201 protein-coding genes, 2 tRNA genes and 7 pseudogenes (2 of these 210 cut by a window edge) are annotated in these 225,398 nt (G+C 67.1%); 92 read left to right on the top strand and 118 right to left on the bottom strand.

All coding sequences use genetic code 11. The features are described 5' to 3' along the window. Both ACXI0D_RS13515 and ACXI0D_RS13510 read right to left on the bottom strand, forming a co-directional pair. Nucleotides 1-662, bottom strand: the 5' end (the start) of a protein-coding gene (locus ACXI0D_RS13515) for a DUF3772 domain-containing protein (RefSeq protein WP_049443959.1). It extends 1,759 nt beyond the left edge of the window; the window shows 662 of its 2,421 coding nt (coding positions 1-662); it begins with the start codon at nt 660-662; the stop codon falls past the left edge of the window. 95 nt (nt 663-757) lie between these two features. Beyond that, nucleotides 758-1,006, bottom strand: a complete 249-nt coding sequence (locus tag ACXI0D_RS13510) for a hypothetical protein (RefSeq protein ID WP_006399378.1) — start codon at nt 1,004-1,006, stop codon at nt 758-760. A 182-nt stretch (nt 1,007-1,188) separates the two neighbouring features. Here ACXI0D_RS13510 and ACXI0D_RS13505 point away from each other — a divergent pair, with 182 nt between their 5' ends. From ACXI0D_RS13505 to ACXI0D_RS13495, 3 genes are all read left to right on the top strand, one after another. Then, nucleotides 1,189-1,683, top strand: a complete 495-nt coding sequence (locus ACXI0D_RS13505) for a lipocalin family protein (RefSeq protein ID WP_049443962.1) — start codon at nt 1,189-1,191, stop codon at nt 1,681-1,683. Nucleotides 1,684-1,696: 13 nt separating this feature from the next. Further along, nucleotides 1,697-2,905 carry an NAD(P)/FAD-dependent oxidoreductase gene (locus tag ACXI0D_RS13500; RefSeq protein WP_101766210.1) on the top strand — a complete coding sequence of 403 codons (1,209 nt, stop codon included), beginning with the start codon at nt 1,697-1,699 and terminating at the stop codon, nt 2,903-2,905. A gap of 126 nt (nt 2,906-3,031) precedes the next feature. Next, the gene (locus ACXI0D_RS13495) at nt 3,032-3,511 is read left to right on the top strand and encodes a hypothetical protein (RefSeq protein WP_014038776.1); all 480 of its coding nucleotides are present in this window, start codon (nt 3,032-3,034) and stop codon (nt 3,509-3,511) included. 126 nt (nt 3,512-3,637) lie between these two features. Here the strand turns inward: ACXI0D_RS13495 and ACXI0D_RS13490 are convergent, their stop codons facing one another. Then, nucleotides 3,638-4,072, bottom strand: a complete 435-nt coding sequence (locus ACXI0D_RS13490) for a PepSY domain-containing protein (protein WP_119006856.1) — start codon at nt 4,070-4,072, stop codon at nt 3,638-3,640. A 147-nt stretch (nt 4,073-4,219) separates the two neighbouring features. Between ACXI0D_RS13490 and ACXI0D_RS13485 the strand changes: the two genes are divergently transcribed. The 3 genes from ACXI0D_RS13485 to ACXI0D_RS13475 are packed head-to-tail and all read left to right on the top strand — an operon-like array spanning nt 4,220 to nt 6,485. Beyond that, nucleotides 4,220-4,510: a PepSY domain-containing protein gene (locus ACXI0D_RS13485; RefSeq protein WP_099589012.1), complete on the top strand. Its 291-nt coding sequence runs from the start codon at nt 4,220-4,222 to the stop codon at nt 4,508-4,510. Further along, nucleotides 4,510-5,169, top strand: coding sequence for a response regulator transcription factor (locus tag ACXI0D_RS13480; protein WP_119006857.1), 660 nt, complete (start codon nt 4,510-4,512; stop codon nt 5,167-5,169). The genes ACXI0D_RS13485 and ACXI0D_RS13480 overlap by 1 nt, the downstream gene beginning before the upstream one ends. Beyond that, the gene (locus tag ACXI0D_RS13475; protein ID WP_119007007.1) at nt 5,166-6,485 is read left to right on the top strand and encodes a sensor histidine kinase; all 1,320 of its coding nucleotides are present in this window, start codon (nt 5,166-5,168) and stop codon (nt 6,483-6,485) included. The genes ACXI0D_RS13480 and ACXI0D_RS13475 overlap by 4 nt, the downstream gene beginning before the upstream one ends. A gap of 163 nt (nt 6,486-6,648) precedes the next feature. Here the strand turns inward: ACXI0D_RS13475 and ACXI0D_RS13470 are convergent, their stop codons facing one another. Together ACXI0D_RS13470 and speA are read right to left on the bottom strand one after the other, a co-directional pair. After that, complete coding sequence (locus ACXI0D_RS13470) at nt 6,649-6,969, bottom strand: DUF6122 family protein (protein WP_006474656.1); 321 nt, start codon at nt 6,967-6,969, stop codon at nt 6,649-6,651. Between the two features lie 37 nt (nt 6,970-7,006). Further along, nucleotides 7,007-8,896 (bottom strand): arginine decarboxylase, encoded by a 1,890-nt coding sequence (speA, locus tag ACXI0D_RS13465; RefSeq protein ID WP_012512349.1) that lies wholly within the window; start codon nt 8,894-8,896, stop codon nt 7,007-7,009. A gap of 191 nt (nt 8,897-9,087) precedes the next feature. Here speA and speE point away from each other — a divergent pair, with 191 nt between their 5' ends. Next, nucleotides 9,088-9,942 (top strand): polyamine aminopropyltransferase, encoded by an 855-nt coding sequence (gene speE, locus ACXI0D_RS13460; protein WP_479642690.1) that lies wholly within the window; start codon nt 9,088-9,090, stop codon nt 9,940-9,942. A gap of 86 nt (nt 9,943-10,028) precedes the next feature. Here speE and ACXI0D_RS13455 read toward each other — a convergent pair whose 3' ends face one another. Then, entirely contained in the window at nt 10,029-10,934 is a 906-nt protein-coding gene (locus ACXI0D_RS13455) for an aspartyl/asparaginyl beta-hydroxylase domain-containing protein (protein WP_024957655.1), read from the bottom strand. 489 nt (nt 10,935-11,423) lie between these two features. Here ACXI0D_RS13455 and ACXI0D_RS13450 point away from each other — a divergent pair, with 489 nt between their 5' ends. Beyond that, a complete protein-coding gene (locus ACXI0D_RS13450) occupies nt 11,424-12,029 on the top strand; it encodes an RIO1 family regulatory kinase/ATPase domain-containing protein (RefSeq protein ID WP_440565131.1) in 606 nt (201 codons plus the stop codon). A gap of 118 nt (nt 12,030-12,147) precedes the next feature. After that, the gene (locus tag ACXI0D_RS13445; RefSeq protein WP_479642689.1) at nt 12,148-12,795 is read left to right on the top strand and encodes a hypothetical protein; all 648 of its coding nucleotides are present in this window, start codon (nt 12,148-12,150) and stop codon (nt 12,793-12,795) included. A 164-nt stretch (nt 12,796-12,959) separates the two neighbouring features. Here the strand turns inward: ACXI0D_RS13445 and ACXI0D_RS13440 are convergent, their stop codons facing one another. Continuing rightward, nucleotides 12,960-13,298 carry a P-II family nitrogen regulator gene (locus tag ACXI0D_RS13440; protein ID WP_005411374.1) on the bottom strand — a complete coding sequence of 113 codons (339 nt, stop codon included), beginning with the start codon at nt 13,296-13,298 and terminating at the stop codon, nt 12,960-12,962. Nucleotides 13,299-13,454: 156 nt separating this feature from the next. Here ACXI0D_RS13440 and ubiK point away from each other — a divergent pair, with 156 nt between their 5' ends. Both ubiK and arr read left to right on the top strand, forming a co-directional pair. Then, entirely contained in the window at nt 13,455-13,706 is a 252-nt protein-coding gene (gene ubiK / locus ACXI0D_RS13435) for a ubiquinone biosynthesis accessory factor UbiK (protein WP_005419983.1), read from the top strand. A 126-nt stretch (nt 13,707-13,832) separates the two neighbouring features. Further along, the gene (gene arr / locus ACXI0D_RS13430) at nt 13,833-14,267 is read left to right on the top strand and encodes an NAD(+)--rifampin ADP-ribosyltransferase (RefSeq protein WP_432592681.1); all 435 of its coding nucleotides are present in this window, start codon (nt 13,833-13,835) and stop codon (nt 14,265-14,267) included. On the opposite strand, the gene ACXI0D_RS13425 is transcribed toward arr, so the two are convergent. The 3 genes from ACXI0D_RS13425 to ACXI0D_RS13415 all read right to left on the bottom strand — a co-directional run bounded on the left by ACXI0D_RS13425 (nt 14,260) and on the right by ACXI0D_RS13415 (nt 15,842). Beyond that, nucleotides 14,260-14,706: a DUF4279 domain-containing protein gene (locus ACXI0D_RS13425; protein ID WP_479642688.1), complete on the bottom strand. Its 447-nt coding sequence runs from the start codon at nt 14,704-14,706 to the stop codon at nt 14,260-14,262. The two genes, arr and ACXI0D_RS13425, sit on opposite strands and share 8 nt — an antisense overlap. Before the next feature lie 463 nt (nt 14,707-15,169). After that, the gene (locus ACXI0D_RS13420) at nt 15,170-15,610 is read right to left on the bottom strand and encodes a hypothetical protein (RefSeq protein ID WP_479642687.1); all 441 of its coding nucleotides are present in this window, start codon (nt 15,608-15,610) and stop codon (nt 15,170-15,172) included. Between the two features lie 91 nt (nt 15,611-15,701). Beyond that, nucleotides 15,702-15,842, bottom strand: coding sequence for a hypothetical protein (locus ACXI0D_RS13415; RefSeq protein WP_479642686.1), 141 nt, complete (start codon nt 15,840-15,842; stop codon nt 15,702-15,704). 1,199 nt (nt 15,843-17,041) lie between these two features. On the opposite strand from ACXI0D_RS13415, the gene ACXI0D_RS13410 reads away from it, so the two are divergent. Next, a complete protein-coding gene (locus ACXI0D_RS13410; RefSeq protein ID WP_176422039.1) occupies nt 17,042-17,182 on the top strand; it encodes a hypothetical protein in 141 nt (46 codons plus the stop codon). Between the two features lie 166 nt (nt 17,183-17,348). Next, nucleotides 17,349-18,173: a hypothetical protein gene (locus ACXI0D_RS13405; protein ID WP_479642685.1), complete on the top strand. Its 825-nt coding sequence runs from the start codon at nt 17,349-17,351 to the stop codon at nt 18,171-18,173. A gap of 518 nt (nt 18,174-18,691) precedes the next feature. On the opposite strand, the gene ACXI0D_RS13400 is transcribed toward ACXI0D_RS13405, so the two are convergent. The 3 genes from ACXI0D_RS13400 to ACXI0D_RS13390 form a co-directional block, all read right to left on the bottom strand. Then, nucleotides 18,692-19,306, bottom strand: coding sequence for a hypothetical protein (locus ACXI0D_RS13400; RefSeq protein ID WP_049468953.1), 615 nt, complete (start codon nt 19,304-19,306; stop codon nt 18,692-18,694). A 308-nt stretch (nt 19,307-19,614) separates the two neighbouring features. Next, nucleotides 19,615-19,980 (bottom strand): hypothetical protein, encoded by a 366-nt coding sequence (locus ACXI0D_RS13395; protein WP_479642684.1) that lies wholly within the window; start codon nt 19,978-19,980, stop codon nt 19,615-19,617. A gap of 55 nt (nt 19,981-20,035) precedes the next feature. Further along, nucleotides 20,036-20,638: a DUF998 domain-containing protein gene (locus tag ACXI0D_RS13390; protein ID WP_479642683.1), complete on the bottom strand. Its 603-nt coding sequence runs from the start codon at nt 20,636-20,638 to the stop codon at nt 20,036-20,038. Nucleotides 20,639-21,284: 646 nt separating this feature from the next. Here ACXI0D_RS13390 and ACXI0D_RS13385 point away from each other — a divergent pair. Both ACXI0D_RS13385 and ACXI0D_RS13380 read left to right on the top strand, forming a co-directional pair. Beyond that, nucleotides 21,285-21,641, top strand: coding sequence for a hypothetical protein (locus ACXI0D_RS13385; RefSeq protein WP_479642682.1), 357 nt, complete (start codon nt 21,285-21,287; stop codon nt 21,639-21,641). 46 nt (nt 21,642-21,687) lie between these two features. Next, entirely contained in the window at nt 21,688-22,218 is a 531-nt protein-coding gene (locus ACXI0D_RS13380; protein ID WP_479642681.1) for a cold-shock protein, read from the top strand. Nucleotides 22,219-22,270: 52 nt separating this feature from the next. On the opposite strand, the gene ACXI0D_RS13375 is transcribed toward ACXI0D_RS13380, so the two are convergent. Together ACXI0D_RS13375 and ACXI0D_RS13370 are read right to left on the bottom strand one after the other, a co-directional pair. Then, the gene (locus ACXI0D_RS13375; RefSeq protein ID WP_479642680.1) at nt 22,271-22,588 is read right to left on the bottom strand and encodes a hypothetical protein; all 318 of its coding nucleotides are present in this window, start codon (nt 22,586-22,588) and stop codon (nt 22,271-22,273) included. 75 nt (nt 22,589-22,663) lie between these two features. Continuing rightward, the gene (locus ACXI0D_RS13370) at nt 22,664-23,203 is read right to left on the bottom strand and encodes a hypothetical protein (RefSeq protein WP_479642679.1); all 540 of its coding nucleotides are present in this window, start codon (nt 23,201-23,203) and stop codon (nt 22,664-22,666) included. Nucleotides 23,204-24,179: 976 nt separating this feature from the next. On the opposite strand from ACXI0D_RS13370, the gene ACXI0D_RS13365 reads away from it, so the two are divergent. Continuing rightward, complete coding sequence (locus ACXI0D_RS13365) at nt 24,180-25,679, top strand: YifB family Mg chelatase-like AAA ATPase (RefSeq protein ID WP_479642678.1); 1,500 nt, start codon at nt 24,180-24,182, stop codon at nt 25,677-25,679. 240 nt (nt 25,680-25,919) lie between these two features. Here the strand turns inward: ACXI0D_RS13365 and ACXI0D_RS13360 are convergent, their stop codons facing one another. From ACXI0D_RS13360 to yidA, 4 genes are all read right to left on the bottom strand, one after another. Beyond that, the gene (locus tag ACXI0D_RS13360; protein ID WP_049444080.1) at nt 25,920-26,306 is read right to left on the bottom strand and encodes a hypothetical protein; all 387 of its coding nucleotides are present in this window, start codon (nt 26,304-26,306) and stop codon (nt 25,920-25,922) included. Nucleotides 26,307-26,484: 178 nt separating this feature from the next. Next, the gene (locus ACXI0D_RS13355) at nt 26,485-28,803 is read right to left on the bottom strand and encodes a TonB-dependent receptor (protein WP_479642677.1); all 2,319 of its coding nucleotides are present in this window, start codon (nt 28,801-28,803) and stop codon (nt 26,485-26,487) included. Between the two features lie 281 nt (nt 28,804-29,084). Beyond that, nucleotides 29,085-29,372, bottom strand: a complete 288-nt coding sequence (locus ACXI0D_RS13350; RefSeq protein WP_236251747.1) for a colicin immunity domain-containing protein — start codon at nt 29,370-29,372, stop codon at nt 29,085-29,087. 13 nt (nt 29,373-29,385) lie between these two features. Beyond that, the gene (gene yidA, locus ACXI0D_RS13345; RefSeq protein ID WP_101766234.1) at nt 29,386-30,219 is read right to left on the bottom strand and encodes a sugar-phosphatase; all 834 of its coding nucleotides are present in this window, start codon (nt 30,217-30,219) and stop codon (nt 29,386-29,388) included. A 149-nt stretch (nt 30,220-30,368) separates the two neighbouring features. Here yidA and ACXI0D_RS13340 point away from each other — a divergent pair, with 149 nt between their 5' ends. Together ACXI0D_RS13340 and ACXI0D_RS13335 are read left to right on the top strand one after the other, a co-directional pair. Further along, nucleotides 30,369-31,031, top strand: coding sequence for an exopolysaccharide biosynthesis protein (locus tag ACXI0D_RS13340; RefSeq protein ID WP_049421123.1), 663 nt, complete (start codon nt 30,369-30,371; stop codon nt 31,029-31,031). Between the two features lie 306 nt (nt 31,032-31,337). Next, nucleotides 31,338-32,300: an IS110 family transposase gene (locus ACXI0D_RS13335; protein ID WP_119007175.1), complete on the top strand. Its 963-nt coding sequence runs from the start codon at nt 31,338-31,340 to the stop codon at nt 32,298-32,300. Nucleotides 32,301-32,371: 71 nt separating this feature from the next. Here ACXI0D_RS13335 and ACXI0D_RS13330 read toward each other — a convergent pair whose 3' ends face one another. The 3 genes from ACXI0D_RS13330 to ACXI0D_RS13320 form a co-directional block, all read right to left on the bottom strand. Next, the gene (locus ACXI0D_RS13330; protein ID WP_479642676.1) at nt 32,372-33,682 is read right to left on the bottom strand and encodes a PQQ-dependent sugar dehydrogenase; all 1,311 of its coding nucleotides are present in this window, start codon (nt 33,680-33,682) and stop codon (nt 32,372-32,374) included. Further along, nucleotides 33,675-34,115 carry a DUF2231 domain-containing protein gene (locus ACXI0D_RS13325; RefSeq protein ID WP_049400823.1) on the bottom strand — a complete coding sequence of 147 codons (441 nt, stop codon included), beginning with the start codon at nt 34,113-34,115 and terminating at the stop codon, nt 33,675-33,677. The genes ACXI0D_RS13330 and ACXI0D_RS13325 overlap by 8 nt, the downstream gene beginning before the upstream one ends. 108 nt (nt 34,116-34,223) lie before the next feature. Then, nucleotides 34,224-34,634 (bottom strand): hypothetical protein, encoded by a 411-nt coding sequence (locus ACXI0D_RS13320; RefSeq protein WP_232289660.1) that lies wholly within the window; start codon nt 34,632-34,634, stop codon nt 34,224-34,226. A gap of 252 nt (nt 34,635-34,886) precedes the next feature. Here ACXI0D_RS13320 and ACXI0D_RS13315 point away from each other — a divergent pair, with 252 nt between their 5' ends. Together ACXI0D_RS13315 and ACXI0D_RS13310 are read left to right on the top strand one after the other, a co-directional pair. After that, on the top strand, nt 34,887-36,653 hold the full coding sequence (locus ACXI0D_RS13315; RefSeq protein ID WP_014038799.1) for a S8 family serine peptidase: 1,767 nt from the start codon (nt 34,887-34,889) through the stop codon (nt 36,651-36,653). Beyond that, complete coding sequence (locus tag ACXI0D_RS13310; protein WP_119006874.1) at nt 36,653-37,231, top strand: DNA breaking-rejoining protein; 579 nt, start codon at nt 36,653-36,655, stop codon at nt 37,229-37,231. Before ACXI0D_RS13315 ends, ACXI0D_RS13310 begins: the two co-directional genes overlap by 1 nt. Before the next feature lie 104 nt (nt 37,232-37,335). On the opposite strand, the gene ACXI0D_RS13305 is transcribed toward ACXI0D_RS13310, so the two are convergent. The 5 genes from ACXI0D_RS13305 to cyoA are packed head-to-tail and all read right to left on the bottom strand — an operon-like array spanning nt 37,336 to nt 41,881. After that, nucleotides 37,336-38,016, bottom strand: a complete 681-nt coding sequence (locus tag ACXI0D_RS13305) for an SCO family protein (protein ID WP_119006875.1) — start codon at nt 38,014-38,016, stop codon at nt 37,336-37,338. Nucleotides 38,017-38,027: 11 nt separating this feature from the next. Then, nucleotides 38,028-38,360, bottom strand: coding sequence for a cytochrome o ubiquinol oxidase subunit IV (gene cyoD, locus ACXI0D_RS13300; RefSeq protein WP_006399830.1), 333 nt, complete (start codon nt 38,358-38,360; stop codon nt 38,028-38,030). 1 nt (nt 38,361) lies between these two features. Continuing rightward, nucleotides 38,362-38,997, bottom strand: coding sequence for a cytochrome o ubiquinol oxidase subunit III (gene cyoC, locus ACXI0D_RS13295; RefSeq protein ID WP_080347486.1), 636 nt, complete (start codon nt 38,995-38,997; stop codon nt 38,362-38,364). Then, nucleotides 38,994-40,970, bottom strand: a complete 1,977-nt coding sequence (gene cyoB / locus ACXI0D_RS13290; protein ID WP_014038802.1) for a cytochrome o ubiquinol oxidase subunit I — start codon at nt 40,968-40,970, stop codon at nt 38,994-38,996. Before cyoB ends, cyoC begins: the two co-directional genes overlap by 4 nt. Before the next feature lie 5 nt (nt 40,971-40,975). Then, entirely contained in the window at nt 40,976-41,881 is a 906-nt protein-coding gene (cyoA, locus tag ACXI0D_RS13285) for a ubiquinol oxidase subunit II (RefSeq protein WP_049444111.1), read from the bottom strand. A 183-nt stretch (nt 41,882-42,064) separates the two neighbouring features. On the opposite strand from cyoA, the gene ACXI0D_RS13280 reads away from it, so the two are divergent. From ACXI0D_RS13280 to ACXI0D_RS13265, 4 genes are read left to right on the top strand one after another with little or no spacing between them, the layout of a single operon-like run. Then, nucleotides 42,065-43,480, top strand: a complete 1,416-nt coding sequence (locus tag ACXI0D_RS13280) for an aminotransferase-like domain-containing protein (protein ID WP_479642675.1) — start codon at nt 42,065-42,067, stop codon at nt 43,478-43,480. Nucleotides 43,481-43,535: 55 nt separating this feature from the next. After that, nucleotides 43,536-43,814 carry a hypothetical protein gene (locus ACXI0D_RS13275; protein WP_479642674.1) on the top strand — a complete coding sequence of 93 codons (279 nt, stop codon included), beginning with the start codon at nt 43,536-43,538 and terminating at the stop codon, nt 43,812-43,814. Continuing rightward, on the top strand, nt 43,814-44,413 hold the full coding sequence (locus ACXI0D_RS13270) for a DUF6436 domain-containing protein (RefSeq protein ID WP_479642673.1): 600 nt from the start codon (nt 43,814-43,816) through the stop codon (nt 44,411-44,413). Before ACXI0D_RS13275 ends, ACXI0D_RS13270 begins: the two co-directional genes overlap by 1 nt. Before the next feature lie 9 nt (nt 44,414-44,422). Then, complete coding sequence (locus tag ACXI0D_RS13265; RefSeq protein WP_479642672.1) at nt 44,423-45,937, top strand: aminotransferase-like domain-containing protein; 1,515 nt, start codon at nt 44,423-44,425, stop codon at nt 45,935-45,937. 152 nt (nt 45,938-46,089) lie between these two features. Here ACXI0D_RS13265 and ACXI0D_RS13260 read toward each other — a convergent pair whose 3' ends face one another. From ACXI0D_RS13260 to ACXI0D_RS13250, 3 genes are all read right to left on the bottom strand, one after another. Further along, nucleotides 46,090-47,391, bottom strand: coding sequence for an aminotransferase class V-fold PLP-dependent enzyme (locus tag ACXI0D_RS13260; RefSeq protein ID WP_479642671.1), 1,302 nt, complete (start codon nt 47,389-47,391; stop codon nt 46,090-46,092). Then, complete coding sequence (locus ACXI0D_RS13255; RefSeq protein ID WP_479642670.1) at nt 47,391-49,793, bottom strand: TonB-dependent receptor plug domain-containing protein; 2,403 nt, start codon at nt 49,791-49,793, stop codon at nt 47,391-47,393. Before ACXI0D_RS13255 ends, ACXI0D_RS13260 begins: the two co-directional genes overlap by 1 nt. Nucleotides 49,794-50,019: 226 nt before the next feature. Then, entirely contained in the window at nt 50,020-50,406 is a 387-nt protein-coding gene (locus ACXI0D_RS13250) for a hypothetical protein (RefSeq protein ID WP_049444120.1), read from the bottom strand. 187 nt (nt 50,407-50,593) lie between these two features. On the opposite strand from ACXI0D_RS13250, the gene ACXI0D_RS13245 reads away from it, so the two are divergent. The 3 genes from ACXI0D_RS13245 to ACXI0D_RS13235 are packed head-to-tail and all read left to right on the top strand — an operon-like array spanning nt 50,594 to nt 53,240. Continuing rightward, nucleotides 50,594-51,421, top strand: coding sequence for an AraC family transcriptional regulator (locus ACXI0D_RS13245; protein WP_101766242.1), 828 nt, complete (start codon nt 50,594-50,596; stop codon nt 51,419-51,421). Nucleotides 51,422-51,434: 13 nt separating this feature from the next. Next, a complete protein-coding gene (locus ACXI0D_RS13240; protein ID WP_458220674.1) occupies nt 51,435-52,514 on the top strand; it encodes an alpha/beta hydrolase family protein in 1,080 nt (359 codons plus the stop codon). 54 nt (nt 52,515-52,568) lie between these two features. Further along, the gene (locus tag ACXI0D_RS13235; RefSeq protein WP_049444126.1) at nt 52,569-53,240 is read left to right on the top strand and encodes a VOC family protein; all 672 of its coding nucleotides are present in this window, start codon (nt 52,569-52,571) and stop codon (nt 53,238-53,240) included. Between the two features lie 25 nt (nt 53,241-53,265). Here ACXI0D_RS13235 and ACXI0D_RS13230 read toward each other — a convergent pair whose 3' ends face one another. Together ACXI0D_RS13230 and ACXI0D_RS13225 are read right to left on the bottom strand one after the other, a co-directional pair. Then, nucleotides 53,266-55,098: a M3 family metallopeptidase gene (locus tag ACXI0D_RS13230; protein WP_458220672.1), complete on the bottom strand. Its 1,833-nt coding sequence runs from the start codon at nt 55,096-55,098 to the stop codon at nt 53,266-53,268. Nucleotides 55,099-55,186: 88 nt separating this feature from the next. Continuing rightward, on the bottom strand, nt 55,187-55,699 hold the full coding sequence (locus ACXI0D_RS13225; RefSeq protein ID WP_049444130.1) for a hypothetical protein: 513 nt from the start codon (nt 55,697-55,699) through the stop codon (nt 55,187-55,189). A gap of 82 nt (nt 55,700-55,781) precedes the next feature. Here ACXI0D_RS13225 and ACXI0D_RS13220 point away from each other — a divergent pair, with 82 nt between their 5' ends. Further along, nucleotides 55,782-56,408 (top strand): YiiX/YebB-like N1pC/P60 family cysteine hydrolase, encoded by a 627-nt coding sequence (locus tag ACXI0D_RS13220; protein WP_049444131.1) that lies wholly within the window; start codon nt 55,782-55,784, stop codon nt 56,406-56,408. A 54-nt stretch (nt 56,409-56,462) separates the two neighbouring features. Here ACXI0D_RS13220 and ACXI0D_RS13215 read toward each other — a convergent pair whose 3' ends face one another. The 3 genes from ACXI0D_RS13215 to ubiA form a co-directional block, all read right to left on the bottom strand. After that, nucleotides 56,463-56,621: a hypothetical protein gene (locus ACXI0D_RS13215; protein ID WP_014038817.1), complete on the bottom strand. Its 159-nt coding sequence runs from the start codon at nt 56,619-56,621 to the stop codon at nt 56,463-56,465. 273 nt (nt 56,622-56,894) lie between these two features. Continuing rightward, nucleotides 56,895-58,319 (bottom strand): short-chain fatty acid transporter, encoded by a 1,425-nt coding sequence (locus ACXI0D_RS13210; RefSeq protein ID WP_080347488.1) that lies wholly within the window; start codon nt 58,317-58,319, stop codon nt 56,895-56,897. Between the two features lie 188 nt (nt 58,320-58,507). After that, on the bottom strand, nt 58,508-59,401 hold the full coding sequence (gene ubiA / locus ACXI0D_RS13205; protein WP_479642669.1) for a 4-hydroxybenzoate octaprenyltransferase: 894 nt from the start codon (nt 59,399-59,401) through the stop codon (nt 58,508-58,510). Between the two features lie 149 nt (nt 59,402-59,550). On the opposite strand from ubiA, the gene ACXI0D_RS13200 reads away from it, so the two are divergent. From ACXI0D_RS13200 to ACXI0D_RS13190, 3 genes are all read left to right on the top strand, one after another. After that, a tRNA-Arg gene (locus tag ACXI0D_RS13200) sits at nt 59,551-59,627 on the top strand. A gap of 9 nt (nt 59,628-59,636) precedes the next feature. Further along, nucleotides 59,637-60,827 (top strand): AraC family transcriptional regulator, encoded by a 1,191-nt coding sequence (locus ACXI0D_RS13195; protein WP_233490812.1) that lies wholly within the window; start codon nt 59,637-59,639, stop codon nt 60,825-60,827. A gap of 82 nt (nt 60,828-60,909) precedes the next feature. Beyond that, the gene (locus tag ACXI0D_RS13190; protein WP_479642668.1) at nt 60,910-62,787 is read left to right on the top strand and encodes an aspartyl protease family protein; all 1,878 of its coding nucleotides are present in this window, start codon (nt 60,910-60,912) and stop codon (nt 62,785-62,787) included. A gap of 91 nt (nt 62,788-62,878) precedes the next feature. Here the strand turns inward: ACXI0D_RS13190 and ACXI0D_RS13185 are convergent, their stop codons facing one another. The 10 genes and pseudogenes from ACXI0D_RS13185 to ACXI0D_RS13140 form a co-directional block, all read right to left on the bottom strand. Beyond that, nucleotides 62,879-63,064 (bottom strand): hypothetical protein, encoded by a 186-nt coding sequence (locus ACXI0D_RS13185; protein WP_479642667.1) that lies wholly within the window; start codon nt 63,062-63,064, stop codon nt 62,879-62,881. A gap of 261 nt (nt 63,065-63,325) precedes the next feature. Beyond that, a complete protein-coding gene (locus ACXI0D_RS13180) occupies nt 63,326-63,760 on the bottom strand; it encodes a hypothetical protein (protein ID WP_101766247.1) in 435 nt (144 codons plus the stop codon). Nucleotides 63,761-63,848: 88 nt separating this feature from the next. After that, nucleotides 63,849-64,115 (bottom strand): hypothetical protein, encoded by a 267-nt coding sequence (locus ACXI0D_RS13175; protein ID WP_101766248.1) that lies wholly within the window; start codon nt 64,113-64,115, stop codon nt 63,849-63,851. A gap of 205 nt (nt 64,116-64,320) precedes the next feature. After that, complete coding sequence (locus ACXI0D_RS13170; protein WP_158298019.1) at nt 64,321-64,608, bottom strand: hypothetical protein; 288 nt, start codon at nt 64,606-64,608, stop codon at nt 64,321-64,323. Nucleotides 64,609-64,824: 216 nt separating this feature from the next. Beyond that, nucleotides 64,825-64,947: pseudogene (locus ACXI0D_RS13165) on the bottom strand (RHS repeat domain-containing protein); the annotation flags it as partial. A 636-nt stretch (nt 64,948-65,583) separates the two neighbouring features. After that, a pseudogene (locus ACXI0D_RS13160) lies at nt 65,584-66,288 on the bottom strand (RHS repeat-associated core domain-containing protein); the annotation flags it as partial. Between the two features lie 499 nt (nt 66,289-66,787). Then, nucleotides 66,788-71,452 carry an RHS repeat-associated core domain-containing protein gene (locus tag ACXI0D_RS13155; protein WP_479642666.1) on the bottom strand — a complete coding sequence of 1,555 codons (4,665 nt, stop codon included), beginning with the start codon at nt 71,450-71,452 and terminating at the stop codon, nt 66,788-66,790. Nucleotides 71,453-71,767: 315 nt separating this feature from the next. Next, nucleotides 71,768-73,123: a Gfo/Idh/MocA family protein gene (locus ACXI0D_RS13150; protein ID WP_101766458.1), complete on the bottom strand. Its 1,356-nt coding sequence runs from the start codon at nt 73,121-73,123 to the stop codon at nt 71,768-71,770. A gap of 65 nt (nt 73,124-73,188) precedes the next feature. Continuing rightward, complete coding sequence (locus tag ACXI0D_RS13145; protein WP_479642665.1) at nt 73,189-76,164, bottom strand: TonB-dependent receptor; 2,976 nt, start codon at nt 76,162-76,164, stop codon at nt 73,189-73,191. A 133-nt stretch (nt 76,165-76,297) separates the two neighbouring features. After that, nucleotides 76,298-79,657 carry a TIM-barrel domain-containing protein gene (locus tag ACXI0D_RS13140; RefSeq protein WP_479642664.1) on the bottom strand — a complete coding sequence of 1,120 codons (3,360 nt, stop codon included), beginning with the start codon at nt 79,655-79,657 and terminating at the stop codon, nt 76,298-76,300. Between the two features lie 322 nt (nt 79,658-79,979). Here ACXI0D_RS13140 and ACXI0D_RS13135 point away from each other — a divergent pair, with 322 nt between their 5' ends. The 6 genes from ACXI0D_RS13135 (at nt 79,980) to ACXI0D_RS13110 (ending at nt 87,394) form a co-directional block, all read left to right on the top strand. After that, nucleotides 79,980-81,134: an SIS domain-containing protein gene (locus ACXI0D_RS13135; protein ID WP_049444240.1), complete on the top strand. Its 1,155-nt coding sequence runs from the start codon at nt 79,980-79,982 to the stop codon at nt 81,132-81,134. Then, on the top strand, nt 81,127-82,065 hold the full coding sequence (locus ACXI0D_RS13130; protein ID WP_049444141.1) for an ROK family protein: 939 nt from the start codon (nt 81,127-81,129) through the stop codon (nt 82,063-82,065). The genes ACXI0D_RS13135 and ACXI0D_RS13130 overlap by 8 nt, the downstream gene beginning before the upstream one ends. A 16-nt stretch (nt 82,066-82,081) precedes the next feature. Next, nucleotides 82,082-83,416 carry a D-tagatose-bisphosphate aldolase, class II, non-catalytic subunit gene (locus ACXI0D_RS13125; RefSeq protein WP_049444144.1) on the top strand — a complete coding sequence of 445 codons (1,335 nt, stop codon included), beginning with the start codon at nt 82,082-82,084 and terminating at the stop codon, nt 83,414-83,416. Nucleotides 83,417-83,449: 33 nt separating this feature from the next. Continuing rightward, the gene (locus ACXI0D_RS13120; RefSeq protein WP_479642663.1) at nt 83,450-84,226 is read left to right on the top strand and encodes a DeoR family transcriptional regulator; all 777 of its coding nucleotides are present in this window, start codon (nt 83,450-83,452) and stop codon (nt 84,224-84,226) included. Then, nucleotides 84,223-85,350 carry an N-acetylglucosamine-6-phosphate deacetylase gene (nagA, locus tag ACXI0D_RS13115; protein ID WP_479642662.1) on the top strand — a complete coding sequence of 376 codons (1,128 nt, stop codon included), beginning with the start codon at nt 84,223-84,225 and terminating at the stop codon, nt 85,348-85,350. Before ACXI0D_RS13120 ends, nagA begins: the two co-directional genes overlap by 4 nt. Nucleotides 85,351-85,591: 241 nt before the next feature. Next, the gene (locus ACXI0D_RS13110; RefSeq protein WP_479642661.1) at nt 85,592-87,394 is read left to right on the top strand and encodes an MFS transporter; all 1,803 of its coding nucleotides are present in this window, start codon (nt 85,592-85,594) and stop codon (nt 87,392-87,394) included. A gap of 52 nt (nt 87,395-87,446) precedes the next feature. Here the strand turns inward: ACXI0D_RS13110 and ACXI0D_RS13105 are convergent, their stop codons facing one another. The 6 genes from ACXI0D_RS13105 to ACXI0D_RS13080 all read right to left on the bottom strand — a co-directional run bounded on the left by ACXI0D_RS13105 (nt 87,447) and on the right by ACXI0D_RS13080 (nt 92,130). Further along, nucleotides 87,447-87,917, bottom strand: a complete 471-nt coding sequence (locus ACXI0D_RS13105; RefSeq protein WP_049444150.1) for a SecDF P1 head subdomain-containing protein — start codon at nt 87,915-87,917, stop codon at nt 87,447-87,449. Next, nucleotides 87,914-88,465: an HdeD family acid-resistance protein gene (locus ACXI0D_RS13100; RefSeq protein ID WP_049400854.1), complete on the bottom strand. Its 552-nt coding sequence runs from the start codon at nt 88,463-88,465 to the stop codon at nt 87,914-87,916. The genes ACXI0D_RS13105 and ACXI0D_RS13100 overlap by 4 nt, the downstream gene beginning before the upstream one ends. A 58-nt stretch (nt 88,466-88,523) precedes the next feature. Beyond that, nucleotides 88,524-89,219, bottom strand: coding sequence for a ComF family protein (locus tag ACXI0D_RS13095; RefSeq protein WP_049444152.1), 696 nt, complete (start codon nt 89,217-89,219; stop codon nt 88,524-88,526). A gap of 97 nt (nt 89,220-89,316) precedes the next feature. Next, nucleotides 89,317-89,979 (bottom strand): hypothetical protein, encoded by a 663-nt coding sequence (locus tag ACXI0D_RS13090; protein WP_101766256.1) that lies wholly within the window; start codon nt 89,977-89,979, stop codon nt 89,317-89,319. Further along, nucleotides 89,976-91,319: a chloride channel protein gene (locus ACXI0D_RS13085; protein WP_479642660.1), complete on the bottom strand. Its 1,344-nt coding sequence runs from the start codon at nt 91,317-91,319 to the stop codon at nt 89,976-89,978. The genes ACXI0D_RS13090 and ACXI0D_RS13085 overlap by 4 nt, the downstream gene beginning before the upstream one ends. 241 nt (nt 91,320-91,560) lie before the next feature. Beyond that, a complete protein-coding gene (locus ACXI0D_RS13080; protein ID WP_049444159.1) occupies nt 91,561-92,130 on the bottom strand; it encodes a DUF3658 domain-containing protein in 570 nt (189 codons plus the stop codon). Nucleotides 92,131-92,289: 159 nt separating this feature from the next. On the opposite strand from ACXI0D_RS13080, the gene bioB reads away from it, so the two are divergent. The 5 genes from bioB to bioC all read left to right on the top strand — a co-directional run bounded on the left by bioB (nt 92,290) and on the right by bioC (nt 97,128). Continuing rightward, nucleotides 92,290-93,333 (top strand): biotin synthase BioB, encoded by a 1,044-nt coding sequence (bioB, locus tag ACXI0D_RS13075; protein ID WP_049444160.1) that lies wholly within the window; start codon nt 92,290-92,292, stop codon nt 93,331-93,333. Between the two features lie 67 nt (nt 93,334-93,400). Continuing rightward, nucleotides 93,401-94,624: an 8-amino-7-oxononanoate synthase gene (gene bioF, locus ACXI0D_RS13070; RefSeq protein WP_119006899.1), complete on the top strand. Its 1,224-nt coding sequence runs from the start codon at nt 93,401-93,403 to the stop codon at nt 94,622-94,624. 18 nt (nt 94,625-94,642) lie between these two features. Next, nucleotides 94,643-95,422 carry a pimeloyl-ACP methyl ester esterase BioH gene (gene bioH, locus ACXI0D_RS13065; protein ID WP_119006900.1) on the top strand — a complete coding sequence of 260 codons (780 nt, stop codon included), beginning with the start codon at nt 94,643-94,645 and terminating at the stop codon, nt 95,420-95,422. A gap of 29 nt (nt 95,423-95,451) precedes the next feature. After that, on the top strand, nt 95,452-96,231 hold the full coding sequence (locus tag ACXI0D_RS13060; RefSeq protein ID WP_119006901.1) for an SDR family oxidoreductase: 780 nt from the start codon (nt 95,452-95,454) through the stop codon (nt 96,229-96,231). A 12-nt stretch (nt 96,232-96,243) separates the two neighbouring features. Further along, entirely contained in the window at nt 96,244-97,128 is an 885-nt protein-coding gene (bioC, locus tag ACXI0D_RS13055; protein WP_479642659.1) for a malonyl-ACP O-methyltransferase BioC, read from the top strand. 147 nt (nt 97,129-97,275) lie between these two features. Here bioC and ACXI0D_RS13050 read toward each other — a convergent pair whose 3' ends face one another. After that, complete coding sequence (locus ACXI0D_RS13050) at nt 97,276-97,908, bottom strand: YdcF family protein (protein WP_049444174.1); 633 nt, start codon at nt 97,906-97,908, stop codon at nt 97,276-97,278. Continuing rightward, entirely contained in the window at nt 97,905-98,867 is a 963-nt protein-coding gene (locus tag ACXI0D_RS13045; RefSeq protein WP_049444176.1) for a pyridoxal-phosphate dependent enzyme, read from the bottom strand. The genes ACXI0D_RS13050 and ACXI0D_RS13045 overlap by 4 nt, the downstream gene beginning before the upstream one ends. 160 nt (nt 98,868-99,027) lie before the next feature. Here ACXI0D_RS13045 and ACXI0D_RS13040 point away from each other — a divergent pair. Beyond that, a pseudogene (locus ACXI0D_RS13040) lies at nt 99,028-99,521 on the top strand (hypothetical protein). 533 nt (nt 99,522-100,054) lie between these two features. After that, nucleotides 100,055-101,944, top strand: coding sequence for a tRNA uridine-5-carboxymethylaminomethyl(34) synthesis enzyme MnmG (gene mnmG, locus ACXI0D_RS13035; RefSeq protein ID WP_479642658.1), 1,890 nt, complete (start codon nt 100,055-100,057; stop codon nt 101,942-101,944). 201 nt (nt 101,945-102,145) lie between these two features. Here the strand turns inward: mnmG and smeC are convergent. The 3 genes and pseudogenes from smeC to smeA form a co-directional block, all read right to left on the bottom strand. Beyond that, nucleotides 102,146-103,562 (bottom strand): annotated as a pseudogene (smeC, locus tag ACXI0D_RS13030) (multidrug efflux transporter outer membrane subunit SmeC). Continuing rightward, a pseudogene (gene smeB / locus ACXI0D_RS13025) lies at nt 103,559-106,707 on the bottom strand (multidrug efflux RND transporter permease subunit SmeB). Before smeB ends, smeC begins: the two co-directional pseudogenes overlap by 4 nt. Before the next feature lie 12 nt (nt 106,708-106,719). Then, a complete protein-coding gene (gene smeA / locus ACXI0D_RS13020; RefSeq protein WP_479642657.1) occupies nt 106,720-107,916 on the bottom strand; it encodes a multidrug efflux RND transporter periplasmic adaptor subunit SmeA in 1,197 nt (398 codons plus the stop codon). A 117-nt stretch (nt 107,917-108,033) separates the two neighbouring features. Between smeA and baeS the strand changes: the two genes are divergently transcribed. The 10 genes and pseudogenes from baeS (at nt 108,034) to ACXI0D_RS12970 (ending at nt 118,646) form a co-directional block, all read left to right on the top strand. Then, entirely contained in the window at nt 108,034-109,437 is a 1,404-nt protein-coding gene (gene baeS / locus ACXI0D_RS13015; RefSeq protein WP_479642656.1) for a sensor histidine kinase efflux regulator BaeS, read from the top strand. Then, nucleotides 109,434-110,123 carry a response regulator gene (locus tag ACXI0D_RS13010; RefSeq protein ID WP_479642655.1) on the top strand — a complete coding sequence of 230 codons (690 nt, stop codon included), beginning with the start codon at nt 109,434-109,436 and terminating at the stop codon, nt 110,121-110,123. Before baeS ends, ACXI0D_RS13010 begins: the two co-directional genes overlap by 4 nt. A gap of 134 nt (nt 110,124-110,257) precedes the next feature. Next, nucleotides 110,258-111,079: a nucleotidyltransferase domain-containing protein gene (locus tag ACXI0D_RS13005; RefSeq protein ID WP_479642654.1), complete on the top strand. Its 822-nt coding sequence runs from the start codon at nt 110,258-110,260 to the stop codon at nt 111,077-111,079. Nucleotides 111,080-111,246: 167 nt separating this feature from the next. Beyond that, complete coding sequence (locus ACXI0D_RS13000; protein ID WP_014038860.1) at nt 111,247-111,777, top strand: gamma carbonic anhydrase family protein; 531 nt, start codon at nt 111,247-111,249, stop codon at nt 111,775-111,777. Between the two features lie 124 nt (nt 111,778-111,901). Continuing rightward, nucleotides 111,902-112,591: an RDD family protein gene (locus ACXI0D_RS12995; protein WP_479642653.1), complete on the top strand. Its 690-nt coding sequence runs from the start codon at nt 111,902-111,904 to the stop codon at nt 112,589-112,591. After that, nucleotides 112,588-113,580, top strand: coding sequence for a stage II sporulation protein M (locus ACXI0D_RS12990; protein WP_101766264.1), 993 nt, complete (start codon nt 112,588-112,590; stop codon nt 113,578-113,580). Before ACXI0D_RS12995 ends, ACXI0D_RS12990 begins: the two co-directional genes overlap by 4 nt. Continuing rightward, on the top strand, nt 113,570-115,186 hold the full coding sequence (locus tag ACXI0D_RS12985; RefSeq protein WP_479642652.1) for a DUF4129 domain-containing protein: 1,617 nt from the start codon (nt 113,570-113,572) through the stop codon (nt 115,184-115,186). The genes ACXI0D_RS12990 and ACXI0D_RS12985 overlap by 11 nt, the downstream gene beginning before the upstream one ends. Further along, a pseudogene (locus tag ACXI0D_RS12980) lies at nt 115,183-116,368 on the top strand (DUF4350 domain-containing protein). Before ACXI0D_RS12985 ends, ACXI0D_RS12980 begins: the two are co-directional and overlap by 4 nt. Then, a complete protein-coding gene (locus ACXI0D_RS12975) occupies nt 116,365-117,351 on the top strand; it encodes an AAA family ATPase (protein ID WP_049444203.1) in 987 nt (328 codons plus the stop codon). Before ACXI0D_RS12980 ends, ACXI0D_RS12975 begins: the two are co-directional and overlap by 4 nt. Beyond that, complete coding sequence (locus ACXI0D_RS12970) at nt 117,348-118,646, top strand: DUF58 domain-containing protein (protein WP_479642651.1); 1,299 nt, start codon at nt 117,348-117,350, stop codon at nt 118,644-118,646. Before ACXI0D_RS12975 ends, ACXI0D_RS12970 begins: the two co-directional genes overlap by 4 nt. 340 nt (nt 118,647-118,986) lie before the next feature. On the opposite strand, the gene ACXI0D_RS12965 is transcribed toward ACXI0D_RS12970, so the two are convergent. Genes ACXI0D_RS12965 through ACXI0D_RS12955 form a run of 3 tightly spaced genes read right to left on the bottom strand, consistent with a single transcriptional unit; the run spans nt 118,987 to nt 121,404 of the window. Continuing rightward, nucleotides 118,987-119,646, bottom strand: a complete 660-nt coding sequence (locus ACXI0D_RS12965; protein WP_049444206.1) for a hypothetical protein — start codon at nt 119,644-119,646, stop codon at nt 118,987-118,989. Continuing rightward, nucleotides 119,646-120,824: a glutathionylspermidine synthase family protein gene (locus ACXI0D_RS12960; RefSeq protein WP_049400870.1), complete on the bottom strand. Its 1,179-nt coding sequence runs from the start codon at nt 120,822-120,824 to the stop codon at nt 119,646-119,648. Before ACXI0D_RS12960 ends, ACXI0D_RS12965 begins: the two co-directional genes overlap by 1 nt. 7 nt (nt 120,825-120,831) lie before the next feature. After that, nucleotides 120,832-121,404: a DUF1190 domain-containing protein gene (locus ACXI0D_RS12955; protein WP_014038869.1), complete on the bottom strand. Its 573-nt coding sequence runs from the start codon at nt 121,402-121,404 to the stop codon at nt 120,832-120,834. 459 nt (nt 121,405-121,863) lie between these two features. Between ACXI0D_RS12955 and ilvD the strand changes: the two genes are divergently transcribed. Both ilvD and ACXI0D_RS12945 read left to right on the top strand, forming a co-directional pair. Continuing rightward, nucleotides 121,864-123,702, top strand: coding sequence for a dihydroxy-acid dehydratase (gene ilvD / locus ACXI0D_RS12950; RefSeq protein ID WP_119006904.1), 1,839 nt, complete (start codon nt 121,864-121,866; stop codon nt 123,700-123,702). A 108-nt stretch (nt 123,703-123,810) separates the two neighbouring features. Then, nucleotides 123,811-124,983 carry a DUF418 domain-containing protein gene (locus ACXI0D_RS12945; RefSeq protein WP_479642650.1) on the top strand — a complete coding sequence of 391 codons (1,173 nt, stop codon included), beginning with the start codon at nt 123,811-123,813 and terminating at the stop codon, nt 124,981-124,983. Nucleotides 124,984-125,050: 67 nt separating this feature from the next. Here ACXI0D_RS12945 and dinG read toward each other — a convergent pair whose 3' ends face one another. The 3 genes from dinG to aroE all read right to left on the bottom strand — a co-directional run bounded on the left by dinG (nt 125,051) and on the right by aroE (nt 128,511). Beyond that, nucleotides 125,051-127,153 carry an ATP-dependent DNA helicase DinG gene (gene dinG, locus ACXI0D_RS12940; protein ID WP_014038872.1) on the bottom strand — a complete coding sequence of 701 codons (2,103 nt, stop codon included), beginning with the start codon at nt 127,151-127,153 and terminating at the stop codon, nt 125,051-125,053. A 155-nt stretch (nt 127,154-127,308) separates the two neighbouring features. Beyond that, a complete protein-coding gene (locus ACXI0D_RS12935) occupies nt 127,309-127,662 on the bottom strand; it encodes a hypothetical protein (RefSeq protein ID WP_049444215.1) in 354 nt (117 codons plus the stop codon). 3 nt (nt 127,663-127,665) lie between these two features. Beyond that, on the bottom strand, nt 127,666-128,511 hold the full coding sequence (gene aroE, locus ACXI0D_RS12930; RefSeq protein ID WP_101766272.1) for a shikimate dehydrogenase: 846 nt from the start codon (nt 128,509-128,511) through the stop codon (nt 127,666-127,668). Nucleotides 128,512-128,559: 48 nt separating this feature from the next. On the opposite strand from aroE, the gene ACXI0D_RS12925 reads away from it, so the two are divergent. After that, nucleotides 128,560-129,423, top strand: coding sequence for a TolB family protein (locus tag ACXI0D_RS12925; RefSeq protein WP_479642649.1), 864 nt, complete (start codon nt 128,560-128,562; stop codon nt 129,421-129,423). Between the two features lie 83 nt (nt 129,424-129,506). Here the strand turns inward: ACXI0D_RS12925 and ACXI0D_RS12920 are convergent, their stop codons facing one another. From ACXI0D_RS12920 to ACXI0D_RS12905, 4 genes are all read right to left on the bottom strand, one after another. Continuing rightward, nucleotides 129,507-129,776, bottom strand: coding sequence for a hypothetical protein (locus tag ACXI0D_RS12920; RefSeq protein ID WP_075675897.1), 270 nt, complete (start codon nt 129,774-129,776; stop codon nt 129,507-129,509). A gap of 32 nt (nt 129,777-129,808) precedes the next feature. After that, the gene (gene hemB, locus ACXI0D_RS12915; protein WP_075675896.1) at nt 129,809-130,798 is read right to left on the bottom strand and encodes a porphobilinogen synthase; all 990 of its coding nucleotides are present in this window, start codon (nt 130,796-130,798) and stop codon (nt 129,809-129,811) included. 19 nt (nt 130,799-130,817) lie between these two features. Next, nucleotides 130,818-131,735 carry a bestrophin family protein gene (locus ACXI0D_RS12910; protein WP_049444225.1) on the bottom strand — a complete coding sequence of 306 codons (918 nt, stop codon included), beginning with the start codon at nt 131,733-131,735 and terminating at the stop codon, nt 130,818-130,820. A gap of 123 nt (nt 131,736-131,858) precedes the next feature. Then, complete coding sequence (locus ACXI0D_RS12905; protein WP_005420185.1) at nt 131,859-132,107, bottom strand: hypothetical protein; 249 nt, start codon at nt 132,105-132,107, stop codon at nt 131,859-131,861. Nucleotides 132,108-132,293: 186 nt separating this feature from the next. Between ACXI0D_RS12905 and ACXI0D_RS12900 the strand changes: the two genes are divergently transcribed. Continuing rightward, nucleotides 132,294-132,758, top strand: coding sequence for a hypothetical protein (locus tag ACXI0D_RS12900; RefSeq protein WP_014038879.1), 465 nt, complete (start codon nt 132,294-132,296; stop codon nt 132,756-132,758). A 105-nt stretch (nt 132,759-132,863) separates the two neighbouring features. Here the strand turns inward: ACXI0D_RS12900 and ACXI0D_RS12895 are convergent, their stop codons facing one another. From ACXI0D_RS12895 to ACXI0D_RS12880, 4 genes are all read right to left on the bottom strand, one after another. Continuing rightward, nucleotides 132,864-134,663, bottom strand: coding sequence for a DUF885 domain-containing protein (locus ACXI0D_RS12895; RefSeq protein ID WP_119006908.1), 1,800 nt, complete (start codon nt 134,661-134,663; stop codon nt 132,864-132,866). Nucleotides 134,664-134,730: 67 nt separating this feature from the next. After that, nucleotides 134,731-135,246, bottom strand: coding sequence for a cytochrome c oxidase assembly factor Coa1 family protein (locus ACXI0D_RS12890; protein ID WP_101766276.1), 516 nt, complete (start codon nt 135,244-135,246; stop codon nt 134,731-134,733). Nucleotides 135,247-135,271: 25 nt separating this feature from the next. Next, nucleotides 135,272-137,497 carry a S9 family peptidase gene (locus ACXI0D_RS12885; protein ID WP_119006909.1) on the bottom strand — a complete coding sequence of 742 codons (2,226 nt, stop codon included), beginning with the start codon at nt 137,495-137,497 and terminating at the stop codon, nt 135,272-135,274. A gap of 162 nt (nt 137,498-137,659) precedes the next feature. Next, nucleotides 137,660-138,349 (bottom strand): glutathione binding-like protein, encoded by a 690-nt coding sequence (locus ACXI0D_RS12880; protein WP_049442833.1) that lies wholly within the window; start codon nt 138,347-138,349, stop codon nt 137,660-137,662. 112 nt (nt 138,350-138,461) lie between these two features. Between ACXI0D_RS12880 and ACXI0D_RS12875 the strand changes: the two genes are divergently transcribed. Further along, nucleotides 138,462-139,082 (top strand): TIGR00645 family protein, encoded by a 621-nt coding sequence (locus ACXI0D_RS12875; RefSeq protein ID WP_014038884.1) that lies wholly within the window; start codon nt 138,462-138,464, stop codon nt 139,080-139,082. Between the two features lie 199 nt (nt 139,083-139,281). Beyond that, nucleotides 139,282-140,295, top strand: a complete 1,014-nt coding sequence (locus ACXI0D_RS12870; protein WP_014038885.1) for an energy transducer TonB — start codon at nt 139,282-139,284, stop codon at nt 140,293-140,295. 84 nt (nt 140,296-140,379) lie between these two features. Here ACXI0D_RS12870 and ACXI0D_RS12865 read toward each other — a convergent pair whose 3' ends face one another. Then, entirely contained in the window at nt 140,380-140,634 is a 255-nt protein-coding gene (locus tag ACXI0D_RS12865) for a hypothetical protein (RefSeq protein WP_101766278.1), read from the bottom strand. Nucleotides 140,635-140,712: 78 nt separating this feature from the next. On the opposite strand from ACXI0D_RS12865, the gene ACXI0D_RS12860 reads away from it, so the two are divergent. Both ACXI0D_RS12860 and ACXI0D_RS12855 read left to right on the top strand, forming a co-directional pair. Then, nucleotides 140,713-141,510, top strand: coding sequence for an AraC family transcriptional regulator (locus tag ACXI0D_RS12860; protein WP_479642648.1), 798 nt, complete (start codon nt 140,713-140,715; stop codon nt 141,508-141,510). Nucleotides 141,511-141,610: 100 nt separating this feature from the next. Next, on the top strand, nt 141,611-142,321 hold the full coding sequence (locus tag ACXI0D_RS12855) for a transposase (RefSeq protein WP_479642647.1): 711 nt from the start codon (nt 141,611-141,613) through the stop codon (nt 142,319-142,321). 22 nt (nt 142,322-142,343) lie between these two features. Here ACXI0D_RS12855 and ACXI0D_RS12850 read toward each other — a convergent pair whose 3' ends face one another. The 4 genes from ACXI0D_RS12850 to ACXI0D_RS12835 all read right to left on the bottom strand — a co-directional run bounded on the left by ACXI0D_RS12850 (nt 142,344) and on the right by ACXI0D_RS12835 (nt 147,065). Further along, on the bottom strand, nt 142,344-143,528 hold the full coding sequence (locus ACXI0D_RS12850; RefSeq protein ID WP_014038889.1) for an ABC transporter permease: 1,185 nt from the start codon (nt 143,526-143,528) through the stop codon (nt 142,344-142,346). Continuing rightward, nucleotides 143,525-144,271: an ABC transporter ATP-binding protein gene (locus tag ACXI0D_RS12845; protein ID WP_479642646.1), complete on the bottom strand. Its 747-nt coding sequence runs from the start codon at nt 144,269-144,271 to the stop codon at nt 143,525-143,527. The genes ACXI0D_RS12850 and ACXI0D_RS12845 overlap by 4 nt, the downstream gene beginning before the upstream one ends. After that, nucleotides 144,268-145,794, bottom strand: a complete 1,527-nt coding sequence (locus tag ACXI0D_RS12840; RefSeq protein WP_479642645.1) for an alpha/beta hydrolase — start codon at nt 145,792-145,794, stop codon at nt 144,268-144,270. The genes ACXI0D_RS12845 and ACXI0D_RS12840 overlap by 4 nt, the downstream gene beginning before the upstream one ends. A gap of 68 nt (nt 145,795-145,862) precedes the next feature. Further along, nucleotides 145,863-147,065: a GGDEF domain-containing protein gene (locus tag ACXI0D_RS12835; protein WP_479642644.1), complete on the bottom strand. Its 1,203-nt coding sequence runs from the start codon at nt 147,063-147,065 to the stop codon at nt 145,863-145,865. Nucleotides 147,066-147,220: 155 nt separating this feature from the next. Between ACXI0D_RS12835 and ACXI0D_RS12830 the strand changes: the two genes are divergently transcribed. The 3 genes from ACXI0D_RS12830 (at nt 147,221) to ACXI0D_RS12820 (ending at nt 150,463) form a co-directional block, all read left to right on the top strand. Beyond that, complete coding sequence (locus ACXI0D_RS12830; protein WP_432592570.1) at nt 147,221-147,706, top strand: DUF1203 domain-containing protein; 486 nt, start codon at nt 147,221-147,223, stop codon at nt 147,704-147,706. 233 nt (nt 147,707-147,939) lie between these two features. Continuing rightward, a complete protein-coding gene (locus ACXI0D_RS12825; RefSeq protein ID WP_479642643.1) occupies nt 147,940-149,109 on the top strand; it encodes a lytic polysaccharide monooxygenase in 1,170 nt (389 codons plus the stop codon). 178 nt (nt 149,110-149,287) lie between these two features. After that, a complete protein-coding gene (locus tag ACXI0D_RS12820; RefSeq protein WP_479642642.1) occupies nt 149,288-150,463 on the top strand; it encodes a lytic polysaccharide monooxygenase in 1,176 nt (391 codons plus the stop codon). 75 nt (nt 150,464-150,538) lie between these two features. On the opposite strand, the gene ACXI0D_RS12815 is transcribed toward ACXI0D_RS12820, so the two are convergent. Next, nucleotides 150,539-151,288, bottom strand: a complete 750-nt coding sequence (locus ACXI0D_RS12815) for a ferredoxin--NADP reductase (RefSeq protein WP_024958208.1) — start codon at nt 151,286-151,288, stop codon at nt 150,539-150,541. A gap of 84 nt (nt 151,289-151,372) precedes the next feature. On the opposite strand from ACXI0D_RS12815, the gene ACXI0D_RS12810 reads away from it, so the two are divergent. The 5 genes from ACXI0D_RS12810 to ACXI0D_RS12790 all read left to right on the top strand — a co-directional run bounded on the left by ACXI0D_RS12810 (nt 151,373) and on the right by ACXI0D_RS12790 (nt 156,331). Beyond that, the gene (locus tag ACXI0D_RS12810; RefSeq protein ID WP_049443487.1) at nt 151,373-152,341 is read left to right on the top strand and encodes an ABC transporter ATP-binding protein; all 969 of its coding nucleotides are present in this window, start codon (nt 151,373-151,375) and stop codon (nt 152,339-152,341) included. Next, nucleotides 152,338-153,129, top strand: coding sequence for an ABC transporter permease (locus tag ACXI0D_RS12805; RefSeq protein WP_014038898.1), 792 nt, complete (start codon nt 152,338-152,340; stop codon nt 153,127-153,129). Before ACXI0D_RS12810 ends, ACXI0D_RS12805 begins: the two co-directional genes overlap by 4 nt. Before the next feature lie 317 nt (nt 153,130-153,446). Then, nucleotides 153,447-154,214 carry a hypothetical protein gene (locus tag ACXI0D_RS12800; RefSeq protein ID WP_479642641.1) on the top strand — a complete coding sequence of 256 codons (768 nt, stop codon included), beginning with the start codon at nt 153,447-153,449 and terminating at the stop codon, nt 154,212-154,214. 297 nt (nt 154,215-154,511) lie between these two features. Next, a complete protein-coding gene (gene panE / locus ACXI0D_RS12795) occupies nt 154,512-155,450 on the top strand; it encodes a 2-dehydropantoate 2-reductase (protein ID WP_479642640.1) in 939 nt (312 codons plus the stop codon). Between the two features lie 35 nt (nt 155,451-155,485). After that, a complete protein-coding gene (locus ACXI0D_RS12790; RefSeq protein WP_458220343.1) occupies nt 155,486-156,331 on the top strand; it encodes an NAD-dependent epimerase/dehydratase family protein in 846 nt (281 codons plus the stop codon). A gap of 76 nt (nt 156,332-156,407) precedes the next feature. Here ACXI0D_RS12790 and ACXI0D_RS12785 read toward each other — a convergent pair whose 3' ends face one another. Beyond that, on the bottom strand, nt 156,408-157,205 hold the full coding sequence (locus ACXI0D_RS12785; RefSeq protein WP_479642639.1) for a TatD family hydrolase: 798 nt from the start codon (nt 157,203-157,205) through the stop codon (nt 156,408-156,410). A gap of 67 nt (nt 157,206-157,272) precedes the next feature. Here ACXI0D_RS12785 and hrpB point away from each other — a divergent pair, with 67 nt between their 5' ends. Further along, nucleotides 157,273-159,777, top strand: a complete 2,505-nt coding sequence (gene hrpB, locus ACXI0D_RS12780; RefSeq protein ID WP_479642638.1) for an ATP-dependent helicase HrpB — start codon at nt 157,273-157,275, stop codon at nt 159,775-159,777. A gap of 162 nt (nt 159,778-159,939) precedes the next feature. After that, nucleotides 159,940-160,314 (top strand): hypothetical protein, encoded by a 375-nt coding sequence (locus ACXI0D_RS12775; protein WP_005420251.1) that lies wholly within the window; start codon nt 159,940-159,942, stop codon nt 160,312-160,314. A 93-nt stretch (nt 160,315-160,407) separates the two neighbouring features. On the opposite strand, the gene ACXI0D_RS12770 is transcribed toward ACXI0D_RS12775, so the two are convergent. From ACXI0D_RS12770 to ACXI0D_RS12760, 3 genes are all read right to left on the bottom strand, one after another. Beyond that, complete coding sequence (locus tag ACXI0D_RS12770) at nt 160,408-160,947, bottom strand: pseudouridine synthase (RefSeq protein WP_049447048.1); 540 nt, start codon at nt 160,945-160,947, stop codon at nt 160,408-160,410. 68 nt (nt 160,948-161,015) lie between these two features. After that, complete coding sequence (locus ACXI0D_RS12765; protein WP_233490814.1) at nt 161,016-161,282, bottom strand: hypothetical protein; 267 nt, start codon at nt 161,280-161,282, stop codon at nt 161,016-161,018. A 95-nt stretch (nt 161,283-161,377) separates the two neighbouring features. After that, on the bottom strand, nt 161,378-162,235 hold the full coding sequence (locus ACXI0D_RS12760) for a class I SAM-dependent methyltransferase (protein WP_479642637.1): 858 nt from the start codon (nt 162,233-162,235) through the stop codon (nt 161,378-161,380). A gap of 169 nt (nt 162,236-162,404) precedes the next feature. Between ACXI0D_RS12760 and ACXI0D_RS12755 the strand changes: the two genes are divergently transcribed. The 4 genes from ACXI0D_RS12755 (at nt 162,405) to ACXI0D_RS12740 (ending at nt 166,830) form a co-directional block, all read left to right on the top strand. After that, nucleotides 162,405-163,361: an aldo/keto reductase gene (locus ACXI0D_RS12755; RefSeq protein ID WP_479642636.1), complete on the top strand. Its 957-nt coding sequence runs from the start codon at nt 162,405-162,407 to the stop codon at nt 163,359-163,361. Between the two features lie 644 nt (nt 163,362-164,005). After that, a tRNA-Gln gene (locus tag ACXI0D_RS12750) sits at nt 164,006-164,076 on the top strand. A 357-nt stretch (nt 164,077-164,433) separates the two neighbouring features. Beyond that, nucleotides 164,434-165,558, top strand: a complete 1,125-nt coding sequence (locus ACXI0D_RS12745) for a slipin family protein (protein ID WP_479642635.1) — start codon at nt 164,434-164,436, stop codon at nt 165,556-165,558. Between the two features lie 51 nt (nt 165,559-165,609). Then, nucleotides 165,610-166,830: an RtcB family protein gene (locus ACXI0D_RS12740; RefSeq protein ID WP_049413214.1), complete on the top strand. Its 1,221-nt coding sequence runs from the start codon at nt 165,610-165,612 to the stop codon at nt 166,828-166,830. A gap of 178 nt (nt 166,831-167,008) precedes the next feature. Here the strand turns inward: ACXI0D_RS12740 and ACXI0D_RS12735 are convergent, their stop codons facing one another. Then, nucleotides 167,009-167,914: an NAD(P)/FAD-dependent oxidoreductase gene (locus tag ACXI0D_RS12735; protein WP_479642634.1), complete on the bottom strand. Its 906-nt coding sequence runs from the start codon at nt 167,912-167,914 to the stop codon at nt 167,009-167,011. Next, nucleotides 167,904-168,359, bottom strand: coding sequence for an Rrf2 family transcriptional regulator (locus tag ACXI0D_RS12730; RefSeq protein ID WP_014038911.1), 456 nt, complete (start codon nt 168,357-168,359; stop codon nt 167,904-167,906). Before ACXI0D_RS12730 ends, ACXI0D_RS12735 begins: the two co-directional genes overlap by 11 nt. A gap of 183 nt (nt 168,360-168,542) precedes the next feature. Here ACXI0D_RS12730 and ACXI0D_RS12725 point away from each other — a divergent pair, with 183 nt between their 5' ends. Beyond that, nucleotides 168,543-170,663 carry a methyl-accepting chemotaxis protein gene (locus ACXI0D_RS12725; protein ID WP_479642633.1) on the top strand — a complete coding sequence of 707 codons (2,121 nt, stop codon included), beginning with the start codon at nt 168,543-168,545 and terminating at the stop codon, nt 170,661-170,663. A gap of 325 nt (nt 170,664-170,988) precedes the next feature. Beyond that, nucleotides 170,989-171,798 carry a 2,5-didehydrogluconate reductase DkgB gene (gene dkgB / locus ACXI0D_RS12720; RefSeq protein ID WP_479642632.1) on the top strand — a complete coding sequence of 270 codons (810 nt, stop codon included), beginning with the start codon at nt 170,989-170,991 and terminating at the stop codon, nt 171,796-171,798. Nucleotides 171,799-171,905: 107 nt separating this feature from the next. Here the strand turns inward: dkgB and ACXI0D_RS12715 are convergent, their stop codons facing one another. Further along, on the bottom strand, nt 171,906-172,619 hold the full coding sequence (locus ACXI0D_RS12715) for an alpha/beta fold hydrolase (RefSeq protein WP_049447026.1): 714 nt from the start codon (nt 172,617-172,619) through the stop codon (nt 171,906-171,908). A 123-nt stretch (nt 172,620-172,742) separates the two neighbouring features. Here ACXI0D_RS12715 and ACXI0D_RS12710 point away from each other — a divergent pair, with 123 nt between their 5' ends. Next, nucleotides 172,743-173,123: a YbjQ family protein gene (locus tag ACXI0D_RS12710; RefSeq protein ID WP_014038915.1), complete on the top strand. Its 381-nt coding sequence runs from the start codon at nt 172,743-172,745 to the stop codon at nt 173,121-173,123. A 24-nt stretch (nt 173,124-173,147) separates the two neighbouring features. Here the strand turns inward: ACXI0D_RS12710 and ACXI0D_RS12705 are convergent, their stop codons facing one another. After that, nucleotides 173,148-175,874, bottom strand: coding sequence for a bifunctional acetate--CoA ligase family protein/GNAT family N-acetyltransferase (locus ACXI0D_RS12705; protein ID WP_049447023.1), 2,727 nt, complete (start codon nt 175,872-175,874; stop codon nt 173,148-173,150). Nucleotides 175,875-176,021: 147 nt separating this feature from the next. Further along, on the bottom strand, nt 176,022-177,392 hold the full coding sequence (gene mgtE, locus ACXI0D_RS12700) for a magnesium transporter (RefSeq protein WP_014038917.1): 1,371 nt from the start codon (nt 177,390-177,392) through the stop codon (nt 176,022-176,024). A gap of 341 nt (nt 177,393-177,733) precedes the next feature. Here mgtE and ACXI0D_RS12695 point away from each other — a divergent pair, with 341 nt between their 5' ends. Then, nucleotides 177,734-179,512 (top strand): monovalent cation:proton antiporter-2 (CPA2) family protein, encoded by a 1,779-nt coding sequence (locus ACXI0D_RS12695; RefSeq protein ID WP_479642631.1) that lies wholly within the window; start codon nt 177,734-177,736, stop codon nt 179,510-179,512. Between the two features lie 211 nt (nt 179,513-179,723). Here ACXI0D_RS12695 and ACXI0D_RS12690 read toward each other — a convergent pair whose 3' ends face one another. The 26 genes from ACXI0D_RS12690 to ACXI0D_RS12565 form a co-directional block, all read right to left on the bottom strand. Next, nucleotides 179,724-183,062 (bottom strand): ankyrin repeat domain-containing protein, encoded by a 3,339-nt coding sequence (locus ACXI0D_RS12690; RefSeq protein WP_479642630.1) that lies wholly within the window; start codon nt 183,060-183,062, stop codon nt 179,724-179,726. Continuing rightward, the gene (locus tag ACXI0D_RS12685) at nt 183,055-183,315 is read right to left on the bottom strand and encodes a YcgL domain-containing protein (RefSeq protein ID WP_014038920.1); all 261 of its coding nucleotides are present in this window, start codon (nt 183,313-183,315) and stop codon (nt 183,055-183,057) included. The genes ACXI0D_RS12690 and ACXI0D_RS12685 overlap by 8 nt, the downstream gene beginning before the upstream one ends. 160 nt (nt 183,316-183,475) lie before the next feature. Next, a complete protein-coding gene (locus tag ACXI0D_RS12680; protein ID WP_014038922.1) occupies nt 183,476-183,916 on the bottom strand; it encodes a hypothetical protein in 441 nt (146 codons plus the stop codon). 61 nt (nt 183,917-183,977) lie between these two features. Continuing rightward, a complete protein-coding gene (locus ACXI0D_RS12675; protein ID WP_014038923.1) occupies nt 183,978-185,216 on the bottom strand; it encodes a beta-ketoacyl-ACP synthase in 1,239 nt (412 codons plus the stop codon). Continuing rightward, nucleotides 185,216-185,947, bottom strand: a complete 732-nt coding sequence (locus tag ACXI0D_RS12670) for a 3-ketoacyl-ACP reductase FabG2 (protein WP_479642629.1) — start codon at nt 185,945-185,947, stop codon at nt 185,216-185,218. Before ACXI0D_RS12670 ends, ACXI0D_RS12675 begins: the two co-directional genes overlap by 1 nt. Next, entirely contained in the window at nt 185,944-186,399 is a 456-nt protein-coding gene (locus ACXI0D_RS12665; RefSeq protein ID WP_479642628.1) for a hotdog family protein, read from the bottom strand. The genes ACXI0D_RS12670 and ACXI0D_RS12665 overlap by 4 nt, the downstream gene beginning before the upstream one ends. Further along, a complete protein-coding gene (locus ACXI0D_RS12660; RefSeq protein ID WP_479642627.1) occupies nt 186,396-187,580 on the bottom strand; it encodes a beta-ketoacyl-ACP synthase in 1,185 nt (394 codons plus the stop codon). The genes ACXI0D_RS12665 and ACXI0D_RS12660 overlap by 4 nt, the downstream gene beginning before the upstream one ends. Then, the gene (locus ACXI0D_RS12655) at nt 187,577-188,134 is read right to left on the bottom strand and encodes a DUF3261 domain-containing protein (protein ID WP_479642626.1); all 558 of its coding nucleotides are present in this window, start codon (nt 188,132-188,134) and stop codon (nt 187,577-187,579) included. The genes ACXI0D_RS12660 and ACXI0D_RS12655 overlap by 4 nt, the downstream gene beginning before the upstream one ends. After that, entirely contained in the window at nt 188,122-189,372 is a 1,251-nt protein-coding gene (locus tag ACXI0D_RS12650; RefSeq protein WP_087924009.1) for an NAD(P)/FAD-dependent oxidoreductase, read from the bottom strand. Before ACXI0D_RS12650 ends, ACXI0D_RS12655 begins: the two co-directional genes overlap by 13 nt. 53 nt (nt 189,373-189,425) lie before the next feature. After that, nucleotides 189,426-191,780, bottom strand: coding sequence for an MMPL family transporter (locus tag ACXI0D_RS12645; protein ID WP_479642625.1), 2,355 nt, complete (start codon nt 191,778-191,780; stop codon nt 189,426-189,428). Next, nucleotides 191,773-192,396 (bottom strand): LolA family protein, encoded by a 624-nt coding sequence (locus tag ACXI0D_RS12640; protein ID WP_182474406.1) that lies wholly within the window; start codon nt 192,394-192,396, stop codon nt 191,773-191,775. Before ACXI0D_RS12640 ends, ACXI0D_RS12645 begins: the two co-directional genes overlap by 8 nt. Before the next feature lie 2 nt (nt 192,397-192,398). Further along, nucleotides 192,399-192,830, bottom strand: coding sequence for an acyl-CoA thioesterase (locus ACXI0D_RS12635; RefSeq protein ID WP_014038931.1), 432 nt, complete (start codon nt 192,828-192,830; stop codon nt 192,399-192,401). Next, the gene (locus tag ACXI0D_RS12630; protein WP_479642624.1) at nt 192,817-194,367 is read right to left on the bottom strand and encodes an HAL/PAL/TAL family ammonia-lyase; all 1,551 of its coding nucleotides are present in this window, start codon (nt 194,365-194,367) and stop codon (nt 192,817-192,819) included. Before ACXI0D_RS12630 ends, ACXI0D_RS12635 begins: the two co-directional genes overlap by 14 nt. After that, the gene (locus tag ACXI0D_RS12625) at nt 194,357-195,298 is read right to left on the bottom strand and encodes an LpxL/LpxP family acyltransferase (protein WP_479642623.1); all 942 of its coding nucleotides are present in this window, start codon (nt 195,296-195,298) and stop codon (nt 194,357-194,359) included. The genes ACXI0D_RS12630 and ACXI0D_RS12625 overlap by 11 nt, the downstream gene beginning before the upstream one ends. 1 nt (nt 195,299) lies before the next feature. Further along, the gene (locus tag ACXI0D_RS12620; protein WP_197587215.1) at nt 195,300-196,070 is read right to left on the bottom strand and encodes a glycosyltransferase family 2 protein; all 771 of its coding nucleotides are present in this window, start codon (nt 196,068-196,070) and stop codon (nt 195,300-195,302) included. Continuing rightward, nucleotides 196,060-197,745: an ApeI family dehydratase gene (locus ACXI0D_RS12615; RefSeq protein ID WP_479642622.1), complete on the bottom strand. Its 1,686-nt coding sequence runs from the start codon at nt 197,743-197,745 to the stop codon at nt 196,060-196,062. Before ACXI0D_RS12615 ends, ACXI0D_RS12620 begins: the two co-directional genes overlap by 11 nt. Further along, on the bottom strand, nt 197,738-198,289 hold the full coding sequence (locus ACXI0D_RS12610; RefSeq protein ID WP_032954654.1) for a COG4648 family protein: 552 nt from the start codon (nt 198,287-198,289) through the stop codon (nt 197,738-197,740). The genes ACXI0D_RS12615 and ACXI0D_RS12610 overlap by 8 nt, the downstream gene beginning before the upstream one ends. Before the next feature lie 22 nt (nt 198,290-198,311). Beyond that, on the bottom strand, nt 198,312-198,569 hold the full coding sequence (locus tag ACXI0D_RS12605; protein WP_005411609.1) for an acyl carrier protein: 258 nt from the start codon (nt 198,567-198,569) through the stop codon (nt 198,312-198,314). A 17-nt stretch (nt 198,570-198,586) separates the two neighbouring features. Beyond that, nucleotides 198,587-198,844 carry a phosphopantetheine-binding protein gene (locus tag ACXI0D_RS12600; RefSeq protein ID WP_005411610.1) on the bottom strand — a complete coding sequence of 86 codons (258 nt, stop codon included), beginning with the start codon at nt 198,842-198,844 and terminating at the stop codon, nt 198,587-198,589. Next, nucleotides 198,831-199,628, bottom strand: coding sequence for a lysophospholipid acyltransferase family protein (locus ACXI0D_RS12595; RefSeq protein WP_432593388.1), 798 nt, complete (start codon nt 199,626-199,628; stop codon nt 198,831-198,833). The genes ACXI0D_RS12600 and ACXI0D_RS12595 overlap by 14 nt, the downstream gene beginning before the upstream one ends. After that, on the bottom strand, nt 199,621-200,364 hold the full coding sequence (locus tag ACXI0D_RS12590) for a beta-ketoacyl synthase chain length factor (RefSeq protein WP_479642621.1): 744 nt from the start codon (nt 200,362-200,364) through the stop codon (nt 199,621-199,623). Before ACXI0D_RS12590 ends, ACXI0D_RS12595 begins: the two co-directional genes overlap by 8 nt. A 218-nt stretch (nt 200,365-200,582) precedes the next feature. After that, nucleotides 200,583-201,596: a cytochrome d ubiquinol oxidase subunit II gene (cydB, locus tag ACXI0D_RS12585; protein ID WP_479642620.1), complete on the bottom strand. Its 1,014-nt coding sequence runs from the start codon at nt 201,594-201,596 to the stop codon at nt 200,583-200,585. Between the two features lies 1 nt (nt 201,597). Then, a complete protein-coding gene (locus tag ACXI0D_RS12580) occupies nt 201,598-202,995 on the bottom strand; it encodes a cytochrome ubiquinol oxidase subunit I (protein ID WP_479642619.1) in 1,398 nt (465 codons plus the stop codon). A 199-nt stretch (nt 202,996-203,194) separates the two neighbouring features. Beyond that, nucleotides 203,195-203,410, bottom strand: a complete 216-nt coding sequence (locus ACXI0D_RS12575) for a hypothetical protein (RefSeq protein ID WP_479642618.1) — start codon at nt 203,408-203,410, stop codon at nt 203,195-203,197. Next, the gene (locus ACXI0D_RS12570) at nt 203,407-204,060 is read right to left on the bottom strand and encodes an RNA polymerase sigma factor (RefSeq protein ID WP_049446986.1); all 654 of its coding nucleotides are present in this window, start codon (nt 204,058-204,060) and stop codon (nt 203,407-203,409) included. Before ACXI0D_RS12570 ends, ACXI0D_RS12575 begins: the two co-directional genes overlap by 4 nt. Nucleotides 204,061-204,097: 37 nt before the next feature. Then, on the bottom strand, nt 204,098-204,427 hold the full coding sequence (locus ACXI0D_RS12565; protein WP_053451142.1) for a hypothetical protein: 330 nt from the start codon (nt 204,425-204,427) through the stop codon (nt 204,098-204,100). A 167-nt stretch (nt 204,428-204,594) separates the two neighbouring features. On the opposite strand from ACXI0D_RS12565, the gene ACXI0D_RS12560 reads away from it, so the two are divergent. The 8 genes from ACXI0D_RS12560 (at nt 204,595) to ACXI0D_RS12525 (ending at nt 214,771) form a co-directional block, all read left to right on the top strand. Then, nucleotides 204,595-206,964, top strand: a complete 2,370-nt coding sequence (locus ACXI0D_RS12560; protein WP_479642617.1) for a S9 family peptidase — start codon at nt 204,595-204,597, stop codon at nt 206,962-206,964. Next, nucleotides 206,961-207,380 (top strand): NUDIX hydrolase, encoded by a 420-nt coding sequence (locus tag ACXI0D_RS12555; RefSeq protein WP_119006932.1) that lies wholly within the window; start codon nt 206,961-206,963, stop codon nt 207,378-207,380. Before ACXI0D_RS12560 ends, ACXI0D_RS12555 begins: the two co-directional genes overlap by 4 nt. A 30-nt stretch (nt 207,381-207,410) precedes the next feature. Further along, nucleotides 207,411-207,971 (top strand): hypothetical protein, encoded by a 561-nt coding sequence (locus ACXI0D_RS12550; RefSeq protein WP_135966333.1) that lies wholly within the window; start codon nt 207,411-207,413, stop codon nt 207,969-207,971. 36 nt (nt 207,972-208,007) lie between these two features. Then, nucleotides 208,008-209,129, top strand: coding sequence for a hypothetical protein (locus ACXI0D_RS12545; protein ID WP_479642616.1), 1,122 nt, complete (start codon nt 208,008-208,010; stop codon nt 209,127-209,129). A 37-nt stretch (nt 209,130-209,166) separates the two neighbouring features. After that, nucleotides 209,167-210,783: a hypothetical protein gene (locus ACXI0D_RS12540; protein ID WP_101766308.1), complete on the top strand. Its 1,617-nt coding sequence runs from the start codon at nt 209,167-209,169 to the stop codon at nt 210,781-210,783. Nucleotides 210,784-211,218: 435 nt separating this feature from the next. Beyond that, nucleotides 211,219-212,181, top strand: a complete 963-nt coding sequence (locus ACXI0D_RS12535) for a hypothetical protein (RefSeq protein WP_147416436.1) — start codon at nt 211,219-211,221, stop codon at nt 212,179-212,181. 74 nt (nt 212,182-212,255) lie between these two features. Continuing rightward, nucleotides 212,256-213,152 (top strand): oxygen-dependent coproporphyrinogen oxidase, encoded by an 897-nt coding sequence (gene hemF, locus ACXI0D_RS12530; protein WP_101766309.1) that lies wholly within the window; start codon nt 212,256-212,258, stop codon nt 213,150-213,152. A gap of 98 nt (nt 213,153-213,250) precedes the next feature. Beyond that, on the top strand, nt 213,251-214,771 hold the full coding sequence (locus ACXI0D_RS12525; protein WP_479642615.1) for a hypothetical protein: 1,521 nt from the start codon (nt 213,251-213,253) through the stop codon (nt 214,769-214,771). A 59-nt stretch (nt 214,772-214,830) separates the two neighbouring features. On the opposite strand, the gene ACXI0D_RS12520 is transcribed toward ACXI0D_RS12525, so the two are convergent. After that, entirely contained in the window at nt 214,831-215,310 is a 480-nt protein-coding gene (locus ACXI0D_RS12520; protein ID WP_049446968.1) for a DUF421 domain-containing protein, read from the bottom strand. Between the two features lie 372 nt (nt 215,311-215,682). Continuing rightward, a complete protein-coding gene (gene polA, locus ACXI0D_RS12515; protein WP_479642614.1) occupies nt 215,683-218,457 on the bottom strand; it encodes a DNA polymerase I in 2,775 nt (924 codons plus the stop codon). Between the two features lie 98 nt (nt 218,458-218,555). On the opposite strand from polA, the gene ACXI0D_RS12510 reads away from it, so the two are divergent. Then, nucleotides 218,556-218,840, top strand: a complete 285-nt coding sequence (locus tag ACXI0D_RS12510) for a DUF2782 domain-containing protein (RefSeq protein WP_014038952.1) — start codon at nt 218,556-218,558, stop codon at nt 218,838-218,840. Nucleotides 218,841-219,059: 219 nt separating this feature from the next. Here the strand turns inward: ACXI0D_RS12510 and ACXI0D_RS12505 are convergent. Beyond that, a pseudogene (locus ACXI0D_RS12505) lies at nt 219,060-219,507 on the bottom strand (universal stress protein). 183 nt (nt 219,508-219,690) lie between these two features. Between ACXI0D_RS12505 and ACXI0D_RS12500 the strand changes: the two are divergent. Further along, nucleotides 219,691-219,837 (top strand): hypothetical protein, encoded by a 147-nt coding sequence (locus tag ACXI0D_RS12500; protein WP_168356070.1) that lies wholly within the window; start codon nt 219,691-219,693, stop codon nt 219,835-219,837. A gap of 48 nt (nt 219,838-219,885) precedes the next feature. Here the strand turns inward: ACXI0D_RS12500 and ACXI0D_RS12495 are convergent, their stop codons facing one another. Together ACXI0D_RS12495 and ACXI0D_RS12490 are read right to left on the bottom strand one after the other, a co-directional pair. After that, nucleotides 219,886-220,440, bottom strand: a complete 555-nt coding sequence (locus ACXI0D_RS12495) for a hypothetical protein (RefSeq protein ID WP_119006938.1) — start codon at nt 220,438-220,440, stop codon at nt 219,886-219,888. An 84-nt stretch (nt 220,441-220,524) separates the two neighbouring features. Then, entirely contained in the window at nt 220,525-220,851 is a 327-nt protein-coding gene (locus tag ACXI0D_RS12490) for a low molecular weight protein tyrosine phosphatase family protein (RefSeq protein WP_119006939.1), read from the bottom strand. Between the two features lie 135 nt (nt 220,852-220,986). On the opposite strand from ACXI0D_RS12490, the gene ACXI0D_RS12485 reads away from it, so the two are divergent. Both ACXI0D_RS12485 and ACXI0D_RS12480 read left to right on the top strand, forming a co-directional pair. Continuing rightward, nucleotides 220,987-221,496, top strand: coding sequence for a hypothetical protein (locus ACXI0D_RS12485; protein WP_479642613.1), 510 nt, complete (start codon nt 220,987-220,989; stop codon nt 221,494-221,496). Further along, nucleotides 221,438-221,698 (top strand): hypothetical protein, encoded by a 261-nt coding sequence (locus tag ACXI0D_RS12480; RefSeq protein WP_479642612.1) that lies wholly within the window; start codon nt 221,438-221,440, stop codon nt 221,696-221,698. The genes ACXI0D_RS12485 and ACXI0D_RS12480 overlap by 59 nt, the downstream gene beginning before the upstream one ends. Nucleotides 221,699-221,806: 108 nt before the next feature. Here the strand turns inward: ACXI0D_RS12480 and uvrD are convergent, their stop codons facing one another. After that, nucleotides 221,807-223,999 (bottom strand): DNA helicase II, encoded by a 2,193-nt coding sequence (gene uvrD, locus ACXI0D_RS12475; protein ID WP_049446958.1) that lies wholly within the window; start codon nt 223,997-223,999, stop codon nt 221,807-221,809. A 9-nt stretch (nt 224,000-224,008) separates the two neighbouring features. Further along, nucleotides 224,009-225,398, bottom strand: the 3' portion of a protein-coding gene (locus ACXI0D_RS12470) for an FAD/NAD(P)-binding protein (protein ID WP_479642611.1). 32 nt of this gene lie beyond the right edge of the window; the window shows 1,390 of its 1,422 coding nt (coding positions 33-1,422); its start codon lies off the right edge, out of view; its stop codon occupies nt 224,009-224,011.

The following is a 225,398-nucleotide window of genomic DNA, read 5'->3' as shown; positions in this document are numbered from 1 at the left end:
ATCATCACCAGCGCGGCCAGCAGGCCCAGCAACGGCGTGCCCCAGCCATGGGTGCGGATGCCGGCGACCAGCGCGTCGCGCCCCTGCTCGGCCAACGGCGCAACGCGCGCGATATCGATCGGCAGGCGCTCGGCCACCTTGCTCCACAGCGCAGGCGACAGCGGCGAGGCGACCTTCTGGCCCAGTTCTTCCGTGCGTTGTGCGGTGCGCTGCTGCTCGATGTCCGCCGCCAGCTGCTGCGCACGCACGGCACTGGCCTTGGCCTGCACCACCGAAGCGGCCAGGCCGTCGCGCTGCTTGGTGAGGGTGCGCCGTTGCGCCGCCAGCTCCGGCGGCTCAGTGGCGCCTTCTGCCGGCGTTCCCAGCTGCGCCAGCTGTTCGTTGAGTCGATCCAACTGTGGCTGCAGCGCCTTTTCCAGCGCCTCGGCGTCACGCCGTGCCTGCGAGGCATTCTCGGACAGCATCGCCAGCGTCTCGGTGGCTTCTGCATCGCCACGCTTGCGCTCCACATCCTTCAGGCTGGAATCGATATCCGCCAGCTGCTGCTTCGGCGTGGGGTCCTCATCCTGCGCAAGCACCGGCGCGGACAGCAGGAAGGCGGTGCACAGCAGCAGGACCCACCAGGCCCCCCGTGCACGGATCGATCGCAGGAAAGAAGACACGCAGCCACACCGGTTCGCGCGGACCACCGCGCCTGCGCGCGACTATACGGCAGAGGCGGTCAAGGCCGGATGGGCGCCCCCGCCAGCGTCGCGCATCAGTACTTCAGGCGCAGCTCTTCCACCGTCGGCTGCTGCAGCGCGTACCAGTCCTGGAACTCTTCCTCGGTGATCTCATCGGGCGCGTACACCGCCACCGGGTGCCAGTCGTGGTCGGTCGGCAGCGGCTGCCGCGGGCCGGCACGCAGGCTGTAGGCCACGCCCTCGTAGTCGACCAGGTCGTCGACCTGCGGCCACTGTTCGCGCGCGAACGCGGATTCACTCTTCAACAGGATCACCTGGTACATCGGCACCTCCACCTCGGTTGGATCAGGAAAACACGGCGCTGGCGGCAGGATACCGCCACGCCGGTGACAACGGGCGCTCCGCCGGGGCGACGGAACGTTCTGGACACGGCCATCGCCCCGGCTTCACCCGCCCATGGCAAGGCCATCGGCATCGTGGAGGCCCACCCCTGCCACGACCGCCGATGACCGACCACCCGCCGCTGAAGACCGTCGCTGACCTCAAGCTGCCCCGCTACCTGGGCACCTGGTACGAGATCGCGCGCCTGCCGATGCGCCACGAGCCGGAGGGCTGCACCGACGTGTCTGCGCACTACACCCTGCTCGACAACGGCAACGTCGGCGTCACCAACCGCTGCCGCATGGACGGCGAGATCGAGGAAGCCACCGGCGAGGCCTGCGCCGTCGACAACGACAGCGCGCGCCTGGAGGTGAGTTTCCTGCCCAAGGGCCTGCGCTGGTTGCCGTTCGCCAAGGGCGACTACTGGGTGATCCAGGTTGCCCCGGACTACAGCGTGTCGCTGGTCGGCAGCCCGGACCGCAAGTACCTGTGGCTGCTGGCGCGCGAGCCGCGCTTGGACGCGACCGTGCAGGACCATTATCTGGCGGCGGCCCGCCTGCAGGGCTTCGATCTGTCCGAACTGATCCAGACGCCGCATACCGGCCAGCCCACGGCCTGAGCCACGCACGGCCATGGACCTGAAGAGCGGTTACCCGTGGTGGGCGGTGCGCAACGGCCTGATCCACGCCTTCCCGCCGCTGCAGCAGAACCTGCGCTGCGACGTGCTGGTGGTCGGCGGCGGCATCACCGGTGCGCTGATCGCCGACGAGCTGTCCCAGCATGGCCACGACGTTGCAGTGATCGAACAGCGCGACATCGGCTGGGGCAGCACCGCCGCCAGCACCGCCCTGCTGCAGTACGAGATCGATACCCATCTGCTGGAACTGGCCGAGCGCTACGGGCAGGACGCCGCTGCACTGGCGTACCGGGCCTGCGCGGAGGCAATCCCGGCACTGGCCGAGGTGGCGCGCGGGGTGAAGGACGTGGATTTCCAGCGCATGGACAGCCTGTACCTGGCCAGCCGCCTTCGCGACGTGCCGCGCCTGATGGCCGAGGGCGAGGCGCGGCGCGGCATCGGCCTGGATGCCCGTTGGCTGGGCCCGGAGGCACTACGGGAACGCTTCAACGTGGACGCTGGCGGGGCCCTGCTGACCCGGCAGGCCGCGCGGGTCGATCCCTACCGCCTGACCTATGCGCTGCTGCAACGCGTGTGCCGGCGCGGCAGCAATGTGCATGACCGCACGGTGCTGCATACGCTGACACCCACCGCGCGCGGCGTGAGCGCCCTCACCGAGGGCGGCGCCACCATCCACGCCCGCCACGTGGTGCTGGCAATGGGCTATGCCAACCAGACATGGCTGCAGCAGCGGGTCGCGCGCAACCGCAGCAGCTATGCCTTCATCACCGATCCCATCGATGCGGACGTGCTGGGCAGGCTGCGCAACACGATGGTGTGGGAGAGCGCACGCCCCTACCTGTACCTGCGCGCCACCGGCGACCGCCGCCTGCTGGTGGGCGGGCTGGACGACGCCATCGATATCCCGGCCCGGCGCGACCGGCGCGTACAGCGCAAGGCCGACAAGCTGATGAAACAGCTGCTGCATTGGTTCCCGCGGCTGGACCCGGTGCCGGCCTTCTCCTGGGCCGGGACCTTCGCCGAGACGGCGGACGGCCTGCCGTTCTTCGGCCCCCACGCGCAGTGGGGCCCGCGGGTGCATTTCGCCATGGCCTACGGCGGCAACGGCATCACCTATTCGATGATCGGCGCCCAGCTGCTGCGGGCCCGGATCGAGCGGCGCAGGCATGCGCTGGAAGGGCTGTTCGGGTTCGGGCGGCTGTAGCGCGCAGCCCGGCAGCGTCCGGCTCTACCCCAATCCGGCGCCGACAGGCATCATTCAAGCAACCCCTGCTAGCGTCGGCCTGTACCGCCGCGTGTTGCGTGGCCACCTGTCCGCTGGAGCGCCGTCATGATCCGCCCCCTGACCCTGCTGCTGTGCCTGGCCCTGCCGGGAACCGTGCTGGCCCAGTCCGCCGCTGGCGCCACCGCGCCGCAGGCTGCCGGCCTGGACCTGACGCTGCCGCAGGCGCCGATGCGCTACCTCAACGACCCGGCCCTGCAGCAGGACCCGCCCGGCACCTATTACGGTGACAAGAGCGGCCCGCGCGTGCACGACGACGCCAAGATCGCCGACGTGACCGACGACAAGGTCAAGGTGTCCGGCAGCTTCACCACCGGCATCGGCTATTCGAAGAACGGCGGCAACAGCCACTACAACGCGGCCACGCTGAACCTCAGCAAGAACTACACCACCGATGAAGGCAAGACCCACGGGGTCAACCTCAACATCCACGTGAGTGAAGGCAAGGGCCCGGGCTTCTTCGGCCCGTATGGCGGCTACTACGGGCGTGGCCCGGGCTGGGATTACCCGCCGCCGTACGGCTGGTAAGCCACCCCTGTAGAGCCGAGTCCATGCCCGGTTGGTAACCGCGCGGTAGCGCCGGCCGCTGGCCGGCGACTCGCGGGGCTGGAAGCGATCATGGGTTGCCGGCCAGCGGCCGGCACTACCAGCAGGTCAATCCAGCCAGCCATCGCGCTCGCTGTGCAAGATGCGGCCGTCATAACCGCTCAGGCGCACGTCCACCTTCTGGTTGCGGGCATTGCGGGCTTCCAGCGACCAGGTCGCGCCATCGCGTTCCAGCGAATGGATCTCGCGCAGGCCATGCGCCTGTGCACGTGCCAGCACCTGCTCGGTGGTCAGCAGCGCGCGGCCGCTGTGCTCATCGAAGATCTCGCCGGTCTTCGGGTCCACGTAGACCTCGCTGAAGCGGCCATCGGCGCGGCTCACGTCGGCTTCCCACAGGCCATCATCGCGTTCGATCTCGTGGATCTGGGTATAGCCGGCCTTGCGCAGGGTCTGTTCGACCTGGGCCATGCCCAGCGGCGCGGCCTGTGCGGCCGGTGCGATGGCCAGCAGGGTAACGGTGGCGAGGGCAAGCGACTTCAACATGGGGGTTCTCCTGTTCGTGTTCGTGGCCGGACCATCCCGGCAACGCCACGATGCATGCCCCGGTTAACAGCGCCTTAGCCGTGGCTGTTAGCCGGCTGTTAGTCATCCCCGCCACACTCGCGCCTGTTCCCCTCCTTCCGTGCCCGCATGCTCGCCACCCTGCCCCTGCTGCTGGCCCTGGCCAGCGCCCCGACCGCCGCCGCGCCCGCACAGGACCCGGCGCAGCAGGTCGCGCGCCGCGCCGTGCAGCAGGGCCGCTACGTGCCGCTGGAAAGCGTGGTGCGCGATGCACTCAAGCGCTACCCGGGCCAGTTGCTGGAAGTGGAGCTGGACGACGGCGTCTACGAGGTGGAGATCCTGCGCGGCGACGGCGTAGTGGTGGAGCTGGACTATGATGCGCGCAGCGGAAAGCTGCTGAAGACGGAGCTCGACGACTGATGCGCATCCTGTTGGCCGAAGACGATGCCGCACTGGCACAGCGCCTGGTGCCCCTGCTGGAACAGGCCGGCTATGTGGTGCACGTGGTCGCCGATGGCCGCGAGGCCGAAGAGATCGGCCAGATCGAGGACCTGCAGGCCGCCATCGTCGACCTCGGCCTGCCCGGGCTGGACGGACTGAGCGTGATCGAGCGCTGGCGCGGCAACGGCCGCGACTTCCCGGTGCTGGTACTGACCGCGCGCGGGCGCTGGCACGACAAGCTGGCAGGCTTCGATGCCGGTGCCGACGATTACCTCACCAAACCGTTCCAGGCCGACGAACTGGTGCTGCGCCTGCGCGCGTTGATCCGCCGCAGCCACGGCCACGCCAGCCCTCGCCTGCACTGCGGCCCGCTGCAACTGGACGTCAATGCAGGCCGCTTCGAGCTGGATGGGCAGGCGCTGCCCCTCAGTCCGCAGGAATTCCGCCTGCTCAGTTACTTCATCCACCACAGCGGTCAGGTGATCGGCCGCGACCGGCTGGGTGAACAGGTGTTCGACGGCGGCCATGACCCGGACTCCAACGCACTGGATGTGCTGCTCGGACGGGTGCGCCGCAAGCTCGGCATCGACCTGATCCAGACCGTGCGCGGCCAGGGTTGGCGGCTGGCCGCGCCATGAACCGGCAACCGTCGCTGCGGCGGCGCCTGCTGCTGGCCGGTGGCGTCGGCCTGCTGCTGGTCTCGCTGCTGGCCAGCGCACTGCTGGGCGAGCTGTTCAAGCGCAGCGCGCGCGACCGCCTCGACCACGAACTACAGCAGGACATGCTGACCCTGCTGGCACAGGCCGAAGTGGACCCGGAAGGACAGCTGCGGCTGCGCCAGGAACCCAATGACGCGCGCTTCCAGCGTGTGTTCTCCGGTGCCTACTGGCAGATCGCCGGTGCCGATGGCCGCGTGCTGCTGCAGTCGCGCTCGCTGTGGGATGAAACCCTGCCGGCGCCGGCTGCCGGGCCGGCCACGCGCAATCTGCCCGGACCGCTGCAGCAATCCCTGCGCGCACGCGTGCAGCAGGTGCGCCTGCCGCGCGCGAGCGAACCGTTCGTGGCGGTGGTCGCCACCGATCGCAGCGCACTGGATGCGGATGTTGCCGCGTTCCGCAAACGCACCGCCATCGCCCTGGGCGTACTGGTTGCGGCGTGGCTGGCGGTGCTGGCCAGCCAGGTGCACTTCGGCCTGCGCCCACTGCATCGCCTCGGCGAGCAGCTGGAACGGGTACGCCGCGGCGACGCGCAACGCATCGACACGCAGGAACTGGGCGCGGAAGTCGCACCGCTGGGGGAAGAACTCAACGCGCTGCTGGACCACCAGCAACGCATGGTTGCGCGCGCACGCACCAGTGCACAGGATCTGGCGCATGCACTGAAGACCCCGCTGAGCGTATTGGCCACCGAAGCGGACGGCGACGGCACGCACTGGCGTGCCGCCGTGCGCGAACAGAGTGCGCGCATGCAGGCCAGTGTCGACCGTTACCTGGCTGCAGGACTGGCTGCCGACCATCGCCAGCGCACCGACGTGGCGGCCGTCGCGCAGGCGATGTGCCGGCTGATGGCACGCGTGCATGGCGAACGTGGCATCACATTCACGGCGGAAGGCATCGATCCGGCGTTGCAGTTCGCCGGTGCCAGTGCGGATCTGGAAGAAATGCTGGGCAACCTGCTGGACAACGCCGGGCGCTGGGCGAAACGGCAGGTCACTGTCGAAGCGGAAAGCAGCGAAGGGCAGCTGCGCATCGAAGTGCGCGACGACGGTCCCGGCCTGGCTGCAGATGCGCTGGAACGGGTCACCCAGCGCGGCGTGCGGCTGGATGAGCGCGAGGGCAGCAGTGGGCTGGGGTTGGCCATCGTGGGCGATATCGCCGCCAGTTATGGCGGGCACGTGGCGTTGGAAAATGCGCAGCCCGGCCTGCGCGCAACGTTGTGGTTGCCGGTGGCGTGAAGCGACCAACCTGACGGTGGGTAGTGCCGGCCGCTGGCCGGCAACCACGCGGTCATCGGGAACACCCTGCGGAAGCCGGCCAGCGGCCGGCTCTACCAAGCGCCAATCCGACCGGTCGCCGTGCCCCCGGTAGGTGTCGACCTTGGTCGACACGCACCCAGCATCAACGGTGATGCATCCACCAGCAATCAATCGCGTCCAGCACGATGTGGATCATCAAACCGATGCCGAACAACCGCGTTTTCTTCGGCACGCACAGCCCGGCATAGACCGCGATGGCCGGTGCGGTGTGCAGCGGATGAAAACCGATGCTGCAGCGGTTCGGTGCGTAGATCGGATCCGCCAACAGGTGGTCCAGATCAATGATCCAGCCCAGCAGCATCAGCAGCCACGCCGAGGCGAAGCGCTTGCGCCAGAACAGCCATGCCAGCAGCGCTGGCACGGCGGCATGCAGGAACAGGTGGAAGATCGCGCGCGCGCTCATCGGCAACGGTGGCGCCGGGCAGGCCCGGCACCGTCCATCAGACCAGCGGTTCGTCGGACAGGTAGGTGTAACCGGTCAGGCCGGCTTCCAGCGCCTCCGACAGCTCCTGCGCGCGTTCCGGCGACAGCTGCGCCTCGGCCACGCGCTGCGCATAGGTCGCACGCAGTTCGTCCAGGCGGTAACCCACGTAATCCAGCATCACATCGGTGGTGTCGCCACGGCGCTGCTGGGTAATGGCATAGCCATCGGCATCGGCCAGCACTTCCACCGCGTCGGTATCGCCGAACAGGTTGTGGATGTCGCCCAGGATCTCCTGGTAGGCGCCGACCATGAAGAAGCCGATGCGGTAGCTCTCGCCCGGCTTCATCTTGTGCAGCGGCAGCGAGCTGTCCAGGCTCTCGTTCTCGACATAGGTTTCCACCATGCCGTCCGAGTCGCAGGTCATGTCGGCGATGATGCCGCGGCGGTCCGGGGTTTCGTCCAGGCGCTCGATCGGCACGATCGGGAACACCTGGTCGATCGCCCACACGTCCGGGATCGATTCGAACACGCTGAAGTTGACGAAATACTTGTCGACCAGGCGCTCGTTCAGTTCGTCCAGCACCGGGCGATGGCTCTTCTCGTCATAGCTCAGGCGCGCACGCACGCCGTGGGCGATGGCGTAGAACAGATCGTCGATGCGCGCACGCTGCGGCAGGTCGATCTGGCCCAGCGCATAGCTGGCCAGACCTTCGGCGTGGAAGTGCTGTGCCTCCTGGAACAGCTCCACCGCCGGGCGCACGTCCAGCTCGTCGTGGATCTCGCGCAGGTGGCGGATCGCCGCCGGCTCGTCGTCGTGCTGGTCCGGCACGCGGCCTTCCTGCGCTTCTTCCACTTCCGAGACGTTGGCGATCAGCACCGCGTGGTGCGCGGTCATCGCGCGGCCGCACTCGGTGACGATGCGCGGCGGGGTCAGGCCGAACTCTTCGCAGGCATTGGCCAGCGGCTGCACGATGTTGCTGGCATAGGAATGCAGGCCGTAGTTGATCGAGCAGAAGCTGCGCGAACGGGTGCCTTCGTAATCCACGCCCAGGCCACCGCCCACATCGACGTGGGTGATCTTCGCGCCCAGGCGCGACAGCTCCACGAAGTAGCGGGTGGCTTCGCGCATGCCGTTGGCGATGTCGCGCACGTTGGAGATCTGCGAACCCATGTGGAAGTGCAGCAGGTTCAGGCAGTCGGCGTACTCGGTGTCACGCAGCGACTTCCACAGGTCCAGCAGCTGGCGCGGCGACAGGCCGAACTTGGCCTTGTCGCCACCGCTGTTCTGCCACTTGCCGGCGCCCAGCGAGGCCAGGCGCATGCGCACGCCCAAGCCCGGCTTCACGTCCAGCGCCTTGGACTCTTCCAGCACCAGCTTCAGCTCGGACGGCTTCTCGATGACGATGAAGGTCTGCAGGCCCAGCTTGCGGCCGATCAGGGCCAGGCGGATGTACTCGCGGTCCTTGTAGCCGTTGCAGACGATCAGGCCACCCGGGCGCGACAGCGCCAGCACGGCCATCAGCTCGGGCTTGCTGCCCGCTTCCAGGCCGAAGCCTTCGCCGTGGTGGCTGGCCAGGGTGCCGGCCACGCCGCGGGTCTGGTTGACCTTGATCGGGTACACGGCGGTGTAGCCGCCGCTGTATTCCCAGTCCTGCTGGGCCTGGCCGAAGGCCGCCTGCAGCTTGCCCAGGCGCTGGCCGAGGATGTCCGGGAAGCGCACCAGCAGCGGCAGCTTGGCGCCGGCCGCACGGGCCGCGTCCACCACCTTGGGCAGCGACACCACCGGGCCGTCCGCCCCGGTCGGTCTCACCACCATGTGCCCGGCCTGATCCACGTCGAAGTAACCGTCCGCCCAATGCGGGATCGAGTAGGTCTTGCGGGCTTGGTCGAGGGACCAATCGGTCATTTCAGTCGGCCTTGTTGGCAATAAAAGGGGGGGCATGATAACGCCTATATGCCCACAGGTTCGTTATCATGCGCGCCCGCGCCCGTGACAGGTTTCAACCTGAACGGGCCGATCCGTCCGGATGTGGCATCTGTGCCACGCGGCCCCGCCCGCCAGCCCGGCTCCACCCCTCCGAACAGGACTGTTTTCCAATGACTGACAGCAACAACTGGTACATCGAACACTTCGAGCGCACCGGCTCGGCCATCGGCTACCGCATCACCAGCAAGCTGGACGAGGTGCAGTCGCCGTTCCAGAAGATCGAGATCTTCCAGACCACCGACTGGGGCAACCTGATGACCATCGACGGGGCCATCATGCTGACCAGCAAGGACAACTTCTTCTACCACGAGATGATCAGCCACCCGGTGCTGTTCACCCACGCCGCGCCCAAGCGCGTGGTGATCATCGGTGGCGGCGACTGCGGCACCCTGCGCGAAGTGCTCAAGCACACCGGCGTGGAGAGCGTGACCCAGTGCGATATCGACGAGCAGGTCACCGTGATGGCGCGCAAGCACTTCCCGGAACTGTGCGATTCCAACGATGACGCCCGCGCCGAGCTGCTGTTCGACGACGGCGTGGCCTACATGGCCAACTGCCCGGCGGGCAGCGTGGACGTGGTGATCGTCGATTCGACCGATCCGGTCGGCCCCGGCGAAGGCCTGTTCAACAAGGCCTTCTACGAGAGCTGCTTCAAGGCCCTGAAGGACGACGGCATCCTGGTGCAGCAGTCCGAATCGCCGCTGATGCAGCTGGACCTGATCAACGAAATGCGCACCGAGATGGGCAAGGCCGGCTTCGGCTCGTTCAAGACCCTGCCGTTCCCGCAGCCGTGCTACCCCACCGGCTGGTGGAGCGTGACCATGGCGCGCAAGGGCGACAGCAGCTTCGACTTCCGCCAGGCCGACTCGGCCGCCAAGACCTTCAACACCCTGTACTACACCGCCGCGCTGCACACCGGCGTGCTGGTGACCCCGCCGTTCGTGCAGGCGGCACTGAAGGGTTGATCCAACAAAAAACCCGCGCTGGCAACAGCGCGGGTTTTTTCATGTTCCGGTAGTGCCGGCCGCTGGCCGGCAACCGCATGTAACGATCAAAGCGCCCAGATACCGGCGATCACCGCCACCACCAGGCCCCACTTGATCAGCTGGTAGGCCACCACGCTGCGCTCGCGCAGTGCCTTGGCCTTCAGGCGCACCTTGTAGACACTGCCGAACGCCTTGTTGACGCCACCGGTCGGGTCACCCGGCAGGTTCGGCGAGGCACCACCGGCCAGCAGCGTGGCCGCCACCGCGCGGTTGAACAGACCCGGCAGGCCGAAGCGCAGCGGGCGGGCGATGTCACAGAACAGGATCACGCGGTCATCCGGCGTCTCGTTGTGCGCGTGGTGGATGTAGGTCTCGTCGAACATCATCCACTCACCGTCGCGCCAGCTCTTCTTGATGCCGTCCACTTCGATGTAGCAGCCGTCGTTGTTGGGCGTGGCCAGGCCCAAGTGCAGGCGCAGCGAACCGGCGAACGGGTCGCGGTGCGGGCGCAGTTCACTGCCCGACGGCAGCTGCGCGAACATCGCCGCACGCACGTCCGGCAGCGATTCCAGCAGCGCCGTGGTCTTCGGGCACATCGCCTTCGCCGACGGGTGCGACGGGCCATACCACTTCAGGTAGAAGCGCTTCCAGCCACGGCGGAAGAACGAATTGAAGCCGGCGTCGTTGAACGTGCTGGACGCAGCGATCTTCTGTGCATCGCGCAGCGCCAGCGCCTCGTCGCGGATCATCTGCCAGTTCTGGCGCAGCGGCTCCAGCTGCGGGAACTCCTTGGCCGGGTCCAGGAACGGCGTGGTCGGCACCTTCGAGAACATGTACATGACCACGTTGATCGGGGCCATGAAACTGGAGTGGTCCAGCAGCTGGCGCGACCAGCGCGCGCGCACCTTGCCACGGAAGTGGATGTACAGCACGCAGGCCACGAACAGCGCTGCAATGACGATTTTGATGATCAAAGCACTTTCCTCCAGCCGCAGCCGGAACGGGAAACGGGGCGATGCACGGCCAGGCGGCCAGCACCGGTTGGGAACGCGGCAGGGGACGGGGACGTGCCGGAGGGGGGCGGCCGCCGATGTCGCGGGTTAACAGCTTATGGTCGGCAGGGCGTGCGCCGGGGTCAAGCCGGACGTGCGTGGCGTTCAGCGCGGCGCCGATGAATGGGCCGAAAGCGCGCCCAACCCATTGATTCAACACAGCAAGCCCTATAAGTGAGACAGAATTGTCCGATTCTGCGTGACGAACTGTTCCAGCCACGGCCCCGACATTTCTCCGACAAATCGTGGAATAGCGAACTGGCGAGTACTAAAATTAACGAAAACTTAGTAACTCCCTGTAACACCGGTTCGCTTGACGCTTTGCGCCACCCACCGGGTCGTCCGAGACCCCGACATGTATCTTCCTGCTCTCCCCCCTCCTCCTGCGGCAATGACGCCGCCTCCCCGCTGCTGCTCAAGCGCGGCGAGCGTTTCCTGGCCCCCGACGTCTACCGCACCTGCCTGGATGGGCGCGAGGCCGTCATCAAGGACTACTCCCGCTACCGCGGCACCCCCGTTTCGCTGATCGCGCGGCTGATGGTGCGCCGTGAAGCCCGCATGCTGCAGCGCCTCGGCGGCTGGAAGCATGCCCCCGCACTGCTCGGCACCCTCGGTGGCCTGGCGCTGGGCATGGAGTTCATTCCCGGCCAGACCCTGAGCACCGCGCAGGCCGTCGGCAACGACGTGTTCGAGCAGCTGCAGCACGCGCTCAGCCGCCTGCACGCCGCCGGCATCACCCACAACGACCTGCACGGTACCAACGTGGTGGTCAGCGGTGGCGTGCCGGTGCTGCTGGACTTCACCTCCGCCTGGCGCGTACCCCGCTGGCTGCGGCGCGGCCCGCTGAGCCGGCAGATGCGCCGCAGCGACATGAAGAACCTGCTGAAGATCCGCCAGCGCGTGACCGGCCAGGCGCCGAGTGCCGCGCAGGCCGCACTCGTGGCCGACCCGGGTTGGGTCGCCGCCGTGCGCCAGGGCTGGAAGCGGTTTTACAAGTGGGCGAAGCGGCGTTAAGCGCTGTTCGCCCCTGCATTGCTTGCGCGACTGCCGTTTGCCCCTGCATTTGCCCGGGGTCACACGCCCGATTTGCCCTGCGATACTCGTCGGCACGCCACTCGCAAGGACGCTGGGGATGCCGACACCTGAACACACCCGCCTGCTGACTTCAGCCGCAAGATCCATACTGCGCCCCTTGGGCTGCGTGCAAAAGGGCCGTTCGCGCACCTGGCTTGACGACCAGGGCTGGTGGGTCGGAGTGGTCGAGTTCCAGCCTTCGGCATGGGACAGGGGCAGCTACCTCAATGTCGGCGCCTGCTGGCTCTGGGAAGAAAAGGACTACCTGTCCTTCGACGTGGGCGGCCGCGTTGCCGGATTCGAACGCTTCACCGAAACCGCCGAGTTTGCCTCGGCCGCACAGGCACTGGCTGAGCAGGCCGCCGCCGAGGTACTGGCCCTGCGTGACCGTTTCCCCACCCCGGGGCATGTGCGTGCATTGATGAACCGCCACCCCAAACCGGGCATCCGCGAACACATCCATGCGGGCATCACTGCCGGGCTGGCGGGCGCTTACGACGAGGGTCGCAGGCACTTGGCACTGGCCGCTACGGAGACCCACCCAGCGCCATGGGTCGATGTGCTGAAGCAACGCTGTGCCGAACTCATGCCGCTGCTGCAACGTGATGGCGGCTTCGAGGCAGAGATCGCCGCCACCGTGACGCGCACCCGCCGCGCGCTCGGTCTACCGGAGTGGCGGTCGTCCCCCCTCATTCCGCCGGGCTGATCACACCGGGAGGGCTCTTCATCGCATACGGGTGTTCGCGCCGCCCGATCCCGGTCGTAGAGTCGAGCTTGCTCGACTCTACGACAGAGGGGTCAAGCATCCCGTCGCCCAGACCGCGCAGCGGTCCAGCCCCCCGCGCTGCAGTCGGCCGCCCACACCCCCACTTACAACGCGTCCGCGTCCAGCTCACCGGTACGAATACGCACCACGCTGCCCAGGTCGTACACGAACACCTTGCCGTCGCCGATCTTGCCGGTGCCGGCGGCCTTTACGATGGCCTCAACCACGGCCTCAACCTGGTCATCGGTCACCGCCACTTCCAGCTTCACCTTCGGCAGGAAATCGACCACATACTCCGCGCCACGGTACAGCTCGGTATGGCCCTTCTGGCGACCAAAGCCCTTCACTTCCGTCACCGTGATCCCGGTGACCCCACGCTCGGCCAGCGCTTCGCGCACGTCGTCGAGCTTGAACGGCTTGATCACCGCCATGACCATCTTCATCGTCTATCTCCTGTCTTCCGGCGTGGAGGATAGCGCCTGAACGCGGCCCGTGCGAAGCCGCTGCCGCCTGTCCGGGCGATGGGTGCCAGCAGTATCCTTGTGCCCGATCGGCCTGCCCGCGCCGGATGCACGGGCCCTACCCCCACGGAGCACCCCATGATCGACCTGAACCAAATCGATGACCTCGCCCGTCGCCTCAGCGACCTGGTGCCGCCGGGCCTGCGCGAATCGCGCGAGGAACTGCAGGCCACCTTCAAGAGCGCGCTGCAGGCCGGCCTGGCCAAGCTCGACCTGGTCACCCGCGAAGAGTTCGAAGTGCAGCGCGCCGTGTTGCTGAAGACCCGCCAGAAGCTGGACGCGCTGGAAACCGCCGTGCGCGAGCTGGAAGGCCGCGGCGCCGCAGAATGAAAAAAGGAGGCGCACCGCGCCTCCCGTTTACAGATTATTTCCCGGATGGGGCCTTGCAGCAAGGCCCACCGGGCGCCCTAGACTCGCCGGCCTGTCGATCCGGCAGGACACGCAGGGGCAGTGCCGATGGCGCAGGACACCGATTGGACACCCGTTTCGCATGACACCTGCGACCAGATCGCCGGGCCGTTCTATCACGGCACCCGCGCTGATCTAGCGGTGGGCGAGCTGCTGAGTGCGGGCTTCCGCTCCAACTATCGCGACAGTGTGGTGATGAACCACATCTACTTCACCACCATTGCCAAGGGCGCCGGGCTGGCTGCGGAGATGGCCAAGGGTGAAGGGCGACCGCGCGTGTATGTGGTGGAGCCGACCGGGTCGTTTGAAGACGACCCGAACGTGACCAACAAGAAGTTTCCCGGGAACCCGACGCGGTCGTATCGGAGTGCGCAGCCGTTGCGGGTTGTTGGGGAGATTGTGGAGTGGGAGCTTTATGACGCGGAGTTCGTTCGGCAGTTGAAGGCGTTTGTTGCTTCGGGGAGTGGCGAGATCATCAATTGATGACCTCTGGGCACGGAGCGTTGCGCACTTCTTCATCGGCTTCATAGATGTCCAGCCCGAGCTCAATGCCGCGTTGACCAAGGGCGAGCAGAGCGCGAGGCGAAAGCGAGACACCACCGTTGCTGCTGCCCATGAAGAGACCGCAGAACAGATCAGGCCGGAAGCGTGCCAATGACTGCCATACGGCGAGATCGTCGATGAGTTGATCGAGGATCTCGAAGATCTGAGCGTCCAGATCTTCAGGCTCACGACGCTCCGCATCAAGTTGCCAGCTGCCGGTCCTGGCGATACGCACGGTGCCTGATTGGTTGCCTCTGAGTTCCTGGCCCTTGTGATGCGATGCGGTTGGAGTCGCTCCGAGCAAGGCACTGACTTCTTCGGGCAGGAGGTCGTCCCCGAAGAATCGGAGGGTCACCAGGGAATGATCGAATGCGGCCATCGGAATCCAGTTGTCCTTTCGGAATCTCTTCCAATCTGTACGCCTCATCGACGTCAGGTCAGCTATCAGCCAAAAGCAGACACTCAGATGATTTGTAGTTGTCCACAGTAACCTTGGCGTTTCGGTTTCCTGGTGGGTGTGAGCCTACTGATGCACCTTAGGACGAGGCGGAGTTGGTCCTGGTTGGAGAGTCAGACGTGATGATCTACGTAGCTCCGAACGTGACAGACAGAGCAGGATTTTATCCACTCCTCCATGTAGTGCTGGCGTGCTCATGTGCACGCCCATGGCGGGGGACGTTTAGCGACGGGGTTGCGTGCCCGCGACGGTGTGTCCGAGTTGGACCTAGCTCTGTAGGCTTCCTGTAGGCTTCAATTGGTTGGTCCACCGTGACCATTGAGCGGCCCTTTGAGGTCGTACTCATTGACCGGGTGGCCGGCGGTGTTCAGCGTCGGATGCTGCCTTACATGGACAAGGCGATTGGCAACCAGATGGTCGATACCGGCTGCAACATCGCGGGAGGCAGGGACATGGCCTCCACCAGCTTCCGGTGGGAGATGACCGTCTTGGAGCTGCCCTTCGAGCGGCTCTCGAGGAGCTTCAGATAGATCTTGAACGCAGCCAGGACCGTCACGCCTCGATTTGGCAACTGCTGCATGGTCTTGGTTGCAAGGTCCGCTGGCACCTTGGTCCAGCGCGTGTTCTCCGCACATGGGACCTGGGTGAAGCGATTGCGATAGCCGCTGTTGTCAAACTTCAAAACACCTCTGTCTGCCAGAGTCTCCACCGCTGGCAAGAGCATTGGACGGGACAGGCCCGTCAGGTGAGTCAGGCGATCATTGGTTATTTCGCTTGATCGGGTAGTGAAGTCCACCTCGATCGCCACCGCGATGAAGACCTTCATCGTAGCGATGTGCCTCCCGGTCAGCTTGTTGGCTCCGCCTCGTAAGGGGCCAAGAGCCCTACAGGCCATGAAGGGAAGCTGCCCCAGGCGCTCACTTGTCATCCTTCTTACGAATGACCTTGCCGAGGATATGAAGGACCTTCCAAGCCACTGCAAAAGCGCAGAGAGCCAGGACAAAAATTGCGCATGCGGCCGGGTTGATGGTGCCAAACTGCTGGACGAGATGTTCCACATGAATGTTCCACGGAGTGGGGGTGCTTTAAATTGGAAAGCACGCGTGGTGGAGCATCTAGATAGAGCGATCATCGATATCCTTCGCCTCTGCGGCCTAAGCCTTTGGTAGATAAGGATCTTCCTGAATCACTCGGCGTAAAAACATAGGAAACGAGAAAGCATCAGATGGCCCGGTCGTTTACTGTCCAAGCCGCCGGGATCCCCGAAATGCGCAAAATTTGCTCTTAGATCTGGTCGACGGCGGCTCCCACCAGCAGCGGGCCAAGGGCGACGCAAATTGCTTCATGCCTACTGTCGATGTCCGCCCGCAGCACTTCCTGGCGCAACTCAATTGGCACTGTTTGAGGCGGAAGGAGAAAAGCTGTGGTAGGGAATCCCTGACTGGATTTCGCCAAAACCGGCTTCAACAGGAAGTTTTCGCTGAAGATTTCGTAAAATTGAGCGCTTTTAGAGGAATTTATCCCGGATGTTTGCCGACTTTGGCCGGACTTCGGCGAGGATCGCCACTCGCACAGGCCAAAGGTAATACCCCGCCCGAATGGCCCTAGGACGCGCTGTGTGCAATTTCAAGGCAATTGCTAATCAGGATAAGTTGGTGGGGCTGGAATCGCCGCCACGGGCCAAATAGACGGCTTAACGTTAAGATTTCTTCTCGACTTACCAAAATCGCTTGACTGAACCGAGCACCTCAGTTAATGTTTGGTCAAGGGTGTGATACGCCCACGAAAAAACCCCCGCTGTTTAGGGCGAGGGTCAGTTCTTTAACAATGTAGACGTCACCAAGGGTCGCGTTGGAGCGCGATTCCTAGGTAACAAGGCCGGGGACAGGAGCGAGTGCCAGAGGGGACTCACCTGTCAGACTGCCAAGTACCGTCTTGTCGTTTGGCTTCGACTGGACAATGGTTCCACGGTTGACCGAAGCGTGTCAATAACACGCCCGGGCGATCTGGAGCTCTCTTGGCGAGACCGCGCTCCTCTCACCTTCTCCGAAGGAGAGAGCTATGCGTACCAAGAATGTACCGGTACGTGCTTACACCCGCCGTCGATTCGGCCGTGTGGAACACGTCATCCGTCATTACCGCTCCCATCCGCGCCGTTAAGGGCTGATAGGAAGGCCCCGGACCCAGTCATTGGGTCCGGGTGCCCAGGACTTGGAGCAGAGCATCTTCTGGAGAGATCTCGCAAAAAGGATCAGATATGTCCAGTAAGAAGGGCCCCGCGGACTTCCGCAGCTCGGAGACTGGCCGGTTTGTGACCGAGCGCTTCGCGGAGAACCACCCGCGCACCACTCAGAAGGAACACAACCGTCCGCCGCCGCCGCCCACCAAGAAGAAGTGATGATGAATGAAGGGCCCGCATTGCTGCGGGCCCTTTTTTTTGGACTGCGGCTCACGCAGGCGCAACTACAGCAGTTGGATGTCTTTCCCGCTCGGGACGGTCGAACCTGGTCAAAGTGATCAGTCCCGCCTTTACCATCCACGAAACCAGCCAATGGACTGCCTCAATGCCCATCAAACAGACGCGCGGCCCTCAGGTCGGGAAGTGCAACATCTGTGGCGAGGTCGGCCCGCTGACCGTGGACCACTGTCCACCCAAGGGATGGGCCCCGCGCGTTCCACTGCGTGTCTCCGAAGTGATGGCTCCCTATCGCGACGGGTCAAAATTCCGGTACCAGAAGTTCAACAATGGCGTTCAGTTCAGATCGCTCTGCGAGCACTGCAATCGAGACATCCTCGGTACCCGCTACGATCCTGAATTGATTTCTTTGGTGGAGAAGGTGACGGCGCTAACCACGTCAGTACTTCACATTCCGGCTCTCCAGTACGTGCGCTTACGACCCCAACGCATCATGCGCTCGGTGATCGGCCACCTGTGTTCCCAAGGCGTTGATCGTTTCCACAAGGGGGAACTGACAGAGGTGCTGAAGAACTATCTTACCGATCCCGCGGCAAAATTCCCCAACTCCCTGAGTCTGTGCTACTGGCTCTTCCCGCATCCAGGCGTCGTGCTGACCAGGGACTACTCCATCACACGTCTGGGATGCGGTAGCGCGAGCATGCTCTGGATCATGAAGTGCTTCCCGCTGGGGTTCGCACTGATCAATAGAGGGTACGCGTTTGACGGTGTGCCACCTCAAATGGTGATGGACGACTTCGGGGATCTTGGTGACGATGATCAGGCTGAGCTTCCGATCGCGCTCATCAACTACCCCCCGCGCCACTTTCCCGAGCACCCAAGCAGCAACTCGGCGATCTTTGCAGGGCCTCAGTCCACTATGGCAAACGCCAGTCCTCCCAGGCCAGTAGACCTTTCCAGGATAAAGAAGTAGCAGACTGCGGCGCAGTCCTGAGCTCCAGCTCAAGCCATGAAGGACTAATGGAAGATCGTACTGCGATGAGCCGCCCCGTGGTCGCCACTGTTCCGCATGTCTGACAGTGCAGTGGTTAGGTCAGTGTGGACGTGGTAGCTGCTGCCGATCACCAGGAGTGCTGAGTCTCCCGACAAATTCTGGTCTGGTGACGGAGGATCCGAAGCCCTGCCTAAGCTCAGCCGGCATCACCGGAAGGCAGAGGCTGAGCGCGGAACCGTGGCCTAATTACTAGATTTCTGGCTGCAGCCTGAAATCCGCTCGGGGAATTTCTGAAGCAATAAATAACTGTGAATCGCCCAGGTTCATGTAGACAATCGCAACCCGCCCCTTGGGTGACCGCTTCCGGCCAGAAGCAGACCTCGGCCGATCAGCGTCGGAAGACTGACTCAGGCTAGCTTGTCTCGCAGTGGCCAGAAGCAGAAATCCGTGAAGCTCCAACCGAGCCGAGCCGCTACAGGGGATTCGTCTCGAACGAATCACATTTCGGGTTGGGAAGTATCCAAACTTTCAACTGCACGCTGCCCCGACTGTGCCGTACCAAAGTCGAACTCTGCAGGAGCCACCGCAATGCAATTGAGTTGGCGCTCCAATTCACGAAGCCGGTTTGGGCCACCTTGGGTGGAAGCTAGAAAGACTCGAACAACGTGCGGATTCTGCAGCAACTCTCTGATGACCGATGCAAACATTGACTTCCGTGCAAGATGCAAGTCTTGAGCGTCCTCTATGAATGCGGCATTCCAACCGATGAGAGTTTCGTTCGGAAATTGCCCTGGCGGTGCGGAAGCAAGAGTTGCCATGAGCTGGTTGTACAGCGCAGCCAGATAGCCCCATTGTGCTGCGAACCTAGTGTAGAACGCTGCGTACGCACCGGCAAAGATGGCGCCGAACCATGGGATCATTTGCCCAATCTCGACTTTGAGCTGGGCTGCAGAGAAAACAAGCTCCGTGCCGGCCGCAAAGTACGACTTGATTGGGAGCACGATCGCACAAATTAGCGATGTCACCCAAAGCGACCGCAACAGTACAGCCGTGCCGCCGTTGGGTCTGTTCCGCAGAAAAAACTCACCTGCAAGAAAACTCACTGTCGACATAGTCTCTTCTCCCGCCAAACCATTTGATGGACGCTCCCCCCTGGGAGTTTGGCTGTGCCACCCACGCCCCTCGAAAGGGTTCGCCCCCCTAGCACAGCTCGATGCTAGGCGGATTGTGACCTATTCACAATCCGTTGCAACGCCTGAGAATGACTAGCCTGCATTGCAAAGGCCGTAAGCCGCCGTTGTCATATCCAAGAGGAAATGGACCGTAGTGTGCGTCCGCTTCCGGCCAAGAGCGGACGCTCGCAGTGCCTCGAACCGGCCCAAGAATCTGCGTGGCCTATAACGAAGTATCGGGCCGAACCCTACTTGAACATCTCCAACAGATCCCTGTCTTCATGCCGCTGCTCCCACGTGGAGAGAAAACAGAAGCTCACACCACCTTGCATGGCAGCCTTTTGAAACCCGGCCAGTTCCTCCTTCGTAACCGGGTACTCCACCGGATCAAAGTGCAGAATCCCCCACGGCTTGACGAGAGAGAACCCAGGCATGAGTTCCGAGAAGATCGCCTTGAGCGGGGGCCGGATATTCGAAAAGTCCTTGATCGGGCCCGCGCGATTGCCAAGGGCATGACACTGGCGACGAATGGTCCTGTCTCCACCCACCACGCGCGCAATGAAGTGGTCCTGGTGCACTCGAACGTAGATCAGCTGACGGCGAAAAATCCTCATCCCCTTCTCAACCCCACACGCTCAATGGTCGTCCATGTGCCTGCACGCCCACCCATCAATACGTCGGCTCCGCCTTCTGCGCGCTTGAACCCCTGCGCAGCAGATATAGCGCAACCAGGAATGGCCACAGCGAGTTGATCGACGAGAAAAGGCGCTGTGTCAGCCCCCTGTACCCCTCCGGATCCGCCCCCACCACGTTCAACCAGAGATAGACGATGCCCGCGATGCTCACCAATGCGGTCACGGCGTACGCCCTTCGGTTGGCAGACCACGCGCTCAATTCGATGTGCGACATCGCCGGTGCAATGATGTTTGCGATACCGATGGTGTAGAAGCCGTGCATCGGATGGCCCATGGGCCAGAGCCCGTTGGTCAGCATGGAGATGCCAAAGATCATCCAGCAGATCGCGCCCACGGCAATCCGGCGACCGGACTCCCGCCATACCCCGATGGAGAACGCCACGAAGCCGACACCGGAGCCGATGGCGGCGATCCTGCCGCAGATGCTTGCGAGCGTTGGCGCCTGCAGCAGCTCGCTGGCGTGCTGCGCAAGCGGGTTGTAGCCCGGCGCGAATACGGCGGCAACGCTGGTCCAGAACAGGAACCACGGAAGCGGGACCAGACCCGCGCAGAGAAGCAGTCGGCTGCGGCGTGACACGTAAAGTGGTCCTTGTTTGGCCTGCGCCAGTGGGTGGAATCCAGTCGAACGCTGCAGATCCTTCCTACTGCGGGCAGGACGATCGTGAGTGACTACAGCAGTAGTCAGATTGCGCGCGGCACTCGGAAGGTTCAATAGGCAAGAAGTCATTTAAACCATCCAGCGGGTGTCGCAGCGGTTCGGTTGCATGAGCGATCACACATGTCCGATGGGCGAGTGCTGTCGCATTTGCCGCGCCTTACATCTCTGACGGAAGGTTCTGTCGACTTCGTTCCAGAAGTGCCGTTCCGCCTAGCACACCAAGGCTCTCGCCCCTTTCCACGCTATGCGACAATGCCAAAAGCGTCTCGGGTTTTGGCGGCATTGACCCCTACCCGTTGGCATTCCGCACAACAGCAGGTAATCGTTACTGCGCCACCGTGCATCGGTGGTCGGGACTCGAAAACCCGGATTGCTAGACGTAAGTTTGCGCTTGCCAGCCGGCACCACCGCGCGTGGTGCCGGCTGGCAATCCGTCTGCCGGCTATGGCGGGCGGGGCGTGGGGGCCTCGTGCCCGCCGGCTTTGTCTAGCAACCGGTTTTCGAGCCACGCCCTGTCCGCCACCTTTATCGGTGGCGGCTTCTGCCTGCATGCACGGAGCCCGCCATGACCACGCCACACTCCCCTCCCCCGCGCCCGATCCAGGAAGCGCCCTCGGCCGCTCCGGCCCCGGACCCGAACAGCCTCATCGCCATCCTGCACGCCATCGGCGCGGGCGCTGCGGCCGATGGCCAGCCCTGGCCCGAGCGGCACCATCTACGCAGCCGGCAGATGCAGTTGTCCGACGCCGACTGCGCACTCACCGGCCAACGCATCGTGCAGGAGATCCTGCTGGCGGCCGAGCGCACGCGCCAGAACGGCGAGCCGGAGCAGTACGTGGGCGACCGGGTGATGGAGGGGCTGGTGATGGCCGATCTCGCGCTGACTGCCTTCATCCACGAGCGGATGCGACCCCAGGACTGAGCGCGCTTATGGCGCGGAGTTTTTCTGCCTGTGTGCGGGGTGACAAATGAAGATGCACGGCCTTGCCGCTGCAGCGGCGTGCATCGCGGTGATCGGCGCGATGTGGATGGAATGGCCCGAACCAGCGGGCGATCAGGTGTGGGCCTACCAGAAGCTGCGGCCGGCCGATTACCGCCAGCTGCGCAGTGATGCGCTCGGCTTCGTTACCGCGAAGGCATACGAGGGCTTTGAACTGCACGCGCGCCATGCCGGGGCAACGTCCTTCGAGATCCGGTGCAAGGGCGTGCTGGTGATGGACGTGGAGAATGCGCCCTCGCGCGTGCTGATCCGCATGCCTGCCGATGCACGATGGCGGGCGCCGGATATCGAACGGCTGCGCATCAGCTTCGAGCGCTGGCTGGATCTGCATCAGAGCCAGGGGCGGTTGCTGGTGGAAAGCGCGGGGCCTTCGAGGATTGAGGCTAGGTTTGGGCGCTTCAATGGGTTGGTGCCTGATGAGCAGCGGTGTCTGCTTGGGGGCCCAGACCACCGCCAGGCCGTTCCCAGCAACCATGTCCGCGCTGAAGTGCCTTCGTAGGCTAACGCTTGTAGTGGCGCTGCGCCTGCACCGCTAGGGGCACGGCAACCGGTCAGGGGCCAAACCCCAGTGCCATCGCAACCACTTTTCCATCCCGGACGTAGAAGCAAATGTTCGATCCACCTCCCGAGAAGCCACAGGTGCGCTCGACCTTGATGCCGCCCAGCGTTGCCTGCTTTGTGTCTCTCTGGCCATACCCGACTGCTGCGCCGACGGCCTTGGACGCCGGGTCACCCATGGCAACGCCTTTCAGCTTCACGCCGCGCAAGCTCTCGGTTCTGCCTGCAGCAGGTTGCCCCGCGCTGATCGATGAAACGCGGATCTCATCGATGGTTCGGAACTCCGGAGCCACGTCAGGGTTGGAGGTCATCAGCACCTCCAAACGGGTAGTGGGATCCAGGTATCTACGCCGTATCAGCACTGTCGTGTCCACGACCAGCTCAACTTAATCCGGCTTTCGCTCTTCACTTGAGAAAACGCCATTGCCTCTCTCGAGAAAGAACACCGACTCCGGAATAGCGCTATTGCCGAAGTTCCTGACTCTAACGCCGATCACCCCCCTTTTTCTATCGAAGTAGAAGGAGTTGGCGTGGACGCCATCCCTTTCCACATCCACCTTCAGAACTTCGCGATCATCGGCCAGCATGGGAATGGAGAGGGCCTTTACCACGGCGAAGGTAAACGCGCCCTCTTTGTACCTGTCACCAACCTTCCCTCCTATGGGCACCTTGTAGAACGCCATGAAGTCAATCTTGAGACAGTCCGACGAACCACCAGCCTGGCAGCGCTCGAGCTTGCCGAACTCGCTGCCATAACCAAAAAGGCCCTTCCCGGGAAGTACGGTCAATCTGGAATCCACGCCATTTGTCGAGTACCGCATATCTGGCGCGTAGTTTATGTATAGGGCATCATCCGCCCTGGAATGGATACTCACCACCATACTGGCCAACGCAACTGCAGCAGCTAGTATTCTCAGCTTCATCATCGCCGCCCCTCGGTCCTGTCCTTATACACCGCGGCGCGTACAGCACCTCCAAATCCATCCATTGCGCTTTGGGGGAGGAATGGCGCCATCCATGCGTCGGCCAGTAGGTTCCATGAGCTGCTGCGTGGGGAACACCTGCGTAGCCGGAGGCCGCCACGGAGATGACGCACGCAACTAAAGAGTCGTATCGAATGTCGCACGGGATCTCCTGGGCACTGACGGCGGAGGACACTGCGTCGCGTTGTGGGTCTGCCTGGCGCCGTAGATGGGCACGGGGTCGGCCAGCGCCGATTCTGCCACGGTATTGGGGCGAGTCCCTGGCGTTGACTGGGCGCCACACGCCCTGCCTGCGAGCCCATCCGTATTTCTGCCTGTTCGCCCGATGCTCGATCATCAAGGCCGGCACCAACGTCATGGGCGGTCTGTACTGACGGAAACCGAGCCGTCCTCCCGCAGGCGGACGTTTACATATGCGTCTGGCGGAGGTATCCGATCGATCGACGCTCCTGCGGGGAGAATGTCCCAACTGGTGATCGGGCCGCAGACTGTCCTATGCACCAATCGGCGACTATCCAACCCTCGCTTGGCAAGCTCGGCCACAACTACTCCAGGAGGCTGGCGGTCAAAGCCCTTGTAGGCTGTGCACGTCTCTCCCGTCTGGCCAATGGGATACGTTGAACTCTCCACCTCATTCCGGCACCCCGACAGGCCCATGGCGAGCGAGAGGGCCATCAGTACGCGAATGCACTGCATTTCAGCTCGCTCCTTTTCTTTACTGCCCTGTTGTAAGCCTTGTCTGACGCAAGACCTTCGAAACCGCCATCACAGCGCCGCGCTGCACAGGTCAACTGCCCTTGATGCGAATGCTGCACCCTTTGCAGGCAGGGATATCCCGAGACGCATTGCCGGCAAATCCCGATAGTCCCACACAGATTACCTGTCGCACCATCAAGCGTCTCTCTGCAGGAAACCACACATGAGCCTGGCGCTGGTCCACAGCCGTGCCCGCGCCGGGGTCGACGCCCCGCTGGTGCGGGTGGAAGTGCACCTCTCTGGCGGCCTGCCCGCCACCCAGATTGTCGGCCTGGCCGAGACCAGCGTGCGCGAGTCACGCGAGCGCGTGCGTGCCGCCCTGCTCTGTGCACGCTTCGACTTTCCGCAGCGGCGCATCACCTTGAACCTCGCGCCTGCCGACCTACCCAAGGAAGGTGGGCGTTACGACCTGGCCATTGCACTGGGCATTCTGGCGGCCAGCGGCCAGGTCGATCCGCAGTCGCTGCTGCAGTACGAGTTCCTGGGTGAGCTTGGCCTGACCGGCGAGCTGCGCCCGGTGGCCGGCGCGCTGCCGGCGGCGATTGCGGCGGCCGAAGCCGGGCGCATCCTGGTGGTGCCGCCGGGCAATGCCGCCGAGGCTGCGCTGGCCGAGCATGCCGATGTGCGGGTAGCGCGTACGTTGCTGGAGTGCTGCGCTGGTTTGGGGAACCCACGCTTGCTGCTGCCAGTAGAGCGTGTGGACACGACGCCGTTGGCACTGCCGGATCTGGCCGACGTGCGTGGGCAGGCGCATGCACGGCGTGCATTGGAGGTTGCCGCTGCGGGTGGGCACCATCTATTGCTGATCGGTAGCCCTGGCTGCGGCAAGACGCTGTTGGCTTCGCGCCTGCCCAGCCTGCTGCCGGATACCGAGGAAGCGGAGGCGTTGCAGCTGGCGGCGATTGCCTCGGTGAGTGGTGAAGGGCTGGATCCACGGCGTTGGCGGCAACGGCCATTCCGTTCTCCTCACCACAGTGCGAGCGCGGCAGCGCTGGTGGGTGGCGGCAATCCCCCCTGCCCCGGTGAAATCTCGCTGGCCCATCACGGCGTGCTGTTCCTGGACGAGCTTCCGGAGTGGAACCGCAGTGCGTTGGAAACCCTGCGCGAGCCACTCGAGTCCGGCCACATCCGCATCGCCCGCGCGGCGCGGAGCGTGCAGTATCCCGCACGGTTCCAACTGGTGGCAGCGATGAACCCATGCCCGTGTGGCTGGGCCGGGGACCGTAGCAACCGCTGCCTGTGCAGCGACGAACGTATCAACCGCTACCGCGCGCGGGTATCCGGCCCATTGCTGGACCGTATCGACCTGCATATCAGCGTGGCACGCATGGACGCGGTGGAGCTGCGGGAGAGTACGCCGCTGGGTGAACCCAGTGTTGCGGTACGTGCACGGGTGGAAGCCGCCCATGCCTGGCAGCAGGCGCGTGGCGGGCTGAATGCCCATCTGCCACCGGCGGCGCTGCGGGCATGCACGAAGCTGAGCGAGGCCGATCAGGACTTACTGGAGCAGGCAATTGAACGCCTGCAACTTTCCGCGCGGGCGATGCACCGGATTCTGCGGGTGGCGCGCACGATTGCGGATCTGGCGGGTTGCGAGGATATCCAGACGGCGCATCTGGCTGAGGCGATTGGTTACCGGCAGTTGGATCGGGGAAATGCATGAGCCTGATTGCCGGAAGCCCTCGTCTGCACGCGAGCAGCAATACTCAAAAAAATACCCCGGCCGCATGTCCAGAAGGACAGAGACGGTACCGGGGTGTACCTGACCACGCTACCGCACGGGAGACAAGCATTGCAATCCGCCGCAGTGGATGCGGCAGGTACATCTACCACGCACGGCCTTCTACCTACAGTTGAGCGCGAAGAGCGGTCGACTAACAGTCGACCCTACCAAGGGCAGGCATCACGCCGCGGAATCCACCCGCCCACGCTTCGCCAGCAACGCCACCCGACGGCTGACCAGCGCGTGGAGCTCCGCCAGCTCCGACGCCCGGCCAGCCGTCATGTTGTCGCCGAACAGCACCCGCGACAGTCCCGCCGCCTCACTGTCCTCCGGGTGCTGCCAACGGTCGCGATAGACCTTCTGGCACACCAGCCACGCCTGCGGCAGCCCGCCACCGGGCAGCGGGCGGACCACGCGTTCGTAGACCTGCCAGAACTGGTACTCGGCCCGCAGGTCGATGGCAGGCGCCACGGACAGCGCCTGCCGGGGCCGTCCTGGGCCCCGGATGCCGAACAGCGGGGTTCGCGGGTTGTGCTGTGCCATGCCGACAGCATGACCCAGCAACATTGTGGGAACCTTGCGTCGCTGCCAGAAAACCCCTGTTGTTTGCGCAAGGCAGGTTTGTAGGCGGGTTTTGGGGGTCAGAGCCCTTTGCTGCGCAAAGGGATCTGACCCCGATCACGGGATGGCTGCGGGGTCGGATCCCTTTGCGCAGCAAAGGGCTCTGACCCCGCCACCCCTTGCCTCAGAACGCCATCGAGGTGCTGAACATCAGCTGCCGGGGGGCGCTGCGCTGCAGGGTCTGGTAATCCCCCGAGAACGACGAGCCGGCGATGGTGGCAGTGCCGATGTTGTGGCGGTTGAACAGGTTGCTCACGTCCAGCCGCAGCTCCAGCCCCGGCACCACGCTGTCCGCACCGAAGCGGTAGGCGGCATAGGTGTTGACCTGCCAGAAGGTCGGCACGCGGATGTCGTTCTCGTAGGTGAAGGGCTGGCGCAGGTAGGAGGTGCTGGTGGCACCGAAGCGCCAATCACCGAAATGCGCCGACAGGTCGCTGACCAGCGAGATCTGCGGATAGCCCGGCTGGGCGTTGCCCTTGATCGGGTACACCGTGTCGCCCACCACGAAATCGCTGTCGTAGTACGAACGGGCCAAGGCCACACCCTGGTAGAACTGCAGGTGGTCGGTCAGGTCGGCGGTGATGCCGAGGTCGGCGCCGATCACGTGTATCTTCGGCATCAACCGCACGGTGTTGATCTGCGCGAACTGGGTGCCGATGGCGGCCGACAGCAGGCGGTTGCGGATGTCGTTGTAGAACACGTCGCCGGTGATCGTCAGCCGGTCGAAGCGGTGCGACGCGCCGACGGTCAGGTTCCAGTTCTTTTCCGGGCGCAGCGTGCCGGCCACGCGGTCGAACTCTTCCTGGTCGGTGATGGTCCACGCCGAGGCGGTGTAGCCGATGTTGCCGCGCTGGGCCACGCGGTAGCCGTTCATGGTGTTGGCCAGGTCGATGAAGGCGTCGGTGGATTCGGTCGGGCTCCAGAACAGCGAGACGTGCGGCAGGAAGTTGCTCTTGGCCCCCAGCGTGCCGTTCACCGGCCGGTCCTTGGCATCCCCCAGGCCGCCACCGCTGGTGCGGAAGTCCACGGCCTTGAAGCCGACACCCAGCTTCAGCGTGTCGTTCAACACGATGTCGTCCTGCAGGTAGAACTGGCGCGAGCGGGTCACCCAGCTCGACGCGTTGTCGGTCTTGAACGCGGGGCCATACACATCGAACGGACCGGTGGCCTTCAGCGGCGGACCCTCGCCCAGCAGCGGCTGCTGGTACCACTCGGTCTTGGCCGCGGCCTTGCTCTTCTCCTGCCAGAAGCCGGCGGTGAACGTGTGCGCGCCGGTCTCGAACTGCAGGTTGAACATGCCACCCAGCCGATTCACACGCGGCGTCTGCACCTGTTCGGAGAACGGTGCGCCGTTTGGCGACGGCACGGTCGGGTCGGTGAGCGTGGCCTGGGTGTGGCTGTTGGCGTTGTACAGCTGCACGTTGCCACTCAGGGCCGGGCTGATCTGGAAGCGATGGTTGATCGAGGACACGCGATCGCGGGTGATCTGGCCGGTGTCGTACGGGATCAGTTCGGACAGCTCACCGCAGGTGTAGGCGCCGCAGGATTTGTCCGCATTCTCCGGCGAGGCCACGTACCACGCCCACGCATAATCGGGATAGAAGATGTCGGCCTTCCAGCCCAGCTTGCGGATCATGTCGAAGGAAATGTTGTTGTAGCCCCAGACCTTGGCCTTGCTGTCAGACAGGAACACGGTGAAATCGCCCCAGGCGACGTCCTGCTGCAGCTTCAGGTCGCCGCGCAGGAAGTTCTGCGTGCCCTCGCCCTGGTACTTGTCGGCGGACACGCGCTGCAGGTCGACCAGCACCTTCGGGCCGTGCTCACCGAGCTGGCCGCTCTGGCCGGACACGGTGGTGACCAGCGTGCTGTTGCTGCCCACGCCCTGCTTCACGCGCAGGCTGGGCGTGTCCTGCAGCTCGCGCAGCCGGTATTCCAGGCTGCCGCCGTTGACGCTGCTGGAGAACACGCTGACCGGTGCACCACCGGGGCTGACCGTGATCGCGCCGATGCCATCGGGCACGCCCACGTTCACCACGCTGGTGCCGGTAAGCGAGAGGAAGCCGTTGTCGTTCAGCGGCACGCCTTCGAAGGTGATGCCCATTTCGTTCATGCGGAAGCCGCGCACGAACAGGCTGGTGGCGGAGATATCCAGGCCCAGCCCGTCGGTGGCGGTGTAGCTGGCGCCCGGCACCTGCTTGAGCATGGCCAGGCCGTTGTTGCCGGTGACCATGGCGTCGAGGTCTTCGGCCTTGATGATGTAGCGGTTTGGACCGACCACCTGGGTGGGCGCAACGGCCGCACCGCGCGGGGTGGCGATGACCTGCAGGGCGTTCAAGGTGGTGGGGGTGTCATGTGCTGCGTCGTGCGTTTCTGCGGCGTACGCAGGTGCGGTGATGGCCGTGATGATGGCCAGGGCGAGGCGCGTCGTGGGTGGGGTGTTCATCGGCAGATCCAGGTGCAGGGAGAGAGCGGCGCAAGCGCACGCCCAGCGCGTTGCAGCACCGGTATCGGCGCCCTGGCTGGCGATGCGATTGCGTTGAGGGAGCGACGGCGCAGTGCGCGCCGGTCAGCAGACGAGGACGATCATCTGCTGCGGGATTCGGCGGGGTGATTTCGACGTGCGAAATTCTTGCATCGCACTGCCGCATTCGCCATTGCGCCGTGGTACAGCGCCGATGGCGATGGGGATGTATTGGCTATACGCAGGTATACATCGAAGTCAGGCTAGAGAGCAGTCGTGGAGTGCTTCCACTCATCGATCTGAGCCACAACGGCAGCATGCAGCTGGGCGGCATCAAGCTCATACGCATGGCGATCTACCTCTTCGTCGCAATACATGTCGGCAGCACAGAAGATGCTGGACAGGCACGTTGAAAGCGCTGCGTCATCCAAAGCCAGCAAGTCAAGATCGCGCTCGATCTTCCATAGCTCAATGTAGGACTCAGAGAAAACCTGTGCCGACATCCGCTCATTGACAAAGGACTGGGCAAACATCATCAACGTCCAGCTCATGATGTAGGCCGGATCATTGCAGAACGAAGCGCTCGATCGCGCGTGCCACGCCGTCATCGGCATTGCTGGTGGTTTCGAACCGCGCCACCGCCTTCACCGCGTCAATGGCATTGCCCATCGCCACGCTGGTACCGGCGTACTGCAGCATGGTCAGGTCGTTCTCCTGGTCACCGATGGCCATCACGTTGGCACGGTCGATGCCCAGGTGTTCGGCCAGCTTCTGCAGGCTCGGCCCCTTGCCGGCGCGGTGGTCGAACACTTCCAGGAAGAACGGTGCGCTCTTCAATACCGCGAAACGCTCGGTCAGTTCGGTAGGCAGGCGCGCGATGGCGGCATCCAGCACGTCGGGCGCGTCGATCATCATCAGCTTGATGAAGGACATGGACGGGTCCATGTCGGCCACGCGGCGATACGACAGTGGCATCCGCGAGAGATGCGAGTCGGCCACGGTGTAGTAGCTGATGTCCTGGTTGGGCGTATACATGCGCCGGCTGTCCAGCGCCTGGAAGTGCACACCCAGGTTGCGGGCCACCTGCTCGCAGAACAGGAAGTCGTCGAAGCTGAGCGGATACTCGACCACGGTTTCGCGCGTGCCGATGCGCTGCACCAGGCCGCCATTGCAGGCGATGCAGTAGTCGTCGTCGCCGGTGATGCCCAGCTCGTGCAGGAACGGCGCCAGGCCCGGAACCGGGCGGCCACTGGTCAGCACGATGTGCACGCCCAGCGCGCGCGCCTGCGCGATCGCCCGCTTGGCCCGGGCGGTAAGCGTGTGGGTGGGGTCCAGCAGGGTGCCATCCATGTCGATGGCGACCAGTTCGATGGTCGATTGCCGGCGGCCCATATCCATTGCGTTCAACTCGTGCGGGGCATGCCAGTTTAACCCCTCATGCCCGGTTCACCTCTTTGCCCACGTTGGCCGGGATACTGCAGAACCCTGTGCGTCCCCCACCGCAGGACGGCCCCTTGACCGCCCTTCCCTGGAGAACCTTGCGACGCATGACCTACCGTGCCCCCGAAACCAATGACAGCGCGCCCCTGGCCCAGCAGATCGAGCAGATGATCGACGAGCTGCCCGGCGACCAGGTGAGCGTCGGTACCCTGCTCAGCGCGCTGGGCGATGAGGGCCTGCTGCTGATCGTGATCCTGCTCTCGGCCATCTTCATCATCCCGGTGTCGATTCCTGGGCTGAGTACGGTGTTTGGCGCCTCTATCCTCCTGATCGGCCTGAGCCGGGTGCGCAACCGCCCGCTGTGGGTGCCGCAGAAGCTGGCGCGCCGCGAGATCGCCACCGACAAGCTGAAGGCCAACCTGGGCCGTGCGCTGAAGTGGGTGCACCGCATGGAGCGCCTGTCGCGGCCCATGCGGCTGGCGGTGATGGTGCGCTCGAAGAAGATGATGCGCCTGAACAACCTGATGCTGGTGTTCGCGACCCTGCTGCTGATGGCGCCGGCCGGGCCGATTCCGTTCAGCAATACATTGCCGGCGCTGGCGCTGATGTCGTTTGCGATTGGCTTCATCCAGCGCGATGGTGCGGCCGTGGCCGCCGGTTATGGCTTCGTGGTGGCCACGGTGGTGTATTTCGGCGTGCTGCTGGGTGGCGTGGGGTTTGCTGCCGAGTCCGTGTTCAGCGGGCTGCGCGCGGCGCCGTCGGAAGTGTAGAGCCGAGCCTATGCTCGGCTGCTTTCGGCCTTTTGTAGAGTCGAGCCATGCTCGACTGCTGCTGGCAGAAGCAGTCGAGCATGGCTTGTATGTTCCTCCCGGCTCCTACGCGGTATGTAGGAGCCAGGGTGGAGGGACCGTCAACATGTTATCTGCGGGTACCAGCCGACAGACGAGTCGAGCGATCCCCATCCCGCACCTTAACGTCGATAAAGGATCTAGCGGCCTTTGAGGACCGCCGATGTAGGCAAGCCAACGTGGTGCGGTACCACCCCAGCCCTTCAACAATAGCTGGGAGTTGCGCAGATGTCAGATCGTTTCGCCGTCGGTATTGATGCCGATTCACAGACCCTGGTGGTGGCCTACTACGGCACCAAGGGCAGCGCCCGCATCGCCAATTCAGCGTCGGCCATCACTAAGTGGCTGTCCGCTCTGCCGGCCAGGTCTCGCATTGGAGTGGAGGCAACCAATCGCTACCACGAACTTGTGGTTCAAGCTGCCCAGAAGGCCGGTCATGCCGTCTTTGTGCTCAATCCGCGCGACGTCAAACACTACGCCAAGGGCGTGGCTTGCCGCGGTAAGACCGACGCTGGCGACGCCCAGGTCATTGCGCGTTACATCGCCAAGGAGGCCGACAATCTGCACGAGCATGTCGCCCGTTCGCCTGCACAGGAGCGGCTGCACGTGCTTCTGCAGCAGCGCGATAGTCTGGTGCGGAACAAGGCAACGCTCCATCTTTCCCAGGGGACGGACGCGGCTGACTCAGCCATCTTCGGGCGCATTTTCAGTGGCCTGAAGGAGGCGATTGCGATGCTGGACCGGGAAATCCAACGACTCTGCCGCAGCGGCGAACAGAGCGATCTGTATCGACGGATCATGACCATCCCGGGGATCGGGCCGACGGTGGCTGCCTTTGTCACCCATCACATCACCCGCTGGCCGCTGGCCAGCTCAGACGCTTGGGTGGCCTGCACCGGTCTGGATCCGCGACCCAACGAATCCGGCGCACGGATCGGCCGCCGCCGTTTGTCCAAGCGAGGCAACGCCGGCCTGCGTCAAATCCTCTACATGGCGGCCATGGGCCTGACCCGATCCAAAGGCGGCAAGCCCCTCTACCTGGCCATCCGCGAGCGCGGACACAGCAGCACCGCCAGTTTCAACATTCTGGCCAGAAAACTGGCCAGGATCGCTTGGGGCGTCTTCAAGAGCGGTCGGGACTTTGACCCGGCCATGCTGAAAGTGGGTCAAGCCTGCTTCCAGCAGGCTTGACCACGAACATAGGATCTCGACTCTACAAAGGCCAGATCCGAAGCAGTCGAGCGTGGCTCAACGCTACAGAGTTACTTGGCAGACACCCGCCACACCACATCACCCACGTCGTCGGCCACCAGCAGCGCGCCTTCGGCGTCCATCGCCATGCCCACCGGTGCGCCCATCAGGGTCTTCTCGTCCTTTGAGGCGAAACCACTGACCACCGTCTGCGGCCGCCCGGTCGGCTTGCCGTCCTTGAACGGCACGTAGACCACTTCATAGCCGCTCAGCGGCGAGCGGTCCCAGCTGCCGTGCTCGCCGATGAAGGCGCCACCGTGGTACTGCGCCGGCAGTGCCTGGCCGGTGTAGAACAGCAGGCCCAGCGGTGCCACGTGCGAGCCGATGGCGTAGTCGGGCACGATCGCCTTGGCCACCAGGTCCGGCCGCTGCGGCTGCACGCGCTCGTCCACGTGCTGGCCGTAGTAGCTGTAGGGCCAGCCGTAGAAGCCATCCTCCTTCACCGAGGTGAGGTAGTCCGGCACCAGGTCGGCACCGATTTCATCGCGCTCGTTTGCCACCGCCCACAGCTTCCCGGTGCTCGGCTCCCAGTCCAGCCCGGTCGGGTTGCGGATGCCCGACGCAAAGATGCGGCTGCCACGCGTGGCCACGTCCACTTCCAGCACCACCGCGCGGCGGTACTCGACGGCCAGGCCGTTCTCGGTGATGTTGCTGTTGGAGCCCACGCCCACATACAGCTTGCTGCCATCACGGCTGGCCAGCAGTTCCTTGGTCCAGTGGTGGTTGATGGTGCTGGGCAGGTCGGTGAACTCGCGGCCCTTGTCGGACATGCGGATTTCACCGGGCACGTAGTGGTACTGCACGATGTTGCCGGTGTTGGCCACGTACAGCGTGTCGCCGATCAGCTGGATGCCGAACGGCGAATGCAGGCCTTCGATGTAGACATGCTGGGTCCAGGTGTTCGTGCCCGGCGTGCGGCGCAGCAGGGTGACCCGGTTGCCACCCTTGCCGGCCTTGCCCGAGCGCGCCTTGACCTTGCCGGCGATCCACTGCTTGGGCGTGGTGACCGGTTCTTCGCCGGGGCCATTGCCCTCCACCACCAGCACATCGCCATTGGGCAGGGTCAGCAGGCGCCGCGGATGCAGCAGGTTGGCGGCGATGCGTTCGATCTTCAGGCCCTCGGCCACCGTGGGCGACTGCCCCTCGGCCCAGCCGACGCCCTTGGGCACCTGCATCGGCGGCATCAGGAAGTTCTTCGGTGCCGGCAACGGCGGTTGTGCACCGGACTGGTCGGCGGGATGGTATTCGGCCTTGCCGGCACAGGCCGACAGCATCACGGCCAGCGCCAGGGCGCCCACGGTGGGCAGGATGTGCTTAGCCATGACGACCTCCCTGCAGCACCGGCGGCTGCAACGACAGCAGGATCAGGCCCAGGGCGATCAGGGCCACGGTCAGCGCCGACAGGATCGTGCCCGGCACTGCGACGGCATAGGCATCGCGGCTGTGCACGAAGGCATTCCAGATCGCCAGCACGACCGCGACCAGGTTGAGGAAGAAGTCGATGCGGTCGATGCGGGTGGCGGTGCCGTTGCGGCGCCAGACCGCGAACAGGTTGATCAGGCGCGGAATGATGGCGATCAGCAGGCCGAAGGTGATCAGCCAGGCGGCGGCCTTGCCCCACATCACCTCGGCGCTGTTGAGATAGATCGCGTCGAAGATCAGCGCGCCGACGAAGAAGCCGAAGGGTATCGGGTTCAACAGGCTGAACAGCGTGGTGCCAAGGCCGCGATGGGCCTGGGCGAGCGGATTGACCATCATCGTGCTCCGTGCGGAAGGGTGCACGGGCTGTAGTAGCACAGCGCGATGTGAGGGCGCGCGATGACGCCGGGATGGGGCTGCCACGCCCGCCGGACGGGCACCGCGCTACGCGGATTCGTCCTCGCGCACCTCGTGGAAGGGCAGCATCGTCTCGAAGCCGAATTCGTGTTCCATGCTGGTGCGGACCAGGCCGCCGATGGCGTAGCGGCTGGTGTTGGCATGCACGTCGATGCCACCGGGCCGCCACTCGGTGCGCAGATGCAGCGTCTCTGCGCGTCGCATGACGATCCGCTCCTCCTGCAGCAGCGCGCGACGGTGCTTCTTCATCAACAGGCGCAGCGGTTTCACCGTGGTGATGCCGAATGCTGCCAGCTCGGGCAGCAACTCGGCGATATCGGCATCGTCGCCATAGTCGTGGCTGCGCGTATGCACGGCCAGCACCACCTTGCGGATGGCGGCAACCGAGAGCGGGGTCTGATCTGCGCGCGCACGGCCGCGCAGCCGTTCGTTCTTCATGTGTGTGGTCATCTGCAAGTGGTTCTCCCTGTTTCCCACGAAACAAATTCAACCGCGCGAAGATGGCGTGAAGATGTTTGTGTGCACTGTCATAACCAGACGTACTAAGTGTTTGTGACGCAATTGGCACATCTGCAGATTGCCTATGTGAAGAGGTAGGGGGTTGTTCGTTGTGTCGCGTTTGGCTCGTTGCGATGGGGCAGTCCCGCCCCGCCGTCCTGCCATGCCGATTCACAACAGAAGGATTCGTGTATGAAGCGACACACGCAACGCTCCGCGCCTCCGCGCTCCGCGCGCCTGGCCCTTGCCACTGCCCTGGTGCTGGGCAGCCTGGCCGCCACCGCCCAGGCCCAACAGGCCGATCCACTGGCGGGCATCCAGTGGCACCTGCTCAACACCGGGCAGACGGTCCCGGCCGACACGCTGCCGGTGGCCGGCAACGATCTGAACGTGGATGGCCTGTTCCGCAACGGCATCCGCGGCCAGGGCGTCACCATCGCCATCGTCGATGACGGCCTGCAGATCGCGCATCCGGACCTGGCCGCCAACGTGGCGGCGGTGGCCGGCAAGAACTTCACCAATGGTTCGAACAACCCCACCCCGACCAACCCGGATGTCGACAACCACGGCACCATGGTCGGCGGCATCGCCGGTGCGGTGGGCGCCAACAACCTGGGCGTGCGCGGCGTGGCTCCGGCGGCGACACTGAAAGGCTTCAACCCGATTTCGCGCTCAGCCCTGGGCAACCAGCAGAGCAACATCGAGTACGCCTGGTGGGACGGCGCGGAATCGGCCGACGTGCAGGTGTTCAACAACAGCTGGGGCGCCGGCCCGGGCAATCCGAACCTGCCGCTGGCGTACAGCGAAAACACGATTCGCTCGTACGAGCAGGCACTGTCGGGCACGCGTGGTGGCCGCGGCGGCATCTACGTGAAGTCGGCCGGCAACAACTTCAACAATGCCTCGATCAGCCAGACCCAGGATGTCTGCACCACCGACACCAAGAACCGCAACACCGGCTGCGTGCCGGCCGGCCGCGATCCGCGCAACAACCTGTTCAACGTGATCACCGTAGGCGCGGTGCGCGCCGATGGCGTGCGCTCGTCGTACTCCTCCACCGGCTCGGCCCTGTGGGTGTCGGCCTTTGGCGGCGAGTACGGCCTGCAGGCGCAGTACGCCCCCGGCCTGGTGGCACGCGCCTACGACCCGGCCATCGTCACCACCGACGTGACCGGGTGCGCGCAGGGCAGCAACAAGAACACCAACCGCCAGAACACGCTGGACAGCAACCTGTCGGCCATCGACAGCACCTGCAACTACACCGCCAAGATGAACGGCACCTCGGCGTCGGCACCGATGGTCTCGGGCGTGGCGGCACTGGTGCTGGAAGCCAACCCGAACCTGTCCTATCGCGATGTGAAGTACATCCTGGCCACCACCGCCACCCGCAACCACCCGAACCAGCCGGCGGTGACGCTGGCCGATGGGCGCACGCTGGTGCCGGGCTGGACGGTGAATGCGGCCAACCGTGCCTACAGCAACTGGTACGGCTTCGGTGTGGTCAACGCTGCGCGTGCAGTGCAGGTCGCCGAGAACTTCCAGTCGCTGGGACCGCTGGTCGACAGTGGCTGGCGCAACACGACGCGTACCGTGGCCATCGGCAACACCTCGGCTGCCGCCGCACGCCTGACCTTCCAGTTGGCCAACGGCGCGCGCAACATCGAAAGCGTGCAGCTGGGCTTCCGGGTCAACCACCGCAACACGCGCCAGCTGCAGTTCGTGCTGGTGTCGCCCAGCGGCACCCGCAGCGTGGTGCAGCCGGCGTTCACCGCGATCGGTTCGGGCACGGGTGGCGCGCAGAGCAACTTCACCAGTTGGGACCTGCTGTCCAGCAATGCCTTCCTGGATGAGAATGCCAGCGGCACCTGGACGCTGGAAGTGACCGACATGGGGCAGGCCGCGACCGCTGCATCGCGCGGCAACCTCGAATTCTTCAAGATCCGCGTTCTGGGGCACTGATGATGAAGACGACCATTCTGTTGAGCACGCTCGCCTTCGCGGCGATGACCTCCCCTGCCTGGGCACAGAGCTCGGGGCAGACTCCTCCGGCCAGGACCCTGTCGACCGTGGATGCGCAGGAACTGAAGGCGTCCGCTACCGGCCGCTCGTTCGATGTGGGCGGCACGCGCTTCCAGCTGTCTCCCTCGACCACGGTGAAGCAGGCCAGCGGCGGCCAGTTCACGATCACCCCGCAGGCGGCGGCGACCACCAGCGCGCGTACCAAGCGTTCGCTGGATAGCGCAGCGGCCGCGCCTGCTGATGCCGGTGCCGGCAAGTTCGCGGCGGCGGTCTCCCGTGACGGAGCGCCGGTGGTGGCGACGTCGCGGGTCAAGGTGTTCTTCACCGATGCGGCCTCGGCCCAGCGCGCGGCCACCGCCACCGGTGGCACCGTGGTGAAGGTGTCGAAGGCTTCGGGCCAGGCCATCGTGGAGTACCCGTCGGTGAACGCGGCGCTGGATGCGAGCACCAAGCTGCTGTCCACCGCCGGTATCCGCGCCACCGAGCCGGACGTGGTGCAGTGGGAAGAGACCAAGTAAGGCGTTGAGTGGTGCCCCTGGCCGGTTGGCTCTCCTGGCCGGCCGGGGGATTGATGTCAGGGTGTGCCGACCAACGGTCGGCACCCACCGCGGCAGAGGTGGCGTCAGCGGGCGGCGAGTGTGTCGCTGTGCCTTGAGCTGCAGCTGGCCAGCGGACCGTTGCCGGCGGCCGGGTGGCCGGGCTCGAGCAGCAGGCGCTGCACGTCGGAGAACAGCTTGTCCACCGGCATGCCGTACGGCGCGAACAGGCGCAGGCGGCCCTGGCGGTCGAACACGTAGCCACCGGCGATGTGGCTCATGGTGTACGTATCCGGTACCTGGCCGGGCTCTTTCTCGTAGAACGCCTTGAAGTCGCTGGCCATCGCTGCCAGCTGCGCTTCGTTGCCGACCAGCGCGATCGCCTTGGGGTCGAACGCTTCCACATAGGTGCGCGCGACCTCCGGCGTGTCGCGGGCCGGATCGACGCTGACGAACACCACCTGCAGCTGATCGGCATCCTTGCCCATCAGGTGCTTCACCTGGCTCAGCTCGACCATCGTGGTCGGGCACACGTCCGGGCAGCTGGTGAAGCCGAAGAACAGATAGGTCACCTGCCCCTGCAGGTCGTTCGGGCCACGCACGGTGCCGTGGCTGTCGGGCATCGACCAGTGCTGGCCGAGTTCTTCGCAGGCGATGTCCTTGGAATAGAAGTCCATGCGCGACTGCGCGCTGCAGCCGGCCAGCAGGCCGAGCAGCAGGCCTGCGGCCAGCCGCAGGCCACGATGGGGGAACGCAATGCCTTTCACGGTTCGCAGGCTCAGTTGATCATCATGTGGTAGTGCATGCTCCAGATGATCCAGACCGACAGTGCGACGACGATGAACAGGATCACCAGGGTGAACACGAAGCTGGCCAGGTTCCAGCCGCCTTCGGACTTGCGGTCCATGTGCAGGAAATAGACCAGCTGCACCAGGATCTGCGCCACCGCGAAGCCGACCAGCAGGAACAGCGTGAGCGGCCGCGACAGCACCGGGTTCATCACCAGTGCGAACGGCACCACGGTCAGCAGCGCGCACAGCACGAAGCCGATCAGGTAGGACTTGGTGGAACCGTGCGCATTGCCGGCGCGCGAGGTTTCGACGTGGGCCATGTCAGAAGGCTCCGATCAGGTAGACGAAGGTGAAGACGCAGATCCACACCAGGTCCAGGAAGTGCCAGAACAGGCTCAGGCACGACACGCGGGTGATGTTGGTCGGGGTCAGGCCACGGCGGTAGACCTGGTGCATGACCACCGCCATCCAGATCAGGCCGCTGGCCACGTGCAGGCCGTGGGTGGCGACCAGCGCGAAGAACGCCGACAGGTAGGCGCTGGTGCTCGGGCCCGCGCCTTCGTGGATCAGGTGCGAGAACTCGTAGATCTCCATGCCGATGAACGAGGCACCGAGCACGAAGGTCACGCCCAGCCAGCGCAGCACTGCCGAGGTGTCGTGGCGATGCATCGCCAGCACGGCCTGGCCGTAGGTGATGCTGGAGACCAGCAGCAGGAAGGTCTCGGCCATCACGAACGGCAGCGAGAACAGCTCCTTGCCGGTGGGGCCGCCGGCGTAGGCGGTGCTGAGCACCGCGTACGAGGCGAACAGCGAACCGAACAGCACCAGGTCGGACATGAGGTAGACCCACATGCCGAACACCTTCATGCCGCCCTGTTCGTGGCCATGGTCGTGTTCGTGGTGGTCCTCTTGCGCCTGCGTGTCGCTGGCCAGCTCCGGGCGGGTCAACAGGTTCATGCGCGTACCTCCTTCAACTTGGCCAGGCTGGCCGCTTCGGTGCGCGCCACCTCTTCGGAACTGACGTAGTAGTCCACGTCCTCGTCGTAGGACCGCACGATCAGGGTGACGATCATCGCGATGAAGCTGGCCGCGGCCATCCACCAGATGTGCCAGACCAGAGCGAAGCACAACACCAGGATCCAGATATTGAGGATCAGTGGCACGCCCGTGTTCTTCGGCATGTGGATCGGCGCGTACTTCTTCGGCGGCGGCGGCAGGCCACGCTTCTTCGCTTCGTGGAAGGCATCCAGCTCATCGGCCTTGGGCACCACGGCGAAGTTGTAGAACGGCGGCGGCGACGGCGTGGCCCATTCCAGCGTGCGTGCATTCCACGGGTCGCCGGTCAGGTCCAGGTTGCGCTTGCGGTCGCGCACGCTCACGTAGATCTGCACCAGCATCAGGATGATGCCCGCGAACACGAACAGTGCACCGATGAAGGCGGCGATCAGGTACGGCGTCCACGCCGGGTTGTCGTACTGGTTCATGCGGCGGGTCATGCCCATGAAGCCGAGCATGTACAGCGGCATGAAGGCCAGGTAGAAGCCGATCACCCAGCAGGCGAACGACCACTTGCCCAGGCGCTCGTTGAGGGTGAAGCCGAACACCTTCGGGAACCAGTAGGCGAAACCGGCCAGGTAGCCGAACAGCGCGCCGCCGATGATGGTGTTGTGGAAGTGCGCGACCAGGAACAGGCTGTTGTGCAGCAGGAAGTCCGCGCCCGGGATGGCCAGCAGCACGCCGGTCATGCCACCGATGGTGAAGGTGACCAGGAAGGCGATGGTCCACAGCATCGGCACGCTGAACTCGACGCGGCCGCCGTACATGGTGAACAGCCAGGTGAAGATCTTCACGCCGGTGGGAATGGCGATGATCATCGTCATGATGCCGAAGAAGGCATTGACGCTGGCACCGGAACCCATGGTGAAGAAGTGGTGCAGCCAGACGATGAACGACAGGATGCCGATCGCCAGCGTGGCACCGACCATCGACTTGTAGCCGAACAGCTTCTTGCGCGCGAACGTGGCGGTGACTTCAGAGAAGATGCCGAACGCCGGCAGCACCAGGATGTACACCTCCGGATGGCCCCAGGCCCACACCAGGTTCACGTACATCATCGGGTTGCCACCCAATGTGTTGGTGTAGAAGTTGAAGTCCAGGTAGCGGTCCAGGGTGAGCGCACCCAGCGCCACGGTCAGGATCGGGAAGGCGGCGATGATGATCACGCTGGTGACCAGCACGGTCCAGGTGAACACCGGCATCTTCATCAGGGTCATGCCCGGCGCACGCATGCGCAGGATGGTGATGAACAGGTTGACGCCGGTCAGCAATGTGCCGATGCCCGAAGCCTGCAACGCCCAGATGTAGTAATCGACACCGACCCCTGGACTGAACTCGATGCCCGACAGCGGCGGATAGGCCACCCAGCCGGTCATGGCGAATTCGCCAACGCCCAGCGAGATCATCATCAGCGCGGCGCCGACCACGAAGATCCAGAAGCTGAAGGCGTTGAGGAACGGGAACGCCATGTCGCGTGCGCCGATCTGCAGCGGCACGATGATGTTCATCAGTCCGACCACGAACGGGGTGGCCACGAAGAAGATCATGATCACGCCATGCGCGGTGAAGATCTGGTCGTAGTGCTCCGGCGGCAGGAAGCCGTCACTGCCCGGCCCGGCCGCGGCGAGCTGCGCGCGCATCATCAGCGCGTCGGCGAAGCCACGCACCAGCATGACCAGCGCCACCACCACGTACATGATGCCGATCTTCTTGTGGTCCACGGTGGTGAACCAGTCACGCCACAGCGGGCCCCACAGCTTGAAGTACGTCACCGCGCCGAGCAGCGCGAGGCCACCCAGCACCATGGCCGCCAGTGTGACCACGACGATCGGCTCGTGCAGCGGCACGGCCTCCCACGTCAATTTACCCAACATGTTCGTTACTCCTGGGAAACCTGGGCACCGCCGGCAGCACCCGCCGGGGTAGCAGCAGCGGTGTTCTCACCGACGCCGATGAACTGGTCGATGACCTTCTTGAACAGCAGCGGTTCGACGCTGGAGAAGTGCTGCACCGGTGCGTTCTTCGACGGTGCGGCCAGCGCCTTGAACTGGTTGAAATCCAGCGCCTGTGGTGCGCTGCGCACCTCGGCCACCCAGCGCTCGAACTCTTCGTTGCTGCTGGCGGTGGCGATGAACTTCATGTTCGAGAAGCCATGCCCGCTGTAGTTGCCGGACATGCCACGGAACTGGCCGGGCTCGTTGGCGATCAGGTGCAGCTGCGTGCGCATGCCGGCCATCGCGTAGATCTGCCCACCCAGCTGCGGGATGAAGAAGGTATTCATCGTCGAGTTGGAGGTGATGTTGAACGCCAGCGGGCGGTTGGCCGGGAAGTTGAGCTGGTTGACCGTGGCGATGCCCAGGTCCGGGTATACGAACACCCACTTCCAGTCGGTGGCGATCACGTCCACGTGCAGCGGTTCACCGGCCACGTCCAGCGGCTTGTACGGGTCCAGCTCGTGGGTCGACTTCCACACGATCACCGCCAGACCGGCGATGATCAGCAGCGGCACGCCCCAGACCACGATCTCCACCTTGGTGGAGTGCGACCAGTCCGGCGTGTATTTCGCTTTGGTGTTGCCGGCACGGAAGCGCCAGGCGAACACGAAGGTCAGCACGATGGCCGGTATCACCACGATCAGCATCACGCCGATGCAGATCAGGATCAGGTCGCGCTGGGCGAGCCCGACCATGCCCTTCGAATCCAGCAGCACCCAGTCACAGCCCGACAGGCCGACGCAGGCCAGGGCGACCAGCGCCAGGCGGATGCGGTTCCAGCAGATATTCATTGGAGGTCAACCCTGTTGAAGAAGCGCGCTTGACCGGCTCGCCTGCGCGCAGCGCCCGGGCGTGGAGCGGCTACACTGTGGGTACGAGGTCGCCTACAAAAAAGCGAACCACTCCAATCAAGCCCATACAAGATACATAATTGTATGGACTTGTGCATCTGCACGTATGGAAAAAATTGACCGATGACGCCACCTGCCGCCGGCCGCCGCCTGAAGCACCCCAATCGCACCTGGGTTCGCCCGTTCCGCGAGGGCGCCGGCCCGCTGTACCTGCAGATTGCCCAGCAGGTGCGCGAGGCGGTGGACGATGGGGTGCTGCGCCCGGGCGACCGCCTGCCGCCGCAGCGCGACCTGGCCCAGCAGGTGGGCGTGGACCTGACCACGGTCACCCGCGCCTTCGCCGAGCTGCGCCAGGCCGGCCTCCTCGACGCGCAGGGCGCCGGCGGTACCTTCATCGCGCTGTCGGCCGGCAACCGCAGCACCTCGGTCGACCTGAGCATGAACATCCCGCCGCTGCTGGGCAGCGCGCCGTTCGCGCAGGGCATGGAGGCCGGTTTCCAGCACGTGGGCCAGCAGCTGGGCCAGGGCGAACTGATGAGCTACCACGTCGGTGCCGGCACCCGCGAGGACCGCGCCGCCGCTGTGCAGTGGCTGTCACCGATGCTGGGCACGGTCGGCGCCGACCAGGTGGTGATCTGCCCCGGCGCGCAGACCGCGCTGTGCGCGCTGATCCTGGCCCGCACCCAGCCGGGCGAGCTGATCGCCGCCGAGCAGCTGACCTACCCGGGCCTGCTGGCCGCCGCGCGCGTGCTGCAGCGGGGCGTGGTGCCGGTGGCGATGGACGCCGAAGGCATGCTGCCTGAAGCGCTGGAAGAGGCCTGCCAGCTCCGTCGCCCGCGCCTGCTGTACCTGGTGCCGACCATCCAGAACCCGACCACGGCGACGATGTCGGCACAGCGTCGGCAGGCGCTGCTGGCGGTCGCGAAGCGCCACGATCTGACCGTGATCGAAGACGATCCCTACTGGTTGCTGGCCGGAGACGCCGCGCCGCCGCTGGCCGCACACCGCGATGCGGGCTGCCCGGTCTATTACATCTCCACCCTGTCCAAGTGCCTGGCGCCGGGCCTGCGCACCGCCTACCTGGTGGTGCCGGCCGGCGAGCCGATGGAACCGGTGCTGGACGCGCTGCGCGCGATCGCGCTGATGCCGACCCAGTCGATGGTGGCGGTGGCCTCGCAGTGGATCCGCAGCGGCCAGGCCCAGGACATGGTGCAGCGCTTCCAGCAGGAGCTGCGCGAACGCCAGGCGATTGCCGCGCAGTACCTGCCGTCCCGTGCACAGGCGCATCCGGCCGGCCTGCACGTGTGGCTGCCACTGCCGCCGCGGCTGGACCAGTACCGGCTGATCCAGGCCGCGCAGGAGCAGGGCCTGGGCATCGCCAGCTCGGATGCCTTCAGCGTGGAAGAACCGCCGCCGGGCAACGCGATCCGCCTGTCACTGGGCGGCGCGGTCGACCAGGGTGCGCTGGCCGGGGCGCTGGCCAAGCTGAACGAGATCCTGTCCGAGGCCCCCGAGGCACGCCACAACGCCATCGTCTGAACCGGCTGCATGGCACTTCATCCATACAAGATGATATTTTGTATGCAATGTATGGATGAAGGGACGTGCCCCGATGCGCGCCGAGAAACTGAAGTTCCACCTGGTGATGGCCGGCTGTGGCGGCTTTGTGGTGCTGATGCTGGCGGCGCTGGCCTGGGTCTGCCTGCAGCCGCAGACTGTGGATGTGCAGGCCGCCGAACGCCACGCCATCGAGCAATGCATGCAGCGCAGCGAGGATCCGTCGCGTAGCGAGATCCAGCGTCGCGCGCAGGCCGACTCCTGCCGCGAGATGCGCAAGCAGTACGTGCACAAGTTCGGCCGGGAAGATTCCTGATGGGCGCAGCCGCGCCGCGTCGCCGCTGGCTGCTGCCGACGATGATCGCCCTCGCCTGCCTGTTCATGGCCGGCGTCGCGGCCGCGCTGTGGCAGTACTTCGGCTATAGCGCGCAATCCACGTTCACCGAACAGGCCATCGTCTTCGACGACTCGCAGCTGCGCCTGCCGGCCGATCTGGCCGGTGACACCGGCCGCATCCGCGTGGTGCATTTCTGGGACCCGGCCTGTGGCGTGTGCAACCGCGAAACCGGTGCGCACCTGAGCTACCTGATCAGCATGTACCGCCGCGCCGGCATCGACTTCTATGCGATCCGCCGCCCGGGTACACAGGGCGAGCTGCCCAAGCCGCTGCGCGACAAGGTGATCAACCTGCCCACCATCGAGGGCATCGAGCACATACCGGCCAGCCCTGCCGTGGCGATCTGGGACCGGCAAGGCCATCTCGCCTATGCCGGCCCGTACAGCATCGGCATGGTCTGCAACTCGGCCAACAGCTTCGTCGAACCACTGCTGGACAAACTGGTGCGCGGCGAAACCGTGCGCCCGAAAGGACTGCTTGCCGTGGGCTGTTACTGCCCCTGGCAGGCCAAGCGCTGAGGACGCGCAATGACATCACTGACGCTGGCCGGTGCGGCCGCTGCAAACAACAACGGCGGTCACCTGTCCGAACCGACCGATGGTTATGGACAGGCTCCCGCCGTTGGAAGCAACGATACGCCCCGACATGCTCCGTACATGCCGCGACCGGATGTCGCAGCCCGCGAATGGGTGCAGGACGTGCTCGCGCACAACGGGCCGATCTACCTGCGCATCGTCAATTCGCTGGAACGCACGGTGCGCCGCGGTGGTCTTGCACCGGGGCAACGCCTGCCCTCGCAGCGCGCGTTGGCGCAGCAGCTCGGCGTCGACCTGACCACGGTGACGCGGGCGTTTGATGAAGCACGCAAGCGCGGCCTGATCGAGGCGCGCGGTCCACAGGGCAGTTTCATCGCACCGCCCAAGGCTGGCTTCGACCAGGTGGTGGACCTGAGCATGAACGTGCCGCCGGTGCCCAATGCCGATGCGCTGGCCGAGACCCTGCGCCGCGGTGCCGCCGCCGTGCTTGCGCGCAGCAACGCGCCGAACCTGATGACCTACCACCTGGGCGGCGGCAACCCCACCGACCGCCACGCGGCAGCGCGCTGGCTGCAGCCGATGCTGGGCGCGGTGGACGATGCCTGCCTGCTGCTGACCGAAGGCGCCCAGGTGGCGTTGGCCGCGATCCTGCTCAGCCAGGGCCGCGATGGCGACGCGATCCTGTGCGACACGCTGGTCTACCCGGGGCTGCTGCAGGCCGCGGGGGCGCTTGGGCGGCGGCTGGTGCCGGTGGACGGCGACGAACACGGCATGTGCCCCGAGGCGCTGGTGCGGCAGGCGCGCGGGAGTGGCGCGCGATTGGTCTATCTCAACCCCACCTGCCAGAACCCGACCGCGCTGACGTTGTCGTTGCAGCGACGCGAAGCGCTGGCGCGTGTACTGGAGAGCGAAGGCCTGCTGGCGATCGAAGACGATCCGTACTGGCACCTCGCCGAAGAGACGCCGATACCGCTGGCAACGCTGGCACCGCGTCATGTGTTCCATGTGGCGACGCTGTCGAAGGTGATCAGCCCCGGCCTGCGCACCGCCTTCGTGCGCTGCCCGAGTGCCGCGCATGCCGAGGTGATGGCATCGGCCCTGCGCGCCACCCGGTTGATGGGGCATCCGCTGGTGGCGGCGCTGGCAAGCCAGCTGCTGCTGGATGGTTCGGCACAGTCACTGCTGGCGCAGGTGCGCACCGAGGCGCGCGAGCGCATGCGCATGGCGCGGTATCTGCTGGCGCCGTCGTTGCTGCTGCGTGCCGAGGGCCTGCATGCCTGGTGCCGGGTGCCGGCGCCGTGGACCGATGCCACGCTGGTGCGTACCGCACAGCTGCAGGGCCTGGCGATCGCACCGTCATCGGCGTTCTGCCCGCCGGGGGTAGTGCATCAGAACGGCGTGCGGTTGTCGTTGGGGCTGGCGGCGGACCGCCGGCAGCTGGAAAGTGCCCTGCGGCGGATTGATCGGTTGTTGTTGTCCGATGCGTTGCCGGCGATCGAGCGGTAGGTGGGGAACATCCACGCCATGCGTGGATGGAATGTGCCGACCAACGGTCGGCACCCACCCAATCGGTAGTGCCGGCCGCTGGCCGGCGGAAGATTCACCGGCACGGTTGGAATGTGCCGACCAACGGTCGGCACCCACCGTAACGGCGGAGGTCAGGCCAATGCCACGAGCGCCTGCACGAGGGCATCCATCTGCTCCGGCCGGGTGAACACCGACGGCGTCACCCGTACGCAGGCGCCGGAATCGAGGCCGTCGCGGTGGGTGGTGAACACGCGATGCTCATCCAGCAGGCGCTTCTGCAGCGCGATGTTGTCAGCCACGCTGGTGCGCCCGCGAAGGCGGAAGCTGGCCAATGCACTCGCCAACGCCGGGTCCGGTGAGGACAGCACTTCGATATGCGCCATCTGCCGCGCCGGCACGGTCCAGCGCTCACGCAGGTAGCGCAGGCGCGCCTGCTTGTTGGCCACGCCGATGCGCTGATGCAGGGCAATGGCGTCCGGCAGTGCCAGGTAGGCGGCGAAGTTGACCGTGCCGGTGTGTACGCGGCTGCCCACGCGGCCGTCGTCGGTCTCGCCCATGTACGGGTCGAGGTCCGCAACGCGGCCCCTACGCGCGTACATTGCGCCGACACCGACCGGCGCACCGATCCACTTGTGCAGGTTGATGCCGACGAAATCGGCCTTCAGCTGCGGCACCGCGTAGTCGATCTGGCCAAACCCATGGGCCGCATCAACGATCACATCGATGCCGCGCGCACGCGCACGCTCGGCGATCTCCGCCACCGGCAGCACCAGCCCATGGCGATGGCTGACCTGGGTCAGCAGCACCAGTTTCAGGCGCGGCAACCGCGCGAATGCGGCCTCGTAGGCCTGCAGGATCTGCGCGTGGTCGGGCACTGCCGGCAGCGCGATGCGCTCGACCTGCACGCCGCGACGCTGCTGCAGCCAGCGCATCGCGCCGATCATGCTGTCGTAGTCGATGTCGGCGTAGAGCACCTGGTCGCCGGGCTGCAGGCGGTTGTAGCCACCGATCAGCGCCAGCATCGCCTCGGTGGCGCCACGGGTCAGTGCGATCTCGTCGGCACCCACGCCCAGCAGCTCGGCCACCTGCCGCTGCACGGCCATGTACTGCGCCGGAAACTCGCGACGGCCATACCACGCGTTGCCACGGTTCACCTCGGCGGTGTGCCGCTGGTAGCTGGCCAGCGTCTCACGGCCCATCGCCCCCCAGTAGCCGTTCTCCAGATGGTTCACTTCATCGGTGATGTCGAAGTGGCTGGCCACGGCGGCCCAGTAGCCTTCATCGCGGGCCAGCACGTCCGGTGCCACGGTCGTTGCGGGAATCTGCATGGGCGCAGCGTAACCCGCGGCGGCCACGGCGGGCAGTGAAGACAGCGCGGCTGCAGCCGGCAGCAGTGCACCGGCGCGCAGCAGGGAGCGGCGGTTGTGGTCCATCAGAAGCTCAGCCGGTACTGCGCGTACAGGTTGGCACCGTCGGTGTCGTACGGCGCGTTGCGCGAGTAGACCAGGCCGCGACTGGCCTGGAAGGTGGCTTCGTCCGGATAGCGGTCGAACACGTTGTCCGCGCCGACGCGCAGGCTGTGGTGTTCGTTGATGCGATAGCCAACGGCCAGATCGAGGAAGCTCATCGCACCGAAGCGCTGGTAGATATCGCCCACCGCATTGCCACTGGAGTCGGTCCAGGCACCGTAGTAGCGCATGCGTGCCATCAGCGACCAGGCACCGATGTCCCAGCTGCCGGTGAGGCTGCCCTTGTGCTCGGGCAGGCGATCTTCGAACAGCACGCGCTGGGTTTCGTTGGTGGCCACCGAAGTGCTGCCGTTGTCCACGCGGGTGCGGTTGTAGTTGTAGGCCAGGGTCAGCGTCATGCGGCCGGCGCCGAGATCGCGCAGGTAGTTGCCGACCACGTCCACGCCGGTGGTGGTGGTATCGAAATCGTTGGTGAAGTAGTTCACCGAGGTATAGCCCAGCGGGTTGGGCGTGCCGGCCGGAATGGCGAAGCTGGCCGACTGGCTGAAGCGGTCGGTGAGCTTGATCTGGTACACATCCACCGAGCCGGACAGGCCCAGGTCGGTGCGCCAGGTCAGGCCCAGCGACGCGGTACGCGATTCTTCCGGCTTCAGTGGCCGGGCACCGAGCAGCTGCGCCAGCGGATCGTTCGGCGACAGGCGGCCACTGGTGAAGATCTGCAGCGTGCGCGTATCCAACCCCTGGGTGGTGCTGGTGGTGTTGAGCTGCGCCGGCGTCGGCGCGCGGAAGCCGGTGGACACGGTGCCGCGCAGGGCCACGTCCGGGGTGATCGCGAAGCGCGCCGAGAGCTTGCCGTCCAGCGTGCTGCCGAAGCTGGAGAAGTCCTCGTAACGGCTGGCCGCACCGATGCTCCAGCGCTCGCCCAGCGGCACTTCCATATCCACGTAGGCCGCCTTGCTGCGCTGGCTCCACTGCCCGGCCTGGCTGGCCGAGAAGCCCGGTGCACCGTTGGAGTTGGCCTCCAGGCCCGCGGCCGCGCCCGGGCCCACCGCGTACGAGGCCGGATCACCGGCACGCACCTGGTAGGTCTCCTGGCGGAACTCGCCACCGAAGGCGACGTTGATCGGCTTGGACAGCGCGCCCACCTCCCACTCGTAGTTGAAGTCGGCGTTGGCGTTCTTCTCGGTCTGGGTCAGGCGGCCAAGATCGAAGTCGGTCGGGCTGGCCGGGCCGAGCGAGGCATTGATCGAGTTCTTCAAGCTGTAGTCGATGGCGTTGCGGCCATACGACGCGCTGACATCCCAGCGCAGCTTCGGAGTGATCTCGCCACGCAGGCCACCGACCAGTTGCAGGTCGTTCTGGACGTTGCCGTACTGCGGGCTGAAGCCCACCGGATAGATCGAACGCAGGTTCCAGCCGGGGAAGATCGCCGTGGTGCGGTAGGCACCGGTGGTGGTGTCCGGGTTGCGCCAGTTGAAATCGCTGACGCCATCGCTGTGGCTGTACAGGCCGAGCGCATACAGCTCCAGCGTGTCGCTGGCATTGGCCTTCACATTGAAGCCGACGCGGCGGCTTTCCAGTTCCGGCTGGCCCCAGCGCTGTACCGGATTGGGCACATCCAGATCCGGATGCGCGGCCTGGAAGGCGATCGCATCCGGGCGCTGGCGGGTGCGCGAGGTGGCGTCGGAATTCGACGATTCGGCGAACAGTACCAGGCTGCCGTAGTCACCCAGCGACCAGCCGGTACGTGCGCTGAAATCACGCGACGCGCCATCGCCCTGTGCGTACTGCGAATAGCCGGCGGTGATCTCGGTGCCGGGGCCATCCTCGAGAATGATGTTGATGACGCCGGCGATGGCATCCGAGCCGTACTGCGCCGAGGCACCATCGCGCAGCACTTCGATGCGCTTGATCGCACTGGTCGGAATCTGTGCCAGATCGGCTGCCTGCGCCCCGCGGTTGCCGAGCAGCGCGCTGCGATGGAAGCGACGACCGTTGACCAGTACCAGGGTCTGGTCCGGCGACAGGCCACGCAGGGTGGCCGGGCGCACGAACACCTGGCCGTCCGCCATCGGCAGGCGCTGCACCACGAACGACGGCACCAGTTGCGCCAGCACGTCCTTCAGGTCGGTGGATTCCACCGACGTGATGTCTTCCTTGGTGAACACGTCCACCGGCGCCAGCGTTTCGAACTGGGTGCGGTTGGAGGCGCGGGTACCGGTGACCAGCATCGCATCGAGCTGGGTGGGCGCCGCTCGGCTGCCCGCCATGGCATCGACCGCATCGGCCTCCGCTGCAATCGCGCCTCCTGCGCTGGCCATGGAAAGGGCAAGGAGGATGGAACGCGAAAGCTTCGAACGATGCACGGCAGGGCTCCGGGAGGACGCGACAGGGCCAGCACCTGTTCGGAAACAACAGGGCTGGACAAGGCGCGCAGTCTCGGTGCGATCTGTGAAGGAGCCATGACGTCAGTGCGACAACTTGATGCGCCAACCAGGGTTGAGCGCTACCAGAGCCCATCCGTAGATCCACGCCGTGCGTGGATGGGCAACGCCGACCCACGCCCGGTCCCTCATGGCCACGCACACGGCGTCAGCCGTTGCTGTCGTCGTCGAAACCGAAGCGGGCCGGCCGTGCCGTTCGCAGCGGAACAAACATCGCGAGGGCGAACACCACCAGGAAGGGAGCGGACAGGAACCCGAAGTCTTTGCTGCCAAACCCGATGAAGCTGGCACGCAGGTCACCGATCCATTCCAACCGCGTCAGCACCATCACCAGCCCACCGATGGTCGGGCCGGGAAGCCCACCGTGACCGCCCATCAGCAACGTGGGTGACAGCAACCCGGCCAGGAACGCGAAGCCGGCGCGATAAAGCCAGGGATTGCCCTTCCAGCGCGACGCGCGCTTCACCATCAGCACCAGCAAGGCCAGTGTCAGCACCGCGGGCAGCACCAGGTAGACAAGTACCAGTTCCATCATGGGCCTGGCTCCGCTGGTCGGGCATCCCACGTCGTCGATCGCATCTCCCTGCCCTCCCTCACATCCATGAAGCGCACATTGTTGCCGGTACGCCGGCAGACGCAAGGCCCCGGCAGCGCAAGAACTGCTAAACGCCCTGCCTGAGGATCCGCTACTGTGCCCGGCATCGGAATCGGGGAACGGCAGGATGAGCGCGGCAGGCAAGGCGTTGTGGTACATCGAAACCCATGTGGACCAGCCATTGGCGCTGGCCGATATCGCCGCCGTAGCGGGGCTGTCGCCGTTCCATCTGTCACGCCTGTTCCAGGCCCGCACCGGCACCTCGGTGGTGCGCTATCTGCGGGGACGGCGCCTGACCGCTGCTGCGCAGCGGTTGGCCAACGGGGCCGGTGACATCCTGCAGGTCGCGCTGGGCGCGGGCTACACCACCCATGCGGCGTTCACCCGCGCCTTCAGCGAACAGTTCGGGCAGACGCCGGAGCGCGTACGCGAACAGGGCACCGATGGACTGGCGCTGGTACAGGCGATCCGCGTGGAGGATGCGCCGGCTGCCTGCGGTGAGGCGCCGCGACTGCTCGACACGCCCGCTTTCCAGGTGGCGGGCATCGGTATGCGGCATACCCGCGACAGTGGCGGTGCGATTCCCGGCCAATGGGCGCAGCTCAACCGCGAATGGCCGACGCCGGCACCGATCAGTTTCGGTGTGTGCTGCAACAGCGACGACGATGGCGGCTTTGATTACATCGCCGCACTGCCCGCCAGCACGCTGCCGACCGTGCCGGCGCACTGGCAACGAGTGGACGTGCCGGCGCGTCGCTATCTTGTGGCCTGGCACGGCGGACATATCTCGACCATCCGCTCGACCTGGTTCTGGCTGCTGGATCATTACCTGCCCAGCTCCGGCCTCAGCCTGGCCGATGCACCAGACCTGGAACGCTACGACACCCGCTTCGACGAGCACACCGGCAACGGCGGCGTGGAGATCTGGCTGCCGGTGGACGAACGCCCACGCTGACAAGGAGCTGAGGATGCGCATGAAAGCCACTGTGATGGGAATGATGCTGATGGCCTCCGCGGGGGGCGCCAGCGCTGGCGAGCCTTGGAAAGCAGGCGAACGCCACGGCACCACCACGGTGGCCAGCGCCGTGGTGCGCGATGCGCAACACCGCGACGCCCTGCGCTACACGGTCTGGTATCCGGCGCCCGCTGGCAGCAGGGAAACCGCCCTGACAATCGGTCCGCCCGATGCACCGCTGTTCGACGTCGGCCGCGCGGCACTGGATGCGCCGGTCGCGGGTGCACGCCTGCCAACGCTGCTGCTCTCCCACGGCAACGGCGGCAGCGCGCGCATGATGGGTTGGCTGGGTACGGCATTGGCACACGCCGGGTACCTGGTGATCGCGGTCGATCATCCCGGCAACAACGGCGTGGAGGAGATGACCCTGCCCGGTAGCATGCTGAGCTGGTTGCGTGCGGATGATCTGCGCGCCGCGCTGGCGGCGGTGCAGGCCGATCCCGTGCTCGGTCCACACGTCGATCGCGAACGGCTGGGTGTGGCCGGGTTCTCCGCCGGTGGCTACACCGCACTGCTCGCCGCCGGTGCACGCCCCGATCTGCAGCGGCTTCTGGCCTTCTGCCAAGCGCATCCGGATGACGGCGTCTGCCGGCCCCAGCGGGAAGCCGTCACGCACACGATGGAGGCTCGTATTGCCGCTGCAAGCTCGCCGGAACTGTCGCCATGGATCTCCCACGCCAATGAATCGCGCGCGATCCCCGGCGTGCGCGCGGTATTCCTGCTGGCGCCAGCAATCGTGCAGGCATTCGCGCCGGAACAGCTGTCCTCGCTGAGGCAGCCGGTGTCGATCGTACTGGGCGAGGCTGACACGGTTGCGCCACCACAGAGCAATGGCGAGGCCGCACAGGCACTGATTGCGGGCGCCGCGCTGCAGCGTCTGCCGGATGTCGGTCACTACGACTTCCTGGCGGGCTGTACAGCAGTTGGTTTGCAGAGGCTGCCCGAGCTCTGCAGCAGTTCAGTTCCGAAGGCGGGCACCCACGCGCAGGCAGTGGATGTCGCGGTGCGCTTCTTCGCCGAAGCACTGCGGTAGTGGCCGCCGGGCATGGCCCGGCGCTACAGTGGCTGCATCCAAGGAGGATTGGCCATGCGCCTGCTTCACCTCACCCTGCCGGTGTCCGACGTCACCACCGTCGCCGCGTATTTCCACGATGTGCTGCAGCAGCGCGTGGTCGGCAATCATGTGCACATCGGCTGGAGCACGATCGAACTGCAGCCTGCGGCTGGGCGTCCGGTCGGAGGCGTGCACCTGGCCTTCAACGTGCCGGACAACCGCTTCAGCGAGGCGATGGCCTGGCTGCTCGAGCGTACGCCACTACAGCGCAACCCGGCAGGACTGGATTACTTCGCGCTGGAAAGCAGCTGGCAATCGCAGTCGGTGTACTTCACCGGCCCGGACGGCCTGATCCTGGAACTGATCGGCCGCCGCCGCCTGCCAGCCAGTGCGCGCGAAGGCGTTTTCCATGGCAGCGAGCTGACCTGCCTGAGCGAAGTCGGCCTGCCCAGCCACGATGTCGATGCGGTGCGCGAACAGTCCTGTCAACGTTTCGGCCTGCAACCGATCAGCCCGGCTTCGCCGCAGTTCGCACCGATGGGCGACGACGAGGGTCTGCTGATCGTGGTTGCGGCGGATCGTCGCTGGTTCCCCGAGCAGAAGGACCTGCCGAATGCGCAGGGACTGTTGCTGCGTGTGGGTGACGTCGCCGGCACCGGCGAACTCCGCGACGATGCCTTGGGCTGGCGGGTTTTCTCGACCTGACCTGCCGTTCCAGACCTGATGCGCGCTACCGCGTGCGCACACCCTGCCCCGCTTCAACCTGCGCATGCAGCGCCTGCAGCTGCGCCGCCGTCTGGTTGAACACCTGCAGATCGGCATCGACCAATGCCGGCCAGTCGGGCGCGTGCCCCAACAGCTGCGTCACCTGCTCGGTCGGCGCGCGGTCGAAGCCTTCGCCCAGCACGGCAAGATAGCGCTCACGGAACCCTTCGGGGTCGCGCTGGTCCTGCACATAGAGCTGCACTGCCAGCAGCCCTGCATAGAGGTAGTTCACCAGATAGTTCGGATCTTCAAACATCAAGCGCTTGCCGATCCAGCTGTTGCGCAGTTGCGGATAGCGCTCCGGATCCTGACCGAAGCGCGCCAGCACCTGGCCGGTCAGCGCGTCCAGATCATCGGCGGTGCCCAAGGTGCCCGCGGCCACGCCCCGATAGATCGACTGCTCCAGCTGCGCTTCCTCGGACGAGGTGAACAGCTGCAGCACCATGTCGTCCAGCAGCGATTTCAGGTAGTAGGCCTTGGCGCGCGGGTCCTGTGCCTGCTGGTACAGCTGGTCGCGGAAGCGCAGCTCGTTGTAGATCGCGAACGCCTCAGTCAGCCACTGGCTGCCATTGCGCTGCAGCGGCGACGCATGGCCGCGCTGCATCCACTCACCGTGCATGGCATGACCAGCTTCGTGGGCGATTTCAACATCGCTTTCCAGATCCCCCCTGCGCACCCCGACGTACAGCATCGCCGGCGCGCCAGGAGCATTCACTGCGAACGCATCATGGCTGCGATTGCCTTGCTCGGTGGCCAGGTCCATGCGCTGGTTGACCGGATCGAGCAGCGCGCGCAGCTCGGCAACATACGTCGGGCCAAGGTGCTGCATGGCATCGGCGGCATTGTCGCGCAACTGCGCCAGCGTCAGCACCGGTGGCGTGTAACCGGTATCGGGCACGGTGGTATCCCAGATCTGCGGCGCGTCGATGCCGGAGCGCGCAGCGTGGTGCAGCAGCATGTCCTGGTAGGCGCGACGATCCCCTGCATGGCGTTCGATCGCCTGCAGCGTCGCATCCACCGCCGATGCATCCAGGCCCATCCGCTGGTAGCCCCGCGCCGGTGCGGAGCCATCGCCCTGCAGGCGCGCGGCGGCATCGTTCACCTGCACCAGGCCCAGCAGCACCGAGGCCATCGGCTCACGGCGCGAGTGCAGGCCCTGCCAGTAACCCTTCCAGCCCGCTTCCCGCAACGCGCGGTCCTGCTGCTGGGCCAGTGCCTGCTTGTCGTGCCCGGTGTCCCAGTGCCGACCATCACGCTCGATCTGCGGGTACTCGGCACTGCGCAGGATCTGCCCACGCAGCCGCGCGAAACTGTCCAGCGCCGGATCGGCCAGCGCCTCCACGGCCTCATCCAGCACGATATTGGCCGGGGCTGCAGCTTCCTTCAGCGCACGTGCGCGCAGGAAGGCATACGGTGCTGCCCACGCCGCATCCGCGGGCGCTTCGCGCAGCGCCGCGCGACCAGTGCGGGCGATGCGGCTGCACAGCCCCATCACCTGGTCCAGCGCCTGCGCCGGGCGAAGATCGCGCGCGTTGCGGGCGGCCTGCAGATGCAGATAGGTGTGATGGCGCAGGCACTGCGCCTGCAATGCCTCGGCCTGCTGGAAGCGTTGCGCAGGTGCAAGCGCGGAAGCCTGCTGCAAGGCCTCGACACGCTTGCCCAGTTCGTCACGCGCAGCCTGTTCGGCTGCCGCACTGGCGAAGTAGGCGCGATCGTCGGCCCGCAGCGACTGCGCCTGGGCGCCGGTGAAGGGCGCCATCGCCAGCACGACGGCCATGGTGGCGGTGATGGTACGCATCCTGCGAGCCTGCATCGGCGTCTCCCTGCCTGGATCAGGCTCCGAGCCTAGCAGGCGCTGCCCGGCCGCGCCTGTGCCGGAACAGGCGTCAGATCGACTCATCCTCACGCTTGACCAGCGTCCAGCAGGGCGACTGTGCGAAGGTGTAGGTCTGCTGGTCGCTGCTGTCCGGCGTGCGGATCTGAACCTGTCGTTGCCCATCGGCCAGCGTGCTGACCTGCATCTCACGGCCCTGCCCGGCCAACGCGGCGGGATCGGGCATCACCGGCCACTCGACATCGGCCAGCGCCAGTCGGCTTTCCACCTTGCGCGGTTCCGGCTCGGCCTCGGCATCGATGTAGCTGTCCAGCAGCGGATCGGCAGTGGCCTTTTCCTGCAGCGTGATCTCGTTGCCGAAGTGCTTCAGGAACGCATCGAACTGCGGATAGGGGCATTCACCGCTGGCAGGCACCGGTGCGTGCTGGACCGCTGCCGTCGTGGACGACGGCGCGGGATGTGCAGGTGCGGCTTCCGCGGGCGTCGCCTGGGGCTCGGGCGTGCAGGCAACCAGCGCCACGCCACAGGCAAGCACCAGCACGGCAGCGGAACGGTTTCGACGCATGGGCTCATCCTGAATCCGGTTCGGTCGCCCCATGCTACCGCGCGCCCTACAATTCCGGCATTCCGCCTGTCCGAGATACCCCATGCGTCGCCTCCTGCTCCTGATCGGCCTGCTGCTGCCCGCCCTGTGGCCAGCGGTGGCGATGGCCGTCGATGTCCACGAGGGCGATCTGCTGTTCGTCACCGCCGGCCGCAGCGGGCTCAGCGCCGCCATCGACGATGCCACCGGCAAGCAGGGCGCACCCAGCTTCGATCACGTGGCCCTGGTCGCCGCGGCGTCAAACGGCTGGGAGGTACTGCATGCGGACGAGAAGGGATCGCGCCGGCAATCGCTGGTCGAGTTCCGCCAGGATGCCCGGGCCAAGCAGCGGCAGATCGTGATCTATCGCCTGCGCGCACCGCAGCAGGCAACGATCAAGGATGCGGTCGCCACCGCGCGCACGATGCTCGGCAAACCGTACAACACGTCATACGTGTTGAACGAAGACAGCTACTACTGCTCGGACTTCATCGAACGCGCGTTCCGTGCGCACCACGTGTTCGCACTGCAGCCGATGAACTTCCGCAACCCGCAGACCGGGCAGATCGCACAGCACTGGGTCGATCTTTACCGCGGCATGGGCATGGAGGTGCCACAGGACCAGCCCGGGACCAATCCCAACGACATGTCGGCGGCGCCGGTCCTGCAGCGCATCGGCGTGCTGGAATAAGCGAAGCCCCGCACAGGGCGGGGCTTCGCCAGTCACTCCGCGTGCGCGGCGCGGTCATTCTTCTTCGTCGTGGCCGCCCTGCTGCTGGTTGCGCTCTTTGCGCTGCTGATCCTGCTGCTGTTGCTGCTGCTGGTCACGGCGTCCCTGCTGCTGGTCCTGCTGATTCTGCTGACCCGGTTGCTTCTGGTTCGGGTTCTGGTTCTGCTGTGCCATGTCCGTTCTCCGAAAGCCACGCGCGGAATGCGGTGGACGGGGCCATCGTCTGCAGCGATTGGTTAATCACGCGTGGGGGGCCGGCTACATTCGTGTGTACGCGCGTGAATGAACGCGCAAAGACCCTTGAGGCACAAGCGCCTGAAGGATTCATGCGGGATCGGCATGTGCTCATGCCGGCCTTGGCGCCATGCCCATTCATGGCGTGCTCCGCCGGAAACACGCGCTGAACGAGGCTGGCGTCCTGGTCGAGCACGGACGCCAGCCCTGCATTCAGGGCATCACCGGCGGCACATACGCCAGGGTCATGCCCAGCAGCCACAGCAGGCCCAGCACCAGCGGGATATGCACCAGCAGCTGGATGAAGGTGAACCCCACGATGTCGCGCGCCTTCAGGCCCAGCACGCCCAGCAGCGGCAGCATCCAGAACGGGTTGATCAGGTTCGGCAGCGCTTCGGCCGCGTTGTAGACCTGCACCGCCCAGCCCAGGTGCGCCTTCAGTTCGTTGGCGGCCTGCATCACGTACGGCGCCTCGATGATCCACTTGCCGCCACCGGACGGCACGAAGAAGCCCAGCACCGCCGAGTAGACGCCCATCACCAGCGCGAACGAATCGGTGCTGGCCACGTGCACGAACAGGCTCGACAGCCGGTGCGCCAGGGTCTGACCGTCACCGCCAGCGGCGTGGGTGAGGATCATCGCGATGCCGCCGTACAGCGGGAACTGGATCAGTACGCCGGTGGTGCTCGGCACCGCCTTGGCCACCGCGTTGAGGAAGCTGCGCGGGCGCCAGTGCAGCAGCAGGCCCAGCGAAATGAACAGGAAGTTGTAGGTATTGAGGTTGGCGATCGCCGTGATCACCGGCTTGTTGGCGAACTCGTTGAACAGCCAGCCGAACGCCAGCAGCGAGAGCAGCACGGTCAGCAACGGGCTGTATTCCAGCCATTCGCCCGGGCGCGTGCGTCGCTGCAGCGGCTCCGGCTCGGCCTGCGCAGCGCCGGGGAACTCCTCGGCGGTGCGGGCGCTGCCGGCGGCGGGTGCGGTCAACCAGGCAATCAGCAGCGAGGCCAGGATCAGTACCGAGGTCAGCGCGATCGACTGCCACAGGAAGATGGTTTCGGTGAACGGCAGCACGCCGGTGATCTCCACCAGCCCCGGCGGCATGCTGGCCGGGTTGGCCTGCAGTTGTGCGGCCGATGAGCTCAGCCCCATCGCCCACACCGCACCCAGACCGAGATACGCCGACGCACCGGCCGCGCGGTAGTCCATGCGCAGTTCGGTACGGCGGGCCAGCGCGCGCACCAGCAGACCGCCGAACACCAGCGAGAAACCCCAGCTGAGCAGCGAGGCGAGCATGCTGACCAGGCCCACGTACACCACCGCACCACGGCCAGTGCGCGGCACCCGGGCCAGGAAGTCGATGAAGCGCGCGACCACCGGCGCGGTGGCCACGGCGTAGCCACCGATGACCACGAAGGCCATCTGCATGGTGAAGGGAATCAGGCTCCAGAAGCCGTCACCGAAGGCGCTGGCGGTGGCCTGCGGGGTCGAGCCGAAGCCCATCGCGGCCAGCGCGACAATGACCACGCCCAGCACCGCGAACACATACGCGTCGGGGAACCACTTTTCCGCCCAGGCGGCCGAGCGCAATGCTGCACGCGCCATCCAGCCGTCCTGTACTGCTGCCGTCGAGGCCATCGCCTACCCTCCCAGGTTCGATGGACCGATTCTGGGCGGTGGGGTGCGGGCTGTCAGCCACCTATTGGTCGTAGGTGGCGGGGTCGGATCCCTCTCCACAGGAGAGGGCTCTGACCCCGAGCCGGGTATCGGCGCGGCAGAAGGGTCAGAGCCCTTTCCCGGCGGGAAAGGGATCCGACCCCGGGCGATCAACGCAGCGCCAGGTCCACTGCGATACCGGCAAACAGCGCGGCACCCACCCAGTTGTTGTGCAGGAACGCCTTGAAGCACGGGCCGCGTTCGCGGTGGCGGCAGATCCAGAACTCGTACACCACCAGCGCGGTGGCGACGGCCACGCCGGCCAGATAGTACCCGCCCAGCCCGCCACGCACGCCGACCAGCGCCATGGTGGCCAGGAACAGCGCGTACAACACGCCCTGGATGACCAGGTCGAGATCACCGAACAGGATCGCGGTGGAGTGCGAGCCCATCTTCAGGTCGTCTTCGCGGTCGACCATGGCATACCAGGTGTCGTAGGCGGTGGACCACAGGATGTTGCCGGCATACAGCAGCCAGCCCAGCATCGGCACCTCGCCCTGCACGGCGGCGAACGCCATCGGGATGCCCCAGCCGAACGACATGCCCAGGTAGACCTGCGGCAGATGGGTGTAGCGCTTCAGGTACGGATAGCTGGCGGCCAGGAACACGCCGATGAAACTGAGGCCGATGGTCAACCCGTTCAGGGTCAGCACCAGGCCGAACGCCACCAGCATCAGCACGGCAAACAGTGCCAGCGCGGCACGGCCGCTGATTGCGCCGGTGGCCAGCGGACGCGCCTTGGTGCGTTCCACATGCGGGTCGAGCCAGCGGTCGGCGTAGTCGTTGATGACGCAACCGGCCGAGCGGGTCAGCCACACGCCGGCGGTGAACACGAACAGCGTCCACAGCGGCGGCAGGCCGCCCGCGGCCAGCCACAATGCCCACCAGGTGGGCCACAGCAGCAGCAACGTGCCGATCGGGCGATCAGCGCGCATCAGACTCCAGCAATGCCGCCAACGCGGCGTCGCCGGCGACTGCGGCGAAGTGAGGGGGGTATCAGCCATGGCGATAGGATACTCCTGCCCCTCTGGCAGGGCTTTGCCCGTGGGGGGAGATTTGTTCGGCGAAACTGGATAGAATGCCGGTCCCGCACCGCTTCATGGCGCTGCGATGCCCGCCCCGGCACCGGCCGACGGCGCGGCGGTTCTACAACGCGCCCGTAGCTCAGCCGGATAGAGTAGTGGCTTCCGAAGCCATTGGTCGGGGGTTCGAATCCCTCCGGGCGCGCCATCTCCCCCTGTGTTGCCTGCATGCCGCCAGCCCGCGCTGGACGTTGCCGCGCGCTTCATCAACACTGCGCGCATGACGCCACCGGATCTGCTGCAGCTGGCGGCAGGCGCTGCGATTCTGGGCCTGGCCGCCTTGTCCACCGGAGTGAGCTTCGGCCGCGCTCGGCGTGGCAGTCATCTGCTCACCATCTTCTTCGCCTGTTTCGCCGCCGCCAATCTGTTCGGACTGGTGCTGTTGGGTGGCCAGGCCTGGCTCTCGGCCGACGCGGTGCGCTGGCTGCGGGTCATCGAAGTGCCGCTGGTCTATCTGCTCGGTCCGCTGCTGTATGGCCATGCGCGTGCGCTGCTGTTGCCCGCACCGGGCCACACTTCGTTGCTGCCGCTCGCGCATCTGCTGCCGGCCATGCTCGCGTTCGTCGTTTCCCTGTTGAACGCTGTTGCGCCTTTCGACGTCTCGCCGCTGGGCAAGGCGCTGTTCCAGCTCAGCTTCCATGGCTGGCTGCTGCAGGGCACGCCCTACCTGCTGGCCACGCTGTGGCTGTCGCTGCGTACGTCTTCGGCCCCGCGCGGAACCGCGATCCAACGCAGCGGACTGCGCGGGCTGGCGATCGTGATGACAGGCTGCTGGCTTGCCAGCGCGATGAACCGATGGCCGCCGCACGCCGCTCCGCTGCTGGCCAGCATCGGGCTCAGCCTGCTGACCACCGCCGGCATGTATCTGCTGGCCTGCCGCGTGGTGCGGCAGCAGCTGCGCGCGCCTGTGAATGCCGCCGCACCGGGCGTGGGGAATCTCATCCCCGCGCCCATCGAGGACGTCGCCGTCGCACGCTACGAGCGCTCGGGCATCGACGCCGCGCAGTGCGCGGCCATCGCCAGCGCGCTGACCGCATTGATGCGGGACGAACGCCTGCATGAAGCGCCCGGGCTGGACCTTCAGTCCCTCAGCCAGCGCAGCGGGTGGTCACCCAACCAGGTCTCGCAGGCGCTCAACCAGGGCCTCGGCCAGAGCTTTTCCGAGTTCGTGAACAGCTTCCGCGTCGCTGCCGCGAGGGCATGCCTGTCCGATCCGTCCGACCTCCGCAGCGTGCTGGACATCGGCCTGGCCGCCGGCTTCGGCAGCAAGTCGACCTTCAACAGCGCGTTCAAGCGCGCCACCGGGCAGACACCGAGCGAGTACCGCCGCCTCACCACGTCCGACTGAACGTCCAATCCTTCACGCCCGGTCGAACGGCGCCCGCCGCTGCGTTGCCATCAACGCTCGACCCGACGAAGAAGGTGATGCGATGCGATGGCAACGGATGATGTTCGGCCTGCTGTGGATGCTGGCGGTTCCCGTGCAGGCTGCGGTGGGGGATGCGGCGAGCGTGCTGGCCCGGGCCCGTGCAGCCAGTGGCGGCGAGCCGTGGCTGTCGGTACAGCGCCTGCAGGCGGAGGGCGAGCAGTCGGTGGGCGGCCTGCACGGGCGCTGGCAGCTCAACCAGGACCTGCGCGCCGGGCGCTATGCCGAACAGGCGCAACTGGGAGACTTCACCGTCGCCCAGGGGTTCGACGGCCAGCTGTCCTGGCGGCGCGACTATGGCGGCGAGGTCGGCCTGCTGGATGGCACCGTGCCACGTCGGACCGCGCGCACGCAGGCGTGGCTGGCCACCCGCGCCTACTGGTCCAGCGCCTATCCGGCCTCGCGCTTTGCGGGCCCTCGCACCGAGGCCCACGACGGGCAGCGCTATGACGTGCTGTCGACGACGCCGGAGGGCGCGGACCCGATCGAACTCTGGTTCGACACCCGCAGCGGCCTGCTCGGCCGGGTGGTCATCGCCTCCGCGCGCACCCCCACCGCCACCACGCTGGAAGACTACCGGGCGGTCGATGGCCTGCTGCTGCCCCATCGCCTCATCACCGATACGCTCGATGCCCAGGGCCGTGCTGATCCGCGACTGCGCAGCGACGTGCAGGTGCAGCGCTACCGGGTGGATTTCCCCGTGCCGGATGTACTGTATGCACCACCAGCGATGGCCGACGACAGCTACATCGAGGATGCCAGCGGCACCACCCGTGTCCCGTTCGACCTGATCAACAACCATGTCTACATCGAGGCCGAAGTGGACGGCCAGCCGGCGCGCTTCCTGGTGGACACCGGCGCCATCAACCTGCTGACACCGATCGCCGCCAAACGCCTGGGACTGACCACAGCGGGCCGCCTGAGCGTGCATGGTGCCGGCGACAACGCCAGCGACCTGGGCCTGGCACAGGCCCGCCACCTGCGCATCGGTGGCGCGCACCTTGCAAACCCGGTGTTCCACATCATCGACCTCGGCCAGCAGATCAACTCGATGGGCGTGCCACACGATGGCTTCATCGGCTACGAAACCTTCCTGCGCTTCGTCACCACCTTCGACTATGGCGCGCGTGTGCTCAGCTTCACCCGGCCAGGCCACTACCAGCCACCCGCCAACGCGGTGGTGCTGCCGTTCGAGCAGGATGACCGCGCACCGGTACTGAATGGCGAACTGGACGGCATCCCGCTGCGGTTGTGGCTGGACACCGGCTCACGCAACTCGCTGAGCCTGAGCAGCCCGTTCGTGCGTACCCATGGTCTGTTGGAGAAGTACCACGCCAGTGAGGAGGCGGTGCTTGGGTGGGGCCTCGGAGGCCCGGGCCGCGCGCGACCGGCCCGGCTCGGTGTGCTGCGCATGGGCAGCATCGAGGTCACCGGCCTGGTCGGTGACCTGTCCAGCACCGACAAGGGCGCGCTGGCCCTGGCCGACTATGGCGCGATTCTCGGTGGCGGCGTGCTGCGGCGCTTCTCCATGGGCATCGACTACGATGCCAAACGTCTCTATCTGGTGCCCAACGCTGAAAGCACGCAGGCCGATGCCTTCGACCGCAGCGGGCTGTGGTTGCAAGCCGAGCACGGTGCACTGCGTGTGGCCGATGTGGCGCCGACCAGCGCTGGTGCGCGCGCCGGGCTGCGAAGGGATGATCGCATCGTCATGATTTCAGGCGAGCCGATTGCCACGCGGAGACTGGCGGACTGGCGTGCGCTGCTGCGTGAGCGCCCGGTTGGGACGCGCGTGGGCATCCGTTATCTGCGCGATGGCCGGCAGGTGGATACCGAGCTGGTGCTGGCGGACCGGGTGAATGAGCGCTGGTCTGCCGATTGAGCTCGCGCTGCCCGCTGTGGCGTACCCGCTGCGCATGCGGCGGGTGCCACTGAACGAGTGGTGCCCGTGAATCTCGCACACGGCGGGAACGTCAGAGAATGAACGATGCCGAGCGACGCTCGCAACCGGCTGCATCCCGTACCACGATGGAGTACTCCGTGTCCGCGCTGGATTGGCCGGGCAGGAATACGCCATCACCATCGAACAAAACGCTCTGCTGTTCACCCTGCCCGATCGACAGCCCGATCGCTCCCGGTGTGATTTCCTCAAGGATCACGTTGTAAGGCCGCCAGGCATCCTCGCCTGTGCGCCTCATCTCTGCGCGAGCGGTCCTTGAGTTCAACCTGCGTCTTTCATCCACCCACAGCCGAAGTGGCTGATCAGCGTTGTGGGTGATCTGGGAAGCGCCCGTAGGTCAACCCGTCGACTCTCTCGGTGCCGACATAGGTGAAATGGGCCGGCGGACACTTCGTGGTGCGGTTCGGATGCGCCGCACAGGATGTCAGTGCAACCACGAGGCAAAAGGCAGTCAGTCGCTTCATGGGTTCGAGGCCTGATGTGGGTTGTTGTCGCGGCGGCATGCGGCGGTGAGGGCAACCAGCACTACGCCCCAGAGCGGCGTGAGCAGCACGACGTTCATCACCGTCAGCGAAACCGGTACCTGCCAGAGCAGCGATGACCTGAACCCGCTGAATCTATAGGCTTCCAGTGCAAGCACCACGACCTGGGCCAGAAGGCCCGCGAGCAGCCCCAAGCCAGCCCCCTTGGCAAGCCGCCTGATCGTCAGGCGGCCAGCGGCGGGAACCCGTGCGCCAAATCCCAGCAACAGAAGGCTGACGGCATACAGCCAGAAGAAAACCTGATGTGAGTCGAAGGCGTAAAGCGCCCTGCCCACAATGTGCAGGAACAGCCAGAGCGCTCCACACGACACCGCGTAGGCCAGCCCGTACCGAAGAATCTGCCTGGCTTTCATCTTGTATCTCTCCGAGAGCGTGCAGACCGATCGCGTTCTTTTGTGGAGGAGCGCGGGAGCTCATGCACCTTGCCTCCCGCTTGGCGCCCTACTCGCGCAATGCATCGCGCAGCGCTCGAGAGTACCTGCCTGCCTCCAGCATTTGCAGCTGGACCAGCGGAATCCGATATCTCCTGAACAGTGCAGCCAGTTCCCAGACCTCCTCCTCCAGAACCGCATCTGGATCCAGGGGTAGATAGATGACATCCCCTCTGCCGACCACATTCCCGATGCAGCCGATTCGACCAATCCACTCGAAGAAGAACCGTTCATCCTGTTGAGAAAAGAAAACTACCCTTTTCGCTTCAAGCTCCATGGTAAATCACCGTCCATTCAACCACGTCATTTGGATTACCCATCCCATTCCAGCCTTTGCACTGATTACTCTGGACCGGCGACAACGAACAGAGCTGTCAGCGCGCTGCAGAACATCCTGCGAAGACACTGCTGGGCTTCTCCTTCAAGCTCACAGCGATCACACGGTGCATGGGATGCTCCGGAACCTGCACGCATATCTGCAATCACACTTCTTCACTCAACCTCCCCCCTATCTCGTAGAGAAGGCAGGCCAGGGCGGAAAGATGATAGGCCAGTGGTTCCTGCTGCCCCAATGCGACTCTTTGAATATCAGAGTAGTCATCGAAAAGACTTCCAACTTCAAGCTCCACCCGCTCACCGCCCATGGAGTGACGTTCCGACCATGGCACCACGCGGTAAAACACGTCCTCCACTTCAATCTCTTGCAAGCCCTTGGAGCACAGCTCGTCGAACAATATTGATGAGACCTTTTCCAAGGTGTCCAAATTCATCTTAATGCTCGACACCAAATTCGAATTTCATAGGGCCAGGGTGGTACTGAAAAGAAGATTGCGCCTACCGACCCACAGCGGGCATCTGCGCCCCATACTGTAGGTGAGACGAAGAGTATCTGAAAATCACTATCTGCATATTTCCCGCATCCTGCCGAGAACGGCCGCACTTGCCCGTCCGACTTCGAGCTTCCGTATCAATCCAGCACATTCAGGCCAGATGGCCTGCTGCTGTTCTTGGCACGTGGCCGAGTAGTTACAAATCCACCATACAGCCTCGTCGTACAGGGTGATCTGCGCTTCGCCACCGGCCGGAGAGCGCAGCACGCGCGGCGAGCGGCCGGACTGCACTTGGAGACTGTGCCTAATTCATCTTCGGACGGATTACCGCTTCAGGCTGTCATGGCCTGAAGACGATCAATTCACACGCCCCCTCTACATCCGCACCTCTCTGCCAATCAGAGAAGTGGCGATGCTCCCATGCATCGCTACTTTCCATCTCCTGAGCACACTCAGTCAGGAACGCGGCAAGGAGGCGCGCTTCAGCGGGCCCGACCTGTAGAACCACCTCCTCTAGCCGACCGGGGTCATCAACGAGCTGTCTTTTCCCGTAAATCTTCATCTATTTCATGCCCCTTCGTTTCCTTCCACTATGACTTCTCCGCCGAGAGCCTTGAATATGTCGCACTTGACTGGATCACCACGCTCGCATCCCTCGCGAGCAATTTCTTTGGCTACATTCAGAGCTCCGCCACACATCGAGAGCGAAAATCCCTTCCCACGAAGGAACTGCTTGACTCTATCAGAAAGGCCCGCCGGGTCCGTCCCGTGACTCCCACTTCCGTCCTGGTTCACGACGATCTCCTTACAGCCTTTCGCACAAACGTGGGCGTGACGTTGTTGCCCCTCAACATGCGGATTATCCACTCGAACAGTGGTCGGGCGCCCACCAGTAACTTTCTCGGTTCGGCCCGAGTTCGCTAACCCGTGTGGATCTACTCCCAGAAGGGGATCTCCCTCAACGTAAGCGAAGGTATTAATGCCCCCGTCCAGTCCAATCGGATCACTCTGCGAATACCGCCCCACTGCCGGGTCGTACTCGCGCTGGTAGTTGTAGAACAACCCACTCGCATCCGTCGCCTGCTGGCCCGGGAAGCGCAGCGCCAGCTCGAACACCACGCCATCGCCGTCCGGGTCCGCACTCGGAATCTGGTTGCCGAACACTTCGCTCTTGTTGTTCCACTCCCAGATCGCCACATCACGCACCGGATCGATCACCACGCGCGGCGTACCCAGATGATCCGGCTGCACGTAGGCAAGTTCCGGCACGCCGGTAGCCGGCACATTGATCAGCGCCACCGGGTAGTTGTCCAGCCAGATGGCCTGCTGCTGCACTTGGCCCGTGGCCGAGTAGTTGCCCAGCCACTGCCCGGCCTCATCGTACAGGGTGATCTGCGCTGCGCCACTAGCCGGGGTACGCAGCACGCGCTCACCGCGATGGTTGTAGCTGTAGCTTTCCAGTACAGCATCACCCTGCTTCACCGCGCTCATGCGGTTGGCATCGCTGTAGGTGAACGTCTTGCTGCCGATGCTGGTGGTGTTGCCCGCTGCGTCATGGTTGCGCGCTTCGCCGTCCACCGCAGTCAGGCGATGGCTGGTTGCGGGACAGGTGTAGTTGGCGGGGGCGCCGAGCCCCCGTGCATCCCTCAGCAGGCCTCACCGCACCGAGGTGCCCTGCCATCACTGTGTCTTCCCAACCTGGCTGGGGTACGCCCTGGCCCATATCCAACCCGGTAATTCACGCAGTGGCAGCGCCTGTTTCGCCACAGTCTCCAGCTTGATGATCTCAGTTTCGCCCCGCTTAGTTAATTCTAGTCCGCGCTCCTCGCGGTTTCCGGGCAGGATGAGCTCCGGTTTACTGTTGCTCTTAGCTCTCGTATTCCATCCCGCACATATCCTATGTGACCCAGATGGCAGACCTTCAGCACGTAACGAGTCTTGTCCGGATAAACATATCCAACAACCGGAACCGGAGTAGTACTTGTACCAATTACGGCACCCCCCTCTGCCGAATCATAAACTTCGATCACGCCCTCCGGCACAACCTCCCTGCCCTTGTGCTCGCAAGAGGTGACAGTGAATACTGAGAAGATAAAAAAAATACAAGGAATCAATTTCATCATCTTTTCCCGCGCTGAATGGTTGATTCATCAGACATCCACCAAAGTAGGTGATTTATTGATTCCGGAAGAATCATGTTCACAGGCTGAAGCTCCTTGCCAATCTCCCGCATGCAATTCTGCAACGGCGTCCCGCAGTTATTATTTATTGCACTGTACGCCCCCTGCGGCCTCGCGAGACATGCCGATAGTTTTGACTCCTGCTGCGGTGTAAGTTCTATTGTGTGCTTAATTCCAGTGCGCAAATTAAGCTGAGATGAAACATAGTTTGTACTTATTGAGTTGCCCGCAGGGCCAAATGAGTAATCGACACCATTTGAAGTTGTCGATATGTGCCCGAAAGAGGAATGCAGCTTTCCATAGCTCGGCAGCCCTCCCTCATAGGGGAGTGGCATCCATACCCAGACATCGACCAGCCCCTTTTCATCGACCTTCGAAAGAGGCTTCCCGGAGGCATACGGGTACGTACCAATCCCTCCCATCAACCCAATCGGATCACTCTGCGAATACCGCCCCACCGCCGGGTCGTATTCCCGCTGATAGTTGTAGAACAGCCCACTCGCATCCGTCGCCTGCTGGCCTGGGAAGCGCAGCACCAGCTCGAACACCACACCATCGCCATCCGGGTCAGCACTCGGAATCTGATTACCGAACACCTCGCTCTTGTTGCTCCACTCCCAGATCGCCACATCGCGCACCGGATCGATCACCACGCGCGGCGTACCCAGATGATCCGGCTGGACGTAGGCCAACTCCGGCACTCCAGCGCTTGGCGCGTTGATCAGCGCCACCGGGTAGTTGTCCAGCCAGATGGCCTGCTGCTGGGCCTTGCCCGTGGCGGAATAATTGCCCAGCCACTGCCCGGCCTCATCGTACAGCGTGATCTGCGCTGCACCACCAGCCGGGGTACGCAGCACGCGCTCCCCACGATGGTTGTAACCGTAGCTTTCCAGCACGGCATTGCCCTGCTTCACCGCGTTCATGCGGTTGGCATCATTGTAGTTGAACGCCTTGCTGCCGATGCTGGTGGTGTTGCCCACCGCGTCATGGGTACGCGACTCGCCGTCCACCGCCGTCAGCCGGTGGCTGGTTGCGGGATAGGTGTAGCTGGCGGTGCCTGCCGAGGTGGTCAGCGCGGTCCGATTACCGGTGGTGTCATACGCATAGGTTTCAATCGGCGTGCCGGTCGCGCCGTCCTGGGTCTGGGTCAGGCGACCCAGCGCGTCGTAGGCGTAATTGGCCAGCACCGTCGAGCCTGTGCCGTTCTTCAGCTCGGTGATCGAACCCACCGGGTCATAGCCGTAGCCCAGCGACAGTCCGCCCGCGGCCGGGTCGTGCACCGCCTGCGGACGGTAATCCAGATCCAGCGGACGCTGCAGCTGGCGGCCATTGCCGTAGGTCCAGCCGGTCGCCGGGCCGAAGGCCGCATAGGTCACGTTGTTCACCACGATCTGGCGCGCCTGGCCAAGCCGGGTCAGGCCGATCTGGCTGATGCGGCCCTGGGGATCGCGCACGTAGTCAGCCACGCTGCCATCCGGGTAGGTCAGTGCGGCCAGGCGACCCGCCTTGCTGTAGGCATAGCGCAGCGTGCTGGCGACACCATTGACGGTCTGCACCTTGCGGGTGACCTGGCCGAAGCGGTCATGGCAGTACTGGGTGCTGCCATTGGCATGCAGCACCTGCCCCAGACGTCCCTTGGCAAAGCGTTCGTCGGCGGCACAGACCGCTGGCGCCACGTCATAGCTATAGCCGACATCCAGATTGGGATCCGGATAGGCAATGCCAATCAGGCGGTTGAGCGCATCGTAGTGATAGGTGGCGGTGACGCCGCGCGCATCGGTGGCCGTCTTGCGGTTGCCCGCCGCATCCACAGTGACGCTGCTGGCGCCACTATCCGGGCTGACCTGGCCGGTCAGATCGCCGAACCCGTTGTAGGCGTATGTGGTGTGCAGGCCCTTCGGGTCGGTGACCTGGGTGACCTGGTCCAGCGCGTTGTACTGGCTGCGGATTTCCGCTGCCACGCCGCCGACGTCCTGCAGGGTCTGCGCCAGGCGGTTCAGCGGGTCGTACTGCTGGCTGGTCACGCGCTGCAGGGCGTCGGTGATCGTCTGCGGGTTGCCGTTGGCGTCGTAGACAAAGCCGGTGGCGTGATTGCCTGCGTCCTTCAATGCGGTCAGCTGACCAAGCGTATTGAAGGTCCGTGCCAAGGTGCGACGAAGGGTGCCAGCAGCATCCAGCGTGTCCTCCTTGAGGCGGTTGCCGGCGTTGTCCAGCGCATAGTGAATGGTGTTGCCCGCACTGTCCGCGATGTCCGTCAACCGCTGGGCAGCGTCGTAGACATAGGTGACGCTGCTGCCGTCAGGCTCGGTGATCTGTTGCACCTGGCCAGTCGGCCAGTAGCTGATCTGGGTGACCCGATCCTCGGCAGTGGTGGCACCGCGCACGGTGAACGAGGTCGGCCAGCCGCGCGCATGGTAGGTGTAATCGGTGACCACGCCGTTGGCATCCTTCGCCGACAACGGCCGCCCGAACGCGTCGTAGGCCAAAGTCTCGACCGTCTGGCCCAGCGCATTGGTCACACTGCGCAGGTCGCCCTTGCGATAACTGCAGGCAACATTGGCCGCGCATCCCGCGTCGTCCGCTGTGTAGTAGGCATAGGTGGAGACATCCGCCACATCGCTTCGCGGGCCATCCACACTGCGCAGCGATCCCACCAGCGGGCACTCCGGCCCTTCGGCCTCACAGTAGGTCTGCGTGGTGATGCGGCTATCACCGGTCACCATGTCGCGCACGGTGATGGTGGTCGGCTGGAGGCGTGCATTGCGCGCGATGCGGATCTCACGGTTACCGACGGTCTGCTGCACCAGCCGATTGCTGTCCATGGCCACGCGCGTTTCGCTGACGCGCTGATCCGGGGTACCCGCCGCTTCCGTCGTGGTGGTCACGCTGACGGCGCCCGCGGCGGCATCGCTGGCCTCCGCATAGGCGTAGTTGGTGACGACACCTCGGCGGTCGGTCGCCGACTGCAGCCGACGCCGGAAATCGGTGCCTTCGGGCAGATAGGCGCGAGTGATGCTGCCGTTGCTTTCAGTGATGCCATTGACCTTGCGCGGAAGGCCGCTGGTACCGCTGGCGGTCAATGCGTACGTACTCTGCTTGCCCAGCGCGTCGGTGACGATGGTGGTGCCTGCCGGGGTGTACTCCAGGCGCACGCCATCAATGCCCACGTCGGCCTGACTGCAGTCGCCTGAATGGCGGCTGCAGGTGACCCGCCCCTTGGGGTCGTAGCCGTACCAGCTGTAGCGCTGGTTGTCTTCGGCGGTCACGCCGGTCAGGTAACCCGGGAAGCGGGTGTCCTCATAGTGATAGGCGCGGCTGGCGCCATCTGCATAAGTCGCTCTGATCAGCTCGCCGGTCGCGGAATAGGCGTAGCTCACCACAGGCTGGCCGGCGACCACCAGCGCCGAGATCACTGAATCGTCGCCCGGCACGAGGTACTGGACATCCACACGCCGGCCGGTTGAATGGGTGATGCTGAGCAGGCGACCACGGCTGTCATACGCATATGTCAGCGAGGTTCCATCTTCGAAATCGCGGCGCTGCATCAGGCCGGTGACATCGAACTGAATGCGCTCTCCGGCCCGTGACAACTGCCAGTTGGCGCCCTGCTGGACAGCACGATCGCCGCTTCCGTCCATGGCTTCGTAGCCTGCTCCCACCTTCTGGAATGCCGTCTGCCCGCCATCGGCTCCGACCAGCCCGACCTTCAGTTCGGAGCTTGGAGGGAAAGTGGAATCATCCACGCCTGCGGTAAGCCGCAGATTGTGGGAATGGGTCCAGCCCGTACCCAACGCGCCGCCCGCCGTGCTTGTCAGGGAGTGATAGTGGCGTTGGAAGCTCACCCATCCAAGGTTGAAATCCGGCTCAGGCTGGGATTTATCGCCAGTAGTCGGATCACACGGGTTGCCCACAGGGCACTGCTGCGGCGGCAGCGGCGCGCTTGTGTAGGAGAGCATGGGCGACATGTGCGGCTCGTCCTGCTGGACCAGAGAGCACATCTGCAGGCCCTCATTCCACGTCAGGGACGGTCGATTCGGGCAAAGCGCCGTTCTGGCCCGGCGCACATGCTCCCACCCCACTATCGACGAGCATTCTTGAGTGCTCTGGTGATAGAAGTTCAAGGTGTAATGGAAATTTTTCTCCTCGTTGGTGACGCTACCGTCGTCGCCCCTGCCAAGTCCAAGGAGCTCCACCCAAGGATCCTCCGTGAGTGAAGTCGCCGGGCACTGCGGGTCGCTGACGCGGGTAGCGAGGATCACGCTACGAATCTGATCTTCGGATGAGTACTCCTGCCCTGAGTGGGTGTAGACCCAGTCAGTAGTAACGATCTTCTCGGGTCTCACCCGGTAATCGTAGATGACCTTCTTTCCAAGGACGCGTTGGCGTTTGACATGCCAATCGAAGGGTTTGTCCTTCTCGTACTGGGAAAAGAGCGACTTGATGTCCTTCTGCACCGCCGCTTCCGTGGCTCGCGGCTGGCCCATCGACAGGTAGCTCTCCCACTTCTTCTGCACCTCCTGCGCCTGCGCAGCCCAAGGAGCCAAGCTCCCCAGCGCGATCATCGCCAGTGCGGCACACGAAATGGTCTTCAGTCGTTCCAACATCCCTGTTCTCCTTCCTGGACGAACACAGCACCGGCAGGAACGAGAACGTGGGGCGGTTGCCTCACCACGTCATGCTTCGGATCGTCCCTGGTCCGGAATGCGGGCTGACCGCACGGGGGACGTTATCTCCGATGTGGTTTACACATTCAAGTCAGAAACTGTGGAATGGGTCGGATTTCAGAGTTTTCTGATAAAGCGGGCGGCCGACCGAACAGGCGGCCGAGCGTGGGTCCGGCGCTACAGGGGCCAGTACGCCATATACAGCAACGCCGGGCATGGCCCGGCGTTTCCGTCACAGCATGGAAGGGGTAAACCTCAGTACTTGCCGTCGAACGCGAAGATCGGCTTGCGCTGCTTCCACGCACCGGCGGTGAAGTCCGGGAACTCCAGCGTCTGGAAGCTGTTCGCGATCGACTGCTCGCTCAACGGGGTGATCGCACTCCAGGTCACCGCGTCGTAGATGTCGATCGGCATCGGTGCCTTGGCCTTCAGCGCTTCAACAAACGCATGGATGACGAACCAGTCCATGCCGCCGTGGCCGGCGCTGGCAGCGGTGTCGGCATTCTGCTTCCACAGCGGGTGCTCGTACTCGTCCTGGTACTTCTTGAACTCTTCCCACTGGTGCGGCGGGCTGCGGCCTTCGATGTGGATCGAATGGTTCACGTCCATCCACAAGCCCTTGGTGCCCTGCACGCGGAAGCCCATCGAGTACGGGCGCGGCAGCGAGGTATCGTGCTGCAGCAGGATGGTCTCGCCGTTCTCGCAGGCCAGCGTGGTGGTCACGATGTCGCCCAGCTTGAACTTCACCTTGGTGCTGGGGTGGGTGGTGCCGCCACTCTTGGCCACGGTGTATTCATGCAGGCCGCGCGCCTTGGTCGCGAAGGCGTTGATGTGGGTGAAGCGGTTGCCACGGTTGATGCCGGTGTACATCGCGCACGGGCCGATGCCATGGCTGGGATACAGCTCGCCGTTGCGCTCCACCGAATGCTCGGTGCGCCAGCGTGCTTCGCTCCAGCCCTTGGGGCCGAATTCCACGCCGCTGTCGTAGGGCTGGTTCGGGTCGCCGGAATTGAACTTCACGCCGCGCAGGTCGTGCTGGTAGCCGGCCTGCAGATGCACCAGTTCGCCGAACAGGCCCTGGCGCACCATCTGCAATGCGGCCATTACGTCGCGGCGGTAGCAGACGTTCTCCAGCAGCATGTACGGGGTGCCGGTGCCCAGCTGGGTCTTCAGCACGTCCCAGTGGTCCTGCAGGGTGATGCCGGCCACCACTTCGCAGCCCACGGCCACGCCGGCCTGCATCGCGGCAATCGCCATCGGCGCGTGGTATTCCCACGGCGTGGCGATGATCACGCCATCGATGCCCTTCTGCTCCAGCAGGCGCTTCCACGCATTGGTGTCGCGGTCCTGGCCGTAGGTCTTCGGCGCCGGCTTGCCGGCCTTGGCCACCATGTCCACGGCGCGGCCGAGCATGATCGGCTCGATATCGCAGACGGCAACCACTTCGACGTCGTCGCGGCGCACCAGTTCCTTCAGCAGCACCAGGCCACGCATGCCGGTACCGATCATGGCCAGGCGCACCTTGCGCCCGCGTGCCCAGGCCGGGGTCTGCGGCAGCAGGCTGCTGGCGGCGACAGCGGCACTGGCCGCGATGAATTCCCTACGCTTCATGGCAAACATCTCTCCTCTTGGCAGCGTGCCGGCCGTAGCCGGCACGCCAGGTCACGCAAACGGAATTACTTGAACCGGTAGCCGATGGTCACACTGTAACCACGGCCGAAGATGGTTGCGTAGTCACTGGAGTCACCCAGGAAGCTGTTCGGGTCGTAGAACGGCAGGCGGTTGAACAGGTTCTTGACAGTGAAGCTCAGGTTCCACGCATCATCCGGGCGCCAGGTGACGCTCATGTTGGCGGTCCACCACGACGGCGCGCCGTCACACTTGCTCTTCTGCAGGGCCAGGTAGCCGCCGGTGCAGGTCTCCTTGTTGTTGCTCACTTCATCGACCTGGTCGGTGGCCCACTTGGTGCCGCCGACGTAGTTGACGAACATGCTGGTGGTCACCTGCTTGTAGGTCCAGTCGGCATTGAGCGTGGCACGCAGGCGCGGGTTGTTGTAGTAGCCGACCACGTCGCCGTAGTACCAGCCGTTCTCGGCGTCCATGTAGAAGCGGTTGCGGTTGGCGATGGTGGCGGCCAGGCCGATGTTCAGGTTGCCCCAGTCGCCCAGCGAGAAGCGACTACGCGCATCGATGTCGAAGCCGTCGATCAGGGTCTTGCCGCGGTTCTTGTACTGGCCCACCACGCTGGCCACGTTGCCGGCCGAGTAGCCCGGCAGGTTCGCCGGGCAGCTCACGCCGCTGGCCGGGTCGGCGCACATCGCCGCCAGCTGGGCCAGGTTGGCACGGTCGCTGTCGGTGATCGGCGAGCGCGACATCGAGATGATGTCTTCCATGCGGCGATAGTCCGGCGCGACGATTTCATTGTTGCGGTAGATGAACCAGTAGTCGGCCGACACCGACAGCCAGCTCGCCGGCTCGTAGACGAAGCCAAGGGTGGCGATCTTCGCCTTCTCCGGCTTCAGGTCCTTGTTCGGCTGGGTCATGCGCGCCACGGTGCGGCTGCAGTCGACGTTGAGCAGGGTCTTGCCGAGATCGACATCGCCCGGCCGCTGCGACTTCAGCAACAGGTTGGCGATGGCGTTGGTCTCGTTGCAGCGCAGCTCGTCACGGAAGCCGCCGAGCTGAGCGAACACGCCACCGTTGCCGGACTCGGCCAGGCTCGGTGCACGGAAACCGGTGGAGTACGTACCGCGCAGCATCAGCTGGTCGAACGCCTGGTACTTGAAGCCGATCTTCGGCGCGACGTTGGCGCTGAAGTTCGGGTACTTGTCCACGCGCACCGCGGCATCCAGTTCCAGCTTGTCGGTGATCGGTGCCACGGTCTCGGCGAACAGCGCGTAGGTGTTGCGCTTGCCGTCGAACCACGAGCCGCCCTGCTGGGAAATCAGGCCATTGGCTGCATCGGCGTTGCCCGGGGTGTAGAAGGTTTCGCGGCTGGCGTTGAAGCCGAACGCGGCGCGCATCTCGCCGGCCGGCAGCTGGAACAGCGGGCCTTCGATCTTGCCGTCCAGGGTGTGCAGGCGCGTCCACGACTGGATGTCGAAGGTCGGGAATGCTTCGCGGATCAGCGCAGCGTTGGCGTCGCTGATCTCGCCGAACTTGTACGCCGGGTGGTCGGAGATGATCACGCGACCCGTGGTCGGATCGATCGAGTACGGGCCGAAGGCCTTTTCGAAGCCCTTGATGTTGACGTTGATCGTCTGGTACGTGGTGGAATGCGTACCGGCGCTGGCGAACGCGGTCTCCCAGTTCCAGTCACCCACGTCGCCACGCGCGCCGGCCAGCACGCGGTAGCTCTTGTCGGTGTTGCGCTGGCCGAAGTAGTTCGGGCCGGCATCCTGCAGCAGGTAGTTCAGGCCGACCACACCACCCATCATCGCCTTCATTTCCGGGCTGGCGTGGTTGTACTCGTTGTTCGGGCCCAGGAACGGGTACAGGAACTGGTTGACGTTGTTGCCGGTGTTGCGCGAGAACCAGCTGGTCGGGTTGCCGGTGGTGGTGCCGTAGGTGCGCGGCGTGCCGCCGTTGGCACGCAGGTCGATGTCGGTGTAGGTCGCCTCGGCGAAGATCTCGGTGCTGTCGCCCACCAGGAACGTGCCGTTGAGGTAGGCCGTGTTGCGCTCGGACTTGGCGCCGGCATCGATCTCGTTGTTCATCCAGGTTTCCCAGACGCAACGCGGTCCGGCCGCTTCACTGGTCAGCACGTTCTTGCAGCCCGGTGCCGCTTCCTGCACGCGACGGCCGGTGACCGGATCGAACGCGAAGTAGCTGCCCGGGTTGAATTCGCCCGGCTTGCTGCCTACGCCCAGGCGCAGGTTGTTGAGGTAGTTCGGGTTGTTGACGTAGTACTGGTCGGGCCGCTTGTCGTAGAAGTCGCTGAGCGGAATCGCGTCGCGGCGGTACATGTTCACCGCGCCGTAGATGTTGAAGCGGTTCTCGGTCAGGTCACCGAAGCCGGCGGTGATGCTGGCCTGGCGCTCGCCGTAGGAATCGATGCGCGACGAGGTGTCGTTGGTGAAGCTGATCTCGGCGCCCTGGAAGTTGCGCTTGGTGATCACGTTGATCACGCCGGCCACCGCGTCAGTGCCGTACACCGCCGAGGCGCCGTCGGTCAGCACTTCCATGCGCTCGATGGCCGCGGCCGGGATCGCATCGATGTTGACGAACTGGGTCTGGAAGCCGGCCGGCGCACCGTAGTACGACAGGCGGCGACCGTTCAGCAGCACCAGCGTGCCCTGTGCGCCGAGGCCACGCAGGTTGGCCTGCGAGGCACCGTCGGAGCCGGTGAACAGCGAACGCGCGTCCTGTTGCGCCGGGCGTGCGGCGGGCAGGTTGTCGAGCACCTGCAGCAGCGTGCGCGCACCCATGTTCTGGATGTCCTGCTTGCTGATCACCTGCACCGGCGACGCGGTTTCAACGTCGGTGCGGCGGATGTTGGAGCCGGTGACCTCGATGCGGGCCAGGTCGGTGGCCTTGTCCTTGCTCTCCTGGGCGAAGGCAGGAACGGCGACCGACAGCAGCACGCCGGCGATGGCCAGCGACAGCGGAGCGATCGAACGACAGGGGGGGCGGTGGTGGCGGGCGGGCAACATCGGGGTTCTCTCCTGGCAGGGGTGCGGCGCAAAAAGTGAGCGCGTGGGCGTTCGGCGGGCAAAACGCTCCCGGGCCACGGCCATGAGGGCCGTAGTCGGAATGGGCGGGGGGAGGAGCGGTGTTACGAGGGAGTCATGGGGCGACGATGCTGGCGGAGTCGCCCTCCTGGCCGATCAGCACGGCGTTGGCCCAGTTGGCACAGACCTGGGCGGGTTGGCTGCCCTGCGCACCCAGCGTGCGCAGGCTCAGGGTGGAAAGGCCTCGGATGTCCAGCTCCGGCTTGACCACGCCGGGCGCCTTCACCAGGCCGCTGTCGTACAGCAGGCGGTTGTCACCCCAGACCTGGAACTGCAGGCCACCGGCGTTGCGGCAGGCGTCGTCGATGCCGAGGTCGGCGCGCAGCAGGTGCCAGCCGCCCTGCAGGCGCAGGTCGATGCGGCTGTTGGCGCCGACGCCCAGGCCACGGCGGAACTGCAGCCCGTTCATGCGCATGCCGGCGTCGCCACGGAAGGACTGGTCGGTGCGCACCTGGCTGGCCAGCGCGGCCGGCACCGGCAGCTCGGAGAGATAGCGCTGCCGGGCCGGTCGCTCCGGTTCCTGGTGTTCAAGAATGTGGAAGGTGGACAGTGCGATCGGGCCGACATCGCGCGGCTGCAATGCATCGAACGCGCGGGCGCTGCCCTGTGCGGCGGTCACCATCGGGTCGGTGCTGCTGGCGCCGTCGCCTTCGGGGTTCTGCACGCTCAGCACGCGGAAGCGCAGCAGGCGACCGGCGTGGGCCGGGAAGTCGATGCGCTGCACGCCTTCCTTCAGCTGCAGGCGACCGCGGGCGATCGGCTCGCCCCACTCGCCATTGCTGTCACCCAGGTACACCTCGTAGTCGCGGACCTGGCCGTGCTTCCAGTTCTTGTCGTTGCGCGGCGCGATGTCGATGCCATCGATCATCTTCCGCTCGCCGAAGCCGATCACCCACTCATGCGCGCCGGTGCGCACGGCCTGGTTGCGGACGCTGCGGAACCAGGTGCCCGGATCATCATCGAAGGCATTTTCCAGCGCATGGCCGGGTTCTTCGGCCGGGCGGTTGACCACCAGCAGGCTGTCGGCCGGCAGTTCGCGGCCCAGCACCGGCGCCGCCGGATAGGCGTCATCGGCGGCTGCGGCAGCGACTGCGAAGTCCAGCTGCAGCTGCAGCGGCTGGCGGATGTCCTGTGTGGCCGTGCGCACATGCAGGGTGCCGCGGCGTTCGGCGGCATCGAAATACCAGCCTTCAGCAGCGCCGTTGAAGGCGGCGGCATTGGCCAAAGCTGGCAGCGCACGGCCACCAGCCTGCACCGCACGCGGCGCCTGCCGGCTGAGTACACGCAGACCATAGCGACGCTGCGCCAGCTGGCCGTTGTACTGGCCTTGCACGGCGTCAATCTGCACCTGCACCGGGCCACTGCCCTGTGCCGGCGCCTGCACGCGGATCTGCTGCGTGCTCGATTCGCCCTGCTGGTAGCGGCGGGTGTTGCCGTCGTCTTCGTACAGCGTGTACTGCGAATCGCCCTGCGGGTACAGGTCGAACGTCACCTCATCGAGTGGCTTTTCGCCATCGAACAGCATCGACGGGTACATCGGCAGGATCGCACCGGCACGCACGAACACCGGCAGCGTGGCCAGGTCCACCTGGCGGTCGAGCTGGCGGCCATCGGCGGTGGCCTGCACGCGGCGGCCGTCCCAGTAGTCGATCCAGCCGCCGGCCGGCAGGTGGATGTCGCGGCGCCAGCCACGGCTGGCCGCCTGGCTGCGGTACACCGGCGCCAGCAGCAGGTCGCGGCCGAGCAGGAACTGGTACTTGTAGGTTTCATCCTGCGCGTGCGGGTCGCGCGGGTTGTCCCACATCAGGCCACGCACCGGCGGTGCACCGGTCTGCGCAGCCTCGTGCACCAGCCCATACATGTACGGGGTCAGGCGCATCTTCAACTTCAGGTAATCGCGGTTGATGCTGCGGTAGGGCTCGTCGTACCACCACGGGTGCTTGCGCGCATTCGACGACCAGCCGCTCATGCCCATCAGCACCGGGGTGAATGCCTTCCACTGCAGATCGCGGGTGAAGGTCTCGGCGCTGCCGCCGAAGATCGCATCGACGTCGCCGCTGGCGTAGGCCATGCCGGACAGCCCCGAACCGACCAGGGTAGGTACGTGCCAGCGGATGTAGTCCCAGCTGCTGCTCTGGTCGCCGGTCCATGCCACCGCGTAACGCTGGATGCCGGCCCAGCCCATCACCGTCCACAGGAACGGGCGCGAATCGGAATTGTCGAGGATGCCGTTGAACGCCTGGCGGTTGGCATCCATCGCGAACTGGTAGCCCTTGCCGGTCCAGGCCACGTCCAGCTTCTGCACGCGGCTGCCGGCCTTGCCCACTTCCCAGGCAATCTTGTCGACGCCGTTCTCGGTCCACAGACCGGTGCGGAAGCCGTACGAGGCCAGGCCCTTCACCGTTTCCGGCAACTGCTTGTAACCGCAGCCGTACCCATCGTTGGGCAGGATCCAGCCACCAGGCATGTCGTTGGCGCGATACTGCTTGGCCACGCTGTCGATCACATCCGGCGTGGTGCCGGTCGGGCCGTCGCTCCAGCCTTCAGGCACGGTACCGGGCTTCTTGCGGTTGTCGCCGTCGTTGTAGCAATCGGCATCGCCGTAGGACAGCGCCCAGCGCGCCACCATGTTGGGGCGACCGGTCAGCTGGGTGTAGCGTTCGATCAGCTTCGGCAGATCGGCGCCGACGAAGTAATAGGCATCGAAGCGGTCTTCGCGATGCAGCAGCGTGGCCTGGTCGGGCTCGCGCAGATCGTAGCTGCCATCGCTCCAGGTATTGCGCAACATGCCCCAGCCGCGGCTGCTCAGCAGCATCGGTGCCGGGCTGGGGCGGTCGCCCTCTTCCCAGCCGCCGGAGTAGGACACTTCCAGCTCGCGGCCCTTGAACTGGTAGCGGCCGTTCTGCTGGCCACCGCCGTAATAGCCTTCGTCGGCCTGCGAGGACAGCACCTGCACGCTCTGCGTGGCATCCAGGTCCAGTGGTTGCAGCTCCTGCCAGAGGGCGGTGGGCTGGCCGTTGTCCAGCCGCTCCAGGCGCAGGCGCAGCGGCTGCCGTTGTACATGCAGCACCAGTGCATCGGTGCGCACGCGGAGTTCCTGCGCGTCTTCTTCCAGCTGCGCCTGCACGTTCGCCTTGGGCTGCGGCAGCACGATCGGCGCGGCCTTGTCGCCTGCACCGGTGAGCTTGCCGTTGCGGCCGGCCTGCACGCGGATGATGTCGGTGGCCGGCAGCTCGATGCGGATGCGCGCGCCCTTGTCGGTCTGCAGGTCCCAGCCCTGCACGCCGTCGCGGCTGTCGCTGGCGGCCACCGAACGCAGGTTGCCGACCGGCTCGGCCCGGGCCGGCATGGACGCCAGCATCAATGCCGGCAACAGGGCCAGCATCAGCGGCGAGCGACGAACGCAGTTTTCCACGCGGACTCCCAACCCGTTCACCGGGCGTTTCGAAAGCGGTTGGGCCGACTCTAGGGCAGCGATTCGAAAGATGTCAACAAATTGAAAGGAAAAAGGAAGATATATTCCATTGAAACGAAAGTTGTTGCGTCGCAATACTTTGTGTAAGCGCTTGCAGGTGCCTGTTAAGCGTTGTGCGATACGGCATTTCGTCGATCCTTTCGTTTTCCCGGGCACCTCGCGACGCGGAAAGTCACTCACCCATTTTCTTTCCTTTTACTTTCGATGTTTGACATTTCGAAAGAAAACGCAGATGGTGCGCTGGCCCAACTGGAACCTCCGAATGGACGTCACCCTGCTTTCCGATGTGTCCGCCTGGCAGCGCCTTGGCGGAGCCGATACCGCTACCGAAATCGCCCAGCAGCCTGCGCTGTGGGAAGCCCTCGCACAGGACCTGTCGCGTGCGCGCGACCGCCTGCAGGCCTTCCTCGGCGACAGCCTCAACGATCCCAACCAGCGCGTGCTGTTCACCGGCGCCGGCAGCTCCGGCTTCATTGCCGAGATGGTGGCCGACGCGATCAACGCGCAGTGGCCAGCTGATGTGCGCGTGGTGCACACCACCAGCCTGCTGACCCACCCGGCGCTGTACCTGCAGCGCGACCGCCCGACCCTGCTGGTCTCGTTCGGCCGCAGCGGCTCCAGCCCGGAGAGCGTGGCGGCAGTGGACCGCGTGCGCAGCGACGTGGATGACGCGCGCTTCCTCGACATCACCTGCAACGCCGATGGCGAACTGGCCCGTCGTGGCGCCGGCCGTGCCGACACCTGCACCCTGCTGATGCCCTCCGCCAGCTGCGACCGTGCCTTCGCCATGACCAGCAGCCTGACCTGCATGCTGCTGGCCGCATTGACCGTGTTCGATCGTTCGCCGTGGGATGCGCGCGTGGCGCGCCTGAAGCAGATCGCCGCGCTGGCCCGCGAAGGCCAGGCACAGTGGGATGCACCGGTGGCGGCGCTGGCGCAACGCCCGTTCAACCGCATCATCTACCTCGGCAGCGGCCCGCTGGAAGCGCTGGCACGCGAGTGCGCGCTGAAGGTGCTGGAGCTGACCGCCGGCCGCGTGCTGGCGCTGGCCAACACCCCGCTGGGCTTCCGCCATGGCCCGAAATCGACGCTGGACGGCAACACCCTGGTGGTGGTGCTGCGCAGCGTGCAGCCGCTGGCGCGCCGCTACGAACAGGACCTGCTGGAAGAGCTGCGCCGCGACGGCGTGGCCGGCCAGGTACTGGCGATCGGCCCGCATTCGGACATCGGCGCCGATGACGAATACCCCCTGATCGTGCCGGCACTGGACGATCCGTGGCTGGCGCCGGTATGGCTGGGCTTCGCGCAGCTGTTCGCGCTGCAGCGCTCGGCCGCGCTCGGGCTGACCCCGGACAACCCGTTCCCGGACGGCACCGTCAACCGCGTCGTCAAGGGCGTCACCATCCACCATGGCTGAGCTGATCGCCCACGCCTGCTACGGCATCGACATCGGCGGCACCAAGATCGAGCTGGTGGCGTGCGATGCGGCGATGCAGGTCACCTGGCGCCGTCGCGTCAGCACGCCGCAGGGCGACTACGACGGTTTCCTGCAGGCGGTGGTGGCGCTGGTGGCCGAGGCAGACGCTGCACTTGGCCGCAGTGATGCGGCCATCGGCATCGCCCTGCCCGGCGTGCGTGATCGCCGCACGGGTCGCCAGCTCAGTGCGAACGTGCCGGCACTGACCGGCCACAGCGTCGCCGCCGATCTGCAGGCCCGGCTGCAGCGCCCACTGCATTTCGGCAATGACCTGCAGTGCTTTGCCCTTTCCGAAGCGCACGGCGGCGCCGCCGATGGCTACCCCAGCATGTTCGGCGCCATCCTCGGCACGGGTGCGGGTGGTGGCTTCTGCCTGCAGGGCCGGCTGCTGTCCGGTTTCAACGGGCTGGCCGGCGAATGGGGCCACTGGAGCGTGCCCGGGCATCTGCTGCAGCGCCACGGCCTGCCGCTGATCGACTGCGCCTGTGGCCTGCAGGGCTGCGTGGAGCGCTATGTGTCCGGCAGTGGCGTGGCGATGATCGAGCGCCACCTTGGTGGCAGCGCCGCCGACGCCAGTGCGGTGATCGCCCTGGCCGAAGCCGGTGATGCGCGCGCGCGCAAGGCGCTGGACATCCATCGCGACCTGCTCGGCCACAGCCTGGCCGCGCTGGTGCTGGCGTTGGACCCGCACGTGATCGTGCTCGGCGGCGGTCTTTCGCAGTACGCGCCGCTCTACGAGCACCTGCCCGCCGCCATCGCCGCCCATCTGTTCAAGGGCGTGCAGGTGCCACCGATCGTGCCGCCACGCTTTGGCGATGCCGGCGGCGCACGTGGTGCTGCCCTGCTCGCCTGCCAACCCTCGTTTTCCTGATGTCCGGAGCCTGACCATGTCCCCGTTGCAGACCCTGCTTGCCTCCCACCGCGCTGGTGCCAACGTCGGCCTGTACAGCGTCTGCTGCAGCAACGAGCAGGTGCTGCGCGCAGCCATGCACGTGGCGCAGGCACATGGCACCGTGCTGCTGGTCGAGGCCACCTCCAACCAGGTCGACCAGTTCGGCGGCTACACCGGCATGACCCCGCCGCAGTACCGCGATTACGTCGGCACGCTGGCCGATGAGGAAGGCTTCCCGCGCGAGCGGCTGATCCTGGGCGGTGACCATCTCGGCCCGAATGCCTGGCAGAAGCGCCCGGCGGCCGAAGCGATGACCCACGCGCGCGTGCTGATCGAAGCCTACGTCGCCGCCGGTTTCCACAAGATCCACCTGGACTGCAGCATGTCCTGCGCCGACGACCCGGTGCCGCTGCCCGATGCCATCGTCGCCGCGCGTTCGGCCGAGCTGGCCGAGATCGCCGAGCGCACCGCCGCCGAACACGGCCTGCCGCCGCCGGTCTACGTGATCGGCACCGAAGTGCCGATTCCCGGTGGCGAAGCCTCGCTGGCCGAAGGCCTGCAGGTGACCACGCCGGCCGCCGCCGCGCAGACCCTGGCCATCCACCAGCAGGCGTTCGATACCCCGCAGCTGCGCGACGCGTGGCAGCGCGTGATCGCGATGGTGGTGCAGCCCGGCGTGGACTTCGACCACAGCAGCGTGCACGAATACGACCCGGCCGCCGCCAGTGCGCTGGCCGATTTCCTCGAACAGCAGCCGCGCATCGTGTTCGAAGCGCATTCCACCGACTACCAGCGCGAAAGTGGCCTGCACGCGCTGGTACGCGACCACTTCGCCATCCTGAAGGTCGGCCCGGCCGCCACCTTCGCCTACCGCGAGGCGCTGTTCGCGCTGGCCGCGATCGAAGCCGAACTGCTGCCGGCCGCACAGTGCTCGCGCCTGCCGCAGGTGCTGGACGAGGTGATGGTGGCGCAGCCGAAGTACTGGCAGTCCTATTACCAGGGCGATGACGCCGCGCTGCGGCTGCTGCGCAGCTACTCCTTCAGCGACCGCTGCCGCTACTACTGGGGCGAGCCGGCGCTGGTGCAGGCGGTGCAGACCCTGTTCGACAACCTGGAGCAGCACGCGCCGCCGCTGGTACTGCTCAGCCAGTACCTGCCGGAGCAGTACCGCGCCGTGCGCGAAGGCCGCCTGGTCAACACCCCCACCGCCCTGGTGCAGCACCGCATCGGCCTGTGCCTGGGCGAGTACGCCCGCGCCTGCAGCGCCAACCAGGCCGGCACCCGCGTGCAGAGCGCAGGTTCGGCTGCCGGCGTTCCTGCGAACGGCTAATCTCTACCTTTTCCCGCGAAACCGAGAATGGCCATGCGCAACACCCGCTCCCGCCGGCAACAGATCCTGCAGCTGCTGATCGAGCACGGCTCGGTACAGGTGGCCGATCTGGTCGAGCGCTTCGGCGTGTCGGCGGTGACCATCCGTGCCGATCTGACCCACTTCGAGTCGCAGGGCCTGGCCAACCGTACCCACGGTGGTGCCACGCTCGTTCGTACGCCGCCGCAGGAACAGGACATCCACGAGAAGGACGCACTGAACCTGCCGCTGAAGGAATCGATCGGTGCGCGCGCCGCGCGCCTGGTGCAGCCCGGCGACAACATCATCATCGACTCCGGCTCGACCACGATGACCCTGGCCCGCCACCTGCGCGCGCATCGCGACGTGACGGTGATGACCAACGGCCTGAACATCGCCTGGGAACTGGCCAATGCCGCAGGCATCACCGTGCTGCTGACCGGCGGCCTGCTGCGCCAGCAGTCGCTGTCGCTGCAGGGCAGCCAGGCCGAGGCCAGCCTCAACTCGTACAGCTTCGACACCCTGTTCCTGGGCGTGGACGGCCTGGACCTGCAGTTCGGCCTGACCACCCACGACGAGGCCGAAGCCCGCCTCAACCACCGCATGGTCGAGCGCGCGCGCCGCATCGTGGTGCTGACCGATGCCTCCAAGTTCGGCCGCGTCAGCCTGCACCGCATCGCCCTGCTGGATCAGATCCACGCCATCATCACCGACGCCGGCATCGACGATGCGACCCGCGAAGGGCTGCAGCGGCTGGGCATCGAAGTGATCATCACCGAGCCCACCGCATGACCGACACCCGCACCCTGCATGGCCGCATCCTCACCCCGCTGGGTTGGCGGCGCGGGCACGTCCACTTCGATTCGCACGTGCGCCAGCTGCAGGTGGATGACCACAGCGGCGCTGACGACCTGCAGCTGCCGGTGATCCTGCCCGGCTTCATCGACCTGCATGTGCATGGCGCGGCCGGCGTGGACCTGATGCAGGGCGGCGACGTGGCACGCACCATCGCCCGCACCCATCTGCGCTTCGGCACCACTACGCTGCTGGCGACCACCATGACCGCCGGGCTGGACGAGATCGAACACGCGCTGCAGGGTGTGGCCGCTACCATGGCGGCGCCCGATGCCGACGCCGCCTGCATTGCCGGCGTGCATCTGGAAGGCCCGTTCATCAGCCCGCAGCGCCTGGGCGCGCAGCCCAACCGCACCATTGAGGCGACGCTGGCGCTGGTGCAACTGCTGCATGCGCTGGCACCGATCCGGGTGATGACGCTGGCCCCCGAAATCGGCGAGCACACCGCGCTGATACCTGCGCTTTCGGCGATGGGCATCCGCGTGCAGCTTGGCCACAGCGCCGGCACCTACGAGGAAGGCGTGGCCGCGCTGCAGGCCGGTGCCTCCGGCTTCACCCACCTGTTCAACGGCATGACCGGCGTCGATCACTATCGCCCCGGTATTGCGGCGGCGGCGCTGGCGCATGCGCAGTACGCCGAGATCATTCCCGACCTGCAGCATATCCATCCCGGCGTGATCCGCCTGGCCGCGCGTGCGATTCCGCGCCTGTACGCAGTAACCGATGCCACCGCCGCCACCGGCATGCCCGACGGCGAGTACGCGCTTGGCGAGCAGCGCGTGCACAAGTGCGGCGGCTGCGTGCGCCTGGCGACCGGTTCGCTGGCCGGCAGCGCGCTGACCATGGACCAGGCGCTGCGCAACCTGGTGCGGGTCGGCCTGGAGCTGGCCGACGCGTCGCATCGGGTTTCCACGTTCCCGGCCGACTACCTGGGCCTGGACGATCGCGGCCGCATCGCGCCCGACGCCCGCGCCGACCTGGTGGTGCTGGACGCCGAGCTGCGCCTGCAGCAGGTGGTGGTGGGCGGGCGGGTAGTCGATTTGAACGCCGCAAACGCCTGATATCTGCGTTTTTGTAGAGCCGAAGGCAATGGCAGGAGCCATTGCCAACGTCGCTTGCGACGGCCCGGAGGGTGCCGATCAGGACGATCGGCATAGCCAGGCTCGGCTGCTTTTCATACCGACATCGATGACGTCCGTGCCGCGCTTCGCGCGGCAAGCCGAGCATGGCTCGGCTCTACATGAAGCGCGCAAGCGCAATGCCTCAGCCACGCACCATCCCCGTTATTCCAGGAATACGCCGATGACCGCAGCCGCCGCACCTGCCGTACCCGCTTCCACCGCCCCGCGCTGGCCCGTACGCTACCTGCTCTTCATCGGCGGCCTCGGTGGCCTGCTGTACGGCATCGACATCGGCATCATCGCCGGTGCCCTGCCCTACCTGGAGGCAACGGCCAGCCACGCGTGGCAGCTCAGCAGCCAGCAGCTCGGCTTCGTCGTCGCGGCAGTGCTGCTGGGCAGTGTGTTGTCCTCGCTGTTCGCCGGCATGGTCGCCGACCTGATCGGCCGCCGCGGCGCGATGCTGCTGGCCGGCCTGCTGTTCACCGCCTCGATTCCGATCATGGCGCTGGCTTCGGGCTACACGCCGCTGCTGCTCGGCCGGCTGCTGCAGGGCATCAGTGGCGGCCTGATTGGCGTGGTGATTCCGCTGTACCTGGCCGAAGTGCTCAGCCCCGAACGACGCGGGCGCGGCGCGGCGATGTTCCAGCTGTTGCTGACCGTCGGCCTGGTGCTGGCGGCGCTGATCGGCCTGTACCAGGCCCATGCAGTGGATGCCGCCGCCGAAGCCGTGCGCTCACTGCCGGTCGCGCAGCAGGCGCAGGAGCTGTTTGCGGTGAAGGACCACGCCTGGCGCACCATCTTCTGGACCTGCCTGGCGCCGGGCCTGCTGTTCTGCGCCGGCATCTTCTGGCTGTCCGAGTCACCGCGCTGGCTGGTGCGGCGCGGCCGCATCGATGACGCGCGCCGCAGCCTGCAGCGCGTGCTGCCGGCTGCGGAGGTGGAACCCACGCTTGCACAGATCCAGGCACCGGAATCGCGCAGCAGCAGCGGCAAGCGCGACCCGCTGCTCAGCCGCCGCTACGTGGTGCCGTTCCTGCTCGCCTGCGTGGTGCTGGCCTGCACCCAGGCCACTGGCATCAACTCGGTGCTGGCCTACGCAGTGAACATCCTCAACCAGGCGGGCCTGTCCGGCGCGGTGGCCAATGGCGCTGACGTGGCGATCAAGCTGCTCAATGCGGTGATGACCGTGGTCGCGCTGCTGCTGGTCGACCGCAAGGGCCGCAAATTCCTGCTGATGCTCGGCAGCGGCGGCATCTGCGTGGCCCTGCTGGCCGCCGCCACGCTGTTCTTCCAGGCCGAGCGCGGCCGTACCGACGTGCAGCCGCAGCTGCAGGCGGCGGTCAGCGGCGATGGCCTGCAACTGGTACTGGATGACGCGCAGTGGCAGCGCTTGGGTGTTGGCATCGACAGCGAAGGCAGGCCGCTGCAGCTGACCGTGTCGTATGCCTATGGCGACTTCACCAATGTGCGCGCCCTGCGCAGCGACAATCTGACCGACCGCGAGCTGCGCATCGAGCGTGCCGGCACCGTGCAGCCGGACAGCGTGATCGGCGCGTTCTTCCGCAAACTGCATCTGAACCCGTTCGCCGACCCGGCCAAGGCCGCGCAGGCACCGCTGCGCATCGAGCAGGCACGCATCGGCCCGGTGCCGCCGCCGGCCCACGGCTGGGCGGTGGCCGCCTGCATCCTGGTGTTCGTCGCGTTCTTCGCGGTCGGCCCCGGCGTCTGCGTGTGGCTGGCGCTGTCGGAGCTGATGCCGAACCGCATCCGCTCCAACGGCATGAGCATCGCACTGCTGATCAACCAGTTCGTGTCGACCACCATCGCCGCGATCTTCCTGCCCACGGTGGGCCACTACGGCTACGCCAGCATGTTCGTGTTCTGGGCGGCGTGCACCTTCGTGTTCTTCCTGGTAGCCGCGTTCTGGCTGCCGGAGACCAAGGGCAAGTCGCTGGAAGAGATCGAGGCCCGCTTCGCGCGGTAGCAGTCGACCTGGGTCGACCTCCGCGCGCAGCGCGGGGTTGCAGGCGCGCCCGTCATTCGCCCGTGATGTGCCTGGCCAGCGCCTGCGCTTCGGCAACGCTGGACAGCCCGCTCAGCATCATCGATTCGCCGAACGGTCCCTGCACCGTCGCCACCATCAGCACGCGGCCGTCCACGCTGATCGCCGCCCGCTGGCCCACCAGGGCCGCGGTGCCATCGTGGATGCGCTGGTGCGCCTCCGGCCGATAGCGGATCTGCAGGCCCGGCTGCTTGCCTTCATCCAGCACATAGCGCACATCGGCGATGTCCGCGCTGCCGGCAATCGGCGGCTCGCGCAGGGCCAGCGTCTCGCCCTGCCACTGCGCTTGGGTACCCTTGCCGTCTGCATCGACCGCGCTCAGGCGCACATCCACGCCGGGGCGTGGCGCATGCTCCTTGCCTGCCAGCGCACCGGGCGCGGCACCTGGCATGCATCCGGCCAGCACCAGCGCCGCCCCCAGCAGAAGCGGAAGCGCAACCCTCACTTCAGCTTCCGCAGCTTGAACGCCACAAGCACCTGCAACAGCCCGTACAGCAGGCTGCCGATGCCGATCCACAGCGTGGTCACCGCCACGCCTGCATACGGATTGGCAGCGAACAGCAGGCCCAGCACCACCGCCAGCACGCCACTGAGAATCAGCAGCCACTCGCCCTGGATCTGCTTGCGTACGCGGATCGCGAACACGATGCGATAGATGCCGGCCACCAGCAGCCATGCCGCCAGGAACAGCACCAGCACGCTGGCGGTGGCCAGCGGATTGATCACCGCCAGGATGCCGAAACCCAGCGAGGCGATGGCATACAGTGCCAGCCAGCCACGCGACGCACCGCTGCCGCCGCTGACCAGTGCGAACAGGCTGATGACACCTTCAACGATGGCCATCACGCCCAGCGTCCACGCCAGTGCCATGGCGGCGGACAGCGGCCAGCCAATGGCGATGATGCCGAAGCCCAGCGCAACCAGCCCATACAGCAGCAGGATCCACCAGCTGCGACCCACCGCCGACAACAAGGGAGACAAGGGGGAATTCATGGCCACTCCTTCGATCCGGAACCGGCCTCATCCTAGCCCCTGGCGATGAAGAGGACGATCACGGCACCCGCGCGCATACCCATACCCGCACCTCTTCAGCGCCCACGCAGCGCAGCGTTTCGGCAATCTCCATCACCGTACTCCCGGTGGTCATCACGTCGTCGACCACGGTCAGTCGCGGTGGCACCGGATCGCGTACATCGAACGCATCGAACAGGTTCTCCCGGCGCTGTTCGGCCGTGCGTTCGGACTGCGGCGCCGTATGCCGCTGCCGGTACAGCCCGTGCCAGACCGGCATCGGCAGCAGGCGACACAGTTCGGCGGCCTGGTTGTAGCCGCGCTGGCGCAGGCGGCGCCGGTGCAGCGGTACCGGCACCAGCGGTGGGCATGACCAGGGCGGCGGTGCGCGTCGCATCAACTGCGCCAGCAGGCGGCCGGCCGCCAGGTCCTGATGAAACTTGTAGCGCACCAGCAGCTGGTCGACCGGTGGCAGGTACAACAGGCTGGCATGGGTGGCCGTCTGCGGTGGTGCTTCCTCGCGGCAGCTGCCGCAGACGATCAACGCCGTGTCGGGCAACGGCAACGCACAGCGCAGGCAGGCACGGCCGGACCACGGCAGGTCGGCAAGGCAGGCGCGGCACAGGTCAAGATCATCGTGGCCCGGGTCGCCGCAGACCAGACACCGCAGTGGCAGGAGCACGCGAAGCAGCGCTGCGGGCCAATCCGCCGGTAGAGGGAGGTAGGCAAGAGGCATACCCCAACCTGCCCGCGCAGCGATGCCGGAACCATCACCGGCAACCACACCGGACGGTCAGGAAAGCGGACGCAGTACCGTCGGTCGTCTCATCGGGTCAGTCACGCAGGGATGCCCGCCAGGCCACCAGGGCGGCGGCGGCGCGCTGGGTCCTGTACTCATCCGGATTGACGCCCATTTCATTGCGCGCCATGCCGGCAAGGGCCGCACACAGTTCCTGTTCGCCTGCACCGCGCAGCAGCTGGGACTCGATGCGATCTGCGTAGGCGGCGTACTCGCCACGGCAGTCCGGATTGGCCTGGATGCCTATTGGATCCCATACATAGTGCAGGACTTCATCCACCGCTCGGCCCAGTGCACCGCGCCTGCGTTCTGCCGCCTGGCGGACCTCCTTCCAGTGTGGCGTGTTGTGCAGTGCCTCGAACGGCATCGGCACCGGCGACAACAGGTAGGAGATGCCGTCTTCTTCCTGCTTGACGTGCCAGACGCCAACACCGACATCCGCCATGTGCTCCGACAGCGGGAAAACAAAGGCGGGCAGCCACAACAGCTCGATGCGGCCATCTCCCTGCCAGCCCAGGGCGGTGAACATCCCGGCTGCGGTCTCCCGGTAGGCCTGCGCGGCAGCCTCGCCGACCAGTTGCCCCGGATCCAGCATGAACACCCGGTTGTCGATGTACTCGACCACGCTGCCATGGAACTCGCGCAAGCGCTCGGGCGGGTAATCGATGACCTGTTCAGGGGCGATGGTGTAGCTCACTTCGTGAAATCCTTTCCGCTGGAAGGCGAGTGTGGCGCGACGACGGGCATCATCAACAACTCCGCCAACCCACGATAGATCGGCACCCGGCACACCAACCCGGACACACCACGCGCGATCAGCACCGTGGCCAGGATCGGCAGCAGCAGGTCGCCGCTGTCGGTCAGCTCCAGCGAAATCACCGCCGAGGTCAGCGGTGCCTGGGTGACGCCGGTCAGATAGGCGCACATGCCTAACAGTACAAATGCTCGCGGATCCACGCCCGGCATCAGTACCGCCAGGTTATGCCCAAGGCCGGCACCGACCGCCAGCGCCGGCGAGAACAGGCCACCGGGGATACCCGCCACGTAGGACGCCAGATTCGCCAGCAGCTTCATCAGACCGAATTCATGGCCGACCATCGCCTGCCCCTGCACCAGGCTGCGCGCCTGCTCGTAGCCGGTGCCGAACGCGCCTTCGCCGAACGTCAACGCCAGCGCCACCACCACCAGGCCGCAGCCTGCAGCCAGCAGCACGGGATGCCGCTGCCGCAGCTGGCCCAGCCAACGCGGGCGGCCCGCCGCACTCGCCAGCACCGCGCGCGCGAACAATCCACCCAGCAATCCGGCCACTGCGCCGCACAGCAGGATCGCCAGCCAGCCCTGTCCCAGCGGCAGCCGCGCGCTCACATGACCGAAGTAGGTGTAGTTGCCGAGCAGGCCGAGCGACACCACGCCACCGACAATCACTGCGGTCAGCAAGGTGCCGGAGAACCGATGCTCGAAACGGCCGCTGAGCTCCTCGATGGCGAAGACGATGCCGGCCAGCGGCGTGTTGAACGCCGCCGCAATGCCCGCCGCGCCGCCCGCCAGCAGGAAGTGCGAGAGCTCGCGTGGGTCCTTGAAGCCGAACCAGCGGCCGAACAGGTACATCAGGCTGGCACCCACATGCACCGTCGGGCCCTCGCGCCCGACCGACGCGCCGCCCAGCAGCGACAACGACGTCAGCAACAGCTTGCCCGCCGAGACCGCAGGCGAAAGATTGGTCCTGCGGAACGACTCATCCGGCTTGTCCAGTGCGGCGATGACCTGCGGAATGCCGCTGCCCCGTGTGGGCTTCAGCACGCCAGAAGTGAGCCACACCAACAACGCGAAGATGCCCGGTGTGAGCGGCAGGGCCCACCACGGCGAATGCGAGGTGATGCGCTGGAACAGGTGGAAGGCCGCGTCGCTGGCCTTGGCGAACAGGATGGCCACCAGTGCCACGGCCACGGCGCCGCCCCAGAGTGCGGCGCGGCGGCGCCAGGCCTCACTGAGAACCAGCGCGGTGATACGGCCGCGGAGGCGATGGAGATCGGTCATGCGGGGCAGTCTGGACGCTGCGGAGGAAGGCGGACAGCGGCTACTGTGGCTGAAGGCCTTGCAGGATGCGGTGAAATGCCCGGCCGTGGATCCTGCTGACAGCCTGCCCCGTGCGTGCACCGCTAGACGGGCAGGCGCTCCCGCCACCGGCGCTTTTCCACGCTGCGCACGTTGGGCTGCTACCGCAGCCAATCCAGATAGCGCGGCAGATGTGCCAACTCATCATCGCTCGCATCACCGGTCAGGGCTGCTGCCGGATGCGCACTTCGCCATGGCGCATGCGCGCCAGGTCGCCCTGCGCTTCCAGTACGCCGCGCGCGACCAGTTTGCGCACGCGCTGGGCGTAGAAGACATCGGCAATGCCGGGGCGGCGCTGCGGGTCCAGCGACATCGCGTTGCCCACGATGAAGGCGATTTTCCGGAACTGCCCATCGCAGTGGGAAAGCAGTTGCGCATCGATCCAGGCGATGTCCTCGTCGGTCAGCGCGGCGATGTTCTGCCGCTGCTGCTCGGTAAGGTGGGCATCGCTGTCGGGCTCCTCCTCGGTGTCGCGCAGGCAGCCATTGATGGCCAGCAGGCGAACCAGCACGTACAGACCGAACGCCTGCAACTCCTCGTCGGGCAGCGTCGAGGGATCGAGCTGCCCCGCCGCGTAGTCCTTGAAGGTCACGAAGATGCGGTTCTGCCAGTGACCGGGTTCACTCGTCTGGCGCAGATCATCCATCACCACGCGCAGGCCGCCGTCAGGCAGTTCGGCCAGGCTGCACAGCACCGCATCGGGGCGGATCGGGTAGGGCTGGTAGCTGTCCATGGCTCATGCTCGCGAGTCCGTATGCAGCAATGAACTTACACCGTAGCGCGCATTTCTGGCGGTCGATTTCTGTAAACTGCACAAGAATATTTAAGTTGACAGGCCTCGCCAGCCCACCCACACTGCCGCCCTCGCTCCACTCGTACCCAAGGTCCCGCCATGGCTGCTGCCATCCGCCACGACTGGCAACACGACGAACTGCAGGCGCTGTTCGATCTGCCGTTTCCCGAGCTGCTGTTCCGCGCCGCCGCGGTCCATCGCGAGCATTTCGACCCATCGCAGGTGCAGGTCTCCACGTTGCTGTCGGTGAAGACCGGCGGCTGCCCGGAAGACTGCGCGTACTGCCCGCAGGCGCAGCGCTACAGCACCGGGGTGAACGCGCAGAAGCTGATGGAGACCGACGCAGTGCTGGCCAAGGCACGCCAGGCCAAGGCCGCCGGTGCCTCGCGCTTCTGCATGGGTGCCGCGTGGCGTTCGCCGAAGGACCGCGACATCCCGAAGGTGGCGGCGATGATCGCCGGGGTGAAGGCGCTGGGCCTGGAGACCTGCGCCACGCTGGGCATGCTCAGCGGCGAGCAGGCGCGTGCGCTGAAGGACGCCGGCCTGGACTACTACAACCACAACCTCGACACCGCGCCGGACTACTACGATTCGATCATCCACACGCGCCAGTACCAGGACCGTCTGGACACGCTGGAGCACGTGCGCGATGCCGGCCTGAAGACCTGCTGCGGCGGCATCGTCGGCATGGGCGAGACGCGCGCGCAGCGCGTCGGCCTGCTGCTGGCGCTGGCCACGCTGCCGGCACATCCCGATTCGGTACCCATCAACAAGCTGGTGCAGGTGGCGGGCACGCCGCTGCACGGCAGCGCCGAGCTGGACCCGTTCGAGTTCGTGCGCATGATCGCGGTGGCACGCATCGCCATGCCACGCTCGATGGTACGGCTGTCGGCCGGGCGCGAGGCGATGAGCGACGAACTGCAGGCGCTGTGCTTCCTGGCCGGTGCCAACTCGATCTTCTACGGCGACAAGCTGCTGACCACCGGCAACCCGGAGAGCGAGCGCGACCTGGCCTTGTTCGCTCGGCTGGGATTGCAACCGATGGCGGTGCAGGTGGATGCCGAGGGTCATGACCACGGCGGTACCGTGCACGCCGATATCAGCGCCGATGCGCCGGCCTGTGGCTGCGCTCACGCGGCCTGAGACGGGTCGCAAGCAGGCGCCGCGGCAACGCGCTACCCTAGCCGCCCCGTCGCCGCATTCAGCCGCCATGGCCCGCCCCGACCTGACCGCCCGCCTCCACGCCCAACGCGCCCTGCGCGATGCCCAAGGCCGTCGCCGCACGCGGCGCACGGTCACCCGTCGTGACGGCGTCCGCCTGGAAGTGGACGGCCAGTGGCTGACCGGCTTCTGCAGCAACGATTACCTGGGCCTGGCCCAGCAGTTCAGCGTGGTCAATGCACTGCAGGATGCGGCCGCACGCGAAGGCACCGGCGCGGGTGCCTCGCATCTGGTCTGCGGCCACCACGCCCTGCATGAGGCGCTGGAGCGCGAAGTGGCGGAGTGGCTGGGCTACCCGCGCGCGCTGCTGTTCGGCAGCGGCTTCGCCGCCAACCTGGCCGTGCAGCAGGCGCTGCTGAGCGAAGAGAACGATGTGTGCGTGCAGGACAAGCTCAACCACGCCAGCCTGCTCGATGCGACGCGGCTGGCCGGTGCGCGCCTGCGCCGTTATCCGCACCTTGATGCCGAAGGTGCGATGCGCCAGCTCAAGCACGCGCCCGATGGCGCGGCGATGCTGGCCACCGATGGTGTCTTCAGCATGGATGGCGACATCGCACCGCTGCGTGCATTGTCGCTTGTGGCACGCCTGCAGCAGGCGCTGTTCTATGTGGACGATGCGCATGGCGTGGGCGTGGTGGGCGATGGCCGTGGCGCGGTCGCGGCTGCCGGACTGGGCGTGGACGATGTGCCGCTGCAGCTGGTCACGCTGGGCAAGGCACTGGGCGGTTCCGGCGCGCTGGTGCTGGGCCGCGACGACCTGATCGAGCACCTGGCCGAAACCGCGCGCCCCTACATCTACACCACCGCGATGCCGCCGCCGCTGGCCGCCGCAGCACTGGAAGCGGTGCGCCTGGCACGCCGTGACAACTGGCGGCGTTCGAAACTGACCGACCTGATCGCGCTGTTCCGCGGCGAAGCCCGCCGCCATGGCCTGGACCTGATGGCCTCGGAAACGCCGATCCAGCCGCTGCTGTGTGGCGACGACCACCGCGCCGTGGCGATGTCCAAGGCATTGGAACAGGCCGGTTGGCTGGTCGGCGCGATCCGCCCGCCCACGGTTCCCGAAGGCAAGGCGCGCCTGCGCGTCACCCTGTCCGCGTTGCACACCCCCGAGCAGGTGCGTGGCGTGGTCGAAGCCATTGCCAGCGCGCGCGATCGCGTCGACCTGGCCGCGCGTGAGGCCGCGCCACCGCCGCTGCCGGTCTTTGCCTGAGCCTGTTGCCGTTTTCCCATGCATATCGACGTCACCGGCCAGGGGCCGGACCTGGTACTGATCCATGGCTGGGCCCTGCAGGGCGGTGTGTTCGCGCCGTTGGTGCAACGCCTGGCCGATCGCTTCACCCTGCATCTGGTTGATCTGCCGGGCCACGGCCACAGCCGCGAGGACAGCACGCCGCTGCGCCTGCCGTTCGTGGTCAACGCCATCGCCGCGGCCACGCCGCCGGCGGTGTGGTGCGGCTGGTCGCTGGGCGGCCTGTTTGCGCTGCACGCCGCTGCAACGCTGCCGAAGGTGCGCGGGCTGGCAATGATCGCGGCCACGCCGCGCTTCGTGCGTGGCGAAGACTGGCCGCATGCGGTGGAACCGGCGGTGTTCGAACAGTTCGGGCGCGAGCTGGCCAGCGATTTCGGCGGCACCCTGGAACGCTTCCTGGCGCTGGACGTGATGGGCTCGGCACACGCCCGCGAGGAGCTGCGCACGCTGCGCCAGCGCCTGGTCGAGCGCGGTGCACCCACCGAACGCGCCCTGCTGGAAGGCCTGCGCCTGCTGGAAAGCACCGACCTGCGCGGCGCACTGCCGACGCTGGGCAAACCCAGCCTGTGGATCGCCGGCCAGCGTGACCGGCTGGTGTCGCCGACGGCGATGCAGGCCGCTGCGGCACTGGCCCCGGGCGGGCAGGCGCTGACCATCGCCCACGGCGGCCATGCGCCGTTCCTCGGCCATGCCGACGAGGTCGCCGCGGCCCTGCAACACTTCGTTGCCGGCCTGTCACCGGCCGATGGCGGACAATGAGCGCCTTCCTCATTCCGCGGGATTGACGCATGGATCTGGGTATCAACGGCCGCTGGGCACTGGTCTGCGGCGCAAGCAAGGGGTTGGGCCTGGGCTGCGCGCGGGCACTGGTGCGCGAGGGTGTCAACGTGGTGATCGTGGCCCGGGGCGAAGCCGCCCTGCAGACCGCCGCTGAAGAGCTGCGTGCCCTGCCCGGCGCCGCCGAAGTCCGCGTGGTCGCCGCCGACGTCACCACCGAGGCCGGTCGCTCCACAGCGCTCGCCGCGTGCCCGCAGGTGGACATCCTGGTCACCAATGCCGGTGGCCCGCCGCCTGGCGATTTCCGCAGCTTCGAGCGCGACGACTGGATCGCCGCACTGGACGCCAACATGCTGGCGCCGATCGCGCTGATCCGCGCCACCGTGGACGCGATGATCGCGCGCGGCTTCGGCCGCATCGTCAACATCACGTCCTCGGCAGTGAAAGCCCCGATCGACATCCTGGCGCTGTCCAACGGCGCGCGCAGCGGCCTGACCGGCTTCGTCGCCGGGCTGTCGCGCCGCACCGTGGCGCACAACGTCACCATCAACAACCTGCTGCCCGGCCAGTTCGACACCGACCGCCTGCGCGCCAACTTCGCCCACTCTGCGGGCAAGGACGGCGATGCTGCGGAAGTGGCCGAACGCCGCCGCCAGCAGATTCCCGCCGGCCGCTTCGGCACGCCGGATGAATTCGGCGCCGCCTGCGCCTTCCTGTGCAGTGCACAGGCCGGTTACCTCACCGGGCAGAACCTGCTGATCGACGGCGGCGCCTACCCCGGTACGTTCTAAGAGACTTTCGCAATGCCGTCCCACTTCGATGCCCGCCATGTCCGCCGCGCGTTCGCCCGCGCCGCCAACAGCTATGACGCCGCCGCCGCCCTGCAGCGCGAGGTGCAGGCGCGGCTGATCGAATCGCTGGACTACCTGGAGGCACGCAAGCCCGAAGTGGTGCTGGACATCGGTGCCGGCACCGGCCACGCCAGTGCACTGATGAAGAAGCGCTGGCCGAAGGCGCAGGTGATCGCGCTGGACGTGGCGCTGCCGATGCTGGACCAGGCCAAGCGCCAGGCTGGCTGGTGGAAGCCGTTCCAGCGCCTGTGCGGCGACGCCGCCGCGCTGCCGCTGGCCGACAACAGCGTGGACGTGATCTTCAGCAACCTGTGCCTGCAGTGGGTGGACGACCTGCCGGCGGTGTTCGCCGGGTTCCGTCGCGTGCTCAAGCCCGGTGGCCTGCTGTTGTGCTCCACTTTCGGCCCGGACACGCTGGTCGAACTCAACGAAGCCTTCGCGACCGCCGATGACCGCCCGCACGTGAGCCGCTTCGCGCAGATCGCCCAGTTCGGCGATGCGCTGATGATGGCCGGCTTCCGCGACCCGGTGCTGGACCGCGATCTGTTCACCCTGACCTACGACGACCTGCCCTCGCTGATGCGCGAGCTGCGCGCGATGGGCGCGACCAATGCGCGGGTGGACCGCCGCCACACGCTGACCGGGCGTGGCCGTTTCGCCGCTGCTGCGGCGGCGTATGAACCGATGCGCCGTGCCGACGGCAAGCTGCCCAGCAGCTGGGAAGTGATCTATGCCCACGCCTGGGCACCGGACCCGGGCGCACCGATCCGCGAAGGCGGGCACGACGTGGCCTCGGTACCGGTGTCGGCGATTCCGATCCGGCGCAAGCAGACCTGATCACGCGACCGCGCACCTGCTTCTGGTAGGTGCCAACCTTGGTTGGCCTCTACCGATCATCCGGTAGTGCCGGCCGCTGGCCGGCAGATGTCCACCATGGAATCATGAGGTTGCCGGCCAGCGGCCGGCACTACCGACTGCAACCAATCAGGTATTGGCCGGCGAACTCAGCGGCGGGCGCACCAGGTCGCGGTGGAAGAAATAGATCTCCTGCACCAGGAAGCGCCAGCTGGTGTGGAAGCTGCGGAAGCGCGTGCTGGGCGTGGACGAGGCCAGCGCATCGATGCCCAGCGCCTTGCTCAGGCGCAGCGCGCGCGCCATGTGCAGCGGGTCGCTGACGATGATCACCCGGTGCAGGTCGCGCTGGTCCATCAGCCGCTTGGCTTCGACCAGGTTCTGCACGGTGTTGCGCGAGGCGGTCTCGATCAGGATCGCGTCGTCCGGCACGCCATGCTTGAGCGCATAACGCCGCGCCACCTGCGATTCGGAAAAGCGCGCGCCGGTGCCGCCATAGCCACCGGTGAAGATCAGCAGTGGCGCGTACTGTGCGTCATAGAGATCCAGGCCATGGCGGATGCGTTCTTCGAACACCGGCGACGGCTTGGCGTCATAGGCCGCCGCGCCGAGCACGATGATCGCGTCGGCCTTGGCCGCCTGGTCGCGCTCACCCACCCAGACGATCCAGGCGGTCACCCCCAGCAGCCAGATCACCAGCAGCACGAACAGCCGCCACAGCCAGCCCAGCAGGCCGGTGCGATGCCGGTGCCGGTCGCGGCTCAAGGCGCCCCCCAGCGCAGCGCGGGCAGGTCGACATTGCCACCGGACAGCACCAGGCCCACGCGCAGGCCGGCGAACCGCTGCGGCTGTGCCAGCACCGCGGCCAGCACGGTGGCCGAGGACGGCTCGACCACCTGCTTGAGCACCTCCCACAGCAGGCGCATCGCGGCCGTGGTGGCAGCGTCGTCAACCACGATCACCTCGGCGCCGGCCGCGCGCAGCAGCGCGAAGTTGGGGGCGCCGATCAGGGTACGCAGGCCATCGCAGATCGTGTCCGGGGTGAAGGCCGCCTGGCGCTCGCCTGCGGCCAGCGAGCGTGCGGTGTCATCGGCGCCGGCCGGTTCGGCCAGCACCAGCCGGGTCTGCGGGCTGGCGAGCTGCAGGGCCAGCGCGCTACCGCTGGCCAGGCCACCGCCGCCCACCGGCACCACCAGCACATCGAACGGGCCGTCGCTGTGCAGCAGTTCCAGCGCCGCGGTGCCCTGTCCGGCCATCACCGCCGGGTCCGCATACGGATGAACCAGGGTCGCGCCGGTATCGGCCTGCACCTTGGCGCAGGTGGCCTCACGGTCGGCGATGGTCGGCGGGCAGCGCCAGAGGGTGGCACCGTGCCGGGCGATGTTGGCCAGCTTGGCCGCCACCGCACCTTCGGGCACCACCACGTGACAGGGGATGCCACGGGTGCGCGCGGCCAGGGCCAGGGCAGCGCCGTGGTTGCCGGAGGAATGGGTGACCACGCCGGCACGGGCGCGATCGGCATCCAAAGACCACACCGCGTTGCAGGCACCGCGGAACTTGAATGCGCCGCCGCGCTGCAGGTGTTCGGCCTTGAACGCCAGCTGCGCGCCGGCCAGCGCATCAAGCGTGCGCGAGCGCAGCACCGGGGTCACGCTGGCGTGCGGCGCGATCCGCGCAGCGGCAGCCAGGACATCGTGGGCACGGGGCAACAGTGAATCGCTCATGACGCAAGATTAACGTATGGCTCCGCGCTGGCGACCCCGGCACAGGTCATGCCAGCATGAGGGCCTTCACCTCCATTCATCCTGGCCAGTGAAGTTAAGGGCCGATTCAACGCCTGCGCACGAAGCTGACTGCACAACCCGTCCTCTGGGGGGACCCACCATGAAAACGCGCCTGATGCTTGCCGGTGGCCTGTTGCTGGCCCTGACCGGCTGCACCACCTACGACTACGTCGGCGGTGGCCGCAGCGGCAAAGCTACCACCACGGTGCGCCGTCGGTGGAATACCGCTACCCGGCCGGCTATCCCTACAACTACGGCTACCCGTACTACGGCGGCTATGGCGGCTACTACGGCGGCTATGGCAATCCGTACTACTCGCGCCCGGTCTACCGCCCGCCGCACAACCACCGCCCGCCGCCGCGCCCGCCCGGCAATGGTGGCGAGAACCGTCCGCCGCCGCCGTCGCGGCCGTCGTACAACGGCGGTTCGCCGTGGCGGAACATGGACTCGATGCGTCGCCCGCCGCAGTCGAACATCCAGCCGTCGGCGCCTCCGCCGCAGGCCCGTCCGGCCCCGGCGCCCAGTGCGCCAAGGATGAACGGTTCCCCCTGGCGCAACATGGATCGTGGGACGCAGCGCACAGTTGAGCGCTGAACCGTCTTGCATTTCACACGGTCCAAGCCGCAGTTACGGGACCAGTGACGGCCCGCGTCACAAAGTGACAAAAACGACACGGGCCGCCGCAAAAAGCTCTACGTCGATATCCGACAGGAACATCTGGATCCCCCCTGTTCCGGCCCTGTCGGATGTCGGCACCTCTGAAGGCAGACGGCCCCGCAATGCGGGGCCGTTTGTTTTCGGCGAGAGCCCCAGCATCAGTAGATCCACGCCATGCGTGGATGGGGCCTTCCCGACAGCCCCAAAAAACAGGGCCGGACAGTCCCCCGACTGCCGGCCCTCTGCTCCCCCACCGTGCGCCTGTACCGGCCCCTGTTCCAATTCCGGTCACGGGCGCCTACGGCGCCAGCCACGGTGGGTGCTATTGGGTTATCTGCAAAAATCCTGCCAACTTTAGGGCTGATTTCGACGCCGGCCGGCCGGCACCGGCGCCCCGGCCCCGAATGGCGCTAAAATCGCCACCCCGGCGCCGCCCCCGGTCCGCGCCCGCCGCCAGCTGAACAGCCCCCATGAACCCGTCCTTCCATCGTTACGACGTCATCGTCATCGGCGGTGGCCACGCCGGCACCGAAGCCGCGCTGGCCGCGGCCCGTACCGGCGTGCGCACCCTGCTGCTGACCCACAACATCGAGACGGTGGGCGCAATGAGCTGCAACCCGGCCATCGGCGGCATCGGCAAGGGCCACCTGGTCAAGGAAATCGACGCCCTGGGCGGTGCGATGGCGCATGCCGCCGACCGCGCCGGTATCCAGTGGCGCACGCTCAACGCCTCCAAGGGCCCGGCTGTGCGCGCCACCCGCTGCCAGGCCGACCGCAACCTGTACCGCATGGCGATCCGCGCCATCGTCGAAGGCCAGGCCAACCTGACCGTGTTCCAGGCGGCGGTGGATGACCTGGTCATCGAAGGCGACGCCGTGCGTGGGGTGATCACCCAGACCGGGCCGCGCTTCGACGCCGAGGCCGTAGTGCTGACGGCCGGCACGTTCCTGGCCGGCAAGATCCACGTCGGCCCGACCCAGTACGCCGCCGGCCGCATGGGCGATCCGCCGGCCACCACGCTGGCGGCGCGCCTGCGCGAGCGCCCGTTCCAGGTCGACCGCCTGAAGACCGGCACGCCGCCGCGCATCGATGGCCGCTCGCTGGACTACAGTGTGATGGACGAGCAGCCCGGCGACACACCGCGGCCGGTGATGTCCTTCCTCGGCTCGGTGGACGAGCATCCGCAGCAGGTCAGCTGCTGGATCACCCACACCACCGAACAGACCCACCAGATCATCCGCGACGCGCTGCACCGCTCGCCGCTGTACAGCGGCCAGATCGAAGGCATCGGCCCGCGCTACTGCCCGTCCATCGAGGACAAGGTGGTGCGCTTCGCCGAGAAGGCCAGCCACCAGATCTTCGTCGAACCCGAAGGCCTGGGCATCGTCGAGATCTACCCCAACGGCATCTCCACCTCGCTGCCGTTCGACGTGCAGCTGGAGATGGTGCGCAGCATCCGCGGTTTCGGCAACGCGCACATCACCCGTCCCGGCTATGCGATCGAGTACGACTTCTTCGATCCGCGTGGGTTGAAGGCCTCGCTGGAAACCAAGCTGGTCAACGGCCTGTTCTTCGCCGGCCAGATCAACGGCACCACCGGCTATGAAGAAGCCGCCGCGCAGGGCCTGCTGGCCGGCCTCAACGCCGCGCGCCAGGTGCGCGGGCTGGACAGCTGGTGCCCGCGCCGCGACGAGGCGTACCTGGGCGTGCTGGTGGATGACCTGATCACCCACGGCACCAACGAGCCGTACCGCATGTTCACCAGCCGCGCCGAGTACCGCCTGCAGCTGCGCGAGGACAATGCCGACCAGCGCCTGACCCCCGCTGGCCGCGAAATGGGCCTGGTGGATGACCGTCGCTGGAGCGCGTTCGAGACCAAGCAGGCCGCGGTCGCCGCCGAGCGCGCACGTCTGGGCGCGCTGTGGGCGACCCCGGCCAATGCGCTCGGCCGCGAAGTGCAGGACGCGCTGGGCGTGGCGGTGAGCCGCGAAACCAACGTGCTGGACCTGATCAAGCGCCCGGAGCTGGATTACGCGCAGCTGATGCAGGTGCCATCGCTGGGCCCGGCCGTGACCGACGCCAAGGTGGCCGAGCAGGTGGAGATCGGCGTGAAGTACGCCGGCTACCTGGACCGCCAGCGCGAGGAGATCGAGCGCCAGCAGCGGCATGAAGCCACCCCGATCGCCGAAGCCTTCGACTACGCGACGGTGCGCGGGCTGTCGGCCGAAGCCTTGCAGAAGCTGGAGCGCGTGCGCCCGCAGACCATCGGCCAGGCGCAGCGCATCCCGGGCATGACCCCGGCCGCGATCTCGCTGCTGCTGGTGCACCTGGAGCGTGCACGCCGCGGCCGCGTGGCGTAAGCGGTCGCACCTGCTCTGGTGGGTGCCGACCTTGGTCGGCACGAATCATCAGATCGCGATGCTGCATGCATTTGTGCCGACCAAGGTCGGCGCCTACAAGGCCTGCCCCGGTAGATCCACGCCATGCGTGGATGAAGGCATTTGTGCCGACCAAGGTCGGCACCCACCGGAGCGGAAGACATATACACATTGGCGGGCGCGTTACCGTGCGTCCGCGCCACCGCCCAGCACCTTGAACAACGTCACCCGGTTGCCCGCCTCCTGCTGCTGCAGGGCGATCAGGTCCTGCTGCGCGGCATACAGGCTGCGCTGCGCATCCAGCGCCTGCAGATAGCCGTCCAGTCCGGTGCGATAACGCGCATCGGCCAGCGTGTAGCTGCGCTGGCTGGCGGCGACCAGTGCACGCTGGGCGTCCATCTGCGTGGCCAGGTGATCGCGCGAGGCGAGGGCATCGGCCACTTCACTGAAGGCCTGCTGGATCGCCTTCTCGTACTGCGCGATACCGATGTCCTTGCCGATCTTCGAGGCGTCCAGCGAAGCCTTCAGCGCACCGGCGTGGAAGATCGGCGCGGTGATGCTGGGCGCGAACGACCAGCCGCGGGTGCCGGCCGAGAACAGCGTCGACAATGCGGTGGAGCTGTGGCCGTAGTTGGCGGTCAGCGTCAGCGTCGGGAAGAACGCAGCGCGCGCGGCACCGATATCGGCATTGGCCGCCTGCAGCGCGTGTTCGGCAGACAGTACGTCCGGGCGCTGCAGCAGCACGCTTGACGGCAGGTTGGCCGGCAGCGGCGCCAGTGCCACGGTGCCGTCCAGTGCCTGCGCGCTTGGCAGCAATGCCGCGTCCAGCGGCGCGCCCACCAGCAACTGCAGCGCATCACGATCCTGCGCCTGCTGGGTCTGCAGCCTGGCCAGCGCAGCGCGCGCGGCTTCCACGCTGGTCTGCACCTGCGACAGGTCCAGGCCCGAGGCCAAACCCTGTGCGTGGCGGGCCTCGGTGCGCTGCAGGGTCTGCTGCTGGCTGTCCAGGGTCTGCCGGGTGAACGCCAGCGACTGCTCGTCCGGCCGCCAGCGCCAGCCACGCCGTGGCCACTTCGGCCACCAGGCTGGTGCGCGCGGCGCGCTGGTTCTCGGCGCTGGCCAGCCAGTTCTGCAGGGCCTCGTTCTTCAGGCTGCGGATGCGCCCGAAGAGGTCCAGCTCCCAGCTGCTGATGCCCACCTGCACGGCATCGGATTCGGTCACCTGGCTGACGCCGATCTCGCTGTTGGCATCACTCACCCGCGAGCGGGTGACACTGCCGCTGGCATCCACCGACGGCAGCAGCGCCGCGCGCTGGATGCGGTACTGCGCGCGTTCCTTCTCCACCTGCAGCACCGCCACGCGCAGGTCGCGGTTGTTCTGCAGCGCCAGCGTGATCACCTGCTGCAGGCGCGGTTCCAGGAACACCTCGCGCCAGGCCGGCATCGCCAGTGCCGGCCCGGCCTCGCCGGTGGCGGCATTGCCGAACTGTGCCGGCACTGGCGCCTCGGGGCGCTGGTAGTGCGGTGCCATGCTCACGCAGCCACCCAGCACGGTGGTCATCGTTGCGGCCGCCAGGGCGCGCAGCAGCATCGGCTTCATGGACTTGCCTCCGTGGCAGTGGCTTCGGCCGGTGCGCGGCCCGGGAACAGGCGGCGCACCAGCAGGTAGAACAACGGCACGAAGAACATGCCCAGCACCATCGAGGCGACCGTACCACCGGCCACGCCAGTACCCAGCGAACGGCGCGCGGCCGAACCGCGCCGGTGGCGAACACCAGCGGCAGCACGCCCATCAGGAACGCCAGCGAGGTCATCATGATCGGGCGCAGCCGCAGATAGACCGCCTGCAGGATCGCTTCGCGGGTGCGCTTGCCCTGCTGTTCGAGGATGCGCGCGAACTCGACGATCAGGATGCCGTTCTTCGCTGCCAGACCAATCGTGGTCAACAGGCCGACCTGGAAGTACACGTCGTTGTTGAGGCCACGCAGGTTCATCATCAGCACGGCACCGAACACGCCCACCGGCACCGCCAGCATCACCGCGAACGGCACCGCCCAGCTTTCATACAGCGCGGCCAGGCACAGGAACACGAACAGCAGCGAGATGGCGTACAGCATCGGCGCCTGATTGCCCGACAGCTGTTCCTGGTAGGCCATGTCCGACCAGGCATGGCTGAAGCCTTCCGGCAGTGTGTCGGCCAGGCGCGCGATCTCGGCCATCGCTTCACCGGAGCTGACGCCCGGCGCCGGCTGGCCGGTGATTTCCATCGCCGATACGCCGTTGTAGCGCTGCAGTGCGGCCGGCGCGCTGGTCCAGTGGGCGCTGACCAGCGACGACAGCGGCACCATCTGCCCAGCCTGGTTGCGCACGCTCCAGCGCTCGATGTCCTGCGGCTGCATGCGCGCTTCAGCGGTGCCCTGGATGAACACCTTCTTGATGCGGCCCTTGTAGATGAAGTTGTTGACGAAGTCGCCGCCCAACGCCGCGTTCAAGGTGTCATTGATGTCCTGCGGATTCACGCCCATGGCCTGTGCCTTCGCGTCGTCCACCTTCACCGCGTACACCGGCGCGTCTTCCAGGCTGGCATAACGCACGTTGACCAGCTTCGGATCCTTGGCGGCCTCCTTCAGCAGCGTGTTGCGCGCGGCCACGGCGGCGGCATGGCCGGCACCGCCTTCGTCCTGCAGTTCCAGGGTGAAACCGCCCGCATCGCCCAGGCCAAGAATGGCCGGTGGCGAAGTGATGAACACCTGCGCATCGGGCACGCTGGCCATGGCCGCGGTCAAGCGCGCGGCGATGGTATCGGCATCGTCCTTGCGGTCATCCCAGTCCTTCAGCCGGATGAAGGCCTGGCCGACGTTCTGGCCGCTGCCGGTGACACTGAAACCAGCGGTGGCCTGGATCGACAGCACGCTGTCGTCCTTCACCGCAGCGGCACTGAGGCGATCCATCACTGCACGGGTCTGCTCCAGGGTGGAGCCGGCTGGCAGCTTCACCAGCGCGTTGAGCATGCCCTGGTCCTCATCGGGCAGGAATGCGCCGGGCAGGTGCCACAGCAGCAGGCCGGTGGCCACGCTCAGCACCAGGTAGAACAGTACGCCCAGCGTGCGCCGGCCAAGGAAACCATCCACGCGATGGCGCAGGCCGTTGGAGGTGCGCTCGAAGCGGTGGTTGAACCAGATGAAGAACTTGCCCAGCAGGCTCGGCTCGCCGCCGTGGTCACCATGCGGGTGGCCGCCCTTGGGAATCTGGTGCAGGATGCTGCCGCACAGCGCCGGGGTGATGGTCATCGCCACCAGCACCGACAGGATCATCGCCGCGGCAATCGTCACCGAGAACTGGCGATAGATCACGCCGGTGACACCGCTGAAGAACGCCATCGGCAGGAACACCGCGGTCAGCACCAGCACGATGCCGACCAGCGCGCCGGTGATCTGGCCCATCGCCTTCAGCGTGGCCGGCTTCGGTGCCAGCCCTTCGAAGGTCATCACCCGCTCCACGTTCTCCACGACCACGATGGCATCGTCCACCAGCAGGCCGATGGCCAGCACCAGCGCGAACATGGTCAGCGTGTTGATCGAATAGCCGAAGGCCGCCAGCACGCCGAACGTGCCCAGCAGCACCACCGGCACCGCGATGGTCGGGATCAACGTGGCCCGCGAGTTCTGCAGGAACAGGTACATCACCAGCACGACCAGCGCGATCGCCTCGATCAGGGTGATCACTACTTCCTTCAGCGAGATGGTCACGAACGGCGTGGTGGTGAATGCCACGTGGGCCGTGTAGCCATGCGGCCAGTACTTCTGCAGCTGCTGAAGCCGTGCATCGATGGCCTTGGACACGGCGATGGCGTTCGCACCGGCGTTGAGCTCGATGCCCAGCGAGGCCGACGGCTTGCCGTTGAAGGTGCTGATGCTGTCGTAGCTCTCCGGCCCCAGGCCGATCGTCGCCACGTCGCCCAGGTGCACCACGCTGCCATTGGCATCGGCCTTGAGCACCACCTGCGCGAACTGTTCGGGGGTGTGCAGGCGGCTGCGCGCGGTCACGGTCGCGTCCAGCTGCTGGCCCTTCAGCGCCGGCTGGCCACCGAGTTCACCGGCCGACACGTCGGTGTTCTGCGCCTGCAGTGCGGTCTCGATGTCCGACGGCATCAGTGCGTACTGGCGCATCTTTTCCGGGTCCAGCCAGATACGCATGGCGTATTCCTGGCCGATCGGCTGGATGTTGCCGACGCCGCTGACACGGCTGATCTGGTCGTCGATGCGCGCTTCCATGAAGTTGGCGACATCGAAGTTGTCCATGCTGCCGTCTTCGCTGGTGAACGACAGCACCTCGAAGATCGAACCACTGGACTTGGTGATGGTCAGTCCGTTCTGCTGCACCGCCTGCGGCAACGTGGCCATCGCGGCCTGCAGCTGGTTCTGCACCTGCACCTGCGCAGTGTCCGGATTGGTGCCGGTGGCGAACACCAGGTTGACCTGCGCCGAGCCATCGGAAGCGCTGGTGGAGGTCATGTACATCAGGTGGTCCAGGCTCTGCTGGGACTGCTCGATGACCTGGGTGACCGCGTTTTCCACGGTCTGCGACGAGGCGCCGGTGTAGGTGGCGCGGATGGTGATGGTGGGCGGGGCGATCTGCGGGTAGCGGTCCACCGGCAGGATCAGGATCGCGAGCAGGCCGAGCAGGCTGACCGCGATGGCGATCACCCAGGCAAAGATCGGCCGGTCGATGAAGAAACGAACCATGCGCGGCAGGCCTCAGTGCGACTTTTCGTCGGTGTTGCCGTTCGGGTCGATCGCCGGCATTGCTGCCAGCTGTGCGGTGGTGGCCGCCACCGCCTTCACCTGCTGGCCGAGCGAAACCGCACTGCCGTTGCTGACGATCACCCGCTCGCCGGCCTTCAGGCCCTGCGTGATCTGCCACTGGTTGCCCACCACCTGGCCGGTGCTGACCCGCCGCTCGACCACGCGATCCTTTGCGTCGAGCAGGCGCAGCAGCGGCTCGCCACGTTCATTGCGCACCACCGCCTTCTGCGGCACCAGCAGCGCGCGCGCATCGGTGGCCATCGGCAGCACCGCCTTCAGGTACATGCCCGGCAGCAGCAGGCCGTCCGGGTTCGGAATGACCGCGCGCAGCACCACGTTGCCGGTGCCCGGATCGACCGCGCTGCCTACGAACTCCAGCGTGCCTTCATGGGCATAGGTGCTGCCGTCCTCCAGCAGCACCTTCACCTGCGCCTTGCCATCGATGGCCTTCACCAGGCCGGCATCGAGCTGCTTGCGCAGCGCCAGCATCTGCGTGCTGGACTGGGTGACGTCCAGATAGACCGGGTCCAACCGCTGGATGGTCGCCAGCGCCGCGTCCTGGCCGGCAGCAACAAGCGCGCCGGCGGTGACGCTGGAGGTGCCGATGCGGCCCTCGATCGGTGCGGTCACCCGGGTGTAGTCGAGGTTGATGCGGGCGGCCTGCAGCGCAGCGCGCGCGGCGATCACATTGGCCTGTGCCTGCTTCAGTGCCGAGGTGGCATCGTCGGCGTCCTGCTTGCTGGCCGCATCCATGCCCAGCAGCGTGCGGGTGCGCTCGGCCTTCGGCTGCGCCGACAGCACGGTGGCCTCGGCCTGCGCCAGCTGGCCACGCGCGGTATCGAAGGCGGCCTGGTACGGTGCCGGATCGACCTGGTACAGCAGCTGGCCGGCCTTGACCTGCTGGCCTTCGGTAAACAACCGCTGGCGGATCAGGCCACCGATCTGCGGCCGTACCTCGGATACCTCGAACGGTACCGCCCGGCCGGGCAGGGTCTGCTGCAGTGCCAGCGGCTGCGCGCTGGCGGTGACGACGCCCACTTCGGGGGTGGCCGGGGCCTCGGTCCGGCCCGCCGAGCAGGCCGCCAGGGCCAGCAGCAGGGGCAACACCAACGGACGGGAAGAGCGGGACAGCGGACGCAGGAGTGACATGGGGGGCGTGGGGGCCTTTCGTTGACCCTCGCACGCTGCCGTGAAACTGTGCAGAGAATATGGAGATTGTGCGACCGGCTCAGCTGGCGCTTGCTTTCGGCGCCGCATGCGCCGCTAATGGCCCCCGCGATGGCGAAGATTCGACTCAAATTCGGCCTGACCGCGAAGACCTTCCTCGCGATCTTCACCGCCTGCCTGCTGGTGCTGGCAGTGAATGGCATTGCCAGCCGCGTGGCGTTCCAGACCGGCTTCCTGGACTACCTCAACGACCAGGGCGACCTGCGCATGCAGCGCCTGATGCCCCACCTGCAGCGCGAGTACAGCGCACACGGCGGCTGGGAGCATCTGCGCGGTGACAGTGACCGCTGGGCGCGACTGCTGCGCCCGGACCTGGCCCATGGGCACGAAGGCCCGGTGCCGCCGCTGTCCGACCAGACCGGCGTTCCCTCGCGGCTGGGCCTGTTCGATGCGCAGCATCGGTTCGTGGCCGGCAACCCCGATGCCACCAGTGATGATGATCCGCATCCGGTGCAGCTGGATGGGCACACCGTCGGCTGGCTGGGCATGGTGCCGTTCCAGACCGTCATCGCCACCAATGACCTGAATTTCTACAACACCCAGATGCGCGCATGGTGGGTGATCGGCATCTCGCTGCTGCTGGTGACGATACTGCTGGCCTGGCTGGTGTCGCGCGCGCTGCGCCAGCGCCTGGCCAAGCTGGCCGCCGCCACCCACCGGCTTGCCGCCGGCGACTACGCCACCCGCATCGAGCGCACCAGCGATGACGAGCTGGATGCACTGGTCAACGACTTCAACCGGATGGCGCAGGCGCTTGATGACACCGAGCGCAACCGCCGCGCCTTCATCGCCGACATCTCGCACGAACTGCGCACGCCGCTGGCGGTGGTGCGCGCCGAACTGGAGGCGATCGAGGACGGCATCCGCCCGCTGGACCGCGCCAATCTCGGTGCCCTGCAGGGCGAGATCCGCCAGCTGGGCAAACTGATCGACGACCTGCACGACCTGTCGATGACCCAGTCCGGGGGCCTGGCCTACCGCTTCGCCCCGCTGGACCTGGTGGCATTGCTGCGCAGCGAGCTCAATGGCATGCGCGTACGCTTCTCCGCGGCGGGGCTGGCCCTGGAAGAAGCGCTGCCCGCGACGCCACTGCAGGTATCCGGCGACGAACGGCGCCTGCAGCAGGTCCTGGCCAACCTGCTGGAAAACGCGCTGCGCTACACCCATACCGGCGGCCGCGTACGTGTGCAGGCCGCGCGCGTACCTTCCGGCGTGCAGCTGATCGTGGAAGACACCGCTCCGGGCGTGCCGGCCGACAAATGCGCGCTGCTGTTCGAGCGCTTCTACCGGGTGGAGAGTTCGCGCAACCGTGCCAGCGGCGGCAGCGGGCTTCGCCTGGCCATCAGCCACAACATCATCCTCGCCCACCACGGCCACATCCATGCCGAGCCCTCGCCACTGGGTGGGCTGCGCGTGGTCATCACCCTGCCGGAGTCTGCATGAGCACGTCCGCCGCCACGTCCGCGAAGATCCTGATCGTCGAGGACGAGCCACGCCTGGCCTCGGTGCTGCGTGACTACCTGGCCGCCGCCGGCATGACCAGCGAATGGGTGGACGATGGCGGCCTGGTGATCAACGCGTTCACGCGCTACCAGCCCGACCTGGTGCTGCTGGACCTGATGCTGCCGCAGCGCGATGGCGTGGACCTGTGCCGCGAACTGCGCGCCAGCAGCGAAGTGCCGGTGATCATGGTCACCGCGCGGGTGGAAGAGATCGATCGCCTGCTCGGTCTGGACATCGGCGCCGACGACTACATCTGCAAGCCGTTCAGTCCGCGCGAGGTGGTCGCGCGGGTGGTGGCGGTACTGCGCCGCTATCGCCCGGACCCCGCTGCACGCGCCAACAGCGGGCTGCACATCGACGAACCGGCGGCACGCGCCACCTGGAACGGCAAGGGCCTGGACCTGACGCCGGTGGAGTACCGCCTGCTGCGCACCCTGCTGGCCACGCCAGGCCGGATCTGGGCACGCGACGAACTGCTTGACCGCCTCTATCTGGACCACCGCGTGGTGGTCGACCGCACCGTCGACAGCCATGTGCGCAACCTGCGCCGCAAGCTGGCCGACGCCGGCATGGAAGGCGAGCCGATCCGTTCGGTATACGGGATGGGCTACAGCTACGAACCCTAACCGGTCGTGCCGGCCGCTGGCGGGCAACCGCAGAATTCCAGCTGCGCCCATGAGGTTGCCGGCCAGCGGCCGGCACGACCCGTGCGCAACTGCGTTACAGTCGAGCACGCTCGACATCAACGAATCACGACTGCATGGACGACATCCACCCGATCGCGCCGGACAAGCGCGCCGCCCTCCTTTCCACCCTCGCCGGGATCGAACAGCGCCACGATGTGCGTGTGCTGCTGGCCTGCGAATCGGGCAGCCGTGGCTGGGGCTTCTCTTCGCCGGACAGCGACTACGATGCGCGCTTCATCTACGTGCATCGCCAGTCGTGGTACCTCAGCGTCAACGAATCCACCGGCCCCGGCGAAGCACAGCGCGATGTGATCGAGCTGCCGATCGACGAGGAGCTCGATGTCAGCGGCTGGGACCTGCGCAAGGCACTGCGGCTGGTCTCCAAATCCAATCCAACGCTGATCGAGTGGCTGCGTTCGCCGATCGTGTATCGGCAGGATGATGCTGCGGTGGCGCAGCTGTGGGAGGCGGCGAAGGGGTTCTATTCGCCGCTGGGCAGCTGGTGGCACTACATGAGCATGGCGAAGACCACGTACAACCGCCATCTGGGCGAGCCCACCATCAGTACCAAGAAGTACCTGTACGTGCTGCGTGCCCTGCTTGCCTGCCAGTGGATCGAGAGCGAGCCCACGCCGCCGCCCATGGCCTTCGAGGACCTGCTGGACCGGCTGCTGCCGGACGGTCCCGTGCGCGACGCCATCGACGCCCTGCTGGTGGTGAAGCGAGCCAGCGCCGAAGTCACGGCCCGTCCGCGCGTCGTCATCATCAGCGACTACATCGACCAGGCAATGGCCGTGCGCGCTGCGCAGGCCCCGGCGCTGCCGGCAGGACAGGGCGACAGTGCGTGGCTGGACGCGCTGTTCCGGAAGATGCTGGCCGAACACGCGCCTGCATGAAGCGCCGCAGCTGCGCCTGGTAGTGCCGGCCGCTGGCCGGCAACCTCATGGCGCGCCTGGATTTCCGTAGTTCCCGGCCAGCGGCCGGCACTACCCCGCGGCAGGCACGCGGCGTGCGGACCACGCGGGTATCATCGCGGTGAACGCCCTGATTTCCGGAGACACCGATGAACCCGCTGCGCCCCTTCCGCGACAAGATGCCCGTCCTCGGCGAGCGCGTGTACATCGATCCGGCCTGCACCCTCATCGGTGACGTGGAACTGGCCGAGGATGTGTCGGTGTGGCCGGGCACGATCATCCGCGGCGACGTCAACTACGTGCGCATCGGTGCGCGCACCAATGTGCAGGACGGCACGATCATCCACGTCAGCCACCACAGCCCTTACAACAAGGCCGGCTACCCGACCCTGATCGGCGAAGGCGTGACCGTCGGCCATGGCTGCATCATCCACGCCTGCACCATCGGTGATTACAGTCTGATCGGCATGGGCGCCTGCATCCTCGATGGCGCCCGCGTGGAACGCCATGGCTTCGTCGGTGCCGGTGCGGTGGTCGGCCCGGGCAAGGTGGTCGGCGAAGGCGAGCTCTGGGTCGGCAACCCTGCCCGCCCGGCGCGCACGCTGAGCGACAAGGAGATCGAGTCGCTGCACTACTCGGCCGACCACTACGTGCGGCTGAAGGACGAATACCTGGGCTGAGCGGCCAACGCCGCCATGCGGCTCTGCTAAAGTCTGGGCCCGACCAGGACCTGTCGAGACCCCCCATGCCTGTGGCTGCCTGCCGGAGAGGACTCCGCCGCCCACAACGAAGGCCATCGCACTGATGGCCGCACCGATGCTCGATACCTACCGCGAGGTGGTGACGCCGGAGGGTGTGCCGCTGCAGTTGCCGGCGGCCGGCCCGGTGCCACGGGCGATGGCCTGGCTGGTGGATCTGGGCGTGCGCATCGCGGTGCTGGTGATGATGTCGATCCCGCTGGCATTGCTGGACAAGTTCGGCTCCGGCCTCTACCTGGTGCTGATGTTCCTGGTCTACTGGACCTACCCGATCGTCTGCGAGGCACTGTGGGGCCGTACCCTGGGCAAGCGCGCACTGGGCCTGCGCGTGCTGTCGCGCGATGGCGCGCCGGTGGGCTGGATGGCCGCCATCACCCGCAACCTGCTGCGCACCGTGGACATGCTGCCGTTCGGCTATGCACTGGGCCTGGTCAGCAGCCTGTTCGATCCCCACGGCCGCCGCCTCGGCGATCTGGTAGCCGGCACCGTGGTGGTGCATGCGCCGGTGCTGTACCTGCCGCCTCCGCCCACCATCGACAGCGTGCTGGCCCCGCCGCAGCCGCTGCGGCCGGAGGAACAGGCGGCACTGATGGCCTTCGCCGAGCGCGCGCCGCGCTTGTCGGCGGCACGCCAGCAGGAGCTGGCTGGCATTGCCGAGCCCCTGACCGGCACCCACGGCCAGATCGGCGTGCTGCGCCTGTATGCCATGGCCAACTGGCTGCTGGGGCGACGATGAAGCAGGAGCAGTTCGTCGCCCGCTACCAGCAGGAATGGCAGGACCTGGAACACTGGCTGCTGCTGCGCGCCGGTGCTTCGCGCCGCACGCGGCGCAAGGCCAGCGCGCTGGCGCTGGACGATACCGCCTTCCCGCAGCGCTACCGGCGCCTGTGCCAGCAACTGGCGCTGGCCCGCGAGCGCGGCTACAGCCCGCAGCTGGTTCAGCGCCTGCAGCAGTTGATGCAGCAGGGCCACAGCGTGCTGTACCGCACGCCGCCGACGCGCTGGCGCGGTGCACTGGAATTCCTGGTGGCCGACTTCCCGCTGCTGGTGCGCAGCCAGGCGCGCAGCATGTGGGTGGCGCTGGCGATGTTCGCGCTGCCGGCGCTGGCCTGCTTCGTGCTGGCGCAGGTCTATCCGGACCTGATCCACATGGTGATGGACAACCGCCAGATCGCCGAGATGGAGCGCATGTACGATCCTGCCGCCGAGCGCCTGGGGCGCGACAGCGGCACCGACTGGATGATGTTCGGCCACTACATCCTGAACAACATCAGCATCGCCCTGCGTACCTTCGCCAGCGGCCTGCTGGCCGGCCTGGGCACGCTGCTGGTGTTGCTGTTCAACGGCGTGATCATCGGTTCAGTGGCCGGCCACCTGCAGCACATCGGCCATGGTGATCCGTTCTGGCGCTTCGTCGCAGGCCATGGTGCCTTCGAGCTGACCGCGATCGTGATCGCCGGCGGTGCCGGCCTGCAGCTGGGCATGAAACTGCTGGCACCCGGCCGGCGCAGCCGCCTGGATGCGCTGGTCGAGGGTGGCCGCATCGGTGCGCGCCTGTGCCTGGGCGTGGCGTTCATGCTGCTGGTGGCCGCCTTCATCGAGGCCTTCTGGTCGTCGATTGCCGAAGTACCGGCGTGGGGCAAGTTCAGCGTGGCCGGCGTGCTGTGGGCCGGCGTGCTGCTGTGGCTGTGGCGCGGCGGACGCGGAGGCGGCAATGCGCATTGACCACCTGGACGTCGTGCTGCGCGCGCGCAGCGGCTGGGAAGCGATGGAGCTGGGCAGTGCCCTGTCACGCCGCCACGCGCGCGCGGTATGGGGCAGCTGGCTGATGGCCAGTGCGCCGCTGTTCGTGGTCTTCAACGCGCTGGGCTGGTGGCTGGATGCGTTCGGCTGGGCCTGGCTGGCGATGTGGTGGTGCAAGCCGCTGTTCGAACGTGCGCCGCTGTACGTGCTGTCGCGCGGCATCTTCGGCGAGCCGGTCGGTACGCTGGCGGCGCTGCGCGCGCAACGTCACTGGGGCAACAGCGGATTCTGGGGCTACCTGGGCTGGCGCCGTTTCAGCGTGCTGCGCAGCCTGTGCCTGCCGGTGAACCTGCTGGAGGGCAACGCACCGGCCCAGCGCGGTGCACGCCGCCGCGCCGTGGTCGCCGGTGCCGCGGGCGCCGCTGTCGTGCTGACCGTGGCCTGCATGGCCTTTGAAGCGGTGCTGGTGTCCGGCGCGATCGGCGCGGTGTTCATGTTCATGCCACTGGAGCTGATGTCCGAATCGTGGCGGGCCGCATGGGACATGATCGGCCAGGACACGCCTGCATGGGCGCGGCTGGGCTTCAACCTGGCGTGCTGGCTGGCGTCGGTGCTGATCGGGCCGTTCTACGTCGGCGCCGGCTTCGGCCTGTACTTGAACCGGCGCACGCAGATGGAAGCCTGGGACGTTGAGATCGCCCTGCGCCGCCTGCGCGAGCGGCTGCTGCCGGCGGCGCCGACGCTGGCCCTGCTGCTGTGCCTGGCGCTGCCGCTGGTGTCCATGCCGGTGCATGCGCAGGACGCGCAGACGGTCGCGGAGCAGGCAGACGATGCCGACGAGGACGAAGACAGCGCGGAGGAACCAGCCACCGCGGCGAACGATCCGGCCAATGCACCGGCCATGATCTTCGGTGCGGCGCCAGTGGACACCGCCGGCTTCCGCCAGGCGGTGAACCGCGCCTATGAAGATCCGCTGCAGCGCCCTACCCGCCAGGTCACGCGCTGGAAGCCGATCGAACAGGCCGAGGAAAAGAAGAAGGAAGATGCGTCGCCACAGGGCGACAGCAGCAACAAGGGCGAGCGCAGCAACCGCAAGGCCGGCATCGCCTGGCTGGCGCGCCTGGCCGAGTGGGGCCTGTGGGGCCTGCTCGGCATCCTGCTGCTGGTGCTGCTGCTGACCGCGCGGCTGTGGCTGCCGTGGCTGCGCGGCAGTGGCCGGCGCAAGGCCGACGCTGCACCGCAGGTGGTGGAAGAACAGGTGGAGCTGCCGGTCGTACTGCCGCCGGACGTGGCCACCCAGGCCGGCCTGCTGTGGGACCAGGGCCGGCCTCGGCAGGCGCTGGCCCTGCTGTACCGCGCCAGCGTGCGCACGGTGGGCGAGCGCAGCGGCATCGCGCTTCCGCCCGGCGCCACCGAAGCGCAATGCCTGCGCGCGTCGCGGCGCATGCCCGATGCCACCGACCGTGACCTGTTCGCGCGCATCGTGCGCATGTGGCAGTACGCCGCCTACGGTGGCCGCCTGCCCAGCCGCGCCGATTTCGATGCATTGGCCGATACCCTGCGCCAGCAGTACAGGTGGCTGGCATGAGCCCGCGCCTGTTCTGGTCGCTGCTGCTGGGCGCGCTGGTGCTGTTCGGCGTACCGCTGACGATCCTTTACCTGCGCACGCACGAACGCGTGACCGAGACCGTGCAGCTGCCGCCGCAGGGCGAAGCGGGCTACAACCCGCTGTACGTGCTCGGCCAGGCCCTGCGCGCTGATGGCATCGATGTGCACGCGCGGCCGCGGCTGGACCTGCAGCAGATGGCGCTGGGCCCGCACGATACGGTGGTGCTGCTGCAGGACAGCAGCGAGCTGCCGGCGCCGGCGGCCAGGGCCCTGCTGGCCTGGGTCGATGGTGGTGGCCATCTGCTGGTGCGTACGCCGCCACCGGCCGAGGACGACGCCAGCAGCACGCAGGGCCCGCTGCTGGACCAGCTGGGCGTGGACAGCCTGTACCAGCAGAGCGACTGCCAGCCGTTCCACGTCATCGACGATCCCAGCCATGTGGAGTTCTGCGGCGGCCGTCGCTTCACGCTGGGCTTTGCCGCCCGTGCGCAGGCCGAACGACGCTGGGGCAACGAGCGCAACCTGGTGTTCGCGCGACTGCGCCATGGCCAGGGCAAGGTGAGCGTGCTGGCCGATATGGAATTCATGCGCGGCGAGGTGGATTCGCCGGCGGCCCGCCTGGCGTCGGCTGCGGGCAAGGCCAGCGACGGCCTGCACGATCTCTCGCACCGCGACCTGACCCGCTACCTGCTCGATCCGAACTACGGCAAGGGCGCTTTCTGGCTGGTCTAACGCCAGCCGCCCACCGTCGCTGTGGGCGCGCGTGTTCTACCAGGGCTGGCCGGTGTGGGCGCCGCTGCTGCTGGCCCTGCTGGGCTGGCTGTGGGGCCGTTCGCAACGCTTCGGCAGCCGCCTGCCTTCGCCGGTGCTGGAGCGTCGCTCGCTGCTGGAACACGTGCGCGCCAGCGGCGAACTGCTGCTGCGTTTCGGCCACGGCGCGCGCCTGTATGACGCCGTGCTCGCCCTGTTCCTGCATCGCCTGCGCCTGCGCGCACCGGTGGCCGCCGCACTGGAGGGCGCGCCGCGCGATCAGGCCATCGCCGAACTGCTGAAGTGGCCGCAGGGCCGCGTTGCCAGCGCGCTCACGCCCCCTCCGCCGCACGATTCCTCCGCCCTGCGCGAGCGCATCCGCTTGCTGCTCCAGATGAGATCCCTGCTATGACCGAAGTCCCCGAGCTGCCGGCGGCCGCCAACGCCCGCCTGATCGAACGCGTCGATGCCATCCGCGATGCCGTCGGCCACGCCTTCATCGGCCAGGCCGATGTACTGGACCAGATCCTGGTGGCGCTGCTGGCCGGTGGCCACGTGCTGATCGAGGGCGTCCCCGGTCTGGGCAAGACCCTGCTGGTGCGTGCGCTGGCACAGGCCCTGGAACTGGATTACGGCCGCGTGCAGTTCACCCCCGACCTGATGCCCAGCGACGTCAGTGGCCATGCGGTGTACGACCCGAAGAGCGAGAGCTTCAAGATCCGCCGCGGCCCGGTGTTCACCAACCTGCTGCTGGCCGACGAGATCAACCGTGCGCCGGCCAAGACCCAGTCCGCGCTGCTGGAAGTGATGCAGGAAGGCCAGGTGACCATCGAAGGCAAGGCCTTCACCCTGGCGCCGCCGTTCATGGCGCTGGCCACGCAGAACCCGCTGGAACAGGAAGGCACCTACCCGTTGCCGGAAGCACAGCTGGATCGTTTCCTGCTGAAGGTGCTGATCGACTACCCGCAGCTGGAGGACGAGAAGCGCATGGTGACCGCGATCACCAGCGGCCGTGCCGCCAGCGATTTCGACCTGAGCCGGGTGCCGCGTGTACTGGGGGCTGGCGAGCTGCTGGAACTGCAGCGCGCGACCGCGGCGATCACCGTCGATGACGAAGTGATCGACTACGCGGTGCGGATTGTGGCCGCCACGAGGCAGTGGCCGGGCATCGCGGTCGGCGCTGGCCCGCGCGGCAGCATCGCGCTGGTGCGTGCCTCGCGCGCGCAGGCGGTGCTGGCCGGCCGTGACTTCGTCACTCCGGACGATGTGCGCGACATCGCGCGCCCCGCGCTGCGCCACCGCATTGCACTGGCCCCGGAACTGCAGATCGAAGGCCAGGACGCCGACGATGTGCTGGGCGCGTTGCTGGCCAAGGTGGAAGCGCCGCGCCGATGAGGCCGGCCCCGCTGCTGCTGGCGCTGCTGCTGGCCTGGGCTGCCCTGGGTGGCCTGGTGCTGGGCGGGTTGCTGCCGCGCTGGAGCTGGGCGCTGGCGGCGCTGGCGATTGCCGTGCCGGCGCTGATGGATCTGTGGCGCCAGTCGCGGCGTCCGTCGCCGCATGTACAACGCGAGCTGCCCGAAGCACTTGCGCTGGGCGTGCGCCGCGAGGCCGCGCTGCGGCTGCAGGCGGACGCACCGATGACGGTGCAGGTGTTCGATCTGGTCCCCGGTGGCTGGCCGCTGGAAGCGCTGCCGCAGCGCGTGCGCCTGCAGGCCGGCAGTGCCTCCACGTTGCACTACCACCTGCAGCCGCTGCAGCGTGGGCACTTCCGCTTTGAAGGCGTGCACCTGCGCATGCGCTCGCCGTGGCGGCTGTGGTGGCAGCAACGCACGCTGCCACCGGCGCTGGACGTGCGGGTCTATCCGAACTTCGTGCCGCTCACCCGCTTCGCCCTGTTCAGTGCCGACCAGGCCTCGCGGCTGGTCGGTGCGCACGTGAAGCGCCGCCGCGGTGAAGGCACCGACTTCCACCAGATGCGCGAGTACCGCATCGGCGACAGCCTGCGCCAGCTCGACTGGAAGGCCACCGCGCGTGCGCGCAAGCTGATCTCGCGCGAATACCAGGACGAGAAGAACCAGCAGCTGCTGCTGATGCTCGACAGTGGCCGGCGCATGCTGGCCAGCGAAGGCGGGCTCTCGCACTTCGACCACGCCTTGAACGCCTCGCTGGTGGTGGCCTACCTGGCGCTGCGCCAGGGCGATGCCGCCGGCCTGTTCGCTGCTGGTGGTGAACGCCGCTGGGTGGCGCCGCAGCGCGGCATGGGCACGGTCGAGCACCTGCTGCGCGCCAGCTACGACCTGCAGCCGCGCGCGGTGGCCACCGATTACCTGGCCGCCGCCACAGAAGTGTCGCTGCGCCAGCGCCGGCGTGCGCTGGTGATGCTGGTCAGCAACGTGCGCGACGAGGACATCGAAGACCTGCTGGCGGCGGTGCGCCTGCTGCAGCGGCGCCACCTGGTGTGCGTGGCCAGCCTGCGCGAGCGTGAGCTGGACGGCGCCTTGGAGGGCGAAGTGCAGACGCTGGAAGACGCGACCCAGGCCGGTGCCGCGGCGCTGTACCTGCAGCAGCGCGCGAAGGCGCATGAGGCGCTGCGCAGTGAGAAGGTGATGGTGCTGGACGTCACCGCCGATGCCCTGCCGGGCGCGCTGGTGGAGCGCTACCTGGCGGTGAAGCGCGAAGGGCTGCTCTGATACCAACGATCGCTCTGGTGGGTGCCAACCTTGGTTGGCACGAAACCCAAACCGCCGACCAAGATCGGCATCTACCCACGGCGGTTGCCGGCCAGCGGCCGGCACTACCCCTGCAACAGCCGACGCATCGCTCTGGTGGGTGCCAACCTTGGTTGGCACGAAACCCAAACCGCCGACCAAGGTCGGCATCTACCAACACCGATTGCCGGCCAGCGGCCGGCACTACCCCTGCAACAGCCGACGCATCGCCCGGGTAGGTGCCAACCTTGGTTGGCACGAAGCCCACAGCGCCGACCAAGGTCGGCATCTACCAACACCGATTGCCGGCCAGCGGCCGGCATCACCCCTGCAGCAATCGCCGCTGCAACCGCTCCACCGCGCGCCGCAGCAACACCCGGTTGCGGGCCAGCTTCATCCACTGCGGCAGGCGCGAGAACATGGAGCCATTGGTGACGCCCGCGCGCTCGCGCAGAGGCGCGGCGGCATAATCGTGCAGTGCCTGCAGATGGGCCTCGTTGTAGGCCCACAGCACGCCCGCCGCCGTCTTTTCGACCAACCGCAGCGGCAGGCCGAAATGCGGGTCGATCGCCTCATTGCCACGCCATCGCGACAGCGTGACCTCCACCTCGCTGCTACGTCCGCACTGACTGCAGTCCGCCGCCAGCGTCCGCAGTGGCGGCGTCGCGCGTGCACGATGCACTTCAGCGCTTACCCACTTGTGGCCGCAGTAGCCGCAAGGCCGGTAGCCGCCGTAGCGCACCGGTCCCACCCAGTCACCCGGGCCACAACGACTGCAGCCGCAGCCTCCGTTCAGTGCTTCGCTGCAGCCCAGGCAGCGGAAGCGTCGCGATTCCGACGTACCCACCACCCAGCCGGGGGTATCGCAGCGGTGGCAACGCACCGCGATACGGTCGGCATAGCGCCACAGGGCGTGGCCGTCATCCAGATGCCGACCCGGCAGTGGCGCAGGCCGCAGGTCGCGATTGCGCCGCACCGTCATCAGACATAGATCCGCGTCGGCGCCTCGTCCACGATTGCGTGCGGCACGAAGCGCGCACTGTCGCGGGTGATCGCGCTGTCGTCCTCGCGGATGCCGATGCCGCAGGCGTGATCGCCTACCACCCAGCTTCCGATCAGCGGGTAGCCGCCTTCGAAGCGGGTCAGCGGATGCGCGCGCTGGATGATCGCCGGGCCGTCATAGGGCCCGTCGCTGCGTTGGGTGCTGCCATCGGCCAGGTGCATCTCGATGTTGGCGCCTTCGCGCGAGAACAGCGGCTTGCGCACCCAACCCGACGCCAGCGTGCTGCCGTCATCGAAATGCGCTTCCAGCAGATTCGGATGGCCCACGTTGCGCTGCCACAGCAGCGGCAGGATGCCCTTGTTGCTCAGCACCGCCTTCCACGCCGGCTCCAGCAGCTGCACGCCCGAGCCCGGCAACGCGCGGCCGAATTCCTCGGCCATCAGGTCTTCCAGCGGATACAGCTTGAACAGCGTGCCAATCACCGAATCGTCCAGCGCAGTGAAGCGTCCGTCCTCGGACAGACCGATATCCTCGATGGCGATGGCCTGGCCATGCAGGCCGGCCTGCGACGCACAGTCGCGCAGGTACTCGACGGTGCCACGATCTTCTTCCGAGCTGCCCACGGCGCTGAAATACAGCGGCGGCGGCAGCTGCGTGGCCAGTTCGCCGAAGCGTTCGACCAGCGCCTCATGGATCGCATTGAACTGGTCAGCGTGCTGCGGCAGGCGACCGGCGTTGCGCTGGTCTTCCAGCCACTGCCACTGGAAGAAGCTGGCCTCGAACAGCGAGGTCGGCGTGTCGTAGTTCAGTTCGTACAGCTTGGCCGGGCCGGTGCCGTCGTAGGCCAGATCCAGGCGACCGTACAGATGCGGCTGGCGCTGGCGCCAGCTGTCGGCGATCCAGTCGCGGTAGTGCGACGGAATCGCCAACTGGTCCATCAACCGTTCGCTGCCGATGACATCACCGACCAGGTCCAGCGCCATCTGGTGCAGCTCGGCGCTGGGGTCTTCGATGTCCTGCTCGATCTGGCGCAGGGTGAAGGCGTAGTACGCGCTTTCATCCCAGTACGGCTGGCCGTCGATGGTGTGGAAGCGGAAACCCGCCTCTTCCGCGCGTGCCCGCCACTGGGCACGCTCGGCAATCCGGATGCGCTGCATGGGTCGATCAGCCGCCGTAGCTGCCGCTGGTGCTGCGGCGTGCGCTGGTGTTGCCGAAGCCACCACGGCTGGCGGTGACCGCACGGTTCGGCTCGCTGGTGACCGGGGCCAGGCCAGCCTTGCCCGCGCCGATGCCGCTGGCGGTGTTCAGGCCACCGCTGCCGCCCGGAGCCGGACGCGCCCAACCGGCGCTCTTGTCCTGGTAGGCCGGCGAAGCGGCCGGAGCCTGCGGGGCGAGGCCGCCGCGGTTGCTCAGCATCTGCGACATGAAGAAGCCCATCATCATCGGGCCGATGAACGAGGTACCGGCCGAGGTGTGCTGCTGCACGCACTGCTCCGGCTTGTAGTCCTTCTCGCAGGCTTCCTTGCTGGCGTACTTCGGCGCCGCATCGGCGGCCTGCTTCTGCGCTTCGGCGAACGCATTGCGGCACGACGACGGATCGCCGGTGGCCTCGGTGCAGGCCTCCACCGAGGTATACAGGCCTTCCTGCACCTTCACCTCCGGCTCCTTCTGGCAGGCGGTGAACAGCAGCGGCGCGGCGCTCATCAGCAGCAGCGCGGTGGTGCGGGAACGTTTCATGGCCTCATGCCCTGTCGACGGATCAATGCCCCAATGATGCCAAATCCGGACCAGCAACCGGAATCGGCAAAGTTGGAAAGATGAACAGACTTTCATTTTCGTCGATCCCATCGTCCACCCATGGCGTGGATCCATCGTGTCGACCAAGGTCGACACCTGCCAACAGCCGCAGGAAGACTGTCGAAGGCGGGGTGGGTCCGGTGGCAGGGGTGTGAGCCGCATGGATGCGGCGACCAAGCCCCCATGGACGGGTTCACGGCGTCCCCTGCCACTGGACCCACCCCGCCATCCCACGGATAGCCCAGCTGTTGCTGTTGAGGTTGCCGGCCAGCGGCCGGCACTACCGCGGGTGCAGGGCGCAGCCCTGCCGCTCTCTCCCCGGTGGTTGCAGCAGCAACCGAAAAAATTGTCCATGATCAGGCGACCCCCACGTCGTACGGCCCGCCCGTTCCGCCAGCCATGCCCGAATACCGTTCCCGCACCTCCACCGCCGGTCGCAACATGGCCGGCGCCCGCGCCCTGTGGCGTGCCACCGGCATGAAGGACGGCGACTTCCACAAGCCGATCATCGCCATCGCCAACTCCTTCACCCAGTTCGTGCCCGGCCACGTGCACCTGAAGGACCTCGGCCAGCTGGTCGCGCGCGAGATCGAACAGGTCGGCGGCGTCGCCAAGGAATTCAACACCATCGCCGTGGACGACGGCATCGCGATGGGCCACGACGGCATGCTGTATTCGCTGCCCAGCCGCGAGATCATCGCCGACGCCGTGGAGTACATGGTCAACGCGCACTGCGCCGACGCGCTGGTGTGCATCAGCAACTGCGACAAGATCACCCCCGGCATGCTGATGGCCGCGCTGCGCCTCAACATCCCGGTGGTGTTCGTCTCCGGCGGGCCGATGGAAGCGGGCAAGACCAAGCTGTCCGAGCACAAGCTGGACCTGGTCGACGCGATGGTGGTGGCCGCCGATGACAGCGCCTCCGACGAGAAGGTCGCCGCGTTCGAGCGCAGCGCCTGCCCCACCTGCGGTTCCTGCTCGGGCATGTTCACCGCCAACTCGATGAACTGCCTGACCGAAGCGCTGGGCCTGTCGCTGCCCGGCAACGGCACCACCCTGGCCACCCACGCTGACCGCGAGGCGCTGTTCCGCCGCGCCGGCCGCCTGATCGTCGAACTCTGCCACCGCTGGTATGGCGGCGAAGACCCGAGCGCGCTGCCGCGCGGCATCGCCACCCAGGCCGCCTTCGCCAATGCGATGACCCTGGACATCGCCATGGGCGGCTCCACCAACACCATCCTGCACCTGCTGGCTGCCGCGCAGGAAGCCGAAGTCGACTTCGACCTGACCCACATCGATGCACTGTCGCGGCGCGTCCCGCAGCTGTGCAAGGTGGCACCGAACACGCCGAAGTACCACATCGAAGACGTGCATCGCGCCGGCGGCGTGTTCGGCATCCTCGGTGAGCTGGACCGCGCCGGCCTGCTCGATACCACGGTGCCGACCGTGCACAGCACCAGCCTGGCCGACGCGCTGGAACGCTGGGACGTGGTGCGCAGTGACAACGACACCCTGCATGCCTTCTTCAAGGCCGGCCCGGCCGGTATCCCCACCCAGGAGGCCTTCAGCCAGGCCACGCGCTGGCCGACCCTGGACGTGGACCGCGCCGAAGGCTGCATCCGCTCGCTGCAGCACGCGTATTCACTGGAAGGCGGCCTCGCCGTGCTGCGCGGCAACCTGGCCGTGGATGGCTGCGTGGTGAAGACCGCCGGCGTGGACGAGTCGATCCATGTGTTCGAAGGCCCTGCGCGCGTCTACGAAAGCCAGGACGCCGCCGTCGCCGGCATCCTCGCCGACGAAGTGCAGCCGGGTGACGTGGTGGTGATCCGCTACGAAGGCCCGAAGGGCGGCCCCGGCATGCAGGAGATGCTGTACCCGACCAGCTACCTGAAATCGAAGGGGCTGGGCAAGCAATGCGCGCTGCTCACCGATGGCCGCTTTTCCGGCGGCACCTCGGGCCTGTCGATCGGCCACGTCTCGCCGGAAGCCGCCAGCGGCGGTGTCATCGGCCTGGTGGAAAACGGCGACCGCATCCGCATCGACATCCCCGCCCGCCGCATCGATCTGCTGCTGGACGAGGCCACCCTTGCCCAGCGCCGCGCCGACGCCGATGCCCGCGGCTGGAAGCCGCGCGCACCGCGCCCGCGCAAGGTCACCAGCGCGTTGAAGGCCTACGCCCTGCTCGCCACCAGCGCCGACAAGGGCGCCGTACGCAACACCGCGCTGCTCGGCGATTGATCCCCGTGCGGTAGTGCCGGCCGCTGGCCGGCATCTGCACAATGCGTCTGCACATCAATGAGGTTGCCAGCCAGCGGCCGGCACTACCGATCCGGTACGCTGCGCGGCATGACCCATCGCCCGCCGCGCCAGCCCCTCATCGATGCCCTGCGTGGGTTCGCACTGCTCGGCGTGTTCCTGGTCAACCTGCGCTTCTTCTCGCTCGATGCGTTGATGACCGAGGCCGCGCAGCAGGCACTGCCCAGCGCGGCGCTCGACCACGCCATCCGTACCGGCATGGAATGGCTGGTGGACATGAAGGCGATCACCCTGTTCTCGCTGCTGTTCGGCATGGGCGTGGCGATGCAGATGGATGGCAATGCCCAGGGCAGCATGGCCGCGCACCTGCGACGCATGGGCGTGCTGCTGGTGATCGGCCTGCTGCATTCGGTGCTGCTGTGGTGGGGTGACATCCTGCTGGTGTATGCGCTGGTGGGGCTGCTGCTGCCGCTGTTCCGTCACCTGGGTGATCGCGCACTGCTGTTCAGCGGGGTGTTCATTGCCCTGTTGCTGCCACCGCTGCTGTCGCCGTGGATCCGCGAATGGGTCGCCCTGCTCACACCGCGCGCGCAGATGAACGCCATGGCGCTCGATGCTCTGGCGCACGGCACGCTGGCGCAGGCGTGGTGGCACAACCTGCAGCTGGCCGCATGGCTGAAGCTGAGCAACTGGGCGCTGCTGTTCTTCGTGCTCGGCCGCTTCCTGCTGGGCTACTGGGCCGGCCGTCGCGGGCTGCTGCAGCAGCCGCAGGCGCATCTGCCGCTGCTGCGCTCGATCGCCATCGGCAGCCTGCTGCTGACACCGGTATTCCTGTGGATCGATGCCCAGGCCGATGCGCTCAAACAGACATGGCCGGCGCTGCGTTCGGGCATGCCCGGCTATCTGCTGCGCGTGTCCTATCGCGTTGCGCCGCTGGCACTGGGCATTGCTGCGGCGGCGATCTTCACCCTGCTCTATCTGCGCCCGTGGGCCGAGCGCATGCTGCGCGTGTTCGTGCCGGCCGGGCGCATGGCACTGAGCAACTACCTGCTGCAAAGCGCGATCTGCGTGCCGCTGTTTGCCGGCTTCGGGCTGGTTATCGGCCCGCAGTACGGGCTGTGGCCAGTGCTGCTGGTGGCGGCGGTGGTGTTCCCGCTGCAGCTGTGGGCGAGCGCGTGGTGGCTGCGCGGCCATCGCTTCGGGCCGGTCGAATGGCTATGGCGCAGTGCCAGCGAAGGGCAATGGCTGCCGCTGCGGCGATAGCCACCGGCGACGGATGGGATCAGGTCGTTAGTGCCACTTGCGACTTAATCCCCTCCGTCCCCTTTTCTCAGCCGATCACGCGCTTGAACGGTGGCAGCGCGTCGATGATGCGCTTGCCGTAGCGGCGGGTCAGCAGCCGCGAATCGAGAATGACCACGCGGCCGGTGTCGGTGGAGGTGCGGATCAGGCGGCCGGCGAACTGGGTCAGCGTGCGCAGCGCATGCGGAATGGCGATCAGGTTGAACGCGTTGAGCCCGCGCCCCTCGAACCACTCGCTGAGGGTGGCGGTCTGCGGATCGGTCGGCACCGCGAACGGCACCTGGGTGATCACCACGGTGGTGCAGGCCTCACCGGGCAGGTCGAGGCCTTCGCCGAACGAATTCAGCCCGAACAGCACCGAGCCTTCGCCTGCCGCCACGCGGCGCAGGTGCTCGTCGATCAGCCGGGTCTTGGACATCTCGCCCTGCACCAGCACCTGCTTGCGGCGCGCGGCCGACATCAGCCCGGCCACCTTCTCCATCTTCCAGCGCGAGGTGAACAGCACCATCGAGCCCTTGGCCCAGTCCAGTTCGGTGTCGAGGTAACGCGCCACTTCGCGCGGGTGGCCTTCGCGGTCGTCCGGCGTGACCGGGAACTTCGGCACGATCAGCTCGGCCTGGTTGGGCAGGTCGAACGGCGACGACAGCGAGACCATCTCGGCCTCTTCCGGAATGCCGTTGTCGATCGCCAGCGACTGGAAGTCGCCACCACCGGTCAGCGTCGCCGAGGTCATCACCACCGAATCCACTTCGTCCCACAGCAGCTTGCGCAGCACGTGCGCGGCCGACACCGGCGAGCCGTGCAGCACCAGGTCGCCATCGCGGGTGGCAGTCACCCAGCGTGCCATCGGTGGTGCGCCGTCCTTGTCTTCGCGGCGCCACGCCTGCCACAGGTTGTACTGCTGCTCGATCATTTCCAGCGCCATGCCCAGGTTGCGCTGCAGGCGCTCGCGCGCGGCATCGTCCGGCTTGCCCTTGGCCACCTGCGCGGTGGCGGCATGCGCCCAGTTGTAGAGGCTGCGGGTATCGTCGGCCAGCGCTTCGATCGGCTCGCGCCAGGCCTCGGGCAGGCGACCATTGGCCGCGCGCCACATCGGCTCTTCGTCCGCCGGCGCCGGCATCCACACCCGTTCGATGTGGTCACGGAACGCGCGCAGCTGCTTGGCGACGTTGCTGGCGACCTCGATCGCTTCGTTCGGCAACAGGTTGCCAAGGCGGTCCTTGTCGACCGCGCGGTAGGCACCGGCGATCAGGATCTGCAGGCGGCCGGTGCGCTTGGCCATCTCGTCCAGCGCGAGGCTGGCCGCACCCTGGTCGATCGCCACGTTGCCGATGTGATGGCCTTCGTCCAGCACCAGCAGCATGTCCGACGGCGGCGCGATCAATGGCTGGCCGTTGTCGCTGTCACCGATCGACAGCGCCGACAGCAGCAGCGCGTGGTTGGTGACCACGATCTGTGCATCGCGCACCGTGTTGCGCGAACGCAGCACCGCGCACTGCGCCGAATAGGCACAGCGGCGCCCGGCGCAGCCCGAGGCCGGCGTGGTGATGCGGCTGCGCAGGCCGGGGCTGATGGTCTCCGGCGCGTTGTCGATATCGCCGTCCCAGCTGCCGCCGGTGAAGGCGTCGGTCAGGCGCTTGGCGATGTCCATCTCGATCGGCGCCAGCGGCCGGTCGAACAAGGGTGCGTCATCCTCGAACATGCCGCCCTGCGAGCCCTCGCCCTGCGCCTCGGCGGCATTGCGCGTGCACAGGTAGCGGGTACGGCCCTTGGCCAGCGCCACGGTCGCTTCCAGGCCGGTGGCCTTGAGGAAATTCGGGATGTCACGCTCGACCAGCTGCGACTGCAGCGCCACGGTGCCGGTGCTGATCACCAGCTTCTTCTTGCTGGCCAGTGCGATCGGTACGCCTGCGGTGAGGTAGCCCAGGCTCTTGCCGACGCCGGTCGGCGCCTCGACCACGCCGACGCCACCGCTTTTCGACAGCGCGCGCGACACCACGCCGATCATCTGGCTCTGCGAGCGACGGGTGGAGAAGCCGGGGGTATTGGCCTGCAGCGTCGTGTACGCCTTGCGGATCGCGTCCTTCAAGGTGTCATCGAGCGTGCGCGGAGCGGCGACGGTTTCGGTCACGCCGGGAACTACCGTAGCTGGATCAGGCCGGTCATTGTCGCATGGCCGGCCATGTCCGCCGCCGCTGGCTGCCTGAACGGGGCAGCGACGACGCCCGGCGGCTGGATGAACACGCCGGACGCTGCTGGCGACGGCCCGGGGCCGTCACCCGGGTGTCACTGCACCGCGTTGCCGCGCAGCCGCAGCAGGCGCACCAGTGCCCACACCAGCAGCACCACGCCGATGGCCTCGACCATCGCCAGCGCGAAATGCACCACGCCGAAGATGGCGCTCATGCCCGAGATGGCGCTGAAGTTGCCACTGCTGACCAGCCACATCGGCAGCATGCCCGCCGCCAGGCCACCCAGGCTGGACAGCAGCAGCAACAGCAGGCCGACCAGCGCGCCGGTGCGGGTGGCATCGCGCGGCGCACCGACCACCCAGACCAGGCCGACGCACAGCGCGATCAGCACCGGCAGGCGCACGCCGACCATGCTCAGCACGGTCACCATCAGGGTTGTGCTGTCCATCGGTCAGTCCTCGCCGGCCAGCACGGCCGAGCCCTGGCGCAGCGCCTGGTAGATCTCGCCGGTCTGCGGGCGCACGCCGTGCCACTGCAGGAAGCTCTCGGCGGCCTGCTCGACCAGCATGCCCAGGCCGTCGACGGTATTGCGGCACTGCGCCGCACGGGCCCAGGCCAGGAAGGCAATGGCCGCCTCGCCGTAGTTCAGGTCGACGGCGGTGGTCATCGAATTGACCAGCGACAGCGGCAGCTTGAACTCGACGTCGCGGTCGCGGCCAGCCGAGGTGGCGTTGACGATCAGTTCGAAGTCGCCGAGGTCGCGCAGGTCCTCCCAGTAGCGGCTGATCGCACGGCCCGGCTCGCCCATCGCGTCGATCAGTTCATCGGCGCGCTCCGGCGTGCGGTTGACCACCACCAGTTCGGTGATGCCGGCATCGAGCAGTGCCGGGGCGACGCTGCGCGCCGAGCCACCGGCGCCGATCATCAGCACGCGGCGGCCGCGCAGGTCCAGGCCGTGGCGGTCGGTGAGGTCGCGCACCAGGCCGATGCCATCGGTGGTGTCGCCGTGCCAGCGGTCGCCCTTGCGCAGCAGCGTGTTGACCGAGCCGGCGCGGCGCGCGCGTGCGGTCAGCGTGGTGCAGACCGAGAACGCGGCTTCCTTGTGCGGCAGGGTGACGTTGGCACCGACACCGCCCTCGGCGGCGAAGGCCTCCAGGCCGGCCAGGAACGCATCCGGGGCCAGGTCGATCGCGCGGTAGTCGATGGCGATGCCTTCCTGGCGACCGAACGTCGCGTGGATCTGCGGCGACTTCGAGTGGGCAACGGGGTGTCCGAAGACGGCGTAACGGTCGGTCATGGAATCCTCAAGCTGGCTAGACTGATGCTCTTTCGTGCACGGAACCGGATGATGCGCATCACCCCGCCCCTGCTGGTGCTCGCCGCCAGTCTACTCTCTGCCCCCGTGGCGATGGCGTTGAACGAGTACGGCATCGAAGGCATGGGCGTGGTCTCGACCCGCGCCGACGAGGGCCGCGCCACGATCAGCGCCGATGGCCAGCGCATCGTCTTCGCCCGCCGTAGCGAGACCGGCTGGGGCCTGTGGGAGGCACGCGTGGTGGACGGTCGCTGGCAGCAGGCACAGGCACTGCCGGTAGGCGTGGCTGGTGAGGCCCGCGATCCCTACTTCAGCCGAGACGGCCGCTGGCTGCTGTTCGCGGCCGGTCGCGAGGGCGCGCTGGCGCTGTACCGCGCCGCGTTGGCCGCCGACGGCCAGCTGGGCCCGGCGCGGCCGCTGGCCGGTGACGGCGGGCGCCGGGAAGAGCGCGGGCCGGCCCTGAGCGCGGATGGCAGGCAGCTGTTGTTTGCCCGCCAGCAGGGCCGTGGCGCCGGCTGGGACCTGTTCGTGGCGACGCTGGATGCGCAGGGCCTGCGCGGCCCGGCCAGCGCACTGAGCGCGTTGAACAGCGCCGACGACGAGACCGACGGTGACTGGCTGGGCCATGACGGCGCCGTGGTGTTCAGCCGCGGCAGCGGCAGTACCGCGCAGGTCTGGAGCAGCGGCTGTGCGTGGAGCGGCGTGGCGCTGCAGCCGCTGGGGCTGTCGTTCAACCAGGCCGGCGGCTGGACCGGCGCGCCGGTGATCGACAACGCCAAGCCGGGCGAGATGATGGTCGCCAGCAGTGCGGCGAAGGCGCCGCGTGCCGGTGGCGTGGATGTGTACCGGTTGGCCGTGCCGAAGGTGGTGGCGGTGCCGGGGTGCGTGCGGTAGATCCACGCCATGCGTGGATGGTGCCCGCGAAGGGGTCAGAGCCCTTTCCTGCGGAAAGGGATCCGACCCCGGGCATTGCCCCGTCAGCGCGAAAGCACCTTGGCACGCTGCTGCTCGTACTCCATCTCGCTCAGCTGGCCGTTGTCCTTGCGCTGGTTCAACGCGGCCAGCTCAGCCTGCACGCTGTCCGGCAGCGCCTGCTCACGGGCCACGTGACGGGCGGCGGAGAGCTGTTCCGGCGGGCGCTTGCCGGCCCGCCAGGCCGCGATGAACACACCGACGATGATGGCGCCGAACACCAGCGTACCGATGCCCCAGATCAACCATTGCACCCATCCCAGTTCGGGTCCCATCGCGTATTCCTCCCTCTATCGTGGCGCCATTGTCAGCGCTCGCGCAGCCATCGCGCCACCTGCGGCGCGAAATAGGTCAGCACACCATCGGCACCGGCCCGCTTGAAGCCCAGCAGCGACTCCATCACGCAGGCGCGTTCGTCCAGCCAGCCGTTGGCGAAGGCGGCCTTCATCATCGCGTACTCGCCACTCACCTGGTAGGCGAAGGTCGGCACGCCGAATTTTTCCTTCACCCGGCGCACCAGGTCCAGGTAAGGCATGCCCGGCTTGACCATCACCATGTCGGCGCCCTCTTCCAGGTCCAGCGCGATCTCGCGCAGGGCCTCGTCGCCGTTGGCCGGGTCCATCTGGTAGGTCTTCTTGTCGGCCTTGCCGAGGCTGGCCGCGCTGCCCACCGCATCACGGAACGGGCCGTAGAACGCCGAAGCGTACTTGGCCGAGTAGGCCATGATGCGCACGTTGATGTGGTTGCCGGCATCCAGCGCACGGCGGATCGCGCCGATGCGGCCGTCCATCATGTCCGACGGCGAGACGATGTCCACGCCCGCTTCGGCGTGCGATACCGACTGCTTGACCAGTGCTTCGACGGTGATGTCGTTGAGCACGTAACCCTTGTCGTCGATGATGCCGTCCTGGCCGTGGGTGGTGTACGGGTCCAGCGCCACGTCGGTCATCACCCCCAGTTCCGGGAAGCGCGACTTCAGCGCGCGGATCGCGCGCTGCGCCAGCCCGTCCTCGGCCCACGCCGCCGACGCATCCAGCGACTTCAACGACGGGTCGATCACCGGGAACAGGTCGATCACCGGAATGCCCAGCTCCAGCGCCTCTTCGGCCACCTTCAGCAGTTCTTCGATCGACAGCCGCTCCACGCCCGGCATCGACGGCACTGCGGTGCGGCCGGCCCGTTCGTGCACGAACACCGGGTAGATCAGGTCGTCGGTGGTCAGCGTGTTCTCACGCATCAGGCGGCGCGAGAACTCGTCGTGGCGCATGCGGCGCGGGCGATAAAGCGGGTGGGACATGGCAGGCTCCGAGGAGTGGCTATTGCAACAGGTAACCCTGCGGCAGCAGGGGTTCGGGCAACGGGCGTTCGCCGAGCGCGTCGAGCTGGTCGATCTCGATCGTGCGCACCAGCGCGTCCAGCGGCAGGTCGTTCGGCTCCAGGCCGAACGGGTCTTCCATTTCTTCGCCCAGCTGGTCCAGGCCGAAGAAGGCATACGCGAGCACCGCCGACAGCACCGGCGTGCCCCAGCCCAGCGAACTGGCCAGGCCGAACGGCAGCAGCACGCAGAACATCCACGCGCAGCGGTGCAGCAGCAGGGTGTAGGCGAACGGCAGCGGCGTGGTGAGGATGCGCTCGCAGCCCGCCTGGATCGACGACATTGCGTGCAGGCGCTCTTCCAGCTGGGTGTAGAGGATCGGGTCGAGTTCACCGGCACGCAGGGCCTGGGCCAGCTCGGCGGCGATCATTGACAGCAATGCATCAGGCACGTTCTCGCGCTGGCCCAGCTGCTCGCGCTGCGGCTTGTCCAGCCACGGCAACGCCGCCAGGGCCACGATGCGGCCCCGCAGGCGCGCGGCCAGCGCATGGGCAAAGGCGGTGGTGAGATAGGCGACGCGGCGACGGCGGCCGGCGTCATCGGCCAGCAGCAGGTTGACCTGGCGGGCCAGCGAACGCGATTCGTAGACCAGCTGGCCCCACAGCTTGCGGCCTTCCCACCAGCGGTCATAGCAGGCGCTGTTGCGGAAGCTGAGGAAGATCGACAGGACCAGGCCTAGCAGGGTGAACGGCGTGACGGAAACGCGTTCGATGCCGGTCGGCGGCGCCAGTTCCACCACCGCGGCCACCGCGATGGACAGGATCAGGATGGCCAGCACCTTCGGCGCGATCGCTTTGACGATCGAGCCGCGCAGGATGTACAGCAGTTGCCAGCCGTGGGGACGGGGTCGGATGATCATGGGGCAGCCGCGCCGGGCGCGGATTCACAGGCACGCGGGGGGCTCGCGCAGCCGTTCATTGTACGCCCCTGCCCGGCCCGCGGCCGTGTACCTGCGACGCCCTGTCGCACCCGGCGACGCGGCTCAGATCACGCCGCCACCCAGGCCCAGGCGCAGGATGCCGACCACCACCACGATGCCGTTCAGCACCAGCCCGGCCCAGGCCCGGCCGCGCTTGGTCGGGTGGGTGAACAGGATGCCCAGCGCGGCGATCACCGCGCCCACGGCGGCGAACGGGATCAGGAACCAGTTGCCCCAGCCCAGCAGCGGAATCAGCGCCAGGATCATCCACAACAGCGCCAGTACGCCCCACAACAGACTGATCACACCCATTCCGCTCTCCCGCAGTTGGTTCCTGTCTGTCCACCATAGTCGTTCCCGCGGTCGCCGCCTACTGCCGTTGGCGGGGCTGTCACCGGCACCGTGCTAGCGTGCTGCCGTGCGTGCCCTGGCCCGGGTGTTGGCGCCGATTCAGAGTGGCCCGCCGATGATCGCAACCAGTCCTACAGGGGTCGTGCCATGAACATCCGTTGGGCCGCGTTGGCGGCCATCCTGCTGGTCGCCGCCGGCTGTGCCAGCACCTCCAAGGTCATGCTGGGGCGCGCCCGCGCGCCGATCGATCCGGCACTGGTGCAGATCTATTCGACGCCGCCGGCCGGCTCCCAGGAAATCGCCCAGCTGGAATCGGCGTCTGCCGTGGGCTTCGGCACGCAGGGCCAGACCGATGCGGCGGTGGCGCGCCTGAAGCGCGAGGCCGCAGCGCTGGGCGCCAATGGCGTGGTGCTGATGGGCGTGGGCAGCAGTGGTTCGCCGGTGGGCATGTCGGTGGGTGCCGGCACGTTCGGCTCGCATGTCGGCGGTGGCGTCGGCATTGGTATTCCGACCACGCAGAAACGCGCCGCCGGCGTCGCGATCTGGGTACCGAACCCGGCCCCCCCGGCACGGCTGCCGACGCAGGTGATCACACCGCAGCCGCAGCGTTGACCCTCCCGGGTCAACGCCGGTAGTGCCGGCCGCTGGCCGGCAACCTCAGGAATGCTTCCTGCGCCAAGGGAATGCCGGCCAGCGGCCGGCACTACCCGATGATGCTCAGCGCTTGTACTTCGGCACGAACACCTTGTTCACCGCATCGGCCAGCTGGTCCGGCGGCAACAGGCCCTGGTCGAGCAGGAAGTTGTTGAACGCCAGGCGATCGAACTTCGCACCCAGTGCCAGCTCGGTCTGCATGCGCAGTTCCAGGATGCGGGTGTAGCCGTAGAAGTAGCTGCCGGCCTGGCCCGGCATTCGCACCATGTAGCGGTCCAGTTCCTGGGTGGCCATCGCCTTGGACAGGCCGACCTGCTCCATCAGCACGCGCTCGCCGTTGGCACGGTCGGTCAGGCCGAGATTGAGCATCGGGTCGAGCATCGCGCGTGCGGCGCGCAGCAGTCGGAACTGCAGGGCGATCATCTGCCCGTCCAGCGGCTCGTACGGCACCATCTCGGCTTCGGCATACAGCGCCCAGCCTTCCACGTTCACCGAATTGAACGCGAACATGGTGCGTGCCAGCGACACGCCGCGCTCGACCATGGCGGTGAACTGCAGCTCGTGGCCGGGGCGGCCTTCATGCGCGCTCAGCGTCCACGCCGCCGCACCGAAGTTGAAGTCGTCGTACTGCGCGCCCGGGCCCGCCGCCGGGTTACCCAGCGGCAGTACGAAGGTGCCCTGCTGCCCGGTGTTGTTGACCAGCGGCGCCGGCAGGAAATGCGGTGCCGGGCTGGCCGCGCTCTCGGCAGCCGAGCCCAGGCGCATCTGCATCGCGCGCTTGGGCACATCGACGATGGCGTGCTCGCGGATCAGCGGATCGATCGCATCGATCACCTTGCGGTAGTGGCCTTCCAGATGGTCGTCGGCGATCTTGTCGGCCTTCAGCGCGCGGATCACCGCCACCGGGTCGCTCGGGTCGGCCACCTTCAGGCCCTTGTCCTTCACCACCAGCGGCGCCAGCTGCTGCATCGCCGAGCGGGTTTCCATGAACTCCAGCTGCGCGCGCTGCATCAGCAGCTTCGGGTCGATGTCGATGCCGACCTGCTTGAGCTGGTAGGCGTACAACGGCGCCGGCAGCCGTGCGTCGGTACGCGCCTTCGGCAGCACCTCCTTCCGGGTCCAGGCAGCGTAGTCCTTCATCTGCCCGGCCAGGGTCTTCATCGCCTCGTCGGCACCGGCGATCTGGTACTTCTTCAGCAGCGACTCGATACCGGTGATATAGGTCTCGACGTTGTCCAGCGACTGCTGCACTTCGATCTTCGTCGGCTGCAGCAGGCTGCTGTCCTTCAGCCGTTCCTCGTAGCGCTGGCGGGCCAGCGTGGTGAACGCGGTGCCGCCCGGCTGCAGGCCGGCATAGGCCTTGAGGCGGTCGATCGCCTTGGCCCGGCGCTCGGCCGGCACCTGGTCGGACAGCAGGAGGTTGAGGCCGCTGAACACCGTCTGCGGCGCATCGCTCCACGGCAGCAGGTACTTCTCGTTGAGCTCGCTGCCTTCGATGTTCTGGTTGGCGGCGTGGATCATGATCTCCAGGTCCTGGCGGACGTTGGGATCCTGCTCGGTGGCCAGCTTCGCCTTCAGTTCGTCGCGGGCCTTGGCCATCGCGGCGCGGTAGCGCTTGCCGTTGTCCGGGCCGAGATCGGCCACCTTGTCGTCGTAGCCGGGCACGCCGAAGAAGCCGGTTTCTTCCGGCTGGAACGGCCCCTGCGCATCCAGCAGGATCTGCGCCAGTGCATTGCTGCGGGCGACCCAGGCCGGGCTGGCCGGGGTGGCGGCCTTGGCGGCGGGTGCCGCCAGCGCCGGCGGTGCGGACAGCAACGGGGCGGCGGTCAGGGCCAGGGCAACGGCCAATGCAATCGGCTTCATGGGACACTCCAGCAAAGGGTTGCCCGCACCCTACGCGCTCAGCGCGGTGGCGACAATCGGCCGGAGGTCACAACGCCGCGGTCAGCGGGCATTCGCCGCGTTCGCGGCAGGCCTGCAGTTCGCATTCCTGCGCGGCTTCATCGTCATCCAGTGCGGTCAGGTCGAAGGTCTGCTTGTTCTCGCCCAGCACGTACATCACCGGGTAGTCCCACACGTCGTCACTGCGGGTGCCCTTCACGAACAACCGGCCGTGTGCGCGGGGGCCTTCCAGGGCCACGGTCAGGCCGACATCGCGCTGGCCGTTGAGCGCGGTCTGCATGCTGCCCAGCGGCATCGATTCGGTGCGCAGCGGCTCGCCGAAGGCTTCCACCAGTTCGATGCTGCACCCCGCGCGACGCATCGCTTCGCGCATCGGCGGGCTCTCGCGTGCCGCCTCGCTCCAGCGCAGCACGCTCCAGGCCACCACGCCACCCGCACCGGCCAGCACCAACAGCACGGTCAGCGGCATCGCCCAGCGCCAGTGACGGCACCACCAGCCGGCGGGCCTCGGGCCATGGGTGGGAATCGGCGGTGGCAGGGTCATCGGCGGGCTCCTTCCCGTTTGTCCATCAGGGCTTCAGGCAGCGTCCCAGGAAGGCTTCGGCCACACGGTAGCGATGCAGGGCATCGGCACCGGACAGACCATGCTTGGCACCCGGATAGGTCATCAGTTCGAACGGCTGCGCACGCTTCTGCAGCGCGCTCATCAGGCTGGTCGAGTTGGTGAAGAGCACGTTGTCGTCGGCCATGCCGTGGATCAGCAGCAACGGCGAACGCAGGCCATCGATGTGGGTCAGCACGCGCGCTTCGCGGTAACCCGCTTCATTGCGCGCCGGCAGGTCCATGTAGCGTTCGGTGTAGTGGCTGTCATACAGGCCCCAGTCGGTGACCGGTGCGCCGGCCACGCCACAGGCGTACTGGTTCGACGCCTTGGCCAGCAGCATCAGGGTCATGTAGCCGCCGTTGGACCAGCCCTGCACGCCGATGCGCGCCGGGTCCACCCACGGCTGCTGCTTCAGCCAGGTCACGCCACGCAGCTGGTCGGTCACTTCCACCGTGCCCTGCTTGCCATACAGCGCGCCACCGAAGTCACGGCCACGGCGCGGGGTACCACGGTTGTCCAGCGAGAACACCACGTAGCCCTGCTGGGCCAGGTACTGGTTGAACAGGTGGTCGCCACGGCCGGGCCAGCTGTCGGTGACGGTCTGGCTGGCCGGGCCGCCATAGACGTACACGGCCACCGGGTAGCGCTTGGACGGATCGAAGCCGGCCGGCTTGATCAGGCTGTAGTTCAGCGGGGTCTTGCCGTCGGCAGCCATCAACGTGCCGAACTCGACCGGGCGCTGCGCATCGCGGTAACGCGCATACGGATGCTTCGGGTCCGCCAGATCGTTCTCAAGTAGGGTAGCGATCTTCTCGCCATTGGCGCGGAACAGCTCGATCTGCGGCGGCGTGGTGCTGTTGGACCAGCTGTCCACATAGACGCTGGCGTTGCGGGCGAAGCTGGCGCTGTGCATGCCCGGCGCTTTGGACAGGCGCTGCGGCTCGCCACCCTGTAGCGACACCGCGTAGATCTGGCTTTCGCGCGAGCTCTCGATGCCGGCACGGAAGTAGGCCTTGCCGGCCTTTTCATCGACCGCCAGCAGCTCGTCCACCGGCCAGTTGCCGCGGGTCAGCGCGGTGGTCTTGCCCTTGCTGTCGATGCGGTACAGGTGCTGGAAGCCGGTGCGCTCGGACGACCACAGCACGCTGCCGTCATCCAGAAAACGCAGGCTGTTGTGCAGCGGCACCCAGGTCGGGCTGGTCTCGTGGGCGAGCACGCGCTGGCGGTTGGAATCGAGTGCCACTTCCACCAGGTCCAGCTGCTTCTGGTCGCGCGACTGGCGCTGGAAGCTCAGGTGCTGTGCATCGCGCCAATCGACGCGGGCCAGGTAGATGTCCTGCTCCTTGCCCAGGTCGACCCAGCGCGGCTGCGCATCGGCAGCCGGTGCGATCACGCCCAGCTGCACGCGTACGTTGGCGTCGCCGGCGGCCGGGTAACGCTGTTCGATCACATCGGTGCGGTCGGCGTAGACCTCGTAGCGCTTCTGCACCGGCACCGGTGTCTCGTCGATGCGGGCGAAGGCGATGGCCGAATCATCCGGCGCCCACCAGTAGCCCGTGTGGCGGTCCATTTCTTCATCGGCGACGAACTCGGCCACGCCGTTGCCGATGGTGGTGCTGCCGTCGCGGGTCAGCTGCAGCTGCCTGCCGCTGGCCAGATCGATCACCCACAGGTTGCGGCCGCGGATGAAGCTGACGAAGCCGCCCTTCGGCGACAGCTTGGCGTCGGTGGCGAAGCCTTCACCGTGGGTCAGCTGGCGCACGGCCGCCGCCCCCTGCTGCTTGAGGTCGTACAGGTAGAGTTCGCCGCCCAACGGGAACAGCAGGCGCTGCGCGTCCGGCGACCACTGGTAATCGACGATGCCGGTCATCGCGGCGATGCGCTGGCGCTCGCGGCGGGCCTTTTCCTCGTCGCTGAGGGTCTCGGTGCCGGGCAGCACCACCTTGGAATCAACCAGCAGGCGGGTCTGGCCGCTGCCGATGTCGTACGTCCACAGGTCCAGCTGGTTGCGGTCGCTGTCCTTGCCGCGCAGGAAACTGACCTGCGAGCCGTCCGGCGCCACCTTCGGCTTCATCAGGGTCGGGCCAGACAGCGGCAGCGGGCCGGTGATGGCTTCCAGGGTCAGCTTTTCGGCGTGGGCGGCGGTACTGGTGGCGAGCATGAGGGCGAGCGAAGCGAACAGGTGGCGCATGGAGGATCCCGTCAAACGGCAGGTCCGCCCCGCGGCGGGCGCCGGGCGGTCGTCCCCCATCCTAACCAAGCCTGTGCAGGAAGGCAGCATGACCTTCCGCCCATGCCGCGGTGCTGGGGTCAGAGCCCTTTGCGCTGCAAAGGGATCCGACCCCGCGACGGGTCAGCGCTGGCCGAACAGGTGCTTGCGCTCTTCGTCGCTGAGCGGCTTGCCGGCGTTGGGGTTCACCTGCTGGCGCAGCGCATAGGCGCGCTGGGTGGCCGGGCGTGCGGCGATGGCATCGTGCCAGCGCTTGAGGTTCGGGAATGCGGTGAAATCCACCGGCAGCTTGTCGTAGGCGCCGATCCACGGGTAGCTGGCCATGTCGGCGATGGTGTACTCGTCGCCGGCCAGGAAGGCGTGCTGGGCCAGGCGCTTGTCCATCACCCCATGCAGGCGGCGCACTTCGTTGTCATAGCGCTCGATCGCATACGGGATCTTTTCCGGCGCATACACATTGAAATGCCCCATCTGGCCGCTCATCGGGCCCAGGCCGGCCATCTGCCAGAACAGCCACTCCAAGGTGGTGACGCGGCCGCGCGGGTCGCGGGGCAGGAACTGGCCGGTCTTCTCGGCCAGGTACAGCAGGATCGCGCCGGACTCGAACACGCTCTGCGGGGCGCCGCCATCGGCCGGGGCCTGGTCGACGATGGCCGGCATCTTGTTGTTGGGCGAAATGGCGAGGAATTCCGGCTTGAACTGGTCGCCCGAGCCGATGTTGACCGGGTGGATGCGGTATTCCAGGCCGGTTTCTTCCAACAGCAGGGTCACTTTGTGGCCGTTCGGGGTGGGCCAGTAATACAGGTCGATCATGGCGTCGGCTCGGGGTGCGGAAAGGAACCTGAAGTCTAGTGCGAGAGTTGGGTTGGCACCGTCATGGCGGGCCGGTAACCTCGCCTCTCCCCCGAAACGCAGCATCCCCCGCATGAGTGCAAACCGCCCGCCGCTCTCCCCGTTGTCCACGCTGATCTTCGCCTCGCGCTGGCTGCAGCTGCCGCTGTACCTGGGCCTGATCGTGGCGCAGTGCGTCTACGTGTTCCTGTTCGGCAAGGAACTGTGGCACCTGATCTCGCATTCCGCCTCGATGGGTGAACAGCAGATCATGCTGATCGTGCTGGGCCTGATCGACGTGGTGATGATCTCCAACCTGCTGGTGATGGTGATCGTCGGCGGCTACGAGACCTTCGTCTCGCGCCTGCGCCTGGAAGGCCACCCGGACCAGCCGGAGTGGCTGAGCCACGTCAACGCCAGCGTGCTGAAGGTGAAGCTGGCGATGGCGATCATCGGCATCTCCTCGATCCACCTGCTGAAGACCTTCATCGCCAGTGGTGCGCTGGGCGGCATTCCGCTGTGCACGCCGGAACAGATGAGCGTGGCCGCAGCCAACATCGGCGTCGCCCGCTGCTCGATGCTGACCCAGGAAGGCGTGCTGTGGCAGACCATCATCCACTGCGTGTTCATCCTGTCGGCGATCGGCATCGCCTGGACCGACAAGCTGATGTCCAACAGCCACAGCAAGTCGCACGACAAGGCGCACGACCACTGAGGTCGTCGCAGGCAACGGCGGTGGCCGTTGCCCCTCCCGGCCACCGCCCCTTGTACGCGGCGGTGGCCGGGATGCTAGATTGCACCCTCGCCGTTGCCGGCGGTGGCGTCGGGAAACGTCACCCTGCCGCGCCCGGACCGCAGGTCCCGGCCATGCATATCAATGATTTACGTCACGTCGTCTTCTAGAGGGGAGCAGGATGTCGCACGTCTCAACGATCACCGCCGCGCGCCGGTGGCTGCCGGTTGCTTTGGCACTGGCGCTGGCCGCCTGCTCGGGCAAGGAAGAATCCGCAGCACCGGCCCCGGCCGCCGCACCCACCGCCGCTGCACCGGCCGCACCGGTGGTCGCCGCCAAGGTGCAGTCGATGGGCACCGAGCAGCTGCGTGAGTCGGCCAGCCAGGCCCTGCGCGAGAACCGCATGTACGCGCCGGCCGGCGACAACGCCATCGAGTACTACCTCGCCCTGCGCGACAAGACCCCGGACGACGCCTCGGTGAAGAGCGCGCTGACCGACCTGCTGCCCTACACCCTGATCGCCGCCGAGCAGCACCTGGGCCGCGAGGACTACACCGAAGCGCAGCGCCTGGTGGCGCTGATCGAGAAGGTGGATGCGTCCGCGCCGGCGCTGCCGCGCCTGAAGGACGGCCTGGCCAAGGGCGTGCAGAACGCTGCCAAGCGCACCGAAGCGGAAGCCGAGAAGGCGAAGAAGGACGCCGAGGACCGCAGCAAGCAGCAGACCGAACAGCAGCGCCTGGCCGAGCAGCGCGCCAAGGAAGCCGACGCAGCCAAGCAGATCGCCGCCCAGCAGGATGCCGCCCGCCGCGACAACGAGCGCCAGGAAGCCGAGCGCCAGGCCGCTGCCCGCCGCGAAGCCGAGCAGAAGCAGCAGCAGGCCGCCGCCCAGCAGGCCAGCGCGGCACGCCAGGCTGCAGCCCCGGCGGCCGCTGCAGCGCCGAACCTGCGCCCGGTCAGCACCCCGGCACCACGCTATCCGTCCGAGGCACTGCGTGCAGGCACCTCCGGCGAAGTGCTGGTGGAAATCACCGTCGGCACCGACGGTTCGGTGATCAACGCCCGCGTGCTGCGCGCAACTCCGTCGCGCGTCTTCGATCGCGAAGCAATGAACGCGGTCAAGCGCTGGCGCTTCGAGCCGGTCAGCGCGCCGGTCACCACCCGCCGCACCCTGGTATTCGCCCCGGGCGGCGGCTGACCACGAAAAAAGGGGACGGAGGGGATCAAGTCGTTTCCGCCCCGCAATGACGACACGGCCCGGCATGTCCGGGCCGTGTTCGTTTCAGGAGAGGCTGTCGATCATGCGCTGCAGTGCTGGATCGCGCGCGGCCAGTACCTGGAACAGGCCCAGCGCATGCAGGCCCGGCAGCAGCGCACGCAGGTCGGCTTCGGCGGTGGCGCGGGTGGCGTCATCGCTGGCGGGATCCTGCCAGTCACGGACGGTGGCGAGGAAGGCACCGACGCTACCCTTGCGCACGGTGAGGCCATTTACCTGCACGTCGTTCTGGTGGTCGGGAAGGATGTCCTGCGGCTGCATGGGTGATGCTCCTGTGGGATCGGGAGGCCAGTGTGCCGCCCAGCCAGCGACACTTCTGCCGTATAACTGCCATTGGATATGGCAGATCAGACATCACCTGCGTTGATTGACCCCGCTTTGGCGAACGCCGAAGGCGGTCCCCTCGTCATGGCCTCCCAGCTGCGGGTGCCCGGACGGCGCCGCACCGCCCGTCACCAGCACGTCCGCGGCCAGCTGCTGGGCGCGCACCAGGGCGTGCTGCGGATCGAGGCCGGCGATCTGCAGTGGCTGCTGCCGGCGGGGCATGTTGCCTGGATTCCGCCCTTGCTGCCCCACGCACTGGTGGGGGCGGAAGGGTTCGATGGCTGGAGCCTGTATTTCTGCGCCGAGGCCTGCCTGGACCTGCCCGCCGTACCGCGCATTTTCCAGCCCAACGCGCTGTTGCAGGCCGCGATGATGCGTGCGCTGCACTGGCCACACCAGGCACTGGACGCCGCGCAGGCACGCCTGACCGGCGTGATCGCCGATGAGATCACCGCCAGCACGCCGCTGCCGCTTGCCCTGCCACAACCGCGGGATCGCCGCCTGCGGCGGATCGCGGCGGTGCTGGCACGTTCGCCGGATGACCTTCGCAGTGTCGAGGCGTGGGCAGCCACCTGCGGCCTGTCCAGCCGCAGCCTCGCCCGTCGTTGGCAGGCCGAAACCCACATGACGCTGAGCCAGTGGCGGCAGCGCCTGCGCGTACTGCTGGCGCTGCCCCGTCTGCTGTCCGGCGAACCGGTGATCAGCGTCGCGCTGTCGATGGGCTACGACACGACGAGTGCCTTCATCGCCGTGTTCAAGCGCGAGATGGGGGTGACGCCCGCGCGCTACGCAAAAGGGGACGGAGGGGATTAAGTCGCTCTTGACTCATCCGACACTGCTTCGCGGCATTGCCTGATGCCCTGCTCTGCGGCCGCGATGACAGGCTGAGGCCCCCCTTCGGCCTTCGAATCCCATGCCCCGACAAGCGCGCCTGATGCTGGCAGGCCAGGCCTATCACGTGATCCAGCGCGGTGTGAACAAAGGCGCGATCTTCATCGACGACATCGACCGCCAACTGTTCCTGCATCTGTTGCACAGCGCATTCCTGAAGCACCACGTCGCACTGCATGCCTATGTACTGATGGGCAACCACATCCACCTGCTGGCCACGCCTTCCACACAGCAGGGACTGGCGGGCGCAATGCGCATGCACGGCAACAACTACGTGCAGGCCTTCAACCAGCGGCACGGACGCAGTGGGCCTCTGTGGCAGGGGCGCTTCCATTCCTCGATGATCGACAGCGACGCTTATCTTCTCAGCGTATACCGCTACATCGAACGCAATCCGGTTCGCGCCGGGATTGCTGTCAGCGCCGAAGATCATCCGTGGTCCAGCGTGCACGGCAACCTTCAACGACGGGATGATCCAATGCTCACCCTGCATCCCGCGTTCAAAGCACTTGCAGGAACCGCTCGGCAGAGGGCGAGGTTGTATGCCGAATTCCTGCGCGATGTGAATGCATCCGCAGACCTGCCCGCAATCCGCAACCACAGCGCCAGGCAACGCCCGATGGGGGACGCTGCATTCCTGCGGATGGTGGAGCAGACGCTGGGGCGCCCCGTGGCGATACGCAAACGAGGGCGCCCGCGCAAGGAGGGGACGGGGGAGGCAGAAACGACTTAATCCCCTCCGTCCCCTTTTCGGGTCAGCCGGAGATCGCCAGGCGCTCGTTGTGGTAACGGCGCACGGCGGCGAACCACAGCACCGCGGCCAGGCCGAGGCTGGCGCCCAGGTAGATCGCCCAGACCGCCGGGGTGATCGTCTCGTGGCGGATCACCTTCAGCAGCATCTGGTTCTGCGACAGGAACGGCACGGCGTACTGCCACATCTCGCTCTTCAGCGGATAGGCCACCAGTGCATAGCCGGGCAGCATCGGCAACAGCATCAGCCAGGTCATGTGGCTCTGCGCTTCCTTCATGCTCTTGGCCGCGGCCGACAGGAAGGTCAGCAGCGAGGTGCCGATCAGCAGCATCGGCAGCATCACCAGCAGCATCTGCAGCATCGAGCCGACGTTCATGTTGAACTGGCGACCGATGTTGCCGGGCGCGATCTGCGCGCTCACCTTGAACGCGACCAGGGTCAGCAGCAGCGACACGAAACCGACCACGCAGGCGGCGGCGATCTTGCCGCTGACGATCGCACTGCGCGAGCCCGGCGTGGCCAGCAGCGGCTCCAGCGACTGCCGCTCGCGCTCGCCGGCGGTAGCGTCCATCACCAGGTAGGCGCCACCGATGAACGAGGTCAGCGTCAGCAGTACCGGCAGCAGCATCGACAGGATCATGCCGCGCTTGGCTTCGGCACTGGCCAGGTCCTGGCGTGCCACGTCCAGCGGGCGTGCCACCTGTGCATCGATGCCGCGCGCCATCAGGCGCAGTGCACCGACCTGGCCGTTGTAGGTGGCCAGCGCCGCTTCCAGGCGTGCGCCAGGCACTTCGGCAGCGCGCCGCGTGCTGTCCTTGATCACCTCCACCAGTGCAGGCTTGCCATCGGCCCAGTCCTTGCCGAAGTCATCGCTGATGCGCAGCGCCACATCGATGTCCTGGGTGCGGATGGCCTCGGCCAGGTCCTTCGGTGCCGGTGCGGCATTGAGGCCCTGTGCGGCGAGGAAGCGCACCAGGTTCGGTGCGTTCTCCGCGCCGATGGTCGGGATCTGCAACGGCTCTTCGATCTGGGTGCGCACCCGGCTCTCGGCCAGCTTGCCCATGCCCAGCAGCAACACCGGGTACAGCAGCGGCCCGAACAGCAGGGTCAGCAGCAGCGTGCGGCGGTCACGCGACAGGTCGCGCAGTTCCTTGCGCATCACCGTCATCAGGGTCGACATCATGCTCATGCGTGCAGGCCCTCTTCGCTGCCGATCAGTTTCACGAACGCGTCCTCAAGATTGGCTTCACCGGCCTGTGCGCGCAGCTCGTCGGCGCTGCCGGCGGCCATCACCGTGCCCTTGGCGATGATCACGATGTGGTCACACAACGCGCCCACCTCCTGCATGATGTGGCTGGACAGGATCACGCAGCGGCCCTCTTCGCGCAGGCCCAGCAGGAAGCGGCGCAGCGCGCGCGTGGTCATCACGTCCAGGCCGTTGGTCGGTTCGTCGAGGATGACGTTGCGCGGGTCGTGCACCAGCGCGCGGGCAATCGCGGTCTTGGTGCGCTGGCCCTGCGAGAAGCCATCGGTCTGCCGATCGAGGATGTCGCCCATGTCCAGCGCGTGCGACAGCACCTCGATGCGTTCGCGGATGCGCTCGGGCGACAGGCCATGCAGTTCGCCGAAATAGGCGATGTTCTCGCGCGCGGTCAGGCGCTTGTAGACGCCACGCGCATCAGGCAGCACGCCCAGGTGGCGACGCACCTCCACCGGATGGCGCGCCGCATCGATGCCATCGACGGTGATGCTGCCCTGGTCAGGCGTCATCAGCGTGTAGAGCATGCGCATGGTGGTGGTCTTGCCGGCACCGTTGGGGCCGAGCAGGCCGGTGATCCGCCCATCCCCGGCGCGGAAGCCGACGTTGGCGACCGCCTGGATGCGGCCCGTGCGGGTATCGAAGGCCTTGTTCAGGTTGTCGGCGACGATCATGGTTCCCATCCGTTGAACGAGGTGAACGCCGGCACGTAGCTCAGCGTGTCCAGGCAGCCGGCATCCAGTGCCTTGGCATCGGTCTTGTCGATGAACTGGCCGAGCAGGCGCGGCATGCAGCCGGCGGTCAACGTGCCATGGCCCTGGCCACGGGCGACCAGCGCACGGCCATTGGGCAGGCCCTTGAGCACCTGTGCGGCGTAGCGCGGCGGCGTCACCGGGTCCAGCTCACCGGACAGCAGCAGTGCCGGCACGTCGCTGCGCAGCGGCACGGCATCGGTTGCCGGCGCCGGACGATGCGGCCACACCGGGCAGGCGGCGAAGAAGGCACTGGCGACTTCGTTGCCGAACAGCCGCTCGGGGTCCTCGGCCGGCGCGTGGTAGCGCGGCGCATCCTCGCTGCAGATCACCGACCACTGCATGCCGCGGTTGATCTGGAAATCCATGCTGCGGTTCGCGCCCCGCGCCAGCGATGCCAGCGGTGCGTAGCGACCGTGTGCGGCCTCATCCAGCACCAGTGGCAGCAGCGAGGAATACTGCGGCACGTAGGAGAAGGCGAAGGCCAGGCCGACCACGCTGTCCGGCGTCAGGACATCCTGCCGCGGCGCGTTGGTACCCGGGTCGCGATACTCGACCGAGACCGGCGCGCGGCGCAGGGTGTCGACCACGCTGCGCAGCTGCGCGCGGGTGTCGGTCGGGAAACGCTTGCTGCACGCGGCATCCTTGCGGCACTGCGCCGACTGCAGGGCGATCGCATCCTCGAAGGTGGTCGCAAAGTCACCGCCGACCACCAGCTCGTTCGGCACCACGCCATCGATGACGATGCTGCGGGTGTGCTGCGGGTAGGCCCCGGCATAGCGCTGGGCCACGCGGGTGCCGTAGGAGCCACCGACCAGGTTGACCTGGTCCACGCCAAGCGCACCACGCACCGCGTCCAGATCGGCGATGGCCTCGGTGGTGGTGTAGAAGCGCGCGTCGGCACGCCCCTGCAGCGACGCCGCGCAGCGCTGGGCGTAGTCGCGCAGCGATGCCTCGGAAGGCGCGGCATCCTCGTCCATCTGCAGCGGCTTGCCGTCCGCGCCCAGGCAGCTGAGCGGGTTGGAGCCGCCGGTGCCGCGCTGGTCGATCAGGAACACGTCGCGCTGCTTGCGCACCTGGCGGAGCGCGGTATCGACGATGACCGCCACCTCGCTGGCCGCCTGGCCGGGGCCGCCGGCCAGGAAGAACACCGGGTCGGGCTGGCTGGCACCACTGCTGCCCGATTCCAGCCAGGCAATGCGCAGGCCGATCCGGCGGCCAGCGGGCTGGGCCCGGTCCTCCGGTACCTGCAAGGTGGCGCACTGCGCCTCCACGTTGGCGCTGGCGCCTTCGGTGGACAGTGTGCAGGGCTGGAAGTCGATCGTGCCGAAACGACGGCTGGGTGCATCACTGGCACTTCCGGCGTCGGCCGGCGGCGGCTGGCTGCACCCGGCAATCATCAGGCTGGCCAGCATCCCGGCCAGCGCGAGGTGGTGTCTTTGCATCGTGCTCGTTTCCCCTGGAGGACGTTCCTGTCGACCACGACGGGCTGCCGCGGAAGATGTGACCCAACTTACACGGGCAGCGCGCCGACGGCGATGGGCAATGACGAATCCGCCGCCGACGGCGCACAGACCAGGCGGTCCCGCCCCTCGGCCTTGGCCCGGTACAGGGCGGCATCGGCGGCGGCCAGCAGGGTCGACAGATCGCCCTGCCCTGCATCCATCGCAAGACCGACGCTGGCGGTGACCGGCACCCGTCCTTCGGCCAGCAGTGCCGGCCGCTGTAGCAGGCGTGCGCGGATCGCGGCGGCCCGCTCCACCGCTTCGTCGCGCGTGCTTCCGGCCAGCACCAGCACGAACTCTTCGCCGCCGTAACGGCCCAGCAGGTGCTGGTGGCCCTGCACGCAGTGCTGCAGCGTCGCCGAAAAATGGCGCAGCACCTGGTCGCCCGCCAGGTGGCCCCACCGATCATTGATCTTCTTGAAGTGGTCCACGTCGATCAGCAGCAGCACCAGCGGGCGGCGCTGCCGGCGCAGCTTCAGCAGTTGCGCCTGGCCGTCGGCCAGCACCGCGCTGCGGTTGAGCAGGCCGGTCAGGCCATCGGTACGGGCGGCATGGCGCAGGTCGACCAGCATGCGTTCGACCAGCAGCAGCACCATCGCAAAGCAACGCGCCAGCTCCAGCATCACCCCGGCGATGTACGTGGCGAACATCGGCGAGCCGGTGCGCATGATGTCCTCCCCGGCGTCCGGTGCCACTGGCAGGAACAGGCGCACGCCATAGAGAGCGGCCTCTGCCAGGAACACGGTGGCGGCCAAGCGGCAGCTGGTGCGCTGCTGGGGCGGTGCATGCCGCAGCAGCAACCCGGCGATCCAGCCATCGACAATCAGTGCGAACACGCTGAACACCTGCAGGCGCAGGGCCAGGTTCGGCCACAGCACCAGGAAGGCGAAGATGCTGGCCATGAACGCGGCCGCCATCAGCAACGGCCGCCACAGCGGCAACGGCTGCTCCAGATGCAGGGCCACGCCGCGCAGCATCATCAGCCCGCAGCCGGCCATCGCTGCGTTGCCGGCCAGCACCGCCGGGACCAGTGGCAGATAGGGCCGCAGCGCCAGCAGGGTCACCCCCAGGGTCAGCAGCCACAGGCTGATGGTCCACTGCCGCAGCACCGGTTGCCCGCGCAGTACGACCAGCAACAGCGAGAACCCCACGGCAATGCCGATGCAGAGCAGGAAGCCAAGCACGGTGATGGTGGGGAAATCCAGGGACATGCGGCGCTCGTCGGCCGGGGCGGCGCGCGCATCTTAGCGCCTTGTTGCGCGATCCCCGTGGCGTCCTCCTGCCCGATGCCGGTGTGGGGTCTGAAAACGGCGAGCACGGCGACCGGCGCATGCGCACAATCCGCGGAACACCCAAGGAGACGCCCATGCACGCGTGGTACCTCGGCGGCATCGACCACCGCCCGTTCCTGCACCTGTTCGAGATGAGCGACAGCGCGCTCGCCGCGCTCGGCATCCAGCGTCGCTGGGCCGGCGCCAATGGCGGCCATCCCTGCCGGATCAGCCTGAGCGATCCCGCACCTGGCAGCGAACTGCTCCTGCTGTCCCACGTCCACCTGCCACTGCACTCGCCGTACCGCGCCGCCGGCCCGATCTTCGTGCAGCGCGGCGTGACCCGTTGCGTCCTGCCGCCGGGCGAGGTGCCCCCGTATGTACAGCGTCGGATGATTTCGGTGCGTGCCTATGACCACGCCGCGCTGATGTGCGGTGCCCAGGTCTGTGCGGGCACCGAGGTGGCCGACCATCTGGATGCACTGTTCGCCGACCCGTCGGTAGCGTTTGTCCAGCTGCACAACGCGGCGCATGGCTGTTTCTCGTGCCAGGCGGATCGGGTGGGTGCCGAGACTGCGTAGCGCGATCTCCATGACGTGATCGATGCCACGCCGGTCACGTGACGTCCAGCGCATCCGTTCAGCCCTGCGTGAAGCCTGCGGGAAGGGCTTCACATGCGCAGTCACGGATCGGTACTGCGAGGGTTCCGTCGCCTGCAGCGCGACTCGATACTCGCCGTGGTGCCGCCGAAAGTCCGCCGCGCAGCGCAGCTCCTGCGGTCACCGTTCCCTTTCGACGACCACAAGGATGCGCCATGTCATTCCGATCCACACCGCTGTTGCTGGCTACCTCGTTCGCCGCTGCGGGCCTGTGCCTGGCCGGCAGCGCGTTCGCCCACGGCACCATGACCACGCCGGTCAGCCGTGTCTATGCCTGCTTCCAGGGCAATCCCGAGAACCCGACCAACCCGGCCTGTGCCGCTGCAAAAGCGATTGGCGGCTCGCAGGCGTTCTACGACTGGAACGGCATCAACCAGGCCAACGCCAACGGCAACCATCAGGCCGTGGTGCCCGACGGCAAGCTGTGCAGCGGCAACAACCCGACCTTCCGCGGGCTGGATGTGAACCGCAGTGACTGGCAGACCACGCCGATCCAGGCCGATGCCAATGGCAGGTTCACCTTCGTGTTCAAAGCGACCGCACCACATGCCACCCGTGACTGGCGCTTCTTCGTCACCCGCGAAGGCTGGCAGCCGGGCAGCCCACTGCGCTGGGCCGACCTGCAGGAGTTCTGCACGCTGGGCAATACGCCGCTGTCGGCCGATGGCACCTACAAGCTGCAGTGCACGTTGCCGCAGCGCACCGGCCAGCATGTGATCTACAACACCTGGCAGCGCTCGGATTCGACCGAGGCGTTCTACACCTGCATGGACGTGCGCTTCCAGGGCGGCGGAGGTACCACACCGGCACCGCAATGGCAGGATGCCGGCCCGGTCACCGCACGCGGTGAGCTGCCGGTTGGCACGACGCTGGCACTGCGCGTGTTCAACGCCAATGGCAATGACGTCGAACGCGTGGAGGCCACCCTGGCCAGCGGCCAGACCGCGGCCGCGCAGTGGCCGTTGGTGCTCGCCCGCAAGGTCAATGCCAGTGCCCAGCACGCACGCGTGGGCGTGCTTGCCAATGGCGTGATCACGCCGGCGGCCTCGGCCACCGACAACCGCGTGTACCTGAAGGACGGCAACCGCTTCCAGCTCGACACCCAGGTGCCTGACCCGGGCACGCCGTCGCCGGGCGGTGATTTCGACCACGTCTACCCGGCCGGCATCGGCAGCTATGTGCCGGGCCAGACCGTGGTGAAGGGCAGCGACGGCAAGCTGTACGCCTGCCGCCCGTTCCCGGAAGGTGCATGGTGCAACGTCAACGCCGAGGCGTACCGGCCGGGCGTGGGTGCGGCCTGGCGCGATGCGTGGATCGCATACTGAGGCGGTGATGCGGGAGGCGGTGCAGCATGCACCGCCTTCTGCCTGCAAAGCGGCACAGTGAGCACCGTGTTGCAGATCGATCACGGCTTTCATCGATTTCAAACTTGTCCGATGTTGCCGGCGGGCCTGCATGTGAAGACTGCGCGAGGTTTCCCACACTTCGCAAAGGAGTTCCTGCATGCACCTGTCCCATCGGGCAGTCCTCGCTCTGTCCGTCGTTGCCGGCTTGGCCCTGTCCGGCAACGTCTTCGCCCACGGCACCATGACCAAGCCGCTCAGCCGCGTGAAGCAGTGCCACGAAGGCAACCCGGAAAACCCGACCAACCCGGCCTGTGCCGCGGCCAAGGCCATCGGCGGCGCGCAGCCGTTCTATGACTGGAGTGCAATCGCCCACGGCAACGCCAATGGCAACCACCGCGACCTGGTGCGTGATGGCGAACTGTGCAGTGCCAGCATCCCCAAGTACCGCGGCCTCGATCTGAACCGCAGCGACTGGCCGACCACGCCGGTCCGCGCGGATTCGCGCGGCCGCTACACCTTCGAATTCCGGGCGCCGGCGCCGCACGCCACCCGCGAGTGGAAGTTCTACGTCACCCGTGATGGCTGGCAGCCGGGCAGCCCGCTGCGCTGGGCCGACCTGCAGGAATTCTGCACCCTGGGCAACGTGCCGCTGTCCGAAGGCGGTGTCTACAAGCTGGACTGCCCGCTGCCCAAGCGCAGTGGCCAGCACATCATCTACAACACCTGGCAGCGCTCGGATTCGCAGGAAGCGTTCTACACCTGCATGGACGTGCGCTTCGAAGGTGGCGGTGGCGTGGTTCCGCCGCCGCAGTGGCAGGATGCCGGCGCGGTGACCGCCAATGGCGCACTGGACGTGGACAGCACCGTGACCCTGCGCGTGTTCAATGCCAACGGCAATGACCTGGAGCGTGTGGAAACCAAGCTGGCGACCGGCCAGACCAGCCCAACGCAGTGGCCGCTGGCCCTGGCCCGCAAGGTCAACGCCAGCGCTCAGCACGCGCGCGTGGGTGTGATGAAGAACGGCGTGATCACGCCGGTTGCCTCGGCCACCGACAACCGCGTGTACCTGAAGCCGGGCAACCGCTTCCAGCTGGAAACCCAGGTGCCGGGGCCCGGCCCGATCAATCCGGTCGATCCGCCGGGCGGCGACTTCGACTTCGTCTACCCGGCCGGCATCGGCAGCTACAAGCCGGGCGAGACCGTGGTGAAGGGCACCGACGGCAAGCTGTACGCCTGCCGCCCGTTCCCGGAAGGCGCCTGGTGCAACATCAACGCCGATGCCTACCGCCCGGGCACCGGCTTTGCCTGGCGCGACGCCTGGATCGCGTACTGAGGCAGGACACCGGGGGCGGCGTGATGCCGCCTCCGGTTCATGGGGTTGCCGGCCAGCGGCTGGCACTACCCTGGCTTACTTGCTGCTGACGTACTTCTCGCGGCGGATCTGCGGGTTGCCCAGGCCGGCGGCCTTCAGCAGTTCGGCACAGGCATCGACCATGTCCGGGTTGCCGCACAGGTAGGCGATGTCGGTGGCCGGGTCCGGGGTGAATCCGGCCAGCGCCTGCTGCACGTAACCGTGCTGCACGTCCGGGTGCGGGTCGGCGGGCAGTTCGCGTGACAGGCACGGAACATAGCGGAAGTTCGGGTGTTTTTCGGCGAAGCTGTAGAAATCTTCGCTGTACAGCAGCTCGCCCGGGCTGCGCGCGCCCTGCAGCAGCACGATCTGCACGCCGCGTTCGGCCATGGCCTTTTCCAGCAGCGGCAGCATCGAGCGGTACGGGGTAACGCCGGTACCGGTGGCGATCAGCAGGTAACGGGCGTTGTGATCGCCGGGGTTCAGGCAGAACCGGCCGTAGGGGCCGGACGCACTGATCTGGCCGCCCTGCTCCAGCGCCTCGAACAGCGCCGTAGCGGCGCCACCGGGCACGAAACTGACCGCGATATCCACCGCCTCGCCCGGGCCCAGCGCGTGGTCGTGAATGGTCGCCAGCGAGTAGCTGCGCTTGGTTTCGGTGCCGTCGGCGTAGCTGAAATGGACCTGGATGAACTGGCCGGGCTGGAAATCCAGCGGCTGTCCATCGTCACGCACGAACTGGTAGTGGCCGACGGTCGGGGCCAGCATGCGGCAGCCGACCAGCTTGAGGGGGAATTGAACAGGCACGACTTTTCGGGACAGTGTGTAGCCGGGGCAAGCCCTCGGGGTCTTCTATAATAGCCCCTCCCCGCCCCTCTCCAGCGCCAGCCCATGGGCGCGAAGGCTTCGAGCTTGGCATCCCAGAACGATATGGCGCCCGCCCTGCGCGTGCGCGACCTGCGCAAGACCTACGACAACGGCACCCAGGCCCTGAAGGGGGTTTCCCTGGAAGTGGCCCCGGGCGACTTCTTCGCCCTGCTCGGCCCCAACGGTGCCGGCAAGTCGACCCTGATCGGCATCATCAGCTCCCTGGTCAACCTCAGCGAGGGCAAGGTGGAGGTGTTCGGCAGCGACCTGGTTCGCAACCGCAGCGCCACCATGCGCCTGATCGGCCTGGTGCCGCAGGAAATCAACTTCAACCTGTTCGAGAAGCCCTTCGACATCCTGGTGAACTACGCCGGCTTCTACGGCGTGCCGCGCGAGGAGGCCGAGCAGCGCGCCGAAGAGGAACTGAAGCGGGCCCACCTGTGGGAAAAGGCGCAGGTGATGAGCCGTACGCTGTCCGGCGGCATGAAGCGCCGGCTGATGATCGCCCGCGCGATGATGACCCGCCCGCGCCTGCTGATCCTGGATGAGCCGACCGCCGGCGTGGACATCGAGATCCGCCGCGACATGTGGCGCGTGCTGAAGGAGATCAACGCCGCCGGCACCACGATCATCCTCACCACGCACTACCTGGAAGAAGCCGAGTACCTGTGCCGCCACCTGGCGATCATCAACCATGGCCAGATCGTCGAGCAGGGGCCGATGCGCACCCTGCTGGCCAAGCTGGACGTGGAAGGCTTCCTGCTGGACATCGATGGTGACCTGCCGGCGCAGCTGCCGGTGATCGAAGGCGCGACCCTGACCGCGCCGGACCCGCATACGCTGGACATCGACATGCCGCGCGCGATGGACCTCAACCGCGTGTTCGCCACGCTCAACGAGTCCGGCATCCGCGTGCGTTCGATGCGTACCAAGAGCAACCGCCTGGAGGAGCTGTTCGTGCGCCTCACCGGCAACCTGGAGAAGCCTGCATGAGCACCACCGAGCTGACCGACGGCCAGCGCAACCGCATCGCACTGATGACCATCGTGCGCCGCGAAGTCGCCCGCATCATGCGCATCTGGGGCCAGACCCTGGTGCCGCCGGCGATCACCATGACCCTGTACTTCCTGATCTTCGGCAACCTGATCGGGTCGCGCGTGGGTGACATGGGCGGCTACACCTACATGCAGTTCATCGTGCCGGGCCTGGTGATGATGAGCGTGATCCAGAACAGCTACGGCAACATCAGTTCCTCGTTCTTCGGTGCCAAGTTCGGCCGCCACGTGGAAGAGCTGCTGGTCAGCCCGATGCCGAACTGGGTGATCCTGTGGGGCTACGTGGCCGGTGCCGTGCTGCGCGGCCTGATGGTGGGCGTGATCGTGCTGATCATCGCGATGTTCTTCACCCCGGTGCGCATCCCGCACCCGCTGGTGATGCTGACCACGGTGATCCTGGGCGCGACGATCTTCTCGCTGGCCGGTTTCATCAACGCGGTGTATGCGAAGAAGTTCGATGACGTGGCGATCGTGCCGACCTTCATCCTGACCCCGCTGACCTATCTGGGTGGCGTGTTCTATTCGGTGAAGCTGCTGCCGGGCTGGGCCGAAGCGGCCACGCACGCGAACCCGATCTTCTACATGGTCAATGCATTCCGCTATGGCCTGCTGGGCAGCAGTGACGTGCCGCTGCCGGTGGCCTACGGGTTGATGATCGGATTCGTGGTGGCGCTGACGGCGCTGGCGCTGTGGCTGCTGCGTCGCGGCGTGGGCATGCGCAGCTGAGGGGTGCCTGCAGGGCCTGCGGCCCTGCACCCGCCGAATCAACGTCAACGTCAAAAGCTGGCATTCCTTGGGTTGGCGGGGTGGGTCCGGTTGCGGGGGACGCTGCAAGTACGTCCATGTAAGCTCGGTCGCCGCATCCATGCGGCTCACGCCCCCGCAACCGGACCCACCCCGCCTTCGACAGGTTCCCGCTGCTGTTGGTGGGTGTCGACCTCGGTCGACACGGTAGATCCACGCCATGCGTGGATGAAGTGTTCCCTGTAGAGCCAAGCCGATGCTTGGCTCTTCTCGTTTCGGATTGCGGCTAGGCTGTGGCGATGAAGATCACTTCCATTGCGTTGGACAAGGCCGTATCGGATGGCCCGATCGATGCCTTCAGCCATGTCCTGCTGAGCGAGTCGCCCACGCTGGATGAGGTGCTGGATTGCCTGGCCTCGCTGCACATGGCCGATCCCCGCCATCGCTACCTGTGCACGCTCGACGATGTCGGCCAGTGCCGTTACACCAGCATGCATGCGTCCGACGACGCGCGCATTGCGTTGTACGAAGACGAAGACCCGGCGACGCCGGAAGATGCGTTGGCGGCACGCAATCGGTTGCTGGCGCATGTGGTCGCGCAGCTCGAGCATTCCACGCATCGGTTGGAGTGGACAGCGCTGGCGGGCACGTTGATGTGCAGCGACGAGGACATCGAGGCGCTGGTCGCCGCCAATGCGACACCGGATCTCATCGTCGACGACGTCGTCTGCGTGCAGCAGGTGCCCGTGACACGTGACGACCTGCTGATCGCCGCCCTGCCCAATGGCTACTTCAGTGCGAACTGGGACCTCTTCCAGAACCACGCCCTGATCCGGCACCTGCAGCAGCACTACGACTACCGCCTGTTCGGACTCGGTGCGTCGTGGCTCGGCTTCCAGCGCGACCGCGCACCGTCGCCTGCAGAGGCGAGCGCGTTGGTCGCGGACCTGCAACGCATCTACGCGGCCGGAACGCACGACACCTGGTCAAAGCTGGCTGCAACGCTGGTCTCCCGCACTACCCTGCTGCTGGGCTACACCGAAGACTTCAGCGAACAGCTGCCCTGAGCACCGCTCTACACGAGCTCGCGCAGCGAGCGACCCGCTTCCTCTCTTGATCTGCTTTCCGTGGTGGCCGCACCCGGAAACTGTCAGGGGTCGTGTGCGCCGGGCTCGCGGGGGTATCCGCGCCAGGGATGGCGCGGCTAAGCCCCCATGGACGGGTTCACGGCGTCCCCCGCGAACCCGGCGCACACGACCCGGCTCATGAAACCAACTGCGCGAACCACCACGAGGGGCACCGCCGTTGGCCGCAATCTCCGGCACAATCGAAATCCTGATTCCCCAGAAAACGGTGAACGTGCAATGCGCATCCTGATCCTCGGCGCCGGCGGTACCGGCGGTTACTTCGGCGGTCGCCTGGCCCAGGCCGGCGTGGACGTGACCTTCCTCGTGCGCCCCGCACGTGCCGCCCTACTGGATCGCGACGGCCTGGTCATCCGCAGCCCGCTCGGCGATGCCAGCTTCCCGGTGCAGCACGTCACCGCCGACGCGCTGCCTGCGCTCGCCGCACAGAAGCCGTTCGACCTGGTCATCCTCAGCTGCAAGGCCTATGACCTGTCCAGTTCGATCGACGCCATTGCCCCAGCCGTTGGCGCAGGCACCACCGTGCTGCCGATCCTCAACGGCCTGCATCACTACAACGCACTGGATGCGCGCTTCGGCCGCGACGCTGTGCTTGGCGGCCTGTGCTTCATCAGCGCCACCAAGGCGCCCGACGGTGCGGTGCTGCACCTCGGCAAACCGGCCAAGCTCACCTTCGGCGAGCGCGACGGCGGCGCGGTCTCCGAACGCGTGCGCGCCTTCGCTGCGGTCTGTGCGCAGGCCGATCTTGATCACCTGGCCAGCGAACACATCGGCCAGGAGCAATGGATCAAGTACACCTTCCTGACCGCCCTGGCCGCCGCCACCTGCCTGCTGCGCGCGGATATCGGCACCATCGTCGCCACCGATGACGGCGAGGCCATCGTGCGTGGCCTGTACGACGAATGCCTGGCCGTGGCCGAGGCCGCCGGTGAACCGATTCCCGAGGCCGCGCAGGACACCGCGCGCGGCACCCTGACCCAGGCCGGCTCGGCACTGAAGGCATCGATGCTGCGTGACCTGGAAGCCGGCCAGCAGGTGGAGGCCGAACAGATCGTGGGCGACATGCTGGCCCGCGCGCGCAAGGCCGACCAGGAAGCCCTGCTGCTGCAGGTCGCCTACAGCAGCCTGCAGGCCTACCAGGCACTGCGCGGCGCGTGAGCCAGACGTTGCAGGCCAGCACGCTGCCCTCGCGGATGCTGATCCTTGGCATGGGCTGGAGCGGCTGTGTGCTGGCCCAACATCTGCGGGCATTGGGCGTACACGTCGCCGGCACCGTACGCGATCCAGCATCGGCACCACGCGATGGTCTGCGTCGCCACGCGCTGCGTGCCGATGCCACGCCATCGCCTACCCTGCTCGATGAGATCGCGCAGGCCGAGGCCGTGCTGTGCAGCGTGCCGCCCGATGCCGAGGGTGACCCGGCACTGCGCCTGTTGTTGCCCGCGCTGCAGGCCAGCCCGGCATTGCGCTGGGTGGGCTACCTGTCATCCACCTCGGTGTATGCCGACCGCGCCGGCGGCTGGGTCGACGAGCGCAGCGCGGCCGATGCCACTGAATCCGCCGGCGTGCAGCGCCTGCGGGCCGAAGCACAGTGGCGTGCACTGGCCGAACAACGCGGTATCGCATCGGCGCTGTTCCGTCTGCCCGGCCTGTACGGTCCCGGGCGCAATGCCCTGCTGCAGCTGGCACAGGGACGTGCGCGCCACGTAGTGCGTCCTGGCCTGGTGTTCAACCGGCTGCACGTGGATGACCTGGCAACGGTCGCTGTCGCATCGATGCAGCGGCCGTGCGTGGATGGGCTGTATCTACCGGCCGATGACGAGCCGGCACCGCCGCAGGAGGTACTGGCCTTCGCCGCGCAGCTGGGTGGGTTTGCGATGCCACCTGCCGTGGCCTGGGACGACCCTGCACTGAGCCCGACGCTGCGGCGCTTCTACGAGAGCAACAAGCGCATCGACAGTCGCGGCACGCGTGAAGCACTGGGGTGGCAGCCGCGCTTCCCCAGCTACCGTGAGGGCCTGCGCGACCTGCTCCGGTAGTGCCGGCCGCTGGCCGGCAATCGCGCGATGCTTGCGGCGTTCATGCTGCTGCCGGCCAGCGGCCGGCACTACCTGATCAACCCACGTCGGGCAGGCGGAAGAACGTACGCGTCGCGGCAGTCGCATTGGCCGCCGTCACTGCCACGTCCTCGCCACGGTCACGTGCCAGTTCCTCCACGATGTGCGAGAGGAACATCGGTTCGTTGCGGCGATCCTTCGGCATCGGCTTCAGCGTGCGCGGCAGCAGGTACGGCGCGTCGGTCTCGATCATCAGGCGGTTGGCCGGGATGTTCTTCACCAGCTCGCGCAGGTGCGCGCCACGGCGCTCGTCGCACAGCCAGCCGGTGATGCCGATGTACCAGTCCTGGTCCAGGTAGTCGAACAGCTCGTCACGCTCACCGGTGAAGCAATGCACCACCGCCGGGCCGATGCGACCTTCGAAGTTCTTCATCTGTGCCATGAAATCGGCATGCGCGTCGCGCTGGTGCAGGAACAGCGGCTTGCCATTGTCAGCGGCCAGCTGCAGCTGCCGTTCGAACGCGCGGTGCTGGGCCGGGCGCGGCGAGAAATCACGGAAGTAGTCCAGCCCGCACTCGCCCACCGCCACCACTTCCGGATGGGCATGCAGCGCGCGCATCTCGGCGTCGCATTCCTCGGTGTATTCCACCGCATGGTGCGGGTGCACGCCGGCGGTGGCGTACAGGAAGCCCGGGTGCTGCTGCGCCAGCTGCAGGGCCAGTGGCGAGTGCTCACGGCTGGCTCCGGTGATGACCATCTGCACCACGCCGGCCTGGCGCGCGCGCTCCAGCACGGCATCGCGGTCGCGGTCGAAGGAGTCGTGGGTCAGGTTGGCGCCGATATCGATCAGGTGCATGGTCATCGCGGGGGAAAAGTGCCCGCGCATTGTACCTGCGCCCGCCGTGGCCCCTTATCCTTTGCACATGAACGCCCCGCTCTTCCCTATCTCCCCGCTGCTGCCACAGATCCAGCAGCACCTGGCCGCACAGCCGCGGCTGGTGCTGGAGGCGCCGCCCGGCGCCGGCAAGACCACCCAGGTGCCGCTGGCGCTGCTCGATGCACCGTGGCTGCAAGGGCGGAAGATCATCCTGCTGGAACCGCGCCGGGTCGCCGCGCGCAGCGCCGCGCTGTTCATGGCGCGGCAGCTGGGCGAAGAGGTCGGCGGCACGGTCGGCTACCGCATCCGCTTCGAGAACAAGGTCTCGGCGCGCACCCGCATCGAGGTGGTCACCGAAGGCATCCTGACCCGCATGCTGCAGGACGACCCGATGCTGGAAGAGGTCGGCGCGATCCTGTTCGACGAATTCCACGAACGCCACCTCAGTGGCGATCTGGGCCTGGCGCTGGCGTTGGATGTGCAGGCACAGCTGCGCGACGACCTGCGCCTGGTGGTGATGTCGGCGACGCTGGATGGTGAGCGCCTGGCCCGCTTCCTCGATGCGCCGCGCCTGAGCAGCGAAGGCCGCAGCTACCCGGTGGCGATCAGCCATTTCCCGGCGCGCCGCGATGAGGCGCTGGAACTGCAGGTGCGCCGCGCGGTGCAGCAGGCCCTGGCCGAACACCCCGGTGACCTGCTGGTGTTCCTGCCCGGCCAGCGCGAGATCGCGCGGGTGCAGGCTGGCCTGCAGGAATCACTGGATGCCGGCGTCGAAGTGCTGGCGCTGCACGGTGAACTGCCGGTGGAACAGCAGGCGCGCGTGCTGCAGGTGGCCAGTGATGGCCGCCGTCGCGTGGTGCTGGCGACCAACGTCGCCGAGTCGTCGGTGACGCTGCCCGGCGTGCGTGTGGTGATCGACAGTGGCCAGGCTCGCGAACCGCGCTACGACCCCAACAGTGGCTTCACCCGGCTGGACGTGGTGGCCATCGCGCAGGCATCGGCCGACCAGCGCGCGGGCCGCGCAGGCCGCGTCGCCGAAGGCGTCGCCTGGCGGCTGTGGCCGCAGTCGCAGCGGCTGGAGCCGCAGCGCCGCGCCGAAATCGACCAGGTGGAACTGGCCGGGCTGGCGCTGGAGCTGGCGGCCTGGGGCAGCAGCGATCTGCGCTTCCTCGATCCGCCGCCGGCGGGCCCGATGGGCGCAGCGCGCGAACTGCTGCAGCGGCTCGGCGCGCTGTCCAGCAGCGGCGCGATCACCGCGCTCGGCCGCCGCGTGCTGGCACTGGGCACGCATCCGCGGATGGCAGCGATGCTGCTGGCCGCGCCCGATGCCCGCGCGCAGGCGCTGGCCGCCGATCTGGCCGCCCTGCTGGAGGCACGCGATCCGCTGCGCCAGGGCGGTGATGCACTGGCCGCGCGTTGGCGGGCGCTGGCCGCGTTCCGCAACGGCCGCGCGCCGGGCGACGCCAACCGCAGCGGTCTGGCCGCCATCGATGCGGCCGCCAAGCAGTGGCGACGTCGCCTGCGCTGCGATGCCGCGCCACCGGCCAGCATCGAGGCGCACGAGCTGGGTGACCTGCTCGCACATGCATTCCCGGACCGCATCGGTGTCCAGCATCCCAGCGATCCGCTGCGCTACCTGCTGGCCAATGGCCGCAGCGCACGCCTGCACGAGCTGAGCGACCTGCGAGGCGAACCGTGGCTGGTAGCCAGTGAACTGCGCTTCGAGGCACGCGACGCGCTGCTGCTGCGTGCCGCACCAGTGGACGAAGGCCAGCTGCGCAAGGCCTGGCCGGAGCGCTTCGTGACCGAAGACGTGGTGCGCTGGGACAGCGAGCGTCGCGCCCTGGTAGCACTGCGCGAGACCCGTTTCGACCGCATCGTGCTCGACAGCCGCTCGGCCGGCCGGGTCGATCCGCAGCACGCCGCGCAGGCGCTGACGGACGCGGTGGCTGAACTCGGCCTGCAGGCGCTGCCGTGGACCGAAGGCCTGCGCCAATGGCAGGCACGGGTGGAATCGCTGCGGCGCTGGATGCCGGAGCTCGGCCTGCCCGACTGCAGCGACGACGCCCTGCTGGCCACGCGCGCGCAATGGCTGCAGCCCGCGTTCGCCGGCAAGAGCCGCCTGGACGCACTGGACGAGGCCAGTTTCGGCGAAGCGCTGAAGTCGCCCTTGGAGTGGTCGCAGCGGCAACTGGTTGAACGACATGCGCCCACCCGCATTACCGTGCCGTCCGGACTGGAACGGCCGATCACCTATGCGTTGGACAGCGAGAGCGGCGAACCGTTGCCACCGGTGCTGGCGGTGAAGCTGCAGGAACTGTTCGGCCTGGCCGACACGCCGCGCATCGCCGATGGCCGCGTGCCGCTGACCCTGCACCTGCTGTCCCCCGGAGGCCGCCCACTGCAGGTCACCCAGGACCTGCGCAATTTCTGGGAAAACACCTACGCCGAGGTGAAGAAGGAAATGAAGGGCCGCTACCCGCGGCATCCATGGCCGGATGATCCGTGGACGGCCACAGCCACGCACCGGGCCAAGCCGCGCGGCACCTGAAGGCGGGGGTCAGAGCCCTTTCCCAAGGGAAAGGGATCCGACCCCACCCTGCCTGATCCTGAATGGCTGGGGTAGAGTCACACCACGTGCCACCCCGGCTGACATACCGTTTACGGGCAACACGCGACACTGGACTTCGACCCGAGGCAAAGGACCCCCCGCATGAGCAAGCTGACCGTAATCACCGACCGCGCTCTGGAGCGCGCCCTGGAGCTGGCCCACACCGCCGGCGATGGCCTGAAGAGCGCCGGTGGCAGCCTGCGCAATGCGGACTGGATCAAGACCGGCGCCGCCATCGGCGCAGTGAAGACCGGCGGCAAGGCCGCCACCAAGTTCGTGCGCCGCAATCCGGCGGTGGCCGTGGCCGCTGCCGCGGTGGGTGTCGGCCTGCTCGGCTATGCGCTGTACCGCAAGCAGCAGAAGAAGAAGGCCGCCAATGGCCACGTGGTGAATGGGCAGGCGCAGCGCATCAGCGCACGCGACCGCCGCAACGACACCGTCGTGGACGAGCACAGCGATATCGGCAGCGACGCGTGAGTCTGCCGGGGTCGGATCCCTTCCGCAGGAAGGGCTCTGACCCGATCAGCCACACAAGGGCCGGATACCGGAAGGTATCCGGCCCTTTCTGTATCAACCGATCTGCCGCCACTGCCCAGGCTGCAGGTCATCGAGCCGGTACGGCCCCATCGACACCCGCACCAGCCGCAGCGTCGGCAGGTTCACCGCCGCGGTCATGCGCCGCACCTGGCGGTTGCGGCCCTCACGGATCGTGATCGCCAGCCAGCTGTCAGGTACGGTCTTGCGGAAACGTACCGGCGGATCGCGCGTCCACAGCGACGGCGCCGGATCGAGGCGTTCGATCTTCGCCGGCAGGGTCGGCCCATCATTGAGCACCACGCCGTCGCGCAGCTGCTGCAGCTGTTCGTCGCTGGGCATGCCTTCCACCTGCACCCAGTAGGTCTTGTCAGCCTTGTGCTTCGGGTCGGTCAGCTTGTGCGCCAGCGTGCCGTTGTCGGTCAGCAGCAGCAGGCCCTCGCTGTCATGGTCCAGGCGACCGGCGGCGTACACGCGCGGCGGCAGGCCGAACCCGGCCAGGGTCGGCCGCGGAGGCACACTGCGGTCGGTGAACTGGCAGAGCACGTTGAAGGGCTTGTTGAAGGCGATCAGCATTGCGGGCACGGCGGGCGGCGGGTGGGGCATTGTCCCATTCCCGCATCGCCGCCGCGATCACCGGCTACTCAGCCGAAGACCTTCCTTTCCATCAACAGCGCGACGAGCACCAGCACGACGCCGCACGTGGCGGCAGCGTTGGCCTGGTACCGCAGCCGCGCTACCGGTGGGCAGGCCCTGCGCGCACGCTCATCCCAGAGGCCACCAACGAGCAGCGCCGCAAAACCTGCCGCCGCCACGAGGTCATGCATGTGACCCGCATGGAACACGAAGTCGTACAACCGCGGCAGCGCCATCAATGCGAAGGCGAAGTACAGCACTTTCTTCAACAGCACACTCCATTGACGGCAGCGCCGGGCATTGCCCGGCGGCTACCCATTCCATCCAACACCGCGCTGCGCGCTGACCGGACGCAGCCCGGCGTCTCCGGCTACGGCTTGATGAAGCGCAGGGTCATGCGGTCGCTTTCACCGATCGCCTGGTACTTCGCATCGTCGGCCTTGTCGTGCTGGTTGGTCGGCGGCAGCGTCCACACGCCGTTCGGGTGGTCCTTGGTGTCGCGCGGGTTGGCGTTGACCTCGCTGCGCGCATCCAGCTTGAAGCCGGCGGCCTCGGCCATCGCGATGACCTGCTGCTGGCCGACATAGCCGGTGTCATCGTCGTCGGCCACGTCGGCCTTGGCGCGATGCTCGACCACGCCCAGCACGCCGCCCGGCTTGAGCACGTTGAAGAAGCCCTGGAACATGCCCTGCGCCTGCCCGGCCTTGCGCCAGTTGTGCACGTTGCGGAAGGTCAGCACCACATCGGCTGAACTGGCCGGGCCGAACACCGGCTTGGCCGGATCGTAGGCCACCACCGCGGTCTTGCCGAACTGTGCCGGCGCAGCGGCGTACTTCTTTTCCAGGCTGTCGCGGCTGCGCTGCTGGTAGTCACGGCCGCGGCCTTCGGGCACCGCCATCGGATCGACCACGGCGGCGACGTAATGACCCTTGTCATGCAGCAGCGGCGCCAGGATTTCCGAGTACCAGCCGTTGCCGGGGGTGATCTCGATGACGGTCTTCTCCGGCGTCACCTTGAAGAACGACAGCGTCTGCGCCGGATGGCGGAAGCCATCGCGCTTGACGTTGTTGGCATCACGGGTCGACGCCTTCACCGCCGCATCGATGGCCGGTGAGACCTGGATCTTCGCCGGTGCCACCGTGGCCGGTGCGGCGAATGCGGGAACAGCGGCAAGCAGGGCCGAAGCAAGCAGCAGGCGGCAACCACGCAGGGACGAAGCAGGCATCATCGGAGCGACTCCAGCGGAAGATGCGGCGAGACTAGCAGCCGCGGCGTCCCAGGTGTTCACAAAACGTTAGCTGCGTGCGTATCGCGGAACACTGTTTTGTGGTCGCCGCCGCAGCACGGTCACACAACGCGTTCTATTCTGGAACACTTCCCCCAAGGAGTCCGTGCCCATGACGGCAACCCGCGAACTGGGCCGTTCCGGCCTGCATGTACGTCCGCTCGCCTTCGGTGGCAACGTGTTCGGCTGGAGCGCCGATGAAAAGGCCAGCTTCGCCCTGCTCGATGCCTTCGTCGATGCCGGCTTCAACCTGGTCGACACCGCCGATGTGTACTCGGCCTGGGTGCCGGGCAATGCCGGCGGCGAATCGGAGACGCTGATCGGCAAGTGGTTTGCCCGTAGTGGCAAGCGCGACAAGGTGGTGCTGGCTACCAAGGTGGCCAAGTGGGCCGAGCGCCCCGGCCTGACCCCGGACAACATCAACGCCGCGGTCGAGGATTCACTGCGCCGCCTGCAGACCGACGTGATCGATCTGTACCAGGCCCATGAGGATGATGAGTCGACGCCGCTGGAAGCGACCCTGGCCGCGTTCGGCCGCCTGATCGAAGCCGGCAAGGTGCGCGCGATCGGTGCCTCCAACTACAGCGCCACGCGCCTGGCCGATGCGCTGAAGGTGTCCACCGACTACAAACTGCCGCGTTACGAAACCCTGCAGCCGGAGTACAACCTGTACGACCGTCCCGGCTACGAGAAGGAGCTGGAACCGCTGGTGCAGCGCGAACAGATCGGCGTGATCGGCTACTACGCCCTGGCCAGCGGCTTCCTCAGCGGCAAGTACCGCACACCGGCCGATGCAGCCAAGAGCCCGGCACGTGGCGAAACGGTGGTGAAGCGCTATCTGAATCCGCGTGGCCTGCGCATCCTGCAGGCGCTGGATGACGTGGCCAGCAAGCACAGCGCCAGCGCTGCACAGATTGCATTGGCATGGCAGATCGCACGGCCGTCGATCACCGCGCCGATCGTCAGCGCCACCAGCGTCGAGCAGCTGCACGATCTGCTGGCGGCGGCCAACGTGTCGCTGAGCGTGCAGGATGTCGCGCAACTCGATGCCGCCAGCAAAGAAGGCTGAGGTGTAGTGCCGGCCGCTGGCCGGCATCGCACACTGCCGAAGAAAATAATTGAACAAAATGGTTGCGCACGAGTAAATCGTGGTTTATCGTGCGCACCTCGTTTCAACAACCACTGGAAACTTCCCTTGAACGCGCATTCCGTCGCCATCGCCAAACTGCTGCCATGCCTGCGCATGGACGTGCTGGCGCGCGCGTTCGGCAAGGAAGTCCAGCTGACAACGGCCTGATACCCGCCCTGCGGAGATCGGCCACCCCGATCTCCGAGGCTTGACGACGCCCTCGGAACGCAAGTCCCGGGGGCGTTTTCGTTTGCGTCGGCACAAGGACCCGCGATGCCAGAACTGCACCCCGCGCGGCAACCCGCCGCTCACTGACCCAGGTTTTTCCGCCCCGCCGGAGGATTTACTTCGCGCGAGTGGCGACGCCTGGACATTATCTGCATCGCACCCAAACATTATCGCTCGCGATAATGTCGGCGGCCTGCACCCTCGATTCTCCAACGGTCCCGTTTCAACCACGGGCTGGTGCGCGCGGCGTTGCCGTGGCGTATGCCGGAGGTCGCGGACATGCCATCGCCTGGATCGCCTGCTGGGGGCAGGCACCGGTTCGCCGGTACGCGGTTCGATTCCGCGCGGTTCACCACTGGATAGCTCAGTCGGGTAGAGCAACGGATCCTGATTCCGTCTGTCGTGGGTTCGACTCCCACTCCAACCACATGACCTGTCACGTCATGACTTGAAGCAACACCCGGGGCGCAAGCCCCAGCGGCCATCGTCGCCATCCACGGACACCGCCTTCGGGCAGGAACGTGGAAGGCAACGGACCGCTCGCCGGGCCCCGGCCCGCCGCCACTGCCAGCCACGTTCCGCACCGGCGCTGCCTGCCGGGAACGACGATGGCAGCAGAGCCGGTGCACCGAAGGCTCCGTGCGCGGACCGTCCGCCGGTGGCCGCCCTCTTCCGCTGCCTGCACGTGGTGTGCAGGCGGCCTCGCCACGACCTGATCGACCCGGGTCATGGCGATTCATCCGCAACGGGTCGAACCACCAGAGCCATACAAGGAGAGACTCCCATGTTCTGGACCATCAAGGTCGTGATCGGCGACGGCGAGCGCGGCCTGGTGTATCGCAACCGTCGTTTCCAGCAGATCCTGCTGCCGGGCGTGCACCGCCTGTCGCCGTTCGGCGGCCGCCCGCACGTGGACATCCACACTGCATCGAAGGGCGCGGCCTACACCGGCAGCGACCAGGACAGCCTGATCGAGGCACTGGGCGCACGGCTGGACACGCACTTCGTGTTGGCCAACGTCGGTGCTGCCGAAGTCGGCCTGTTGCTGCGCAATGGCCGCATCGATGAAGTGCTGCCGCCGGGCAGCCGCCGTCTGTACTGGCGGGGTTCGGTCGACACCCAGGTACGCGTGATGGCGCTGGGTGACGAGCCGCGCGTTCCGGCGGACGTGCAGCAGCGCCTGGGCCAGTTGGGCGTGCTGCCGCGTGTGGCGGTGATCAGCACCGTGCCGAGCGAGTCGGTCGGCCTGCTGTTCATCGATGGCACGCTGCGGCAGACGCTGGACGCCGGCCTGCACGCGTTCTGGAACTTCAACGGCAACGTATCGGTGGAGCGCGTGGAGCTGCGTGCGCGCTCGCTGGACGTGTCCGGCCAGGAACTGCTCAGCCGCGACAAGGTGACCCTGCGGGTGAACCTGGCTGCGACCGTGCAGGTGGTCGACCCGGTGCGTGCACACCGCACGCTCAGTAATGCCGATGAGTTCGTCTATCGGCAGCTGCAGTTCGGCCTGCGCCAGGCCATTGCCGCACGCAGCCTGGACGAGCTGCTGGGTGACAAGGCGGCACTGGACGGCGAGATTGCCGCCCATGTGCAGGCGGCGATCGAGGGCCACGGCGTACGGTTGCTCGGCGTGGGCATCAAGGACGTGATCCTGCCGGGCGAGATGAAGGAGATCCTCAACGGTGTGGTGCTGGCCGAGAAGCAGGCCCAGGCCAGCGTGATCCGCCGTCGCGAGGAGGCCAACGCCACGCGTTCGCAGCTCAACACCGCAAAGCTGATCGAGGACAACCCGGTGCTGATGCGCTTGAAGGAGCTGGAGGCGCTGGAGAAGGTCACCGAGAAGATCGACAAGCTCACCGTGTTCGGCGGCCTGGATGGCGTGCTGAAGCAGCTGGTGACGATCAGGTAGGGGGTAGGCGCAGGGACGCGCCACCGGCCCATCAAGGACATAGACGAAGACATGGACACTCAACACAACTATCAATGGCTGCACGCCGAGGGCACCACGCCGATCAAGGGCTGGGTCAACGGTGTGCCGCTGGAAGCGCAGGCGCATGAGCAGCTGCGCAACATCGCCGCGATCCCGTTCGTCGGGCCGTGGGTGGCCGTGATGCCGGACGTGCACCTGGGCAAGGGCGCGACCGTGGGCTCGGTGATCCCGACCCGCGGTGCGATCATCCCGGCCGCGGTCGGCGTCGACATCGGCTGCGGCATGGCCGCCGTGCGTACCACGCTGCGCGCCAATGACCTGCCCGATGACCTGCGGCAGCTGCGCAACAGCATCGAGCGCAGCATCCCGGTCGGCAACGGGCGCGGCGGCGAGCATCAGCGCATGCCGGACAGCATCCACACCCGGCTGGTGCAGTCCGGGCTGGCCGCCGGCCTGGAGAAGATCAAGGACAGGCACCGCAGGATCCGCACCGACAAGCTCGACCGCCAGCTGGGTACGCTGGGCGGCGGCAATCACTTCATCGAACTGTGCCTGGACGAGACGGATACGGTGTGGGTGATGCTGCACAGCGGATCGCGTGGCACCGGCAACCTGATCGGCACGTACTTCATCGAGAAGGCGCGCGAGGAACTGGCCCGGCGCGTGCTCGGCTTCCACCTGCCGGACAAGGACCTGGCGTTCTTCATGGAAGGCGAGCCGCTGTTCGATGACTACGTTGAAGCGGTGTCGTGGGCGCAGGACTACGCCCGGCAGAACCGCGAGGCGATGATGTCGCGGGTGCTGGCCGAAATGCGCCACCGGTTGCCGAAGTTCCAGCTGGCAGCGATGGCGGTGAACTGCCACCACAACTACGTGCAGAAGGAGACGCACCACGGCCAGGAACTGCTGGTGACGCGCAAGGGTGCAGTGAGCGCCCGCGAGGGCGAGCTGGGCATCATTCCCGGCAGCATGGGCACGCGCAGCTACATCGTGCGTGGCAAGGGCAACGCGGACAGCTTCCACAGCTGCAGCCACGGTGCCGGCCGGGTAATGAGCCGTGGCGCTGCGCGCCAGCAGATCACGCTGGCCCAGCACCGCGAGGCCACCGCGCACGTGGAATGCCGCAAGGACAGCGGCGTGCTGGATGAGTCGCCGGCCGCGTACAAGTCGATCGACGATGTAATGGCCGCACAGCTGGACCTGGTCGACGTGGTGCACACCCTGCGCCAGGTGCTGTGCGTGAAGGGATGATGGAGCGGTGCCGGCCAAGGCCGGCACCCACCGCGCCTCAATCGCGCGCGACCGCTCTGCAGTAGATCCTCGCCATGCGTGGATGGAACTGCGCCGACCGAGGTCGGCCTCTACCAGAGCAGCACGTCATGCCGGGGGTCAGAGCCCTTTCTGCGAAAGGGATCTGACCCCGAGAGGTTCAGCGCGGCACGCTGTCTTCGCCCACCAGCGCATGGTGCATGCCGATCCCCGCACGCACGCCTTCGGCGGTGGCCAGGGTGATGTTGCCGACCGTGGTCGCATCGCCTGCGGCATACACGTTCGGCACCGAGGTCTGCTTCATCGCATCGACCTCGATCAGCACGCCCAGCGGGCTCTCGGCCAGCGTGCAGCCGAGCTGCTGCACCAGCGGCGTGGCCATCGCCTGGGTGGCTGGCACGAACAGCGCACGCTGGGCGATGCGGCGGCCATCGGCCAGCTCCACTTCCAGCCAGGTCGGCTGGTCGCCCTGCACCCCCAGCACCGGTGAGGTCTCGATCTGCACGCCGCGCTGCTGCATGGCCGCCTGCTCCTCGTCGGTGATCGGCAGGCCCTGGCTGAAGAAGGTGACATTGCCCCAGTCGGCGAACAGCGGCGCCTTGCTGGCCGACATCGGATGGCCGCCGAGCAGGCCGATGGCACCACCACCCACCTCATAACCGTGGCAGTAGGGGCAGTGCAGCACGGTGCTACCCCAGCGCTCGGCCAGTCCGGGCAGGTCCGGCAGCTGGTCGGCGATGCCGCTGGCCAGCAGCAGCTTGCGCGCGGCCAGCACCTGGCCATCGGCGGTACGCACTTCCACGCCCTCTGCGCTGGCGGTGGCCTGCACCGCCTCAGCCTGCACCCAGCGCACGCTGGGGTAATCCAGCAATTGCTGGCGCGCGGTCTTCAGCAGCTCGGCGCCGCTGATGCCATCCAGCCCCAGCACCCCGTGCGAATGGCTGGCGAAGCGGTTACGCGGCGAACCAGCGTCGATCACGGTGACCGGCCGCCGGGCACGGGCCAGGATCAGGCCGGCGGCGATGCCGGCATAGCTGCCGCCGACGATGAGCACATCAGGATTCATGATGACCTTCCAGGGAACGGTGATGGGCGAGATGGCGGGCGAAATCGGCGCCGAGCTGGTCCAGCGTGGTCGCCTGCAGGCGCTGTTCGAGCAGCCGCTGCGCCTCGCGTGCGCCCTCCAGCAGGGCACTGTTGACCAGCTGCTGGATCGGGCAGCCGCCGCCCGTATCGCGGGTACCGACCTGCACCAGCGGCGGTGCGCCCACCGCCAGGTAGATGTCATGCAGGGTGATGGCTGCGGCGTCGCGGGCCAGCTGGCTGCCGCCCCCATGGCCGCGGGCACTGTGCACCAGGCCGGCCTTGTGCAGCTGCGCCAGCAGGCGGCGGATCACCACCGGGTGGGTCGGCAGGCACGATGCCAGCTGCTCGGAGGTGCGTGGGGCGGATTGGCCGACCAGGTGCGCCATCACGTGCAGGGCATCGGAGAGGGGGTTCGCGGATTTCATGTAACAACAATAGTTACATTTAATTCTCCTGTCGAGGGTCCGCATTCGTTCCATATGGACACATTTGTCCTATGAAATAGCTTCTTCACATCGCTAAACGAAACACGAATGTGATGTACGTCGCACTTCAGTGTGTGCGTGGCGGGTCGATACCGCAGTGCCCCTTCCCGAGAGTTCTTCCCCATGAATGCGTCTGTCCGTGCTCCGCGCCTGCAGTCCAAGCTGCTCGGCGCGGTTTCTGTTGGTCTGGCCGTGGTCCTGCTGTGCGCTCTGGCGGGCCTGGCCTCCGCCTGGTTGAAGTTGTCCACCGAGGTTCCGCCCGAAGTCGCGCACAGCCGCGATGCCGAACGCCTGCAGCGTGAGTTCCGCGGCCAGGTGCAGGAATGGAAGAACGTGCTGCTGCGCGGCCACGACGACGCGTTGCGTCAGCGCCACCTGGAGGTCTTCGACAGCGAAGGCCGCCTGGTCGAACAACTTGCCAAGGGCCTGGTGACCAGCCCGGACGCGCGCACGCGTGAACTGGCGCAGGCGTTCATCGGCCTGCACGCACAGTTGCAGCAGGACTATCACGCGGCGCTGCAGGCGTTTGCCGAGGCCAGCTACGATCCCGCCGCCGGCGACACCCTCGTGCGCGGCAAGGATCGTCCGGTGGCGGCGGCACTGGACGCCCTGAGCACGCACGCCACGCAGGTGGCCGAAGCGGCGCTGTCGACACGCTCGCGGCAGGCGCGGCAGACCCTGCTGCTGTGCGCTGCGCTGACCGTGCTGGCCGCCGTACTGCTGCTGATGGGCCTGGCCTGGTGGCTGCGGCGTGCGGTGGTGCAGCCGGTGCTGGCAGTGGAAGCGGCGGCGCGCGCGGTGGCTGCCGGTGACCTGCAGCACGTGGTGCAGGTGCGCAGCCGCGACGAGATCGGTCGCCTCGCGCAGGCCATGCAGGCGGTGCAATCCACGCTGCGCGGCGTGCTGGATGCACAGACCGCGATGGCGCAGGCGCACGAAGCCGGCACCATCAGCCATCGCATGGACGCCGCTGCGTTCCCCGGCGCGTTCGGCACCATGGTGGCCGACTGCAACACGCTGGTCGACGCGCACATCCAGGTCAAGATGCGCGCGATCTCGATCATGGGCCGCTATGCCGTCGGCGACCTCAGCCAGGACATGGAGCGCCTGCCCGGCGAGAAGGCGGTGATCACCGAAGCGCTGGATGCGGTCAAGCACAACCTCGGTGCGATCAACGGCGAAATCCGCCGCCTGGCCGAAGCGGCGGCCGCCGGTGACTTCAGCCAGCGTGGTGACAGTGCCCGCTTCGAGCATGATTTCCGCGCGATGGTCGAGGGCCTGAACCGCCTGATGCAGACCACCGAGCTGAATCTGGGCGAGGTCTCCAGCATGCTGCGCGCGATCGCCGATGGACGCCTCGGCGCGCGCATGCACGGGGATTTCCAGGGCGTGTTCGCGCGCATCGCCGGCGATGCCAATACCACCGCCACGCAGCTGGCGACCATCGTCACCGACATCAAGCACGCCTCCGGCAACATCCACACCGCCGCAGCGGAGATCGCCGCCGGCAACAATGACCTGTCGCGCCGCACCGAACAGCAGGCCGCCAACCTGGAAGAGACGGCGGCGTCGATGGAGGAACTGACCTCCACCGTGCGCCAGAACGCCGAACATGCGCGCCAGGCCAACCAGCTGGCAATCGGCGCGCATACGGTCGCCTCGCACGGTGGCAGCGTGGTCGGCCAGGTAGTGGCAACGATGGGCGCGATCGAAACCTCGTCGCGGCAGATCGCCGAGATCATCAGCGTGATCGATGGCATCGCGTTCCAGACCAACATCCTGGCGCTGAATGCCGCGGTGGAGGCGGCGCGCGCCGGTGAACAGGGCCGCGGCTTCGCGGTGGTCGCCAGCGAAGTGCGCACACTGGCGCAGCGCTCGGCGGCGGCCGCGAAGGAGATCAAGTCACTGATCGAAGCCTCGGTGGAACAGGTCGGCCATGGCGCGCAGCGCGTGCGCGAGGCCGGCGACACCATGGCCGAGATCGTTGCATCGGTGCAGCGCGTGACCGACATCATGGCCGAGATCTCCGCAGCCTCGCAGGAGCAGAGCGCGGGCATCGAACAGGTCAGCCAGACCGTGATCCAGATGGACGGCACCACCCAGCAGAACGCCGCGCTGGTGGAAGAGGCCAGCGCCGCCGCGCGCAGCCTGGAGCAGCAGGCGAACCGGTTGATCGATGCGGTGGACGTGTTCGATCTGTCGACCACGGCGGCGGTGAAGGGCGGGCTGGCACGCGCGGCCTGATTGATGCGGTTGCCGGCCAGCGGCCGGCACTACCGTCGGAATCCGTGCGGACCAACGGTCCGCACCCACCACAGGGGTCGTGCCGGCCGCTGGCCGGCAGCGTGCCACGCCGCATGGGTAGCGCCCGACCGTTGGTCGGGCGATGGCAGGAATCCGTGCGGACCAACGGTCCGCACCCACAAGGCGGTCCGCACCCACCGGGATCCGCAGCGCCCTCACGGTCGTACACGGTGGTGCAATGCACCGTTGCCGGCATGCACGCGGTCACTGGCCTACCCTTTGCCGGATATTCCCCGCCTCCCTCCCCCCTCTGCTGGAGCCCCCCATGACTGTCCCCGCCTTCGGTCTCGGCACCTTCCGCCTGAAAGACCAGACCGTGATCGACTCCGTACGCAACGCGCTGGCGGTCGGCTACCGCGCCATCGATACCGCGCAGATCTACGGCAACGAAGCCGAAGTCGGCCAGGCCATCGCCGACTCCGGCGTGCCGCGCGATGAGATCTACCTGACCACCAAGGTCTGGATCACTGCGTTCAAGCGCGATGCGCTGCTGGCCAGCCTGCGCACCAGCCTGGAAAAGCTCCGCACCGACCAGGTGGATCTGGCGCTGATCCACTGGCCGTCGCCGAACGACAAGGTCGACGTGCCGATGGAGGAGTACCTGACCGCACTGGCCGAAGCCAAGGCACAGGGCCTGACCCGTGAGATCGGCATCTCGAACTTCACCATCGCGCAGATCCGCAAGGCGATCGGCATCCTCGGTGCCGACGCCATCGCCACCAACCAGATCGAGATCCACCCGTACCTGCAGAACCGCCTGCTGGTGAAGTTCCTGCAGGACAACGGCATCCATATCACCGCCTACATGAGCCTGGCCTATGGCGAAGTGATCAAGGACCCGGTGATCCAGGCCATTGCCGGCCGGCACCAGGCCACCCCGGCGCAGATCGCACTGGCGTGGGCGTTGCAGCAGGGCTTCTCGGTGATCCCGTCGTCGACCAGGCGCGAGAACCTGTCGAGCAACCTGGAAGCGGCAGCGATCCGCCTGACCGACGAAGACATGGCACAGATCGCCAAGCTGGATCGCGGCCATCGCCTGGCCAACCCCGAAGGAATTGCCCCGGCCTGGGATTGATTCCAACGACGGCACGCAACTGCCCTGGTAGGCGCCGACCTTGGTCGGCGCAGACGTCGGATCGATCGATGAGACACCGTGCCGACCAAGGTCGGCACCTACCAACGTCAGGGCTGCCTCCCGCCCTGCAGCAACCACCCACGCATCGCCGCACTGACCTCGTCCGGTTTCTCCATCGGTGCCAGGTGCCCGCAGTCGGGCACCACCACCAGCTGCGAGTGCGGCACCATCGCGTGCATTTCCTCGCTCACCGCCAGCGGCGTGATGCGATCGTTCGCGCCGCACACGATCAGCAGCGGATCGCGGTAACCGGCCAGCACGTCATGGCCATCGCGGCGCTCCAGCGCGCTCTGGCGCAGGAACACGTCCGCGCCCAACCGCGCGGTCATGTCGCGCACGCGCTGCACCAGCACGTAGTCGTCCAGCCGCGAAGCATCGATGTAGCTGCGCATCAGCACATCACCGAAGCCGTGGAATTTCCCCGGCAGGCGCACGCTGGCGCGCTGGCTGCGGCGCTGCTCGGCGCGCTCGGGTGAGTCGGCGTGGATCGAGGTGTCGATCAGCGCCAGCTGCAGTACCCGCTCCGGCGCGATGCGCAGGATCTGCTGGGCCACGAAGCCACCCAGCGAGAAGCCGGCCAGCGCAAAGCGCTCCGGTGCCTGCGCCAGCACGTCCTCGGCCACCGCCTGCAGGGTCTCACCTCGGGTCTGGTCGCCTACGGTGCAGTCGGCGATATCGGCCAGGTCGGCCAGCTGCGCGCGCCACAGCTCGGCATCGTTGAGCAGGCCGGGCAGCAGCAACAGGGGGATACGGTCGGTCATGGGGCTATTGTCGCGCCAGCGGGGTGACGGAACCATGCCGCAACGGGCGATTGCGTTGTAGAGTCGAGCACAGCCAGTCGAGCATGGCTCGACTCTACAGAAGGCAGCGACACGGACGCGACCATGGCAGACCCCTACAACAGCGGCACCCCTTCCCCGCCGGCACTGCGCTTCGACGATGCGCTGGTCACCACCGCCTTCGAGCTGCCCGGCCATCGCGTCGTGCGCAACCTCGGCGTGGTGCGTGGCATCACCGTGCGCTCGCGTTCGATCGTCGGCAACTTCCTGGGCGGCATCCAGACGCTCTTCGGTGGCAACATCACCATCTACACCGAGCTGTGCGAACAGGCCCGCGAGGAGACCTACCGCGACATGGTCAAGCACGCGCGGCAGCTGGGTGCCAACGCGATCATCGGCATGCGCTACGACGCCACCGATGTGATGACCGGGCTGACCGAGGTGCTGTGCTATGGCACGGCGGTGGTGGTGGAACCGATGCGGTGAGACCGGTGCATCGTCGAGCGCGGATCACGCCGCCGGCGGCACGTCGGGCACCTCGACCTGCTGCACCGGCAGGGTCACCATCATCACCGTCGGATCGTCCGGGTCCAGCTTCGTCTTGAAGCCCAGGCTCTGGCACATCGCCAGCATGGTGCTGTTCTCGCGCAGCACCTGGCCTTCGACCACGTCCAGGCCCAGCCACTTGGCGTACTCGATCATGATCGCCATCAACCGCCAGCCGATGCCGTGGCCCTTCAGGTCCGAGCGGATCAGGATGCCGTACTCGCCACGGTGGTAATCGGCATCGGCGTGCAGGCGTACCGCGCCCAGCATTTCGCCACTGCGCGGTTCGATCGCCACCAGCGCGATCGAGCGTGCGTAGTCGAGCTGGGTCAGGCGCGCGATGAACTCGTGGCTGAAGTGCTTCACCGACTGGAAGAAGCGCAGGCGCAGGTCCTCGTCGCTGACACGAGCGAAGAACGCGCGGAACAATGCGTCGTCCTCCGGCCGCACCGGGCGCACGAAGGCACGGCCGCCATCGGACAGTTCGATGGTGCGCTCCCACTCCTTCGGGTATGGGAACACCGAGAAACGCGGGTGGCCGCGGCCCTTGTGCAGGATGCGCGACGGCGCCACCGCCACGCGCGCGTCGAGGGCAAGGATGCCCTTGCCGTCGACCAGCAGCGGATTGATGTCCAGCGTGCGCACTTCGGGAATGTCGGCGGCCAGCTGTGCCAGCTTGACCAGCGCCAGTGCCAGTGCACGCTCGTCGGCGGCGGGCACATCACCGTAGGCCTTCAGGATGCGCGAGGCACGCGTCTGGCCGATCAGCTCGTGGGCCAGGCGCAGGTCCAGCGGTGGCAGCGCCAGCGCCTTGTCGTTGATCACTTCGACCGCGGTACCGCCACGACCGACCACGATCACCGGGCCGAACGTTGCGTCATCGGCAATGCCGACGATCAGCTCACGCGCCTTCGGACGCACGATGGTCGGCTGCACCAGCAGGCCGTCGATGCGCGCATCCGGCCGCAGCTGGCGCGCACGCGACAGGATCGCGTTGGCCGCGCTCTGCACCGCCGGCAGCGTGGACAGGTTGAGGCGCACACCATCCACTTCCGACTTGTGCGGAATATCCGGCGAGAGAATCTTCAGCGCGACCGTGGCACCGCGCTCCAGCAGCGGTTGCGCCAGGTCCATCGCCTCGTGCGCATCACGCGCGTGCATCACCGGCGCGGAGGGAATGCCATAGGCCTTGAGCAGTTCATGCGTGGCCAGCGGGTCCAGCCACTGCTGGCCGTTGGCCAGTGCGGCATCGACCAGCGTGCGCGCGGCGGCCGTGTCGACGCTGAAGTCCTGCGGCAGGCTGGGCGGCGTTTCCATCAACGCGTTCTGCGCTTCGCGGTAGCGCACCAGGTGCTGGAAGCCACGTACGGCTTCGGCCTCGGTCGGATAGGTCGGCACCCGCGCCGCGTTGAGCGTGGCAGTGGCCTGGTCATCGTTGCCCAGCCACACCGCGAACACCGGCTTGTCGCGATGATGGCGCGGGCGCAGGCCGAGCGTGCGGGTGAGCGCCTGCGCGGCGTCCGCCGATGAGGTGAACGCGGTCGGCACGTTCACCACCATCACCGCGTCGTTCTCGTTGTCGGCCAGCAGCGCCTCGATGGCCGCGGCATAGCGGTCACCATCGGCGTCGACCACGATGTCGACCGGATTGCTACGCGACCAGCCCTGTGGCAGCACCGCGTCGAGTTTCTCGATGGTGCTGTCGGACAGGTTGGCCAGCGTGCCACGCAATGCGATCAGCTGGTCCACGGCAAGGCGACCGACACCGCCACCATTGCTGAGGATGGCCAGGCGGCGACCGGGGAAGGTCCCCAACCGGCCCAGTGATTCGGCAGCAGTGAACAGTTCGTCCAGCGCGCTGACGCGCAGCAGGCCGGCGCGGTTGAACGCTGCACCGTACACATCATCGGCGCGGGCGAGGGCCTGCACATGGGTATCGCGGCTGCCCGGCTGCACGCGCTCGGCGCGGCCAGACTTCACCACCACCACCGGCTTGGCGCGGGCGGCGGCACGCGCGGCCGACATGAATTTGCGCGCGTCCTTGATCTGCTCGACATAGAGCAGGATGGCGCGGGTGCGGTAGTCGGTGGCGAAGTAGTCGAGCAGATCGCCGAAGTCGACGTCCATCGTGTCGCCCAGCGAGACCACGGCGGAGAAGCCGACCGAGCGTGCCACGCCCCATTCCACCAGCGCGGCGGCAATGGCGGAGGATTCGGAGATCAGGGCGAGGTCGCCGGCCTGCGGAAAATGTGCGGCGATGCTGGCATTGAGCCGTGCATGCGGTGCGATCACGCCCAGGCAGTGCGGGCCGAGGATGCGCAGGCCATGCTTGCGGGCCACCGCTTCCACCTGTGCCGACGGCGAGCCCGGGCCTTCGCCCAGGTGCGCGGTGAGGATGATTGCCGCCTGCACGCCACGTTCGGCGGCAGTGCGCACCACCTGCGGCACGATCGCTGCCGGTGCGGTAATCACCACCAGGTCGGGCACCCAGTCCAGGTCCTTCAGCCGCTTGACCGTGCGGATGCCATCGATCTCGGCATGCCGCGGATTGATCCACGCCACCTTGCCGGGGAAGCCGGTGCCGCGCAGGTTGCGCATTACCGCGCGCCCGGCCGAGCGCTCGCGCGGACTGCCGCCGATCACCGCGACCGACTGCGGACGAAACACCGACTGCAGGTGGTAGGTACTCATGCGCCTACGGTACACGGACTGGCGCATCGGGCGCATGATCCAGCGCAAGCCCCCGGTCTCCGGGGTCGGATCCCTTCGCACAGCGATGGGCTCTGACCCCTGCGTGCCGACCAAGGTCGGCACCTACCGGAGCACGGTGGTTCCGGCTTACAGCAGCGTGCCGTGCAGGATCATCGCGGCGATGCTGAAGTAGATCACCAGGCCGGTCACATCCACCAGGGTGGCCACGAACGGGGCCGAGGCGCTGGCCGGGTCGAAGCCGAGCCGCTTCAGGATGAAGGGCAGCATCGAGCCGGACAGCGAACCGAAGGTGACGATGCCGACCAGCGCGGCGCCGATGGTGATCGCCAGCAGGATCCAGTGCTCGCCATAGTCATGCAGGCCGCCCAGCTGCCAGATGACGATACGCACGATGGCCAGGCAGCCAAGGATGGCGCCCAGCACCATGCCGGTCGGGATCTCGCGCAGCGCCACCTTCCACCAGTCGCGCAGGCGCAGTTCGCGCAGCGCCAGGCTGCGGATCAGCAGCGAGGTGGCCTGCGAGCCGGAGTTGCCACCCGAGCTCATGATCAGCGGGATGAACAGGGTCAGCACCACCGCCCGTGCCAGTTCGTCTTCGTAGTGCTGCATCGCGCTGGCGGTCAGCATCTCGCCCAGGAACAGCACGCTCAGCCAGCCGGCGCGCTTGCGCAGCATCTCGAAGAAACCGATCTGCATGTACGGCTTGTCCAGCGCTTCCATGCCGCCGAACTTGTGCGCGTCCTCGGTGGATTCCTCGATCAGCGCGTCGAGCACGTCGTCCACGGTGACGATGCCAAGCATCTGCTGCTGCGCGTCGACCACCGGGATCGCCAGCAGGTCGTGGCGGCGGATCAGCCGTGCCACTTCTTCCTGGTCCATCAGCGCATCCACCGTCACCGGCGGATTGACCTGGGCCACGTCCAGGATCGATTCCTCGGGCAGGCCGGTGATCAGCCGGCGCATGGTCACCACCTGCTGCAGCTGCTGGCTGGCCGGCTCCAGCACGTAGATCGCGTACACCGTCTCGCGGGTGCGCTCGACCTGGCGGATGTGCTGCAGGGTCTGCGCCACGGTCCAGCTGGCAGGCACCGCCACGTACTCGGTGGTCATCAGCGCACCGGCCGTGTTCGGCGGGTAGCTGAGCAGCTTCTGGATGGCCTGGCGGGCGTCGGTGCCCAGCAGTGGAATCAGCCGCGCGCGCTCTTCTTCGTCCAGCTCGTGGACGATGTCGGTGGCGCGGTCGTCGGCCATCAGGCCCAGCAGAGCCGCAGCCCGCGCCGGTGGCAGCGCGGCCACCAGCTCACCGCTGCGGTGCAGCTCCGGCGCTTCGAGCATTTTCACTGCACGCGGCAACGGCAGCGCAGCCAGCGTTTCCGCGGCGCGGGTCAGTTCCAGCGTGTTGAGGAATTCCACCGCGTCGGCGGTGTTGTAGTTCGCCAGCGGTGCGGCCAGTGCGGCGGCATCGGCCACCGGGCGCAGCAATTGCTTCTGGTTCATCGGTTTTGCCTTGTGGGGGTGCGACCTCGCGCAACACCAACGCAGGCAAACCGTCCCGATGTCAGGCGGTGGCCATCGCTGGCGTCGAACGAGGTCGACTTCTACTGTCGCTGGACATGGGTTGGGGACTCCGGGATGCGTATGCCGACGGACGCGCCGCCAGCGGCGGGCAGTCTGGACCCGTGGGCCATCCAGGTCAACCCGGCCGCCCCGCGACGACGCCCGGCCAGTTGTTCTCGTGCGTACACAGACCGGCGCGCATAATGTCGTGGTGGCGCTCGCCACGCCCTCCCCCACCCGAACGGACGCACAGCGGGCTCCCCCGATGACCAGGTATTCCCATGCATAGCGGTGGTCTGGAACTGGCCCTGGTGCTGCTGCTGGCGGCGGTCATCGCCGTGCCGGTGTTCAAGAAGTTCGGCTTCGGCGCGGTACTGGGCTACCTGGCGGCCGGCGTGGTGCTGGGCCCGGACGGACTGGGCTTCGTGCAGGATGCCGACCGCATCCTTGGCGCCGCCGAGATCGGCGTGGTGATGCTGCTGTTCGTGATCGGCCTGGAGCTGTCGCCGGCACGCCTGAAGGTGATGCGGCGCTCGGTGTTCGGTGCCGGTGCGGCGCAGGTGGCGCTGTCCGGGCTGGTGCTGGGCGGCCTGCTGCTGCTCGACCATTTCCAGTGGAAAAGCGCGCTGGTGGTGGGTGTGGCACTGGCACTGTCGTCCACCGCGGTCGGCCTGCAGCTGCTGTCCGAGCACAAGGCGATCAACAGCGACCATGGCCGGCTGGGCTTTGCCATCCTGCTGTTCCAGGACCTGATCGCGATCCCCTTGCTGGCGGCCATCCCGCTGCTGGGCGGGGTGAAGAACGAGACCCTGCGCATCGAGGATGCGATGGTGGCGCTGGGCGCGCTGGCACTGGTGATCCTGTGCGGGCGACCGGTGCTGCGCAAGGTGTTCAGCATCATCGCGCGCACCCGCAGCCCGGAAGTGTTCACCGCCACCGCCCTGCTGGTGGTGCTCGGCACCGCCTGGTTCATGCAGGAAGCCGGCCTCAGCCCCAGCCTGGGCGCGTTCCTGGCCGGCGTGCTGCTGTCCGATTCGGAGTTCCGGCACGAACTGGAAGCGCAGATCGAGCCGTTCAAGGGCCTGCTGCTGGGGCTGTTCTTCATCGCCGTGGGCATGGGCATCGACCTCGACCGCATCGCGGCCGAGCCGTGGCTGATCGCGGCCGGCGTGGCGATCCTGCTGGTGGTCAAGTTCAGCCTGCTGTACGTGATTGGCCGTATTGCAAAGCTCAATTCACGGCAGTCGCTGCTGCTGGGCAGCGTGTTGTGGCTGGGCGGCGAATTCGCCTTCGTGGTGTTCAACGAAGCGCAGCGCGCGCACCTGCTGGGCAATGCCAACCATGACCGGCTGGTGGCGATCGTCGGCCTGTCGATGGCGATCACGCCGCTGCTGATGATCGCGCTGCTCAGGCTGCTCGGCCCGGAAAAGGCCGCACCGCGCCAGGCGGCCGAGGCTGACAAGGTAGCGCCGGACAACCGGCCCAAGGTGCTGATCGCCGGCATGGGCCGCTTCGGCCAGGTGATCGCGCGCCTGCTGACGGCACAGAAGGTGCCGTTCGTGGCGCTGGAGGCGAACCCGGACACCGTGGCCGACCTGCGCCGCTTCGGCAACCAGCTGTACTACGGCGACCCGACCCGGCCGGAGATGCTGCGTGCGGCGGGTGGCGAGCACATCGATGTGTTCGTGATCACCGTGGATGACCCGGAGACCAACCTGCGCGCGGTGCGCATGGTGCGCCGGCTGTACCCGGACGCGAAGGTGCTGGCGCGTGCACGCAACCGCCAGCATGCGTGGCGCCTGATGGACATGTCGGCCGAGCCGTTCCGCGAAGTGTTCGGCACCAGCCTGGAGATGAGCGGCCGCGTGCTGACCGCGCTGGGCGTGGCACCGGACGTGGCCGAGCGCCATGTACAGCGCTTCCGCGAGCATGACGAACAACTGCTGCGCGACCAGTACCTGGTGTACGACGACGAGGCCGCGGTGATCCAGACCTCGCGCGATGCACGCAACGACCTGATGCACCTGTTCGAGGCCGACGCGGAGAGCGACGGCGAGTAGGCGTGCCGACCAACGGTCGGCACCCACCACAGATTGCGGTAGTGCCGGCCGCTGGCCGGCAATCCCGGGATTCTGGAGGCTTCATGAGGTTGCCGGCCAGCGGTCGGCACCCACCCACAGCGGATTCCGGCAGTAGATCCACGCCATGCGTGGATGGCGCGATGTTGGGGTCAGAGCCCTTTCCGTTGGAAAGGGATCCGACCCCGGCCTGTCAGCCGTTGTCGCGCAGGAACCGCGCCATCGACGAAACACCCGGCACGCGCGGTTCGAACTCGCCGGCCACGTCGATGAAGCCACGCATCACCGCGATCTCGCGTGGGCTGCGGTTGAGGCTGTCGCGCACTTCCGGATCGGCACCGGCGCGCAGCAGGCGCTGCACCAGCAGCGGCAGGCCGTGCAGCGCGGCCAGATGCAGCGGGCCGAAACCGCGCGGATCACGCACGTCCAGGCTGACGTCCTCATCCAGCAGGCGCTCTACCGCCGCCATCACCACCTGCTCGTCGCAGGCAGTACCCGGCTCGGCGCGTGCGCCCAGCAGCAGCAGCAGCGGCGTGACCGAACCGGCAGCAGCCTGGTCCGGCTCGGCGCCGGCCAGCAGCAGGGTGTCGAGCAGGGCCAGCAGGCGCGAGCGGTCGCGGGCACTGAAGCCGTACAGCGCGGCACAGTGCAGCGGCCCCAGCTGCTGCGCGTCACCGGCATGCACGTCGGCACCCGCAGTGAGCAGCCGCGCGACGATGTCCGGCAGGCCCAGCGCCGAGGCCAGCATCAGCACGGTCACCCCACCCGGCAGGCGGTGTTCCAGCTTGGCGCCGGCATCGAGCAGGGCCGACACGATATCCACCTGGCGCATGCTGACCGCCGCCGACAGCGGCGTCGCACCACTGGCCGCGGCATGCTGCGGATCGGCGCCACGCGCCAGCAGCAGGTCGGTCACCGCCAGGTGACCACCACCGGCCGCACGCAGCAGCGCAGTGCAGCCCTGTGCATCGACCGCGTCAACAGCAAATCCCAGATCGATCAGGCGGCGCACCGCATCCACATCACCGGCCATCGCGGCGGCCGGCAGATCGGCCTCGCGCAGGGTACGGCGCGGCAACGGCCACACCCGCCAGTCCAGCCAGTCGGCCAGGTCACGGCGCCCGATCGACAACGCTACGCCCAGCGGCGTCTGGCCGTCGGCGGCACGGGCTTCCGGCGAGGCGCCGTGCTGCACCAGCAGCTTCAGCGCACCTTCGCGGGCCAATGCGGTGGCCAGGTGCAGTGCGGTCATGCCATGGCTGTCGCGCGCTTCGCGATCGACGCCAGTCTTGAGCAGGGCCTGCTGCAGGCGCAGCCAGCCCAGGCGCACTGCCAGCGACAACGGCGGGTCACCCGCCGGCGAGGCGGCGAATGGATCAGCGCCACGCTCCAGCAGTTCCAGCGCCAGCTGTTCCAGGCCACGGGCGGCCTGGTCGTGCTGCGCGCAGGCGGCGAGGAAACGCGCCAGGCCGCCGCGGCCGGCCGGCGACAGGCCACGCTGCAGCATCACCTGCAGCGCAGGCACCGCATCGATGCCGCGCGACAGCAGCGCGAACATCGGCGTGTCGGCGCAGGCGTCGCGCACATAGGGATCGGCACCGTGGCCCAGCAGCCAATCGACCGCGCGCGGCTCCAGTGCCAGCTCCGGATCGAGCAGCAGGCCGCCCAGTTCTTCCGGCTGGCACAGCTTGGCCAGCGCGGCCATGCCCTCGGTATTGCCGAAGCCCAGTGCTTCGCGCAGCAGGGTCAGCGGCGGGCGATCCGGCAGCAGGCCGCTGGCGCTGGCGGCTTCGCCGCGCTCGGCCAGGCCATCACTGACGGCGGCCGGCAACGGATAGGACGGGTCCAACAGGGCGACGATCGCCCAGCGGCCGGCTTCAGCGGCGTAGTCCACCGCGCGGCGGCCGACCGGATCAGCCGCATCGGCGGCGATGCCCAGCTCGACCAGGCGCTTGATCAGCAGCGGCGAGACATCCTCGGCCATCGCTGCCAGCTGCACCGCATTGCGGCCTTCGCCGTCCACCGCGACCAGGTCCGGCTTATGCGGCAGCAGGTGCTCGACCACGGCGGCACGACCGGCACGGGCCGCTTCCAGCCACGGTGTACGACCCAGCGCATCGCGCGCTTCCAGATTGGCGCCCGCGCCGAGCAGCACGCCGATGATCTCCACGTGGCCAGCCAGGGCCGCTTCGTGCAACGCACTGCGGCGTTGGCGATCACGCGCATCGGCCCGTGCCTTGTGCTTGAGCAGCAGCTGCACACCGGCCGGATCGTCGTCCTCGGTGGCGGCGGCGGCCAGCAGCACTGGGGTGCCTTCGGCCGGTTCGCTGCGTGCACCACGTTCGAGCAGGAAGCGGGCCAGGCGCCAGTTGCCGACCTGGCAGGCCACCGCCAGCGGCGACCAGCCCTCGCGGTTCAGCGCATCGACTTCGGCGGCGGCATCGCGCAGCAGCGCGGCCACGCCCGGGTCGGAACTGCGTGCGGCATGGTGCAGCGGGGTGTTGCCATCACTGTCGGTGGCGCGCGAATCGGCGCCGTTGGCGAGCAGGGTCATCACCGCTTCGGGGCGGCCATGCCAGCTGTCGCGGGTCGCGGCCAGCAGCGGGGTCATGCCCCGGTGCGGCGCATTCACATCGACGCCGCGGGCAATCAGTTCGCGCAGCAGGCGCAGGTCCGGCAGCACCGCGGCCAGCACCGCCAGGCTGCGCTGGTCACGCCAGTTCGGGTCCGGCAGCGCATACGGATCGGCACCTGCCTGCAGCAGCTGCAGGCCGCGGTCGATGCGGCCCTGGCGCGCGGCTTCATACAGCGCAGGTGTCAGTTCCTGCGGCGCCATCGCCTCCAGCGGCGCGGTTTCGGCCGCAGCGGGGAACATCGGTTCCTGTTCGCTGCTGGCCGCTGCGAACGGGCTGGGACGCAGCGACACCAGCGGCGCGGGCGCGACCCGCTGCAGCAGCAGGTGCAGCACCGGCGACAGCAGCACGACCGCCAGTGCGGCGGGCCAGCGTGCGCTTTCCGGCAACAGGCCCGGCCAGGCCGGCAGCACCACCAGTGCGGACAGCGCGATCACCAGCGCGGCCACGCCAAGGCCACGCCAGGCGGTCAGGTCGCGCCCGGCCAGCGCCTGCCAGTGCTGGGCAAGGCTGCCATCGAGGCGCTCGACATCGTTCCACAACGGCCAGGTGCGCCAGGCCGCCAGCAGGCCGGCGCTGACCAGCACGCTCAGGCCCAGCACTGCCGCCAGGCTGCCGCTGTCACGCAGTGCCGCCAGCGGCCAGGCCAGCAGCAGCGCCAGCAACAGCGGCGCGGCCGCCCACAATGCCAGCAGCGCGGGCAGGTCCTGGCGTGCGACCACCTTCAGCGGCAGCAGCGCACGGCTGCGACGCCACCACGACACCCCCAGCGCAAACGCCGGCTGCGCCAGTGCGGCAAGGACGGCACCCGGCACACCGCCCACGGCGGCGCCCAGCGCCAGCACGGCACCCACGGCGAAGGCGATCGACAGGGCGCGCGGACGGGAGATGTCAGTCATAGTGTCGCGGCATCAGGCTGGCCACCGACGGCGGCACCTGCAGGTAGAACCCGCGTTCGCTCATTTCGCTGCGGACCTTTTCAGGATCGGCCTGGGCCAGGCGGCGCTGGGCATCCAGGGCCACCTCCAGGACGAAGGTGAGCGTTCCCAGCGAGGTGAGCAGCGGCGCGGGCAGCGCGCTGAAATCATCGCGTCGGGGAACGTAGACGTAGGTGTCCGGCTTGAGTTGGCTTTTATAGACGTAGGCGTGCATGTCCGCGGGACGATAACCCGGGAAGAGCCATGATTGTGTCGGAAAGCCGACACCGGGGAAAGCCGTCAGCCGACGATGGCGGCGCGATCGGCGGCGTTTCCCCAGCGAGGTTCAGCAATGTGGCGGCGGCGTTCAGCCAGCGCCGCCGCCACACGGGTGCTTACTTGACCTTGGCGTAGGTGCCCTTCAGCGCCACACCGGCCACGAAGGTGCCGGCCCAGCACTCGTAGTTGGTCGTGCTCTTGAACTCGTTCTTCTTGTAATAGCTGACGATGTCGACCACCGCGTTGGCGCCGCGCGACCTGGCGCCGTCCTGCAGCGCGCGCAGCGCCGACAGCGCAACCCAGCGGCAGGCCTCGGCGTCGCTCTTGTTGGCGGCGTTGGTCTTCTTGTTGGTCACGTCTTCGCCCAGGCGCTGCTGCACGCTCACCGGCTGTCCGGCCAGGTAGAAGCGCACGCTGCCGTCGATGCCGGCGTCCTTGGCAGCCTGCGAGCTGACCAGCTCCTGCAGGGACTGCTCGACGCGGGTATCGCGGGCGGAGGCGGTGGAGGTCAGGGCCAGCAGCGCGGTGGCCGTGGCGATCATCAGGGTGCGGCGCATCGGAACATCTCCTTGTCGAGGGTGCGGGTGGATAGCGGAAACGGTGCGGTGGGGCGGTGGATCACTCGCTCCAGCGGCGGAACACCAGCGAGGTGTTGATGCCGCCGAAGGCGAAGTTGTTGCTCATCACGTATTCGGCCTGCAGTTCGCGGCCCTGCCCGGTGATGAAGTCGAGCTGGCCACAGCGTGGATCGACCTCGGCCAGGTTCAGGGTCGGCGCGAACCAGCCGGCGCGCATCATCTGGATGCTCAGCCAGGCCTCGAACGCACCACAGGCACCCAGCATGTGGCCGACATAGCTCTTCAGCGAGCTGATCGGCACGCGGTTGCCGAACACCTGCGCGGTCGCCTGGGTTTCGGCGATGTCACCGTGGTCGGTGGCGGTGCCGTGGGCGTTGACGTAGTCGATCTGCGCCGCGTCCAGGCCGGCATCCTCCAGCGCCAGGCGCATGGCCTGGGCCATGGTGTCGGCGCTGGGCTGGGTGACATGCTGGCCATCGCTGTTGGTGCCGTAGCCGACCACCTCGGCAAGGATGGTGGCGCCGCGCGCCTGCGCGTGCTCCAGGTCTTCCAGGATCAGCGTGCAGGCGCCCTCGCCCAGCACCAGGCCATCACGGCCGGCATCGAACGGGCGCGGGGTGGTCTGCGGCGCATCGTTGCGCACGCTGGTGGCGAACAGGGTGTCGAACACCGCCGCGGCGGTGGCATCGAGCTGCTCGGCACCGCCGGCCACCATCACCGTCTGCTTGCCGCTGCGGATGGCCTCATAGGCTGCGCCCACGCCCTGGCTGCCCGACGTGCAGGCGCTGGAGGTGGTGTAGACGCGCCCGGACAGGCCGAAGAACACGCCGATGTTGACCGGCGCGGTGTGGCTCATCATCTTCAGGTAGGTGGTGGCACTGATGCCTTCGGTGGTGAATTCGTTGAGCATGCGCCCGAATTCACCGGTGGCCTCGTGGCTGCCCGAGGACGAGCCGTAGGCCACGCCGGTACGTCCACTGCGCAGCACCGGGTGCTCGTGCAGGCCAGCTTCGCGCAGCGCCACTTCGGTGGCGCGCACCGACATGATCGCGACCTTGCCCATCGAGCGGGTGGTCTTGCGGTTGTAGTTCGGCGGCAGCTCGAAGTCCTGCGCCGGCGCGGCCAGCTTGGTGTTCAGCCCGGCATAGACATCCCACTCGGGCATCGCGCGCACCGCATTGCGGCAGCTGCGCAGGTGCGCCTCGATGGTCGGCCAGTCGTGGCCGAGCGGACTGATGGCGGCGGCACCGGTGACCACCACGCGACGATCGGCGGCCATCAGAGCATGCCCCCGTTCACCGAAATCACCTGGCGGGTGATGTAGCCGGCCGGTTCGGACAGCAGGAACGCCACCGTGGCCGCCACTTCGTCGGGACGACCGACGCGGCCGGCGGGAATCAGCTTGAGCGCGTGTTCAACCACTTCGTCGTTGAGCATTTCGGTCTCGATCAGGCCCGGGGCCACGCAGTTCACGGTGATCTGGCGGCTGGCCAGTTCCAGCGCCAGCGCCTTGGTGGCACCGATGATGCCGGCCTTGGCAGCGCTGTAGTTGACCTGCCCGCGGTTGCCGGCCAGCCCGGACACCGACGACAGGGTGACGATGCGGCCCGGCTTGCGCCGGCGCACCATCGGCATGATCAGCGGATGCAGCACGTTGTAGAAACCATCCAGGTTGGTGTGGATGACCTGGTCCCAATCCTCCGCCGACAGTGCCGGGAAGGCGCCATCACGGGCGATGCCGGCATTGCAGACCACGCCGTAGTACGCGCCATGCGCTTCGACATCGGCCTCCAGCGCGGCACGTGCGGCCTCGCGGTCGGCCACGTCGAACATCAGCACGCGGGCCTGCTGGCCCAGTGCCTGGATCTCGGCCACCACCGCCTGCGCCTCTTCCACGCGGCTGCGGCAATGCACCACCACGTCGAAGCCGTCGCGCGCGATGCGCAGCGCGATGGCCCGGCCGATGCCCCGGCTGGCGCCGGTCACCAGCACGCTTCGATTCCCTGTCATGCCTGTCCACTCTCCAGATAGGCCATCGCGTCGGCCGGTTCGAACACCGACACGTTGGCTGTCGCCCATTCTTCCTCGCCTGCCAGGATGCGGCAGGCGAACATCCCCAATCCATTGTCACCCAACAGCTCGCAGCGCGCCTGTACGCGCAGTCGCGAACCGCTGGGGAAACTGCTGCGCAGGCTGCTGTAGCGGCGGCTGCCGAGCAGGAAGCCCAGCTGCGGCGGCCTGCCGGCGGCGCGTGCGCGGCAGCCGGCCCAGGCCGCGATGGCGTGTGCCATGTATTCGATGCCGACCCAGGCCGGCACCTGGCCATCCTCGACGAACAGGCCGGCCCCGGGCACCACCAGTTCGGCCTCAATGGCGTCCTGGTCCCACTGCGTGATGCGCTCCAGCAGGCACATGTCCTGGCGGTGCGGCACCACGTCCTCGATCGCGTACAGCGTGTTCATCGACGCTCCAGCGCCAGCACGGCATTGCTGCCGCCGAAGGCGAACGAATTGCTCAGCACCCGTCGCGGCGGGTGCGCCAGGCGGGTGGCCGGGGCCACCAGCGGCAGCACCGGCAATGCGGGATCGGCCACGCCGTCCCACCAGTGCGGCGGCAGCTGCTGCTGCGGATTCTCGGCCAGCAGGATCCAGCACAGCGCCGCCTCGATCGCACCCGAGGCGCCCAGCGTATGGCCGGTCAACGGCTTGGTTGAACTGGCCGGCACGCCGTTGCCCAGCACCTGCGAGACCGCCAGGCTTTCCATCGCATCGTTGTGGCCGGTAGCAGTGCCATGCAGGTTCACGTAGTCCACTTCGTCGGCGGCCCATCCGGCACGCAGCAGTGCCTGCTGCAGGGCATCGATGGCGCCCAGCCCCTGCGGGTCCGGGGCGGACATGTGGTGCGCGTCGGCCGATTCGCCCCACCCGGCCAGGCACACCGGACCGGGTTCGCGGGTGAGCAGGAACAACGCAGCGCCCTCGCCGATGTTGATGCCGGCGCGATGCTGCGAGAACGGATTGCAGCGCAGCGCCGATACCGATTCCAGCGCGCTGAAGCCGGCCACGGTAAAGCGGCACAGCGAATCGGCGCCACCGGCGATCACCGCATCGACGATGCCGGCGCGCAGCATGCGCGCGGCCGACATCAGCGCCTTGGCGCTGGACGAGCAGGCGGTGGACAGGGTCCATGCAGGCCCCTGTGCGCCACTGCGCTGGCGCACGAACTGCGCGGCAGTGCCCATTTCCTGCTGCGCATAGTCGAAGCCCTGCGGCCACTGGCCCTGTTCGGCGTGGCTGCGCAGGGCCTGCTCGGATTCACCGATGCCCGAGGTGCTGGTACCCAGCACCACCGCCACGCGCTCGGCGCCATGGCGGGCGATCGCGGCGGCCACGGCCGGTGCGATCTGCGCCAGTGCCACGTCCAGCAGCGCGTTGTTGCGCCCGCGCAGGGCCACCGGCAGGTCATCCAGCGTCGGCAGGGGCGTGCGTACTTCTCCCAGCGCCAGGGTGCGTCCCGGCAACAGGCTGTCGTTGTCAGTGAGACCGCCCGGGGCGTCGGCGAACATGGCCGACGTCACAGCGGCGCGGCCATCGCCAAGCGCACAGACCACGCCCAGATCGTTCAGGTAGATCGGTGCGCTCATCGGTCCGGCCCGGCCATGTCGATCGATTCGATGCGCAGGGCGTAGCCTTCGGCGCGGTTGTCCAGCTGCACGCTGCCGTCGTCCAGGCGCTGCAGCTGCAGCCACACCATGCCGTCGCGCGACAGGCTGCGCTGATGGCCGTCATCGCTGACCTGCCAACCGGCCGGCAACGCGGCGGCAATGGCCGCGGTCGGCCACAGCGCGAACTGCAGGTCATCCAGCACGCGCTCGGCACGCACCTGCGGCGGCAGCCACGGCGCGCGCTGCTGGGTCAGCTGCTGGCCGTCCCACTGCAGGCGCACGCCGGTCTGTCCCATCGCCTGCACCGCCAGCTGCACCTGCTGCGCATCGGCTTCCAGCAGAGCATCCAGGTCGCGCTCATGCGTGCCGAACCGGAAATGCAGCTGCTGCTGCAGTGCCAGCGGCGCCGGCAGGCTGGCCGGCGACAGGCGCAGCGGCGGCAGTTCCACCTGCGGCTTCGGCATGCGGCCGGCACAGGCGGCCAGCAGCAGGCACAGCAACAGCGCTGCAGTAAGGGCGATCACGCGCTGCACAGCTGCTCCAGCACGCGCATGCGGCGGCCGCTTTCGTCGGCCACGTACGGGTTGTTGGTGTCCCAGGCGTAGCCGGCCAGGATGGAGCTGATCATGTCGCGCACTTCGGGCTGCTGCTGCGGGTGGTAGATGATCTTCTGGAAACCGCCTTCGTACCAGCTTTCGACGAAGCGGCGGAAGGTCTTCACGCCGGCGCGCAGCGGGATCGAGAAGTCGGCTTCCCAATCGACGGTTTCGCCGGCATAGCGGCGCGCCAGGCACTCGCTCGCCAGCTGCGCGGACTTGAAGGCGATGGTGACGCCGGAGGAGAACACCGGGTCGAGGAACTCGCCGGCATTGCCCAGCAGGGCGTAGCCCGGGCCCCACAGCGAACTGACATTGGCCGAGTAACCGGTGATCCGGCGCACCGGCAGCACCGCCCATTCGGCGTTGGCCAGCAGCCGGGTCAGGTTCGGGTCCTCGCCGACGATGGCCTGCAGTTTCTGCAGGTCGTCGCCTTCGTAGCGCTCGAAGAACGACGGCTCGGCGACCACGCCCAGCGAGCAGCAGCCATTGGAGAACGGGATCGTCCAGTACCAGACGTCGATGTGCTCGGGATGGGTGGTGATCAGGATCTTGTTGCGGTCGAAGTCCGCTTCGGCCGGAATGTTGTCGCGCACGTGGCAGAAGATCGCCCCGCGCACCGGGAAGTTGGACGGCGATTCCAGCTGCAGCAGGCGCGGCAGCAAGCGCGCGAAACCGGATGCATCGAGGATGAAATCGGCCTCGATGCGGTACTCGCTGCCGTCCGGGCGACGCACGGTCACCGCCGGCTGCTCGCCCGCTTCGACCGACAGCACTTCATCACCGAAGCGCAGCGTGGTGCCCATGCGTTCGGCACCGCGCGCCAGCACGTTGTCGAAGTCGGCGCGCTGCACCTGGTAGGTTGTGCCCCAACCCGGCGAGAACTTCTTCCTGAAGTCGAACGCGGTGCGCGCCTCGCCATGCACGAAGGCGGCGCCGTTCTTGTGCTGGAAACCCGCTTCGACCACGTCCTGCAACAGGCCGGCAGCCTCGATGTACTCCATGCTCTGCGGCAGCAGGCTTTCTCCGATGGAGAAGCGCGGGAACTGCTGGCGCTCCAGCATCAACACCTGGCGGCCCTGCTGGCGCAGCATCGCCGCCGCCACGGAGCCGGCCGGGCCGGCACCGATGATCAGGATTTCAGTACGTTCGACAGCATCCACAGCAGTATTCATCGGTGCGTCCTTGTTGCTCGATCAAGTGGAAAGAAGGAAGTCGGAAAACAGGCTCAGGCCGGCGGCAGATCGTGCGGCGGCGGCCGGAACAGCGGCGAGATCAGCCAGACCAGGCCGATGCCGAACAGCAGGGTCAGGCCGAACGCGCGCAGCGCCGGGGTCTGCGACAGTCCCAGCAGGCCGAACGACAACCAGGTGCTGGCCGCGCCCACGCACACCGCCAGCCAGGCACTGGCATCGCCGCGGTGCTCGATCAGGAAGATGCCGTAGTCGATGCCCATGCCCAGCAGCAGCATCAGTGCCAGCACGTTGAACAGCTGCAGTGGCTGGCCGAACAGGCCCAGCAGGCCCAGGGTCAGCGCACCGGCAATCAGCGTCGGCGCGAACACGCGCCAGGCCTGGCGGCGGTAGCGCAGCCACAGCGCGCCGAACACCAGCACGATGCCGACCAGCAGCAGCCCACCCATCAGCTTGCGGTAGTGGCCCAGCAGCTGCGAGAAGTCGGCGGTGCGGTCCACCCAGCGCACACCCGGCAGGCCTTCCGCCGCCCCGCGCAGGGTGGCCAGCGCATCAGCGCGCGACAGGTCATCGACCATCACCACGCTGATCATCTGCCCGCCGACCTCGCCCACCCACAGGTGGCGGAACGGCTGCGAGGCCGGCGAGGCCAGGAACGCCTCCGCGGTCAACGGCGTAGCGGCGAAGTCCGGGCGCGGCAGCGGTTCGCCGACCGCCTCGGACACCGCGTCCAGCACGCCCGGTTCCACCTTGGCGGTCAGCGCGGCATCGGCCTGCTGGCGCGCCGGCGACGGCAGCCAGTCGCTGATCGCGCGGTAACCGCCGATGCGCTTGTCGTTGGCCAGTACACGCAGGCGTTCGGTCAGCGCTTCTTCGCGCTGCAGCAGTTGTGCGGCGTCACTGCCCTGCACCAGGTAGAACTGCGCCGGGCTGGGCATGCCCAGCAGCTGGCTCAGGCGGATCTGCTGGGCCATCAACGCCGGCGGCGAGGACTGCAGGCTGCGCAGATCGTCGTTGCTGTTCAGGCGGGCAATGCCGATGGCAGACAGCGCCAGCGTGATCACCACGAACACCGTCACCGGCCGGCGGCCATGCAACCGCGGGAAGCGTTCCAGCGTGTTGCCCAGCCACTGCGAGAAACGGGTCTGGCGGATCTCACCGCCATCCAGCCACGGGAACCAGAAGATCACCGTAAGGAAGGCGGCGGCCAGGCCGACCACCGAGAACAGTGCCATCTGGCGCAGGCCCGGGAACGGAGCCAGGCCCAGCGCCAGGTAGGCCAGCGCGCTGGTCAGCAGCGCCAGCCACAGGCCCGGCAACAGGTGCCGCAGCAGTTTCCAGCGGCGATCGGCCGGCTCGGCCTGGCGCGAGGCGAACCAGTGGATGCCGTAATCCTCGGCCACGCCCACCAGCGATGCACCGAACACCAGGGTCAGCACGTGCACCTTGCCGAACACCAGCACGGTCACCGCCAGCGCCACGCCACAGCCGATCAGCAACGACGCGGCGACCAGCAGGATCGGCCGCAGCGAACGGAACGCCAGCCACACCAGCAGCAGCACCGCAGCCAGCGAACCCCAGCCGATGGTGTTGATCTCCTGGTTGGCCTGCACCGCGGCCGCTTCGGCATGCAGCGGCACGCCGGCATGCAGGATTTCCAGCTCGGGCGCCGCCGCCCTGGCGGCCTGCCCGGCGCGTTCCAGCAGGCCATCGAGATGGCGCTCACCATCGAGCTGGAATGCCGAACCCGGCGTATCGAACTGCAGCGCGGCCCAGTGCTTGCCCTCGGCTTCGAGCAGGCCGTCATCGCCCAGCCGCAACCCCGAACCTTGTGCCTGCTGCTGCCACCACTGCGGCCACAGCGACAGCGGGTCTTGCCGCCAGTCGGTCAGGCGCGGCGCGCCCATCGGGCCGTACAGCGCGGCCAATGCCTGCTCGGCCAATGCGCCCGGTTCGCTGCCCTGCAACTGCTCGCGCTGGGCCGGCGTCAGCAGGCGGTCGCGGTACGGCGCGTAGAACGCGCGCGCCTCATCGAACCAGCCTTCGATCGAACCACTGGGCACCAGCAAGGCGTGGTCGGTGTCCTTGGCCATGGCCGCAGCAAAGGCCGCCTGCGCGCGCTTGGCGGCGGCGCCGTCCTTGCTGCCCAGCAGCACCACCACCTGCCGCGAGCTGCCGTCGGCGATGCGCCGGGTGACGTCGCTCAACAGGCGATCATGCGCATCCTGCGGCAGCAGCGCCAGGATGTCGGTGTCGATCCGCAACTCCTGGCTCCACAGGTGCCACTGCTGCGCGCCCAGTGCCAGCAGCACCAGCAGCCAGGCGATGCCCAGCCAGTGCCACCAGCGCCGCAACCGGTCCGGTGCGTTCGATGCTGCACCCTCACTCAAAGCGGCGCGCCTCGTCGGCGTTGAGCGTGGCCGGTGCCTCGCTCAATGCGCTGAACTGGATCTGCGTGCGGTCCTTGTTGGCCTCGACGATCTCGACCTGGCGCACGTAGCGGTCACCCTGCAGGGTCAGCGACTGGAAGGCCTTGGCCAGCATCGCCGACTTCGGCGTCAGCCGCAGTCGCCAGCCCTGCCCTTCACGGCTGGCCGCCACGTTGAACTGGCTGGACAGCGCCTGCACGTCGCCGCTCATCAGCGCGAACATGATCGCGTTCACCGAACGCATCGCCGGCTGCTGCCGTGCATCGAGCTCGACACGGGTGCTGCCATCGCGCTGGCGGCTGAGGATGCGGTCGGCGGTGACCACCACTTCGGAGGGGAACGGCTTGAGCGTGGTCCAGATCACGCCGTGCTGGCGCGCGACCACGAACTGGCCCTGCGAGCGCAACGGGTTCTTGAAGCCGCTGACCTGCTTTTCCTGGCTGAACTGGCCACGCAGTACATCCGGCCGCGCCACCGCCTGGGTGATCGCATCGATGGCGGGGTCGGCGGCCTGCACGCGCGGTGCGGCAACGAGCATCAGCACGCACAGCAGCACGCTCGGAAGACGGGCAAACATGTTCACGGCGCAGGCACTCCCAGGCGTTCCCACAGTACCGGCGGGCACTGGTACAGCATTTCCTTGCTGGCCGCGTCCACCGCGACCTGGATGGTCATCGCGCGGGTCAGCACCTGGCCACTCTGCGCATCGACGATTTCGTACTCGATCTTCAGCCGGTTCTCCCATTCCACGATGCGCGCGATCACGCGCAGCGCCTGGTTGAACAGCAGCGGGCGCACGTACTTCACCCGCGCATCGACCACCGGCCACAGGTAGCCCGATTCGAGCATCTGCGGGTAGTCGTAGTCGTAGCGCCCGAGCAGCGCGCAGCGCGCGATCTCGAAGTACTTGAAGTAGTTGCCATGCCAGACCACGTTCATCGGATCGCAGTCATGGAAGGCGGGGGTCAGCGCAATCTCGCCGACCCGTTCGATGGCCTCATTCACCGGCATACAGCTCCCAACGTTGCGCGCGGATCTCCACCAGCAGTTCCCGCAGTTCGCGATCCAGCGCGCGGTCTTCTTCAACCAGGGCGATGCGCTGCCCCAGGTCGGCGTACATGTCGGCCAGACTGCCATGCAGCTGCGCGTTCAGGCCAACCCGTTCGCGCAGCGCCAGGCCCTGGCGGGCGGCGATCAGCATCGCGGCCACCACCTGTTCAGTCAGCTCGATCACGCGCAGGCAGTCGCGCGCGGCGATGGTGCCCATGCTGACCTTGTCCTGGTTGTGGCACTCGGTGGAACGCGAAAACACGCTGGCCGGCATGGTCTGCTTCAGCGCTTCGGCCGTCCAGGCAGACACACTGATCTGCAGCGCCTTCAGGCCATGGTTGATGGCCGCGCGCGGGCCGGTGGCCGCCGACAGGTTGGCCGGCAGGCCATGGTTGTAGCGGGCATCGACCACCAGCGCCAGCTGCCGGTCGAGCAGGTCGGCAACGTTGGCAACGGTGTTCTTCAGGGTGTCCATCGCCAGCGCGATGTGGCCGCCGTAGAAGTGGCCGCCATGCAGGATGCGCTCGCCGTCGGCATCGATCAGCGGGTTGTCGTTGGCGCTGTTCAGTTCGGTTTCGATCAGCTGGCGCAGGAACGGCAGGCTGTCCTCCAGCACGCCGATCACATGCGGCGCGCAGCGCAGCGAATAGCGGTCCTGCAGGCGCTGTTCATTGCGCGGCGGACGCTCGCTGTGCAGGTCGCTGCGCAGGCGCGCGGCGATGCGGCCCTGGCCAGGATGCGGCTTGGCCGCGAACAGGGTTTCGTCGAAGTGGTGTGCATTACCGTCGCTTGCCAGCACGTTGAACGCGGTCAGCCGCGTGGCCATGCGCGCCAGGTAATCGGCGCGCTGCCAGACCAGGCAGGCCAGGCCGGTCATCACCGCGGTGCCGTTCATGATCGCCAGGCCTTCCTTCGGCCGCAGCTTCAGCGGGGTCATGCCGATCTTCGCCAGCACCTCCGCAGCCGGCCGCACGCGGCCGTCGTGCAGCACCTCGCGTTCGCCGCACAGCACCGCCGCCACGTACGAAAGTGGCGTCAGGTCACCGCTGGCACCCACCGAGCCTTCGGCCGGAATCATCGGCAGCACGTCGTGCTGCAGGAGCGTGGCCAGGCCTTCCAGCAGCGGCACACTGACACCGGACATGCCGCGCACCAGCGACGCCAGGCGCGCGGCCAGCACCGCGCGGGTCTCGACCGGATCCAGGTAACGGCCCAGGCCGCAGCCGTGGTAGGTGTACAGATGGTGCGGCAGTTCCGCCACCAGCGCCGGCGGGATGTTCACCGTGCACGAGTCGCCGTAGCCGGTGGTCACGCCGTAGATCACGCCGTCCTCGCGCAGCAGGCGGTCGAGGAAGTCGGCACCGCGCTGGATGTGCGCGCGGAACGCCGGCGCGTCGCTCAATGCGGCCTCGCACTGGCGCTGGGCCAGGGCAACCACGTCTTCGATGGTCAACGGTGCATCGCCAAAGCGGCACACGGGTACGGCGTCAGTCGTCATGCGGAGCCTGATCCCAGAAGGGGAAGAAATTGAACCAGTCCAACGGGGACTGGATGACCTGGAGTTCCAGCCAGCGCGCGAAGCGCTGTGCCTGTTCGGCCAGTGCGGCGTCGCGCGAGCCACGCGGCAGCACGATGCGTTCGGCGAACTGTTCGAATGCCACGCGATAGCCCTCGCCCTGGTGCAGGCAGGCCATGGTGTAGACCGGGCAGCCGAGCGCGGCGGCGAGCACATAGGCGCCGATCGGGAACGGGGCCCGGTGGCCAAGGAATTCGGTGGTGACGCTGCGGCCGCCCTGCACCGGCGTGCGGTCGCCGACAATGGCGACGAAGCCACCCGCCGCTACGCGCTCGGCCAGCATCACCGCGGTGGCCGGCCCCATTTCGGTCACCTGCACCAGCTCCACCGCCGCCAGCGGGTCCAGCCGCTGCAGCAGGCGATTGAAGCGCTGCGCGTGCGCGGTATGCACCAGCACGGTGATGCGGAAGCCCGGCACCTGTTCGGCCAGTACCTGGCACAGCTCCAGGCAGCCGATGTGCGCAGTGAGGATCAGCCCGCCTTCACGGCGCGCGATCTTCTCCAGCACCAGGTCGCGATGCAGGTGGATGCGTTCGGCCGGATAGCGCCCGCCCAGGCCGAGGATCTTGTCCAGCATCGTATCGGCGAAGGCGAAGAAGTGGCGCAGGCTGTCGCGCCGGGTCGGCGCGCGGCCGAGCACGCCGCTGTATGCCTGCAGCCGCTGCAGGTACTGCATCGAGGCCTGGCGGCCGACGCGGTTGCCCAGCCAATGGCAGGCCACCACCGGCCACACGCACAGGCGGAACGGCCAGCGCCCGAACCAGCGGTGCACCCAGCACAGGAACAGCACGCCGGCCACCGACGTCGATTCGCCGATGTCGGCCCAGTGCGGGGCACCCTGCGCGGCCGCCATCTCAGCGCTGCCCCCGCAGGCGGCGCCACAACAGGCGCGGTGCGCGCCAGAGCATGCCGAAGAACAGGCGGGTATGCATGCGGCTGATGCGCACGTTGTCGCGCCACACATCGAAGTGCGACACGCCATCGGATGGATAGGTCACGCGCGTGGCCAGGTGCTCGACCGGCAGGTGCCGCCAGTACAGGCGCACCATCACTTCGGTATCGAAATCCATGCGCCGGCCGATGGTTTCCTCGCCGATCAGGCGCAGTACCGGCGGCAGCGGATACACGCGGAAGCCGCACATGGTGTCGCGCAGGTGCAGCGACAGCGTGTTGATCCAGACCCAGATATGGGTGGCGTAGCGGCCGTACAGACGCGCCTTCGGCACGCTGGCGTCGTAGGCAGGGATACCGCAGATCACCGCATCCGGATGCACGCGCGCGGCCTCGATGAAGCGTGGCAGATCGCGGGTGTCGTGCTGGCCGTCGGCATCGATCTGCAGCACGTGGCTGTAACCACGCGCGGCTGCCTCGGCGAAACCGGCCAGCATCGCCCCGCCCTTGCCCTGGTTGACGTCCAGGCGCAGCAGGTCAACCCCCTGGCGCTGTGCCAGCGAACGCAGCACCGCCGCGCAGGAGGCCCGCGAACCATCGTCGACCAGCAGGCACGGCAGGCCGGCGGCCTGCACGCCGTCGACCACCGCCGCGATGGCGTGCTCGTGGTCGTAGACGGGAATCACCACCAGTGGCGCGAACGCGGCACCGGCAACGGCCGGGTCAGTCCGCATCAGCGAAAACCACCTTGCCGCTGGCATGCACACCATGGCTGGAGGTGTAGCGGAAGGCCAGCACGTTGCGCGTGGCATCCCAGTCCAGCTGCAGGGTCAGCTCATCGCCCGGGCGGGCCACATGCTGGAACTTCACCGCGTCCATGCGCAGGAACGCCGCCGGCATCGCAAACGCCTGGCGGCCGAAACGCACCGCCCAGTCCAGCTGCGCCACGCCGGGCAGGATCGCCGCCTGCGGGAAGTGGCGCTGGAACGGCCGCAGCGCCGGGTCCAGGGTCATGCGCAGCGTGGCGCTGGCGGCATCTCGGTGATCCCATGCCGGCACCGGCATCAGCGGTTGGAACAGCGCTGCCAGGGCGGCCTGGGTCACCTTGCCCTGCGCGTTGATCGGCAGCGCCTGCACGAGGCGCCAACGACGCGGCCGGGTCACTGCGTCATGCGCATGCGCCAGGCGGGCGCCGAGGCGTTGGCCCAGCGCACGACGCGCGGCGTCGCCCACATCCAGCAGCGCCGGATCGGCCGGCACCACCACGGCGGCCAGCTGCTCGCGCTGCCCGGGCAGCACCAGCACGCGCGCGTCCTCCACTTCGGCGTCTTCGCGCAGCGCGCGTTCCAGCGCATCCAGCGACACACGGCGTTCTTCGATCTTGACGATGCGGTCGGCGCGGCCCAGCAGGCGGAAGCGGCCATCGGCCAGGGCTTCAACGCGGTCCTGGGTACGCCACCAGTCGAGGGTTTCCAGATGCGCCGAGGCCACCGCCAGGCAGCCATCGTCGATCCGCCACTGCACGCCCGGCAACGGCTGCCACGGCGGCAGGTCGGTGTCCCAGCGGCGCCAGGCGATACCGCCGGTTTCGCTGCTGCCATAGACCTCGGTCGGGGCCACGCCCAGCCACTGCCGTACCTGCCGCGCCGCGTCTTCCGGCAGCGGGCCACCGGAGGAGAAGACCGCGCGCAGGCGGCCATGCAGGCTGGCCCAGTCGAGCTGCCCGGGCAGGCGCTTGAGGTGGGCCGGCGTCGCCACCAGCACTGTGTCGGTACCGGCCAGCGCACCCACTAGGTCTTCGTGGAAGAACCGGCGCGGATGGATCAGGCGACCGGCGGCCAGCGGCCACAGCACGCGGAACAGCAGCCCGTAGATGTGCTGGTGGGACACCGTGCCATGGACCTGCACGCCTTCCATCTGCGCGCCGAACGCGGCCTGCAGCGCCTCCACCTCGCGCGCCAGCTGGTCCAGGCGCTTGCCGATCGCACTGGGCTCGCCGGTGCTGCCGGAGGTGAACACGCACAGCTCGCAGGCGCGCTCGTCCAGCGCCTGCAGTTCATCGCCCATCGCGGCGTCCTGCGCCGCCAGCGGGCGGTAATCGGCAGAGACATCACCCGCGAAACCGCTCACCTGCGGCTGCAGTGCCAGCAGCGTGGCCGGCAGGTTGTCGGCGGCCAGGAACACCCGCTTGCCGGCATGCCAAGCACCGAACAGCGCCGCGGCGAAGGCCACGGCATCATCGAAGTACAGGGCCCAGTCGCGGCCTTCGGCCGCCGCAAAGGCGGCGCGCCAGCCCAGTACGCGCTGGCGGAAGCCGGCGTGGTCGATCACCTCGCCGTCGCAGAGGCCGACGCCGCGCTGTGGCCGTGCCTCCAGCAGCAGCCTGTCCAGGGCAATCCACTCAGCCATGCGCGTGCGCCGCCTTCACCCGCCGCCGCACCAGCCACTCACCTGCGAACAACACGCCCATCATCACGTACGCCAACAATCCGTTGTAGAGCATCCAGACCCGGTCCGACGCGTACAGCGCGGTCAGCAGGGCCAGGCTGCCGTTGAGAACGAAAAAGCCGCACCACACCTGGGTGACGCGGCGGGTATAGGCCACCGCGAACGGGGGCAGGTCCGGCTCCTGCAGCCGCGCCAGGCGCTCCACCAGCGGCGGCCCGAAGCGCAGGCTGGTGCCGAACACCGCCAGCATCACCGCGTTGACCAGCGCCGGGTACAGCTTCAGCGGCAGGGCCTGGTTGAGCACGGTGGCCAGCACCGCCAGCAGGCCGGTGCCAGCGGCGGCGGCCCACCACAGCGGCTGTCGCGTGCTCAGCGCACGCAGCAGGGCCAGGGTGAACAGCAGCAGCGACAGCCAGCGCGGCTCGAAACGGCCCATCGCCAGGTACACCAGCAGCGGGTAGGCAAGCGAAATCGCTGCCACCACGACGGTACGTGCGCGAGCCATGGCGACGCCGCCGGCGCTGCGGTCAGGCGGCTGCCTGGTCCGGCAGCAGTCCATGCACGACATCGACGATGTCCTGCACGGTGCGCACGGCCTTGAACGCTTCCGGCTGCAGATTGCGGCCGAGCAGCGGCTTGAGCTGCACGATCAGGTCGACCGCATCGATGCTGTCGATGTCCAGGTCGTCGTACAGGCGGGCCTCGGGGGTGATCCGGGCGGTTTCGATCTCGAAGCTGTCGGTCAGGATGCTGACGATGCGTTCGAACAGTTCATTCTTGGTCATGGCAATTCCTGGCGCCGTTACGACTGGCGGGCGGCGACGAACTCGCCGAGCGCGCGCACGCTGGAGAAATGGCGACGGGTTTCTTCCGAATCGGCCGAGAGGCTGACACCGTACTTCTTCTGCAGCGCCAGGCCCAGCTCCAGCGCGTCGATCGAATCCAGGCCGAGGCCCTCGACGAACAGCGGCGCGGTCGGATCGATGTCCTCCGGCGTGATGTCCTCCAGCGAAAGGGAGGAAATGATCAATTCCTTGATCTCGTGCTCAAGTGCTTGCACGGGGCGGATCTCCAGACAGGTCGAAATAACGAGAAAGGTGCTCGGTGACGCGGCGTGCTGCCAAGGCATCCCCCCTTGGCGAGTCGTCATCGGCCAGGAAGGGCGCGATCGGGATATCTTCGCCGATCTGCAGCCGAACGTGAAAGCGACGTGAGGGGACACGATACCACTTCTGTCCCTTGGTCAACGTGGGCGGGGTGCAGGTGATCCGCACCGGGGTGATGTCCAGCCGGCCGCGGACGGCGATGTTGGCAGCCCCGCGCTGCAGCCGCGGCGGCTGGCCCGGCACGCTGCGGGTGCCTTCCGGGAAGATCACCAGGGTACCGCCGGCATGCACCGCCGCCACGCAGTCGTCGACCAGGCCGGCCCCGTCATCATTGGCGATGTAGCCAGCCGCCCGCACCGGGCCGCGCATGAACGGATTGCAGGCCACGGCCCGTTTCACCACGCAATCGGCGTTGGGCAGCAGCGAGATCAGGCAGACCACGTCGATCAGGGTCGGGTGATTGGCCAGAACCAGCAAACCGTCGCGCTGCAGGCGTTCCCCGCCTTCGATCTGGTAGGTCATCACCCCCAGCGCACGCATCAGGCGGAGGTGGCTGGCAAAGGCGACCTGGACCACGCGGCGGGCCCGGCGGCGGCGGACCACCGGGTCGCGCATCAGCAGCAGCACCGGCATCACCAGCACGCCCAGCAACAGGCCGCCCACGCCAAATGCGACAAAGCTCAGGCCGGTGCCAAACACCCGCCAGGCATGATCGAGGCGGCGCAGCGCCTCAGCCACGGCGCCCCCAGCGCCAGCGCTGGCCCTGCGCCACGTGCTCCAGCGCTGGCGCGCCGGACAGCAGGAAACGGTGCAGGTCCAGCGCGTGCGGCAGCGTACCCGGTGCGGTGGCCGCGGCATGCGGCGCCGCCTCCCACTGCAGCGAGAGGGTCGGCCGGCCCGGCGTCGGTGCGGTCAAGCGCCAGCACCAGGCAAAGAACGGGTCGGGTTCGTCGGCGAACGTCGCGTAAATTTCAGGAAGCGGCGATTCATAGACCACCATCCGCACTTCACGGGCACCATCGGCCAGCAACCCGGCCGCCTCCAGGCAGGCGGTCTCGACCGTGGCCTGGCCGGCGGCCAGCGCCAGGTAGTTGCCGCGGTGGCCGCGGGCGATCGAGTACAGCGCCGCGATCGCGTTGTGCACTGACAGGCCGAATCCGGTCGGCGACAGGGGCTGCTCGCCGACCAGCGCCCCCAGCAGATCCATCGAACGGGCCACGTCGCCATGGCGGCTGGCGAACACCAGCGGCACCTGGCTGTCAGCGCCCTGCCCATCCTCGCACCAGCAGGCAGCCTGGATCGCCATCCGGCCCAGCCGCTCGATGCGGCGGCGCTGCATCGCCGGTATCTCGGCCAGCGCCGGCGTGTCTTCGCCCTGTGGCGGATACGGCGCATCGGCCCAGCCCAGCCACTGGCTACGCTCGCTCAGGCCGGGCGCCCAGGCAGCCCAGTCGACGATGGAGAATTCGATCATTTAGCGATGGTGCTTCAACGGGAGAACGATAGGCACGAGCCATTACGGCGACGCGCGGCGGCCCCCCATTCCTGCAGCCGTGCGTCCGTCCAGGACGTCGCCGGCTGCCCCCCTGGCCGCCGGAAAGGAGCGCACGCTAGCACGTCCTGCACGGGGTGTGCAGGTTTCACATTCCCCAACGCGGGACCCGGCACCGGCGGGCCCCTGCATTCAATCGATCAGTGGTAACCGGTGTCGGCGTGCACCTTGCCGCGGAACACCCGGTACGACCATGCCGTGTAGCCGAGGATGACGGGCAGCAGAACGACCAGCCCGACCAGGGTGAAGCCCAGCGAGGAGGCCGGCGCGGCGGCCTGCCACAGCGTCATCGACGGCGGCAGCAGGTAGGGCCACATGCCCAGCACCAGGCCGAGGAAGCCGAGCACGAACAGGGCCAGGCTGAGCAGGAACGGCGGCAGGTCGCGGCGCGGATGGGTCGCGCTGCGCCACAGCGCGGCAGCCACCGCCAGGGTCAGCAGCGGCACCGGCGACAGCCACCAGAAGTTGCCGTCGCTGAACCAGCGGTCCATCAACCGCGAATCGAGGAACGGCAGCCAGCTGCTCACAAGTCCCATCGCCGCGATCACCGCCACCACCAGCGGCCGCGTCATCTGCCGCGCCAGCGCCTGCACGCGCCCTTCCGTCTTCAGGATCAGCCAGGTGCTGCCCAGCAGCGCATAGCCGGCCACCAGCGCGGCACCGGTCAGCATCGCGAACGGGCTGAACCAGGCGAACGCGCCGCCCTGGTAGGTACCGTCCACCAGCGGGATGCCCTGCACCAGCGTGCCCAGGATCACGCCTTGGGCGAAGGTCGCCAGCACCGAACCGAGCCCGAACGCCACGCTCCACAGCCGGCGCGACCGATGTGCCTTGAAGCGGAACTCGAACGCCACGCCGCGGAACACCAGCGCCACCACCAGCAGCAGCACCGGCAGGTACAGCGCCGACAGCAGCACCGCATAGGCCTTGGGGAACCCCGCCAGCAGGCCGGCGCCACCGAGCACCAGCCAGGTCTCGTTGCCGTCCCAGATCGGCGCGGCGGTGTTCATCATCAGGTCCAGCTGTTCCTCGTCCTCGGCGAACGGGGCAAGGATGCCGATGCCGAGCACGAAGCCGTCCAGCACCACGTACATCAGCACGCCGAAGCCGATCACCGCGAACCACGCCACCGGCAGCCAGGTCATCAGGTCCATGTCAGCGGTCCTCCAGCGGTTCGTCGGCCGCCGACAGCGGGCGTGCCGGAGTGTGGCTGCCATGGTCCAGCGACGGCCCCTCGGCATACGGCTGCGGCCCGTGGCGCAGGATCTTCACCAGGTACCAGATGCCCCAGCCGAACACGAAGGCGTAGCCGACCACGTAGACGCCCAGCGACAGTGCGGTCATCCACGCGCTCTGCGGGCCGACCGCATCGGCGGTGCGCAGCACGCCGTACACCACCCACGGCTGGCGCCCCATCTCGGTGACGAACCACCCCGACAGCAGCGCGATGAAGCCACTCGGCAGCATCCAGTTCCAGCCCCGCAGCAGCCACGGTGAATCCAGCAGCCTCCTGCGCCACAGCTGGAAGGCCGAGACCCAGGCCAGCAACAGCATCAGCGTGCCCAGCCCGACCATGATGCGGAAGGCGAAGAACACCGGCGTCACCGGCGGCCGTTCGCTGGCCGGTACCGAGGTGAGCGGATCGAAGGTGCCATCCAGCGAGTGGGTGAGGATCACGCTGCCCAGCTTCGGGATGGCCACTTCGAAATCGTTGCGCTCTTCCTTCTCGTTGGGCAGCGCGAACACCACCAGCGGCACGCCCTCGCCTTCCCTGGTTTCATGCCAGTGCGCTTCCATCGCCGCGATCTTCATCGGCTGATGCTTGAGCGTGTTCAGGCCATGCATGTCGCCGACGAAGATCTGCACCGGCACGGTCAGCGCGGCGAACGCCACCGCCGCGATCAGCATGCGCCGCCCCGCTTCCACGTGCGTGCCCTTGCGCAGGTACCACGCGCCCACGCCACCAATCACGAAACAGGTGGTGATGAACGAGCCCAGCGCCATGTGCGCCAGGCGGTACGGGAACGAGGGATTGAGCACCACCTGCCACCAGTCCACCGGATGCACGATGCCGTTGACCATCTCGTAGCCGGCCGGCGTATGCAGCCAGCTGTTGGACGACAGGATCCAGAACGTGGAGAACAGCGTGCCCAGCGCCACCATGCAGGTGGACAGGAAATGCAGGCGCGGCGAAACCCGGCCCCAGCCGAACATCATCACGCCGAGGAAGCTGGCTTCGAGGAAGAACGCGGTCAGCACTTCATAGGTCAGCAGCGGGCCGATGACCGTGCCGGCCACCTCGCTCAGCCGCGGCCAGTTGGTGCCGAACTGGAAGGCCATGACGATGCCGCTGACCACGCCCATGCCGAACGACACCGCGAAGATCTTCTGCCAGAAGAAATACAGCTCGCGCCACACGGGCAACTTCGTGCGCAGCCAGCGCCATTCGATGAAGGCCAGCCAGCTGGCCGTGCCGATGGTGAAGGCGGGGAACAGCACGTGGAAACTGATGACGAATCCGAACTGGATCCGGGACAACAACAACGCGTCCAAGGGACGCCTCCTGCCTGCGACCGGTGGGATACCGGACCACTTTAGGAGGATTTCGTTAAGGTGGGATGCGACCGGGTGACGCGCTGCTTCACTTTGTCGCAGGGGTCAACCGTTCTGGTAGCTGCCAACCTTGGTTGGCACACACGCCCAGACGCCGACCCAGGTCGGCATCTACCAGGCCCACCGCCCGGAGGGCGCCTCAGCTCCAGAAATACCAGGCCGCGGCAGCCAGCAGGGCGCCAAACAACAGCACCTGCACCACCACATAGCCCACGCCGCTGTCGCGCGACTCAGCGGTAATGCGCTTCTGCAGCGCCTCGCTTACATCCGGCGTCTGTTCCTGCCGTGCCTGTTCACGCAGCGCCTGTGCCAGCGCGCGCTTTTCCGCATCGCGAGGGTCGGTCGGTGGGTTCACAGCAGCTCTCCGGCGGTGGCATGCCGCGTCAGTTCCTGCTTCAGGACCTGGCGCGCGCGGTGCAGGTGGCTCTTGATGGTACCGCGTGCCAGCCCGGTCACCTGTTCGATCTCGGCCAGATCGAAATCCTCCAGGTAATGCAGGCCGACGATCAGGCGCTGCGGTGCGCTCAGTCGCTCCAGCGCCGCGCCGAGCTGGCGCCCGGCCTGCAGCGCCTCGCTCAACTCGGCGGGCCCGGGGCCTTCATCGCCGATCCCCAGCTCCTCCGGCACCTCCACCGCCACCATCCATTGCGCCTCCAGCCGCCGCCGGCGCAGGTGCTGCAGCGCGGTGGTGTAGGCCACCCGGGAAACCCAGGTGCGCAGCGAGGATTCGAAGCGGAACCGGTGCAGCTGGCGGAACACGGCCAGGAAAGTCTCCTGCAGCAGGTCGGCGACCTGGTCGCGGTCGCCGACCATGCGTCCGATCACATGCGCGCAGGTGCGCTGGTGGGTCTCCACCAGCCGCGAAAACGCCGCCTGCGAACCATCGATGATGGCCCGCACCAGGGCCTGGTCCGCGTCCAGCGGCTCGGCGGGCGGTGCCGCCGCTGATGCATCGTGGCGGCGACGGCCCCGCAGTGCCGACAATGCTTCGCCGAGCAGGCTCATCTGCGGGGCGCCCCCTGTGCCCGTGGCATGCGCCGGCTCAGCCCTTGCGTGCGGCGGGGCGGGTGAAGTGCCAGGCCAGCAGCTGGCCTAGGCCAGCACTGCCGACCAGCGCGGCGGCGGCACCGAAGGTCAGGTCACGGGCACCGATGACTTCCAGCAGGGCCATGGCCAGGGCCAGGCAGACCAGGCTGATGCCCCAGCGCAGCGCGCCCTGCCGGCGGCGTTCCTCTTCCAGCACGGCCAGCGAGCGGATCACTTCCTCCGGCACGTGCGGGGCCACCAGCTTGCTGCGCGCGCGCGCATCGGCAATGGCATGGATCGCGTAGGCGATGCAGATGAAGAGGGTGATCGGGATCAGTTCCTGCATGGTCGGGCTCCTGTTCGGTGGATGATGCGGGTTCAGGAGAATGGATGCGCGACCACGGCAACCGGTTGCAGCATTTTGCCGATTCCGCTGCCATGACCTGTGGCCCCTGCCCCGGGTCCTTGCGGCTGCTACGCTTGCCCGGTTTCCTCTTCTGGTGCCGTCCGCCCATGTCCCGAGTGCTGCCCCTGTCCCTCCTGCTGTCGGCCGTGCTGGCCGCACCGGCTGCGCATGCCGCGCCGACGCCGATCACCATCGAACAGGCCATGGCCGACCCGGACTGGATCGGTCCGCCGGTCGAGAAGGCCTGGTGGTCGTGGAACAGCCAGCAGGTGGAATACCAGCTCAAGCGCAACGGCAGCCCGGTGCGCGATACCTTCCGCCAGCCGGTGGCCGGTGGCGTGGCCGCACAGGTGGCCGATGACCAGCGCGGCACCCTGGACGTGGCCGAGCCGGTCTACGACCGCAGCCGCAGCCGCAGCGCCTTCGTGCGCAATGGCGATGTGTTCGTGCGCGACCTGCGCAGCGGCGCGCTGACCCAGCTGACCCGCAGCAACGAGCGCGCGGGCAACGTGAACTTCGCCGCCGACAACGGCGTGATCTGGCGCGTCGACCAGAACTGGTTCCACTGGACCGCCGCCAGCGGCGTGCAGCAGGTGGCCAGCCTGAAGGCCGACAAGGATCCGCGCACGCCGCCGAAGGCCGACGTGCTGCGCGACCAGCAGCTGCGCACGCTGGAAACCCTGCGCCGCGACCGCGACCAGCGCGAGGCACTGAAGGACCAGGACCAGCGCTGGCGCCAGGCCGACCCGACCCGAGCGCCGGGCCCGGTGTACCTGGGCGCCGACGTCGAGATCGGTGACAGCGTGCTGTCGCCCGACCTGACCCACCTGATCGTGGTGACCAAGCCGAAGGACTTCGACGACGGCCGCACCAGCAAGATGCCGCTATACGTGACCGAATCGGGTTACGAGGAGACCGAGGACACCCGCACCCGCGTCGGCCGCAACGGCTTCGAACCGCACACCCTGTGGTACGTGGACGTGCGCACCGGCAAGGCCGAGAAGATCTCGCTGTCCGGCTTGCCGGGCATCAGCACCGACCCGCTGGCCGAGCTGCGCCGCAAGGCCGGCAAGGATGCGCTGAAGGGCGAGCGCAGCGTGCAGGTGATGAGCGACTTCATGGGCGGCGGCATCCGCTGGAGCGCCGACGGCCAGCAGGCCGCGGTGATGCTGCGTGCCAACGACAACAAGGACCGCTGGATCATCAGCGTCAACGCCGCCGACGGCCGCGTGCAGAACCGCCACCGCCTGACCGACAACGCCTGGATCAACTGGGGCTTCAACGATTTCGGCTGGATGGCCGATGGCCGCACGCTGTGGCTGCTGTCCGAGGAATCGGGTTTCTCGCACCTGTACACCCAGGCCGGCACCGCCAAGCCACAGGCGCTGACCAGCGGCAAGTGGGAAACCTCGGCGCCGGTGCCGTCGGCCGATGGCAAGGGCTTCTATTTCCTGTGCAACCAGCAGGCGCCGCATGACTACGAAGTCTGCGCGGTCGACACCGGCAACCGCCAGGTGCGCGAGCTGACCAGCCTCAACGGCGTGGAAGACTTCTCGCTGTCGCCGGATGGCCAGCAGCTGCTGGTGCGCTACTCCGGTGCCTACCTGCCGCCGCAGCTGGCGGTGCTGCCCAGCACCGGTGGCCAGGCACGCGTGCTGACCGATACCCGCACCGCCGATTACAAGGCGCGTGAATGGATCCAGCCGAAGCTGGTGGCGGTGCCGTCCAAGCATGGTGCCGGCGTGGTCTGGGCCAAGTACTACGAGCCCGAGCACAAGGAACCGGGCAGGAAGTACCCGATCGTGATGTTCGTGCACGGCGCTGGCTACCTGCAGAACGTGCACCAGCGTTACCCGGCCTACTTCCGCGAGCAGATGTTCCACAACCTGCTGGTGGAGAAGGGCTACATCGTGCTGGACATGGACTACCGCGGCAGCGAGGGCTACGGCCGCGACTGGCGCACGGCCATCTACCGCAACATGGGCCACCCGGAACTGGAAGACTACAAGGATGGCCTGGACTGGCTGGTCGACACCCAGCAGGGCGACCGTGACCACGCCGGCATCTACGGCGGCTCCTATGGCGGCTTCATGACCTTCATGGCGCTGTTCCGTGCACCGGGCACGTTCAAGGCCGGCGCCGCGCTGCGCCCGGTGGTCGACTGGCACAACTACAACCACGGCTACACCAGCAACATCCTCAACACCCCGGACATCGATCCGGAGGCGTACCGCGTGTCCTCGCCGATCGAGTACGCGCAGAACCTGCAGGACAACCTGCTGATCGCCCACGGCATGATGGATGACAACGTGTTCTTCCAGGACTCGGTGCACCTGACCCAGCGCCTGATCGAACTGCACAAGGACAACTGGTCGATCGCACCGTACCCGCTGGAACGCCACGGCTACGTGCGTGCCGATTCCTGGCTGGACCAGTACAAGCGCATCCTCAAGCTGTTCGAGCAGAACCTGAAGTGAGCAACGCCGCGGCCACGATACGGATCGTGGCCGCGGTCATCCTGGATGACCGCGGCCGGGCACTGCTGGTGCGCAAGCACGGTGCCCACCGCTTCATCCAGCCCGGTGGCAAGCCCGAACCCGGCGAAGCACCGCTGCAGGCGCTGGCGCGCGAGCTGGACGAGGAACTGGGCGTGCAGCTGCGCATCGCTTCGGCCATCGCGCTGGGTACATTCGAGGACTGGGCGGTGAACGAGCCCGGCCACCGCGTGCAGGCGCAGGCCTGGTGGGTGCAGGTGGACGGCACGCCGCAGGCACGCGCCGAGATCGCCGAACTGGCCTGGGCTCCACTGCAACCACCACATGGCCTGCCCTTGGCACCCTTGAGCGAACACCATATCCTGCCGGCGGTCGCCACCCGGGTGACGGCCCGCTGAGCAGGCGGGCGCCGACTGCAAGGACATCGGATGTCAGTGCCGCTCCCGCCACTTCCCACGCCCGCCGCACCCGCCGCTCACGCCTGGGTGCGGCCGATGGCGCAGGCTTCGTTCTGGCTGTGCCTGCTGCTGACGCTCTACTTCGTACTGCAAGCACTGCTGGTGTGGCCACTGCACGGCACCGCGCTGTGGCAGTCACTGGCCGGAATGGCGCAGGCCCACCGGATGCACAGCGTCACCTGGCTGCTGGCCCACCCGGTGGGCGCCTCGATGATCACCGCGCTGGTCTGCCTGGTCTCGACCGCAGCCAGCTGGGGCTTGCTGCGCGAACGCCGCTGGGGCCTGTGGAGCTTCGTGGCGCTGTTGTTGCTGGGCGCCCTGGCCAACTTCGCGATCGCCTGGTGGCTGGATGCCTGCATGCGCGATCTCATCGCGCTGCTGGCCGACGACCCGGCCCTGCAGCAGGAGCTGCAGCCACGGCGCTGGATGGTCACCTTCATCGTGGTCGGCACCTCCATCCTGTTCCTCGGCCTGCAGGGCTGGCTGGCCTGGCGCCTGCTGCGGCCGGACATCCGCTCCCGCTTCCACTGAGCCTGCCCTCCCATCTGCTCCGACAAGGACCGTCGCATGCGCTTGCTGACTCTTTTCCCTGCCCTGTTGCTGTTCGCCGCGCTGCCTGCCAGCGCCGATGCCCTGCAATGCGGCGAGTACCGCAGTGTCGACGACGGCATGGCCCTCGTGTTCACCACCCACAGCAGCGGCTACCGCGACAACGGCATCGGTGAGCCGGAGCCGCTGTGGGTCGATCGCAGTGCGGCACAGACGCGGCTGGTCATGCTCGACGATGGCGTGGCGGAACCGATCCGGATCAGCGCCGATGGGCAGCGCATCGAGGACAGCGTGACGGTGGTCTACACCTTGCGCCAGTCCCGGGCCTGCACCGCCGAACCCAGCGCTGTGGCCGGCAGCTGCCGCGCTGCTGGCAGCTACTGCATGGTGCAGCTGCCAACGGCCTCGCCCGGCCAGGCCCGGCGCGCCTGCGACGAGGGCGTGGGTGCGGGTTGCTCGACGCTGCTGCGGCTGATGCGTGAGGGCGGTGCGCCGGATGCAGCCGATGACGCAGCCCCGGCAGTCTTCGAGCGCCCGCCGCCGTGCCGCGAGCACGCCCCCACCCACGATCCTCAGGTCTGCGAAGCGCTGACCGACGATGATCTGGCTGCCGCCATGCGACGGGTTGATCAGCGCCTGGAACGGGCCGAGAAGGCACCGGAGGGACCGCCGTTGCCCCTGGCGGCACTGCAACAGCTGCAGCAGCTTTGCCTGCAACACCGTGGTGGCCGCTTCTGCGTCGAAGTAGCCGCGCAACAGTTGGACGCGCTGCAACCTGCGTTGGCGGTGCAGGCCCTGCAGGTGGTCTGCGATGCTGGACGCGTCAGTGCCTGCGAACGTACCGCGCCGCTGCGTGAACTCGGCGCCGATCTGCGCCTGGTGCCGCTGCAGCGGGTGCCGTGTGGCCGCTACCAAGCCGACGGTGGCCAGTTCGACAGTTTCGACTTCGGCGATGGCACGCAGGCCCGCCTGCACGAAGGCGCCGTCCAGCTGCAACAGAACGGCGAAACGTTCGTACTGCGCCAGCTCGGCAACGGCGACCTGCTCGGCATGGACAACCAGACGGCCTACCAGCGTTACCAGCCCGTGCCAGGCACGGCACACTGCACGCCCCCGCGCGAGGGCCATGGTTCGCCGTAGCGCCGGGAGTTTCCCGTTCGATCGTCAAGGAGACGACATGCATTCACCCGCACCGCGCCGCCGCTGGCTGGCCTGGGCCTTGCTGCTGGCCGCGCCGACGGCCGTCGCACAGTCACCGCAATGCGGCCTGTTCAAGGCCGACGAAGGCAGCGGCACGCTGCGCATCAGCTCACCCAACCGTGGCGAGCAGAAGCACTTCGGCAGTGCGCCGTCTCCGGTCGTGTTCCAGCAGATCGATGGAACGCTGCAACTGGTGAACCTGGAGTACGGCCTGCCCAGTGCCCTGCAGGTGCGCGATCGTGGCCGCACGGTCGAGGTGGATGGCACGGTCTACCTCCTGCAGACCCCCGCACAGTGCGCCGCAGCGGCCATACCGGCTGAAGGCAGCTGCCTGGCTGATGCGGCGGCGTGCCTGGACAACCGTCGCGAAGCGACCCCGACCGCGTTGGAAGCAGGGTGCCGGGAAGGCGTGCCTGGCATGTGCCTGCAACTGGCTGATCGTTGGCATGAGGAGGCCAAACCCACGGTCGAGGCCGATCCGTCTCTGGCAAAGGCAGCGCTCGACGCCGCCCTGTCCGGCATCAAACTCCCCGCCGCCTGCAACAACGGCGGCTTCGAACAGGGAACCCCGGCGTGTGCCGCCGCACTCGAGGCCGACCCGGCAGTGCAGGAGCAGCTGGTCAAGGCCGCGATGACGGCAGCCATGACCGAAGCCATGGTGACGATGACGGCGCCGACCGTGCCGGTGATCATTCCGGTCGAGCGGCGGCAACAGTTGTTGCGGCTGTGCCGCGAGGTACCGCATGGCGGCTTCTGCACCCGCGTAGCTGAGCTGTCCTGGGAGGCGGGAGATCCCCTGCAGGCAGTGCAAGCGCTGGCTGCGGCCTGCACACCTGGCAATGACACCGCCACCTGCGAACGCCTGCCGGCGTTGCAGGCGGTGGGCGCATCGTTGCAGCCGCAACCGGCAACGGCCTTGCCCTGCGGCAACTACCGGGCAGACGGCGGCCTGATGGACACGCTGGACTTCGGCGATGCCGGCCTGGTTGGCGTTGGCTGGAGCAGCCATCTTCGCGCGCGTGTCGAAGATGGCGACATCCGCATCCATCACGACAGGGACGGTGACTTCGTGCTGCGCCCGCTGCCGGGCGGGCAGTTGCTGGGGCTGGATAACTGGACCCGCTTCCAGGTGTTCCGTCCCACCGGCGAGGGCCCGACCCGCTGCAGTGCACCGAAGCAGTTCAAGGTGCTGCCACTGCCGCAGGATTGCCCGCTGGCACTGGCCAACGAGGGCGGTGCCGAAGCCTGCTGTGCCCAGGGCAAGCTGCAGGGCTGCAACATTCTCGGCAACCGCCTTGCGCTGTCCGGGAACTGGCTGCAGGCCGCCGAGCACTACACCACGGTCTGCCGCGCTGGCGTCCGCGAGGGCTGCGAGAACCTGGTCACCGCTCAGGGCAACGGTGCGGATGTTGACGCACGGGCAACCCTGGAGCAGCTGTGCAAGGCCGACCGCAGCGGCCTGCATGTGGCCTGCGACGTGCTCGGAACCCAGAACTGGGAGCTGATCACGCTGGGTGGTGCCCTGCAGAAGGCGGTTGACGAGGCGGCCGTGGACGACGCTCCGGCGCCGCGCAATTCCAACCGCAAGCGCTGAGCCCGCCAGGGCCTGTCCGCTGCTTCGTGCGGGCCCTGATTGTCGTGATCGACATACCCGGGTCGACTTGCTCCCACCAGCCTGCAAGGGCTCCCGGATGGAATCACTGCTGCATCCGATCGTCGCCCTATCATGGAATTCACTGGAGCCGACGGGCGTGCTCAGGTCATCGCCCAATGCGTACTCCAGTATCTCCATTCATGCTGAGAAGGCGAAATGCCGCTAGATGCTCCGCGCTTGCTTGCCTGGTCGCCCGTGACCGGCGCCCTTCTGCTGTTCCTTTCCTTTCCAACCTTGGCATCCGGGGTCGCGTGCGGCGTCTTCAGTGACGAGTACGGAAGCTCGAAGCTTGTTGTCGAGGCACCGGATAGAGGACATGCAATCTCCCACGATGGAAGTCATTCCCGATTCGCGCTGCAACAATCCGGGGACGACATGATCATCGTCAACCTCAGCACCGGCTACGCCCGCTCCGTGGGTGCAGATCAGAGCGGACAGGCTCTTCACGACGATGGAACGCACTACTCGCTGATCGAACCGTCGCAGTGCTCGGCCGCACTCAGACATCCCGCAGACAGCTGTCTCGCAGATCCCAAGCGATGCGTGGACATGCGCCATTCCATGGATACCACCGCTCTTGAGAATGCATGTGCGGAAGGCGTGCCCTACATGTGCATGGCATTGCCGGAGAAGTACATCGAGCATCTGATCGATGCCGGCACCATTGCTCCGCCGGAGGAACTGGTCACCAGAATGCGGGCGACGCTGGAGAAGCAGCTGGCCACGATGCCGCTGCCTACCGAGTGCCAGGATGCCGACAGCACCACCTCGGGGCCAGCGTGTCTGGCACGGCTCGAGGACAAACCCGAGCTGTTGAGTTCATTCAGGAACGCGATTGTCCATGCTTCTTTGGGGCTGCATGCAGCCACTGTGGCCACCGCCACCCTTCCAAAGGATCACAGGGAAATGTTGCATGACTTCTGCACGAAGACGCCTGATGGTGCGTTCTGCGGCAAAGTCGCCGATCTGCATGCTTCGGCAGGCGACCTTGGACGGGCAACGGAGGCCCTGGAACTGGCATGCACCGGTGGCCGGAGCCTCGACTGCGCATTGCTGGAACCACTTCGGGGACTGGGCCCGGACCTGCAGCCAGCCAAGGGCGTGGAGCTTCCGCAAGGAACGTTCGTCTCGTCGGGCGGCATCATAAGCTCCCTGACCTTCACTGAAGACGGCAGTGCCTCCGCCCCCTTCGGTCAGCTGCAGGCCCGACTGGAAAATGACCGGATCCATCTCAAGCATGCAAGGGTTGGAGAGCTGATCCTCCAGCCGCTGCTCAACGGAGATCTGCTCGGCATCGGGCAGCACGTTGGATTCCACTACTTCAGGGCGACCGAGTAGGAGGGGCTGAAGGCCCCATCTCCATGGGACGGGGCCTTCCAGCGGTGCGTGGCCGTTGCGGTAAAGTACGCGCCATGAACGAATTCGAGCGCGTGCGCGCCTACCTCACCGACCTGCAGGACCGCATCTGTGCGGCGATCGAGGCCGTCGATGGCCAGGCCCGCTTCCAGGAAGACCTGTGGCAGCGTGCCGAGGGCGGTGGCGGGCGTACCCGCGTGCTGCGCGATGGTGCAGTGTTCGAGCAGGCCGGCATCGGCTTCTCCGACGTGGCCGGCAGCCGCCTGCCGCCGTCGGCCTCGGCCAACCGCCCGGAACTGGCCGGCGCCTCCTGGCGTGCTACCGGCGTGTCGCTGGTGTTCCACCCACTCAACCCCTATGTGCCGACCACCCATGCCAACGTGCGCTTCTTCCAGGCGCAGCGCGACGGCGAAGTGGTGGCCAGCTGGTTCGGTGGTGGCTTCGACCTGACCCCGTTCTATCCGTTCGACGAAGACGTGCAGCACTGGCACCGGGTCGCACGCGACCTGTGCACACCGTTTGGCGACGAACGCTATGCCGCGCACAAGCGCTGGTGCGATGAGTATTTCTTCCTGCGCCATCGCAATGAAACGCGCGGCGTAGGCGGCCTGTTCTTCGACGACCTGCATGGCGACTTCGAGCGCGATTTCGAATACCTGCGCGCGGTTGGCGATGGCTTCCTCGACGCCTACCTGCCGATCGTGCAGCAGCGCAAGGACACCGCCCATGGCGAGCGCGAACGCGAGTTCCAGCTGTACCGTCGTGGCCGCTATGTGGAGTTCAACCTGGTCTATGACCGCGGCACGCTGTTCGGTCTGCAGAGCGGTGGCCGCAGCGAAAGCATCCTGATGAGCCTGCCGCCACGGGTGCGTTGGGAGTACGGCTTCAGCCCGGAGGCCGGCAGCGCCGAGGCGCGCCTGGCCGATTACCTGGTGCCGCGCGACTGGCTCTGATCTTCCGACGCCACGCCTGACGCGTGGTGCCTTCCCCGCCTGTGGTGCGTCCAGCACCGGACAGGTCCTGCTCTGCCTCCTTCAAGGATGATCCCACAATGCCTGTCGCTGTTTCCTTCCGTCCCCGCGCTGCGGGCTGGCGCTCCCTGCTGTTGCTTGCACTGGCCTCAGCCGCGCTGCCGGCAGCGGCGCATTCAATGGCCTGTGGTACCTACACCAACAGCAGCGGCACCACCACGCTGACCCTCGAGAGCGAGGGCCACGGATACCTGTCCGGTCCCTACCAGGCCACCGAAGAACTGCGCGTGGCCCGCGAGCAGGACGTGCTCGGCACCGGCAACCTGAGCACCGGCCGCCTGGAAAACTGGTTCTTCGAGAACGACGACCGCAACATCGTCACGCCCTATGGCGAGTTCACCCGCCAGCGCTCCGCGGCCTGCAAGGCGATGCCGGAACCGATCGAGGGCGGCTGCGTGATGAATACCTCCGACTGCCTGGAGGCGTTGCCCGAGGCCGCGCCGCCGAAGCTGCACGCCTGGTGCGCCGAAGGCGTGGGCGCGGCCTGCGTGCAGTTGCTGGAAACCTACCAGCAGCAGGCCAAGGACGCGGCCCCGAAGGCCGCGCGGGCAGAGCCACCGATGCCTGAACTCTGCAAGGAAGATTCCCCATCGTTCGACGCAGAAGGATGCGAAGCGATGGCCTCAGTGGTGGCCTGGGAGCAGATGGGCAAGCTGGTGTTCGGGCTGGAACACGCGATGGCGCCACTGCTGCCGGCCGCGCAGCTCGATGAATTGTCTGCGCTGTGCCGGCAGCAGCACGGTGAGACGTTCTGCAGCAAGGTAGCCGATGTACTGTGGAGCGCCGGGCGCACGCTGCAGGCCCGCGACGCGGTGCAGCTGGCCTGCGCACAGCGCGCGGAGGCGTCCGAGTGCGAGACCGCCAGACGTCTCGCGGTGCTGGACACGGTGCCGGCCACGGCGCTGGCACCGGTGCCGGCCATCACCCTGCCCTGCGGCCGCTACGAAGCCGAGCACAGCGTGCTCTCGCAGCTGAACTTCCTCGACGGCGGCGTGGTCGATGTCGAGGGACGCAGCCAGCGCCTGCGCGCCAGCCTGGAAGGCGGACGCATCCTGATCCGCCGCGACGTCGGCAGCGACTTTGTGCTGCAGGCGCTGCAGAACGGCAACCTGATCGGAATCGACAGCGGCAACCGCTTCGCCTACTACCAGCGCAAGCCGGGCTCAGGCAATGCCAGCTGCGCACCGCCGGTGGCCTTCGTGGAGATCCCGCTGCCGCTGGACTGCCCGAGTCTGGGCCGCAAGGACGGCGCCAAGGCCTGCTGCACCGATGGCAAGCTGCTGGGCTGCAAGGTTGCCGGCGAGGCACTGTTCAACGACGAGCAATGGGCCGCATCGCTGCCCTACTTCCAGACGCTGTGCAGTGCGGGCGTACGCGAAGGTTGCCTGGCACTGGCCGCGGTGTATGCGCACACGGCGGACCCGAAGGTGCCGCAGGCCATGGCGGCGATCTGCGCGAAGGACGGCAAGGGCACCCACGTCGCCTGCGATGTGGACGCGACGCGCAACTGGCCGGCGCTGAAGGCTGAAGCCGCTCCCTGACGCCCGGCACCTGAAGCGCCGGGCGCAAGGCAGCCAGGCATGGGCTCGGCGCTACAAGGTCAGGCGCTCTTCCTGGGAATGATGGTGATGTGCCCGTTGATCTCCAGCAGGGCCAGCTCGACCTCCTCCACGCCCAGGCATCCCTGCTGGCGCAGGGCGGCGTCGAAATCCGAGCGGGTGACCTGTTCGCGACGCAGCACGGCGTCGAACAGGCGCCCATCGCGTGCGATCACCACCGGTTCTCCCTCCACCAGGCGCTCGACCCTCCGGCTGCGGGTACTGACCCAGCCCACCCCGTAGTTGAGCAGGATCAGGGTCGCGGCCAGCAGCAGGCCGCCGCCCAGCGAGGTGTCGGTGCCCAGCAGCGCGTTCTGCACCGCATTGCCCAGCAGCACCACCAGCAGCACGTCGAACGGGGTGATCTGCCCCAGCGGGCGCTTGCCGCTCAACCGGACCATGCCCAGCACCACGACATACACCACCACCGCGCGCAGGATGAACTCCCACCACGGCATTGCCAGTGCGAACAGATCGGGCATTGCGGGTTCCCCTGCTGGATAGTGGCCCAGCCTAGCACCTGGGGTCAGATCCCTTTGCCCACCGGGCAAAGGGATCTGACCCCATCCGAGAGGTTCCGGCGGCACAAATAAAAAGCCCCGCTGACCAGGGGGAGGTCAACGGGGCCGGGGAACGGGCACTTGGGGAGGAGTCCCCGTTCCGAGATCTGCTCCAGGGGATGGGAGAGATCCACAACAGGCATTGCGCCTGTCGAGAGTTATAGAAGCACTCCGAACACTAACGGTTCGTGAAGGGGCCCAATTTAATGAGCTTCAATCAGGGCAACATTCATGATCGAGTCAGAAACATCTGATGAATGAATAGGTTCACGTCGTTTTCGGCTTGAAACGTGGTCAATGCGCTTCGTCCCAGTTGTTGCCGACGCCGGTATCGACCACCAGCGGCACCCGCAGTTTGGCCGCTTGCGACATGCGCTCCACCACCTGCAAACGCAAGTCTTCAACGAAACTGCTTTCGGTTTCGAAGACCAGTTCATCGTGCACCTGCAGGATCATCCGCGCGGGTGCCCCACTGTCACGCAGCCACTGGTCCACATCCACCATCGCGCGCTTGATGATGTCGGCGGCGGTGCCCTGCATCGGCGCGTTGATCGCCGCACGTTCAGCACCGGCACGCAGGCCCTGGTTGCGGGCGTGGATGTCGTTCAGGTACAGGCGACGGCCGAACAGGGTTTCCACGTAGCCCTGGTCACGGGCCTGCTGGCGCATCCGCTCCATGAAGTCGCGCACGCCCGGGTAGCGACTGAAGTACAGCGCCACGTAGTCCTGCGCCTGGCCACGGTCGATGCCCAGGTTGCGGGCCAGGCCGAAGGCGCTCATGCCGTACATCAGGCCGAAGTTGATGGCCTTGGCGGCACGGCGCTCGTTCGGGGTCACCTCCTCCAGCGTGCGCCCGAACACCTCGGCGGCGGTGGCACGGTGCACGTCGGCGCCCTGCTCGAAGGCACGCACCAGGCCCGGGTCCTCGGACAGGTGGGCCATGATCCGCAGCTCGATCTGCGAATAGTCAGCCGCCAGCAGCTGGAAGCCCTCCGGGGCGATGAACGCGCGGCGGATGCGGCGGCCGTCCTCGGTGCGGATCGGGATGTTCTGCAGGTTCGGGTCCGACGAGGACAGGCGGCCGGTAGCGGCACCGGACTGGTGGTAGCTGGTATGCACCCGGCCGGTGTCCGGGTTGACCATCTCCGGCAGCTTGTCGGTGTAGGTGCTGCGCAGCTTGGCCAGGCCCCGGTAGTCCAGGATCACCCGCGGCAGCTCGTGCTGGTCGGCAATCGCCTCCAGCGCCTCTTCATTGGTGCTGGGCTGGCCCTTCGGGGTCTTCACCACCGCCGGCAGCTTCAGCTCGTCGAACAGCACCGCCTGCAGCTGCTTGGGCGAATCCAGGTTGAAGCTGCGGCCGGCCAGCTCGGTGGCCTTCTGCTGTGCGGCCAGCATGCGCGAGGACAGGTCCTGGCTCTGCCGGCGCAGTTCGTCGGTGTCGATCCGCACGCCGTTGGCTTCGATCGTGGTCAGCACCGGCACCAGCGGCATCTCGATGTCGCGGTACACGCTGTCCAGCGCCGGCTCGGCCAGCAGCTGCGGCTGCAACGCGTGGTGCAGGCGCAGGGTGACGTCGGCGTCCTCGGCCGCATAGCGGCTGGCTTCGTCGATGCCCACCTGCGAGAACGGAATCTGCTTGGCACCCTTGCCGGCCACATCCTCGAACTTGATGGTGCTGTAGCCCAGGTAACGCAGGGCCAGCGAATCCATGTCGTGGCGGGTGGCGGTGGAATTGAGCACGAAGCTCTCGAGCATGGTGTCGTCGTGGTAGCCCTGCACGTCCACGCCGTGGCGGCGCAGCACATGCAGGTCGTACTTGCCATGCTGGCCCAGCTTCTTCTTCGCCGGGTCCTGCAGCACCGGGCGCAGCGCATCCAGCACCTCCTGCATCGGCAGCTGGGCCGGCGCACCCGGGTAATCGTGGCCGACCGGAATGTAGGCGGCCTTGCCCGGCTCGACCGCCAGGCTGACACCGACCAGGCGCGCGCGCATCGCGTCCAGCGCATCGGTTTCGGTATCGAAGCTGATCAGATCGGCCTGCTGCAGGCGCTCGACCCAGGCCTGCAGCTGCGCGCTGGTCAGCACGGTCTCGTATTCACCCGGTGCGGCCAGCGCCGGATCCAGCGTGCCGGCGGCCGGTGCCTCGGCACTGCCACGGGCGAAGCCGGCGGCGGTACCGCGCAGGCTCGGGGTGGCCTCGCTGGCGGCTGCCGGCGCCGGCAGCGGCGCACCCAGTTCCTTCAGCGCCTGGGTGAAGCCGTAGCGCGTATACAGCTCGGTCAGCGCCGGCACGTCCTGCTCGCGCAGGGCCAGCGTGGTCGGGCTGGCGTCCAGCTCCACGTCGGTGCGGATGGTCACCAGCTCGCGGTTCAGCGGCAGGCGCTCCAGCGCGGCGCGCAGGTTCTCGCCGATCTTGCCCTTCATGGTCGGCGCGGCCGCCATCACCCCGTCCAGGTGCTGGTACTCGGCCAGCCACTTGGCAGCGGTCTTCGGCCCGCACTTCTCCACGCCCGGCACGTTGTCGACGGTGTCGCCCATCAGCGCCAGCAGGTCGATGATCTGGTCGGCGCGCACGCCGAACTTCTCCATCACCGCCGCGTCCGAATCCATGCGGCTGCCGGTCATGGTGTTGACCAGCTCGATGCCCGGGCGCACCAGCTGGGCAAAGTCCTTGTCGCCGGTGGAAATGGTCACCTTCAGGTCCTGCGCCTGGCCCTGCAGGGCCAGCGTGCCGATCACATCGTCGGCTTCCACGCCGGGGATGCGCAGGATGCTGATGCCCAGCGCCTCGACGATGCGGCACATCGGCTCGACCTGGCTGCGCAGTTCATCGGGCATCGGCGGGCGGTTGGCCTTGTACTGCTCGTACAGGTCGTCGCGAAAGGTCTTGCCCGGCGCGTCGACCACGAACGCCACGTAGGCCGGGCGCTCCTTCAGCGTCGAGCGCAGCATGTTGACTACGCCGAACAGCGCGCCGGTGGGTTCACCCTGTGCATTGGACAGGGGCGGCAGCGCGTGGAACGCGCGGTACAGGTAACTGGACCCGTCGATCAGGACTAATCTGCTCATGGGTCGATTCTACGCGCCCGTGCCTGCATCGCGGCGACACGGCCCGTACACCGCGATGGGGCATAATCAGGGCTCTTTCCAGGCAAAGGCCCCCGCCGATGAAGACCCTGATGCTGGCTTCCCTGCTCCTGCTCGCTGGCTGCGCCAGCATGGGTGGCGCGGGCGCTCCCCCGGTGGACGTCAAGGGCGCGGATGTGTCCAAGCGCACCATGGACAACGGTGACACCATCGAGGAATACCGCGTGTCCGGCCAGCTGCGCATGGTCAAGGTGACCCCGTCGCGCGGTGCCCCGTTCTACATGTACGACAAGAACGGCGACGGCCGCATGGACAACGACAAGGACGGCGTGTCGCCGGTGTACTGGAAGCTGTACAGCTGGTGATGTGACCGGGGGTCGGATCCCTTTCCACAGGAAAGGGCTCTGACCCCATCAAGGCGATCGGCACGGCCCATCCACGCATGGCGTGGATCTACCGGGACAACGAACGTGGATCCACGCCACACGTGGATGGCCCCCCGGCCCCAAAAAACAACGCCGGCGCGCATCCTGCGGCCGGCGTCGGGTCCCCTCCCCGGGAACGCTTGAATCAGTGGGTGTGGATCAGCGGATGACCAGCACCGGCAGGGTGCTGCGCGCCAGCACTTCGGCGGTCTGGCTGCCCAGCAGCACACGGGTCACGCCACGGCGGCCGTGCCGAGGTCATCACGATCAGGTCGCTGTTGCGCTCCCCTGCTGTCTCGATGATGCCGTCGGCGGCGTAGCGGTCCAGCACATGCACAGGGTTGGCGGTGATGCCCTGCTCGGCCGCCTTGGCCAGCGCCGGCTGCAGCACCTTCTGTGCGCCTTCCTCGCGGTCGGCCTTGTACTCGGGGCTGTTCATGTAGCCCACGCTCCAGCCCATGGCGTCGTACATCCCGACGGCCCACGGCTCGGAAACAGTGACGATATCGACCTCGGCATTGAGGTCCTTGGCCAGCTCCAGGCCCTTGGCCAGGCCCTTGTCGGCCAGCTCGGATCCGTCAGTGGCAATCAGGATGCGCTTGTACATGGTGGGGCTCCGTGGCGGTCTGCCAGATGGGAACAACACCATTGCACACCGGATGTGCAGGGCGCGCCTTGAGCAGGATCAATCCGGCGCCGTGCAGCGGCCTGTGCGCACCGCCAGCTTGCGTACCCACTGACCGCGGCGCATGCTGACCAAGCGGTATCGGGCCGCCCCGGGAGAACGTTGATGCAGGAAAGCAAGCCGACATCACAAAGCACCCTCAGGATCATCCTGTGGAGCCTCGCCGCCACCTTCGCCCTGTTCTGTGGCGGCTATTACCTGGGCAAGGATCTTGCCCAGCGCGACAACGCCCGGCAGTCAGCCGGCCGATAACCTGCTTCTGTAGAGCCGAGCCCATGCTCGGCTCCACAGTTGAACGTCTCAGGCGATCTGCACCACGCGTGCGTTCTGGCACAGCGGATAGCTGCCCACGAATTCGGCAATCGCATCACGCATCGCTTCGAACGATTCGCCGTACATGTACAGCGCGGTCTCGGTCGGGCCCTGCCACCAGCTGCAGATCTCGCCCAGGCCGTCGATGTTCTCGGACAGCTGCTCGAACACGTGGTTGGAATCGCACTGTTCGTAGACGTCGTCCGGCAGGTTCAGGCCATCCAGGTAGATGCCCAGGCCTTCGGTCACGCCGAAGCTGCGGTCAGCCTCGCCTGCGCCCTGCAGCTGCGAACCCTTCGGCGCGCCCAGCTGCTCCAGCAGATCGATCAGCTTCGGCACGCCATCGGCATCGACCAGCGCCACTTCGATATCGCCGTACTCGACCTCGCCCAGATCGGAGATCGCGGTACCGCCGCCGACGATCTCGCCGATCTCGGCGGCCTGCATCAATGCGTCGAGCGGATCCTCGAACAGTTCGTGGCGATGCTCCGGCTGCAGCCGGGCGTTCAACTTCACGGTGACGTGCAGCGTGGGTTCGGTCATGGGGGCGTTCCTGGAAGAAGTGCCGCCTATTGTAGAGCCGAGGGTAGCGGCAGGAGCCGCTGCCCTCGGCTCTACAACAGCCTGTCAACGCAGGAACGGCGTGACCTTGCGCTTCAGCAGCTCCACCAGCACCGGGTCCATGTACTCGTAGTCGTCCGGAATATCCAGGCAGATCACCCGCTTGCCGTTCAGCCATGCCTTGTAACGGCTGGACAGCCGGTTGCGGTGGGCGCGCTCCATCACGAATACGATATCGGCCCACTGCAGCAGCTCGGGGCTGAGCACTTCCTCGGCATCGGCCAGCAGCCCGGCCGAGGCGGTCTCGATGCCTGGCCAATCGGCGAACACCTGCTCGGCGGTGGGGCTGCGCAGGCGGTTCTGGCTGCAGAGGATGAGCACGTTGCGGGTCATGCCCGCAGCCTAATCGGGGTCGGATCCCTTTTCCAACGGAAAAGGGTTCTGCCCTCCCCAAGTGCCTTCGGACAAGTTGCATGGCCGGAAAACACTCGAAGGGCCATCATGGGCTTTTCCACTGTCCAGATACCCATGATCACCAAGGATGACCTGTTAAGGGAGTTCGGCGAGCTAGGCGAAGCCCGTGGTTGTTACTTTGGCAAATACGTAGTTGCGACGTTCACGATTCACTGCTGCCTGCGAAACACCAACGGGCACGATCTGGCGATCACCTCCAAGGACATCGCTGATCCGGAATTCGCCGCGAACGTTCTGTTGAACGCGCCGCATCATCTCTCACACGATGGGCCAACGATCTTTGAAATTCCGTCCAGCGCCTATGGTTTCACCCACGCGTTAGCGGTTCCCGCCACGTATCACGGGCTACTGAACCGCAACGCCAATCGAACCAACCTGTTCCTGTGCCTGCCGATCTTCCGCTGCGAGTTCAGCGGCAATGAGTCGGTGGAGGAGTTCAAGTGGTCCACACATCACATCGTTGACGTCAACAACTGGCATAGGACCAGGCAGCCGAAGATTAAGCGTGTACTTCGACAATCCCCGCACTGGCGGCGGAACGGACGGGGACGGCGCAATCGTTAGCCTGGAGACGTTAGTAGCCGAAATCGACAACCTCAACGGCGTGGGCAACGGCTTCATCGAGATCACCAACTACCGCGGCGAGGTGATCGAGGTGCTGTCGCCAGCGGAAGGCCACTATGTGTTGATCCGCAACCGCAAGGATGAAGAAGCGATGGGTCGCGCGCGGCTGGTGGCAGCCGTGGAGACGTTCACCACCAGCTGACGGCCGACCGCGATTGTGGAGCCGAGCCCATGCTCGGCTGCTTGTGCCGTGAAAAGCAGCCGAGCATGGGCTCGGCTCTAAGGTGTCCCGGCGACCCCTCGACGGTGATCAGATCACCGTCAGGTTGGCGTACGCCATCACCAGCCACTTGCTGCCGGCGTCGGCGAACTCGACCTGCACACGGGCGTGGGCACCGTTGCCTTCGTAGTCGGTCACCATGCCTTCGCCGAACTTGGGATGGGTGACCAGTGCGCCGAGCTTGATCGGCGGTGCCTCGATCGAGGCATGGCCCATCACCCGGCTGGCGCCCATCGAGGCCGGCCGCGAGACCTGCACCTTGGGGCGGACTTCATGCAGCAGCTCGCGCGGGATCTCGCGCAGGAAGCGCGACGGCAGGCTGTAATTGTCCTGGCCATGGATGCGGCGCGATTCGGCGTAGCTCAGTACCAGTTTCTGGCGCGCGCGGGTGATGCCCACGTAGGCCAGGCGGCGCTCTTCTTCCAGCCGCCCGCTTTCCTCCAGCGAGCGTGCGCTGGGGAACAGGCCTTCTTCCAGGCCGGCCAGGAACACCAGCGGGAACTCCAGGCCCTTGGCCGAGTGCAGGGTCATCAGCTGCACGCCCTCTTCGCCCGCCTGCGCCTGGCCCTCGCCGGCCTCCAGCGCGGCATAGGCCAGGAACGCGACCAGCTCGTCCATGTCCTCGCCCACTTCCTCGATGTCATCGGCGCGGCGCACGAAGCGCGAGGCCACCGAGACCAGTTCGTCGAGGTTGTCAGTGCGCGATTCGGAGTCCAGCGCGTTGCGGCTTTCCTTGCTCCAGTGCTCGCGCAGCTGCGAGCGGGCCAGCACGTGGTCCACGCGCTCGGCCAGGGTCATGTGCAGGGTCTGCGCCTGCAGCTCGTTGACCAGCACCAGGAAGCCGGCCAGCGCATTGCGTGCACGTGCGGCCAGCGCGCTGCCCTGGGTGACCAGCATGGTCGCTTCCCACAGCGAAATGCCCTGCGCGCGCGCCTCGCGGCGCACTTCGTCCAGCGTGCGGTCGCCGATGCCACGCGTCGGCGTGTTGACCGCGCGCTCGAACGCCGCGTCGTCGTTGCGGTTGGACAGCAGGCGCAGGTAGGCCAGCGCGTCCTTGATTTCGGCACGTTCGAAGAAGCGCATGCCGCCGTACACGCGGTACGGCACCTGTTCGCTCAGCAGCGCTTCTTCCAGCGCGCGCGACTGCGCATTGCTGCGGTAGAGCACGGCCACTTCGGTATAGCTGCCACCGTCGCGCACCCACTGGCGCGCGCGCTCGACGATGTAGCGCGCCTCGTCCATCTCGTTGTAGGCGGCGTACAGGTCGATCGGCTCACCGTCGCCGCTGTCGGTCCACAGCTGCTTGCCGATGCGGTCGGGGTTGTGCGCGATTACCGCATTGGCGGCGCCGAGGATGTTGGCGGTGGAGCGGTAGTTCTGTTCCAGGCGGATGGTCTGCGCGCCCGGGAAGTCGCGCAGGAAGCCCTGCACGTTCTCGACCTTGGCACCGCGCCAGCCGTAGATGGCCTGGTCATCGTCGCCGACCACGAACACGTGGCCGGAATCACCGGCCAGCACGCGCACGAAGGCGTACTGGATGGCATTGGTGTCCTGGAACTCGTCCACCAGGATTTCGCGGAAGCGGGCGCGGTAGTGCGCCAGCAGGGCCGGGTTGTCGCGCAGCAGTTCGTGCGCGCGCAGCAGCAGCTCGGCGAAGTCGACCAGGCCGGCGCGGTCGCAGCGTGCCTGGTACTCGATGTAGGCCTGGCGCATGGTTTCCAGCCAGGCGTCGTGCGGCTCGGGCTGGATGTGCTGCGGGCGGCGACCTTCGTCCTTCTGCGCGTTGATCCACCACGCGATCTGCTTGGCCGGGTACTTGCCGTCGTCCAGTTCCAGCGCCTGCACCACGCGCTTGACCAGCCGCAGCTGGTCGTCCGAATCCATCACCTGGAAGCCTTCCGGCAGCTTCGCGTCCTGCCAGTGCAGGCGCAGCAGGCGGTTGGCCAGGCCGTGGAAGGTGCCGATCCACATGCCACGGCTGCCATTGGGCAGCTGTGCGTCGATGCGGTGGCGCATTTCGCCGGCCGCCTTGTTGGTGAAGGTCACCGCGAAAATGCCGTGGGTCGGCACGCCATCGACTTCATGCAGCCAGGCGATGCGGTGGGTGAGTACGCGGGTCTTGCCGGAACCGGCACCGGCCAGCACCAGGTGGTGGCCGGGGGGAGCGGAGACGGCTTCGCGCTGGGCCGGGTTCAGGCCATCAAGCAGGTGGGAGACATCCATGCCCCCATTTTACGGCATCGCCGTCGCGGCTCCTGCGACCACCTGGGTTGCCAGTGCGTGCGCCTGCTGACGCAGTTCAGGCACCGCCAGGCTTTCCCACAGGCTGCCGATGCGCAGGCTGCCGAGTACGCCCAGCCGTGCCTGCGGCTGGCCACCGGCGGCACACAGGCGATCGCCCGGCACCGTGCTGTCCAGGCCCAGCCCGTGCGGGCCGGGACGTGCCAGCCCATCAGCCTGCAGCTGCTGCAGCAAGGGATTGCGCAGCGCCCTGGCACGGGTTTCCACGCCGGTGGCGTTGATCACCCCGCTGATCGTCCACTGCTGTTCATTGCCCGAGGCATCGCGGCCGGACAGCTGCAGCGCATCGCCGTCGCGCCAGACGCGCTGCAGGCGGGACCGGTGGATACGCAGCTGGCCGCTGTCCTGCAGTGTCTGCAGCTGCGCGTCGACCTCTTCGGCGATGCGGTGGCGATGCACGTCCCAGTAGCGCACCACATGGCGCAGGAAGCGGCGCTGGTCGGCCTCGTCGAGGCTGCACCACAGCGCCTGCCCGTGCGGACGGATGCGGTCCATCACGCCCTGCCACGGCAGGCCGTCGGCCTGCGCCTGGCGAGTGAACCCGCGCAGCGCGCGCAGGCGCTGGCGCAGGTTCATCGGCAGCAGCGTGGCCGGGTCGAAGCTGAGCAGGCCGCCATGCGCATGCGGCAACGGCAGCAGGCCATGGCGCGAGATCACGTGCAGCGGGCCGGTGTGGCCGGCGGCGACCAATGCCAGCACGGTGTCGGCCATGCTCAGGCCGGACCCGACAATGGCCACGGCCTGTTCGCCGGCCAGGGTGCGTACGCCGTCGTAGTCCCAGGCCTCGATCACATCGTCGGCAGGCAGCGCATCGGCACCGGCCACCGGCAGCGGACGCATGCTGTTGCCCGTGGCCAGCACCGCCTGTGCGGCGTGCAGCGTGTGGCCATCGCCCAGCTGCAGCCGATAACCATGGTCATCCGGCTGCAGGCCCAGCACCGGCTGCGCGATCACCTGCAGCTGCGCCGGGCTGGCCGCGGCAGCGTCCTGCAGGCGCTGCTGCAGGTAGGCCGCGAAGTAGTGGCGGCACACGTAACGCTCGCCCAGCACCTCGCGCGCCTCGCCCGGGTAGGCGTTGGCGGACATCAGGTAGTCGAGGAAATCGCCGGGCTGGTCGGCAAACGCACTCATCTTCGCCGCCGGCACGTTCAGCAGATGCTCCGGCCATGGCGTGGCGTAGGCGATGCCCTGCGCCAGCTGTGAGGCCGGTTCGAAAATGGCCAGCGCCAGCGGCGCCTTGGCCTGGCGCAGTACCTGGATCGCCACCAGCACGCCGGCCGCACCACCACCGATGATTGCCAGGTCCAGTTCGCCATTACGC

The sequence above is a fragment of the Stenotrophomonas sp. C9D9 genome (assembly GCF_056491205.1).
The sequence above is the reverse complement of the archived record's forward strand: the minus strand, read 5'-3'. Positions and strand labels throughout refer to the sequence as shown.

What these genes read in the sequence shown, in the direction of transcription:
- speE (WP_479642690.1), top strand. Translation starts at nt 9,088, where the DNA reads ATGACTGACAGCAACAACTGGTACATCGAACACTTCGAGCGCACCGGC.
- cyoC (WP_080347486.1), bottom strand. Translation starts at nt 38,997, where the DNA reads ATGAACCTGTTGACCCGCCCGGAGCTGGCCAGCGACACGCAGGCGCAA.
- ACXI0D_RS12675 (WP_014038923.1), bottom strand. Translation starts at nt 185,216, where the DNA reads ATGGCCGCCGATCGTCGCGTGGTGGTCACCGGTGCCGCCGCCATCAGT.
- ACXI0D_RS13060 (WP_119006901.1), top strand. Translation starts at nt 95,452, where the DNA reads ATGGATCTGGGTATCAACGGCCGCTGGGCACTGGTCTGCGGCGCAAGC.
- ACXI0D_RS12885 (WP_119006909.1), bottom strand. Translation starts at nt 137,497, where the DNA reads ATGCGCCACCTGTTCGCTTCGCTCGCCCTCATGCTCGCCACCAGTACC.
- hemB (WP_075675896.1), bottom strand. Translation starts at nt 130,798, where the DNA reads ATGTCCCACCCGCTTTATCGCCCGCGCCGCATGCGCCACGACGAGTTC.
- ACXI0D_RS12995 (WP_479642653.1), top strand. Translation starts at nt 111,902, where the DNA reads ATGGCCGCACCGATGCTCGATACCTACCGCGAGGTGGTGACGCCGGAG.
- ACXI0D_RS13125 (WP_049444144.1), top strand. Translation starts at nt 82,082, where the DNA reads ATGTCCCCGTTGCAGACCCTGCTTGCCTCCCACCGCGCTGGTGCCAAC.
- ACXI0D_RS13180 (WP_101766247.1), bottom strand. Translation starts at nt 63,760, where the DNA reads ATGAAAGCCAGGCAGATTCTTCGGTACGGGCTGGCCTACGCGGTGTCG.
- ACXI0D_RS13385 (WP_479642682.1), top strand. Translation starts at nt 21,285, where the DNA reads ATGACCACGCCACACTCCCCTCCCCCGCGCCCGATCCAGGAAGCGCCC.
- ACXI0D_RS13230 (WP_458220672.1), bottom strand. Translation starts at nt 55,098, where the DNA reads ATGCGTACCATCACCGCCACCATGGCCGTCGTGCTGGCGATGGCGCCC.
- ACXI0D_RS13235 (WP_049444126.1), top strand. Translation starts at nt 52,569, where the DNA reads ATGCGCCTGCTTCACCTCACCCTGCCGGTGTCCGACGTCACCACCGTC.
- ubiK (WP_005419983.1), top strand. Translation starts at nt 13,455, where the DNA reads ATGATCGACCTGAACCAAATCGATGACCTCGCCCGTCGCCTCAGCGAC.
- ACXI0D_RS13170 (WP_158298019.1), bottom strand. Translation starts at nt 64,608, where the DNA reads ATGAATTTGGACACCTTGGAAAAGGTCTCATCAATATTGTTCGACGAG.
- ACXI0D_RS12880 (WP_049442833.1), bottom strand. Translation starts at nt 138,349, where the DNA reads ATGATCGACCTGTATTACTGGCCCACCCCGAACGGCCACAAAGTGACC.
- ACXI0D_RS13335 (WP_119007175.1), top strand. Translation starts at nt 31,338, where the DNA reads ATGTCAGATCGTTTCGCCGTCGGTATTGATGCCGATTCACAGACCCTG.
- ACXI0D_RS12620 (WP_197587215.1), bottom strand. Translation starts at nt 196,070, where the DNA reads ATGCGGACTGACCCGGCCGTTGCCGGTGCCGCGTTCGCGCCACTGGTG.
- ACXI0D_RS12990 (WP_101766264.1), top strand. Translation starts at nt 112,588, where the DNA reads ATGAAGCAGGAGCAGTTCGTCGCCCGCTACCAGCAGGAATGGCAGGAC.
- ACXI0D_RS13400 (WP_049468953.1), bottom strand. Translation starts at nt 19,306, where the DNA reads ATGTCGACAGTGAGTTTTCTTGCAGGTGAGTTTTTTCTGCGGAACAGA.
- ACXI0D_RS12825 (WP_479642643.1), top strand. Translation starts at nt 147,940, where the DNA reads ATGTCATTCCGATCCACACCGCTGTTGCTGGCTACCTCGTTCGCCGCT.
- cydB (WP_479642620.1), bottom strand. Translation starts at nt 201,596, where the DNA reads ATGGACCTGATGACCTGGCTGCCGGTGGCGTGGTTCGCGGTGATCGGC.
- ACXI0D_RS12970 (WP_479642651.1), top strand. Translation starts at nt 117,348, where the DNA reads ATGAGGCCGGCCCCGCTGCTGCTGGCGCTGCTGCTGGCCTGGGCTGCC.
- ACXI0D_RS13495 (WP_014038776.1), top strand. Translation starts at nt 3,032, where the DNA reads ATGATCCGCCCCCTGACCCTGCTGCTGTGCCTGGCCCTGCCGGGAACC.
- ACXI0D_RS13080 (WP_049444159.1), bottom strand. Translation starts at nt 92,130, where the DNA reads ATGGACAGCTACCAGCCCTACCCGATCCGCCCCGATGCGGTGCTGTGC.
- ACXI0D_RS13120 (WP_479642663.1), top strand. Translation starts at nt 83,450, where the DNA reads ATGCGCAACACCCGCTCCCGCCGGCAACAGATCCTGCAGCTGCTGATC.
- mnmG (WP_479642658.1), top strand. Translation starts at nt 100,055, where the DNA reads ATGAACCCGTCCTTCCATCGTTACGACGTCATCGTCATCGGCGGTGGC.
- ACXI0D_RS13340 (WP_049421123.1), top strand. Translation starts at nt 30,369, where the DNA reads ATGACCTACCGTGCCCCCGAAACCAATGACAGCGCGCCCCTGGCCCAG.
- ACXI0D_RS12665 (WP_479642628.1), bottom strand. Translation starts at nt 186,399, where the DNA reads ATGAACACGCTGTACGCGATCGAGGACGTGGTGCCGCACCGCCAGGAC.
- ACXI0D_RS12905 (WP_005420185.1), bottom strand. Translation starts at nt 132,107, where the DNA reads ATGGGTGTGATCAGTCTGTTGTGGGGCGTACTGGCGCTGTTGTGGATG.
- ACXI0D_RS12650 (WP_087924009.1), bottom strand. Translation starts at nt 189,372, where the DNA reads ATGAATACTGCTGTGGATGCTGTCGAACGTACTGAAATCCTGATCATC.
- ACXI0D_RS13270 (WP_479642673.1), top strand. Translation starts at nt 43,814, where the DNA reads ATGGGCGCAGCCGCGCCGCGTCGCCGCTGGCTGCTGCCGACGATGATC.
- ACXI0D_RS13480 (WP_119006857.1), top strand. Translation starts at nt 4,510, where the DNA reads ATGCGCATCCTGTTGGCCGAAGACGATGCCGCACTGGCACAGCGCCTG.
- ACXI0D_RS13130 (WP_049444141.1), top strand. Translation starts at nt 81,127, where the DNA reads ATGGCTGAGCTGATCGCCCACGCCTGCTACGGCATCGACATCGGCGGC.
- ACXI0D_RS13420 (WP_479642687.1), bottom strand. Translation starts at nt 15,610, where the DNA reads ATGAAGGTCTTCATCGCGGTGGCGATCGAGGTGGACTTCACTACCCGA.
- ACXI0D_RS12690 (WP_479642630.1), bottom strand. Translation starts at nt 183,062, where the DNA reads ATGACTGACATCTCCCGTCCGCGCGCCCTGTCGATCGCCTTCGCCGTG.
- ACXI0D_RS13500 (WP_101766210.1), top strand. Translation starts at nt 1,697, where the DNA reads ATGGACCTGAAGAGCGGTTACCCGTGGTGGGCGGTGCGCAACGGCCTG.
- ACXI0D_RS13320 (WP_232289660.1), bottom strand. Translation starts at nt 34,634, where the DNA reads ATGAAGAACGAACGGCTGCGCGGCCGTGCGCGCGCAGATCAGACCCCG.
- ACXI0D_RS13280 (WP_479642675.1), top strand. Translation starts at nt 42,065, where the DNA reads ATGACGCCACCTGCCGCCGGCCGCCGCCTGAAGCACCCCAATCGCACC.
- ACXI0D_RS13265 (WP_479642672.1), top strand. Translation starts at nt 44,423, where the DNA reads ATGACATCACTGACGCTGGCCGGTGCGGCCGCTGCAAACAACAACGGC.
- ACXI0D_RS12920 (WP_075675897.1), bottom strand. Translation starts at nt 129,776, where the DNA reads ATGGGACCCGAACTGGGATGGGTGCAATGGTTGATCTGGGGCATCGGT.
- ACXI0D_RS12785 (WP_479642639.1), bottom strand. Translation starts at nt 157,205, where the DNA reads ATGCACCTGATCGATATCGGCGCCAACCTGACCCACGACTCCTTCGAC.
- bioB (WP_049444160.1), top strand. Translation starts at nt 92,290, where the DNA reads ATGGCTGCTGCCATCCGCCACGACTGGCAACACGACGAACTGCAGGCG.
- ACXI0D_RS12730 (WP_014038911.1), bottom strand. Translation starts at nt 168,359, where the DNA reads ATGAAATCCGCGAACCCCCTCTCCGATGCCCTGCACGTGATGGCGCAC.
- ACXI0D_RS13225 (WP_049444130.1), bottom strand. Translation starts at nt 55,699, where the DNA reads ATGCGTCGAAACCGTTCCGCTGCCGTGCTGGTGCTTGCCTGTGGCGTG.
- ACXI0D_RS13260 (WP_479642671.1), bottom strand. Translation starts at nt 47,391, where the DNA reads ATGGACCACAACCGCCGCTCCCTGCTGCGCGCCGGTGCACTGCTGCCG.
- ACXI0D_RS13375 (WP_479642680.1), bottom strand. Translation starts at nt 22,588, where the DNA reads ATGACCTCCAACCCTGACGTGGCTCCGGAGTTCCGAACCATCGATGAG.
- ACXI0D_RS12755 (WP_479642636.1), top strand. Translation starts at nt 162,405, where the DNA reads ATGACGGCAACCCGCGAACTGGGCCGTTCCGGCCTGCATGTACGTCCG.
- ACXI0D_RS13490 (WP_119006856.1), bottom strand. Translation starts at nt 4,072, where the DNA reads ATGTTGAAGTCGCTTGCCCTCGCCACCGTTACCCTGCTGGCCATCGCA.
- ACXI0D_RS12615 (WP_479642622.1), bottom strand. Translation starts at nt 197,745, where the DNA reads ATGGCTGAGTGGATTGCCCTGGACAGGCTGCTGCTGGAGGCACGGCCA.
- bioH (WP_119006900.1), top strand. Translation starts at nt 94,643, where the DNA reads ATGCATATCGACGTCACCGGCCAGGGGCCGGACCTGGTACTGATCCAT.
- ACXI0D_RS13100 (WP_049400854.1), bottom strand. Translation starts at nt 88,465, where the DNA reads ATGAATTCCCCCTTGTCTCCCTTGTTGTCGGCGGTGGGTCGCAGCTGG.
- baeS (WP_479642656.1), top strand. Translation starts at nt 108,034, where the DNA reads ATGGCCCCCGCGATGGCGAAGATTCGACTCAAATTCGGCCTGACCGCG.
- ACXI0D_RS12560 (WP_479642617.1), top strand. Translation starts at nt 204,595, where the DNA reads ATGTCCCGAGTGCTGCCCCTGTCCCTCCTGCTGTCGGCCGTGCTGGCC.
- ACXI0D_RS13350 (WP_236251747.1), bottom strand. Translation starts at nt 29,372, where the DNA reads ATGAGCTGGACGTTGATGATGTTTGCCCAGTCCTTTGTCAATGAGCGG.
- ACXI0D_RS13445 (WP_479642689.1), top strand. Translation starts at nt 12,148, where the DNA reads ATGCCGACACCTGAACACACCCGCCTGCTGACTTCAGCCGCAAGATCC.
- ACXI0D_RS12830 (WP_432592570.1), top strand. Translation starts at nt 147,221, where the DNA reads ATGCACGCGTGGTACCTCGGCGGCATCGACCACCGCCCGTTCCTGCAC.
- bioF (WP_119006899.1), top strand. Translation starts at nt 93,401, where the DNA reads ATGGCCCGCCCCGACCTGACCGCCCGCCTCCACGCCCAACGCGCCCTG.
- ACXI0D_RS12550 (WP_135966333.1), top strand. Translation starts at nt 207,411, where the DNA reads ATGTCAGTGCCGCTCCCGCCACTTCCCACGCCCGCCGCACCCGCCGCT.
- ACXI0D_RS13440 (WP_005411374.1), bottom strand. Translation starts at nt 13,298, where the DNA reads ATGAAGATGGTCATGGCGGTGATCAAGCCGTTCAAGCTCGACGACGTG.
- ACXI0D_RS13175 (WP_101766248.1), bottom strand. Translation starts at nt 64,115, where the DNA reads ATGGAGCTTGAAGCGAAAAGGGTAGTTTTCTTTTCTCAACAGGATGAA.
- ACXI0D_RS12695 (WP_479642631.1), top strand. Translation starts at nt 177,734, where the DNA reads ATGCATAGCGGTGGTCTGGAACTGGCCCTGGTGCTGCTGCTGGCGGCG.
- ACXI0D_RS13135 (WP_049444240.1), top strand. Translation starts at nt 79,980, where the DNA reads ATGGACGTCACCCTGCTTTCCGATGTGTCCGCCTGGCAGCGCCTTGGC.
- ACXI0D_RS12800 (WP_479642641.1), top strand. Translation starts at nt 153,447, where the DNA reads ATGAAGATCACTTCCATTGCGTTGGACAAGGCCGTATCGGATGGCCCG.
- aroE (WP_101766272.1), bottom strand. Translation starts at nt 128,511, where the DNA reads ATGACCGACCGTTACGCCGTCTTCGGACACCCCGTTGCCCACTCGAAG.
- cyoD (WP_006399830.1), bottom strand. Translation starts at nt 38,360, where the DNA reads ATGGCCCACGTCGAAACCTCGCGCGCCGGCAATGCGCACGGTTCCACC.
- ACXI0D_RS12875 (WP_014038884.1), top strand. Translation starts at nt 138,462, where the DNA reads ATGAGTGCAAACCGCCCGCCGCTCTCCCCGTTGTCCACGCTGATCTTC.
- ACXI0D_RS12935 (WP_049444215.1), bottom strand. Translation starts at nt 127,662, where the DNA reads ATGGACAGCACAACCCTGATGGTGACCGTGCTGAGCATGGTCGGCGTG.
- ACXI0D_RS13330 (WP_479642676.1), bottom strand. Translation starts at nt 33,682, where the DNA reads ATGGCTAAGCACATCCTGCCCACCGTGGGCGCCCTGGCGCTGGCCGTG.
- ACXI0D_RS12640 (WP_182474406.1), bottom strand. Translation starts at nt 192,396, where the DNA reads ATGTTTGCCCGTCTTCCGAGCGTGCTGCTGTGCGTGCTGATGCTCGTT.
- ACXI0D_RS12840 (WP_479642645.1), bottom strand. Translation starts at nt 145,794, where the DNA reads ATGCAAAGACACCACCTCGCGCTGGCCGGGATGCTGGCCAGCCTGATG.
- nagA (WP_479642662.1), top strand. Translation starts at nt 84,223, where the DNA reads ATGACCGACACCCGCACCCTGCATGGCCGCATCCTCACCCCGCTGGGT.
- ACXI0D_RS13370 (WP_479642679.1), bottom strand. Translation starts at nt 23,203, where the DNA reads ATGATGAAGCTGAGAATACTAGCTGCTGCAGTTGCGTTGGCCAGTATG.
- ACXI0D_RS13395 (WP_479642684.1), bottom strand. Translation starts at nt 19,980, where the DNA reads ATGAGGATTTTTCGCCGTCAGCTGATCTACGTTCGAGTGCACCAGGAC.
- ACXI0D_RS12775 (WP_005420251.1), top strand. Translation starts at nt 159,940, where the DNA reads ATGAGCAAGCTGACCGTAATCACCGACCGCGCTCTGGAGCGCGCCCTG.
- ACXI0D_RS13000 (WP_014038860.1), top strand. Translation starts at nt 111,247, where the DNA reads ATGAACCCGCTGCGCCCCTTCCGCGACAAGATGCCCGTCCTCGGCGAG.
- ACXI0D_RS13485 (WP_099589012.1), top strand. Translation starts at nt 4,220, where the DNA reads ATGCTCGCCACCCTGCCCCTGCTGCTGGCCCTGGCCAGCGCCCCGACC.
- ACXI0D_RS12770 (WP_049447048.1), bottom strand. Translation starts at nt 160,947, where the DNA reads ATGCTGATCGCCTTCAACAAGCCCTTCAACGTGCTCTGCCAGTTCACC.
- ACXI0D_RS12945 (WP_479642650.1), top strand. Translation starts at nt 123,811, where the DNA reads ATGACCCATCGCCCGCCGCGCCAGCCCCTCATCGATGCCCTGCGTGGG.
- ACXI0D_RS12500 (WP_168356070.1), top strand. Translation starts at nt 219,691, where the DNA reads ATGCAGGAAAGCAAGCCGACATCACAAAGCACCCTCAGGATCATCCTG.
- ACXI0D_RS12630 (WP_479642624.1), bottom strand. Translation starts at nt 194,367, where the DNA reads ATGACGACTGACGCCGTACCCGTGTGCCGCTTTGGCGATGCACCGTTG.
- ACXI0D_RS13240 (WP_458220674.1), top strand. Translation starts at nt 51,435, where the DNA reads ATGCGCATGAAAGCCACTGTGATGGGAATGATGCTGATGGCCTCCGCG.
- ACXI0D_RS12565 (WP_053451142.1), bottom strand. Translation starts at nt 204,427, where the DNA reads ATGCAGGAACTGATCCCGATCACCCTCTTCATCTGCATCGCCTACGCG.
- ACXI0D_RS13360 (WP_049444080.1), bottom strand. Translation starts at nt 26,306, where the DNA reads ATGTTGCTGGGTCATGCTGTCGGCATGGCACAGCACAACCCGCGAACC.
- ACXI0D_RS12535 (WP_147416436.1), top strand. Translation starts at nt 211,219, where the DNA reads ATGATCATCGTCAACCTCAGCACCGGCTACGCCCGCTCCGTGGGTGCA.
- hrpB (WP_479642638.1), top strand. Translation starts at nt 157,273, where the DNA reads ATGAACGCCCCGCTCTTCCCTATCTCCCCGCTGCTGCCACAGATCCAG.
- ACXI0D_RS13045 (WP_049444176.1), bottom strand. Translation starts at nt 98,867, where the DNA reads ATGAGCGATTCACTGTTGCCCCGTGCCCACGATGTCCTGGCTGCCGCT.
- ACXI0D_RS12960 (WP_049400870.1), bottom strand. Translation starts at nt 120,824, where the DNA reads ATGCAGCGCATCCGGATTGCCGAGCGTGCCCAGTGGCGGGCACGCGCG.
- ACXI0D_RS12745 (WP_479642635.1), top strand. Translation starts at nt 164,434, where the DNA reads ATGTTCTGGACCATCAAGGTCGTGATCGGCGACGGCGAGCGCGGCCTG.
- ACXI0D_RS12850 (WP_014038889.1), bottom strand. Translation starts at nt 143,528, where the DNA reads ATGAGCATGATGTCGACCCTGATGACGGTGATGCGCAAGGAACTGCGC.
- ACXI0D_RS12955 (WP_014038869.1), bottom strand. Translation starts at nt 121,404, where the DNA reads ATGAAACGTTCCCGCACCACCGCGCTGCTGCTGATGAGCGCCGCGCCG.
- arr (WP_432592681.1), top strand. Translation starts at nt 13,833, where the DNA reads ATGGCGCAGGACACCGATTGGACACCCGTTTCGCATGACACCTGCGAC.
- ACXI0D_RS13005 (WP_479642654.1), top strand. Translation starts at nt 110,258, where the DNA reads ATGGACGACATCCACCCGATCGCGCCGGACAAGCGCGCCGCCCTCCTT.
- ACXI0D_RS12975 (WP_049444203.1), top strand. Translation starts at nt 116,365, where the DNA reads ATGACCGAAGTCCCCGAGCTGCCGGCGGCCGCCAACGCCCGCCTGATC.
- cyoA (WP_049444111.1), bottom strand. Translation starts at nt 41,881, where the DNA reads ATGAATATCTGCTGGAACCGCATCCGCCTGGCGCTGGTCGCCCTGGCC.
- ACXI0D_RS12545 (WP_479642616.1), top strand. Translation starts at nt 208,008, where the DNA reads ATGCGCTTGCTGACTCTTTTCCCTGCCCTGTTGCTGTTCGCCGCGCTG.
- ilvD (WP_119006904.1), top strand. Translation starts at nt 121,864, where the DNA reads ATGCCCGAATACCGTTCCCGCACCTCCACCGCCGGTCGCAACATGGCC.
- ACXI0D_RS12605 (WP_005411609.1), bottom strand. Translation starts at nt 198,569, where the DNA reads ATGACCAAGAATGAACTGTTCGAACGCATCGTCAGCATCCTGACCGAC.
- ACXI0D_RS12485 (WP_479642613.1), top strand. Translation starts at nt 220,987, where the DNA reads ATGATCACCAAGGATGACCTGTTAAGGGAGTTCGGCGAGCTAGGCGAA.
- ACXI0D_RS12985 (WP_479642652.1), top strand. Translation starts at nt 113,570, where the DNA reads ATGCGCATTGACCACCTGGACGTCGTGCTGCGCGCGCGCAGCGGCTGG.
- ACXI0D_RS12710 (WP_014038915.1), top strand. Translation starts at nt 172,743, where the DNA reads ATGGCAGACCCCTACAACAGCGGCACCCCTTCCCCGCCGGCACTGCGC.
- ACXI0D_RS13325 (WP_049400823.1), bottom strand. Translation starts at nt 34,115, where the DNA reads ATGGTCAATCCGCTCGCCCAGGCCCATCGCGGCCTTGGCACCACGCTG.
- ACXI0D_RS13215 (WP_014038817.1), bottom strand. Translation starts at nt 56,621, where the DNA reads ATGGCACAGCAGAACCAGAACCCGAACCAGAAGCAACCGGGTCAGCAG.
- ACXI0D_RS12810 (WP_049443487.1), top strand. Translation starts at nt 151,373, where the DNA reads ATGGGCGCGAAGGCTTCGAGCTTGGCATCCCAGAACGATATGGCGCCC.
- ACXI0D_RS13150 (WP_101766458.1), bottom strand. Translation starts at nt 73,123, where the DNA reads ATGAAGCGTAGGGAATTCATCGCGGCCAGTGCCGCTGTCGCCGCCAGC.
- ACXI0D_RS12590 (WP_479642621.1), bottom strand. Translation starts at nt 200,364, where the DNA reads ATGATCGAATTCTCCATCGTCGACTGGGCTGCCTGGGCGCCCGGCCTG.
- ACXI0D_RS12520 (WP_049446968.1), bottom strand. Translation starts at nt 215,310, where the DNA reads ATGCCCGATCTGTTCGCACTGGCAATGCCGTGGTGGGAGTTCATCCTG.
- ACXI0D_RS13380 (WP_479642681.1), top strand. Translation starts at nt 21,688, where the DNA reads ATGAAGATGCACGGCCTTGCCGCTGCAGCGGCGTGCATCGCGGTGATC.
- ACXI0D_RS12965 (WP_049444206.1), bottom strand. Translation starts at nt 119,646, where the DNA reads ATGACGGTGCGGCGCAATCGCGACCTGCGGCCTGCGCCACTGCCGGGT.
- ACXI0D_RS13355 (WP_479642677.1), bottom strand. Translation starts at nt 28,803, where the DNA reads ATGAACACCCCACCCACGACGCGCCTCGCCCTGGCCATCATCACGGCC.
- ACXI0D_RS13110 (WP_479642661.1), top strand. Translation starts at nt 85,592, where the DNA reads ATGACCGCAGCCGCCGCACCTGCCGTACCCGCTTCCACCGCCCCGCGC.
- ACXI0D_RS13250 (WP_049444120.1), bottom strand. Translation starts at nt 50,406, where the DNA reads ATGATGGAACTGGTACTTGTCTACCTGGTGCTGCCCGCGGTGCTGACA.
- ACXI0D_RS12540 (WP_101766308.1), top strand. Translation starts at nt 209,167, where the DNA reads ATGCATTCACCCGCACCGCGCCGCCGCTGGCTGGCCTGGGCCTTGCTG.
- ACXI0D_RS12865 (WP_101766278.1), bottom strand. Translation starts at nt 140,634, where the DNA reads ATGCAGCCGCAGGACATCCTTCCCGACCACCAGAACGACGTGCAGGTA.
- ACXI0D_RS12625 (WP_479642623.1), bottom strand. Translation starts at nt 195,298, where the DNA reads ATGGCGGCCGCGCAGGGTGCCCCGCACTGGGCCGACATCGGCGAATCG.
- ACXI0D_RS12570 (WP_049446986.1), bottom strand. Translation starts at nt 204,060, where the DNA reads ATGAGCCTGCTCGGCGAAGCATTGTCGGCACTGCGGGGCCGTCGCCGC.
- ACXI0D_RS12660 (WP_479642627.1), bottom strand. Translation starts at nt 187,580, where the DNA reads ATGAGCGCACCGATCTACCTGAACGATCTGGGCGTGGTCTGTGCGCTT.
- hemF (WP_101766309.1), top strand. Translation starts at nt 212,256, where the DNA reads ATGAACGAATTCGAGCGCGTGCGCGCCTACCTCACCGACCTGCAGGAC.
- ACXI0D_RS12860 (WP_479642648.1), top strand. Translation starts at nt 140,713, where the DNA reads ATGGCAGATCAGACATCACCTGCGTTGATTGACCCCGCTTTGGCGAAC.
- ACXI0D_RS13315 (WP_014038799.1), top strand. Translation starts at nt 34,887, where the DNA reads ATGAAGCGACACACGCAACGCTCCGCGCCTCCGCGCTCCGCGCGCCTG.
- ACXI0D_RS13085 (WP_479642660.1), bottom strand. Translation starts at nt 91,319, where the DNA reads ATGACCGATCTCCATCGCCTCCGCGGCCGTATCACCGCGCTGGTTCTC.
- ACXI0D_RS13155 (WP_479642666.1), bottom strand. Translation starts at nt 71,452, where the DNA reads ATGTTGGAACGACTGAAGACCATTTCGTGTGCCGCACTGGCGATGATC.
- panE (WP_479642640.1), top strand. Translation starts at nt 154,512, where the DNA reads ATGCGCATCCTGATCCTCGGCGCCGGCGGTACCGGCGGTTACTTCGGC.
- ACXI0D_RS13210 (WP_080347488.1), bottom strand. Translation starts at nt 58,319, where the DNA reads ATGGCCTCGACGGCAGCAGTACAGGACGGCTGGATGGCGCGTGCAGCA.
- uvrD (WP_049446958.1), bottom strand. Translation starts at nt 223,999, where the DNA reads ATGGATGTCTCCCACCTGCTTGATGGCCTGAACCCGGCCCAGCGCGAA.
- ACXI0D_RS12725 (WP_479642633.1), top strand. Translation starts at nt 168,543, where the DNA reads ATGAATGCGTCTGTCCGTGCTCCGCGCCTGCAGTCCAAGCTGCTCGGC.
- ACXI0D_RS12895 (WP_119006908.1), bottom strand. Translation starts at nt 134,663, where the DNA reads ATGAAGCCGATTGCATTGGCCGTTGCCCTGGCCCTGACCGCCGCCCCG.
- cyoB (WP_014038802.1), bottom strand. Translation starts at nt 40,970, where the DNA reads ATGTTGGGTAAATTGACGTGGGAGGCCGTGCCGCTGCACGAGCCGATC.
- ACXI0D_RS13475 (WP_119007007.1), top strand. Translation starts at nt 5,166, where the DNA reads ATGAACCGGCAACCGTCGCTGCGGCGGCGCCTGCTGCTGGCCGGTGGC.
- ACXI0D_RS12680 (WP_014038922.1), bottom strand. Translation starts at nt 183,916, where the DNA reads ATGCGCCGCACCCTGATGATCGCCACGGCCACCGCGCTGCTGGCCCTG.
- ACXI0D_RS12900 (WP_014038879.1), top strand. Translation starts at nt 132,294, where the DNA reads ATGAACATCCGTTGGGCCGCGTTGGCGGCCATCCTGCTGGTCGCCGCC.
- ACXI0D_RS12855 (WP_479642647.1), top strand. Translation starts at nt 141,611, where the DNA reads ATGCCCCGACAAGCGCGCCTGATGCTGGCAGGCCAGGCCTATCACGTG.
- ACXI0D_RS12820 (WP_479642642.1), top strand. Translation starts at nt 149,288, where the DNA reads ATGCACCTGTCCCATCGGGCAGTCCTCGCTCTGTCCGTCGTTGCCGGC.
- ACXI0D_RS12705 (WP_049447023.1), bottom strand. Translation starts at nt 175,874, where the DNA reads ATGAGTACCTACCACCTGCAGTCGGTGTTTCGTCCGCAGTCGGTCGCG.
- ACXI0D_RS13425 (WP_479642688.1), bottom strand. Translation starts at nt 14,706, where the DNA reads ATGGCCGCATTCGATCATTCCCTGGTGACCCTCCGATTCTTCGGGGAC.
- ACXI0D_RS13145 (WP_479642665.1), bottom strand. Translation starts at nt 76,164, where the DNA reads ATGTTGCCCGCCCGCCACCACCGCCCCCCCTGTCGTTCGATCGCTCCG.
- ACXI0D_RS12670 (WP_479642629.1), bottom strand. Translation starts at nt 185,947, where the DNA reads ATGACAGGGAATCGAAGCGTGCTGGTGACCGGCGCCAGCCGGGGCATC.
- ACXI0D_RS13220 (WP_049444131.1), top strand. Translation starts at nt 55,782, where the DNA reads ATGCGTCGCCTCCTGCTCCTGATCGGCCTGCTGCTGCCCGCCCTGTGG.
- ACXI0D_RS12845 (WP_479642646.1), bottom strand. Translation starts at nt 144,271, where the DNA reads ATGATCGTCGCCGACAACCTGAACAAGGCCTTCGATACCCGCACGGGC.
- ACXI0D_RS12760 (WP_479642637.1), bottom strand. Translation starts at nt 162,235, where the DNA reads ATGATGCCTGCTTCGTCCCTGCGTGGTTGCCGCCTGCTGCTTGCTTCG.
- yidA (WP_101766234.1), bottom strand. Translation starts at nt 30,219, where the DNA reads ATGGATATGGGCCGCCGGCAATCGACCATCGAACTGGTCGCCATCGAC.
- ACXI0D_RS12790 (WP_458220343.1), top strand. Translation starts at nt 155,486, where the DNA reads ATGCTGATCCTTGGCATGGGCTGGAGCGGCTGTGTGCTGGCCCAACAT.
- ACXI0D_RS12685 (WP_014038920.1), bottom strand. Translation starts at nt 183,315, where the DNA reads ATGCACGCCTACGTCTATAAAAGCCAACTCAAGCCGGACACCTACGTC.
- ACXI0D_RS13190 (WP_479642668.1), top strand. Translation starts at nt 60,910, where the DNA reads ATGCGATGGCAACGGATGATGTTCGGCCTGCTGTGGATGCTGGCGGTT.
- ACXI0D_RS13310 (WP_119006874.1), top strand. Translation starts at nt 36,653, where the DNA reads ATGATGAAGACGACCATTCTGTTGAGCACGCTCGCCTTCGCGGCGATG.
- ACXI0D_RS12510 (WP_014038952.1), top strand. Translation starts at nt 218,556, where the DNA reads ATGAAGACCCTGATGCTGGCTTCCCTGCTCCTGCTCGCTGGCTGCGCC.
- polA (WP_479642614.1), bottom strand. Translation starts at nt 218,457, where the DNA reads ATGAGCAGATTAGTCCTGATCGACGGGTCCAGTTACCTGTACCGCGCG.
- ACXI0D_RS12890 (WP_101766276.1), bottom strand. Translation starts at nt 135,246, where the DNA reads ATGACCCTGCCACCGCCGATTCCCACCCATGGCCCGAGGCCCGCCGGC.
- ACXI0D_RS12910 (WP_049444225.1), bottom strand. Translation starts at nt 131,735, where the DNA reads ATGATCATCCGACCCCGTCCCCACGGCTGGCAACTGCTGTACATCCTG.
- smeA (WP_479642657.1), bottom strand. Translation starts at nt 107,916, where the DNA reads ATGTCACTCCTGCGTCCGCTGTCCCGCTCTTCCCGTCCGTTGGTGTTG.
- ACXI0D_RS12495 (WP_119006938.1), bottom strand. Translation starts at nt 220,440, where the DNA reads ATGACCGAACCCACGCTGCACGTCACCGTGAAGTTGAACGCCCGGCTG.
- ACXI0D_RS13510 (WP_006399378.1), bottom strand. Translation starts at nt 1,006, where the DNA reads ATGTACCAGGTGATCCTGTTGAAGAGTGAATCCGCGTTCGCGCGCGAA.
- ACXI0D_RS13405 (WP_479642685.1), top strand. Translation starts at nt 17,349, where the DNA reads ATGCCCATCAAACAGACGCGCGGCCCTCAGGTCGGGAAGTGCAACATC.
- ACXI0D_RS13245 (WP_101766242.1), top strand. Translation starts at nt 50,594, where the DNA reads ATGAGCGCGGCAGGCAAGGCGTTGTGGTACATCGAAACCCATGTGGAC.
- ACXI0D_RS12870 (WP_014038885.1), top strand. Translation starts at nt 139,282, where the DNA reads ATGTCGCACGTCTCAACGATCACCGCCGCGCGCCGGTGGCTGCCGGTT.
- ACXI0D_RS12610 (WP_032954654.1), bottom strand. Translation starts at nt 198,289, where the DNA reads ATGGCTCGCGCACGTACCGTCGTGGTGGCAGCGATTTCGCTTGCCTAC.
- ACXI0D_RS12635 (WP_014038931.1), bottom strand. Translation starts at nt 192,830, where the DNA reads ATGCCGGTGAATGAGGCCATCGAACGGGTCGGCGAGATTGCGCTGACC.
- ACXI0D_RS13505 (WP_049443962.1), top strand. Translation starts at nt 1,189, where the DNA reads ATGACCGACCACCCGCCGCTGAAGACCGTCGCTGACCTCAAGCTGCCC.
- ACXI0D_RS12715 (WP_049447026.1), bottom strand. Translation starts at nt 172,619, where the DNA reads ATGACCGACCGTATCCCCCTGTTGCTGCTGCCCGGCCTGCTCAACGAT.
- ACXI0D_RS13365 (WP_479642678.1), top strand. Translation starts at nt 24,180, where the DNA reads ATGAGCCTGGCGCTGGTCCACAGCCGTGCCCGCGCCGGGGTCGACGCC.
- speA (WP_012512349.1), bottom strand. Translation starts at nt 8,896, where the DNA reads ATGACCGATTGGTCCCTCGACCAAGCCCGCAAGACCTACTCGATCCCG.
- ACXI0D_RS13095 (WP_049444152.1), bottom strand. Translation starts at nt 89,219, where the DNA reads ATGCCTCTTGCCTACCTCCCTCTACCGGCGGATTGGCCCGCAGCGCTG.
- ACXI0D_RS12805 (WP_014038898.1), top strand. Translation starts at nt 152,338, where the DNA reads ATGAGCACCACCGAGCTGACCGACGGCCAGCGCAACCGCATCGCACTG.
- ACXI0D_RS12735 (WP_479642634.1), bottom strand. Translation starts at nt 167,914, where the DNA reads ATGAATCCTGATGTGCTCATCGTCGGCGGCAGCTATGCCGGCATCGCC.
- dkgB (WP_479642632.1), top strand. Translation starts at nt 170,989, where the DNA reads ATGACTGTCCCCGCCTTCGGTCTCGGCACCTTCCGCCTGAAAGACCAG.
- ACXI0D_RS13470 (WP_006474656.1), bottom strand. Translation starts at nt 6,969, where the DNA reads ATGAGCGCGCGCGCGATCTTCCACCTGTTCCTGCATGCCGCCGTGCCA.
- ACXI0D_RS12490 (WP_119006939.1), bottom strand. Translation starts at nt 220,851, where the DNA reads ATGACCCGCAACGTGCTCATCCTCTGCAGCCAGAACCGCCTGCGCAGC.
- bioC (WP_479642659.1), top strand. Translation starts at nt 96,244, where the DNA reads ATGCCGTCCCACTTCGATGCCCGCCATGTCCGCCGCGCGTTCGCCCGC.
- ubiA (WP_479642669.1), bottom strand. Translation starts at nt 59,401, where the DNA reads ATGGCTGATACCCCCCTCACTTCGCCGCAGTCGCCGGCGACGCCGCGT.
- ACXI0D_RS12525 (WP_479642615.1), top strand. Translation starts at nt 213,251, where the DNA reads ATGCCTGTCGCTGTTTCCTTCCGTCCCCGCGCTGCGGGCTGGCGCTCC.
- ACXI0D_RS12835 (WP_479642644.1), bottom strand. Translation starts at nt 147,065, where the DNA reads ATGTCCCTGGATTTCCCCACCATCACCGTGCTTGGCTTCCTGCTCTGC.
- ACXI0D_RS12925 (WP_479642649.1), top strand. Translation starts at nt 128,560, where the DNA reads ATGATGCGCATCACCCCGCCCCTGCTGGTGCTCGCCGCCAGTCTACTC.
- ACXI0D_RS13010 (WP_479642655.1), top strand. Translation starts at nt 109,434, where the DNA reads ATGAGCACGTCCGCCGCCACGTCCGCGAAGATCCTGATCGTCGAGGAC.
- mgtE (WP_014038917.1), bottom strand. Translation starts at nt 177,392, where the DNA reads ATGAACCAGAAGCAATTGCTGCGCCCGGTGGCCGATGCCGCCGCACTG.
- ACXI0D_RS13410 (WP_176422039.1), top strand. Translation starts at nt 17,042, where the DNA reads ATGTCCAGTAAGAAGGGCCCCGCGGACTTCCGCAGCTCGGAGACTGGC.
- ACXI0D_RS13275 (WP_479642674.1), top strand. Translation starts at nt 43,536, where the DNA reads ATGAAGGGACGTGCCCCGATGCGCGCCGAGAAACTGAAGTTCCACCTG.
- ACXI0D_RS12740 (WP_049413214.1), top strand. Translation starts at nt 165,610, where the DNA reads ATGGACACTCAACACAACTATCAATGGCTGCACGCCGAGGGCACCACG.